At 68.7% G+C, this 172343-nt stretch carries 159 protein-coding genes, 7 tRNA genes and 4 pseudogenes (1 of these 170 cut by a window edge); 85 read left to right on the top strand and 85 right to left on the bottom strand.

Annotated elements, in window-relative coordinates; all coding sequences use genetic code 11:
• From ACFOM9_RS13700 to ACFOM9_RS13670, 7 genes are all read right to left on the bottom strand, one after another.
• On the bottom strand, positions 1 to 459 hold a 459-nt coding region (locus ACFOM9_RS13700), incomplete at its 3' end, for a hypothetical protein (protein ID WP_386711915.1).
• Positions 460 to 469: 10 nt separating this feature from the next.
• Complete coding sequence (locus ACFOM9_RS13695; RefSeq protein WP_386711913.1) at positions 470 to 1735, bottom strand: hypothetical protein; 1266 nt, start codon at positions 1733 to 1735, stop codon at positions 470 to 472.
• Positions 1736 to 1791: 56 nt separating this feature from the next.
• The gene (locus ACFOM9_RS13690) at positions 1792 to 2559 is read right to left on the bottom strand and encodes a CpsD/CapB family tyrosine-protein kinase (protein ID WP_386711910.1); all 768 of its coding nucleotides are present in this window, start codon (positions 2557 to 2559) and stop codon (positions 1792 to 1794) included.
• Positions 2560 to 2569: 10 nt separating this feature from the next.
• Entirely contained in the window at positions 2570 to 4153 is a 1584-nt protein-coding gene (locus ACFOM9_RS13685) for an XrtA system polysaccharide chain length determinant (protein WP_386711906.1), read from the bottom strand.
• Positions 4153 to 4755, bottom strand: coding sequence for an XrtA/PEP-CTERM system exopolysaccharide export protein (locus tag ACFOM9_RS13680; RefSeq protein ID WP_386711903.1), 603 nt, complete (start codon positions 4753 to 4755; stop codon positions 4153 to 4155). The genes ACFOM9_RS13685 and ACFOM9_RS13680 overlap by 1 nt, the downstream gene beginning before the upstream one ends.
• A 119-nt stretch (positions 4756 to 4874) precedes the next feature.
• Complete coding sequence (locus ACFOM9_RS13675; protein WP_386711900.1) at positions 4875 to 5882, bottom strand: NAD-dependent epimerase; 1008 nt, start codon at positions 5880 to 5882, stop codon at positions 4875 to 4877.
• A 246-nt stretch (positions 5883 to 6128) separates the two neighbouring features.
• The gene (locus tag ACFOM9_RS13670) at positions 6129 to 7418 is read right to left on the bottom strand and encodes a nucleotide sugar dehydrogenase (protein WP_386711897.1); all 1290 of its coding nucleotides are present in this window, start codon (positions 7416 to 7418) and stop codon (positions 6129 to 6131) included.
• 193 nt (positions 7419 to 7611) lie between these two features.
• Between ACFOM9_RS13670 and galE the strand changes: the two genes are divergently transcribed.
• Positions 7612 to 8691, top strand: a complete 1080-nt coding sequence (gene galE / locus ACFOM9_RS13665) for a UDP-glucose 4-epimerase GalE (RefSeq protein WP_386711894.1) — start codon at positions 7612 to 7614, stop codon at positions 8689 to 8691.
• A gap of 49 nt (positions 8692 to 8740) precedes the next feature.
• Here the strand turns inward: galE and ACFOM9_RS13660 are convergent, their stop codons facing one another.
• The 6 genes from ACFOM9_RS13660 to ACFOM9_RS13635 form a co-directional block, all read right to left on the bottom strand.
• Positions 8741 to 9553 carry an alpha/beta hydrolase family protein gene (locus tag ACFOM9_RS13660; protein ID WP_386711891.1) on the bottom strand — a complete coding sequence of 271 codons (813 nt, stop codon included), beginning with the start codon at positions 9551 to 9553 and terminating at the stop codon, positions 8741 to 8743.
• 59 nt (positions 9554 to 9612) lie between these two features.
• Positions 9613 to 10428 carry a bifunctional hydroxymethylpyrimidine kinase/phosphomethylpyrimidine kinase gene (thiD, locus tag ACFOM9_RS13655; protein ID WP_386711888.1) on the bottom strand — a complete coding sequence of 272 codons (816 nt, stop codon included), beginning with the start codon at positions 10426 to 10428 and terminating at the stop codon, positions 9613 to 9615.
• A 48-nt stretch (positions 10429 to 10476) separates the two neighbouring features.
• On the bottom strand, positions 10477 to 11148 hold the full coding sequence (locus tag ACFOM9_RS13650) for a YoaK family protein (protein ID WP_386711885.1): 672 nt from the start codon (positions 11146 to 11148) through the stop codon (positions 10477 to 10479).
• Positions 11149 to 12543 carry a PhoH family protein gene (locus ACFOM9_RS13645; RefSeq protein WP_386711882.1) on the bottom strand — a complete coding sequence of 465 codons (1395 nt, stop codon included), beginning with the start codon at positions 12541 to 12543 and terminating at the stop codon, positions 11149 to 11151.
• A 97-nt stretch (positions 12544 to 12640) separates the two neighbouring features.
• Complete coding sequence (locus ACFOM9_RS13640; protein ID WP_386711879.1) at positions 12641 to 13144, bottom strand: peroxiredoxin; 504 nt, start codon at positions 13142 to 13144, stop codon at positions 12641 to 12643.
• Positions 13144 to 13776: a glycine cleavage system protein R gene (locus ACFOM9_RS13635; RefSeq protein WP_386711876.1), complete on the bottom strand. Its 633-nt coding sequence runs from the start codon at positions 13774 to 13776 to the stop codon at positions 13144 to 13146. The genes ACFOM9_RS13640 and ACFOM9_RS13635 overlap by 1 nt, the downstream gene beginning before the upstream one ends.
• A gap of 123 nt (positions 13777 to 13899) precedes the next feature.
• Here ACFOM9_RS13635 and dapA point away from each other — a divergent pair, with 123 nt between their 5' ends.
• From dapA to ACFOM9_RS13620, 3 genes are all read left to right on the top strand, one after another.
• Positions 13900 to 14808, top strand: coding sequence for a 4-hydroxy-tetrahydrodipicolinate synthase (dapA, locus tag ACFOM9_RS13630; protein WP_386711873.1), 909 nt, complete (start codon positions 13900 to 13902; stop codon positions 14806 to 14808).
• Between the two features lie 93 nt (positions 14809 to 14901).
• The gene (locus ACFOM9_RS13625) at positions 14902 to 15426 is read left to right on the top strand and encodes a hypothetical protein (RefSeq protein ID WP_386711870.1); all 525 of its coding nucleotides are present in this window, start codon (positions 14902 to 14904) and stop codon (positions 15424 to 15426) included.
• A gap of 13 nt (positions 15427 to 15439) precedes the next feature.
• Entirely contained in the window at positions 15440 to 15952 is a 513-nt protein-coding gene (locus ACFOM9_RS13620; protein ID WP_386711867.1) for a hypothetical protein, read from the top strand.
• 218 nt (positions 15953 to 16170) lie between these two features.
• Here the strand turns inward: ACFOM9_RS13620 and fdxA are convergent, their stop codons facing one another.
• Positions 16171 to 16494 carry a ferredoxin FdxA gene (fdxA, locus tag ACFOM9_RS13615; protein ID WP_386711864.1) on the bottom strand — a complete coding sequence of 108 codons (324 nt, stop codon included), beginning with the start codon at positions 16492 to 16494 and terminating at the stop codon, positions 16171 to 16173.
• 369 nt (positions 16495 to 16863) lie between these two features.
• Positions 16864 to 16939 (bottom strand) — tRNA-Glu (locus ACFOM9_RS13610).
• 135 nt (positions 16940 to 17074) lie between these two features.
• Here ACFOM9_RS13610 and pcnB point away from each other — a divergent pair.
• The 5 genes from pcnB (at position 17075) to panD (ending at position 21400) form a co-directional block, all read left to right on the top strand.
• Entirely contained in the window at positions 17075 to 18418 is a 1344-nt protein-coding gene (gene pcnB, locus ACFOM9_RS13605; RefSeq protein WP_386711861.1) for a polynucleotide adenylyltransferase PcnB, read from the top strand.
• A complete protein-coding gene (gene folK / locus ACFOM9_RS13600; protein ID WP_386711858.1) occupies positions 18415 to 18912 on the top strand; it encodes a 2-amino-4-hydroxy-6-hydroxymethyldihydropteridine diphosphokinase in 498 nt (165 codons plus the stop codon). The genes pcnB and folK overlap by 4 nt, the downstream gene beginning before the upstream one ends.
• Positions 18913 to 18951: 39 nt before the next feature.
• Positions 18952 to 19767 carry a 3-methyl-2-oxobutanoate hydroxymethyltransferase gene (gene panB, locus ACFOM9_RS13595; RefSeq protein WP_386711855.1) on the top strand — a complete coding sequence of 272 codons (816 nt, stop codon included), beginning with the start codon at positions 18952 to 18954 and terminating at the stop codon, positions 19765 to 19767.
• Positions 19768 to 19995: 228 nt separating this feature from the next.
• A complete protein-coding gene (gene panC, locus ACFOM9_RS13590) occupies positions 19996 to 20841 on the top strand; it encodes a pantoate--beta-alanine ligase (RefSeq protein ID WP_386711852.1) in 846 nt (281 codons plus the stop codon).
• Positions 20842 to 21019: 178 nt separating this feature from the next.
• Positions 21020 to 21400, top strand: coding sequence for an aspartate 1-decarboxylase (panD, locus tag ACFOM9_RS13585; protein WP_386711849.1), 381 nt, complete (start codon positions 21020 to 21022; stop codon positions 21398 to 21400).
• 277 nt (positions 21401 to 21677) lie between these two features.
• Here panD and queG read toward each other — a convergent pair whose 3' ends face one another.
• Positions 21678 to 22847 (bottom strand): tRNA epoxyqueuosine(34) reductase QueG, encoded by a 1170-nt coding sequence (gene queG, locus ACFOM9_RS13580; RefSeq protein WP_449284270.1) that lies wholly within the window; start codon positions 22845 to 22847, stop codon positions 21678 to 21680.
• On the opposite strand from queG, the gene ACFOM9_RS13575 reads away from it, so the two are divergent.
• The 7 genes from ACFOM9_RS13575 to ACFOM9_RS13545 all read left to right on the top strand — a co-directional run bounded on the left by ACFOM9_RS13575 (position 22784) and on the right by ACFOM9_RS13545 (position 31950).
• Positions 22784 to 24259, top strand: a complete 1476-nt coding sequence (locus tag ACFOM9_RS13575) for an NAD(P)H-hydrate dehydratase (protein WP_386711843.1) — start codon at positions 22784 to 22786, stop codon at positions 24257 to 24259. The genes queG and ACFOM9_RS13575 overlap by 64 nt on opposite strands.
• A complete protein-coding gene (tsaE, locus tag ACFOM9_RS13570) occupies positions 24256 to 24744 on the top strand; it encodes a tRNA (adenosine(37)-N6)-threonylcarbamoyltransferase complex ATPase subunit type 1 TsaE (protein WP_386711840.1) in 489 nt (162 codons plus the stop codon). The genes ACFOM9_RS13575 and tsaE overlap by 4 nt, the downstream gene beginning before the upstream one ends.
• Positions 24745 to 24828: 84 nt before the next feature.
• Positions 24829 to 26379, top strand: a complete 1551-nt coding sequence (locus ACFOM9_RS13565; RefSeq protein ID WP_386711836.1) for an N-acetylmuramoyl-L-alanine amidase — start codon at positions 24829 to 24831, stop codon at positions 26377 to 26379.
• A 109-nt stretch (positions 26380 to 26488) separates the two neighbouring features.
• Positions 26489 to 28327 (top strand): DNA mismatch repair endonuclease MutL, encoded by a 1839-nt coding sequence (mutL, locus tag ACFOM9_RS13560; RefSeq protein ID WP_386711954.1) that lies wholly within the window; start codon positions 26489 to 26491, stop codon positions 28325 to 28327.
• Positions 28324 to 29271, top strand: coding sequence for a DUF1684 domain-containing protein (locus tag ACFOM9_RS13555; RefSeq protein WP_386711833.1), 948 nt, complete (start codon positions 28324 to 28326; stop codon positions 29269 to 29271). Before mutL ends, ACFOM9_RS13555 begins: the two co-directional genes overlap by 4 nt.
• A 32-nt stretch (positions 29272 to 29303) precedes the next feature.
• Positions 29304 to 30338: a TraB/GumN family protein gene (locus ACFOM9_RS13550; RefSeq protein WP_386711831.1), complete on the top strand. Its 1035-nt coding sequence runs from the start codon at positions 29304 to 29306 to the stop codon at positions 30336 to 30338.
• Complete coding sequence (locus ACFOM9_RS13545) at positions 30331 to 31950, top strand: tetratricopeptide repeat-containing sulfotransferase family protein (protein WP_386711828.1); 1620 nt, start codon at positions 30331 to 30333, stop codon at positions 31948 to 31950. Before ACFOM9_RS13550 ends, ACFOM9_RS13545 begins: the two co-directional genes overlap by 8 nt.
• A gap of 244 nt (positions 31951 to 32194) precedes the next feature.
• Here ACFOM9_RS13545 and rnfB read toward each other — a convergent pair.
• The 4 genes and pseudogenes from rnfB to ACFOM9_RS13525 all read right to left on the bottom strand — a co-directional run.
• A pseudogene (rnfB, locus tag ACFOM9_RS13540) lies at positions 32195 to 32614 on the bottom strand (Rnf electron transport complex subunit RnfB); the annotation flags it as partial.
• A 55-nt stretch (positions 32615 to 32669) separates the two neighbouring features.
• A complete protein-coding gene (metG, locus tag ACFOM9_RS13535; RefSeq protein ID WP_386711825.1) occupies positions 32670 to 34766 on the bottom strand; it encodes a methionine--tRNA ligase in 2097 nt (698 codons plus the stop codon).
• A 287-nt stretch (positions 34767 to 35053) separates the two neighbouring features.
• Positions 35054 to 35494: a DUF2147 domain-containing protein gene (locus ACFOM9_RS13530; protein WP_386711822.1), complete on the bottom strand. Its 441-nt coding sequence runs from the start codon at positions 35492 to 35494 to the stop codon at positions 35054 to 35056.
• Positions 35495 to 35698: 204 nt separating this feature from the next.
• The gene (locus ACFOM9_RS13525; protein ID WP_386711819.1) at positions 35699 to 38608 is read right to left on the bottom strand and encodes a TonB-dependent receptor plug domain-containing protein; all 2910 of its coding nucleotides are present in this window, start codon (positions 38606 to 38608) and stop codon (positions 35699 to 35701) included.
• Positions 38609 to 38830: 222 nt separating this feature from the next.
• On the opposite strand from ACFOM9_RS13525, the gene apbC reads away from it, so the two are divergent.
• From apbC to ACFOM9_RS13510, 3 genes are all read left to right on the top strand, one after another.
• Positions 38831 to 39694: an iron-sulfur cluster carrier protein ApbC gene (gene apbC / locus ACFOM9_RS13520; protein ID WP_386711816.1), complete on the top strand. Its 864-nt coding sequence runs from the start codon at positions 38831 to 38833 to the stop codon at positions 39692 to 39694.
• Positions 39695 to 40017: 323 nt separating this feature from the next.
• On the top strand, positions 40018 to 40587 hold the full coding sequence (gene dcd, locus ACFOM9_RS13515; RefSeq protein WP_386711813.1) for a dCTP deaminase: 570 nt from the start codon (positions 40018 to 40020) through the stop codon (positions 40585 to 40587).
• A 35-nt stretch (positions 40588 to 40622) separates the two neighbouring features.
• Positions 40623 to 41135 (top strand): RDD family protein, encoded by a 513-nt coding sequence (locus ACFOM9_RS13510; RefSeq protein WP_386711810.1) that lies wholly within the window; start codon positions 40623 to 40625, stop codon positions 41133 to 41135.
• 237 nt (positions 41136 to 41372) lie between these two features.
• On the opposite strand, the gene ACFOM9_RS13505 is transcribed toward ACFOM9_RS13510, so the two are convergent.
• Genes ACFOM9_RS13505 through ACFOM9_RS13495 form a run of 3 tightly spaced genes read right to left on the bottom strand, consistent with a single transcriptional unit; the run spans position 41373 to position 44401 of the window.
• Complete coding sequence (locus ACFOM9_RS13505) at positions 41373 to 43187, bottom strand: DUF885 domain-containing protein (RefSeq protein WP_386711807.1); 1815 nt, start codon at positions 43185 to 43187, stop codon at positions 41373 to 41375.
• Between the two features lie 58 nt (positions 43188 to 43245).
• The gene (locus tag ACFOM9_RS13500; RefSeq protein WP_386711804.1) at positions 43246 to 43677 is read right to left on the bottom strand and encodes an HIT family protein; all 432 of its coding nucleotides are present in this window, start codon (positions 43675 to 43677) and stop codon (positions 43246 to 43248) included.
• A 19-nt stretch (positions 43678 to 43696) separates the two neighbouring features.
• Positions 43697 to 44401 carry a dienelactone hydrolase family protein gene (locus ACFOM9_RS13495; RefSeq protein WP_386711801.1) on the bottom strand — a complete coding sequence of 235 codons (705 nt, stop codon included), beginning with the start codon at positions 44399 to 44401 and terminating at the stop codon, positions 43697 to 43699.
• 87 nt (positions 44402 to 44488) lie between these two features.
• Here ACFOM9_RS13495 and rimO point away from each other — a divergent pair, with 87 nt between their 5' ends.
• Positions 44489 to 45871: a 30S ribosomal protein S12 methylthiotransferase RimO gene (rimO, locus tag ACFOM9_RS13490; RefSeq protein WP_386711798.1), complete on the top strand. Its 1383-nt coding sequence runs from the start codon at positions 44489 to 44491 to the stop codon at positions 45869 to 45871.
• Positions 45868 to 46269 (top strand): hypothetical protein, encoded by a 402-nt coding sequence (locus ACFOM9_RS13485; RefSeq protein WP_386711795.1) that lies wholly within the window; start codon positions 45868 to 45870, stop codon positions 46267 to 46269. Before rimO ends, ACFOM9_RS13485 begins: the two co-directional genes overlap by 4 nt.
• Before the next feature lie 199 nt (positions 46270 to 46468).
• Here ACFOM9_RS13485 and greB read toward each other — a convergent pair whose 3' ends face one another.
• From greB to ACFOM9_RS13470, 3 genes are read right to left on the bottom strand one after another with little or no spacing between them, the layout of a single operon-like run.
• Positions 46469 to 46975 (bottom strand): transcription elongation factor GreB, encoded by a 507-nt coding sequence (gene greB, locus ACFOM9_RS13480; RefSeq protein ID WP_386711792.1) that lies wholly within the window; start codon positions 46973 to 46975, stop codon positions 46469 to 46471.
• Entirely contained in the window at positions 46975 to 47496 is a 522-nt protein-coding gene (locus ACFOM9_RS13475; protein ID WP_386711789.1) for a copper resistance protein NlpE, read from the bottom strand. Before ACFOM9_RS13475 ends, greB begins: the two co-directional genes overlap by 1 nt.
• Positions 47497 to 47539: 43 nt before the next feature.
• Positions 47540 to 49069 carry a helicase HerA-like domain-containing protein gene (locus ACFOM9_RS13470; RefSeq protein WP_386711786.1) on the bottom strand — a complete coding sequence of 510 codons (1530 nt, stop codon included), beginning with the start codon at positions 49067 to 49069 and terminating at the stop codon, positions 47540 to 47542.
• 110 nt (positions 49070 to 49179) lie between these two features.
• Between ACFOM9_RS13470 and ACFOM9_RS13465 the strand changes: the two genes are divergently transcribed.
• Together ACFOM9_RS13465 and ACFOM9_RS13460 are read left to right on the top strand one after the other, a co-directional pair.
• Positions 49180 to 50745: a transglycosylase SLT domain-containing protein gene (locus ACFOM9_RS13465; RefSeq protein WP_386711783.1), complete on the top strand. Its 1566-nt coding sequence runs from the start codon at positions 49180 to 49182 to the stop codon at positions 50743 to 50745.
• 173 nt (positions 50746 to 50918) lie between these two features.
• Positions 50919 to 51824: a DUF72 domain-containing protein gene (locus tag ACFOM9_RS13460; RefSeq protein ID WP_386711780.1), complete on the top strand. Its 906-nt coding sequence runs from the start codon at positions 50919 to 50921 to the stop codon at positions 51822 to 51824.
• Between the two features lie 137 nt (positions 51825 to 51961).
• Here the strand turns inward: ACFOM9_RS13460 and ACFOM9_RS13455 are convergent, their stop codons facing one another.
• Positions 51962 to 54130, bottom strand: a complete 2169-nt coding sequence (locus ACFOM9_RS13455) for a M3 family metallopeptidase (RefSeq protein ID WP_386711951.1) — start codon at positions 54128 to 54130, stop codon at positions 51962 to 51964.
• A 349-nt stretch (positions 54131 to 54479) separates the two neighbouring features.
• Between ACFOM9_RS13455 and ACFOM9_RS13450 the strand changes: the two genes are divergently transcribed.
• Complete coding sequence (locus tag ACFOM9_RS13450) at positions 54480 to 54962, top strand: glutathione peroxidase (RefSeq protein WP_386711777.1); 483 nt, start codon at positions 54480 to 54482, stop codon at positions 54960 to 54962.
• A gap of 2 nt (positions 54963 to 54964) precedes the next feature.
• A complete protein-coding gene (locus ACFOM9_RS13445; protein WP_386711775.1) occupies positions 54965 to 55342 on the top strand; it encodes a hypothetical protein in 378 nt (125 codons plus the stop codon).
• Positions 55343 to 55348: 6 nt separating this feature from the next.
• Here the strand turns inward: ACFOM9_RS13445 and ACFOM9_RS13440 are convergent, their stop codons facing one another.
• Together ACFOM9_RS13440 and ACFOM9_RS13435 are read right to left on the bottom strand one after the other, a co-directional pair.
• On the bottom strand, positions 55349 to 55966 hold the full coding sequence (locus ACFOM9_RS13440) for a TlpA family protein disulfide reductase (RefSeq protein WP_386711772.1): 618 nt from the start codon (positions 55964 to 55966) through the stop codon (positions 55349 to 55351).
• A gap of 249 nt (positions 55967 to 56215) precedes the next feature.
• Complete coding sequence (locus ACFOM9_RS13435; protein ID WP_386711769.1) at positions 56216 to 57025, bottom strand: ferredoxin--NADP reductase; 810 nt, start codon at positions 57023 to 57025, stop codon at positions 56216 to 56218.
• A gap of 480 nt (positions 57026 to 57505) precedes the next feature.
• Here ACFOM9_RS13435 and ACFOM9_RS13430 point away from each other — a divergent pair, with 480 nt between their 5' ends.
• The 3 genes from ACFOM9_RS13430 to ACFOM9_RS13420 all read left to right on the top strand — a co-directional run bounded on the left by ACFOM9_RS13430 (position 57506) and on the right by ACFOM9_RS13420 (position 63187).
• A complete protein-coding gene (locus ACFOM9_RS13430) occupies positions 57506 to 59593 on the top strand; it encodes a TonB-dependent receptor family protein (RefSeq protein WP_386711766.1) in 2088 nt (695 codons plus the stop codon).
• Between the two features lie 213 nt (positions 59594 to 59806).
• Positions 59807 to 62485, top strand: a complete 2679-nt coding sequence (locus tag ACFOM9_RS13425) for an outer membrane protein assembly factor BamB family protein (RefSeq protein ID WP_386711763.1) — start codon at positions 59807 to 59809, stop codon at positions 62483 to 62485.
• 123 nt (positions 62486 to 62608) lie between these two features.
• Positions 62609 to 63187, top strand: a complete 579-nt coding sequence (locus ACFOM9_RS13420) for a DUF488 domain-containing protein (RefSeq protein ID WP_386711761.1) — start codon at positions 62609 to 62611, stop codon at positions 63185 to 63187.
• 106 nt (positions 63188 to 63293) lie between these two features.
• On the opposite strand, the gene ACFOM9_RS13415 is transcribed toward ACFOM9_RS13420, so the two are convergent.
• From ACFOM9_RS13415 to ACFOM9_RS13390, 6 genes are all read right to left on the bottom strand, one after another.
• Positions 63294 to 63716 carry a universal stress protein gene (locus tag ACFOM9_RS13415; protein WP_386711758.1) on the bottom strand — a complete coding sequence of 141 codons (423 nt, stop codon included), beginning with the start codon at positions 63714 to 63716 and terminating at the stop codon, positions 63294 to 63296.
• Positions 63717 to 63940: 224 nt separating this feature from the next.
• Positions 63941 to 65656 (bottom strand): ABC1 kinase family protein, encoded by a 1716-nt coding sequence (locus ACFOM9_RS13410; protein WP_386711757.1) that lies wholly within the window; start codon positions 65654 to 65656, stop codon positions 63941 to 63943.
• A 182-nt stretch (positions 65657 to 65838) separates the two neighbouring features.
• Positions 65839 to 67713 (bottom strand): ABC transporter ATP-binding protein, encoded by a 1875-nt coding sequence (locus ACFOM9_RS13405; RefSeq protein ID WP_386711754.1) that lies wholly within the window; start codon positions 67711 to 67713, stop codon positions 65839 to 65841.
• Positions 67714 to 67813: 100 nt separating this feature from the next.
• A complete protein-coding gene (locus ACFOM9_RS13400) occupies positions 67814 to 68704 on the bottom strand; it encodes a DUF4097 family beta strand repeat-containing protein (protein ID WP_386711751.1) in 891 nt (296 codons plus the stop codon).
• Positions 68705 to 68730: 26 nt separating this feature from the next.
• A complete protein-coding gene (locus tag ACFOM9_RS13395) occupies positions 68731 to 69354 on the bottom strand; it encodes an anti-sigma factor (RefSeq protein ID WP_386711748.1) in 624 nt (207 codons plus the stop codon).
• Positions 69351 to 69932 carry an RNA polymerase sigma factor gene (locus tag ACFOM9_RS13390; protein WP_386711745.1) on the bottom strand — a complete coding sequence of 194 codons (582 nt, stop codon included), beginning with the start codon at positions 69930 to 69932 and terminating at the stop codon, positions 69351 to 69353. Before ACFOM9_RS13390 ends, ACFOM9_RS13395 begins: the two co-directional genes overlap by 4 nt.
• 153 nt (positions 69933 to 70085) lie before the next feature.
• Here ACFOM9_RS13390 and ACFOM9_RS13385 point away from each other — a divergent pair, with 153 nt between their 5' ends.
• The 3 genes from ACFOM9_RS13385 (at position 70086) to ACFOM9_RS13375 (ending at position 73920) form a co-directional block, all read left to right on the top strand.
• Entirely contained in the window at positions 70086 to 71639 is a 1554-nt protein-coding gene (locus tag ACFOM9_RS13385; RefSeq protein ID WP_386711743.1) for a S8 family serine peptidase, read from the top strand.
• 65 nt (positions 71640 to 71704) lie between these two features.
• Complete coding sequence (locus ACFOM9_RS13380; protein ID WP_386711740.1) at positions 71705 to 73240, top strand: fumarate hydratase; 1536 nt, start codon at positions 71705 to 71707, stop codon at positions 73238 to 73240.
• A 239-nt stretch (positions 73241 to 73479) separates the two neighbouring features.
• A complete protein-coding gene (locus ACFOM9_RS13375; protein WP_386711737.1) occupies positions 73480 to 73920 on the top strand; it encodes a CoA-binding protein in 441 nt (146 codons plus the stop codon).
• Positions 73921 to 74050: 130 nt separating this feature from the next.
• Here ACFOM9_RS13375 and ACFOM9_RS13370 read toward each other — a convergent pair whose 3' ends face one another.
• From ACFOM9_RS13370 to ACFOM9_RS13350, 5 genes are all read right to left on the bottom strand, one after another.
• Positions 74051 to 75202, bottom strand: a complete 1152-nt coding sequence (locus tag ACFOM9_RS13370) for a phospholipase A (RefSeq protein ID WP_386711734.1) — start codon at positions 75200 to 75202, stop codon at positions 74051 to 74053.
• Positions 75199 to 76554, bottom strand: coding sequence for a mechanosensitive ion channel domain-containing protein (locus ACFOM9_RS13365; RefSeq protein ID WP_386711731.1), 1356 nt, complete (start codon positions 76552 to 76554; stop codon positions 75199 to 75201). The genes ACFOM9_RS13370 and ACFOM9_RS13365 overlap by 4 nt, the downstream gene beginning before the upstream one ends.
• A 168-nt stretch (positions 76555 to 76722) precedes the next feature.
• Entirely contained in the window at positions 76723 to 77223 is a 501-nt protein-coding gene (locus ACFOM9_RS13360) for a DUF456 domain-containing protein (protein ID WP_386711728.1), read from the bottom strand.
• A gap of 301 nt (positions 77224 to 77524) precedes the next feature.
• On the bottom strand, positions 77525 to 77998 hold the full coding sequence (locus tag ACFOM9_RS13355; protein WP_386711725.1) for an outer membrane lipoprotein: 474 nt from the start codon (positions 77996 to 77998) through the stop codon (positions 77525 to 77527).
• Positions 77999 to 78192: 194 nt separating this feature from the next.
• Complete coding sequence (locus tag ACFOM9_RS13350; protein WP_386711722.1) at positions 78193 to 78657, bottom strand: hypothetical protein; 465 nt, start codon at positions 78655 to 78657, stop codon at positions 78193 to 78195.
• 61 nt (positions 78658 to 78718) lie between these two features.
• On the opposite strand from ACFOM9_RS13350, the gene ACFOM9_RS13345 reads away from it, so the two are divergent.
• A complete protein-coding gene (locus tag ACFOM9_RS13345) occupies positions 78719 to 79531 on the top strand; it encodes a tRNA threonylcarbamoyladenosine dehydratase (RefSeq protein WP_386711719.1) in 813 nt (270 codons plus the stop codon).
• A 112-nt stretch (positions 79532 to 79643) separates the two neighbouring features.
• Here the strand turns inward: ACFOM9_RS13345 and ACFOM9_RS13340 are convergent, their stop codons facing one another.
• Together ACFOM9_RS13340 and ACFOM9_RS13335 are read right to left on the bottom strand one after the other, a co-directional pair.
• A complete protein-coding gene (locus ACFOM9_RS13340; protein WP_386711716.1) occupies positions 79644 to 80417 on the bottom strand; it encodes a TatD family hydrolase in 774 nt (257 codons plus the stop codon).
• Between the two features lie 4 nt (positions 80418 to 80421).
• Positions 80422 to 80652 carry a DUF6116 family protein gene (locus tag ACFOM9_RS13335; protein WP_386711713.1) on the bottom strand — a complete coding sequence of 77 codons (231 nt, stop codon included), beginning with the start codon at positions 80650 to 80652 and terminating at the stop codon, positions 80422 to 80424.
• A gap of 168 nt (positions 80653 to 80820) precedes the next feature.
• Here ACFOM9_RS13335 and ACFOM9_RS13330 point away from each other — a divergent pair, with 168 nt between their 5' ends.
• From ACFOM9_RS13330 to ACFOM9_RS13305, 6 genes are all read left to right on the top strand, one after another.
• The gene (locus ACFOM9_RS13330; RefSeq protein WP_386711710.1) at positions 80821 to 81639 is read left to right on the top strand and encodes a glycine zipper 2TM domain-containing protein; all 819 of its coding nucleotides are present in this window, start codon (positions 80821 to 80823) and stop codon (positions 81637 to 81639) included.
• A 138-nt stretch (positions 81640 to 81777) separates the two neighbouring features.
• Entirely contained in the window at positions 81778 to 82941 is a 1164-nt protein-coding gene (locus ACFOM9_RS13325) for an acyl-CoA dehydrogenase family protein (protein WP_386711707.1), read from the top strand.
• Positions 82942 to 83131: 190 nt separating this feature from the next.
• The gene (locus ACFOM9_RS13320) at positions 83132 to 83686 is read left to right on the top strand and encodes a GNAT family N-acetyltransferase (RefSeq protein WP_386711704.1); all 555 of its coding nucleotides are present in this window, start codon (positions 83132 to 83134) and stop codon (positions 83684 to 83686) included.
• Positions 83686 to 84339, top strand: coding sequence for a glutathione S-transferase family protein (locus tag ACFOM9_RS13315; RefSeq protein ID WP_386711948.1), 654 nt, complete (start codon positions 83686 to 83688; stop codon positions 84337 to 84339). The genes ACFOM9_RS13320 and ACFOM9_RS13315 overlap by 1 nt, the downstream gene beginning before the upstream one ends.
• 104 nt (positions 84340 to 84443) lie before the next feature.
• The gene (locus ACFOM9_RS13310) at positions 84444 to 86726 is read left to right on the top strand and encodes a thiamine pyrophosphate-dependent enzyme (protein ID WP_386711701.1); all 2283 of its coding nucleotides are present in this window, start codon (positions 84444 to 84446) and stop codon (positions 86724 to 86726) included.
• A gap of 269 nt (positions 86727 to 86995) precedes the next feature.
• Positions 86996 to 87547 (top strand): NADPH-dependent FMN reductase, encoded by a 552-nt coding sequence (locus ACFOM9_RS13305; RefSeq protein WP_386711698.1) that lies wholly within the window; start codon positions 86996 to 86998, stop codon positions 87545 to 87547.
• 506 nt (positions 87548 to 88053) lie between these two features.
• Here ACFOM9_RS13305 and ACFOM9_RS13300 read toward each other — a convergent pair.
• The 5 genes from ACFOM9_RS13300 to ygfZ all read right to left on the bottom strand — a co-directional run bounded on the left by ACFOM9_RS13300 (position 88054) and on the right by ygfZ (position 93118).
• Positions 88054 to 88320, bottom strand: coding sequence for a hypothetical protein (locus ACFOM9_RS13300; RefSeq protein WP_386711695.1), 267 nt, complete (start codon positions 88318 to 88320; stop codon positions 88054 to 88056).
• On the bottom strand, positions 88292 to 90646 hold the full coding sequence (locus ACFOM9_RS13295) for an FdhF/YdeP family oxidoreductase (RefSeq protein ID WP_386711692.1): 2355 nt from the start codon (positions 90644 to 90646) through the stop codon (positions 88292 to 88294). Before ACFOM9_RS13295 ends, ACFOM9_RS13300 begins: the two co-directional genes overlap by 29 nt.
• Complete coding sequence (gene fdhD / locus ACFOM9_RS13290) at positions 90643 to 91488, bottom strand: formate dehydrogenase accessory sulfurtransferase FdhD (protein WP_386711689.1); 846 nt, start codon at positions 91486 to 91488, stop codon at positions 90643 to 90645. The genes ACFOM9_RS13295 and fdhD overlap by 4 nt, the downstream gene beginning before the upstream one ends.
• A gap of 153 nt (positions 91489 to 91641) precedes the next feature.
• Complete coding sequence (locus ACFOM9_RS13285; RefSeq protein ID WP_386711686.1) at positions 91642 to 92130, bottom strand: OmpA family protein; 489 nt, start codon at positions 92128 to 92130, stop codon at positions 91642 to 91644.
• A gap of 151 nt (positions 92131 to 92281) precedes the next feature.
• Entirely contained in the window at positions 92282 to 93118 is an 837-nt protein-coding gene (gene ygfZ / locus ACFOM9_RS13280; protein WP_386711683.1) for a CAF17-like 4Fe-4S cluster assembly/insertion protein YgfZ, read from the bottom strand.
• An 86-nt stretch (positions 93119 to 93204) separates the two neighbouring features.
• Here ygfZ and ACFOM9_RS13275 point away from each other — a divergent pair, with 86 nt between their 5' ends.
• The 24 genes and pseudogenes from ACFOM9_RS13275 (at position 93205) to ACFOM9_RS13160 (ending at position 114724) form a co-directional block, all read left to right on the top strand.
• The gene (locus ACFOM9_RS13275) at positions 93205 to 93357 is read left to right on the top strand and encodes a DUF1674 domain-containing protein (protein WP_386711680.1); all 153 of its coding nucleotides are present in this window, start codon (positions 93205 to 93207) and stop codon (positions 93355 to 93357) included.
• Positions 93358 to 93501: 144 nt separating this feature from the next.
• Positions 93502 to 93891: a succinate dehydrogenase, cytochrome b556 subunit gene (sdhC, locus tag ACFOM9_RS13270; protein ID WP_386711677.1), complete on the top strand. Its 390-nt coding sequence runs from the start codon at positions 93502 to 93504 to the stop codon at positions 93889 to 93891.
• The gene (gene sdhD / locus ACFOM9_RS13265; protein WP_386711674.1) at positions 93888 to 94304 is read left to right on the top strand and encodes a succinate dehydrogenase, hydrophobic membrane anchor protein; all 417 of its coding nucleotides are present in this window, start codon (positions 93888 to 93890) and stop codon (positions 94302 to 94304) included. The genes sdhC and sdhD overlap by 4 nt, the downstream gene beginning before the upstream one ends.
• A 166-nt stretch (positions 94305 to 94470) precedes the next feature.
• Positions 94471 to 96261 carry a succinate dehydrogenase flavoprotein subunit gene (gene sdhA / locus ACFOM9_RS13260; RefSeq protein WP_386711671.1) on the top strand — a complete coding sequence of 597 codons (1791 nt, stop codon included), beginning with the start codon at positions 94471 to 94473 and terminating at the stop codon, positions 96259 to 96261.
• Between the two features lie 105 nt (positions 96262 to 96366).
• Entirely contained in the window at positions 96367 to 97158 is a 792-nt protein-coding gene (locus tag ACFOM9_RS13255) for a succinate dehydrogenase iron-sulfur subunit (RefSeq protein ID WP_386711668.1), read from the top strand.
• A gap of 72 nt (positions 97159 to 97230) precedes the next feature.
• Positions 97231 to 97650: an MAPEG family protein gene (locus ACFOM9_RS13250; protein WP_386711665.1), complete on the top strand. Its 420-nt coding sequence runs from the start codon at positions 97231 to 97233 to the stop codon at positions 97648 to 97650.
• The gene (locus ACFOM9_RS13245; RefSeq protein ID WP_386711662.1) at positions 97647 to 97910 is read left to right on the top strand and encodes an FAD assembly factor SdhE; all 264 of its coding nucleotides are present in this window, start codon (positions 97647 to 97649) and stop codon (positions 97908 to 97910) included. Before ACFOM9_RS13250 ends, ACFOM9_RS13245 begins: the two co-directional genes overlap by 4 nt.
• A 34-nt stretch (positions 97911 to 97944) precedes the next feature.
• Positions 97945 to 98313: a hypothetical protein gene (locus ACFOM9_RS13240; protein WP_386711659.1), complete on the top strand. Its 369-nt coding sequence runs from the start codon at positions 97945 to 97947 to the stop codon at positions 98311 to 98313.
• Positions 98314 to 98463: 150 nt separating this feature from the next.
• Positions 98464 to 99705 (top strand): lipoprotein-releasing ABC transporter permease subunit, encoded by a 1242-nt coding sequence (locus ACFOM9_RS13235; protein ID WP_386711656.1) that lies wholly within the window; start codon positions 98464 to 98466, stop codon positions 99703 to 99705.
• Between the two features lie 10 nt (positions 99706 to 99715).
• Positions 99716 to 100459, top strand: a complete 744-nt coding sequence (gene lolD, locus ACFOM9_RS13230) for a lipoprotein-releasing ABC transporter ATP-binding protein LolD (protein ID WP_386711653.1) — start codon at positions 99716 to 99718, stop codon at positions 100457 to 100459.
• A 9-nt stretch (positions 100460 to 100468) separates the two neighbouring features.
• Positions 100469 to 102953, top strand: a pseudogene (locus ACFOM9_RS13225) (DNA internalization-related competence protein ComEC/Rec2); the annotation flags it as partial.
• Entirely contained in the window at positions 102880 to 103536 is a 657-nt protein-coding gene (locus ACFOM9_RS13220) for a MotA/TolQ/ExbB proton channel family protein (protein WP_386711650.1), read from the top strand. The pseudogene ACFOM9_RS13225 and the gene ACFOM9_RS13220, both read left to right, overlap by 74 nt.
• A gap of 6 nt (positions 103537 to 103542) precedes the next feature.
• On the top strand, positions 103543 to 103992 hold the full coding sequence (locus tag ACFOM9_RS13215; protein ID WP_386711647.1) for an ExbD/TolR family protein: 450 nt from the start codon (positions 103543 to 103545) through the stop codon (positions 103990 to 103992).
• A complete protein-coding gene (gene msbA, locus ACFOM9_RS13210; RefSeq protein ID WP_386711644.1) occupies positions 103989 to 105749 on the top strand; it encodes a lipid A export permease/ATP-binding protein MsbA in 1761 nt (586 codons plus the stop codon). Before ACFOM9_RS13215 ends, msbA begins: the two co-directional genes overlap by 4 nt.
• Before the next feature lie 49 nt (positions 105750 to 105798).
• Entirely contained in the window at positions 105799 to 106800 is a 1002-nt protein-coding gene (gene lpxK / locus ACFOM9_RS13205) for a tetraacyldisaccharide 4'-kinase (protein ID WP_386711641.1), read from the top strand.
• Between the two features lie 222 nt (positions 106801 to 107022).
• Positions 107023 to 107799, top strand: a complete 777-nt coding sequence (gene kdsB, locus ACFOM9_RS13200; protein WP_386711638.1) for a 3-deoxy-manno-octulosonate cytidylyltransferase — start codon at positions 107023 to 107025, stop codon at positions 107797 to 107799.
• Complete coding sequence (locus tag ACFOM9_RS13195; protein WP_386711635.1) at positions 107792 to 108295, top strand: low molecular weight protein-tyrosine-phosphatase; 504 nt, start codon at positions 107792 to 107794, stop codon at positions 108293 to 108295. The genes kdsB and ACFOM9_RS13195 overlap by 8 nt, the downstream gene beginning before the upstream one ends.
• A gap of 1 nt (position 108296) precedes the next feature.
• Complete coding sequence (locus ACFOM9_RS13190; RefSeq protein ID WP_386711628.1) at positions 108297 to 109727, top strand: thioredoxin-like domain-containing protein; 1431 nt, start codon at positions 108297 to 108299, stop codon at positions 109725 to 109727.
• A gap of 237 nt (positions 109728 to 109964) precedes the next feature.
• A complete protein-coding gene (uvrC, locus tag ACFOM9_RS13185; RefSeq protein ID WP_386711626.1) occupies positions 109965 to 111830 on the top strand; it encodes an excinuclease ABC subunit UvrC in 1866 nt (621 codons plus the stop codon).
• 9 nt (positions 111831 to 111839) lie between these two features.
• Positions 111840 to 112484 (top strand): CDP-diacylglycerol--glycerol-3-phosphate 3-phosphatidyltransferase, encoded by a 645-nt coding sequence (pgsA, locus tag ACFOM9_RS13180; RefSeq protein ID WP_386711623.1) that lies wholly within the window; start codon positions 111840 to 111842, stop codon positions 112482 to 112484.
• Positions 112475 to 112550: transfer RNA gene (locus tag ACFOM9_RS13175), tRNA-Gly, on the top strand. The genes pgsA and ACFOM9_RS13175 overlap by 10 nt, the downstream gene beginning before the upstream one ends.
• Positions 112551 to 112657: 107 nt before the next feature.
• Positions 112658 to 112731 (top strand) — tRNA-Cys (locus ACFOM9_RS13170).
• Positions 112732 to 112883: 152 nt separating this feature from the next.
• Positions 112884 to 112970: transfer RNA gene (locus ACFOM9_RS13165), tRNA-Leu, on the top strand.
• 131 nt (positions 112971 to 113101) lie between these two features.
• A complete protein-coding gene (locus ACFOM9_RS13160; RefSeq protein WP_386711621.1) occupies positions 113102 to 114724 on the top strand; it encodes an FMN-binding glutamate synthase family protein in 1623 nt (540 codons plus the stop codon).
• A 239-nt stretch (positions 114725 to 114963) separates the two neighbouring features.
• Here the strand turns inward: ACFOM9_RS13160 and ACFOM9_RS13155 are convergent, their stop codons facing one another.
• The 3 genes from ACFOM9_RS13155 to ACFOM9_RS13145 all read right to left on the bottom strand — a co-directional run bounded on the left by ACFOM9_RS13155 (position 114964) and on the right by ACFOM9_RS13145 (position 117123).
• Positions 114964 to 115179, bottom strand: coding sequence for a hypothetical protein (locus tag ACFOM9_RS13155; RefSeq protein WP_386711618.1), 216 nt, complete (start codon positions 115177 to 115179; stop codon positions 114964 to 114966).
• A gap of 206 nt (positions 115180 to 115385) precedes the next feature.
• A tRNA-Val gene (locus ACFOM9_RS13150) sits at positions 115386 to 115460 on the bottom strand.
• Between the two features lie 124 nt (positions 115461 to 115584).
• Entirely contained in the window at positions 115585 to 117123 is a 1539-nt protein-coding gene (locus ACFOM9_RS13145; protein WP_386711615.1) for a histidine kinase, read from the bottom strand.
• Between the two features lie 71 nt (positions 117124 to 117194).
• Here ACFOM9_RS13145 and ACFOM9_RS13140 point away from each other — a divergent pair, with 71 nt between their 5' ends.
• Complete coding sequence (locus tag ACFOM9_RS13140; protein WP_386711612.1) at positions 117195 to 117833, top strand: response regulator; 639 nt, start codon at positions 117195 to 117197, stop codon at positions 117831 to 117833.
• 206 nt (positions 117834 to 118039) lie between these two features.
• Here the strand turns inward: ACFOM9_RS13140 and ACFOM9_RS13135 are convergent, their stop codons facing one another.
• Positions 118040 to 118891: a hypothetical protein gene (locus ACFOM9_RS13135; RefSeq protein ID WP_386711609.1), complete on the bottom strand. Its 852-nt coding sequence runs from the start codon at positions 118889 to 118891 to the stop codon at positions 118040 to 118042.
• Between the two features lie 217 nt (positions 118892 to 119108).
• On the opposite strand from ACFOM9_RS13135, the gene ACFOM9_RS13130 reads away from it, so the two are divergent.
• Complete coding sequence (locus ACFOM9_RS13130) at positions 119109 to 119414, top strand: hypothetical protein (RefSeq protein WP_386711607.1); 306 nt, start codon at positions 119109 to 119111, stop codon at positions 119412 to 119414.
• Positions 119415 to 119469: 55 nt separating this feature from the next.
• Here the strand turns inward: ACFOM9_RS13130 and ACFOM9_RS13125 are convergent, their stop codons facing one another.
• Both ACFOM9_RS13125 and ACFOM9_RS13120 read right to left on the bottom strand, forming a co-directional pair.
• Positions 119470 to 120120 carry a TetR/AcrR family transcriptional regulator gene (locus ACFOM9_RS13125; RefSeq protein WP_386711604.1) on the bottom strand — a complete coding sequence of 217 codons (651 nt, stop codon included), beginning with the start codon at positions 120118 to 120120 and terminating at the stop codon, positions 119470 to 119472.
• A 91-nt stretch (positions 120121 to 120211) separates the two neighbouring features.
• Positions 120212 to 120469, bottom strand: coding sequence for an acyl-CoA-binding protein (locus tag ACFOM9_RS13120; protein ID WP_386711602.1), 258 nt, complete (start codon positions 120467 to 120469; stop codon positions 120212 to 120214).
• Positions 120470 to 120796: 327 nt separating this feature from the next.
• Here ACFOM9_RS13120 and ACFOM9_RS13115 point away from each other — a divergent pair, with 327 nt between their 5' ends.
• Positions 120797 to 122803, top strand: coding sequence for an SDR family oxidoreductase (locus ACFOM9_RS13115; RefSeq protein WP_386711599.1), 2007 nt, complete (start codon positions 120797 to 120799; stop codon positions 122801 to 122803).
• A gap of 43 nt (positions 122804 to 122846) precedes the next feature.
• Here ACFOM9_RS13115 and ACFOM9_RS13110 read toward each other — a convergent pair whose 3' ends face one another.
• The 3 genes from ACFOM9_RS13110 to ACFOM9_RS13100 all read right to left on the bottom strand — a co-directional run bounded on the left by ACFOM9_RS13110 (position 122847) and on the right by ACFOM9_RS13100 (position 126002).
• Positions 122847 to 123842: a restriction endonuclease gene (locus tag ACFOM9_RS13110; RefSeq protein WP_386711596.1), complete on the bottom strand. Its 996-nt coding sequence runs from the start codon at positions 123840 to 123842 to the stop codon at positions 122847 to 122849.
• A gap of 187 nt (positions 123843 to 124029) precedes the next feature.
• Positions 124030 to 124644 carry a phasin family protein gene (locus ACFOM9_RS13105; RefSeq protein ID WP_386711593.1) on the bottom strand — a complete coding sequence of 205 codons (615 nt, stop codon included), beginning with the start codon at positions 124642 to 124644 and terminating at the stop codon, positions 124030 to 124032.
• 77 nt (positions 124645 to 124721) lie between these two features.
• The gene (locus tag ACFOM9_RS13100) at positions 124722 to 126002 is read right to left on the bottom strand and encodes a patatin-like phospholipase family protein (RefSeq protein WP_386711590.1); all 1281 of its coding nucleotides are present in this window, start codon (positions 126000 to 126002) and stop codon (positions 124722 to 124724) included.
• Between the two features lie 93 nt (positions 126003 to 126095).
• Between ACFOM9_RS13100 and ACFOM9_RS13095 the strand changes: the two genes are divergently transcribed.
• A complete protein-coding gene (locus ACFOM9_RS13095; protein ID WP_386711587.1) occupies positions 126096 to 126806 on the top strand; it encodes an FFLEELY motif protein in 711 nt (236 codons plus the stop codon).
• Between the two features lie 191 nt (positions 126807 to 126997).
• On the opposite strand, the gene ACFOM9_RS13090 is transcribed toward ACFOM9_RS13095, so the two are convergent.
• Positions 126998 to 127273, bottom strand: a complete 276-nt coding sequence (locus ACFOM9_RS13090) for a polyhydroxyalkanoic acid system family protein (protein WP_386711584.1) — start codon at positions 127271 to 127273, stop codon at positions 126998 to 127000.
• A gap of 85 nt (positions 127274 to 127358) precedes the next feature.
• Here ACFOM9_RS13090 and ACFOM9_RS13085 point away from each other — a divergent pair, with 85 nt between their 5' ends.
• Positions 127359 to 128174, top strand: coding sequence for an FHA domain-containing protein (locus ACFOM9_RS13085; RefSeq protein ID WP_386711581.1), 816 nt, complete (start codon positions 127359 to 127361; stop codon positions 128172 to 128174).
• 18 nt (positions 128175 to 128192) lie between these two features.
• Here the strand turns inward: ACFOM9_RS13085 and msrQ are convergent, their stop codons facing one another.
• Both msrQ and msrP read right to left on the bottom strand, forming a co-directional pair.
• On the bottom strand, positions 128193 to 128834 hold the full coding sequence (gene msrQ, locus ACFOM9_RS13080) for a protein-methionine-sulfoxide reductase heme-binding subunit MsrQ (RefSeq protein ID WP_386711578.1): 642 nt from the start codon (positions 128832 to 128834) through the stop codon (positions 128193 to 128195).
• Between the two features lie 218 nt (positions 128835 to 129052).
• Positions 129053 to 130021 (bottom strand): protein-methionine-sulfoxide reductase catalytic subunit MsrP, encoded by a 969-nt coding sequence (gene msrP / locus ACFOM9_RS13075; RefSeq protein ID WP_386711575.1) that lies wholly within the window; start codon positions 130019 to 130021, stop codon positions 129053 to 129055.
• A 185-nt stretch (positions 130022 to 130206) separates the two neighbouring features.
• On the opposite strand from msrP, the gene serC reads away from it, so the two are divergent.
• The 4 genes from serC (at position 130207) to aroA (ending at position 135332) form a co-directional block, all read left to right on the top strand.
• Complete coding sequence (gene serC / locus ACFOM9_RS13070; protein WP_386711573.1) at positions 130207 to 131304, top strand: 3-phosphoserine/phosphohydroxythreonine transaminase; 1098 nt, start codon at positions 130207 to 130209, stop codon at positions 131302 to 131304.
• A gap of 83 nt (positions 131305 to 131387) precedes the next feature.
• Positions 131388 to 132632: a prephenate dehydratase gene (pheA, locus tag ACFOM9_RS13065; RefSeq protein WP_386711570.1), complete on the top strand. Its 1245-nt coding sequence runs from the start codon at positions 131388 to 131390 to the stop codon at positions 132630 to 132632.
• A gap of 89 nt (positions 132633 to 132721) precedes the next feature.
• The gene (gene hisC / locus ACFOM9_RS13060; protein ID WP_386711567.1) at positions 132722 to 133852 is read left to right on the top strand and encodes a histidinol-phosphate transaminase; all 1131 of its coding nucleotides are present in this window, start codon (positions 132722 to 132724) and stop codon (positions 133850 to 133852) included.
• Between the two features lie 163 nt (positions 133853 to 134015).
• Positions 134016 to 135332: a 3-phosphoshikimate 1-carboxyvinyltransferase gene (gene aroA, locus ACFOM9_RS13055; RefSeq protein WP_386711564.1), complete on the top strand. Its 1317-nt coding sequence runs from the start codon at positions 134016 to 134018 to the stop codon at positions 135330 to 135332.
• Positions 135333 to 135359: 27 nt separating this feature from the next.
• Here aroA and ACFOM9_RS13050 read toward each other — a convergent pair whose 3' ends face one another.
• Together ACFOM9_RS13050 and ACFOM9_RS13045 are read right to left on the bottom strand one after the other, a co-directional pair.
• The gene (locus ACFOM9_RS13050) at positions 135360 to 135908 is read right to left on the bottom strand and encodes an energy transducer TonB (RefSeq protein ID WP_386711561.1); all 549 of its coding nucleotides are present in this window, start codon (positions 135906 to 135908) and stop codon (positions 135360 to 135362) included.
• 100 nt (positions 135909 to 136008) lie between these two features.
• Positions 136009 to 136674, bottom strand: coding sequence for an energy transducer TonB (locus ACFOM9_RS13045; protein WP_386711558.1), 666 nt, complete (start codon positions 136672 to 136674; stop codon positions 136009 to 136011).
• Between the two features lie 109 nt (positions 136675 to 136783).
• Between ACFOM9_RS13045 and serS the strand changes: the two genes are divergently transcribed.
• On the top strand, positions 136784 to 138076 hold the full coding sequence (serS, locus tag ACFOM9_RS13040) for a serine--tRNA ligase (protein ID WP_386711556.1): 1293 nt from the start codon (positions 136784 to 136786) through the stop codon (positions 138074 to 138076).
• 139 nt (positions 138077 to 138215) lie between these two features.
• Here serS and ACFOM9_RS13035 read toward each other — a convergent pair whose 3' ends face one another.
• Positions 138216 to 138794: an FMN-dependent NADH-azoreductase gene (locus tag ACFOM9_RS13035; protein ID WP_386711553.1), complete on the bottom strand. Its 579-nt coding sequence runs from the start codon at positions 138792 to 138794 to the stop codon at positions 138216 to 138218.
• A 112-nt stretch (positions 138795 to 138906) separates the two neighbouring features.
• Here ACFOM9_RS13035 and ACFOM9_RS13030 point away from each other — a divergent pair, with 112 nt between their 5' ends.
• Both ACFOM9_RS13030 and ACFOM9_RS13025 read left to right on the top strand, forming a co-directional pair.
• On the top strand, positions 138907 to 139926 hold the full coding sequence (locus ACFOM9_RS13030; RefSeq protein WP_386711549.1) for a LysR family transcriptional regulator: 1020 nt from the start codon (positions 138907 to 138909) through the stop codon (positions 139924 to 139926).
• A gap of 35 nt (positions 139927 to 139961) precedes the next feature.
• Positions 139962 to 140051 (top strand) — tRNA-Ser (locus ACFOM9_RS13025).
• A gap of 174 nt (positions 140052 to 140225) precedes the next feature.
• On the opposite strand, the pseudogene ACFOM9_RS13020 reads toward ACFOM9_RS13025, so the two are convergent.
• Positions 140226 to 140558: pseudogene (locus tag ACFOM9_RS13020) on the bottom strand (response regulator); the annotation flags it as partial.
• A 57-nt stretch (positions 140559 to 140615) separates the two neighbouring features.
• A pseudogene (locus tag ACFOM9_RS13015) lies at positions 140616 to 141716 on the bottom strand (ATP-binding protein); the annotation flags it as partial.
• Between the two features lie 235 nt (positions 141717 to 141951).
• On the opposite strand from ACFOM9_RS13015, the gene ACFOM9_RS13010 reads away from it, so the two are divergent.
• On the top strand, positions 141952 to 142608 hold the full coding sequence (locus ACFOM9_RS13010) for a response regulator (protein ID WP_386711546.1): 657 nt from the start codon (positions 141952 to 141954) through the stop codon (positions 142606 to 142608).
• A gap of 350 nt (positions 142609 to 142958) precedes the next feature.
• Here the strand turns inward: ACFOM9_RS13010 and ACFOM9_RS13005 are convergent, their stop codons facing one another.
• The gene (locus ACFOM9_RS13005) at positions 142959 to 146048 is read right to left on the bottom strand and encodes an Rne/Rng family ribonuclease (protein WP_386711543.1); all 3090 of its coding nucleotides are present in this window, start codon (positions 146046 to 146048) and stop codon (positions 142959 to 142961) included.
• A gap of 450 nt (positions 146049 to 146498) precedes the next feature.
• On the opposite strand from ACFOM9_RS13005, the gene ACFOM9_RS13000 reads away from it, so the two are divergent.
• The gene (locus ACFOM9_RS13000; RefSeq protein WP_386711540.1) at positions 146499 to 147488 is read left to right on the top strand and encodes an RluA family pseudouridine synthase; all 990 of its coding nucleotides are present in this window, start codon (positions 146499 to 146501) and stop codon (positions 147486 to 147488) included.
• A 226-nt stretch (positions 147489 to 147714) separates the two neighbouring features.
• Here the strand turns inward: ACFOM9_RS13000 and ACFOM9_RS12995 are convergent, their stop codons facing one another.
• Complete coding sequence (locus ACFOM9_RS12995) at positions 147715 to 148224, bottom strand: UdgX family uracil-DNA binding protein (protein WP_386711537.1); 510 nt, start codon at positions 148222 to 148224, stop codon at positions 147715 to 147717.
• A 127-nt stretch (positions 148225 to 148351) separates the two neighbouring features.
• Between ACFOM9_RS12995 and ACFOM9_RS12990 the strand changes: the two genes are divergently transcribed.
• Positions 148352 to 148621, top strand: a complete 270-nt coding sequence (locus ACFOM9_RS12990; RefSeq protein WP_386711535.1) for a hypothetical protein — start codon at positions 148352 to 148354, stop codon at positions 148619 to 148621.
• Between the two features lie 311 nt (positions 148622 to 148932).
• Positions 148933 to 149133: a hypothetical protein gene (locus ACFOM9_RS12985; RefSeq protein WP_386711532.1), complete on the top strand. Its 201-nt coding sequence runs from the start codon at positions 148933 to 148935 to the stop codon at positions 149131 to 149133.
• 43 nt (positions 149134 to 149176) lie between these two features.
• Here ACFOM9_RS12985 and ACFOM9_RS12980 read toward each other — a convergent pair.
• From ACFOM9_RS12980 to ACFOM9_RS12915, 14 genes are all read right to left on the bottom strand, one after another.
• A tRNA-Leu gene (locus tag ACFOM9_RS12980) sits at positions 149177 to 149263 on the bottom strand.
• A 31-nt stretch (positions 149264 to 149294) separates the two neighbouring features.
• The gene (locus ACFOM9_RS12975; protein WP_386711529.1) at positions 149295 to 149747 is read right to left on the bottom strand and encodes a DUF2214 family protein; all 453 of its coding nucleotides are present in this window, start codon (positions 149745 to 149747) and stop codon (positions 149295 to 149297) included.
• Positions 149748 to 149930: 183 nt separating this feature from the next.
• Positions 149931 to 150527 carry a cysteine dioxygenase family protein gene (locus tag ACFOM9_RS12970; protein ID WP_386711526.1) on the bottom strand — a complete coding sequence of 199 codons (597 nt, stop codon included), beginning with the start codon at positions 150525 to 150527 and terminating at the stop codon, positions 149931 to 149933.
• An 88-nt stretch (positions 150528 to 150615) separates the two neighbouring features.
• Entirely contained in the window at positions 150616 to 151731 is a 1116-nt protein-coding gene (gene metX / locus ACFOM9_RS12965) for a homoserine O-acetyltransferase MetX (protein ID WP_386711523.1), read from the bottom strand.
• Positions 151732 to 151866: 135 nt separating this feature from the next.
• On the bottom strand, positions 151867 to 152883 hold the full coding sequence (locus ACFOM9_RS12960) for a tetratricopeptide repeat protein (RefSeq protein WP_386711521.1): 1017 nt from the start codon (positions 152881 to 152883) through the stop codon (positions 151867 to 151869).
• Positions 152883 to 153314 carry a cytochrome c-type biogenesis protein gene (locus tag ACFOM9_RS12955; RefSeq protein ID WP_386711945.1) on the bottom strand — a complete coding sequence of 144 codons (432 nt, stop codon included), beginning with the start codon at positions 153312 to 153314 and terminating at the stop codon, positions 152883 to 152885. Before ACFOM9_RS12955 ends, ACFOM9_RS12960 begins: the two co-directional genes overlap by 1 nt.
• A 32-nt stretch (positions 153315 to 153346) precedes the next feature.
• The gene (locus ACFOM9_RS12950; protein ID WP_386711518.1) at positions 153347 to 153919 is read right to left on the bottom strand and encodes a DsbE family thiol:disulfide interchange protein; all 573 of its coding nucleotides are present in this window, start codon (positions 153917 to 153919) and stop codon (positions 153347 to 153349) included.
• Positions 153916 to 155877: a heme lyase CcmF/NrfE family subunit gene (locus ACFOM9_RS12945; RefSeq protein ID WP_386711942.1), complete on the bottom strand. Its 1962-nt coding sequence runs from the start codon at positions 155875 to 155877 to the stop codon at positions 153916 to 153918. Before ACFOM9_RS12945 ends, ACFOM9_RS12950 begins: the two co-directional genes overlap by 4 nt.
• 14 nt (positions 155878 to 155891) lie before the next feature.
• Entirely contained in the window at positions 155892 to 156377 is a 486-nt protein-coding gene (gene ccmE, locus ACFOM9_RS12940) for a cytochrome c maturation protein CcmE (protein ID WP_386711515.1), read from the bottom strand.
• Positions 156374 to 156553: a heme exporter protein CcmD gene (gene ccmD / locus ACFOM9_RS12935; RefSeq protein ID WP_386711512.1), complete on the bottom strand. Its 180-nt coding sequence runs from the start codon at positions 156551 to 156553 to the stop codon at positions 156374 to 156376. Before ccmD ends, ccmE begins: the two co-directional genes overlap by 4 nt.
• Complete coding sequence (gene ccmC, locus ACFOM9_RS12930; RefSeq protein ID WP_386711509.1) at positions 156550 to 157314, bottom strand: heme ABC transporter permease CcmC; 765 nt, start codon at positions 157312 to 157314, stop codon at positions 156550 to 156552. The genes ccmD and ccmC overlap by 4 nt, the downstream gene beginning before the upstream one ends.
• Positions 157315 to 157526: 212 nt before the next feature.
• Positions 157527 to 158198: a heme exporter protein CcmB gene (gene ccmB, locus ACFOM9_RS12925; RefSeq protein WP_386711506.1), complete on the bottom strand. Its 672-nt coding sequence runs from the start codon at positions 158196 to 158198 to the stop codon at positions 157527 to 157529.
• Positions 158199 to 158475: 277 nt separating this feature from the next.
• Positions 158476 to 159108: a heme ABC exporter ATP-binding protein CcmA gene (ccmA, locus tag ACFOM9_RS12920; RefSeq protein WP_386711503.1), complete on the bottom strand. Its 633-nt coding sequence runs from the start codon at positions 159106 to 159108 to the stop codon at positions 158476 to 158478.
• Between the two features lie 147 nt (positions 159109 to 159255).
• Entirely contained in the window at positions 159256 to 159747 is a 492-nt protein-coding gene (locus ACFOM9_RS12915; RefSeq protein ID WP_386711501.1) for a DUF3293 domain-containing protein, read from the bottom strand.
• A gap of 79 nt (positions 159748 to 159826) precedes the next feature.
• On the opposite strand from ACFOM9_RS12915, the gene ACFOM9_RS12910 reads away from it, so the two are divergent.
• Together ACFOM9_RS12910 and ACFOM9_RS12905 are read left to right on the top strand one after the other, a co-directional pair.
• Complete coding sequence (locus ACFOM9_RS12910) at positions 159827 to 160975, top strand: pyridoxal phosphate-dependent aminotransferase (RefSeq protein ID WP_386711939.1); 1149 nt, start codon at positions 159827 to 159829, stop codon at positions 160973 to 160975.
• 115 nt (positions 160976 to 161090) lie between these two features.
• Positions 161091 to 161900 (top strand): amidohydrolase, encoded by an 810-nt coding sequence (locus ACFOM9_RS12905; protein ID WP_386711498.1) that lies wholly within the window; start codon positions 161091 to 161093, stop codon positions 161898 to 161900.
• A gap of 205 nt (positions 161901 to 162105) precedes the next feature.
• Here ACFOM9_RS12905 and ACFOM9_RS12900 read toward each other — a convergent pair whose 3' ends face one another.
• Positions 162106 to 163206: an NAD(P)/FAD-dependent oxidoreductase gene (locus ACFOM9_RS12900; RefSeq protein ID WP_386711495.1), complete on the bottom strand. Its 1101-nt coding sequence runs from the start codon at positions 163204 to 163206 to the stop codon at positions 162106 to 162108.
• A 188-nt stretch (positions 163207 to 163394) separates the two neighbouring features.
• Between ACFOM9_RS12900 and ACFOM9_RS12895 the strand changes: the two genes are divergently transcribed.
• A complete protein-coding gene (locus tag ACFOM9_RS12895; RefSeq protein WP_386711492.1) occupies positions 163395 to 163682 on the top strand; it encodes a DUF3247 family protein in 288 nt (95 codons plus the stop codon).
• Between the two features lie 15 nt (positions 163683 to 163697).
• Here ACFOM9_RS12895 and ACFOM9_RS12890 read toward each other — a convergent pair whose 3' ends face one another.
• From ACFOM9_RS12890 to ACFOM9_RS12875, 4 genes are all read right to left on the bottom strand, one after another.
• Positions 163698 to 164018, bottom strand: a complete 321-nt coding sequence (locus ACFOM9_RS12890; protein ID WP_386711489.1) for a hypothetical protein — start codon at positions 164016 to 164018, stop codon at positions 163698 to 163700.
• A 116-nt stretch (positions 164019 to 164134) separates the two neighbouring features.
• Entirely contained in the window at positions 164135 to 165706 is a 1572-nt protein-coding gene (locus tag ACFOM9_RS12885; protein WP_386711487.1) for a pseudouridine synthase, read from the bottom strand.
• Positions 165703 to 166680, bottom strand: coding sequence for an SMC-Scp complex subunit ScpB (gene scpB / locus ACFOM9_RS12880; protein ID WP_449284269.1), 978 nt, complete (start codon positions 166678 to 166680; stop codon positions 165703 to 165705). Before scpB ends, ACFOM9_RS12885 begins: the two co-directional genes overlap by 4 nt.
• A 151-nt stretch (positions 166681 to 166831) precedes the next feature.
• Positions 166832 to 167746 carry a segregation and condensation protein A gene (locus ACFOM9_RS12875; protein ID WP_386711484.1) on the bottom strand — a complete coding sequence of 305 codons (915 nt, stop codon included), beginning with the start codon at positions 167744 to 167746 and terminating at the stop codon, positions 166832 to 166834.
• A gap of 338 nt (positions 167747 to 168084) precedes the next feature.
• Here ACFOM9_RS12875 and ACFOM9_RS12870 point away from each other — a divergent pair, with 338 nt between their 5' ends.
• The 4 genes from ACFOM9_RS12870 to ACFOM9_RS12855 all read left to right on the top strand — a co-directional run.
• Positions 168085 to 168384, top strand: coding sequence for a YciI family protein (locus ACFOM9_RS12870; RefSeq protein ID WP_386711936.1), 300 nt, complete (start codon positions 168085 to 168087; stop codon positions 168382 to 168384).
• 41 nt (positions 168385 to 168425) lie between these two features.
• Entirely contained in the window at positions 168426 to 168674 is a 249-nt protein-coding gene (locus tag ACFOM9_RS12865) for a BolA family protein (RefSeq protein ID WP_386711933.1), read from the top strand.
• Positions 168675 to 168831: 157 nt separating this feature from the next.
• Positions 168832 to 169878 carry a LacI family DNA-binding transcriptional regulator gene (locus ACFOM9_RS12860; RefSeq protein WP_386711481.1) on the top strand — a complete coding sequence of 349 codons (1047 nt, stop codon included), beginning with the start codon at positions 168832 to 168834 and terminating at the stop codon, positions 169876 to 169878.
• Positions 169879 to 169976: 98 nt separating this feature from the next.
• Positions 169977 to 172343: the 5' portion of a TonB-dependent receptor gene (locus tag ACFOM9_RS12855; RefSeq protein ID WP_386711478.1), read on the top strand. The gene runs 675 nt beyond the window's last position; 2367 of the gene's 3042 nt are visible here — the first part of the coding sequence; the start codon lies at positions 169977 to 169979; its stop codon lies beyond the right edge, outside the window.

Genomic DNA, 172343 nt, shown 5'->3' with positions numbered 1-172343 from the left:
TACGGCGGGCCGGCCACCGCCGGCAATGGCCGCTTCCGCGTCCACGACCTGCTCTTCCACCATGGCGATCGCGAGGTCGCAATATTTGTCGGCCGGCTTGAGGCGGTACATCAGGGCGGCGTCCATGGCGGAGAACGCGTAGCCCGGTTCGCCGGAAACAGCCCGATCGACCCAATCGCGGAACCGTGCGTACGCGGCCGACCTGCGATCCACGAACGCGAGATCCGGTTCGAGGCTGCCAGGTGCAAGAGAAGGGGCGGTCGGCGTCGCAACCGGCTCCACGGCTGCCCGCGAGGTGGGAGCGGGTGCTACGAGCGTTTGCGCCCTGGTTCCATCAGTCGGTGCTGCATCTCCGGTCCAATGACCGATCGCGGCGGCCACGAACGCGAAGCCGAGCAGCGCGATTCCCGGCCACGCCCGTCGCCTGACCGGAGGTCGGGGTTGGCGGGCGGGCTGCATGGTCCGGGCCTCAGCGGTTGCTGTAGATGATGCTGAGGTAGACGGTGTTCTGGGCGACGTTCTGTAGCGCCAGCGACGAAGTCCGCTCGTAGCGGACCCATTCCAGGCGCGCACTCCAGTGTCGCGAGAACTCCCGCTGCGCATAGGCGCTGGCGCGCATCACCTTGTCCTCGCGGTCGAGGACGCGGTAATCGTGGACGTCGTAGTTGCCCAGCAGGCCGATGGTCGTGCGCGGCTGCAGCAGCCAGCTGAGGTCGAACCGGCCGCCGTCGACGTCCTCGTCGTACATGTCCGCGTCGATGTACCGCCGTGTTTCGACATACGGGCCGAGCTGGAACTGCAGCCGGGGCCCGGTGTAGATGTAGTCCAGGGCGAGACGCCGCGTGCGGAACGCCGAGGCGTTGATCACCGTGTCGCCGACGGGCACGAATTCCGGGACCGTGGCGTTGGGCGGGATGCCGGTCAGGGCATCGGTCGCGGTGTCGGAGAACTGGTTGATCGCGACCAGTTCGAACTCGCTGCGCTGGGTCGGGCGCCAGCCGAGGTTGAGGCGGAGCAGCGGATCCTGGCGGGTGCTGGTGCGGTAGTGGATCCACGAGTAGCCGGCGTCGACGCCGAGGTCGAACCTCGTCAAGGTCCTGGCGTAACGCGCATAGAGGTTGATCCGACGGTAATCGGGTGAAGCTTCCTCATCGAAATCGACGTCCTGGAACTGGGAGTTGAGCGACACCCTCGAGGTCGGGTCGAGCTGCTTGACGCCGCGCAGCGAAAGCTCGTAGCGGCGCGAATTGAACTCCTCGGTCACCTCGGCCCGGCTGTCGATATAGCGCAGATCGGCCTGGCCGCTGACCGTCTGCGACCACTGGAACAGCATCGTCGGACCCACGGACAGCACGTTGACCTGCTGACGGTTGCCCGGGGCATTGGGGACCAGCGCGTCCACTGGCTGGACGGTCAGGCTGTCCTCGGCGGTGAAGTGGAGGCGGCTGGGAATTGCGACCCAGTTCAGGCGTCCGGTCATGGTGCCGTCGAGCGTGTCCGAGAACACGTCGTCGCGATAGTTGCGATACTCCGCGCGGCCGTCGAGGCTGAGCTGGAACATCGACGAGTCCTGGCGCACACCGAAGCCGAAGCCCGCGCGCAGGAAGCGCTGTTCGATCGGGTCGACAGGACTCAGGGTGACGTTGTCGTCCTGTTGGATGCCGGCGTCGACGGTGTAGTCGATCTGCACCGCGCCCGCGGTGGAAGACACCGCTGCGAGCAGGCCCGCCGCCACTCCAGTAAACCTTTGCCTTGCCTGATCCGCGCGCCTGGTCGCCATGCTTCGCCTTCCTATGGGGTGTTGTTGAACACCACGCCGACCAGCTTTTCCGGCTCGAAGTTCGCCGCCGCCTGGTTGATCTGCTCGGTGGTCACGCGGCCGTATCCAGCGACCAGCACGACATGGTCGGCCAATGCCGACAGGATCCGTGCGTCCGGCGAACCCTGCACCGGCGGGCCGTCGATGATGAGCTGCGCGTCGTCGAAGCGGCTGCGCAGCGAATCGATCATCGTGCGCATCCGGAACGAGGTGAAGCGCTCGCCCGTGGTCTCGCGGACCCGGCCACTGGGCACGAGCCTCAGCCGCGGGATGCCGGTGGCGTAGACGATCCGCGAAATGTCCATCGCCGGATCGTCGATGTAGTCCATCAGGCCGCCGCCGGTGGCCTCGACATCCAGAGCGGCGTGCTGGGCGGGGTGGCGCGAGTCGCAGTCGACCAGCAGCGCCGAGCGCGTTTCATCGAACGCGAAGGCGACCGAGAGGTTGCGGGCCACGAAACTGCCGCCGCATCCATGCGCGACCGGCGCCACGAGGATCACGGAGTTGCGGTTGTCGCCGGCTGCCAGGAGCTTGGTGCGCAGTTCGCGGAACGCGTCCGCATGCTGCCGCACGGAATCATTGCGGTGGATCAACCTGCGTTCTTCGAGTCCGCGCGCGCTCAGCGCCGTCGAATCGACGGCACGGGCGATGGACCGGCGGGAATGATCGGTGGCGGCAGTCGCTTCGGATCCGTCGAGCGTCGTCGAAACCGCTGCGCCGAGGTGGTCGTCTCGATTCATGTCATGCATCTCAGGCGTGCAGCTGTTTGTAGCCGTAAATGGCGGCATACGCGGCCACGACGATCGTCACGATGGCGGCGCTGGTCATGACGCGCATGAGCCGGACGCGGCGATCATGCCGGGTGTTGTAGACCGGCACCACGGTCAGCAGCGGGATGTCGATCTGCCTTTCCAGGGTGCGCGGCGAGCGGATGCGCGGATCGAACCTGGCGAGCAGGAACAGCAGGCCGAGCGGCACCGCGATTGCGAGCAGCAGGCCGGCCAGGGCGATGTGCATGAAGCGCAGGCCGGTCGGGCGCAGCGGCATGACCGCGGGATCCTGCACGCGGAGGGTCAGGCCGCGCTTTTCACGGTCCAGCTCCATCGAGACGCGCGCGTTCTCGCGCCGGCGCAGCAGGTCCTGGTACAGGTCGCGGTTGACTTCATAGTCACGCGTCAGCTCGGCGAGCACGCTCTCCGATGCGGCCACGCGGCGGCTGCGATCGAGTTCGCCGTCGAGCATGGACTGCGAAATGCCCATGCGCGACTGGGTCGCCGCCACGTCGCGCTGCGCCTGCGCAAGCTGGCTGCGCAATTCCTGGTAGTGGGGGTTGAGCTGGGTGTCCTCGAACGCGCCGGCCGCCTGCGGAATATTGGTCCTGAGCTGCTTCTCGTTCTCCATCGATCGACGGATATCGGCCATCTGGTGGCGGATGCGCACCACGTCGGGATACTGGTCGGTGTAGGTCAGCAGCAGGGTGTCGAGCTGTGTCTGCAGCTCCATCAGCTGCGAACGGTACAGTGTGTCGCGGGTCTGCACCGCGGTGACCGCGGACTCGCCGGCGAGCTGCGAGGACAGCGATTGCTGCCGCGACTGCTGTTCGAGCAGCGTCATGCGGGTCTGCTCGACCTGCGTGCGCAGCGAACTGATGCGGGTGTTGACGTCGGTCGCGGTGCCGGGCTGCGCATCGGCGTTCTGGCCGCGGTAGGCCTGCAGGTTGCTCTCCGCGTCGGTCAGCTTCTTGTGGTAATCCTCGACCTGCTTGTTGATGAACTCGTAGGCGTCCCGGCTTTCACGTTCCTTCGTCGCCAGCGACTCCTTGATGAACAGCTCGGCCAGGCGGTCGGTCACCTCGAAGGTGCGGCGCGCATCGGAGTCGCGATAGGAAATCTCGACCAGGTTGACCCGGGGGGCGGTGATGCGGATCCGGCTCTGGATTTCCTCCATGAGGCGGTCGCGTTGCAGCGGGGTCGGGTTCTCGTCGAGCCAGCCCCCGGTCTTGAGGATGTCTTCCATGACGCGCCGGCTGTAGATCACCTGGCGGGCGATGCCGGCGCGGTCGATCACCCCGGTCGCCACCGCGCGGCCTTCGAGCAGCGGCTGGATGATGTCGCTTTCCTGGGCGAGGATCGTCGTCGACGCGCTGTAGCTCTGCGGCACGAGCAGCCCGATCAGCAGCGTGAGCAGGGCGATGCCGGCGAAGATCGCCACCATCGGCACGATGCGGCGGCGGCCCTCGCTCACCAGGACCGGAATCAGCTCGTTGGGCGGCAAGGTGTTGGCGGCCGCGGCGGCCAGCGCGGGTCGCCGCTGCGGAAGTGCGATCTGTCCCATCAAAGCACGCGTTCCGGGATGGTGATGACGTCGCCCGGCGACACCGGGTAGTTGGTGGACAGGTCACCCTTGCCGAGGATGCGGTCGAGCCGCACGGAGTAGGCCGACGCCGAGTCCTCGAGCTTGCGGTGCAGTTCCGAGCGGTCCGGGGCTGCGAACTCGGTGACCCCGCCTGCTGCGAGCACGGCGTCGAGCACCGTCATGCCCGGCCGGTAGGGGATCGAGACCGGCTGGCGCACCGCGCCGGTGACCCGCACACGGGAGAGGTATTCATGGCTGCGCAGGTCGGTGAGGATCACCGCCACCTGCGGATCGCGGACGTAGGCGGCCAGCTTTTCCTGGATGTCCTGCGCCACCTCGGCGGGTGGCTTGCCGGCGGCGGCGACGTCGCCCACCAGGGGCACCGAGATCATGCCGTCCGGTCGGACCGGCACGGTGATGCCCAGGTCGGGGTTGCGCCAGACCGTCACCTGGACGATGTCGTCGACGCCGATCATGTAGGAATCGACCGCCTTGATGGCGGCGGCGGGTGGCGGGCCCGATGTCGTCTTCCCCGCGCCGGCGCATGCGCCCAGCAGCAGCGACAGACAAGAGACAAGCATCGTTCCGTGTAGATGGCGCATCGGTCTTACTCCCTGGAGCCTGTCTGTAGGAACGCGAATCGCGATCCGGTGCGGCCACCATCGGGCAGAGCGCGATGCGCGGGACTCCAGGGTTGCCCTCAGGCCGGGTAGAACTCCCGATACCAATCCACGAACCGCGCTACCCCGGTTTCGATCGGAGTCGACGGCGAATAGCCGGTGTCGCGCTGCAGGGCGACCACGTCGGCATAGGTGTCGGGCACGTCGCCAGGCTGCAGCGGGAGCAGCCGCTTCTCGGCCTTGCGCCCGAGGCAATGCTCCAGCACTTCGATGTAGCGCAGCAGTTCCACCGGCTGGTTGTTGCCGATGTTGTACACGCGGTACGGGGCGCTCGACGTGGCTGGCGATGGCGCCAGCGGGTCGTAGTCGGCATCGGGCCCGGGCACGTGGTCCAGCGTGCGGATCACGCCCTCGACGATGTCGTCTACATAGGTGAAGTCGCGCGTGTGGCGGCCATGGTTGAACACGTCGATCGGTTCGCCGGCAAGGATCTTGCGGGTGAACAGGAACAGCGCCATGTCGGGCCGTCCCCAGGGGCCGTACACGGTGAAGAAGCGCAGCCCGGTGGTCGGCAACCCGAACAGGTGGCTGTAGGTATGCGCCATCAGTTCATTGGCCTTCTTGGTGGCCGCATACATGCTGACGGGGTGGTCGACGCTGTCCTCCACCGCGAACGGCAGCTTGCGGTTGTTGCCGTAGACCGAACTCGACGAGGCATAGACGAGGTGGCCGACGTCGTTGTGGCGGCAGGCCTCGAGGATGTTCATGAAGCCGACGATGTTGCTCTCGACGTAGGCGTGCGGGTTCTCTAGCGAATAGCGCACGCCGGCCTGCGCGGCGAGGTTGACCACGCGCTGCGGTTTGAAGTCGGCGAAGGCGGCGTCGAGCGTCGCGCGGTCCTCCAGCGATGCGCGCAGGAACGAAAAGCCGGGCAGGGGCGTCAGCCGCGCCAGCCGGGCTTCCTTGAGCCGCGGGTCGTAATAATCGTTGAGGTTGTCGTAGCCGAGCACCTCATCGCCGCGCGCGAGCAGGCGCTCGCTGAGCCTGGAACCGATGAATCCGGCCGCGCCGGTGACGAGGATGCGCATGGTGGTGTCTGGTATCCGAGAGTGCAGAAGAATAGACGGTAACAGGCGGTGGCATGGAGGCGGGGCGGCGCTGCGCGCCGCTTGCGTTCGCGGGTTTCAGACTTCGCGACATTGCCTGGCCAGCGTTTTTGCGGGCCAGCGTCGGCACCAGCGCGCACGTCAACCGCGCGCTCGAAACGTGCGCCCCAGGCTGATCCCACAGAATGCCTGAGGCGCCGGCCGCCGTACCCTGATCGCGGAACGGGTTCAGAGGCAGCCGTCGACGCTCGCCCGCGGCAGCGCGCGCTTGACGTCGAACAGCACCGCGCCTGGTTTGGCGAACGCGCGCACGCCCTCGGCGCCGAGCGCGACGAACCGGTCGTGCGCCACCGCCAGGACCACGGCGTCGTAGCTGCCCGGCGCGGGTTCTTCGATCAGCGACAGTCCGTATTCGGCTTCGGCATGCGCGGACGCGACCCACGGATCGTGCACGTCGACCTCGGCGTTGTAGCTCTTGAGTTCGCGGATGATGTCCACCACGCGCGTGTTGCGCAGGTCCGGGCAGTTCTCCTTGAACGCCAGTCCCAGCACCAGCACCCTGGCGCCCGCGGTCTGGAAGCCGCGCTGCTGCATCAGCTTCACCACGCGTTCGGAGACGTGGCTGCCCATCGAGTCGTTGATCCGGCGCCCGGCGAGGATCACGTCGGGGTGGTAGCCGATCTGCTGCGCCTTGTGGGTCAGGTAGTAGGGATCGACGCCGATGCAATGGCCGCCGACCAGCCCGGGACGGAACGGCAGGAAGTTCCACTTGGTACCGGCTGCCTCGAGCACTTCGTGGGTGTCGATGCCGAGCCGGTGGAAGATCAGCGACAGTTCGTTGATCAGGGCGATGTTCACGTCGCGCTGGGTGTTCTCGATGACCTTCGCGGCTTCGGCGACGCGGATGCTCGACGTCCTGTGGGTGCCGGCGGTGATGATGCTGGCGTACAGCGCGTCCACGAATTCGGCCGCTTCCGGCGTCGAGCCGGAGGTGACCTTGAGGATGGTTTCGAGCCGGTGCTCGCGATCGCCCGGGTTGATGCGCTCGGGGCTGTAGCCGGCGAAGAAGTCCTCGTTGAACTTCAACCCCGACTCGGCCTCGATGATCGGCACGCACACTTCCTCGGTGGCGCCGGGATAGACGGTCGATTCGTAGATCGCCACGCCACCGCGACCGATCGCGCGGCCCACGGTGCGGCTGGCCGATTCGAGCGGGCGCAGGTCGGGACGCTTGTAGTCGTCGATCGGCGTCGGCACGGTGATGATGAAGACGTTGCAGCCGGCCAGCGCCTGCGGGTCGCTGCTGAACTCGAGCTTGTCGGCGGCCCGCAATTCGTCGCCGGACATTTCCAGCGTGTGGTCGTGGTGCTGGCGCAACTCGGCGATGCGGGCGGCATCGATGTCGAAGCCCAGGGTGCGATAGCGGCGGCCGAAGGTGGCTGCCAGCGGCAGGCCCACGTAGCCCAACCCGATCACGGCGATACGGATGTCATCTGGAGAAGGAAGCGCCGCGGTCATGTGAGTGAAATCATCGAAGGGCCCTGTGGGTCGATCGGCGCAGTCTATCGGACCGGCTGCTCGACGAAAGAGTGGATGGATGGTGACTGGCTAAACGCATTCACCGCCGCTGCGAGGCCATCCGGGGGGATTGTTGCCGGAATCGCCTGCTTCCCGCGTTTGTCGGAACAGTGCACTCGTGGGGAAGTGGAAGATGCGGATCCTGGTCTGCGGCGGCGCCGGCTACATCGGCAGCCACGCCTGCGTGGTACTCGCCGGGCGCGGGCACGACCTGCTGGTGGCCGACAACTTCGCCAACAGTTCGCCGCGCGTGCTGGATCGGCTGCGGCGCATCATCGGTGCCCCGGTCGCATTCCGCCAGGCCGACCTGCGGGTCCGGGCCGAGGTGGACGCGCTGTTCGAAGGCGCGGGCTTCGACGCCGTCGTGCACTTCGCCGCGCTCAAGGCCGTGGGCGACTCCTGCCGACGGCCGCTGGCGTACTTCGACAACAACATCAGCGGCACCATCCAGCTGCTGCAGGCGATGGAGGCGGCGGGCGTGAAGCGGCTGGTGTTCAGCTCGTCGGCAACCGTATACGGCGATCCGGAGCGCGTGCCCGTGCGCGAGGACGCCGCGCTTCGGACCACCAACCCGTACGGCCGCACCAAGCTGGTGATGGAGCAGCTGATCGGCGACCTGTGCCAATCCGATCCGGCGTTCCGGGCGGCCAACCTGCGCTACTTCAACCCGGTCGGCGCGCATCCGTCGGGACTGATCGGCGAGGATCCGGGCGGCGTGCCCGACAACCTGATGCCCTACATCAGCCAGGTGGCGGTGGGGCGTCGCGCGCGGCTGCAGGTGTTCGGCGGCGACTGGCCGACCATCGACGGCACCGGCGTGCGCGACTACCTCCACGTCATGGACCTGGCGCGCGCGCATGCCGATGCCCTCGACTACCTCGTGGGCGAGGACCGCAGCCTGACCGTCAATCTCGGCACCGGCCGCGGGGTGAGCGTGCTCGAACTGGCCCGCGCATTCGCCGGTGCGTCGGGATGCGATGTCCCCTACGAGATCGTGGCCCGCCGCGACGGCGACGTGGCCGAGGTGTACGCCGATCCCTCGCTGGCGCAGCGCCTGCTGGGATGGCGCGCCGAGCTCGGCGTCGATGCGATGTGTCGCGATGCCTGGCGCTGGCAGTCGATGAATCCCGACGGCTACCGCGGCGACGCGGCCGAGGTCGGCGAGGCCGCTGCGTCGCAACGCGATGCACGGGAGGCGCTCGCCGTCGGTTGAGCGCGGCGTTGCGCGATCCGTCCCCGCGGCAGCGGTAGGCGCGACGCGGCTACGATCCGGCCAGGAATGCGGCCACTGCTTCGGGCTCGCGCATCCACGCGAAATGGTCGGCGCGGGCCCGGAGCAAGTCGGCGTCGAGGCCGGCCACCTGCACCGGAGAGCGCGGCAGCTTGGACAACAGGAAGCGCAGCGAGGATTCCGGCGCCAGCCAATCCTCGCGAAGCACCGTCGCGCGCACGGGTACCTCGATCCCGGCCAGGCGCGCTTCGAGATCCTGGTCAAGTCCTTCGGCCGCGTAGCGGCCGCTGAGCGCGCTGCGCGCCCAGTCGCGGATCAGGCCGCGCGCCTCGTTGCCGCCGAAGCCGATGCGACGCCCGGGCAGGGCGCCGCGCATATCGGCCAACCATGGCAGGAAGCGGTATGCCAGCGGCAAGGCCCACCGCAGCGGCGGCGGAAACGCCCGCCAGTACGGTGCGCCGCTGGCGACGAGCCACAGCGACCGTGCCGACCGGGGATCGAGCGCCAGGCGGCAGCACGCCAGCTGGCCGCCGAGACTGTGACCACCGAGCACGCGCGCGGCCGCGGGTAAGGCCGCGGAAATCGCCGCATCGCTTGCGGGCAGGTCGCACTGCAGAAGTTCGCGATATCCCCAATCGCAGCCGCGCCCCGCGCGCAGCGAACTGCTGCCGTTGCCGCGCCACTCGTGCACGAACACCGCGACGCCGCGTCGCGCCAGCGCATCGGCCAGCGGCAGGTAGTGCCTGGCCGCCACCCCCAGCGCGGGCAGCCACAGCAGCGCTCGTTCGGCGCGGTCGGGAATCCGTGCGAGCAGCGCGAAGCGATGTCCGTCAGCGGCGACCAAGGGGATGTCGCGCGAAATGCCATGCGCGGATTCGCCGCTGTCTGCCGCAGGTGTTCGAGTCACGGCCGACGCGCGCCGAAATGGTCGAGCACGCGCACGCTGCCACGCCCCGGCGCATATCCGCGCCGGATGGCGTCGTGCACGTAGTCGGTAGCGGCGCGGCAGGCCTCGGGCAGGCCGATCCCCAAGCACAGGTTGGCGGCGATGGCCGAGGCCAGGGTGCAGCCGGTGCCGTGGCCGTCGACGTCCATGCGCCGATGGCGGTAGCGGGACCGGGTGGCAGCATCGGCGTAGCGATCGATCACCTCGTCGCCCTCGTCAAGGTGCCCGCCCTTGAGCAGCACCGCCTCCGCGCCGAGTGCACGCAGCGCCGGCACCGCGGCGTCGGCCGCGGCGCTGTCGGCGATTCGCGCGTCGAGCAGCAGTTCGGCCTCGGGGATGTTCGGTGTCAGCACGGTGGCCAGCGGCAGCAGGCGACCGCGCAGTGCGTCGAGGGCGTCGGCCTCCAGCAGTCGCGCGCCGGACGTCGCCACCATCACCGGGTCAAGCACCACGTGCGGCGGCCGATACGCTTCCAGCGCGTCGGCCACCGCATGGATCACCTCGGCCGAGGCCAGCATCCCCAGCTTCACCGCGCCGATCTCGAAGTCGTCGAAGCAGGCATCGATCTGTGCGCGCAGGAATGGGACCGGCGGCACGTGCACCGCGGTCACCCCGCGGGTGTGCTGCGCGGTCAGCGCGGTGATCGCCGACAGCCCGTGCACGCCATGGGCGGCAAAGGTCTTGAGATCGGCCTGGATCCCGGCGCCACCGCCGGAGTCGGAGCCGGCGATGGTCAGGGCGCAGGGCGGACGCGAACCGGGAAGGGTGATCATGCCCGCATTGTCGCGTAATCCGCGCCGGACATCCTTGGGCGGTTCCGGCTAGGCCGAAGCGTTCCGGTGCAGTTGCCGGTACAGGACGTAGCCCACCCCGGCGGCTCCGGTGAGCACCGCGGGGAAGTACAGCGCGCCATAGCCCGTGCGCGCGAACAGCCACGCGCCCAACACGCCGCCGGCGAAGAAGAAGCTGATGATCAGCACGCACAGCGCGAGTCGCCGACGTGCCAGCGGCATCCCGCGCAAGGCGTGGCCGAGCATGATCCCCAGGTCGGTGAACATGCCGCTCAGGTGGGTGGTGCGCACCACCGCGCCGCTGTAGCTCGTGGCCATGGCGTTCTGCAGTCCGCAGGCCATCGCGGCGAGCAGCGGGCCGGCCAGGTGCTGCTGGCGGAACAGCGGGATCGCCGCGAACAGCATTAGCGATTCGATCGACAGCGCGACGCCGTAGCGTCGCCCGAGCCGCAGCGCGCTGTCCTGGACGATCAGCCCGCCAAGGGCCGCGCCCGCGACGAAGGCGCCCAGCATCACCGCCAGGTGGAGCGTCGCGGGCCCGTCGCCGCCGACCAGCGCCGCGCCCAGCAACGACGTGTTGCCCGTCAGGTGGGTGATGGCCTGGTGCTGGTAGCCGAGAAAGCCCACCACGTTGACGATGCCGCCGACACAGGCGAGCGCGGCGCCGCCGACCCACACCCAGCCCGCAAGCCGTTCGGCCATCTACAGCACTTCAGACGCGTAGTCGGCCAGTCGCGAACGCTCGCCGCGGCGCAGCGTGATGTGCGCGCTGTGCGCCCAGTCCTTGAAGCGGTCCACGGCGTAGGTCAGGCCCGACGTGGTCTCGGTGAGGTAGGGCGTGTCGATCTGCTCGACGTTGCCCAGGCACACGATCTTGGTGCCGGGCCCCGCTCGCGTGATCAGGGTCTTCATCTGCTTGGGCGTCAGGTTCTGCGCCTCGTCCAGGATCAGCCAGCGGCTCAGGAACGTGCGCCCGCGCATGAAGTTCAGCGAGCGGATCTTGATCCGCGAGGCGAGCAGGTCGTTGGTCGCAGCCCGCCCCCAGCTGCCGCCTTCCTGGTTGTGGGTGAGCACTTCGAGGTTGTCGGTCAGCGCGCCCATCCACGGCGTCATCTTTTCCTCTTCGGTGCCGGGCAGGAAGCCGATGTCCTCGCCGACGCTCACCGTGGCGCGGGTCATGATGATCTCGCGGTAGCGCTGCTGGTCCATCGTCTGCGCCAGGCCCGCGGCGAGCGCCAGCAGGGTCTTGCCGGTTCCGGCGGTGCCCAGCAGGGTGACGAAGTCGACCTCCGGGTCCATCAGCGCATTGAGCGCGAAGTTCTGCTCGCGGTTGCGCGCGCTGATGCCCCACACCGAATGCGAACTGTTGCGGTAGTCGTCGACCACCTGGAGGGTCGCGCGCCCATCCACGACCCTGGTCACGCGCAGCTCGGTCTGCTCGTCGCCCGGCAGATAGAGGAACTGGTTCGGATACCAGTCCTCGTCCTCGGCCAGCGCCATCTCGTAGAAGGTGCGGCCTTTCTCGGTCCAGGACTTTAGGTCCTTGCCGTGGCGCTGCCAGAAGTCCTCGGGCAGCGGGTTGGCGCCGGTGTAGAGCAGGCTGAAATCGTCCAGCGCGCGGTCGTTCTCGTAGTCCTCGCTGGCGATGCCGGCGATCGCGGCCTTGATCCGCAGGTTGATGTCCTTGGACACGAACACCACCGGCGTGCCGGGCTCGGACTGCCGCAGCGCGAGAATCGAATCGATGATGTCGTTGTCGGCCTTGTCGCCGCCGCGCTTGCGCGATTCCAGCGCGCCGAGCTGGAACTGCAGCCGGCCGATGCTGTCGGCCCCGCGCAGCTGCAGGCCGTTCGGGCGCCGGAGCGGCAGGCCGGTCGCGATCTTGTCCGCGCCCTCGGCTTCGATCAACTCGTTGATGAAGCGGCTGACCTGGCGCGCGTTGCGGCTGGCTTCCGACGTGCCCTTCTTGCCGTTGTCGAGTTCCTCGATGACCTGCATCGGCAGGAACACATCGTGCTCCTCGAACTTGAACAGCGCGGTCGGATCGTGCATCAGCACGTTGGTGTCGAGCACGTAGATGCGCTTGCCTTTGGTCATCGGGGCATCCTGGCGGAAGGAGCGTGGGTGGACGGACAGCGGCGGGCCACCGCGACCCGCGGGGCGGGGCAGTGGGATCGTGCGGGCAACAGGGGCGTCACTGCGCCCGGGCTTCCTTGAGCGCGTCGAGCACGGCCTGGGCGTGGCCTGGCACCCGGACCTTTCGCCAGGCGGCATGGATGCGTCCCTGCGGATCGATCAGGAACGTGCTGCGCTCGATGCCCACGACCTTGCGGCCGTACATGTTCTTCTCGTGGATCACGTCGAAGGCGCGGCACAGCGTCTCGTCTGGGTCGCTGACCAGCGCGAAGTCGAAGCCCTGTTTCGCGCAGAAATTCTGGTGGCTTTTCAGCGAGTCGCGCGAGACGCCCAGCACGGTCGCGCCGAGCTTGCGGAACGCGGGCAGCAGCGCGTTGAAGTCGAGTCCTTCCGTGGTGCAGCCGGGCGCCGAATCCTTGGGATAGAAGTACAGCACCAGCCATTGGCCGCTGCCGTCGCCGGACGCGTAGTCGCCGAGCTTCGCGGTTTCGCCGTTCGACAATGCCAGCGGCAGTTTCGCCGGAACCTTGTCGCCGGGATTGAGCGCGTAGGCGTCGGGCATCAGAACTTCATCGGATCCATGATGGCGTCGAGGTTCAGGTGGTCGCAGAACTCGAGGAAATCGTCGCGCAGCGCGGCGATGTGCATGTCGGCCGGCACGCCGATGGTGACCTGCGCAGAGAACATGTCGGCGCCGGTCTGCATCGCCCGGTAGCGCGAGCAATGCAGGCTCTCGATGGTGATGGTCTGCCGGTCGAAGAAATCGGCCAGCTGGAACAGGATGCCCGGCTTGTCCGATGCCACCACTTCGACGATGTACGGCAGCAGGTTGGACTGGACCGGCTTGGGCCCGGTGCGGTACCAGACCAGCTTCAGGCCTTCCTCGCGTTCGAGCCGGGTCAGCATCGCCTCGAGCTTGGCCACCGCATCCCACGAGCCGGTCGCCAGCGCGGTGACCGACACGTCGCGGCCGACCGTGGACAGGCGCGTGTCGACCAGGTTGCAACCGCTGTCGGAGATGCGCCGGGTGACCGCGAGCAACGGCGACTGCGGATGCGTCGTGTAGGCGTTGATCAGCAGGTAGTTCTCGTTCGGCGCGGGGCGTGCAGCGGTGTCTGGATCGGTCAAGGCGGCGTCCGGGGCGAGAAAGTCGTCAACGGCGGCCCGGCGTGGCCGGGATGCTGCCGCCAGCATACTTGCCCGCGCTTTCGCGCCGCAAGTAAGATCAGCGGCAAGATCACCGGCATCCGCCAGCCGATCGAGCGTCCGCGCGCAAGCGTGCGAACCCCCATGAATTCAAGCCCGGCGGAACACAGCGTGCGACTTTCCGGAAGCATCACCGCGCTCGCGACCCCGTTCACGGCCGCCGGCGAACTCGATCTCGACGCCTGGCGCCGCCTGCTGCAGGCGCAGCGCCAGGCCCGCACGCAGGCGGTCGTGGTCGCCGGTTCGACCGGCGAGGCCGCGGCCCTGTTCGACGCCGAGTACGACGCCCTGCTCCGCGCAGCGGTGGAGGAGCTTGGCGGCCACCTGCCGGTGCTCGCCGGTACCGGCCTGTCCAACACGGCCAGGACCATCGAACAGACCCGCCGCGCCGCCGCGCTCGGCGCCGACGCCGCTCTGGTGGTCACGCCGCCCTACGTGCGCCCGACGCAGGCGGGACTGATCGCCCATTTCCGCGCCGTGGCCGACGACGCCGCAGTGCCCGTGGTGCTCTACAACGTGCCCGGGCGCACCGGTTGCGACATGCTGCCCGACACGGTCGCCGAACTGGCAGCCCACGAGCAGGTCGTCGGCATCAAGGAGGCGCGCAACGAGCCCGAGCGGATGCAGGCGCTGCTGGCGCTGCGCGGGGAAGGTTTCGCGGTCCTTGGCGGCGACGATTCGACCGCGATGCGGGCCATGCTCGCCGGCGCCGATGGTGTCGTGTCGGTGGCATCGAACGTGGTGCCATGCGCGTTCCGCAGACTGTGCGACCTGGCGCGCGCGGGCGACGAGGCCGAGGCCGCCGCGCTCGATGCCCGCCTGCACGCGCTTTACGACTTCCTGGGCGTCGAATCCAACCCGATTCCGCTCAAGGCGCTGCTCGCCCGCCAAGGTTTCGGCCGGGCGCTGCGGCTGCCGCTGACCGAGCTGTCGCCGGCGCACGCCGGCCTGGCCGAACGAATGGCGGACGTCGTCGCCCGGATCGAGGGCGAGTTCGCCGGTAACGGCAACGCCAGCTGACGCAGCCTCGCCGGGCCGCGTCCCTGGCCCGAATCAAGTGAACAGCCCACTCCGGCCGCGATACACTCGCGACCTGACCCGCAGGAGATCCAGATGCGTCATTCCGCCCCCTCGCTCCGCTTCCTTGCCGTTGCCGCGCTGGCCGTGGCCGTCCTCGCCGCTTCCGGCTGCAGCTGGTTCCGCAAGGGCAACGACCTGTACGCGCAAAGCCCGGAAAGCCGTCCGCTGGAAGTGCCGCCGGACCTGAACCTGCCGGACACCGCCGGTGCGATGAAGCTGCCCGGCGACGCGACCCAGTCGGTCAGCCGCTCCTCGATGACGCCCGCCGCGTCCCCGGCGCCCGACAACACCGGCTTCACCGTGCAGGGCGATCGCGATGCGGTGTTCGACAAGATCGGCGAAGTGCTGGCCTCGACCGAGGGCGTCACCATCGCCAGCAAGGCCCAGATCCTGGGCACCTACGATGTCGACTACGAAGGCAGCAAGTTCCTGCTGCGGGTGACCAAGGTGCAGGCGGGTGCCTACGTCTCGGCGGTGGATCCGCGCGGCCTGCCCGCGACGGGCGCGGCCCCGACCAAGCTGGTTTCCGCGCTGAAGGCGGCGCTGGGCGCGGGCTGATTCCCGGACGGCGATGACCGCCCGCTCCCTTGTGTTGCAACGCGGCCCGGTGACGGGCCGCATTGCGTTCATGGCCACGGCGCTGGCGCTGGTCGTGGGCGGGTGCCATGGCGACACCGACTTGCGGCCCGAGCCCGTGGTCTTTCCGGCGCCCGCGGACGGCGGGGCGTTCACCGTCACCGAGAGCATGCTCGACACCTGGAACACGATTGGCAAGATCCTGGTCGCGCTCGATGGCGTCCAGTACGAAGGGCGCGCCCAGATGCTGGGCCTGTACGACGTCCGCTACCGCGGCGAGCATTTCCTGGTCCGCACGCGCGCGCTGGTGATCGAGACGCCCGGCCAGGGCTTGCGCACCCGGGTCGACGCGCTGGGGCCGCAGGGGCAGGCGATCCAGAGCGCAGCGGCCGCCGACCTGCTGCAGGTGCTGGCACGGCGCGTGCCGGCGGAAGTCGCGCTTTACCGGCAGCCGGTAAAGCTGCCCACGACGGGCAAGCGCGGATCCAAAGCCAGGCCGCGCAAGTGATGTCGCCGGTACCGCGCAGGAGGCGCTTCAGCCGCGAGCTTCAGCTTCCTGTCCTGCTAACCTGGCGAAGCTTGGGCAAGGGTGTGCTTTCAGCATTGGGCGCAACGGTGGGCCCTTCGGCCTTGTCCCCATTCGTTGTAAGCGGCAGACCACACACTCGCGGCTGAAGCCGCTCCCACGAAGCCTGGGGTGCGTCAAAGCTACGGACCCGCCCGCGCCTAGCGCTCAAGCAGCGACAGCTTGTCGGGCTTGCCTTCCCATTCCTTGGCATCCGGCAGGCCGTCCTTGCGGGCGGTGATGACCGGCCAGGCCTTGGCCAGCTCCGCGTTGAGCGCCACGAACTGCTCCTGACCGGCTGGCACGTCGTCTTCGGGATAGATCGCATTGATCGGGCACTCGGGTTCGCACAGGGTGCAGTCGATGCACTCGTCGGGATCGATCACCAGGAAGTTCGGCCCTTCGTGGAAGCAGTCGACCGGGCACACCTCGACGCAGTCGGTGTACTTGCATTTGATGCAGTTCTCGGTGACGACGAAGGGCATGGATTGGAACTCTGGTTCGGTGGCGGGGCCATTTTAACGGCTTGTGCGGATGCGGCGCGCACAGCCCGGGCAGGAACGGCTCAGTCGCGAGTCCTTGGACCTTTACGTCACGACATGAGGGCGCGGCGGAAGCCGCGCCCGCAAGGCCGAAGTGGCCGGCGTGGAATGTGGGCACGCGCGCTGCTCCGCGTCGCTGTTCCGCTGCCCGGCGCCGTGCAGCGCGGCGGTCGCTCGGCCATTAGCCCTGCAGTGCCGTACAAGGTCGAGCGTCCATCCCCGTGGGCGGGGATGGACGATCATGCCGGGCAGGTCGTCTCCGATTACACGGTCGCGGCGCTGCGCGGGCCGGTATCGGAACCGACGGATATATGGCGCTCCCTACGGGATTCGAACCCGTGTTTTAGCCTTGAGAGGGCCACGTCCTGGGCCTCTAGACGAAGGGAGCGGGGTGTCGCCTGGGCGACTCCGGCTGGACGGCCGGCCTGCATGGCATCCGTCTGGTGCCGTGCAGCTTGCTAGTATAGCAACGATACGGATGCCGCCAAGCGGCAGCCCAACCCGGAGATCCACTGGCTGCCCGATGCCGAACCAGACCCCATCTGCTTCCGTGACCCTGCGTGTCGTTCCGCGGGACCAACACCCGATTTCCCGCAAGGACATCAGCCCCAACGCGCTGCGCGTGCTGTACCGGCTGCGCGAGGGCGGCCACCAGGCGTTCCTGGTCGGCGGCGCCGTGCGCGACCTGATGGTCGGCGGGCATCCCAAGGACTACGACGTCGCCACCAGCGCCACGCCGGACGAGGTCAAGCACCTGTTCCGCAACTGCCGCCTGATCGGCCGCCGTTTCCGCCTGGCGCACGTGGTGTTCGGGCGCGAGATCATCGAGGTCGCCACCTTCCGAGCCAACGTCGACGACGGCAGCGGCGACCGCCAGGTGCATGACGACGGCCGCCTGTTGCGCGACAACGTCTACGGCACGATCGAGGACGACGCGGTGCGGCGGGACTTCACCGCCAACGCGCTGTACTACACGGTCGACGACTTCTCGGTGCACGACTACGTCGGTGGCTTCGAGGACGTGCAGAACCGGATACTCAAGCTGATCGGCGACCCGGAGACCCGCTACCACGAGGATCCGGTGCGGATGCTGCGCGTGGTGCGCTTCGCGGCCAAGCTCGGATTCAGCATCGACGACGCGACCGCCGCGCCGATCCCGGCGCTGGCGCCGCTGCTGGGCGATGCCGCGCCGGCCAGATTGTTCGAAGAGTGCCTGAAGCTGTTTCTGTCCGGCTACGCGGAAGAAAGCTTCCTGGGCCTGGAACGTTTCGGCCTGCTTGCCGCGCTGTTCCCGGAATCGGCCTCGGCGCTCAAGGCCAATCGCAGCGGCGCCCTGCGGCGCGTGGTCATCGAGGGCCTGCGCGGCACCGATGCGCGGGTGCGCGCGGACGAGCCGGTATCGCCGGCCTTCCTGTTCGCGCTGCTGCTGTGGCCGGCTTACTGCCGCGCGCTGATCGCGCTGCAGGCGCAGGGCGTGCAGGCGGTCGAGGCCCAGCGCCGCGCCGCCGACCGGGTCACGGTCCACCAGCTGACCACCATCGCGCTGCCGCGTCGCTTTTCGCTGCCGATGCAGGAAATCTGGCTGCTGCAATCGCGGCTGTCGTCGACCCAGTCCGGGCAGCGCCAGCGCAAGCGCGTGATGCGCACGCTCGCGCATCCGCGATTCCGCGCTGCGTTCGACTTCCTGGCGTTGCGCCAGGTGGCATCCGACGAGCACACCGACGACATCGCCTTCTGGCGCGACGCACAGAACGATCCGGACAACGCGATCGCGCTGCATCCGGAACCGGAAAGCGAGGGCGACGACACGGCCGCCGCGCCGCGCCGGCGTCGGCGCCGCCGCAGGCCCGCCGCGTCCGCCGAATGAAGGCGGCAACGATCGCGCTGGTCGGGCTTGGCGGCAACGTCGGGGACGCCGCCACGACCCTGCGCGAGGCGCTGTCCGCGCTCGACCGCCTGCCGGAGACGCGCCTGCTGCGTGCCTCGCCGCTGTACCGGACCCCGGCGTGGGGCCCGGTCGCGCAGTCTGATTTCATCAACGCCGCGGCCCGGCTGGAAACCCGGCTCGACGCTCGCGCGCTGCTCGACGCGCTGCTCGAGGTCGAACGCCAGTTCGGCCGCGAACGCCACGACGGCGAGGCGCGCTGGGGCCCGCGCACGCTCGACCTGGACCTGCTGCTGTTCGGCGCCGACATGATCGACGAGCCCGGCCTGCGCGTACCGCACCCGCACCTGCACGAACGCGCATTCGCGCTGGTGCCGCTGGCGGCGATCGCGCCGGAAGCGAGCATCCCCGGGCATGGAACGGTGCGTTCGGCGCTCGCAGGCATGGCCGTGGACGGGATCGAGGCGTTACCCTGACGGCCCAATGCGCCGCGCCTCGCATCCCGGACCTTCTTCATGTACACGCCCGATGACCGCAAGCCCCTGACCGTGCCGGCGCTGTCCGAGGCCAGGCGCGGCGGACACAAGCTGGCGATGCTGACCGTCTACGACGCCGGTTTCGCCCGCGTGTTCGACGACAACGGCATCGACCTGCTGCTGGTCGGCGATTCGCTGGGGATGGTGGTGCAGGGGCACGATTCCACCCTGCCGGTCACCGTCGACGACATCGCTTACCACACCACCTGCGCGGCGCGTGGGGTGACGCGCGCGCTGCTGGTGGCGGACTTGCCGTTCCAGGCCGATGCGACGCCCGAGCGCGCGCTCGACGCCGCGACGCGCCTGCTCCAGGCCGGCGCGGGCATGGTCAAGCTCGAAGGGGCGGGCCACAAGCTCGACGTCATTCGTTTCCTGGCCGAGCGCGAGATCCCGGTCTGCGCGCACCTGGGCCTGACGCCGCAATCGGTGCTGCGCCTGGGCGGCTATCAGGTGCAGGGGCGCGAAGACGAGGCTGCGCGCGGGCTGCGCGCGGACGCTGCGGCCGTCGCCGACGCAGGCGCGACCCTGCTGGTGCTCGAATGCGTCCCGTCGTCGCTGGCGCAGGCGATCACCGCGGAGAGCTCGATCCCGACCATCGGCATCGGCGCCGGCCCGCACTGCGACGGCCAGGTGCTGGTGCTGCACGATGTCCTCGGCCTGCATGGCAGTCATCGGCGGCCGAAGTTCGTCAAGGATTTCCTCGCCGAAGGCGGGTCGGTGGCTGGCGCGGTGCAGGCCTTCGTCGCCGCGGTGCGCGACGGCAGTTTTCCCGATGAAGCGCATTCCTACGCCTGAGGTGCTTTCAGCGCCGGGGCACGGATCACGTGGATCGAGGGCGAAGCGATGGATGTTGCGACGAGTCGTCGATCCCCTCGGGAGCGCTGCAGCGGCGCCGGCAGGAAGTGCCAAGGGCGCGTTGCGGCCCAACGCTTCACGGTGATGACCCGGTTCCATTCCCGCACTGACCACGCTGTTTTTAGCTTCCGCTTTCATCCACCTATCCGTGGCCACGAATAATTTCGCATGATCGAAACCGTTACCGAACTGACAGCACTGCGCGCGCGCGTCACCGCCTGGAAGCGCGCCGGCCTGCGCGTTGGTTTCGTGCCGACGATGGGTAACCTGCACGCCGGACACTTCTCGCTGGTGGAGCTGGCGCGCCGGCATGCGGACCGCGTCGTGGCGAGCGTGTTCGTCAACCCCACCCAGTTCGGTCCGGACGAGGACTTCGAACGCTACCCGCGGACGGCGCAAGCCGACGTCGCCGGGCTCCAGGCCGCCGGCTGCGACCTGGCCTGGCTGCCTTCGGTCGGACAGATGTATCCATTCGGCGCCGCCAACGCCGTGCGCATGCGCGTGCCCGGGATCACCGACGTGCTCGACGGCGCGCACCGCCCCGGGCATTTCGACGGCGTGGTGACCGTGGTGTCGCGGCTGTTCAACCAGGTGCAGCCGGACGTGGCGGCGTTTGGACGCAAGGATTACCAGCAGCTGGCGGTGATCCGCTACCTCGTCCGTGACCTGGCATTCCCGGTGGAACTGCTGCCGGCGGACATCGTGCGGGAACCGGACGGGCTGGCAATGAGCTCGCGCAACCAGTACCTGTCGCCCGAGGAGCGTGCGGTGGCGCCGACGATCCGCCGCGCCCTGCTCGGCATGCGTGCGTCGGCCGAGGCCGGCACGCCGCGCGCGGCCGTGGAAGCCCAGGCCAGGGTGATGCTCGAGGCCGCGGGATTCGCGGTCGACTACGCCGTGGTGCGCGATCGCCTGCTGGCGGAACCGGACGACGCTTCGGGCGAGCGCGTCGCACTCGTCGCCGCCCGGCTGGGGCCCACGCGCCTGATCGACAACCTCGAGTTCACCGCGTAGCACGACTCCGGATTCCGTAGGAGCGGCTTCAGCCGCGAGCTCCTTGCGTCTTTCCCGGAGGGCGCCCGAAGCTCCCGCCGCCGTCGAGGGTTGCACGGACACCGGCCCTTGTCCGCGGCCGCTCCAGTCCCATCCTGTAAAATCCCCGTCTTGCCCGCCTCCCCACGGCCCGACCCCCATGCAACTGACCCTGCTCAAAGCCAAGATCCACCGCGCCACGATCACCCATGCCGAGCTGCACTACGAGGGCTCGTGCGCGATCGACGGGCGCCTGCTGGACATCTCCGGCATCCGCGAGTACGAGCGCATCGAGATCTACAACGTCAACAACGGCCAGCGCTTCGCGACCTATGCGATCCGGGCCGAGGAAGGCAGCGGCATCATTTCGGTCAACGGCGCCGCCGCGCATCGTGCGCAGCCCGGGGACCTGGTGATCATCTGCGCGTATGGCGCCTGCGACGAGGCCGAGGCGGCAAAGTTCAAGCCGACCCTGGTTTATGTCGATCGCCAGAACGCGCTGACGCACACCAACGAATCGATTCCCGCGCAGGCGGCGTAGCTCAGCCTCGGCCGGGCAGGCTGGCTCCCTCGGGCGGCGCGCTGATATTACGGAATGTCGCTGCAAGTGTTCGTGGGTGCGCCGGTTGCGGGGCCGGCAGAAGCACGCCGGATGACGGCTCCGGAATTCCGCACAGGAGCGGCTTCCGCGGGCTTTGCCCACGGATAACAGAAACATCAAGGCCGTCGTGTGGTCGCAAGCGCGATCCGGCGACCCGGACGACAGCCTTGCGAAAGCTCCCGCGCCGCGCCTTGCATGGCCTAAGGATGCGCGGCGTCTACGCCACCCCGTGCCGCGCCAGCGCCCACGCGACATGTTCGCGCACCACCGGATCGGCCTCGTCGCGGCGCGACTGCAACGCTGCCACGACGTCCGGCGTGGTTGGTGCATTGCCCAGTGCGACGGCGATGTTGCGCAACCAGCGCGCGTGGCCGCTGCGGCGGATCGCCGAGCCTTCGGTGCGCTGCAGGAATTCCGCTTCGGTCCACGCAAAAAGTTCCGCCAGGGTGGCGCGGTCGAGGTCGTTGCGTGCGCGAAAGTCCGGTTCGTCGGTGGTCTTCGCAAATTTGTTCCAAGGGCAGACGAGCTGGCAGTCGTCGCAGCCGAAGATGCGGTTGCCGATCAGCGGCCGCAGCGCCTCGTCGATGCTGCCCTCGTGCTCGATGGTGAGATAGGAAATGCAGCGGCGCGCGTCCAGCCGGTGCGGCGCGACGATGGCGCCGGTCGGGCAGACGTCGATGCAGCGCGTGCAGCTGCCGCAGTGGAACGTGGCCGGCGGATCGACCGGCAGCGGCAGGTCGACGTAGATCTCGCCAAGGAAGAACCAGGAGCCGCCATGCTTGTCGATCAGGCAGGTGTGCTTGCCGATGAAGCCCAATCCGGCGTTGCGCGCAAGCGCACGCTCAAGTACCGGCGCCGAATCGACGAACACGCGATGGCCAAACGCGCCGACCTCTTCGCCGATGCGCTCGGACAGCTTCTGCAGGCGGCCGCGCATGAGCTTGTGGTAGTCGCGACCCAGCGCGTAGCGGGCGACGTAGGCGCGTTCGCCATCGGCGATGGTGTCCCAGGCGCTGTCGTCGTCGTTGCGGCCATAGTCCAGTCCCACCGAAATCACCCGCAGCGTGCCGGGGATCAGTTCCGCCGGACGCGAGCGCTTCTCGCCGTGCCGCGCCATCCACTCCATCGATCCGTACAGGCCGTTGGCCAGCCAGTCGCGCAGGTGCTGTTCGTCTTCGCCCAGTTCGATGCCGGCGATGCCGCAGCGCTGGAAGCCGGCCTCGCGCGCGAGCAGGCGGATCCGCGCGGCGAGTGCGGGATAGTCGGGGGCAGGAGCGTTGGCGATGGGCAGGGACACGGCGTGGCAAGTATAGAATCGCGGCGATGAGCGGCTCCTTTCCCCTGTACGACAACGCCGCCCTGCGCGAGGCCGAGAAACGTGCCGCATCGCGATCGGGGGACGATTTCGTCCTGATGCAGCGTGCCGGACAGGCTGCCTGGCACTGCGTGCTGGCGCACTGGTCGCAGGCCCGGCGCACGGTGGTGGTCTGCGGCCCGGGCAACAACGGCGGCGACGGCTACGCGATGGCCCGGCATGCGCGCGAGGCCGGATGCGAGGTGCGCGTCGTGCGCCTGCCGACACACCTGCCGCGCAGCGCGGTGGCCAGGCGCGCGGAGCACGAATACCGCGAAGCGGGCGGGCAGGTGGTCGATTTCACCGGCCGGATCGAGGACGCCGAACTCGTCGTCGACGCGCTGTTCGGGATCGGTCTGGCGCGTGAGCCCGACATTGCGACCGCGACGCTGATCGAGGCAATGAACGCGGCCGGCGTGCCAGTGCTCGCTCTGGATGTGCCCAGCGGCGTGGACGCCGGGACCGGCGGTGTCCCTGGCGTGGCCGTTCGCGCCACGCGCACCTTGCAATTCCTCGGTGCGCACGTCGGGCTCGCGACCGGCGCCGCGCTCGACCATGTGGGCGTGCGCGAACTCGCCGCGCTCGGCGTGGACGGCGACATCCTGCCCACGCAAGCGGCCGTCGCCGAGGCCATCCACCCGCGCAGCCTGTCGCGCTTCCTGCCACCTCGCCGTCGCAACTCGCACAAGGGCGAGTCCGGCCGCGTGCTGTGCGTCGGCGGCGACCACGGCAAGGGCGGGGCGGTGATGCTGTGCGTCGAAGCAGCGCTGCGCAGCGGTGCCGGACTGGTCGACGTCGCCACGCGCGCCGTGCACGTGCAGCCCCTGCTGTCGCAGCGGCCGGAGGCGATGGCGCATGCGGTCGAAGTGGCGGATGAAGTCGATGGCCTGGCCTGCGCCGCGGACGTGATCGCGGTCGGTCCGGGCCTGGGCCAGGACGCGTGGGGGCGGGCGCTGCTTTCGCGCCTGATCGACTGCGGCAAGGCGCTTGTCATCGATGCCGATGCATTGAACCTGCTCGCGGCCAGCCCGCGTCCGTTGCGGGCCGATAGCGTATTGACCCCGCATCCCGGGGAAGCAGCGCGCCTGCTCGGCAACGCCACCCACGAGGTGCAGGCCGACCGTCGCGCGAGTGCGCAAGCGCTGTGCGAACGCTATCGCTGCAAGATCGTGCTCAAGGGTGCCGGCACGGTGGTGGCCTCGCCAGGACGCATGCCGGTGATCATCGACGCAGGCAATCCCGGCATGGCGGTCGGCGGCATGGGCGACGTGCTGACCGGCGTGATCGCGGCGTTGCGCGCGCAGGGACTCGAGGCGTTCGATGCCGCATGCTGCGGCGCGCTGCTGCACGGCGCCGCGGGCGATGTCGCCGCACGCGACGGCGGCGAACGCGGTCTCCTGCCCTCCGACCTGCTGTTGCCGCTGCGACGGCTGGCCAATCCATGAGCAGGCCGAGTCTCGAACGCTTCCTGCCGGACACCGAGGCGACCGACGCGCTCGGCCGGGCACTGGCCGCGACCCAGCCGCCGCAGGCGGTGGTGTACCTGCATGGCGACCTCGGCGCGGGCAAATCCACGCTGGCGCGCGCGTGGCTGCGTGCCCTGGGCGTCGGGGGACCGATCCGCAGTCCGACCTACACGCTGGTCGAGCGCTACCCGATTCCGGGCGGCGAAGCCGTCCACCTGGACCTGTACCGCATCGGCGGCGCCGGGGAGCTGGAATTCCTGGGGCTCGACGAGGCCGGCGCGGCGTTGTGGCTGGTGGAATGGCCCGAGCGCGGGGCCGGGGCGCTCCCTGCGGTCGACCTGCAGGTCGAGCTGGCCGTGCGTGGCGCCGGCAGGACGTTGCGCCTGCTCGGAATGAGCGCCGCAGGGCAGGAATGGGTTAAGCGGATGGAAAATCAGGACGACTTGCGGCCGCTTGCTGAATAGAACCCGTAGCAAAGGTCGCCAGGCTACGGATTCATAAGGGAAAACTTGTTGCAAATTTTTCAGCTTGGTGCTTGACTAGCCCGCATGCGAGCGAAGGGGATCCCCGTCCAACAAGTCATTCTCGGCCTGGCGCTGATCGCGGCGCTGTGCTGGAACCTTGCGCATGCCTCTGAAATCAACAACTTGCAGGTGTCAGTCGGCGCGACCGGCACCCGGGCCGAGATTGCCCTGGATGCACAGGTCGAATACCGGATCCTGACCCTGTCCAATCCGGATCGGCTGGTGGTCGACCTGCCGGGCGCCGATCCGGTGCGTGGCCTCAAGCTGCCGCCGGCCGCCGGCCTGGTGAAGGACGTGCGTACCGGGCACCCGATCCCGGGCACCACGCGCATCGTGTTCGATCTGCACGCGCCGGTGGTGGCATTGAAGCCGCATTTCGAAGCTGCCGGCGGCGGGACGCGCCTGGTGCTGGAATGGCCGGGCGACAGTGCCGGTGACCCGATCGCGCGCATCGCCGCGGCAACCGCTTCGGTTCCCGTCGCCACCCCGCGCGTTGCGTCGCCGACAAATGCGCCAGCGGGAAACTCGGCCCAGCCGGCTTCGCCACCGCAGCCCGATCCGGCCGTCGCCTCAGCCGCCGCGACCTCGCGGCTGGTGGCCGCTACCACCGCGCCTGCAGGGCCTCCGACACAGCCGTCCGCTCCCATCGCCGCGACGCCGTCCAGCGCAGTGCCCGTCGCCACACCGGCGGTGCAGCAGGCGCCCGGCACCGTTGCCACCGGCGTGCCGACCCGGATCGCGACCGGCGTGCCGACGCGAGTCGCTGGCGCGCAGGTGCCGGCCGACGCGCCCGGCGTCGCCCCGCCGCCGCCGCTCGCCCGTCGCAGCGGCATGCGACCGCTGGTGGTGGCGATCGATCCCGGCCACGGCGGCCAGGATCCTGGAGCGATCGGCAAGAACGGCCGCCGCGAGAAGGACGTCACCCTCGCCGTCGGCCGCGAACTGGCGCGACAGATCAACGCCACGCCCGGTCTGACGGCCTACATGACGCGGGACAAGGACGTGTTCATTCCGCTCAACCGGCGCGCCCAGCTGGCACGCGCGGCCAAGGCCGACATCTTCGTCTCGATTCACGCCGACGCTGCCGAGAACCGGAGCGCGTCGGGGGCATCGGTTTACGTGCTGTCGCTCAAGGGCGCGTCCTCGCAGCGCGCGCGCTGGCTGGCGGACAAGGAAAACGCCGCCGACCTGATTGGCGGGCGCATGCCGCAGTCCGGCAACACGCTGGCTTCGGTGCTGCTCGACCTGACCCAGAGCGGGCACATGAAGGCGTCCGAAGACGCCGCCCGCCACGTGCTCGACAGCCTCGGCGACGTTGGCAACACGCGCCGCGTCGAGCGGGCGAACTTCGCGGTGCTGCGCACCTCGGACATGCCGTCGATGCTGGTCGAGACGGCCTACATCTCCAATCCGACCGAAGAGCGCCTGCTCACCGATCCGGCCCACCAGCGCAAGCTGGCGACCGCGATCCTGCGCGGCGTGGATACCTACTTCCTGCGCCAGCCGCCACCGGGCACGCTGTACGCGGCACGCGCGTCCGCCCAGGCCGATTCCGGCGCCGGCGGCAGTCCGTAGCCGGTCCTTTGATCGAGAGCGGCGCAGGTTAAGAGCGTCGTAGTGCTCCAGGTGTCGCGGTTACCGTCGCACCTGCATGCGCATGCCAGCGGCCGCTATCATGGCGCCGGTGACCATCCAGCAGCTTCCCGACACCCTCATCAACCAGATCGCCGCCGGCGAGGTCGTCGAGCGACCCGCGTCCGTGGTCAAGGAACTGGTCGAGAACGCGCTCGACGCCGGCGCGCGCCGGGTCGACATCGATCTCGAGGAAGGCGGCATTCGCCTGATCCGCATCCGCGACGACGGCGACGGCATCGCGCCCGACGAACTGCCGCTCGCGGTGTCGCGGCATGCGACCAGCAAGATCGCGTCCCTAGACGACCTCGAAGCGGTCTCCACGCTGGGTTTCCGCGGCGAGGCATTGCCATCGATCGCCTCGGTCAGCCGCTTCGTGCTGTCGTCGCGCCGCGAGGTCGACGCGCACGGCGCCAGCTTGCAGGTGGACGGAGGCAACGTCGGTGCCGTGGCCCCGAAGTCGCATCCGCGCGGCACCACGGTCGAGGTGCGCGACCTGTTCTACAACGTTCCGGCACGGCGCAAGTTCCTGCGCGCCGAGCGCACCGAACTGGGCCACGTCGAGGAATGGCTGCGCTCGCTGGCGCTGGCGCGCCCCGACGTCGAATTGCGCGTCTCCCACAACGGCAGGCCATCGCGTCGCTACAAGGGCGACCGGCAGCTGGAGTTTTCGGATACGTCGGCGGGCGAGCGCCTCGGCGAGACGCTGGGCGAGGAGTTCGCAAAGCACGCGCTGCGCATCGACCACACGGGCGCGGGCCTGCGCCTGCATGGCTGGATCGCGCAGCCGGTGTATTCGCGCGCCAGTGCCGACCAGCAGTACCTGTACGTCAACGGCCGCAGCATCCGCGATCGCAGCGTTGCGCACGCGGTGAAGCAGGCCTACGCCGACGTGCTGTTCCACGGGCGCCAGCCGGCCTATGTGCTGTTCCTTGAAGTCGACCCCACCCGGGTCGACGTCAACGTGCATCCGGCCAAGCACGAGGTACGGTTCCGCGATGCGCGCCTGGTGCACGATTTCGTCTATCGGACGCTGCAGGGCGCGCTGGCGCAGACGCGCGCGGGCGCGGGTGTGGCGGTATCGACCGGCGCTTCCCATCCGGCGGGCGCCGACACCGGGTTGGACGGTTCGCTGCCGCCGTGGGCCATGCGCGCACCACAGCCCGACCTCTCGCTGCGCGTCGACGAGGCGCGTTCGGCGTACGCTCAGCTGTATTCGACGCCGGCCACCGCGCTTTCCCAGGCGCAAGGCGGCCCGGAGCCGATGCTGCCGCCGGTCGAGGACGAGCGCATCCCGCCGCTGGGTTACGCCGTTGCCCAGCTGCACGGGATCTACGTGCTGGCGGAGACCGGCGACGGGCTGATCGTGGTCGACATGCACGCCGCGCATGAGCGCATCGGCTACGAAAAGCTCAAGTCAGCGCACGATGGCGCCGGCCTGCGCACCCAGCCCCTGCTGGTGCCGCAGGCGGTGGCGGTCAGCGAGCGCGAAGCCGATGTCGCCGAGCGCGAATCCGCCACGCTTGCCGATCTGGGCTTCGAAATCTCGCGTACCGGTCCGCAGTCGCTGCTGCTGCGCAGCGTGCCGGCGCTGCTCGCCCACGGCGACACCGAGGCGTTGCTGCGGGACGTGCTGGCCGACCTGCGCGAACACGGCGAGAACACCTCCGCCGGAGCCGACCGCATCCTCGCCGCGCGCGACGAACTGCTGTCGACCATGGCCTGCCACGGCGCCGTGCGCGCCAACCGGCGCCTGACGATCCCGGAAATGAACGCGCTGCTGCGCGAGATGGAAGCCACCGAGCGTTCGGGCCAGTGCAACCACGGCCGGCCGACCTGGGCGCGCTTCAGCCTGCCCGAGATCGACCGCTGGTTCCTGCGAGGACGTTGACGATGCGCGAGCAACTGAACTGGAGGCTGGCGCTTGCCGGCTGCGTACTGACCATTGCCGGTTGCAGCGGATCGCCGCAGTCGCCGGCCGGAGACGACACGATGCGACCCGATGCGAGCTTCATCGCCGAAGAGAACGCCTGGCGCGCCCGCCGCGACGAAAGCCTGCGCAAGCCCGATGGCTGGACCAGCCTGATCGGCCTGCACTGGATCGAACTCAAGGCCCACTTCATCGGCAGCGACGCCAGCAGCGGCATCCGCCTGGCCAAGGGGCCGCCCAAGCTCGGCATGCTGCAACGCGAAGGCGAGCGGGTCTTCTTCACCCCCGAGCAGGGCGTGGCGCTGACACTCGACGGCGAACCGGTGACCGGCCGCGTCGAGCTGCACGACGACATGTCACAAACGCCCAGCGTCATCGGCTTCGACGACGGCAAGGGCCTGATCACCCTGATCAAGCGCGATGGCCGCCATGCCTTGCGGGTCAAGCATGCCGAGGCCGAAACGCGCACCGGGTTCGCCGGACTCGATTACTGGCCGGCCGATCCGTCCTGGAAGGTCGCCGCGAAGTTCGTTGCCAATCCCCCGGGCAAGACCATTGCGGTGGCCGACATCATCGGCTCGATCAACGAGGAGCCGAGCCCGGGCGCGGTGGAGTTCCAGCGCGAAGGCAAGACCTGGCGGATCGATGCGCTGGACGAAGGCGACGGGCGGCTGTTCCTGGTGTTCGCCGATCGCACCAACGGCCACGGGAGCTATGGCGCCGGGCGCTTCGTGTACGCCGACAAGCCCGATGCCGACGGCAACGTGGTGGTCGACTTCAACCAGGCCTACAACCCGCCGTGCGCGTTCACCGCGTTCGCCACCTGCCCGCTGCCTCCACCGGAAAACCGTCTAGACCTGGCGGTCACCGCCGGCGAGAAGCAGTACGCCGGGGCAGGGCATTGAGCCTGTCTGCGGAGCATCGAAAGCAAGCCGGGATGCCGTCGTCGCGCGTGTTTCCCGCATGGGCCAAGCTTGCCGCCGTGCTTGTCGTCGCGTCGGGCCTCGCGTCCGCGCAGGCGCCGCCCGGCGATGCGCCGGCGCCGGCGGTCGAGCCGGAGGTCGTGTTCGTTCCGCCGGGGGATCCGCCGCTCCCGCTGCTGTGGCAGGTGTCCGATGCCGACAACACCGTCTACCTGCTGGGTTCCTTCCACCTGCTCAAGGCCGGCGACTACCCGCTGTCCGGTGAGGTCAACAACGCGTTCGCGGATGCCGAAGCGGTGTTCTTCGAGCTGCCGCCGGAAGAGATGAACTCCCCGCAGCTGCCGGTACAGATGATGCAGGCTGCGGTGCGCACCGATGGCACCCAGCTCGATCGCGACCTTCCGCCGGCAACCGCTTCGCGCCTGCAGGCTTGGCAGGCCGCCAACGCCGCCGTGCTGCAGGCATCGGGACTGACGCCGGCGCGCATGCAGATGTTCGAGCCCTGGTTCGTCGGCCTCATGATCAGCCTGACCGAGATGGGCAAGCAGGGACTGGATCCGAAGCTTGGCCTCGACCAGCACTTCATCGCAGCCGCCGGCTTCGCCGGAAAACGCACCGGAGGCTTCGAAACCGCCGCGCAGCAGATCGCGCTGCTCGACGGCATGGACGCGGATGAGCAGCTGCAGTTCATCGACGAGGCCCTGTCGCAGGCCGCCAACGACGATCTGCAGACGCTGCACGGCTACTGGCGTGCCGGCGATGCCGAGGCGATCTGGAGCGAGATGGGCGCGGACATGCGCAGCCGCTATCCGAAGCTCTATCGCCACATCAACGTCGAACGCAACGACGCCTGGATCCCGAAAATCGAGCAGCTGCTGGCTGCGCCCGGGACCGACGACGTGCTGGTGGTGGTCGGTGCGCTGCACCTGCTCGGCGAGGACGGCGTGGTGAAAAAGCTGCGCGCGAGGGGCCACGCCGTCGAAAGGATCTGCCAGGCCTGCGCGCCTGGCGGCGAGGAGTCCACCGGGGGCGGCGAGCGCGATGACTGAGGATCCGAGGCAGCGTTACCAGCGCGCCATCGAAGCGCTCAATCGCAGCGACTGGAAAACGGCGCAATCCCTGGCGATGGACCTGGTTCGCGACGTGCCGCCGCACGCCGGGGTGTACTTCGTGGCCGGCGTTGCCGCGCGGGAGCTGCTGCAGATCCCGCTCGCGATCCAATGTCTCGAGAAATCGGTGCAGCTCAATCCTGCGCGCCCCGATTACATGGCGCATCTCGCGCGCGCCTGGGCGCAGGCCAGCGAGCCTCGCCGCGCGGTGGAACTGGCGGATCGCGCGGCGGCGATGCCCAGCGACGATCCGGTGACGCTGGACGCGCTTGCGCTCGTCTACACGCAGGCCCACGCCTACGACAAGGCGGCGGCGATGTTCGGCCGGGTAGCCGAGCTGGTGCCGCATTCGGCGCGCAGCCAGTTCAACTACGCCACGGCGATGATCCACAGCGGCGAGATCGGCGTGGCCGAGCAGGCGCTGGAGGCTTGCCTCCGCGCCGATCCTCGCTACTGGAAGGCGTACCTGTCGCGCGCGCAGCTGCGCAAGTACCCGAAGCAGGACAATCACGTCGAAGCAATGGAATCGCTGCGCGAGGGCGCGGGCGATGATGCGACGGCCCAGATGTGCCTCAACCTGGCGCTGTCCAAGGAATACGAGGACATCGGCGAGCATCCCAAAGCTTTCGAGCGCCTCGTCGCCGGCAAATCGTGGGGAGGTCGAGGTCGCAACTACACCACGCAGCGCGATGAAGCGCTGTTCGATGCGATCATCGAAGGCTGCCCGGATGTCGGCAAACAGTCCGGGTTCGACAGCGAGCAACCGATCTTCATCATCGGCCTTCCGCGAACCGGGACCACGCTGGTCGAACGGATCATTTCGAGCCATTCGGAGGTGCATTCGGCGGGTGAACTGCAGAATTTCGGCGTTGCCCTGAAGCGAGCGACCGGGAGCACCACGCCGTCGATGCTGGACATGGATGCCGTGATGCGTTCCCGGGGACTCGACTGGAAGGCCCTGGGCAGGCAGTACATCGAAAGCACCCGACCCGCGACCGCTTCACTTCCACGTTTCATCGACAAGCTGCCACACAACTTCCTGTATGCGGGTTACATCGCGGCGGCGCTCCCGAATGCGCGCATCATCTGCCTCCGGCGCAATCCGATGGACAGCTGCCTGAGCAACTTCCGCCAGCTGTTCGCGCTCAGTTCCTCCTACTACGACTATTCGTTCGACCTCATGGACACGGCGCGTTACTGCATCCTGTTCGATCGCATGATGCGCGCCTGGCACGCACGCATGCCGGGGCGCATCCTCGAGGTCGGCTATGAATCCGTGGTGGACGACCTCGACTCGTGGGCCCGGCGCCTGATCGCGTTCTGCGGGCTCGAATGGGAGGACGCTTGCCTGCGCTTCGAGGAGAACGCGGCGCCGGTGGCGACAGCGAGCGCGGTCCAGGTGCGTTCCCGCGTCTATCGCTCGGCGATCGACCGCTGGAAGCGCTATGCATCGCAGATGCAGCCGGTGCGCGAACTGTTCGAAGCGGAAGGCATTGCCGTGGACGACGGTTGTGATGAGCAGGATTTGCCTGGCCCGGAACGCGGCACCTGATCGCAGGCCCTTCCGAACAGCGTGTCGGACAATCCAGCCGGCGTGCGGCTGCGACGCCTGCCTGGGGCGCCACTGAACAAGCGTCTTCCTTTTCGCCAGAGCGGGACCTGCACGTTACCCGTGTCGGGTGAGAAGGTTGCTGGATGACCAAGGCTCGAGTCGAATGCCTCGCGCAGGAATGACGAGCCAGCGTAACTAGATCGGCGTGGTCTCCGGCAGCATCGAACCACGAAGTGCTTTACGCCTACCGCTCAGTCTCCAGCATCTCGATGCAGTCCACCGGGCACGCCGGCACGCAGAGCTCGCAACCGGTGCAAAGGTCTTCGATCACCACGTGCATCTGCCTGGACGCGCCGATGATGGCGTCGACCGGGCAGGCCTGGATGCACTTGGTACAGCCGATGCAGTCCGGTTCGATGACCAGCGCGACCATCATGGGCTTGTGCGTGCCGCGGTTGCGATCGTAGGGCTTGGGCTGTACGCCGAGCGCGCGCGCAAGCGTCCGCGCACCGGCATCGCCGCCAGGGGGGCACCGATCGATGTCCGCCCCGCCAGAGGCGATCGCCTCGGCATACGGTCGGCAGCCGGGGTAGCCGCACTGGCCGCACTGGGTTTGCGGCAGCAGGCGGTCGATGCGTTCGGTCAGGTCGGTGGTCATGCTCGTACGGCGGGCGGTCGCCGATCTGGTGAGCCTGGTCGCCGGTCAATCCGGGAGACGACTACCGGACCGGCATCCCGGGCTGGGCGCCGTCATCGACGGCCAGCAGCGCCAGCTGCCCGGCGTCGAAGCCCGCCGACAGGATCATGCCTTCGCTCATGCCGAATCGCATCTTGCGTGGCGCGAGGTTGGCGATGAACACGACGTTGCGGCCGACCAGCGCCTCCGGTTCGCCGTAGCTGGCGCGGATGCCGGAGAAGATCTGTCGCTTGCCCAGTTCGCCGGCGTCGAGATCGAAGCGCAGCAGCTTGTCGGAGCCTTCGACGAATTCGCAGGCCAGGACCTTGCCGACGCGCAGGTCGAGCTTGGCGAAGTCGTCGATGCCGATGGCGGCGGGCGTCGATCCGGGTTTCGCAGGAGCGGCGGGAGCCGCGACGGCAGCGGCGGCGGCAATGCCGGTCGCGGCTTCCGTTGCCCCTGCACCAGCGGTCGTGGCTGCAGTCGGCTTCAGGTCTTCCTTGCTGTCTTCGGTCATGGCGGCAATCTGCTTCGGGTCGATGCGGGTGAACAGGGGGGAGTAGGGGCGGATGGGGCGATCGAGCAATGGCGCGTCGAGATCGCGCCAGGTGGCGAGCGGCGCGTCCAGGAACTCCTCGATGCTGCGCGTCATGGCCGGGAGCACGGGCCGCAGCGCGCCGGCGAGCACGCGGAACAGGTTCAGCCCCTGCGTGCACACCGCCTGGAGCTCGGCATCGGCGCCGTCCTGCTTTGCCAGCACCCACGGCTTGCGCTCGTCGATGTAGCGGTTGGCCTCGTCGGCCAACGCCATCGCCATGCGCAGGACGGTCGCGGGTTCGTTGCGCTCGTAGGCGTCTCGGATCGGGTCGAGCCCGGCCACGAAGCGCGCGTACATGTCCGCATCCGGCAGCGTCGGAGCGAGCCGGCCGTCGAAGCGCTTTTCGATGAAGCCGGCGCAGCGGCTGGCGAGGTTGACGAACTTGCCGACGACGTCTGAGTTCACCCGCGCCACGAAATCCGACAGGTTGAGGTCGAGGTCGTCGACACCACCCGAGGACTTAGCCGCGTAGTAGTAGCGCAGCGCCTCCCCCGGCAGGCCGCTGTCGAGCCAGGTGCGGGCCATCACGAACGTGCCGCGCGACTTCGACATCTTGGCGCCGTCGACGGTCAGGTAGCCGTTGACATGCAGGCGCGTCGGCGCGCGCATGCCCGCGCCGCGCAGCACCGCCGGCCAGAACAGGCCGTGGAAATTCACTATGTCCTTGCCCAGGAAATGGTGGAGCTCCGCTTCGCTGCCGGGCGCCATGTATTCGAAGAAGTCCGCGCCGTTGCGCGCGCACAGTGCCCGGAAACTGCTGAGGTAGCCGATCGGCGCGTCCAGCCAGACATACAGGAACTTGCCCGGATGGCCGGGGATCTCGAAACCGAAGTACGGCGCGTCGCGGGAAATGTCCCAGGCGCGCAGCCCGCCTTCGCCGTCCAGCCACTCCTGCAGCTTGGCCTTGACGCCGGGCACGGCCACGTCGCCGGCCAGCCATTCGCGCAGGAAGCCCTCGAACTGGCCGACCTCGAAGAAGAAGTGTTCCGATTCGCGCAGCTCGGGCGTCGCGCCGCTGACGACGGAGTAGGGCGACTTGAGCTCTGTCGGCGAATAGGTCGCGCCGCAATGCTCGCAGTTGTCGCCGTACTGGTCCGGCGTGCCGCAGCTGGGACAGATGCCCTTGACGTAACGGTCGGGCAGGAACATGCCGCGGACCGGATCGTAAAGCTGCGCCACCGAGCGCCGCGAAATGTGGCCGTTGTTGTGGAGCTTGCCGTAGATCGCCTCGGTCAGCGCGCGATTGCCGGCCGAATGGGTGGAATCGTAGTGGTCGAACGCGACGCCAAAGGCGGCGAAATCGCGTTCGTGCGATGCCTGCACGGCGGCGATGAACTGTTCCGGCGTGGTGCCGGCCTTCTCCGCCGCCAGCATGATCGGCGTGCCGTGGGTGTCGTCGGCGCAGACGAAATGCGCGGTTCCCCCGGCCATCCTCCGCGCGCGCACCCAGATGTCGGCCTGGATGTAGCCCACCAGGTGGCCAAGGTGCAGCGGGCCGTTGGCGTAGGGCAGGGCGCTGGTGACGAGGGCGTTGCGGGGCATGGCAGGCGTGGTCGCTGGCGGCCCACGATTATCGCATGGGGTGCGCGATCGCCGCCGCGGCTGGTCATTGTAGGAGCGGCTTCAGCCGCGAGCTCTTGGTACCCTCCTCTGCGAAGGCTGGGGAGGGTTGGGATGGGTGCCTCGGGATCAGTTTGATCCGTGGGGACCCCTCAACCTCCCCTGACTTCGCAGGGGCAAAGCAGACGCTCGCGGCTGAGGCCGCACCTGCAAAAGCAAACGCCTCGGCCAAGGCCGGGGCGCGCGGATGTAGCAGCAAACAATCGGCGCTATTCGCGCACCCAGACCTGCTGCCGGCAGATGAAGGCGACGCAGCCAGACATGCCGAGCTTTTTCCCGCCGTCGAGCATTTCGATCTTCGACTTGTAGGTCTTGCCCTTCGCGGGGTCGAGCACGGTGCCGCCATTCCACTCGTCGCCGTCCTTCTTCAGGCCCCACAGGATCGTCATGCCCTTCACCGGCTTGTCCTTGTTGGCGCCCTTGCACTTGTCGCAGGTCGGGTTCGGGCCGCGATCGGACTGCAGGATCTCGACGACCTTGCCCTGCAGCGCGCCGTTGGCGGCCTGGGTGATCTCGACGATCGACTTCACCTTGCCGGTCTCGTCGTCGATGGTCTTCCAGCGGCCGGTGGGCGAGTTCTGGGCGGATGCCGCCATGGCCAGCACCATCAGGGGCAGGGCGAACGCGGTCGCCAGCAGTTGTTTGCGCATGTATCCCCTCCCAGGGAGTTGTGAGTCGGCCGTCGGAAAGCGCGGCCCATGTCGTTATACCGCCATTCGCGAGCGCATGGAATCGTGTCGGCGGTACCAGCGGGGCGCGGTACAGCCTGGTCGCTTTGAGCCGCGCAGCCGCATGCGCCGAGGCAAAAAAAAGCCCCGTCCGAAGACGGGGCTTGTGCAGCTGCAGGTGGAAGATTACTCGGCGCCGAACGAGTACCTTGCTTCCAGATACATCGCGCGACCATACACGTCGAAGTTGCCGCCGTTGTACGGCGCGCCGCTGGTGCCCGGATAGCTCCAGTCCATGGGCGGCATCTTGTTGAACAGGTTGTTCACCAGGAACGACAGCTTCAGGTTCTCCAGCGGGCTGTAGCCCAGGCTGAGGTTCCAGGAGATGTGCGAGGGCAGCTTGCCGGCGCGGTTGCCCGCATAGCCCCTGTCGGTGATCTGGGCCGCGTAGTTCGGCGTGGCGTCGAACCAGTTGGCGTACAGGGTCGTGTTGAAATCCGACTTGTTCCAGCCGATCGAGAAATCCGCCTTGCGCTTCGGATCCGAACTCCAGTACGGATCTTCGAGCAGGTTGATCATCGGATCCTCGGCGTACTGCTGGTACTCGTGCTTCAGGTTCTCGGTGAACGAGCCGCGAAGCATGAAGGCACCGAAATTGCCTGCATCCCAAGTGTAGTTCGCCGCCACCGTCACCGCATTGAGCGTCTCGCGGGACACGTTGATCTTGGGCGTGTAGATTTCCGTGATCGCACCAGCGGCATTGCGGGTGACCTGCGCCAAGGCGGCCTGGCAGACCGCCGAATTGATGTCGTCGATCCCGGTGCGGCAGCGATAGTCCTGCAGCGACAGGGCATTGGCGCTCTGCTGGGTGACCTCGTCCTCGATGTCCCAATGCAGGTAGTCGACGTTGATCGACAGCCGCTCGACCGGCGACCACACCGCGCCGACGCTCCAGACCTTGGCGTTGATCGGATCGAGTTCCGTGTTGCCCGACTGGGTGCCGAAGAACTGGCGGTTCGAGTACTGGTTGGGGCAGTCCTCGATTGCATCCGGGCCGTAGCCGGCCAGCGAGCAGTTGTAGTAGTCGATGACCGACGAGTAGTAGCCACTGGGGCCCATGAACATGTCGGAAAGCGTCGGTGCCTTGAACGCGGTGCCGTACTTGCCACGGAACAACAGGGTCTCCATCGGGCGGAATTCCAGGCCGATGCTATACGTCGGCTTGTCGACGGTGCTGTGGCTGGTCTTGAACGAGTCATAGCGACCCGAGGCAGTGACCGTCAGCATGTCCCAAACCGGCAGGCGCAGTTCGGCGGTTGCCGCGTAGCGGGTGCGGGCGCCGCCGCCGGCGACCGCCGTCGTGCCCCACACATCGCCGTTGAGGTAGCCGGGATCGGGGGTGTAATCCCACGACTGGCGACCGCCCTCGACCGCCACGGCCAGACCGGCGTCGCCGCCAGGCAGGGTGAACAGCGCGCTGTTGGTGACCTGGCCGCGCAACATGTTGTCGGAAGTTTCGCTCTTCGAGGTCGCATAGCCGGTCATGGCGGCGAAGTCTTCGGGCGAGATCGGGGTGTAGAACGCGGCGTAGTCGGGCTGGAAGACCGGGTAGGCGCCGAACAGCGGGTCGAGGCCAAGCTGCGGGCCAAGGACGTGCTCTTGGAAATAGTCGTTCATCGGGCCTGCCCAGCGCACGAAGCCGATCTCGTCGAGCTTGTAATGGGTACGGGTGAATCCGAGGTCGTAATCCCAGTTCGAGCCGCCGAAGGTGCCGTTGGCGCCGAAGGTGACCGAATAGGCCTCGCTCTCGTTCTTTTCCATCGTATTGGCGAAGCCGCCCGGGCCCATCTCTTCCGGCGAGAAAGCTCGCTGCAGGCTGAGCAGGGAGCCCGGGGGCAGGCCGGCAAGGCAGGCCGGATCGGGGTCGGCGCCGCAGAAGTATTCGCCGTAGGCGGCAGCGATGTCATTGCCGACGCGGGGATCCCAGAAATACCCCCACCCGGGTCCGGTGCCCCACCAGGTGTAATTGGAACCGACGTGGTACTTCACCTTCTCCTTGCTGAAGAGCACGTCCGCATAGAGTTCGGTGTTTTCGTTGAGATCGAAGGTCCCGTGCGTATAGACCTGGGTGCTCTTCTTCTCGTTCATGAGCGTGCGGTAGCCCGGCGTGTAAAACGAGCCGCAGTAGTTCTCGTCGCCGAAACCCGGACGCGTCTGCAGCCCCACGGTGCCGCCGAACTGATCGGTCAGGTTGCCGCAATTGGCCGGATCCAGGAACTTGTAGCTGGTGAAATAGCTGGTGACCAGGTAATCACGGCTCGCGGTCGCCGGGCTGTAACCGTTGACGTTGAACTGCTTGGTCCGGTCGCGCTGATAGCCCCAGATCGGGTCGCGCTCTTCGTGCTGGAGGCCGACGAGGACATTGAGGCGATCGTCCGCACTGTTGAAACCATGCGAAAGGCTGACGCGTGCGCTGTCACCGCCGCCTTCGGAATACCAGCCGCCGCGCACGTTCAGCACCGTGCCGTCCATGCGCTTCTTGAGGATGATGTTGACCACGCCGGCGATCGCGTCCGAACCGTACAGCGAGGACTGGCCGCCGGGCAGGATCTCGATGCGGTCGACCATGTCGACCGGAATGCCGCTGATGTTGTTGAACGTCGAGCTGCCGTTGTACAGCGCCGGATAGTTCGCCATCGGCCGGCCGTCGATCAGGTACTTCACATAGCCGGGGTCGAGGCCGAACAGGCTCATCGTCTCCGCGCCCTGGGTGAACGAGGCCGAAGTCTGTGCGCCCTGGATGCCGCCGGTCGCGAACGAGCTCTTCTGGAGGACCTCGGTCACGCTGTTGAAGCCACGGGCCTGGATGTCCTCGGCCGTGATCGTCATGACGGGGGTTGCCGTCTCGAGCTGCGAGGTCGGGATCAGCGAGCCCGTGACGACGACCTTGTCGAGTGTCTTGGCTTCGGTTTCGGTTGTGGCTGCTTGCGCATCCGCGTCCTGCGCGAACGCGACGCCGGCGGCGGGAAGCACCATGGCGGCGAAAAGCGCAGCACTCAAGCGACTGCGGACCAACGAAGGCTTGCGTATCGACATCTGTAATCCCCCAATCATGAAGAATAGAAACCTGCCCGCGGACGGACGTGGTGTTGCGTTATTTACCTAGACTGAACCTGGCGGTTGTCTAGCCCGAAAGTAACACGTTCTTAACGGCCGTGGTATAGGCCCGCTGCGGGCGATCCCCAGAAACAAAAGGGTGGAAATGGCCAATCGTGTGTCCCGGTTAAACTGGGGCACTTCCCAGCCTGCCTGTACCCCTTGAACACGACTCCCCGCATCAGCGCCCACGCCGTCCAGCCCAACCTCAGCCCCCTGCCGCGGGTCCGCAACATCATCGCCATCGGATCTGGCAAAGGCGGGGTCGGCAAATCGACCACGGCCGTGAATCTGGCCCTGGCGCTGGCCGCCGAGGGGGCACGGGTCGGGGTCCTGGATGCGGATGTGTATGGTCCGAGCATTCCGACGATGCTCGGCCTCTCCGGTCGCCCGGACAGCCCCGACGGCAAGACGATCGAGCCCATGCGGGCGCATGGCATCGAGGCGATGTCGATCGGCCTGCTGGTCGAGCAGGACACGCCGATGATCTGGCGCGGGCCGATGGCGACGTCGGCGCTGACCCAGTTGCTGGGCGAAACCCGATGGGGCGGCCAGGATGGCGGGCTGGATTACCTGGTCATCGACCTGCCGCCGGGCACCGGCGACATCCAGTTGACCCTGGCGCAGAAAATCCCGGTGGCCGGTGCGGTGATCGTGACCACGCCGCAGGACGTGGCCACGCTGGATGCGAAAAAGGCGCTGAAAATGTTCGAGAAAGTGCAGGTGCCGGTACTGGGCCTGGTGGAGAACATGGCCGTGCACGTGTGCACGAGCTGCGGCCACGCCGAGCACATCTTCGGCCAGGGCGGCGGCGAACGAATGGCGGCGACGTACGGCGTGCCGCTGCTGGGCTCGTTGCCGCTGGAGATCGGCATCCGCGAGCAGGGCGATGCGGGAACCCCGATCGTCGCGGCCGCGCCGGCTTCGACCGCGGCCGTGGCCTACCGCGAGCTCGCCCGCAATGTCATCGCCGAGCTGGACAAGCGACCGCGGGCGGCGATGCCGATTTCGGCCTCGTTGCTGTAAGAGCGCCCGACGCTATCAGCCGACGGCAGCGGGTATGGGTGGGGCAGCCGGCGTGGGCGGCCAAGGCAGGGATGGCTACCGGGCGGCTCGCCGAGACGGCTGCTGCCACCGAGGCGGTCCGTGGGTCTCCCCGGAAAGTCGCCGGCATCGGGCCGGCTGCGCGCGGTTCCCTGCGGCGGTCTTGGCCGAACGCCGCGAAATCGGCCGGAAACTCCGCCATGACTGCGCCCGGGGGCCAGACTCGGTGCGGGGCAGCCTCTACAATGCGCGGCTTCGGCCGCTGGCCGCCATTTCGATGGAAACCAACGCATGGGCAACGACGCATGAGCATCAAGAGCGACCGCTGGATCCGGCGCATGGCCGAACAGCACGGCATGGTCGAGCCCTTCGAACCGGGCCAGGTCAAGCACGCCGCCGACGGCCACCGCATCGTCAGCTACGGCACCTCCAGCTACGGCTACGACGTGCGCTGCTCTCGCGAATTCAAGATCTTCACCAACATCAATTCCACCATCGTCGATCCGAAAGCGTTCGACCCGGGCAGCTTCGTCGACATCGAGTCCGACGTGTGCATCATCCCGCCCAATTCCTTCGCGCTGGCGCGCACGGTGGAGTTCTTCCGCATCCCGCGCGACGTGCTGGTGGTGTGCCTGGGCAAGAGCACCTACGCCCGCTGCGGGATCATCGTCAACGTGACCCCGCTCGAGCCCGAATGGGAGGGCCACGTGACCCTGGAGTTCTCGAACACCACGCCGCTGCCGGCGAAGATCTATGCGGGAGAGGGCGTGGCGCAGATGCTGTTCTTCCAGTCCGACGAGGTGTGCGAAACTTCCTACAAGGACCGCGGCGGCAAGTACCAGGGGCAGACAGGGGTGACGCTGCCGCGCACCTGAGCACGCAATCCAACAACCAGGCAGAGGGGAAACAGATGAACGAGCAGAATCCGTATCGCGGGCCGGACGCGGCAGTAGCCGAATTTTCTTCCGGGGATGAACTGGCGGGGCGCGGCGCGCGGCTGGGCGCGGCGATCATCGACGGCATCATCATGCTGGTGGTCGTGCTGCCGGTGATGTACATGGGCGGCTACATGCAGGCCGCGACCGCCGCGGCGCAGGCGGGGCAGCAGATGCCGATCGGCACCACGCTGATGTGGGCGGCGATCGGTTTCGTGATCTTCGCGGTGATCCAGGGTTTTCCGCTCAATGCGACCGGCCAGACCTGGGGCAAGAAGGCGCTGAAGATCAAGATCGTGGATCTCGCCGGCGACAAGCCACCGCTGGGTCGCCTGCTGGGCCTGCGCTATCTGCCCATCCAGGTGGTGAGCAACGTGCCGCTGATCGGGCCGGTGCTGGCGATCGTCGACGTGCTGTTGATCTTCCGCAACGATCGTCGCTGCGGCCACGATCTGATTGCCGGTACCCGCGTGGTGCACGTCGACTGAGCCGACGCTCGGTTAGCTCGCATTGCACGCAATGAAGCCCCGGGAGTGGATCCCGGGGCTTCATTGTTTTTGGTGCGGGGCTCGTTGGTTGGGGGCTCAGCCCGCGAGGCCACGTTCCACATTGCTTTGGCGCGATGAGCTTCACCCACTCGACTTTCCAGAAACGCAAGAGAGCATCGCGCATCCGACGAAAGGGCTCGCGGCTGAACCCGCTCCGATAGGACTCGATGGAAGCGGCTACTTCGCCGCCGCTGCCGGAACCGCCTGCCACAGCTTGGCCTCCGGCTCGCCGCCCATCATCCGCGCCCGCACCAGCGGCACCGGCGGGCCGCCGTGGTCGAGGAATTCATCGTGGAAGGCCTTCCACGCACTGCGGCCCCCGCGCGACGCCGTCCAGTCCTCGCGCAGCTGCATGATCATCAGCTTGCCAAGGGTGTAGTTGAGATAGGCCGGGTCATAGGTGCCGCGCGCGGCCTGCTGGCGCGCGTTGCCCGGATCCTGGAACGCCTTCTCGCGGAACATCTGCTCCGACTGCGCCACCGTCATGCCACCGGTGTGCAGCCCGATCGCGGACAGGAAGCGCACGTCGCGCAGCAGCGCGTTGCTGAGCTGGCCGATATGGACTTGCGGGGTGGCGCCTTCGAGGCCGGCATCGAACATCATCTCCTCGACGTAATGCGCCCAGCCCTCGGCGAAGGCGTAGCCGACGAACAGCTGGCCGAACTTCCAGTCCGCCCGGTTCGAATGCAGGAACTGCAGGAAATGCCCCGGCCACACTTCGTGCGCGGACGTGAACAGCAGGTCGCTCTTGCCCGGCACGTAGGCGTCCTGTTCGGCCTTCGGCCAGCTCGGATCGGGCGGGGCGATGTAGTACACCGACGGCAGGTTCTTCTCGTACGGGCCGGGGATCTCGATGTAGGCGAAGTTCCAGCGGTTGAACGGGGGCGCCTCTGCGACCTGTGCCTGCTCGGTGCCCGGAATGCTGACCAGGTCCTTGTCGAGGATGAACTGGCGCAGGCCGGCCAGCTGCTTGCGCGCGCCTTCCACCGCGCCGCCCTCGGGCTTGTCGGCGTTGGCCTTGTCCACGCAGGCCTGCAGCGATTGCCCCGCGGCAAAACTGTCGCAGGCGGACTTGAGCGACGCCAGATTGCGCGCCAGGTCCGCTTCACCGATCGACTTCAGTCGCTCCAGCGGGATGTCGACCCGCTCGGTGGCCGACAGCATCCGAGCAAACTTCTCGGCGCCCAGCGCGAAGTCCTGCGTCGCGGCCGGCTTCTGCGCGGCGAACCAGTCCGCCATCTCGCCTGCCGCCTTGGCGGCGGCGGCGTTGCTTGCCTTGAATCGCGCCTGCAGCGCGGCGTCGTCCACGCCGGCGAAGATCGCCGGCACCGAATCGCGGAAGAAATCCGCGTAGCCGCGGAAGGTGTTGGTCCCGAGTTCGACGTAGGACGCCGCCAGCGGCGGCTTCAGGTTGCCGCGGATCTGTTCGAACGCCGTCGGCAGCGCCTCCTGGTACTGCACGAACGCCGCCATCCGCTGCGGCAGCGGCGCGTAGTCGCGGGTGAGGTACATGCTGGGCGACAGGTCGCCGGTGTACAGCACCGGGTTGGAGTGCGCGAAGCCGGATTCCTCGAGCCAGAACAGCTGCCCATCGATCACCGAGAGGACGTAGTCGCGCTGGAACTGCTGCGTTTCATCAAGCCCCGCCTTGCCCGGCGCGGCATCGGCGAAGGCGGCGAGCGTGTCGCGCTGCGCATGGAGCCAGCCGATCGTGGCCTGCATCGACGCGGGGCTGTAGTCGGGCAGCCGGCCGTCGTATTCGTGCTTGCCGGCGTTGGCGGCGAACACCGGGAAGAATTCGAAGTACTGCTCCACGAAGCCGTCGACCGCCGGCTGCCAGGCCGCGTCGCCAGCGGTGGGGGCTGGGGCTGCGGCCTCCTGCGCGGGTGGCGGCGACGATGCCACCGGCTGCGGCGACGGCTGGCGATCGCAACCCCCAAACAGTGCAGCCGCAAGGGCCGCGGACAGGGCGAGGATCGGGAATTGGCGCATGGCGACTCCGAAGGCGGATGGATGAGGATGGGACGTTGCCGCTGCGCCCGACGGGCGCTCAGGCGCGCAGGTATTCGTTGAGCGTGTTGATGCGTTCGACCAGCGCCTCGGGAGAATACGGGCGCGCCGCGACCCGGCCCCAGACCGGCGCCGGCCAGGCCGGATCGCCTTCGAAGCGCGCGATCACGTGCACGTGCAGCTGCGGCACCAGGTTGCCGAGCGCCGCGACGTTGAGCTTGAAGGGGGCGAACGCGTCGCGCAGCAGGCGAGAAGCCCGGTCGATCTCGTCGCCGAGCTGGTGGCGCTGGCCGGCATCGAGGTCGACGAGTTCGCGCGCGTCGATCGCGCGCGGCACGAGCACCAGCCACGGGTAGTTGCTGTCGTCCATCAGCCGCAACTCGCTGAGCGCAAACGACGCGACCGGGTGGGTGTCGGCCGCGAGCTGCGGATGCAACTCGTAGCGATCGTGGTGGACGGGCTTGCGTGGCATGGCGACCTCCGTTGCGCGTCTAGTGCAGCGCGTCCTGGAACAGCTGCAGGGTACGCTGGTGCGCGAGCTGCGCGCTGGCTGGTTCGTATGCGCTGGGATCGACGTCGCGGTTGAACGCGTGGCCGGCATCGGGATAGACGAAAACCGCCGCGTCGGGATGCCGCTCGCGATGACGGGCGACGACCTCCGGACCGATGCTGCCGTCCTTGCCGCCGAAGTGGAACATCATCGGCGCGCGCAGGGCCTCGTCGAGGTACTGCGCGTTGCGCGCGCCGTAATAGCTCACCGCCGGCAGTCCGAAACGGGTATTGGCCAGGTAGGCAAGGGTGCCGCCCCAGCAGAAGCCGACGGCCCCCACGCGCGACGAATCGCCGGCGCCCCGGCTTCCGTCGCGATCGAGTGCGCCGCGCAGCCAGCCTGCAGCTGCATCGACGATCGCCAGCGCCCGATCCACCCCCAGTTCGCCCACCAGCTCGCGGCCGCGGCGGAAGCCCTCCTCGTCGTAGGCGAGCTCCACGTCGCGCTCGACCGGATCGAAGAACGCCGGCGCCAGCGCGAGGTAACCATCGGCGGCGTAGCCCTCGGCCACGCTGCGCATGTGCGCGTTCACCCCGAAGATCTCCTGGATCACCACCAGGGCCCCGCGGGGCGCGCCCTGCGGGCGCGCGGCCCAGCCGCCGACGCGGCCGGTGCCGGGGACCTCGATCTCGATTCGTTCGCCCACGCTGCGGCCTCCATCGGGGTTGCCGGTTCAGGGGCCGATTCTAGCCCCACCGCTATAATCGCCGGCCTTCACGCCCCGCAGTGCCGCATGTCCACGCCAGCTCTCCCCGCCAGCAATCCGCGCGTCGGCTTCGTCAGCCTTGGCTGCCCCAAGGCCCTGGTCGATTCCGAACGCATCCTCACCCAGCTCAGGGTCGAGGGCTACGACATCGTGCAGACCTACGACGATGCCGACGTGGTGGTGGTCAACACCTGCGGTTTCATCGACTCGGCGGTGGCCGAATCGCTCGACGCGATCGGCGAAGCGATGGCCGAGAACGGCAAGGTCATCGTCACCGGCTGCCTCGGCAAGCGCGAGGAGGTGATCCGCCAGGCGCATCCGGGCGTGCTGTCCATCAGCGGCCCGCAGGACTACGCCAGCGTGATGGGCGCGGTGCACGGCGCTGTGCCGCCGAAACACGACCCGTTCATCGATCTTGTCCCGCGGCGCGTGCTGGACGACGACATCGGCATCAAGCTCACGCCGCACCACTATGCGTACCTGAAGATTTCCGAGGGCTGCAACCATCGCTGCAGCTTCTGCATCATCCCGTCGATGCGCGGCGACCTCGTTTCGCGCCCAGTCGACGAGGTGCTGCGCGAAGCCGAGAAACTGGTGCGCGGCGGCGTGCGCGAGCTGCTGGTGATTTCGCAGGACACGTCGGCCTACGGCGTCGACGTGCGCTACGCCGAGCGTGAGTGGCGCGGCAAGACCTACCAGGCCCGGATGAAGGCCTTGTGCGAGGGACTGTCCGAGCTGGGCGTGTGGACGCGCCTGCATTACGTCTACCCGTATCCGCACGTCGACGACATCATCCCGCTGATGGCGCAGCGCAACGCCGAAGGCGTGCCGGCCCTGTTGCCGTATCTCGACATCCCGTTCCAGCACGCCAGCCCGCGCGTGCTCAAGCTGATGAAGCGGCCCGGGGCGGTCGACAAGACCCTCGAGCGCATCCAGCGCTGGCGCGCGATCTGCCCGGACATCACCATCCGCTCCACCTTCATCGTCGGCTTCCCCGGCGAGACCGAGGCCGAGTTCGAAAGCCTGCTCGACTTCCTCGACGAGGCGCAGCTCGATCGCGTCGGCGCGTTCGCGTACTCGCCGGTGGAGGGCGCGAAGGCCAACGACCTGCCGGACCCGGTCGACGAGGACGTGAAACAGGAGCGCCTCGCGCGCTTCATGCAGCGCCAGGCGGATATTTCCACCGCGAAGCTCGAAGCGAAGGTCGGCAGCGTGCAGCGCTGCATCGTCGATGCGATCGACGGCGAACTGGCCATCGCGCGCTCGATGGCGGACGCGCCGGAGATCGATGGCCTGGTGCAGGTCCAGGACGGCCGCGACGCAGGCCTGCGGCCGGGCGAGTTCGTCGACGTGCGCATCATGGGCAGCGACGAGCACGACCTGTACGGCGAAGTGGACTACAACGCATGATCCGTCGCGCGGCGCTCGCCTGCACGGTGCTGCTGTCGATGGCCGCCGCGGGCCCGGCGCTTGCCGCGGACCTTCTCAGCGGCAGCTACCGACCCGCCCGCGAGCAGGCTGCGCCCGACGCTCCCGCGCCGCTGCGCGTGCAGGCGGCCGGCGATGGCTGGATCGCGTGGTTCGAAGGCCAGCCGCAGGTGATGCAGCCGATGGGCGAAGCCGGTCTCGCGAAGCTGTTTCCCGGCATTGCCGCTGGTGCCGACATCCAGTGCGCCGCCACGCCGGCCCTGGTGCTCTGTCACGTCACGCCCGGCACGCCGCTGCCGGAATCGGACGCGGTGTCGGCTACCGGTTACTTCACCGCCGATGCGAACGGCGGCGTGTACGAGCTGGAGCGCCTGCCCTGACACGCGGCGGCGCGGTGTCGCCGCGCTGGATGGCGATGGATTCCGCGGCGCCCGATCCATCCGCATGAACTTGCGGGCGCGGTTTCGGACGCGCGCTGTTGGTTGGCGATCGCCCCGAGGATCACTGAAGACCTGTCCGTGGAGACTCCAAGTCGCTCGTCTTGGGCAGAGGCCTTGCCGCGGGCATGGCGTGCGGCACCTACGCCTCGCCGTACTCCACCCCGACAACGATGAACCGCCGCATGCCTCCCGGCAGCTGAGCCTCGAACTCGTCGTCGATGCGCTTCTTGAGCATCGCGCGGGCCAGCGGCGAATCGATGCTGATCCACCCGAGCTTCGCGTCGGTCTCGTCGGGGCCGACGATGCGGTGGCGCGAGAGCTCGCCGCTCGCGGCGTCCTCCACGTCCACCGTCGCGCCGAAAAACACCGCTTCGCGATCCGCGGGCACGGTGTCCACCACGCGCAGCGTCTCCAGCCGCTTGGAGAGGTAGCGAACGCGGCGGTCGATCTCCCCGAGCTGCTTCTTGCGGTAGGTGTATTCGGCGTTCTCGGAGCGATCGCCTTCGGCCGCCGCGGCGGCGAGCGCGCGGACCACTTCGGGGCGCCGCACGCGCCACAGGTCGTCGAGCTCGGCTTTCAGCCGCGCATGCCCGCCCGGCGTGACCAGCGCGGTGCTCTTTTCCGCGGGTGGTCGCCAGCGCCCCACTACCTGGCCGGCATCACGCGCCGGAGGCCGTAGTCCAGGCCGCTCTCGATCGCCTTGCCGTCGCCGTCGAGCATCCGCAGCTCGTCGTTGGACACCACCTCGTACAGGCGATCCTGCTCGTCCTTGCTGTTGGGATCCAGGCGGATGCGCTTGCCGGCTTGCTCCACCGTCCAGGTGCCCGTGGTGTCGGAGCGGGCGCCACGTTCGCGGTAGACGTCGTGCACCGCGTAGCTGCCGTCGCCCTTGAGTTCGACCGTGCTGTCGATGCCGGGGCAGTCGGCGCAGGGCAGGGTGCCGCTGAAGCTGCCGGCGAACGCGCGCACGTCCAGGCCTTCCGGCGCGGGACTGTTGTCCACTTCCCTCAGCACATCGGTGGGAGCGGCGTCGCCCTGAGCCGGCGCGACCGCGGTCTCGGCCGGTGCCGTGTCCGCGGGAGCAGCGTCGCTGCCGGATGGCTTGCAGCCGGCCAGCGCAAGCGCGAGGGCGCAGAGGGTGGCGGTGATCAGGGTGCGGTGGGTCATCGGATACTCCATCGGGGGAAATGTGTCCTGGAAGAAGGCGGGCTCAGCGCTTGCCGCCGAAAATGCCGCCCAGCAGTCCACGCAGGATCTTGCGGCCGACCTGGCTGCCCACGGTGCGCGCGGTCTGCTTGGCCATCGTCTCGATCATGCCCTGGCGGCGCGTGGTGCCGAACAGCGCGTCCTTGACCACGTCGCCCATGCCACGCTCGGCATCGCCGGCCTGCGCGGTGCGGGCGGGCCTGGCCTTGCCGCTGACCTCGGCCGCGGGTTCGGCTCGCCGCGCGGCGAGCATTTCCGTCGCCGACACGCGGTTGACCGGGGCGTCGTACTTGGTGCCCACCGGGCTGCCGGCGCGCACTGCGGCGCGTTCGGTGTCGGTGATCGCACCCATGCGGCAGCGCGGCGGCGCGACCAGCGTCTTCTCGACCGGCATCGGAATGCCTTTGTCCTGCAGCGTCGACACCAGCGCTTCGCCGGTACCGAGCTGGCCGATGGCCTTGGCCACGTCGAGGTCCGGGTTTGAAACGAACGTTTCGGCCGCGGTCTTCACTGCCTTCTGGTCGCGTGGGGTGAACGCGCGCAGCGCGTGCTGCACGCGGTTGCCGAGCTGGCCGAGGATCTCGTCGGGCACGTCGTCGGGAAACTGCGAGCAGAAGTACACGCCCACTCCCTTGGAGCGGATCAGCCGCACCACCTGTTCGATGCGCTGTTGTAGTGCGGGCGGCGCATCGTCGAACAGCAGGTGCGCCTCGTCGAACACGAACACCAGCTTGGGCTTGTCCAGGTCGCCGACTTCCGGCAGCTGCTCGAACAGCTCAGACAGCAGCCACAGCAGGAAGCTCGAGTACAGCCGCGGCTTCATGATCAGCTGGTCGGCGGCAAGGATCCCGATCACGCCGCGGCCGTCGGGCGTGGTGCGCATGAGGTCGGTCAGTTCCAGCGCCGGCTCGCCGAAGAACAGGGCGCCGCCTTGCTGTTCGATCTGCAGGATCGCGCGCTGGATCGCGCCGACCGACTGCGTGCTGATCAGGCCGTACTGGGCGGAGATTTCCTTGCGCGTCTCGCTGGCGTGGGCAAGCAGGGCGCGCAGGTCGTCGAGGTCGAGCAGCAGCCAGCCGTTGTCGTCGGCGAGCTTGAACACGATCTCGAGCACGCCCGACTGGGTGTCGTTGAGCTCCAGCATCCGCGCCAGCAGGGTCGGGCCGATCTCGCTGACCGTGGTGCGTACCGGATGGCCGAGCTTGCCGTACAGGTCCCAGAAGACCACCGGGCTGGCTTCGGACGTGTAGCCGTCGATGCCGATCTCGTCGATCCGCGCCTGCAGCCGTTCGTTGAGCGTGCCCGCCACCGCGAGACCGGCCACGTCGCCCTTCACGTCGGCCATGAACACCGGCACGCCGATCCGCGAAAACCCCTCGGCGATGGTGGTCAGCGTCACGGTCTTGCCGGTGCCGGTCGCGCCCGCCACCAGGCCATGGCGATTGCCGAATTTCGGCTGCAGCCAGACCTTGCCCTGGCTTGCGGGCAGCGAGGTGGGCGTTGTGACGGCCTTGCCGACGAGAATGGGGTCCATCGCGTTGCCTCGGCCGAAGATGCCGCGATTCTAGCGAAATGCGCGGTTGCCGCGCTTCATGCCGCAACGCTACCCTGCGCGTTGCCCTTCGCCGGAACACCTTGCAACTCATGCCCGTCCTTGCCGTCCCTTTCGCCCGCTGGGCGCCGCTTGTCGCCATCCTCCTGTCCATCCCGTCCTTCGATGCCGCCGCGTTGTCCAAGCGCGACACGGCCGCGGTCGAGGCCCTCGACCAGCGCATGGCCGCCGCCGAACAGCGCTACCGCGAGGCGCTCGTCAAGGCCGGCAACGCCGAGCCGGGGGCGATCGAGCAGAGCAACGCCGCGATCGAGGACATGGAGGACGTGGTCGCGGCCTGCATGAAGCAGAAGGGCTGCCAGGTGAACGACCAGATGGCGGCATTCAAGCGCCTGCTCAAGCTCAATACCGACGCCGAGGCGGCGGGGGAGGAAGCGTGGGACGAAGGCGATCCGATGGACGCCGACCCCGATCACGCCGGCGACGTCGCCCTGTCGGCTGACGTGCCCGAAGCCGCGCGCGCTGCGGCCCTGCTCGACGACCGCAGCCACCGTTTCGACAAGATGGTGCAGTACAACCCCGCGGTGCAGGCCGGGATCCGCCGCTGGCTGACCGACATGCGCCCGTCGCTGATGGACAGCTACGAGAACTACGAGTACCTGCGCCAGGTCATGTGGCCCTCGTTCGAACGCGCGGGACTGCCCGAGGCGCTGCTGTTCGGAATCATGGCCAAGGAATCCAACGGCAAGGTCCACGCCACCTCGCGAGCCGGCGCTGCCGGCCCGATGCAGTTCATGTACGCGACCGGCAAGCGCTTCGGGCTCGGCGACGACGGCACCGGCTTCGACACCCGCTACGACCCGCGCGCCGCGGCCGAGGCCAGCGCCTCCTACCTCAACCAGCGCCTGGAGCAGCTCAACCACAGCATCGAGCTGTCGCTGGCGGCCTACAACGGCGGCGAGGGCAGGGCGCTGCGCGTCTACCGCGACAGCAGCGGCCGCGGGTTCTGGGACGCCGATGTCTACAACCAGTTTCCCGCCGAGACCCGCGACTACGTGCCGATGGTGATCGCCGCGGCGTGGCTGTTCCTGCACCCGAAGCAGTACGGCCTGCACTTCCCCCGCGCGCGCACCCGCCCGGCGCAGTTGAAGCTGGAAAAGCCCGCGTCGATCTACGAGCTGACCATCTGCCTGGGCAATGGCGGGACCCGTGACGGCTTCATGCGTGCGCTACGCAACCTCAATCCGCGCTACCAGGCCGACAGCTGGCTGCCGGCCGGTACCACCCTGCGCGCCACCGCTCAGATCGCCGGTCTCTACGACCGCCATTGCGTCCGCGGCGCCCGCGCCGAACTCGCGCAGCAGCTGGTGATGAGCGATCCGGCCGCGGCCGTGGTCCACGTCGGCAGCGCCACGCCGGTCACCGGCACGCCGACCGTCACCCCGATGGTTCCGGGGCCGACCACCATCGCCACCGGCGTCGCGACCCCGGCCGCTGGGCCACGCGAACACCGCGTCGCCCGCGGCGACACCCTGGTTTCGATCTCGCGGCGCTACTCGTGCGACACCAAGATCCTGGCCAAGGCGAACGACCTGAAAGGCCCGCGCTACGCCATCCACCAGGGGCAGCGGTTGAAGCTGGACGAGTGCACGAAGTAGGAGCAGGACTGCTGCCCGGGGAGGCGGCAGTGGCCGCGAGCTGCTCGCGGTCATGGCGATTCGGTCGCGGCTGACGCCGCTCCCGCCAGGTTTCCCTCGGCTTGCGGTGAGCTTCAAACTGCCTTGATCGCCACTGGCGCACGATGAAGGCCGGCACAAGCGCTGGGCATCCGGTGGCCAATTCCGCACAGCATTGCGAGGGCAGGGCGCTAATCGGCATCTCCGGCTGGCGCTACGCTCCCTGGCGGGGCGTGTTCTACCCGGAGGACCTGCCGCAGCGGCGCGAACTCGAGTACGCCGCGGACATGTTCGCCAGCATCGAGATCAACGGCACGTTCTATTCGCTGCAGCGTCCCGAAAGCTTCCGCGCCTGGCACGACGCCACGCCGGACGGCTTCGTGTTCGCGATCAAGGGCAGCCGCTACATCACCCACATGCGCAAGCTGCGCGAGGTCGAGACGCCGCTGGCCACGTTCTTCGCCCAGGGGCTGTTCGCGCTCGGCCCCAAGCTCGGCCCGATCCTGTGGCAGCTGCCGCCGTTCATCCCGTTCGACGCGCAGCGGCTGCGCGCGTTCTTCCGGCTGCTGCCACGCGACACCGGCCAGGCGCTGCGGCTGGCGCGGCGGCGCGAGGTGGACCTGATGAAAGGCCGATGCGTGCTGAAGATCGACGCCGAGCGCCCGCTGCGCCATGCGCTCGAAGTCCGATACGAGAGCTTTCGCACGCCGGAACTGCTCGACCTGCTGCGCGAGGAAGGCATCGCGCTGGTGGTCGCCGACACCGCCGGTCGCTGGCCGCTGCTGGAGGAGGTGACCACGGATTTCATGTACCTGCGCCTGCACGGCGACCAGGAACTGTATGCCAGTGGGTACGGCGACGCTGCGCTCGACGACTGGGCGCGGCGCATCCGCGCGTGGCTGCGCGGGACGCAGCCCACCGGGGCCCGCCGCATCGGCAGCGGCCGCCCGTCGCGCCAGCCGCGCGATGTGTACTGCTATTTCGACAACGACAGCAAGGTCCACGCGCCCTTCGATGCGCAGGCGCTGGCGCGGCGCCTTGGGCAAAAAGCTCACCGCTGAAGCCGCTGCTGCAGGCAAAGCGCGGCGGGGAGCTCGCCGCTGAAGCCGCTCCCGCAAGAGCGGGAATGGCGGCATCAAGGAAAAAAGCCGCCCGGCTTGCACCGGGCGGCCTCGTGTCCAGGAACGCGGCGGCGCTGTCAGCCGTCGCTGCCCACGTCCGCCGGGGTCGTGGCCGGCGCGTCGGCCGGCGGACCGCCGTCCTGCGGGGCTTCCATCAGCCCACGCTTGATCAGCAGCGGCTTGATGTCCGGCCCATGGCCGGTGAAGTCGACGAACAGCTGCGAGGCGTCCTTGCTGCCGCCGCGCGAGAGCAGGGTGTTGCGGAAGCGGTCGCCGTTCTCGCGCTTCAGGCCGCCGTTCTGCTCGATCCACTGGGTGGTGTTCGCATCCAGGACCTCGGACCAGATGTAGGCGTAGTAGCCCGCCGCATAGCCGCCCATGATGTGGCTGAAGTAGGGCGTGCGATAGCGCGGCGGCACCGGCGCGTAGTCGATGCCGTCCTTGGCCAGCGCCTTGGCCTCGAACGCCATGATCCCTGCGGCATCCGGGATCTTGTCCGCCGGCAGCTGGTGGTAGCTCTGGTCCAGCATCGCCGCGCCCAGGTATTCGGTGGTGGCGAAGCCCTGGTTGAACTTCTGGCTCGCCATCACCTTGTCCAGCAGCGCCTGCGGCATCGGCTCGCCGGTCTGGTAGTGCTTGGCGTAGTTGGCCAGCACGCTGGGCCAGTCGGCCCACATCTCGTTGACCTGCGACGGGAATTCGACGAAGTCGCGCGGCACGCTGGTGCCGCTGAAATACGGATATTCCACGTCCGAGAACATGCCGTGCAGCGCATGGCCGAACTCGTGGAACATCGTGGTCACCTCATCCCAGGTCAGCAGCGTGGGCTTGCCGTCGGCGGGCTTGGGGATATTGAGGTGGTTGGCCACCACCGGCTTGGTGTCCATCAGCCCGGACTGGCTGACGTAGCTGTTCATCCAAGCGCCGCCGCGCTTGGAGGCGCGCGCATAGGGGTCGAAGATGAAGATCGCCAGCTGCGAGCCGTCCTTGTCCATCACGTCGTAGGTCCACGTGTCGGGGTGGTACTTCGGCAGGTCGGTGCGCTCCTTGAAGCTGATCCCGTACAGCTGATTGGCGGCGAAGAACACGCCGTTCTCCAGCACGTTCTTCATCTCCAGGTACGGTTTGAGCTGCGACTCGTCGAAGTCGTACTTCGCCTTGCGCACCTTCTCGGTGTAGAACGCCCAGTCCCACGGTTCAAGCTTGAACGTCGGCTCGCCCTTGGCCTTCTGCTCGGTGTCGATCATCGCCTGCAGGTCGGCCGCTTCCTTCTTCGCGTTGGCCACCGCGGCCGGCGCCAGCTGGCCGAGCATCTTGTTGACCGCCTCGGGCGTCTTCGCGGTTTCGTCGTCGAGCACGTACGCGGCATAGGTGTCGAAGCCGAGCATCTTCGCCTTCTCGGCGCGCAGCTTGAGCACCTGCGAGACGATGGCGGTGTTGTCGTACTGGTTGCCGCGGCTGTTGCGCGCCACGGATGCCTTGTGGATGCGCTCGCGCAGGGCGCGGTTGGTGAGCTGCGACAGCGGCGGCTGGCCGGTGGTGTTGAGCAGGGTGATGACGTACTTGCCGTCGAGCTTGCGCTTCTTGGCTTCCTCCGCGGCGGTGGCGATCTGTTCGTCGGTCAGGCCGTCGAGCTGCGCCTTGTCGTCGACCACCACTGCCGAATCATTGACCTCGGCCAGCACGTTCTGACTGAACTGCGTGCCCAGCTTCGCCAGCTGACCGTTGATGTCCTTCAGCCGCGTCTTGTCGGCATCGCCCAGGTTGGCGCCGCCGCGGACGAAGTCGGTGTAGTAGCGCTCAACCAGCCGCTGGCCCTGCGCATCCAGGCCCAGCGAGGCGCGCTGGTCGTACAGCGACTTGATGCGCGCGAACAGCTTCGGGTCGAGCCGGATCGCATCCCCGTGCGCGGAGAATTTCGGCGCGTAGTCGGCACGCAGCTTCTCGCGCGCGGGATTGGTATCGGTGCCGACGAGGTTGAAGAACACCGACGTGGCGCGGTCGAGCTCGCGGCCGGATTTCTCCAGCGCCAGGATCGTGTTCTCGAACGTCGCCGGTTCGGCGTTGTTCGCGATCGCCCGGACTTCTTCCAGCTGCTCGGCCATGCCGCGGTCGAACGCCGGTGCGAAATCGCTGTCGTCGATCTTGTCGAACTGGGGATAGTGCAGCGGCAGCGGGCTGTCGGCGGCGAACGGGTCGGCCTGGCCGGCAACGGCGGCCTTGTCGGGCGTGGCGGCGCTGTTCATGGGGCTGTCCTGTGCGAAAGCGGGCGCGGCAACGGCCATGGCGACGGCCAGCGCGGCGGCGAGTGGATGCTTCATCGGGAGGAGTCCTCGTCGGATCGGACTCTGAAGACTACACGGCCCGGCGCTGGGCCCGGTCCATGACCAACGGCACTGGGGGACCGTCGGAAAGACAAGTCGCACGCCCCCGCGGGTCTCCGTCGAAGGGTGATGGACTGGCGTACGGTCCAACCGCCCGGGTGGGGCGGCGGCATCGCCCGATGGCGTGAGGCGCGCCGCGGCGCCGCGAGCGGGCTTGCCAGTGCGCCCGTGGAGTTGTCTGATAGCGGGGCAGCAGGAGGACCGTATCGCCATGACCACCGCTTACGATTTTTCCGCCGTCGACATCGAGGGTCGCGACAAATCCCTGTCCGACTACGCCGGCAAGGTGCTGCTCGTGGTCAACGTGGCATCGAAGTGCGGCTTCACGCCGCAGTACGCGGGTCTCGAGCAGCTGTGGCGCGACTATCGCGAGCGCGGATTGGTGGTGCTGGGATTCCCCTGCGACCAGTTCGGGCACCAAGAGCCGGGCAACGAAGCGGAGATCAGGGACTTCTGCTCGCTGACCTACGAGGTGGACTTCCCGATGTTCTCCAAGGTCGACGTCAATGGCGACGGCGCCCATCCGCTGTGGAAGTGGCTGAAGCAGGAAAAGGGCGGCTTCCTCGGGTTGGACGGGATCAAGTGGAACTTCACCAAGTTCCTCATCGGCCGCGACGGACGGGTGATCGCGCGCTATGCGCCGACCGAGAAGCCCGAAGCGCTGGTCGACGACATCGTGGCAGCGTTGGGCTGACCGTGGCCACGGGCGGTTACCGCATCGAGATCACGCCGCACGGCGGCGGCCTGCGGGCGTATGTGGTTGGCGAGTCGGACCTCGAAGGGACGCGGAGGTATTGGCGCGAGATCGCGAAGGCCGCGCGCGAACGGGGCGCGGATTCGCTGCTGCTGGTGGACGAGCTGACCGGCCGGCCACTGGACGAATCGGACTGGCTGGACGTGGTGACCAGCCTGCAGGGGGAGGGCCTGCACAAGCTGCGCATTGCCCACGTCAAGCCGCAGGGGCTGCAGCAGGTGGAGTTCTGCGAGATCTTCGCCCGCGACGCCGGCATCGAGGCGCGCGTCTTCGAGAACGAGACGCTGGCCGATATCTGGCTGCGGTTCGGCGAGCGGTAGTTGCCGTCAGGCGCCGTGGGTGGCCGGCGCGCGCGGAGTCACGAATTGCGCGGGTTTCTTGCGGTCGTCCCGGGTATACGCAGGCTTGGCCAGCGCCTCCGGCGGCAGCAGTTCCAGCATTTCCTGGATGAAGCCGTCGATCATCTCTTCCGAATAGCCGCGATGGACGTGGGCGACCCTGCCGTCGACGCCGATGATGAACATGTTCGGCAGCGTGCGGACGCCATAGGTGTCGCTGGTGTGGCCGTAGCTGTCGCGGATGAAGTTCAGCGGGATGTCGCGATTGGCGCGGACGACGCTGTTGAAGTCGCGCCGGTCTTCCTTGAAGTTGACCGCGATGACCTCCAGGTGCTCGCGCCCCACCACCGACTGCACCTTGCCCAGCATCGGCAGCTCGCGCCGGCACGGCCCGCACCACGAGGCCCAGAAGGTGACGATGACGACCTTGCCACGGTGCTGGCTGACAGTGACCGGGTTGCCGTCGCGGTCGTTGCCCAGCGCATCGGGTGGAACGTCGCCTTTGCGTGGTTGCGCCGGGAGTTCGCGCTGGCCGGCGCCGGCCTGCGAAGCCGGCCACAGGCACAACAGGGCCGCCATGCAGGCCGCGATCAGGATCGTGTTCATTTCCATCCCCCCTTGGATGGCGGGAGCATAGCCGGACGGGGAATGGCGTGCCAGATAGCCCGGGGACGCGCGTTAGCGATGGGCGGGGAACGTGGCGCCTGGTGCGAAAGTTGCCCGCGGTCGGCCCGGCGCTGGCGGTTTTCTTTCGCCCGCTGTCCTCGCGGTTTGCGTCGGTGCTGCAAGACGCATGTGGTGCGGCGTCGCGCCCGCCGGCCGATTTCTCGACCAGGGCGCGCCCGAAGCGCGGGCCTACTTCTCGACGAAGGCGCGCTCGAACACGTAGTGGCCCGGAACGCCGATGCGCGGAGCGGCGGTGAAGCCGCGGGCGTCGAGCAGGGTGCGGAAGTCGGCCAGCATCTGCGGGCTGCCGCAGATCATGGCGCGGTCATGCTCGGCATCGAGCGGGGGCAGGCCCAGGTCGCCAGCCACGCGGCCGCTGTCGAGCAGGGTGGTCAGGCGGCCGCGCTGGTCGCGCCCGTCGAAGGCGAAGTCCTGGCGCGAGACTGCCGGGTAGTACAGCAGCTTGCGCGCGATCTGTTCGCCCAGGAATTCGTGCCGCGGCAGCTCGTTGACGATGTAGTCGCGGTAGGCGAGGTCCCCGGCGCTGCGCACGCCGTGGCATAGCACGACGTGCTCGAAGCGCTCGTACGTCTCCGGGTCCTTGATGATCGCCAGCCACGGCGCGAGGCCGGTGCCGGTACCGAGCAGGTAAAGGTTGCGGCCGGGGCGCAGGTCATGGATCAGCAGGGTACCCGTTGGTTTGCGGCCGACCAGCACGCTGTCGCCGGGGCGGATGTCCTTCAGTCGCGAGGTCAGCGGACCGTCGGGCACCTTGATGCTGAAGAATTCCAGCTGTTCTTCCCAGTTGGCGCTGGCGATCGAGTACGCGCGCAGCAGCGGCCGCGACGGGCCGTCCGGCTGCGGGACTTCCAGCCCGATCATCACGAACTGGCCGTTGTCGAAGCGGAACCCGTCGTCGCGGGTGGTGGTGAAGCTGAAGTAGTCGTCCGTCCAGTGACGGACATCCAGCACCATCTCGGTGCCAAATGCGGAGGACATGCGGGGAGGGGAGTGGACTGCGAGGGGAGCATTTTAGCCGATTGGCCAAGGCGCCGATGAAGTCGCGATTCCGCGACGCGGACCGCCTGCGGCCGTGGCTCTCCAGCGGCGGAGCGAGGAATGCCCGATCAGCTCCCGCAGGAGCGGCGGAAGCTGCGAACTCCGGTTGCGTTCGGACGGAACGATCTCAGCCGACGCTTGCGCCGCTCCTGCCAGGAAGTGCTACCTGCGGTGCCACGAGCCAGACATTTCCGCCAGAACAATGGACGCCCTGGAGAGCTCGCGGCCCAAGCCGCTCCTGCAGGGGCGTCGTTGCGCCTCCCGAACTCGGCTGGCGACGCGCGCAACTTCCACGAGACCGCCACAGCGCGACGCCATACTGTGGGCCGTTGGCTTCGCGGAGATCACATGAGCGACTGGTGCCGGCCCGGATGGGCGCGAACGGTAGGGATAGTGTCGGTGGCGTTGATGGGTGCGCCCATGTCCGCGTTGGCGGCGCCGGCGGCAAGCGACGGGGTCACCGCGACCGAACTCGACCGCGTGGTCGTCACCGCCACGCGACAGCCGGACGACGCGTTGCTGGTGCCGGCGGCGGTGGACGTGGTCGACGCCGCTGACCTGCATCGCGCGCTGCCCGGATTGAGCCTGTCCGAGTCGCTGCAGCGGGTGCCGGGGGTGGTCGCGCGCGACCGCCAGAACCAGGCGCAGGGGCTGCAGGTGTCGATCCGCGGCTTCGGCGCGCGCTCCACGTTCGGCATTCGCGGCGTCCGGCTTTACACCGATGGCATTCCGGCGACGATGCCGGACGGCCAGGGCCAGGTTTCGCATTTCATGCTCGCCTCGGCCGGCCGCATCGAGGTGTTGCGCGGGCCGTTCTCCGCCCTGTACGGCAATTCGTCCGGCGGGGTGATCTCGATGTTCAGCGCCGATCCGCCGGCGGCCGCGGAGTTTTCGCTGGGTGCCGATGCGGGCGCCAACGGGCTGCGGCGTGGCACGCTGTCCTGGCACGCGCCGTGGAGCGATCGCGACGGTGGCGTGCTGCTGGACGGCGAGTACGTGGACGACGACGGTTTCCGCGACCACAGCGCGTCGCGGCAGGTGACGGGCCAGGCGGTGTTGACGGGAGGATTCGGCGAGGGTGGCCGCTATTCCGTGCTGCTCAATTCGCACGACCTGCGTGCGGAAGATCCGCAGGGCCTCAGCGCGGCGCAGTTGCGCGGCGACCGCCGCGCAGCCAGCCTGGGCGCGCTGAACTTCGACACCCGCAAGACCGTGCACCAGGACCAGGCCGGCGTGCGCCTCGAGCATCCGCTGTCGGCGCACCACGCCTTGTCGCTGACCGCGTTCGGCGGCACCCGCGACACCGCCCAGATGCTGTCGATTCCAGCGTTCGTGCAGGCCGACCCGCTGCAGGGCGGCGGCGCGATCGACCTCGACCGTCAGTACGGCGGTGTCGACCTGCGCTGGCGCTGGAGCGCGCAGCTGCTGGACCGCCCGTTCTCGCTGGTGGCCGGCCTCGAGTACAGCACGTCGGACGAGCGCCGTCGCGGCTACGAGAACTTCGTCGACGACCGGCTGGGCGTGGTCGGCGCGCTGCGACGCGACGAGGACAACCGTGTCAGCGGCCGCGACGCCTACGCGCAGGCCGACTGGCAGCCGGGTGATCGCTGGCGCATCAACCTCGGCGTGCGCCATAGCGAGGTGCGGTTCGCCTCCGACGACAGCTACGTCACCGCTGCCAACCCCGATGACAGCGGCCGCCTGCGGTACTCGCGCAGCTCGCCCGTGGCCGGCGTGCTGTTCCGGGTCACGCCAACGACGAGCGTGTATGCGAATGCCGGGCGCGGATTCGAAACACCGACCTTCTCCGAGCTGGCGTATCGCGCCGACGGCGCCAGCGGCCTCAACGACCTGGACGCTGCGCGCAGCCGCAATGCCGAGGTCGGGGTGCGCGGGCGTGGCCGGGGGATCGAATACTCCGCGGCGCTGTTCGACAGCCGCACGCGCGGCGAGCTGGTGGTGGTGGCCAACGCGGGCGGGCGCAGCACCTACGCCAATGCCGGCGTCACCCGCCGTCGCGGCGCCGAGCTGTCGCTGGCCGGCTCGCTGTCGCCGCGCTGGCGCTATGCGGCGGCATACACCTATCTCGACGCGCGCTACGACGGCGATTTCGCCGCGTGCAGCGCGCCGCCGTGTGACGAGGACGACCTGCTGATCGCGGATGGCCGCCGCATTCCCGGCCTGTCGCGCCACGCGGCCTGGGCCGAGCTGCGCTGGAGCTTCGACGCGGACACCGATCTCATCCTCGATGGCCGCTTCACCGACCGCGTGTATGTCGATGACGGCAGCGACGAGAGCGCGCCGGCGTACGCAGTGTTCGATCTTGCCGCCGAGCGCCGCTTCGATGCGTTCGGACTGCAGTGGCGGGGCTATGCACGCATCGAGAACCTGTTCGATCGCGACTACGTGGGCTCGGTGATCGTCAACGATGGCAATGGTCGCTACTACGAGCCGGCACCGGGACGGGGCTGGGTGATCGGGCTGAAAGCGCGCAAGACCTTCGATTGACCCGCAACGCTTCCGCGCCCGCGAAGCGATCGCCAATCGACTCCACCGCCGCTCCTGTCTGTCGACTGCGCCCTTGTGCGGTCGCGCATGGCGCACGTAGAAGTACCTGCTCGTGAAGGCTGCGTCACCTGCCGCGCGCGCAGCACGGAGTAGCATCCGGCGACATGTCATCCACCCGATCGGCGCAATGCCGGCACGCATGGGAGCCCGTACATGTCGACCCATTTCAATGACGGCCATCGGCGCGGTCGCGGTTGGCCATTGCTGGTCCTCGGGACGATCACGCTGCTGCTGGGACTGGTGCTCGCCGCCGGTGGCGCATGGCTTGCGAGCCTTGGCGGCTCCTGGTACTACCTGCTGGCCGGCGTCGGGCTGGTGCTGGCCGGCGTGCAACTGGCACGTCGGCGAGTTTCCGGCGCCTGGTGGTTCGCGACGGTGTTCGTGGGCACGCTGGCGTGGACGGCGTGGGAATCGGGGCTGTCGTATTGGCGCTGGATCCCGCGCTTCGGGCTGATGGTGGTGCTCGGCTTCTTCGTTGCGCTGCTGGCGCCGCGCCTGATCGGCTGGCGTTCGCGCGGATGGTCGCGTGGACTGGCGACGCTGATGGCGGTGGTGTTCGTGGCCGCGTTCGCGCTGGCGTTCGTGCCGCACGGGGTGGTGATCGCGGATGACGCCCCCGCCACCGTGGCGAGCGGATCCTCGGACGTCCGGGCAACGCCCGTGGCGGCTTCGCAGCCGGCGGAGACCCCGGCTGCCACCGACTGGCCGGCATATGGGCGCAGCAACGCCGCGCAGCGCTACACGCCGCTCGATGCCATCAACCGCGACAACGTCAACCAGCTCGAGCGCGCCTGGACCTACCGTACGGGCGACCTGCCGGAAAAGCGCTGGGGCGCGGAAACCACGCCGCTGAAGATCGGCGACACCCTGTATCTGTGCTCCGCGCGCAACGTGCTGATCGCGCTGGACGCGGTGACCGGCAAGCAGCGCTGGCGCTTCGATCCCAAGGTGCCGAACGAGGCGATTCCGTACACGGCGGCCTGTCGAGGGGTGAGCTATTTCGATGCGCGCATCGCCTCGACGCCGGCGTCGGCGGCGTCCCCCGCCGCGACACCCGGCGCGCTGGAAGGCGCGGAGCCAGCGCCGACCGCCGGCGATCCGGCCAGCGCCGGCCCCGCGGGTCCGGCCACGGCCGGTGTGGAAGCTGCCGAGGCCCGTGTGGACATCGGCCGCGGCGACGTCGCGGCGACGCGCGCCGAAACGACCGACGCTGCGGCCACGGCTGACGCCCCCGATGCGATGGTGACTGCCGCGCCGACGGTGCCCCTTGCCGCCGACGCGCCGTGCGCGACCCGCATCATCGAGGGCACCCTCGACGCGCGGCTGATCGCGGTGGATGCGCGCACCGGCAATCCCTGCGCGGATTTCGGCGACAGCGGCCAGGTCGACATCACTGTCGGCATGGGCGAGGTGTCGCCGGGCATGGTCTCGATCACCTCGGCGCCGGTCATCGTGCGCGGCGTGGTCGTGACCGGCCACCAGGTGCTCGACGGGCAGCGCCGCTGGGCACCGTCGGGCGTGATCCAGGGCTTCGATGCGATCACCGGCGAGCTGCGCTGGGCCTGGGACATGATGCGGCCGGACCGCACCGGGCTTCCGCCGGCGGGCGAGACGTTCACCCGCGGCACGCCCAACATGTGGACCACGGCCTCGGGCGACGAGCAGCTTGGCCTGGTCTACCTGCCGATGGGCAATTCCGCCGCCGACTACTGGAGCGGGCTACGGCGGCCAGTGGAGAACGAGTACGCGACCTCGCTGGTGGCGCTGGATGTCACCACCGGCAAGCCGGCCTGGCATTTCCAGACCGTGCGCAAGGACGTGTGGGACTACGACCTGGGCTCGACGGCGACGCTGGTCGATTTCCCGACCGCGGGCGGCAAGGTTCCGGCGCTGGTGCTGCCGAGCAAGCAGGGCGACATCTACGTGCTGGATCGCCGCACCGGCAAGCCGCTGACCGAAGTCGGCGAACTCAAGGTGCCGGGCGGCGGCGTGGAACCGCAGGAACGTTCGCCAACCCAGCCGTATTCGCTGTACCACACGCTGCGGCGCAAGGACGACCTGACCGAACGTGACATGTGGGGCGTCACGCCGATCGACCAGATGGCCTGCCGCATCCAGTTCCGCAAGGCGAGTTACCAGGGCTTCTACACGCCGCCCACCGCGGACCGGCATTCGATCGAATACCCCGGCTACAACGGCGGCTCGGACTGGGGCGGGGTCGCGGTGGATCCGCAGCGCGGGATCATCATCGCCAACTACAACGACATGCCCAACTACAACATCCTGGTGCCGCGCGCGGAAGCCGACCGCCTCGGCTGGGCGCCGCGCGACGAGTTGCGTGGCGACCAGGGCGGCGCGGAAGGCGCCGGCGATCCGCAGCAGGGCACGCCGTACGCGATCAACGTCAATGCCGGCTGGCGCATGCCGACCGGCCTGCTGTGCAAGCAGCCGCCCTACGGCGGCATCCGCGCGATCGACCTGGCGAGCGGAAAGATGCTGTGGGATCGCCCGTTAGGCACGGCGCGCGCGAACGGGCCTTTTGGCATTCCTTCGCACCTGCCGATCGTGATCGGCACGCCCAACAACGGCGGTTCGGTGATCACCGCTGGCGGCCTGGTGTTCATCGCTGCGGCAACCGACGACCTGATCCGCGCGATCGACATCGATACCGGCGAAACCGTGTGGCAGGACGTGCTGCCCGCGGGCGGGCAGGCCAATCCGATGGTCTACGAGGCCGGCGGCCGCGAGTACCTGGTGATCATGGCCGGCGGCCACCACTTCATGGAGACCCCGGAAGGCGACTACGTGATCGCGTACGCGCTGCCACGCTAGCAATCGGCACCCGCGCGGCGATGCATCGTCGCGCCTCGTGATCAGCGTTCGCGGGAGCGGCGATGCCCGCTCCCACGGACTGACGCAGACATTGCGTGCACCGACGCTGGCCACAATAGCGGCATGAACGACGCGACCGGCACGCTCTGGACCATCGGCCACTCCACCCGCGAGTGGGCGCTGTTCACCGGGATGTTGGGCGAGGCGCGTATCGAGGTGCTGGCCGACGTGCGCCGTTTTGCCGGATCGCGACGTAATCCGCAGTTCTCGCCGCTGGCCATGGCACCGGCGCTGGCCGAAGCCGGAATCGACTACGTGCCCATGCCGGAGTTCGGCGGCCGTCGCAAGCCATCGACGGATTCACCCAATGGCGCGTGGCGGGTTGCGGCGTTCCGCGCATACGCCGACTACATGGCCGAGCCGGAATTCGCACTCGCGCGCGAACGCCTGATGCGGATGGCCGGTGAGCGGCGGGTCTCGGTGATGTGCGCCGAGGCGGTGTGGTGGCGCTGCCATCGCCGGCTGATCTCCGACGACTTCACCGCGCGCGGCTGGCAGGTATGCCACCTGATGGCGCCCGGCAAGCAGACGCTGCATGAACTCAATCCCGACGCGCGCATGGTCGACGGCGTGCTGCGCTATCCCGCCCCGGGCGACGGGCAGGGAAGCCTGTTCGGAGCGGCTTCGGGCGCCGCCACCTGACGCCAAGGACTGGCACGCGCAGCAGCATGTTCGGCCGTACGTACCCGAAAGCGGGCGTACGCTGGTCGCTGCGGCGCCGGCAGGCAGCTTCGAGCCGCAGGAGCCTTCAGCGAACGATGGTCACCGGCACCTTGGACAGCGCCAGCACCCGGCTGGCCACCGAGCCCAGCAGCAGGTTCTTGAGGCCGGTCTGCCCGCGCGATCCCATCACGATGAGCGTCGCGCCCTGCTTGTCGGCCAGGCGCACGATTTCCTCGGCGGCGTCGCCAACCGGGAAGGCCTCGTCGAACGCGAGGTGGGCGCGGCCCAGGACGCGGCGCGCCTTGCGCACGGCGTATTCGGCCCCGCTGGTGTAGTACTCCGCGGTGGCCTTGCGGCCGAGCTTGCGCGCAGCGGCCGGCAGCAGCGGGGCGCATACGTTGACCACGGTCATCGCCGGCGGCTCGGCGAGCTTCTTCGCGAGTTGCACGCAATGCTTCGCGGCGCGATCGCTGGCGTCGCTGCCGTCGATGGCAAGCAGGATGTTCATGGCGTTCTCCGATGCGGTGGGTCGACCTGGAAACCGGTGGCCTGCCTGTACGCTGGCCCACAACCGCGGACGAGCGTGGTCCGGCTTTCGCACAGTGTGGACCGGCGGAGGCGGGCTGCCTTGATCCGGGTCAAAACAGCCGACGGGCGAAAGGCGAAGGGTCTCGACCTCGCAATGCCGGGCTGCCGCGAGCCGCGCGGACTGGAGACGCGCGAGGCTCTGCCTCAGCGAGGCCCGCGTTCCTCGCGCGGGCGCGCCTTGCGATCACCGAACAGCGCGCTGGCCACGATGGAAATCCCCAGCCCGGCGCCGATGATGAACAGCACCAGCGCGATGGCGGGATAGCCGAACAGGCGGGAGTCCGTGTCGACCTGCATCATCATCGCCGAGGCCACGATCAGCGCGGCGGTGACCAGCGCCGCGCTGACCCGGTTGGCGATCTTCTGCAGGTTTTCCATCAGGTGCGATTCTTCCAGACCGGTCATGCGCACCTGCATCCGGTTCTCGGCCAGCAGCGAGAGTACGTCGGAGACCTTGCGCGGGGCTTCGCGCAGCAGCGCCTGCACGTCGATCAGTTCGCTGGCCAGGTTCGAAGGCGACAGCGCCTTCTTCAGCCGCTCGCGCATGACGTGCTCGAGGTGGCGCTCGATCACGGCCTTGACGTCGAGGTCCGGGTCGAGCGCGTGGGACACCTGTTCCAGGTTGAGCAGGGTCTTGCCCAGCAGGCTCATTTCCGGGGGCGTGCGCAAGCCGCACATGGTGGAGCGACCGACCAGGTCGATCATCAGCCGGCCTTCCGACAGCGATCCCGCACCGGAGCGGGCGGCATACGTGGCGACCATCTGGCCGACCTCGCGCAGGAAGCGCGCCTCGTCGAAATCCTCCAGCCGGGTGCCCATCGCGATCGCCTCGGCGGCGACTTCCTCTCCGCGGCCGTCGACGGCCGCGAACAGCAGCTTCAGCAGGCGCTCCCGACGCTTCGGCGGCACGTGCGCGACCATGCCGAGGTCGAACAGCGCCAGCCGGCCGTCGTTGGTCACCAGCAGGTTGCCCGGATGCGGGTCGGCGTGGATCTCGCCGTGCACGAACACCTGGTCCAGGTAGCCGCGCATCAGCGCCGAGGCCAGCCCGGACATGTCGTGCTCGGTGCGGCGCAGGCCGGAGATCTCGGTGACCTTGGTGCCCTGCACGAGCTCCATCGTCAGCACGCGCCTGGCGGTCAGGTCCCACACCGGTGCCGGCACCAGCAGTTCCGGATAGCCCTGCAGGTGCTGGCCGAAGCGCTCGAGGTTCTCCGCTTCGGCCTGGTAGTCGAGTTCGGCCAGCAGGGTGCGACGGAACTCCTGCACCCAGTCGGCGAAGCGCAAGCGCCGACCGATGTCGGTCATGCGGTCCGCGCCGCCGGCGAGGTGGGCGAGGGCGTCGAGGTCGGCGCGCATGATGTCGACGATGCCGGGCCGCTGCACCTTCACCGCCACCAGCCGGCCGTCGCGCAGCGTCGCGCGGTGCACCTGCGCCAGCGACGCGCAGCCCAGCGGCTGTTCGTCGAACTGCGCGAATGCCTTGCTGATGCGCACGCCCAGCTCGGACTCGACGACCTCGCGGACCTGTTCGAAGGGAATCGGCGCGACGTCGTCCTGCATTCGCTCCAGCGCGACCAAGAACGGCGGCGGCACCATGTCGGGACGCGTGGAGAGCGCCTGGCCGATCTTGATGAAGGTCGGGCCAAGCGCCTCGAGGTCATCGACGAACTCCTCGGGCTTGCCTTCGGTCGCGGGCGTTTCGCCGTCGGCCGCGCCGTCGGCATCCAGGTCCAGGCCGGAGAACACGCCGGCGCTGCGGTACTTGACCAGGAAACGCAGGATCTGCGTGGTGCGGGCGATGCCCCGCGGCTGGTGGGCCACGGTGTCGTTGTCGTGCGCGGATTCGCTCGTGTTCATGGGCGCAGCCTAGCCCGTGCTGCGTCAAGGGCCCTTTCATCCGTCGGGCCAGCCCGGCCGCCCCCGGAATGCCGGCAAAACCCGTGGGGGCGGCCTGAGCCGCGAGCTCTTGGAGGCGTCCGATTTCCCGGCCAGGGACTCGCGACTCGAGCCACTCGAACGAGGTCGGTGCGTGGCACCACTCAGCGGTACCCGGCCGCCTGCAGCTCGAACAGCTCGGCGTAGCGCTCGCCCTGCGCCATCAGCTGCTCGTGGGTGCCGCTGGCCTCGATCCGGCCCTGTTCGAGCACCAGGATGCGGTCGGCCATGCGCACGCTGGAGAAGCGGTGCGAGATCAGCACGGCGGTCTTGCCCTCGGACAGCTCCTTGAAGCGCTGGAACACCTCGAACTCGCTGCGCGCGTCGAGCGCGGCGGTGGGTTCGTCCAGGATCAGCAGCTGCGCGTCGCGCATGTAGGCGCGGGCGATGGCGATCTTCTGCCACTCGCCGCCCGACAGGTCCACGCCTTCCTTGAACAGCTTACCGAGCATCTGGTCGTAGCCGCCGGGCAGGCGCGCGATCACTTCATCGGCCATCGAGCGATGCGCGGCTTCGGCGATGCGGGCATGGTCGTCGCGGGCTTCGATCCGGCCCACCGCGATGTTGTCCGAAGCGCTCATGAAGTAGCGCACGAAGTCCTGGAAGATCACGCCGGTGTTGGCGCGCAGCTCGTCGAGGTCGTATTCGGCCAGCGGATGGCCGTCCAGAAGGATGCGACCCTCGTCCGGGTCGTACAGGCGCGAGAGCAGCTTCACCAGCGTGGTCTTGCCGGCGCCGTTCTCTCCGACCAGCGCGAGCACTTCGCCGGCGTGCAGGGTGAAATCGAGATGGCGGACCGCCCAGCGCTCGGCGCCGGGATAGCGGAAGCCCACGTCCTCGAACACGAAACCCTCCCGAATCGGCTTCGGGAACGGCCGCGGGTTGGCGGGCGAGAGGATTTCCGGCTGGATCTGGAAGAACGAGAACAGGTCGTCGAGGTAGAGTGCCTGCCCGGCGACCTGCGAGAAACTCGACAGCAGGCCTTCGAGCAGGTTGCGCAGGCGCCGGAACGAGGCCGACAGGAAGGTCAGGTCGCCGATGCTGAATTCGCCATGCACCGTGCGCCACGCGATGTAGGCGTAGGCCGCGTAGTAGCCCAGCGTGCCGATGGTGGTGAACAATCCGCCCCAGCCGGCGCGGCCGATGGCGATGCGGCGGTTGGCCAGGTAGATCGACCAGGCAAGCGTGCGGTAGCGCTCGATCAGGAAGGCGTTGAGCCCGAAGCTTTTGATCTCCTTGGCCGAGCTGGCGCTGGCGCCGGTCTGGCGCACGTAGTCGAGTTCGCGCCGCTCCGGCGTGGCGCGGAAGTTGACCGCGTAGCTCTTGGCGTTGAAGTGCATCTCGCCGACGAACGCGGGCACCAGCGCGACCAGCAGCAGCACGATCAGCCACGGCGCATAGACCAGCAGGCCGATGGCGAAGCTGATGATGGTGACGATGTCCTGCGCCTGGCCGAGCAGCTGCGACATCAGCGAGCTGCGCCCGGACACCTGGCGCCGGGCGCGATCGAGGCGGTCCTGCAGGTCGGCGTCCTCGAAGTCCTCCAGGTCGAGCGAGGCCGCATGTTCCATCAGCCGCACGCTCGTGGCGTTGGAATACAGCTCCGACAGCAGCGAGTCCACCAGGCCGACGATGCGCCCGAGGATGTCCGAGGCCACGGCCAGCACGAACTCGATCGCCAGCAGGCCAAGCAGGTGGTGCAGCACGCCCGACTGCCACACCGCGGCGAAGCCCGGCGCGCCGGTGCCCAGCCCGACCAGCCGCACCGCTTCGTCGACGATCAGCTTGCCGACGTACAGCGTGGCGATCGGCAGCAGTGCGCGCGCCAGCCGCAGCAGCAGGCTGGACAGGGCGAGCAGGGGACTGGTGCGCCAGATGTCGCGGAGGAACGGAGGCAGGTTGCGCAGCGCGGCGAAGCGCTCGCGCAGGTTCATCGCCGGGGCCTCGTGGCGGCGTCCGGACCAGACAGGTGTCGACATTCGCGTGCGTGTCTCGGGCAGACCGGCAGCAAGAATGCCACGCCCGCATCGGCGCGGGCGTGGAGATGCGGGTCATCCGCCGCGCGTGGTGGCGCCTGCGTTACTGCAGCAGCAGCTCGACCGATCCCGAGAAGGTTTCGAGCTGGATGTCGCCGCTGCCGGCGCCGTAGCGGTGCTCGAAGCTCGAGCCCGGACCGAACTGCGGCTTGTCGATCTTCGCGCCAGGCGCGCGCAGGTGGCCGCTGAAGCTTTCGCCCTTCACCTCGGCCGACAGCGACTTCGGCGCGACGACCTTGATGTTGCCGCTCACCGACTCGGAGTCGATGCTGCCGCCATCGGCAAGCGCGGCCTGCAGGGTGGCGTTGCCCGAGACGCTGTTGCTGGACAGCTTGCGCAGGCGTTCGCCGCGGGTGTCGACGGTGATGTTGCCCGAGACGGTCTCGACCGAGACCTCGCCGTCGAGGCGGCCGCGCAGGGTGACGCTTCCGCTGACGCTCTGCGCCGAGACATCGGCCGAATTCAGGGTCAGCCGCAGGTCGCCGCTGACGCTCTCGATGTCGGCCTGCCGCGGCGCGCCCGCGACGCTGACGTTGCCGCTGACGCTGTTGATTTCCAGGCTGCGGCCCGCGGTTCCGGTGACGCTGATCTCGACCGCGACGCCGTCGATGTCGAGGCTGGCGAGCGTGGGCACATCAACCACGAGGTCCGTGGGCTCGCTGTTGTTGTCGCTGGTGCGGCGCGGGTAGCGCACCTTGATCTCGAGCTCGCTCCCGCCGGGGCCGATTTCGAGCTTTTCCACGCCGCGCCCGAGGCTGCCGCGGATGCGCACCTGCGGCTGGTCCCAGGCGCGCACCTGGATGCGTCCCTTGAGGTTGGAGATCTCGACCTTGCCGTCGGCGTCGAGCGGTCGCGTTTCGTTGATCGGGGTGGACGCCAGCGCGGCCACCGGCAGGGACGCGAGGAGCAGCGACAGCAGGAATCGGATGGACATGGGATTGCTCCGGTCAGATGGGTCGGTCAGGTGGAGACGGCGTCGGGAATCGTGGCCAGGCGCCGCGACAGGTCGAGCCGCAGCGCGTACAGGCTCTGCAGGCGCTCGAACAGGTAGCGCGCCTCCGGGTCCTGGTGCAACGCGGCGCGCACCTGCGCCGCGTTGCGGTCGATTTCGTGCAGGGCGCTGGTGTCGATGCCGGCAGGGCGCCGCGCGTCGAACGCGCGCCAGGCGGTGCGATATTCGCGGGTCATGCGCGCGGCTTCGCGCAGGATCGGTGCGGACGCGACGGCGGTCGTGCTGGGCGCCGGCGCGTGCATCGAGGGCGCGAACGCGGCCCAGCCGATGGCCAGCACGGCGGCCAGCGAGGCGGCCGTCGCGAGCCCCGCGAACCGGCGCGAGCGCTGGCTGCGCCAGGGTCGCGATGCCGGCGTGCGCAACGCAGCCACGGGCGAGATCGGCAACGGCTGGAAGGACGGCGGCACGTCCGTTGGCGGGGTCGGCGCGTCCTGTCGGCTGGCGGCGATGCGTGCGCTGATGGCCGGCCACAGGTCGGCGGCCGGCATGTCGTCGCGGCGCAAGGCGCGCAGCGAGCGGCGCAGTCCGTCCGGCAGGGGCGTGTCGTGGTCGTTGTCGTGTTCGATGTTCATGCGTGTTCTTCCAGCCGCGCGCGCAGCAGGCCGCGCGCGCGATGCAGTTGCGCCTTGGAAGTGCCGACGGCCATCTCCAGTTCGCCGGCGATTTCCTCGTGGGTCCATCCTTCCACGTCGTACAGCACCAGCACCGCGCGGGCGCGCGGCGGCAGGGTGGCGACGGCGCGGTCCAGGTCCATCGCCAGCGCGGTGGTGTGGCCGGCCGAATCGGGATGGCCGACGCGTTCGAGGTGGTCCTCGTCGTCCAGGGCGGGGTCGCCGCGGCGCGAGCGCAGCTCCATCAGCGCGGTGTTGGCGGCCAGCCGGTACAACCAGGTGCCGAAGGCGCTTTCGAAGCGGTAGGACCCGAGCGCCTGCCAAGCGCGGACGAAGGCCTCCTGGGTCAGGTCCTCGGCGCGCTGGCGATGGCGCCCCAGCAAGCGGGAGATCACCCCGTGCACGCGGCCGACATGGCGCCGGTACAGGGCCTCGAACGCGGCGGTGTCGCCAGCCAGCGATGCGCGGACGAGCGCGTGGTCGTCGTCCACGGCCGGTGCGGTGGCGGGCATCAGTGCGGTCACGATGGTGGTCAGCATAGTCCTTGGGATGCGGCGTGGCCGGCAGGGGTTTAAGGAGGGCGGGCGTCGGTGCCAACCCATCGCAATCGATTCGTACGTGGAGGCCGCGGGGGGCGGTCCGGCGCTGCGCCGGATGTGTTAGCGTCGGCGCGCACCACAGGGGGATCGCAGATGAAGGGAAGGATCGTGCTGGCGCTGGTCGCCGGCTGGATGGCGTTGGCCGCGGCGCCCGTGTGGGCGCAGGTCCCCGCGGTATCGAAGCAGGCGCGTACTGCGGCCGCCGATGCCGGCCACGTACGCGTGATGGTCGCGCTGCGGCCGCGGGCCGCCTTCTTCCGGGCGGGCCCATCACCGGTGAAGGCGCTGCGCATGGCCCAGGTCGAGGCCGTGGCCGATTCGGTACTAAATGCCCTGCCGTCGGGAAGCCGTGCGCTGCGGCGTCGCTTCGCCCTGGTGCCGGCGCTGGCGTTGGAGGTGGATGCGCGTGACCTGGCGGTGCTGGAAAGACATCCGGACGTGATGGCGGTCGATGTCGACCGCGGCGGATCGGCAGGCGGTGCAGTCGCGCCCGACCAGGCCAGTCGGGTCAATCGGGTCGCAGGCCTGGATGCGCTCGGCCTGGGCGGCAAGGGCCGCAAGGTGGCGGTGATCGACAGCGGCGTGGACGTCGACCATGCCGACTTGGTCGGGCGCCTCGTCGACGAAGCGTGCTTCTGCAGTCCAATGGACGGCGGCGGTGGATGCTGCCCCAACATGACAGCGACGCAGACCGGCCCGGGGGCGGCAGTCGACGACCAGGGCCATGGCAGCAACGTGGCCGGGATCATCGTCGGAGAGGGCGGCATCGCCCCGCGCGGCGCGGTGCCTGACGCGCAGTTGGTGGCGGTGAAGGTGATCAGCGCCGACGGCCGCTACTGCTGCGCCTCCGACGTGGTCGCGGCAATGGACTGGGTCGCGACCCATCATCCCGACGTGGCGGCCGTGAACCTGAGCCTCGGCAGCGATGACACTTTCCCGGGCCACTGCGACGCGAGTACGGCGTGGACGCAGAGCCTGGCGGTAGCCGTCGATGCGCTGGTGGCCAACGGCGCGGTGGTCACTGTGTCGACCGGCAACCAGGGCAACGCGCAGCAGATCCAGGCGCCTGCCTGTGTCCACAATGCACTATCGGTGGCGGCAACCTGGGATTCGGACGTGGGCGCTGTGGACGATTTCCTGGGTTGCAGCGAGGCGACCACGGCAGCGCGCAAGCCTGCCTGCTTCTCCAACCGCAGCCCCACGACCGATCTTTTCGCCGCCGGTGCGTTCGTCACTTCCACCGGCGGCACCGGGGGCACGTCGGAGTACGGCGGCACCTCGCAGGCCGCGCCGATGGCGGCCGCCTGCGCGGTGGCACTGGCGCAGGCTGCACCGACGGCGACCGTGGCCCAGCGCATGGACGCGATGACGCTTTCGACCACCCGCATCAACGACCCCGCGTCCGGGCGGGCCTATCCTTTCCTCGACTGCCGCGACGCGGTGGCGCTGCTCAATCCCGACGCCATCCGTGCGCTGCCGGTCAACGGCGGGCAGCCGCTGCTGCCTCCCCGTTCCGGGCCGGCGGCGACGTCGCAGCCGGGGCTGCCCTCGGTCGCGCGGCGGGCCCATGCGGGTCCCGACACAGGGGCGGCGGAAGGCAGTGTTGCACGCACGCAGCCGCGACGAACGGTTTCCAGACAACGCTGACCGGGACCAAGGTCGAGCGGTGGGCTAAAATCGGCGGCTGTTTCGCCAGCCTCCGCGAGCCCGCAGTGACCACCAGTCGTCCGGTTTCGATCCAGCAGGAACACCTGATCCAGAGCGTCGCCGACGCCCTGCAGTACATCAGCTACTACCATCCGGTCGATTACATCCGCAGCCTGTCCGCGGCGTACGACCGGGAGGAAAGCCCGGCTGCGAAGGACGCGATCGCGCAGATCCTGATCAACTCGCGGATGTGCGCCGAGGGCCACAGGCCGATCTGCCAGGACACCGGCATCGTCACCGTCTTCCTGCAGATCGGCATGGACGTGCGCTGGGACGACGCCACCATGGGCGTGGAGGACATGGCCAACGAGGGCGTGCGCCGCGCGTACCTGCATCCCGACAACAAGCTGCGCGCCAGCGTCTTGGCCGATCCGGCCGGGCGTCGCCGCAACACCGGCGACAACACGCCGGCGGTGGTCAACGTCAAGGTGGTCCCGGGCAACACGGTCGACGTGATCGTCGCGGCGAAGGGCGGCGGGTCGGAGGCGAAATCCAAGTTCGCGATGCTCAACCCGTCCGATTCGATCGTCGACTGGGTGCTCAAGACCGTGCCGACCATGGGCGCAGGCTGGTGCCCGCCGGGCATGCTCGGCATCGGCATCGGCGGCACCGCGGAGAAGGCGATGCTGCTGGCCAAGGAGTCGCTGATGGAGCCGATCGACATCGTCGACCTCAAGGCGCGCGGGCCGGCCAACCGGCTCGAGGAACTGCGACTGGAGATCTTCGACAAGGTCAATGCGCTGGGCATCGGTGCGCAGGGCCTCGGGGGCCTGACCACCGTGCTCGACATCAAGATCAAGGACTACCCGACCCACGCGGCGAACCTCCCGGTGGCGATGATCCCCAACTGCGCCGCCACGCGGCACGCGCACTTCACCCTGGATGGCAGCGGCCCGGTGGCGCTGGATCCGCCGTCGCTGGAAGACTGGCCCAAGCTGACCTACAACCCCGCCAACGCGCGCCGGGTGGACCTGGATACGATCAGCCGCGAGGAAGTCGCCAGCTTCCGGCCGGGCGAGGTGCTGCTGCTCAACGGCAGGCTGCTGACCGGGCGCGATGCGGCGCACAAGCGCATGGTGGACATGTTGAACCGGGGCGAGCCGCTGCCGGTGGATTTCAACGGCCGCTTCATCTACTACGTCGGCCCGGTCGACCCGGTGCGCGACGAGGCGGTGGGCCCCGCGGGCCCGACCACGGCCACGCGCATGGACAAGTTCACCGACCAGGTGCTGTCGCAGACCGGCCTGCTCGGCATGGTCGGCAAGGCCGAGCGCGGCGACGTCGCCATCGAGGCGATCAGGAAGCACCGATCCGTGTACCTGATGGCGGTCGGTGGCGCCGCTTACCTGGTGTCGAAGGCGATCAAGTCCGCGTGCGTGGTGGCGTTCGAGGACCTCGGCATGGAGGCGATCTACGAGTTCACGGTGCAGGACATGCCGGTGACCGTGGCGGTGGATTCGACCGGCGAATCGGTGCACCGCACGGGACCGCGCGAGTGGCAGTCGCGGATCGGACGCATTCCGGTCGTGATGGAATCCTGAGCTTCGGCGGAGTTTTCCAGCCGAGAGGTCTCCACTCCTGCCCGGGAAGGCAGGAGAGGGATACTTCACCAGCACCTCGCGCCTTGCGTTCGCGAAGCTTTTTCCTTCCGATCGCGGCGGGAGTGGCTAAGGGGGACGTTCGTCCCGGACCGCTCGACAGGTTCCAGACCGATGCGTGCCGACGCTTGCAACCCGCCGGGCTCGCTACCAAGTCGATGCGACACTCTCGGAAACATCGCATGGCCGGCAGCCTGATCCAGGACCACATCGCCTTCGACCGTCTGCTGCCGCGGCTGCGCCGCATCGCCGTGCTTGGGATCAAGCCCGAATCGCGCGCCGACCGCCCGGCTCACATCGTCTCGGCCTATCTGCACCGCGCCGGGTACGAACTGGAGCCGGTGCCGGTCTACTACCCCGACGTGTCCGAGATCCTCGGCCGACAGGTCTACCGCAAGGTGGCGGACATTCCCGGGCGGGTGGACGTGGTCAATGTGTTCCGCAAGCCCGCCGACCTGATGCCCCACCTGGACGATCTCGTCGCCGCGCGCCCCAGGCTGGTGTGGCTGCAGACCGGCATTCGCGACGACGACTTCGCCGCGCAGCTGCTGGCCGCCGGCATCGACGTGGTGCAGGACCAATGCCTGATGGTGGAACACCGGCGCTGGCGCAGTTCGCGCTGACGCGATGACGCCTGCGCTGCAGCGCGAAAGCTGCGAGGCCCTGGCGTTCGCGCTGTCGATCTAGGCCAAGCGACCCGGCGGAGAGGCGCGCCGATTGCGGGCGCGGCCTTGGCCGCTCACGCAAGCGACGTCAGAACCATTCGAGCAGCGAAATCCCCAGTCCCACGTACGTCGACCGATGGTTATAGTCGATCAGGCTTTCGCCATAGCCGTCGAACACCTGGACGTGGCCGCGCAGGGAGTTGTGGATCGGGAAGCCCCAGTCGAATCCGACCGCACCATGCGAGCGATCGCCGCCGCGCAGCGAGTGCCGCGCCATCAGCGACAGCTCGTGGCCGCCGATGGTGTGCACGATGGTGACGTCGCCGCGACCCATGTAGTCCTCGATGTCCGGATTGTCATCGTCGTGCCCGTCGGCAATGCGGACCCACGGGCGGAAGGTCACCGCCCAGTTCTCGCGATCCAGTCCGACGTTGAACATCACCCGGTTCCAGCTGCGCGAGAGCGGATCGGGACGGCCGTTGGACTGGTGGTTGATGCCCACCGCCGCCATGCGGCCCTTCCAGCCCAGCAGGCTGTAGTTGTTGCGGAACACCAGCAGCACTTCGGGTTCGTAGTTGGTCTCGCGGAAGGGTCGCGACGCCTCGCCGTTGTAGACCTGCCAGCGCGAGCTCTGGGTGTACCCCATCCAGATGTCGCCGTTGTCGCCGAACAGGTTTTCCCACGCCTTGGTCTTGAAGCTGATCTGGAACTTGGTTTCGATCGCATCCAGCGACTGCGCTTCGGAGACGGTGTTCCGCGGGTTGGGCGACGACGGCAGCTCGTTCTGGTCGCTGCTCCAGAACACGGGCAGCAGGTAGACCGGCTTGTAGGCGCGGAAGTTGAACGTGCCGAGCTTCGAGTCCTTGGCCAGCTCCCAGCGACTGTCGAGCAGCGAGCCCTTGCCGGCGTTGGCGATGGCGTCGTCGGGCTCGGAAGCGAACAGGTCGTTGGCCGCGCCGCGCGCACGCCCGACCGGGGTAGCCGCGGCGGCCTCGGCTTCGCTTGCCGCTTCGCGGTTCTGGCGCGCGAGCGCCGCGGCGGCGTCGGCCTGCGCCGGGTCCAGGGTCCGGCGTCCGGCGACGCGGTCGTAGCAGGCCAGGCGGTCGGCATCGATCTCGACCAGGGCGCAGGCATTCACGCTGGCATGTTCCGGCGCGTCCTCCGGCGATTGCGCAAGCGCCGGCGCGGTTGCGGCCAGGCCGAGGGAGAGCAGCGCGATCGTGTGGGGTGAGGGTGTCATGGCTTGCCCTTGTCGTGGTCGAGCATGTTGCCAGTGGCGGCCGCGTCAGCGCGTTGCGCTTCGGCGAGCTGGTCGTCGATGTCGCGGTTGACCGAGGTGTCGACGCTGGCGCCCTGCGTGGGTTCAGGTCGTGCCTCCGGCGTGGCCTGCGCAGGGGTCTCGCGCGACAGCACGACATGCTGGACGGAGCGCGGCGCCTGGATGCCAGCGCGTGCGAAGGCGGCCTTGACCAGGCGGATCGCTTCGCTGCGCACCTTGCCCAGGTCGCTGCTGCGCTGGTCGACCCAGCCGAAGAACTGCAGTTCGATTCCGCCCGGTGCGTTCTGCACCACCGTCCAGGACGGCGCCGGGTCGTCGAGCACGCCGTCGATGCCCGAATAGGCTTCCAGCGCCAGGGTCTGCGCCTGGCGGATCGAGTGCGACGGGTCCATGGTGGTCCTGAAGTCGAAGCGCCGCTTGGGGTTCTGCGAATAGTTGAGCAGCACCGACTTGAACACCAGCGCGTTGGGAAGCTGCAGCTGGTTGCCGTCCATCGTCATCAGGATGGTCGCGCGCGAGGTCAGCGCCACGACCTTGCCCTCATACGCGTCGACGCGGATCTGTTCGCCCGGCGAGAACGGCTTGCGCACGCTCAACAGCACGCCGGCGATGTAGTTCTCGGCGATGTCCTTGAATGCGAAACCCAGCGCCAGCCCAACCACGCCGGCCGATCCGAGCACCGCCCCTACCATGGTCGACAGGTCGAGCAGGTTGAGCGCCAGCAGCACGCCGAGCAGCGTCACGATGACGCGGACCGAACGCCTGATCAGGCCGTCCATGTACGGGTTGTCGATGCGCAGCCGGAGCATGCGCAGGTTGCGCGAAAGCAGGCGCCCCGCCCATGCGAAGACCAGCACGATCGCGATCGCGACCAGCAGCAGTGGGGCGCGCGCCACCAGGGTGGCCAGCTTGCGGGTCGTCCCGCGATACGCGGCGTGGACGTGCGAGCGCAGGCTGGTGTCGACCTCGACGTTGTTGACCACCGTGGCCACGCCCGGCGTTTCCGTGGCGATCTTGGTCGCTTCCAGCTTGTGCATCGGCTGCAGCACGCTGCCATCGAGTTCCGCGACGCCATCGTCGACGCTGGCGGTCACTTCCTTGAGGTCGTCGTCGGTGGTCAGCTTGGCCCGCAGTTGCCTGGCCACGGCCTCCTCGCCGGCGGCCGGCGCTTCCCCCGTGGGTGCGGCATCCGCGCTGACGGGCGCTGACGCGTCGGTATCGGCTCCGGTGGCGGACTGCGGTGCGGCGAAAGCGGGCGACAGGGCCAGCAGCAGCGCGGAAACGGCGGCGAGGTGGAGCAGGGTACGGGTCACGGGCGGGCGTGTTCGCGGCAAGTGGCGGAGGATGGAGCGCGCGTTCGAGGGACGCGCGCCTTGTTCATTCGCAAAGACAACGATCTTGGCGTGCCGCAGTGTACGTTGCCGCCGCTGATGCGCGTGTTGCCACAATGCCGCGCGGCTCCGCTTCACGGCGTGAAACCTTCAGGCGTACCACGCCCATGCGAACAGGACGAACATCGTGCACGCCAGGCCGAGCTTGAGCACGATGCCGAACAGGATGCCCATCCATGTCCCGAAGCCGACCTTGGTCGCCTGGCCGACGCGGGCGCCGTCGATTCCGCGACCGTGCCAGAGTTCGCCAAGCAGTGCGCCGACGAATGGACCGGCGAACAGGCCGATGGGACCGAAGAACAGGCCGACGACGGTGCCCACCACCGCGCCGACGATGGCCTTGCGGCTTGCCCCCACGCGCTTGGCGCCGGCCGCGGTTGCCCAGAAATCGATTGCCATCGACAGCGCCGTCAGCGCGCCGAGGATCAGCAGCCACCACCATTCCACGCGTTCGAAACCGTCGGTCCAGGCCGCCAGCAGCATGCCGGCGAAGACCAGGGGGAGGCCGGGGATCGCCGGCAGGAGGATGCCGGCCAGGCCGACGACGACCATCAGCGCGGCGAGGACGTACCACAGGGCATGCAGGTCCATCGGGATTCCTTGGGCGGTGCGGAGGAGGGCAGGGCTTCCGGCGCACGGAGGTTCGCGTGCGACGCATTCTCACAAATGCCGCGGCGGTTTGCAGTCGTGCGCTGAACTGGCGTTGATGTCGCGCGCCCGTGACGCACAGACCAGTGGAGGGTGCCAGTCGGCGTGGCCCACCGGCTTCATGGCTGCGTGGGATGGTCTCGCCGCATTGGCTGGCGGGACGCAGGAAGGAACGCTTACGAGGACTGCGGATCAAAAAAAGACCCGCCGAATGGCGGGCCTTTTCATGGCGCTTGCCGGATGCTCAACGCAGCACGGCGCGCCCACCATTGATGCGGACGTACGAACCTTCGCGGATCCCCGCCAGGTCGGTCTGCTGGACGGTACGCAGGTTGCCATCCTCCATGCGCACGGTGACGCGATACGTCGTGCCCTGCTGGACCTTGTTCTGAATGGCATTGCCCGCCACGGCGCCGCCGACGGCGCCAGCGACGGTGGCGATGTTCTGGTTGCCCTTGCTGCCGCCGGTCTTGTCGGAGATCTCGTGGCCGGCAACCGCGCCGACGATGCCGCCGAGCACCGCACCGGTCGCATTGGGGACGTTCTGGCCACGGGCGACGGCTTCGATGCGCGTCACGGTGCCACAGTCGGTGCACACGCTGCTGCCATAGGAGGGTGCGGTGCTGTAGCCGCTTCCGCCGTAGCCGGGGGAGGTGGCGCAGCCTGCGGTGGCGAGCGCGGCGATGAGGGTAGTGGCGCCGAGCAAACGGATGTTCATGCCGATCTCCTGTGTGGGGGACGAAGCCAGGCTCCGTGGCCACGAACAGTAGGCAGCGCGCCGTGAACGCATGATCAACCATCGCGCGTCGAAGCCTTCGCGCGGGGCTGGCGTCATAGGGGGTTCATGTCCGCGGCGAAGCGCGCGTCGCGGGTGAAGTCACGCCGCAGGCATGCGAGCAAGCGGCGGCGCTATCAGCCGCGGAAGTCCTGGTGGCAGGCCTTGCAGGCTTCGCCGACCTTGCCGATGGCGGCGCTCACGCCCGCGCAGTTCAACGGCGGCGCCGCGAGGGTCGAGTCGAGGGTGGCGCGTAGGCCGCTGGCGTGCTTGCGGAAGCGCGCGTCCTCGCGCAGGTCGCCGAACGCCGGTTCGAGGTCGTTGGCCAGCGTGCGCAGTGCCTGCAGGTGCGGCAGGGTGTCGGTGGCGCTGCAGCGGTTGGCTTCGGTGCTGGCCTTGATCTGGGCGACGTGGGCCTGGAACAGGTCCATGGCGGCGACTGGATAGCGATCTTCCCAGGTCTTCCGGGCCTCGAGCGTCCGCAGGATCATCACCACGGCGATGGCGCCGATCACCAGGCCCACGAGGAACACAAACAGGTAGCGGCTGGCGGCGGAAGGCGGGCCCGGCTTCGCAGGACTGGCTTCGGGTGTGGTCGACATGACGGGCTCCTCGTTGGCTGCCGGGACGATAGCATGCAGCCGGCGCCGGTAAACTGCGCCGATGGATGCATCGTGGCAGGACCGTTTCTCGGGCATTGACCGTCTTTACGGCCGGGGTGCACTCGCGCAGCTGTCCGTGTCGCGGGTGGCGGTCATCGGTCTAGGCGGCGTCGGGTCGTGGGCCGTCGAGGCGCTGGCGCGCAGCGGCGTCGGCGCGCTCACCCTGGTCGATGCGGACGATCTGTGCGTGTCCAACACCAATCGCCAGCTGCCCGCGCTGGAAGGACACTACGGTCGCGGCAAGGCCGATGCCATGGCCGAACGCTGCCGCGCCATCAATCCGCAGGCCGACGTGCGCGCGGTCCCCAGCTTCCTCACTCCGTCGAACATGGAATCGCTGCTGGGCGAGGGCTTCGACGTGGTCCTGGATGCGTGCGACAGCTTCCGTAGCAAGGTCGAGATGATCGCCTGGTGCCGGCGCCGGAAGCAGCCGATCGTGACGGTGGGTTCCGCGGGCGGCCGGATCGATCCCACCCTGGTGCGCGTGCGCGACCTGTCGAAGACCGAACACGACGCGATGCTGGCGCTGATCCGGCGCAAGCTGCGCACCGAGTTCCGGTTCCCGAGCGGACCGAAGCGCTACTTCAGCGTGCCGGCCGTGTACTCGCTGGAGAACGTGCGCTACCCGCAGGCCGATGGCAGCGTCTGCGGCTTGCGTCCGCAGCTCGGCGCTGAAGCCGCACTCAAGCTCGACTGCGGGGCTGGACTGGGCGCCGCGACCCACATCACCGGCGCGTTCGCGTTCGCCGCCGTGGGCAAGGTGCTCGAACTGTTGCTGCGGCCGAAGGCGGTCGGGCAGGCCTCCCCCACGTAGGAGCGGCGGAAGCCGCGAAGCTGTTGCTCTTCCTTAATGTGGGAGCGCTTCAGCCCCTGGCTGGCGCATCAGTCAGTGCGTGCCCGAAGCCGCTATTACGAGGTCTCCCGACTCAAGCGGAAGCCGGCGGCAGGCCGAACAGCCTTTCGGCATTCGCGGTGGTCGCCCTGGCGATTTCCTCCGGCGCCACGCCGCGCAGCTGCGCGATCGTTTCGCACACGATCCGTAGGCGCGCGGGCTCGTTGCGCTGGCCGCGGATGTCGCTGTCCGGCTGGTCGGGGGCATCGGTTTCCAGCAGCAGGCATTCAAGCGGCATGTCGGCCACCAGCGCGCGCAGGCGCTGCGCGCGCTCGTAGGTGACCGGTCCGCCAACGCCCAGCACGAAACCCAGGTCCCACAATTGCCCGGCCTGCTGGTGGCTGCCCGACCAGCTGTGCACCACGCCGCGCAGTCCCTCGAAGCGGCGGATCGACGCGATCACCGCATCCACCGCGCGACGCGCGTGCACGATCACCGGCAGGTCGTGTTCGCGGGCCAGCGCCAGCTGGCCGTCGAAGTAGTACTGCTGCGCGTCGCGGTCGAGGCCTTCGATGAAGTAGTCCAGCCCGCATTCACCCACCGCGAGCGGACGCTCGCGCTCGATCCATTCGCCCAGTTGGATCAGATGCCCGGGCTTGTGGTCGTCCAGGAATATCGGGTGCAAACCGTAGGCCGGGAACAGTCCGTCCGTCGCGGCGCACACCTCTTGCAGCCTGCGCCAGCCGGCGGCGTCGATCGCCGGCACGATCTGGCGGGTCACGCCAGCGGCCCGCGCACGCGCGATCACGTCGCCGCGGTCGCGATCGAACTCCGCGACGTCAAGGTGGCAGTGGCTGTCCACCAGCATGGGGTCAGCGCCGCTTGCCGCGCCCGCCATCGACTGCCTCGCCGTGCCCGGGCCTGGCGCGCTTCCAGTTCGCAAGCAGCAGCGTGCCCAGTCCGAGCAGCAGTTCATCGACCAGGGGGATTACGTCCGGCACCAGCATGTCACCGACGAACAGGATCGCCGTCAGCAGGAACAGCTTCGGATAGCTCAGGCGGCCGAACCAGCGCAGCAGCGGGGCAAGCAGGAGATTGGGCATGGGATTCCCGGGTCGGAAAGGAGGCTGCCGGTCACGCTATCACCGGCGCCAGCCGCCGGGTTCATCGCGCTGTCAGCTTCGGCGCGCGGGGAAGAAGTCCTGTTCAGGTTGTGGATGCTGAAATCGTCGCGCACACAAGAGCGGGACATCCGCCATCAGGAGAGCCTCATGAACAAGAACACGATCGCCATTGCCATCGCCGCACTTCTGGTCGGAGGCGTTTCCGTGGCGGCATTCCAGAATGCGCGCACGCCGGCGGACGCCGATGGGATCGTCGCGCCCGCCGCACTGGCTGCCCATGACTCGGCGCTCGATGACGCGGCAGCGTTCGACAACAGCATCCCCGACGGCGGTCGCGTCGCCTACGCCGACGTGGTGGACGTGGAGCCGATCACCGAGAAGGAGAAGCTCTACGCCTCCGTCATCGGCACCGATCCGGTGCGCGAAACCTCGACCAACTCGACTCCGCGCGAAGTCTGCAACGATGTCGTGGTCCAGGAGCGCCTGCCCGAACGCGACGGCAACGTCGGCGGCACCGTGGCCGGCGCCGTCATCGGCGGCCTGCTCGGCAACCAGGTGGGCGGGGGCAACGGCAAGAAGGCCGCGACTGCGGCTGGCGCCGTGGCGGGCGGCTTCGTGGGCAACCGCGTGGACCGGCGGCACGTCGGCGGCAGGGTGGTCAATCGCACCGAGCGCCAGTGCCACACCGTCACCGATACCTCCGAATCCAGCCATGTCGTCGGCTACGACGTGACCTATCGCAACCCGGACGGCACGACCGACACCATGCGCATGGGCAGCAAGCCCGGCAGCCGGATCTCGCTCGGGACCCAGGACAAGACCGTCGGCTACGACGTGACCTACCGCTACGAGGGCGAGGAACGCACCATCCGCATGGACCAGAAGCCCGGCGAGCGCCTGCCGGTGATCAACGGCCAGGTGGTGACGCAGACCGCCGCCGCTGGGGACAACCCCGATCGCGGGTGAACCCGCGGGGCGATCCGCGACAGCAACCCGAAGGGCCGGAGCGATCCGGCCCTTTTTTGTGCCCAGCGCATCGGCGCGGGCCCATTCCTGGCCGGACAACGGGCTAAAATGACGGTTTTACCGGACGAAGAACCCGCCATGGCCCTGCACCCCTACGACCTTTACGACGTTCGCTCCCTGCTCAGCGAGGAGGAGCGCGCGGTCCAGGACACCGTGGCCCGGTTCACAGACGAACGCGTGCTGCCGATCATCGGCGAGTGCTTCGACCAGGGGCGCTTCCCGACCGAACTGATCCCGGAAATCGCGGGCCTCGGCCTGCTCGGCGCCACGCTGCCGGAAGAATACGGCGGCGCTGGGCTCAACGCGGTCAGCTACGGCCTGATCTGCCAGGAACTCGAGCGTGGCGACAGCGGCCTGCGCAGCTTCGCCAGCGTGCAGTCATCGCTGTGCATGTATCCGATCTACGCCTATGGCACCGAGGAGCAGAAACAGCGCTGGCTGCCCGACATGGCCGCCGGCAAGGTGATCGGCTGCTTCGGCCTGACCGAGCCGCACGGTGGTTCCGACCCGGCCAACATGAAGACCAATGCCAGGCGCGACGGCGGCGACTGGGTGATCAACGGCGGCAAGATGTGGATCACCAACGGCAACCTGGCCGACATCGCCATCGTCTGGGCGCAGACCGAGGACGGCATCCAGGGCTTCGTCGTCGAAAAGGGCTTCGCCGGCTTCAGCGCGCAGGAGGTCAAGCACAAGATGAGTCTGCGCGCGTCGGTGACGTCCGCGCTGTTCTTCGACAACGTGCGCGTGCCCGAGGCCAACCGCCTGCCCAACGTCAAGGGCCTCAAGGGTCCGCTCGGCTGCCTGACCCAGGCCCGCTACGGCATCACCTGGGGGCCGATCGGCGCGGCCATCGCCTGCCTTGACGAAGCGCTGAACTACTCGAAGGAACGCATCCTGTTCGACCGCCCGGTGGCCGCGACCCAGAGCGCGCAGCTGAAGATGGCTGACTGGGCGCGCCGCATCACCTCGGCGCAGCTGTTGTCGCTGCAGCTCGGCCGCCTGAAGGACGCCGGCAGGATGGCGCCCACGCAGGTTTCGCTGGCGAAGTGGAACAACTGCCGCATGGCGATCGACATCGCGCGCGAGGCGCGCGACCTGCTCGGCGCCGCCGGCATCACCACCGAGCACTGCCCGATCCGCCACGGCCTGAACATGGAGTCGGTGATCACCTACGAGGGCACCGAGACCGTGCACCAGCTGGTCGTGGGGCGCGAACTGACCGGCATCAACGCGTTCTGATCCCCCGCTTTGGCGGAGCGGCTTCAGCCGCGAGCCCTTGCTTCCTCTCCTGGGAGGCAGGGACGCTTGGGGAAAAGCTTGAGCAGCAGCGCGAACCGTGGGCACACCTCCCGCCTGCCCCTGACTGGCAGGCAGGAGCAAGGAAAGGGCCGGCGGTTCTCACCGTGCTACACCGCTTCGGGAGTCGCAAATGAGCTTGACCGACATCCGCATCGAGACCGAACGACTGGTGCTGCGCGCGCCGCGCATCGAGGATTTCGATGGCTACGCCGAACTTCACGGCGACGAGGAAGCCGCGCGCTACATCGGCGGACACATGCCGCGAGCGGCTGCCTGGCGCAAGTTCCTGCAGCAACCCGGCGCCTGGCTGGTGCAGGGCTTCGGCATGTTCTCGGTGCTCGACAGGTCCAGCGGCGAGTGGCTCGGCCAGCTTGGCCCGTGGCGGCCGGAAGGCTGGCCGGGCAACGAAGTGGGCTGGTCGTTCCGGCGCGCCGCGTGGGGCAGGGGATTCGCCACCGAAGCGGCGGTCGTCGCGATCGACTGGGCGTTCGACAACCTCGGCTGGGATGACGTGATCCACTGCATCGATCCGGCGAACGCGCCTTCCCAGGCGCTGGCCCGGCGACTGGGTTCGACCAACAAGGGGCCGGGAAAGTTGCCCCCGCCGCTCGAAAACCATCCGATCGAGGTCTGGGGACAGACGCGGGAACAGTGGCGCGCGCGCCGTGCCGGGGCGTCGGCGTGATCGACGTCTACGGCTTCTCCTCCTCCGGGAACTGCCACAAGGTGCGGCTGCTGCTGGAACAGCTCGGACGCCGGTTCGATCGCGATTACCGCTGGATCGAAACGGACAGCAGCCGCGGACAGACGCGCACGCCGCAGTACCTGGCGAAGTTTCCCAATGGCCGCGTGCCCGTGATCGAGCTGGACGACGGCCGCACGCTCGCCGAATCCAACGCGATCCTGTGCTGGCTTGCCGAGGGCAGTCCCTTCCTGCCGGGTGACGCTTGGGACCGCGCGCAGGCCCTGGGCTGGATGTTCTTCGAGCAGTACAGCCACGAGCCCTACGTTGCGGTCGCACGCTTCATCCGTGGCTGGACGCCCATGGATTCGCCGCGACGCGGCGCCGAGCTGGCGCGCTGCCTCGAACGCGGGCACGCCGCCCTTGCGTTGATGGAGCGCCACCTGTCCGTCCATCCATGGTTCACCGGGGCCGGTTACGGCGTCGCCGACATCGCCCTGTTCGCCTACACCGACGTTGCCGCCGACGGCGGCTTCGACCTTGCTGCCTATCCGGCGGTCCACGCCTGGCTGGCGCGCGTGCGCGCGACACCGAGCTTCGTTTCGATGCCGGAACCTGCCGCGGAAGCGGCAGCGTTGCTGGCAAGTTCCAATTGACCAAGACCTTCCACCCCCACATGCCTGTCACTCCGAGTGCAATCGCGTCCGTGCCCGCCACGGGCCGCGCGCGGTACTCGGCGTGACCTCCGGACAAGAGTGAAATGACCAGCATCCAGTCTCCGATTCCCGCCCGCATGCGCGGCCTCAACCGCGCCGAGATCTGCGACGTCAACTTCAGCGAATTCGTGCGCGGCTGGAACGGGCGCAGCGACGCGAAGCCCGCCCCGGACGACGCCATCCTCGACGGCAGCACGCTCGACGCGCGCGGCTTCCGCGAGCTGTTCGAATCGCAGCTCGTCAGCCGCCACCTCGACCTGATGGCGCGCGTCCTGCGGGTGCAGAACAAGGTCTTCTACACCATCGGTTCCAGCGGCCACGAGGGCAACGCGATGGTGGCGCGGGCAACCCGGCACACCGATCCGGCGTTCCTGCACTACCGCTCCGGCGGCTTCATGGCCGAGCGCTTCCGCAAGCTTCCCGGCATGGACCCGGTGATGGATTCGGCGCTGTCGTTCGCCGCGTCGAAGGACGACCCCGCGTCCGGCGGCCGCCACAAGGTCTGGGGCAGCAAGCCGCTGTGGGTGCTGCCGCAGACGTCCACGATCGCCTCGCACCTGCCCAAGGCCTTCGGCACCGCGGTGGCGATCGAGCAGGGCAAGCGCATCGGGCACCAGCTTCCGATCCCCGGCGACAGCATCGCGATCTGCTCGTTCGGCGACGCGTCGAGCAACCACGCCACCGCGCAGACCGCGTTCAACGCAGCGGCCTGGACCGCCTACCAGAAGCTGCCGGCACCGGTGCTGTTCGTGTGCGAGGACAACGGCATCGGCATTTCGGTCAAGACCCCGGACGGCTGGGTGGCGCGCAATTTCGCCAGCCGACCGGACCTGGACTACTTCGCCGCCGATGGCCTTGACCTGGCCAACGGCTACGGTGACGTGCAGAAGGCGGTGGAACACTGCCGCCGCAGCCGCCGCCCCACCTTCCTGCACCTGCGCACCACCCGGATCATGGGCCACGCGGGCACCGACTTCGAGATCGAATGGCGTTCGCTGGAGGAGCTGTGCGCGGTGGAAGCGACCGACCCGCTGCTGCGTTCGGCCGCGATCGCGCTCGAGTCCGGCCTGATGTCGAAGGACGAGGTGCTCGCGCTGTACGAGCAAACGCGCGCCAAGTGCTTTGCCGCGGCAGAGGACGCCGATCGTCGGCCGCGCCTGTCGTCGCTGCAGGAAGTGATGGCGCCGCTGGCACCGTACTCGCCCGCGGCGGTCGCGAAGGAAGCCGCCCGCGCCGACTACGACAAGCGCCGCGAGGAGGTCTTCGGCGGCACGGGCAAACTGCCCGAGAAGCAGGCGCCGCGCCACATGGCGATCCAGATCAACAACGCGCTGCACGACCTGTTCGCCAAGTACCCCGAGACGCTGCTGTTCGGCGAGGACGTGGCGCAGAAGGGCGGCGTCTACACCGTCACCAAAGGCCTGCAGAAGACCTTTGGCGCGCGCCGCGTGTTCAACACCCTGCTCGACGAGACCGTGATCCTCGGCCTGGCGCAGGGCTACGCCAACATGGGGATGCTGCCGCTGCCGGAGATCCAGTACCTGGCGTACTTCCACAATGCCGCCGACCAGATCCGCGGCGAAGCGGCCAGCCTGCAGTTCTTCAGCAACGACCAGTACCGCAACCCGATGGTGGTGCGGATCGCATCGCTGGGCTACCAGCGCGGCTTCGGCGGCCACTTCCACAACGACAACTCGATCACCGCACTGCGAGACATCCCGGGCCTCGTGGTCGGCTGCCCGAGCCGCGGCGACGACGCGGCAACCATGCTCCGCACGCTGGCGGCGCTGGCCAAGGTCGACGGCCGCGTGTGCGCGCTGCTCGAGCCGATCGCGCTGTACATGGCCAAGGACCTGCACGAAGCCGGCGACGGCGGCTGGCTGACGGAGTATCCGGCGCCGGACCAGGCGATGACGCTGGGCGAGGGCCGCGTCTATGGAGAAGAGCACGAAGACCTGGTCGTGTTCACCTTCGGCAACGGCGTGCCGATGAGCCTGCGCGCGGCGCGCATGATCGAGGCGAAGCATGGCTGGAAGGTGCGGGTGGTCGACCTGCGCTGGCTGGTGCCGCTCAACGACGCGTTCATCCGCGAACAGGGCGCGGGCGCGAAGCGCATCCTGGTCGTCGATGAGGGGCGGCGCAGCGCGGGCGTGGGCGAGGGCATCATCACGGCCCTGGCGGAGGGCGGACTGCTGAACGATGCGGCCGGCGCGCGCCCGTTCCGGCGCGTGGTCGGCGCGGACACCTTCACGCCGCTGGCCGGCGCAGCCTTCCTGGTGATTCCCTCCGAGGAGGAAATCATCGCGGCCGCCGACTCGCTGGCCTGACCGCGGGGCGGGCCCCGGGACCGTCTTTCCAGCAGGGGCGGAACTCCAGTGGGCCTGCGCCTTCGCAGACTTCGAAGCGCGAAGCCGCAGGATTCCGGCATGCCCCTGCGTTCGGCAGTCGAAAGCCGCGGGAATGACGATGTTCCGATGAGGGACGATGCCCCCTGGAGCACCATCACCAGCGGAACGATCCCTTCCGCCCTTGACGCCTCGGTTACGGACCCGCGCGGATAGTCTGGGAATCCCTTCCTCCGGATGGAGCAGTTCCCATGATCAAGACCAGGGTCGCGCTGTTTGTCGGCAGCCTGCGCAAGGATTCGTTCAATCGCAAGCTGGCCAAGGCGGTCGAGAAACTCGCGCCCGAAGATTTCGAGTTCGCGCACGTGCGCATCGACGACCTGCCGCTCTACAACCAGGATTTCGACGCCGACTATCCCGCGGAAGCGACGCGACTGAAGAAGGACATCGAGTCGGCCGACGCGGTGCTGTTTGTCACGCCCGAATACAACCGCGCGATCCCGGGCGTGCTGAAGAACGCGATCGACATCGCCTCGCGTCCGTGGGGGACCAACTCGTTCGCCGGCAAACCGGCAGCGGTGCTCGGGATCTCGGTTGGGGCCATCGGCACTGCGCTTGCGCAGCAACACCTGCGCAACGTGCTGGCCTACCTCGACGCGCCCACGCTGGGACAGCCGGAAGTCTTCATGCAGATGAAGGACGGGCTGATCGACGACGACGGCAACATCGGCAACGACGACACCCGCAAGTTCCTGCAGGACTTTGTCGACCGCTACGTGGCGTGGGTGAAGAAGCACGCCTGAGCCGCGCCGCTTCGCTTGTGCAGGAGCGGCGGAAGCCGCGAGCTTCGAGGCCGATCCCGGCCAAAGTCACTGGATCCCCGCCTTCGCGAGGATGACGATGTGAGGGAGACGTTTTGGACTCGAGAAACCGTTCTCGTGGGAGCGTCTTCAGCCGCGAGCTTTTCCACCCCGACGCCCGACGTCAACCTACACGGGGACGATAGTGAGACTCTAGGGCGGCGCACCGAGGAACGGTTTTGGTAGGAGCGGCTTCAGCCGCGAGCTTTCCGCCCGGCCGCGCCGAAGTCACTGGGTCCCCGCTTTCGCGGGGATGACGCGTGGGGGTTCGCTCGCTACCTGCGAATGCTGGTAAGGGCTGGGAGGGTGCCTTTTGAGATCGATCAGGCCCGCAGGGTGGGTAGAGCGCAGCGGCTTTCAACAGCTGGTCAACCCACCATGGCGCGATCCATGGCTATGCGGCGCCGCGATGGGTTTCGCCTTTGGCTCTACCCATCCTACGAATTAGCTCACGGCGTCCGCCGCTCCTGCAAGGAGCCAGACCGGTCGCGGACGACCAGCACCGCGACGTCGCGTTCGCCCCGGCGTTCCACGCGCACCAGGCCGGGTCCGGGCTCGCCGCCGATCGGCGTGTCGTCCAGCCACGCCAGTTCGCGCATCAGCACGCTCATGCGCAGGCCCAGGCGCTTGCACAGGCGCGGCAGCGAGATGCCGTCGGGCTCGCTCGCCAGCGCCGCGAGCAGCGCCTCAGTCGTGGATGGCGAGGGGGATGTCACGCGGCGTCTCGCCGGGCGCGGCGGCGCTTTCGTCGTGCGCGGACACCAGCACCGGAATCGATTTCGAAGTCGGCGTGCGTGCGTGGTCGGCGAAGCTCGACAGCGGCACCAGCGCGTTGGTTTCGGGATAGTAGGCCGCCAGGCAGCCGGCTGGGATGTCGTAGGGCACCAGCAGGAAGCGCCGCGCGCGACGCCGGACGCCGTCGTCGCACACGCTCTCCAGGTCGACCCGGGTACCGGCCTGCATCCCGAGCTTGCCGATGTCGTCGGCATTGGCGAACACGACGCGCCGCTCGCCGAACACGCCGCGGTATCGGTCGTCGAGGCCGTAGATCGTGGTGTTGTACTGGTCGTGCGAACGCACCGTGGTCAGGTTGAATACCGGCCGGGCGTGCGCGGCGCGGGCGCGATGCACCGGCAGGTTGGTGGGGACGGCATGGGCGATGAATGCCGCCTTGCCGCTGGCCGTGTTCCAGCGCCGTTCGCCGGCGGTGTTGGTGAGGCGGAAGCCGCCGGGCACGTGCACGCGGGCGTTGAAGTCGTGGAAGTCGTCGAACACCTCGGCGATGCGGTCGCGGATGCGATCGTAGTCGGCAACCAGCCAGCGCCACGGCACCTGGCTGCGCTGGCCCAGCGTGGCCTGCGCGAGGCGCGCGACGATCGCCGGCTCCGACAGCAGGTCGTTCGAGGCCGGCGCGTTGATGCCGGCCGACAGGTGCACCATGCTCATCGAATCCTCCACGCTGACCGACTGCGGCCCGGCGTCCTGGATATCGATCTCGGTGCGTCCGAGGCAGGGCAGGATCAACGCCTCGCGCCCGTGCACCAGATGGCTGCGGTTGAGCTTGGTGGCGACGTGCACGGTCAGGTCGCAGTTGCGCAGCGCGCGATGCGTGGCCTCGGTGTCTGGCGTGGCGGTGGCGAAATTGCCGCCCATCGCGAAGAACACCTTGCCGCGACCGTCGAGCATCGCCTCGATCGCGCCGACGGTGTCGAAGCCGTGTTCGCGCGGCGGCTCGAAGCCGAATACCTGGGCCAATCGATCCAGGAAGGCCGGCGCGGGCTTTTCATGAATGCCCATCGTGCGGTCGCCCTGGACGTTGCTGTGGCCGCGCACCGGGCAGGCACCCGCGCCGGGCCTTCCAAGATTGCCGCGCAGCAACAGCAGGTTGACCAGCATCTGCACGGTTGCCACCGAGTGCTTGTGCTGGGTGATGCCCATGCCCCAGCAGCAGATCACGCTGCCGGCGGCCATGTAGATGTCGCCCGCGCGCCGCAGCTGTTCCTGCGACAGGCCGGATTCGGCGGCGATCGTATCCCAGGACTCGCCTGCCACGTCGGCCGCGAACTCCGCGAAACCGGTGGTATGGCGGGTGATGAAGTCGACGTCGACCACGCGCGCGGCGCCGTCGCGCCGCGCCTGCTCATCGGCCTCCAGCACGTGCTTGGCGATGCCCTTGACCGCGGCCAGGTCGCCGCCGATGCGCAATTGGAAGTAATCCGACGAGATGCGGGTCGAACCGCCGTGCAGCATCTCGAGCGTGTCCTGCGGGTCGGCGAAGCGCTCCAGCCCGCGTTCGCGTAGCGGGTTGAACGAGAGGATCGCGGCGCCGCGCTTCGATGCCCGGCGCAATTCGCCGAGCATGCGCGGATGGTTGGTGCCCGGGTTCTGGCCGAAGATGAAGATCGCCTCGGCCAACTCGAAATCGTGCAGCGACACGGTGCCTTTGCCGACGCCAATCTGCGGCGTCATGCCCGTGCCGGATGGCTCGTGGCACATGTTGGAACAGTCGGGAAAGTTGTTGGTGCCGAACTCGCGCACGAACAGCTGGTACAGGAACGCCGCCTCGTTGCTGGTGCGGCCGGAGGTATAGAAGATCGCTTCGTTCGGCGATGCCAGCGCGTTGAGGTGCGCTGCGACCAGCGCGAACGCATCGTCCCAGGACACGGGCCGATAGTGGCCACTCGCGGCGTCGTACCGCATCGGCTGTGTCAGCCGGCCCTGGTCCTCGAGCCAGTGGTCGCTGTAGCGGGCGAGCTCGGCGACCGAATGCTGCGCGAACAGGGCCGGCGTGGCGCGATGCTTCGTGGCTTCCGCGGCGACGGCCTTGGCGCCGTTCTCGCAGAACTCGAAGGTGGACGCGTGGTCGCGGTCCGGCCACGCGCATCCCGGACAGTCGAAACCGTCGGGCTGGTTCGTCGACAGCAGCGTCCTGGCACCGTGCACCGGCACGTCCTGCTCGAGCAGGTGCTTGGCGACGTTGCGCAGCGCGTCCCAGCCGCCCGCGGGGCGGTCGTAGCGGCGGATGGTTTTCTGCTTGCTCACGCCGCGACGCCCCGTGCGTTCCCGCGCAGCCGTCCAGGGTGCGCATACACCACGTGCCCGTGCTCGCGGGCGAAACCGACCAGGGTCAGGCCGGCCGTGTCCGCCAGTGCGATCGCCAGCGCCGTCGGCGCGGAAATGGCGGCGAGCATCGGAATTGCCGCCTGCGCAGCTTTCATCACCATTTCGAAGCTGGCGCGGCTGGTGACGACCGCGAAGCCGTCTTGCGGATCGACGCCGGCGCGCGCCATCGCGCCGATCAACTTGTCGAGCGCGTTGTGGCGGCCGACGTCCTCGCGCACCAGCGCAACGCCGCCCTCGGCATCCGCCCAGCCGGCGGCGTGGGTGGCCCCGGTGAGCGCATTGAGCGGCTGCCCATCCCGCAGCTCGCGCAGGGCGCGATCGAGGGCTTCGACGGAAATGATCCTGCCTGCACCGACCACGGGCGGCGGGCGCAGCACGGCGTCGAGCTGGGCCGTGCCGCAGATGCCGCAGCCGCTGCGACCTTCAAGACTGCGTTGGCGGCCTGCCAGCGCAGCGGCGCGGGAGGGTGGAATCGACAGCGCGATCGACACGCCTTCCAGCGACGTTGCGATCGATTCGACGGCGACTTCGCCCGCGTGGGCGACCAGGCCTTCGCCGAGCGCGAAGCCGATCGCGAAGTCTTCCAAGTCGCCGGGGGTGGCCATCATCACCGCGAACGGCTCGCCGTTGCAGGCGAAGGCGACCGGGATCTCCTCGGCCACCAGGTCCCGGGCCTGGGCCAAGCGGCCGCGATGGCGGCGCAGCACGGGTTTTTCGACCGCGCCGGGCATGGATTCGCGTTGGGGATCCAGCTTCGTCATCGCATGGCGAGAGTACCGCGAACGCTCAGCGGTTGCGCCGCCGTTGCGGCTGCAGGAGGGGTTTCCGCTGGGCCTTCTGTCTTCGGTGCGGAAGACCGGAAGCTCGTGGCCGAAGCCGCTCCCGCGAGGCTGCGAAGGCCGAGCGGACTGCGCCTAGCGCGCGGGAACCACGCGGATCTCCACACGCCGGTTCGGCGCCAGGCAGGCGATCAGCGCATTGCGGTCCCGGTCCTCGCATTCGACGATCGGTTCCACGCTGCCGCGGCCGACCGCGGTGATGCGCGCCGCCGGGACGCCTTTCTGGACCAGGTAGTCGCGCACACTCTCGGCGCGGCGGTTGGACAGTTGCAGGTTCGCCTTGTCGTTGCCGATGCGATCGCTGTGGCCGATGACGTGGACGATCTCGTACGGCGCCCCACCCAGCAGGGTTGCGGCAAAGGCATCGAGCTGGGTGCGGCCCGCATCGCTGAGATCATCGAGGCTGGCCTTGCCGAACGCGAACAGGCCGTCGGCGGAGAGCTTCTGGCTCTGCGCGACCGGGGGCGGCGGTGCCGGCTCCGGGGCAGGTGCCTGGGTCTTGCATGCGGCCAGCAGCACGCCAGCGGCCAGCGTCGCAGCAACCGCGAAGTTCTTCGTGTTCATTTGTCGTTTCCCCCGAGCCTTCATTCGATGACTCCCATCGCGCTGGCGCAGCTGGCGCCGCACCTTCCCTCTGCCGAGATTAGCAGCGCGCCGTGACGGGAATGCGACGCCGGTCGCGCTTGCAACATCGGCCTCCGGACGGACGCCCGGGTCAGCGCGCCAGGCCGTCCAGCAGGGGAATCGGGCGCAATCCCAGGCCGTCGACGGAAGCCGCGTCGGTGCGCGCTTCCAGCGGCAGGACGGCAAGGGCAAGGTGGCGCGTGCCGTCTCCCGCGGTGCTGGCGATCGTGCCGAGCGGGCGTTCTGCATCCATTACCTGCTGGCCTGCCGCAACCAGCCCCTCGCATTCGAACAGCGCCAGCCCGCGCTTGGCCTGGCCCAGGAAGTGCGTGCGCGCCACGATTTCCTGGCCGGGATAGCAGCCCTTCTTGACGCTGTACGCCTGCAAGCGTTCGAGCGACAGCTGCTGCGGCGTCCACTGTCCCGACTGCGGCTCCGACAGGCGCGGCAGCCCGTGGGCGAGGTCGAACATGGCCCAGCGGGCGACTGCCGCGGCGTCTTCGCCGGCGTCTTCGTTCTGTGTGACGAACAGGGTGCGCGCGCCGCCGGCCCCGCCGAGGTCGAAGGCGATCCCGTCGCCGTCCGATGCCACCAGCGCGTCGATGGCCGCGGGATGGGCGTCGAAGCGCCCGCCCACGTGCAGCCCTGCGCCGGTTTCGATCTCCAGCTTGCTGCGGAACACGAAACGCCGAAGCTGTGCGGCGAATTCGGCCGGATCGCGGTCCTGCAGCACGAGATGCACGGTTTCGGCGGCGTTCTTCAGCAATGCGAACAGCGCCACCACGCGACCTTTCGGCGTCAGCCAGCCGCTCCAATGCCAGTGTCCGGCGGCGAGCGCGGCGACGTCGCTCATGAACTGCGCCTGCGCGAAAGCCACCGCGTCGCGGCCGCGCAGGGTGACAACGTGGTGGTCGGGCAGGGCGAACATGGGCGGATCCAGGAGCGTTGGCCGGTGTGGCAACCTTGTCCAAACGAAGGCCGGGACTTAGACTGCACGGGTTGCGAGGCCACAGAATGATAGGCGAAACCACCCAGCCACCCGTTCCCGAACAGACCGAACAGTCTGTCCCGGAAACGATTCCCGCCCCGGAATACGGCGGCCGCGAAGGCCCCGATCCGACGCGCTACGGTGACTGGGAGAAAAACGGACGCTGCATCGATTTCTGAGGCCCTGCATCGTAGACCGGGTGGAGCGCAGCGAAGCCCGCAGGTCTGCCACGTCGAATGCGTGCCCGGTTCCGGACGACGCGAACGCCGATGGCGGGACGTCAGCCACGCGGCCAATGCCGCCCAGCGAGAGAACGAGGCACGATGGCCAATCGCGAACGTCCCCTGTCACCGCACCTGCAGGTCTACCGGTGGCAGATCACGATGACGATGTCGATCCTGCACCGTGGCAGCGGCATCGTCCTGGTCGCGGGCGCCTTCGCGCTGGCGTGGTGGCTGCTTGCGGTCGCCGCCGGCGGTGAGGCGTATGCCAGCGCCGCGGCGTGCGTGGCGTCGCCGTTCGGGCAGCTCGCGCTGTTCGGCTTCTCGCTGGCGCTGGTCTACCACCTGCTCAACGGCATCCGCCACTTGTTATGGGACATCGGCTGGGGCTTCGACATCCCCGAGGTGTATCGCTCGGGCTACACGGTGGCCGGCCTGACGGTGGTGCTGACCGCGCTGATCTGGTTCTTCGCATTGCGGGGTGGGGCATGAGCGATCCGTCGAAAGCGGCCAGGGGCGCGAACCCCGACTTCCGCACGCCGATCGGCCGCGCCCGCGGGCTGGGTTCGGCCAAATCGGGCACCGCGCATTTCTGGTGGCAGCGCGTCACCTCCGTCGTGCTCGCACTGCTCGTGCCGTGGCTCGTGGGCACGCTGGTGTCGTTCATCGGTGCCGACCTGGTATCCGTGCAGGCCACGCTGGCCGTCCCGCTCAACGCGATCCTGCTGGCGGCTTTCGTGCTGGCCCTGTTCTGGCACGCCAAGCTGGGCATGCAGGTGGTGATCGAGGACTACGTGCATACCCGCGCGGTCGAGGTCACCCTGCAGATCCTGTTGACGTTCGCATGCGCTGCCGGCGCGCTGGCGTGCATTTATTCGATCGCGAAGATTGCCTTGCTGCCATGAGTCGCAGGCGAGTGCATCGAAGCGATTTCCGAGCGGTATCGACGACGCTTCTCCCCTCGGCTGCAGAACGGCACGCCCGCGTGTCCGCCGCCGGAGCCGGCTCCACCGGCAATGCCCTTACACCGACCGCTCTCCCGCGTAATGGAGAGGGGCTGCAGGACGCCAAATGACCAACTCCTACAAGATCACCGAACACAAGTACGACATGCTCGTCGTCGGCGCCGGCGGCGCCGGCCTGCGCGCCACGTTCGGCCTGGCCCAGAAGGGTCTGCGCACGGCCTGCATCACCAAGGTGTTCCCGACCCGCTCGCATACCGTCGCCGCGCAGGGCGGCATCTCGGCCGCGCTGGGCAACATGGGCCCGGACGACTGGCGCTACCACTACTACGACACCATCAAGGGCTCGGACTGGCTGGGCGACCAGGACGCGATCGAGTACATGTGCCGCGAGGCGATCCCGGCGATCATCGAGCTCGAGCACCAGGGCGTGCCGTTCTCGCGCACCGAGGAAGGCAAGATCTACCAGCGCCCGTTCGGCGGCATGACCACCGAATACGGCAAGGGCACCGCGCAGCGCACCTGCGCCGCCGCCGACCGCACCGGCCACGCGATCCTGCACACGCTGTACCAGCAGTCGCTGGCGCACAAGGCCGAGTTCTTCATCGAGTACTTCGCGCTCGACCTGATCATGGACGCCGACGGCGCCTGTCGCGGCGTGCTGGCGCTGGACATGGCCGAGGGCACGCTGCACCTGTTCCGCGGCCACGGCACGGTGCTGGCCACCGGCGGCTACGGTCGCGCCTACTTCTCCGCGACCTCGGCCCACACCTGCACCGGCGACGGCGGCGGCATGGCGCTGCGGGCGGGGCTGGGCCTGCAGGACATGGAGTTCGTGCAGTTCCATCCCACCGGCATCTACGGCGCCGGCTGCCTGATCACCGAGGGCGTGCGCGGCGAAGGCGGCATCCTGCGCAATGCCAGCGGCGAGCGCTTCATGGAGCGCTACGCGCCCAACGCCAAGGACCTGGCCTCGCGCGACGTGGTCAGCCGTGCGATGACGCTGGAGATCCGCGAGGGTCGCGGCGTCGGCGAGCACAAGGACCACATCCATCTCGACCTGACCCACCTCAACCCGGCCGACATCCACGAGAAGCTGCCGGGTATCGCCGAGAGCGCGCGGATCTTCGCCGGCGTCGACGTCGAGAAGCAGCCGATCCCGGTGATCCCGACCGTGCACTACAACATGGGCGGCATCCCGACCAACTACCACGGCGAAGTCGTGCAGCTGAAGGATGGCAACCCGGACCACGTGGTGCCGGGCCTGTATGCGATCGGCGAGGCCGCCTGCGTCTCGGTGCATGGCGCCAACCGCCTGGGTTCCAACTCGCTGCTCGACCTGGTCGTGTTCGGCCGCGCCGTGGCCAACCGCTGCGGCGAGACCATCAAGCCGGGGCAGGCGCACCGCAACCTGCCGGCCGACGCCTGCGACAGGTCGCTGGCCAACCTCGACCGCCTGCGCCACGCCAACGGCGACACCCCGACGGCGGTGATCCGCGACCGCATGCAGCGCACCATGCAGGCCGACGCGGCGGTGTTCCGCACCGGCGAGACGCTAGCCGAAGGCGTGGAGAAGATCCGCCAGATCCGCGCCTCGTTCTCCGACGTCAGGGTCAGCGATCGCTCGCTGGTCTGGAACTCGGACCTGGTCGAGACATTCGAGTTGCAGAACCTGCTCGGCCAGGCGCTGGCGACCATCGTTGCCGCCGAGAACCGCCAGGAGTCGCGCGGCGCACACGCGCGCGAGGACTTCCCCGAGCGCGACGACGCGCAGTGGCAGAAGCACTCGCTGTGCTGGGTCGGCGACGAAGGCGAAACCCGGATCGACTACCGCCCCGTGCACATGTACACGCTCGACGACGAGGTCGAGGTCGTGCCGCCGAAGAAGCGGGTCTATTGATCTTGCAGGAGCGGCTCGAGCCGCGAGCCTTTTGTAACCGTCGCACCATCGTTGAAAGCTCGCGGCTGAGGCCGCTCCTACGCAAAACGTTGCAGGAATAGCGAAATGGCCGAATTCACCCTCCCCAGGAACTCGAAGATCCACAAGGGCAAGCGCTTCGCCGCGCCCGCGGGAGCGACGCGCGTGCGCGAGTTCAAGGTCTATCGCTGGAGCCCGGACGATAACGAGAACCCGCGCACCGACACCTACGAGATCGACCTCGACAAGTGCGGTCCGATGGTCCTGGACGCGCTGATCAAGATCAAGAACGAGATCGACCCGACGCTGACGTTCCGTCGTTCCTGCCGCGAGGGCATCTGCGGGTCGTGCGCGATGAACATCGACGGCACCAACACGCTCGCCTGCACCCGGGCGATCGACGATTGCGCCGGCGGCAAGGGCGAGGTCCCGATCTACCCGCTGCCGCACATGGAAGTGGTCAAGGACCTGGTCCCCGACCTTACCCATTTCTACGCGCAGTACGCGTCGATCCAGCCCTGGATCCGCACCCAGAGTTCGCCGCCGCCGGATCGCGAGCGCCTGCAGTCGAAGGAAGACCGGGCCAAGCTCGACGGTCTCTACGAATGCATCCTGTGCGCGTGCTGCAGCACCGCCTGCCCGAGCTACTGGTGGAACGGCGACCGTTACCTCGGCCCCGCGATCCTGCTGCAGGCCTACCGCTGGATCGTCGACAGCCGCGACGAGGACACCGGCGCGCGCCTGGACGACCTCGAGGATCCGTTCAAGCTCTATCGCTGCCACACGATCATGAACTGCACGCGCACCTGCCCGAAGGGCCTGAACCCGGCCAAGGCGATCGGTGAGATCAAGCAGCTGATGCTGGCGCGCCAGCAGTAGCGTCCCGCGCCGTTCGAGCGCGGTGGACACGCGGAGCGGCCATCCCCGCTCCCACCAAGTACGGGGTTCCCGATGCCGCGCGCCATCTTCCTTCCCGCCTTCGCCATGGTGTTGCTGACGTTCGTCGTCTGGCTGCGCATGTACATCATGCGGATCGCGCAGATGAAGCGCGAACGCATCCACCCGCAGTCGGTCGCCACTTCCGCGCAGTCGGCGGCCCGCCTTACCGACAGCCGGGCCGCGGACAACTTCCGCAACCTGTTCGAACTACCGGTGCTGTTCTATCTGGCGCTGGTGATCGCCGCGATCTCCGGGCTGGCCAGCGACGTCACGCTGGCGCTGGCCTGGCTGTTCGTCGCGTTGCGCGTGGTGCACAGCGCGATCCACTGCACGTACAACAAGGTCATGCACCGGTTCAAGGCGTATTTCGCCGGCGGGGTGGTGCTGTGGGTGCTGTGGGCATGGCTGGGCTACCAGCTGTTCGCGCGATGAGTGCGGCGTCGCCCGGGGACGAGGCCGAACTGCGGCGCCTGCGCTGGAGGTGCCGGCGCGGGATGCGCGAGCTCGACCAGTTGCTCAACCGCTGGCTCGATCGGCAATGGCCGGCCTCGTCCGAGGCCGAACGCGGGGTTTTCCTACGGCTGCTGGCCTGCGAGGACGATAAGCTCTGGCGCTGGTTCCTTGGCCACGAGAACGCCCCCGATGCCGCACTCGATTCGCTCGTCCAGCGCATCCGCACCCTGTCGCCTTGAACGACGCGCATCGCCGTTGCTGGTCGCGGCGCTGATGTCGCTCGCCGTCGGCGCGGCGTTCGCGGTGTTCGTTTCGGAAATGCCGCGCGTCGCCTCGTGGCCGCTGGCGGTAGCTGCGCTTGTGCATGGGGTATGGCTGGCATGGCGTGAAGCCCACGCCAGGCCGGTCGAGCTGGTGATCCCGCACGCGCCCGCCCGGGCAACGGTCGATGGCCAGGCCGTGGATGAGCTGGCCGTGCGCTGGCGCGGACCGATCGCGTTCGTGCAATGGCGCGTTGGCGGCGGTCGCTGGCGCCGGCACGCCTTCTTCCCAGATACGTTGCCGGCCGCAAGGCGCCGTGAACTGCGGCTGGCCGCACCGCCACCCGCGCCTGCGCGCCGGGCGGTATCAGTGGCACCATAGCGCCTAGTGTCCAGACTCCTTCCAACCAGGTCGATGCCATCCATGGCGCAACTTTCCAGATTCCGGATCGCCCAGCCCGGCCATCCATGGCCGTGCGTTCGGGAACGCAGCAGACGCCTTGTCGGCGTCCGCTAGCACGCGCCCTCTCCCATGTTCAAACCCATTCCTGTCGCCATCGGCCTGCGGTACCTGCGCGCCAAGCGCCGCAACGGCTTCATTTCCTTCATCTCGCTGGCCTCGATCCTTGGCATCGCCATCGGCGTGGCCGCGCTGATCACCACCCTGGCGGTGATGAGCGGATTCCAGCGCGAGATTCGCGACCGCATGCTGCAGATGGCGGCGCACGCCACGGTCACCGCCAGCGGCGAGGCGATGGAGAACTGGCAGCAGGCCATCTCCGAGGCCCGGCAGGACCCGCGCGTGGCAGGAGCGGCGCCCTATATCGAAACCCAGGCGCTGCTGTCCGCCTCGCGGAAGCAGGGCGCGCTGATCCGCGGCGTCGACCCGGTCGAGGAGGGCAAGGTGTCGGTGCTGGCCGGGAAGATGGTGCAGGGCAAGCTGGAAGACCTCGCCCCGGGCAGCTTCAACATCGTGCTTGGGCGCGAGCTCGCGCTGTGGATCGGGGCCGGCGTGGGCGACAAGGTTTTGGTGCTCACCGATGTGCGCGCCACGCCGATGGGCGCGGTCAAGCAGATGAAGCGGTTCACGGTCAGCGGCATCTTCGAGGCCGGCTACCAGGAATACGACAAGGGCCTGGCGGTGGTGAACCTGCAGGACGCGCAGCGCCTGATGCGCATGGGCGACGGAGTCACCGGCGTCCGCCTGCGGATGCACGACATGGACCTGGCATGGGAAGTCGCGCGCGACCTCGCACTGCGGCTCAAGGGTCCGTACCTGGTCAGCGACTGGACCCGCGACAACGCCAACATGTTCCGCGCGCTGAAACTCGAGAAGACGATGATGGCGATCCTGCTGTCGCTGATCATCGCCATGGGCGCGTTCAACCTGGTGTCCTCGCAGGTGATGCTGGTGACCGACAAGCAGGCGGACATCGCGATCCTGCGCACGCTCGGCCTGACGCCGCGCGGGGTGATGCAGGTGTTCATGGTGCAGGGTTCGCTGATCGGCCTGATCGGCACGCTGTCGGGCGTGATCGGCGGCGTCGTGCTCACCCTCAACCTCGAACACATCCTGCGCGCGATCGAACGCGTGTTCGACGTGCAGCTGATGCCCGAGGACGTCTACTACATCACCGGCTTGCCGACCCAGCTGGAGGCCAGCGACATCACCATCATCGCGATCATCGCCCTGGCGATGGCGTTCCTGGCAACGCTGTATCCGGCATGGCGCGCAGCGCGCACCGCGCCGGCGGAGGCGCTGCGTTATGAGTGAGAACGGGAACATGGGATCGCGGAGCAGCGGATCTGCCGGGCAACAACAACCAGCCGTGCACGACGGCGAAGTGATCCGCGCCGACGGGCTGGCGAAGACGTATGCGGAAGGCTCGCTGCGCACTCCGGTATTCGACGGGCTGGACCTGGCCGTGCATGCGGGCGAAACGGTGGCCATCGTCGGTGCGTCCGGCGCCGGCAAGAGCACCCTGCTGCACCTGCTGGGCGGCCTGGACACGCCGACCGCGGGCGAGGTGTTCGTCGCCGGGCAGCGGATGAGCGCGCTGTCGGACGCGGAACGCGGCCGCCTGCGCAACCATGCGCTGGGTTTCGTGTACCAGTTCCACCACCTGCTGCCGGAATTCACCGCGCTCGAGAACGTGATGCTGCCGGTACTGCTGGGCGGCACCGCTGTCGCCGAGGCCGCGAACACCGCGCGCGCGCTGCTGGAATCGGTCGGCCTCGGCCATCGTCTGGAGCACAAGCCGGGCGAACTGTCGGGCGGCGAGCGCCAGCGCGCGGCCGTTGCGCGCGCGCTGGTGAACCGGCCCGGCTGCGTGCTCGGCGACGAGCCCACCGGCAACCTCGACGAGAAGACCGCAGCCACCGTGTTCGACCTGATGCTGGAACTCAATCGCGCCCACCGCACCAGCCTGGTGCTGGTGACCCACGACCGCCGCCTCGCGCGCCGGCTCGACCGGGTGCTGGAACTGTACGAAGGCAGGCTCAGGGAGTTGCCCGCCACCGAGGTGTAAGGAGACACCATGGACACGACGGCAAGGACGCCGCCATTCGGAATCGCCACTGCGGTGGCGCTGCTGCTCGGAATCACCGCCTGCCTGTCATTGCCGGCGCTGCCGCCCTGGTGGGCGTTCGCATTGCCGCTGGTACCGGCGGCGTGGTGGTGGTCGCGCGCGGGCTGGAAGCGCCTCGTCGGCGCGAGCCTATTCGGTTTCGCGCTGTGCGGCCTGCACGTCGTCCATGCGCTGTCGCAGCAGCTGCCAGTGTCGCTGGAACGGCAGGATGTCGTGGTCAGCGGACAACTGGTGGACCTGCCGGTCGACGAGGCCCGGCGGACGCGCTTCAAGCTGCGGGTGGACGACGTACAAGGCATGCCTGCGGCCTTGCGCGGCCAGCTGCTGCAGCTGTCGTGGTACGACGGCTACAAGCAAACCGGTCCCTCGCGGCGCTTCGGGCTCCGCGCCGGCAGCCGCTGGCAATTCGAGCTGCGCCTGCGTGCGCCGCGTGGGCTGCGCAATCCGGGCGCGTTCGACAGCGAGAAATCAGCGCTGGTCGGGCGCGTGGCGGCGACCGGCTACGTGCGCCATCCTGACACCGCGAAGGAACTGGCCGATGCCGCCGGCATCGACGCTTGGCGCGGCGCGATGTCGGCGCGCATCGCGGCGGCCGTGCCGTCGACCTCGTCGCGCTACGTACGGGCGCTTGCCCTGGGCGACACGCGCGGCCTGGACGACATCGACTGGGAAACCCTGCGCGCCACGGGACTGACCCACCTGATCGCGATCTCCGGCTTCCATGTCGGCATGGTCGCGGCGCTGTTCGCATTGCTGGCATCGGCGCTGTGGCGCGTGTGGCCGGGGCTGGCCCGGCGAGTGCCACGCCCCCAGGCCGCGGCGCTGGCAGCCTTGGCCGGAGCCGCGGGCTATGCGGTGGTGGCGGGCTTCGCGCTGCCGACAGTGCGCACGGTGCTGATGATCGCGATGGTGGTCGCGGCGCGCGGCCTGCGCCGACCGGTGCGGGTGGGCGATGCGCTGGCAATGGCGGCGCTGGCGATGCTGCTGTTCGATCCGCTGGCGGCACTGACCCCTGGCTTCTGGCTCAGCTTCGCGGGCGTCGCGTGGCTGGCCTGGTGCCTGCCCGAAGCCGGCCATCGCATCGTCGGCGACTTCCTGTCGGCGCAAGGCGTGGCCACCCTTGGATTGCTACCACTGACAGCGGTGCTGTTCGGGCAGGCGTCGTTGGCCGGGCCGCTCGCCAACCTGGTCGCGATCCCGTGGTGGAGCCTGGTGGTGGTGCCGTTGTCGCTGCTGGGCACCGCGCTGGATGCCTTGGCCCCCGGCGCCGGCCACTGGGCTTGGCACGCGGCAGCGTGGTGCTTCGACCTGTCGTGGCCGCTGGTGCAGTGGCTGGCGGGAAGTGATTTCGCGCTGTGGTGGCTGCCCGAGGCGCACTGGTTCGCCCTGCCGCTGGCCCTGTTCGGCGCGTTCTGGTGCCTGCTGCCGCGCGGCGTGCCGGGCAGGGCGCTGGCGCTGCTGCTATGGCTCCCGCTGCTGTGGCCGTCGCGCGGACTGCCGCCGCAGGGCGACGCGGAACTCGTGGTGCTGGACGTCGGCCAGGGCCTGTCGGTGCTGGTGCGCACGGCCCGGCACAGCCTGCTTTACGACATGGGGCCGGCGCAGCCGGAAGGCTTCGACGCCGGCGAGCGCGTCGGCGTGCCCTCGCTGCGCGCGCTGGGGGTGCGGCGGCTGGACGCTGCCGTGGTGAGCCACGGCGACAATGACCACGCCGGCGGCTTCCCGGCCGTACGGCGGGCGTACCCGGTGCCGGCCGCGTGGTCGTCCGAAGGATCCGGGGTGCCAGCGACGCGCGCCTGCCGCGCCGGTGTGCAATGGCAGTGGGATGGCGTGCGCTTCCGCTTCCTGCATCCGCCCGAGTACTTCCCGTACCTGGCCAACGAATCGAGCTGCGTGCTGCGGATCGAAACCGCGCATGGCGCGGCCCTGCTCACCGGCGACATCGGCGAAGTGGTCGAACGCGACCTGCTGCGCCGCGACGCCGCCGCGCTGCGGTCCGAGGTGGTGCTGGTGGCGCACCACGGAAGCGGCGAATCGTCCGATCCGGGCTTCGTCGCAGCCACCGGTGCGCGCCATGCGCTGGTCTCGAGCGGCTACGGCAACCGCTTCGATCATCCGCGGCCCGAGGTGGTGGAGCGCTGGCGCGCGGCCGGCGCCCGGGTCCACGACACCCAGGACGGCGGGGCGCTGCGCGTGCGGCTGCGAGCCGGCGGCGCCACCGTGGAACCGCGACGGCAGTCGCATCCGCAGCCCTGGGATGCGGTCCTGCGCCGGCAACGATTGGCCGGCGGGGGCACGGGGGAAGCGGCCCTTGTATCCTATCGGCCGGAATGAAACGGCCGTTGGCCGGGGGATCGAGCGTGCTGGAACTGGTGAAAGCGGGTGGCTGGCCGATGCTGCCGTTGCTGCTGTTGTCGGCGATCGCGCTGGCGATCATCGTCGAACGATTCTGGGCGCTGCGGCGCAAGACCGTGCTGCCCCCGGGCCTGGGCGGCGAAGTCCGCGCCTGGGCCGCGCGTGGCAGCCTCGACCCGATCCACATCGACTCGCTGCGCCGCAACTCGCCGCTGGGCGCGTTGCTGGCCGCGGCGCTGGACGTGCGCAGCCGCCCGCGCGAGGAGATCCGCGAACGCGTCGAAGACGTCGGCAGGCATCTCGCCCACCGCATGGAGCGCTACCTCAACGCCCTGGGCACGATCGCCGCGGCCGGCCCGCTGCTGGGCCTGTTCGGGACGGTGGTCGGCATGATCCAGATGTTCCTCGGGATCATGGACTACGGCGTCGGTGACGTGAACCAGCTCGCCGGCGGCATCGGCAAGGCGCTGGTGTGCACCGCCGCCGGCATGATCGTCGCGGTACCGGCGCTGATGTTCCATCGCTACTTCCGCGCCCGGGTCGACAGCTACCTGGTGGACATGGAACACGAGGCGATCCAGCTCATGGATGCCATCGACCCGCGCGCCCGGCGCGTGGCCGTCGCGCCGGCGTCCGCCGCCGCGGCAACTGCGCAGGACTGATCGCGCATGCGCATCCGCGACCGCCGCGCCGAGGACAACCCGGACATCAACCTGGTGCCGATGATCGACGTGATCCTGTGCCTGATCATCTTCTTCGTGATCACCACCACGTTCGACGCGCGCTCGGTGCTCAAGCTCGAGTTGCCGCGCGCCGACGGGGAACGCAGCGAGAGCAAGACCACGCAGCTGAGCCTGCTGATCAATGCCGAGGGCCGCTATTTCGTCGATGACCGTGAGGCGCTGCGCACCGACGTCGAATCGCTCAAGCGCACGATCGTGGAAGTGGCCGGCGACGACCGCGAGCGCACCGTGCTGATCCGGGCCGACGCGCGCACGCCGTGGCAGGCGGTGATCACCGCCTACGATGCGCTGGGCCAGCTGGGTTTCCGCCGCATCGCCAACGCCACCGCGCCCGAACCGCGGCCCGCGGCGGCGACCGCGGAGCCGGGCAGGTGAGCCAGCCCAAGCCCGCTGCGGCGTGGCCGATCTACAGAAGGCTGACCACGTTCGCGACCGGTTACCGCGGACTGCTGCTGCTGGCGCTGGTGGGCATGGTGGTCGAGGCCGCCGCCGGTGGCGCGTTCACCAAGCTGATGGAACCGGTCGTCAACGAGACGTTCGTGGTCAAGGACGCCAGGAACAGCGCCTGGCTGCCGCTGGCGATCGTGGGCCTGTTCGTGCTGCGCGGCGTGGCCGGCTACCTGACCGACTACAACATGGCACGTTCGGGCCGCGGCATCGCCCGCGACATGCGGGTGCAGGTGCTGGGCAAGTACCTGCGCTTGCCGGGCCCGCGCTTCGATACCGAGTCCGTGCCATCGATGCTGGTGCGGCTGGGCTCGGACAGCGACCAAGTCGCGCAGGCCACCATCGACGCGGCCAAGGTGATGCTGCAGCAGTCGTTCCAGATCATCGCCGCGCTGGTGGTGATGTTCTGGACCAGCTGGCAGGTGACGCTGGCGGTGCTGGTGCTGGCACCGCCGCTGGCGTGGGTGATGGACAAGGTCGGCAAGCGCTACCGGCGGGTCAGCCATCGCATCCAGGAAAGTTCCGCGGACCTGATGCAGTCGGCCGACCAGTCGCTGAGCAACCACCAGGAAGTGAAGATCTACGGCGCGCGCCAGGCGGAGTTTGACCGCTACTCCGCGCTTGCCGACAGGCACATGAAGCTGTCGCTCAAGGTCGAGGCCACGCGCAGCATCTCCTCGGCGATGGTGCAGCTGATGGGCTCGGTCGGGCTGGCGCTGTTGCTGTTCGTGGCCGGTCGCGAGGCCATGGCCGGGCGCCTGAGCGCCGGCGGTTTCGTGGCGCTGATGCTGGCGATGATGGCGATCATCCCCGCGCTCAAGCAGCTGACCAACGTGCAGAACATGCTGCAGCGGGGCGTGGCCTCGGCCGAACGCCTGTTCGGCGTACTCGATGCGCCGGACGAGGTCGACGCCGGCACCTTGCCGCTGCCGCGCGCCAAGGGGCTGATCGAGTTCCGCGACGTCGGAGCGCGCTATGCCGGCCAGGCCGAACCCGCGCTGCAGGGCGTCAGCTTCGATGCGCGCCCGGGCACCGTCACCGCCATCGTGGGTCGCTCGGGCAGCGGCAAGTCGACGCTGGTGAAGCTGATCCCGCGCTTCTACGACATCGAGTCCGGGCAGATCCTGCTCGATGGTCACCCGCTTGACCAATACCGGCTGGCCGACCTGCGCCGCCAGATCGCGCTGGTGGGGCAGCAGGTGATGCTGTTCGACGGCAGCATCGCCGACAACGTCGCCTACGGCGAGATGGCCGCGGCGGATCCGCAGTCGCTGGAGCGCGCGGTGCGCGGCGCGAACGCGATGGAGTTCGTCGAGCGCCTGCCCGAAGGATTGCAGAGCGCGATCGGCGCCAACGGCGGCCGCCTGTCGGGCGGGCAGCGCCAGCGCGTCGCGATCGCGCGGGCGATGCTCAAGGACGCGCCGATCCTGATCCTCGACGAGGCCACCGCCGCGCTCGACACCGAATCCGAGCGCCTGGTGCAGGATGCGCTCGAGAAGCTCATGCCCGACCGCACCACGCTGGTCATCGCCCACCGGCTGTCGACCATCGAACACGCCGACCAGGTGCTGGTGCTCGACCACGGCCGGTTGGTGGAGCAGGGTACCCACGCGGAACTCCTGGCGCGCGGCGGCCTGTACGCCCACCTGCACCAGATGCAGTTCCGCGAACCGGCGGGCGCATGACCTGCCTGCAGGTGCTCGCCTGCGGGCGCATGCCGCGGGATGCAGGCCGATGAGCGCGCCCGCCCGGCCACCGCGTTACTGGTACGAAGGCCAGGTGCCCTGGCATGCGCGGCTGCTGTCGGAGCTCTACGGCGGTGCGATCGCGCTGCGGATGCGGCTGTTCCGCCTGCGCCTGTTGCGGCGGATCCGTATCGACCGGCCGGTGATCGTGGTCGGCAACCTGATCGCCGGCGGCAGCGGCAAGACGCCGTTGGCGATCGTGCTGGTCGAGCGCCTGCGCGCCGCCGGCTGGAATCCCGGCATCGCCACGCGCGGCTACGGGCGCGACGAGGCGGGCACGCCGCGCTGGGTGGATGAAGCGACCGATCCGGCCCTCGGGGGCGACGAACCGGTGCTGATCGCGCGCCGCACCGGCGTGCGCGTGCGCGCCGATGCCGACCGCGTCGCCGCCGCGCGCGCGCTGGTCGCGGCCGGCTGCGACATCGTGGTCTGCGACGACGGCCTGCAGCACTACCGGCTGCGACGCGACATCGAGATCGAAGTGGTCGATGGCCGCCGGCGCTACGGCAACGGCCGGCTGCTGCCGGCCGGCCCCCTGCGCGAGCCGGCCGCGCGCGGCGATTCGTGCGACTTCCGCGTGCTCAACGTCGGCGACGACGAGATCGAAGCCGGCTTCGGCGAATGGCCGATGCGGCTGGTCGCCGACCGCGCGCAGCCGCTGGCCGGCGTGCGCCCGATGGCGCTGTCGGCATTCGCCGGCAAGCGCGTGCACGCGGTCGCCGGGATCGGCAATCCGGAGCGGTTCTTCGACACCCTGCGCAGCCACGACATCGCCGTGGTGCCCCACGCCTTCGCCGACCACCATCGCTACGTCGCCGAGGACCTGCGCTTCGGCAGCGACCTGCCGGTGCTGATGACCGAGAAGGACGCGGTGAAATGCCTTGCGTTCGCCTCGGGCCGACATTTCAGCGTCCCGGTGCGCGCGGAGCTGCCCGAGGCGTTCTGGGTCGCGCTGCTGGACCGCGTCGCGGCATTGAAGCCGAAGGCCTGACCTCGGGCCTTCGCGCATCGCGGGTCCTTGCGGAAGCGGCTTGAGCCACGAGCTCTCGGGGCGTCGCGAGGTCTAAGCTCGCGGCCGAAGCCGCTCTTGCAGGTTCACGCCCGAATCGCTTCCGCGCAGGGGCTGTCGTGGAGCCGGAGTCGCGTTCGCGGCTGACGCCGCCGTCACGACCACCGCGGCCACCGCCACTGCGCTGCCCGCTAGAATCGGCGCATGACCACCCCCGATTTCGTCGTTGCCATTCCCGCCCGCTTCGATGCCTCGCGCTTGCCGGGCAAGCCGCTGCGCCTGCTTGCCGGCGAACCGCTGGTGCTGCACGTCGCGCGGCGCGCATTGGCCGCGGGCGCCAGCGAAGTGTGGGTGGCGGCCGACGACGAGCGCATCGCGCGGGCGCTGGCGGGCAGCGGCGTGCGGGTGGCGCTCACCGGCAAGGGGCACGCGTCGGGTACCGACCGGCTTGCCGAGTGCGCCGACATCGCCGGCTGGGACGACGACCGCATCGTGGTCAACCTGCAGGGCGACGAGCCTTTCGCGCCTGCGGCGGGAATCGACGCGGTGGCGGCGACGCTGGCCGCTTCGGACGCGCCGATGAGCACGCTGGCGGCCGTCGTCACCGACGTCGACGAGCTGCTCGACCCCAACGTGGTGAAGCTGGTGCGCGGCGATGACGGGCACGCGCTTTACTTTTCGCGCGCGCCCATCCCGTGGCCGCGCGATGCGTTCGCGCGCGATCGCAGCCGCATGCCGGAAGCTGGCCAGTGGCTGCGCCACATCGGCATCTACGGCTATCGCGCCGGCTTCCTGCGGCGCTTCGCGGCGATGCCGCCGGGCCGGCTGGAACAGGTGGAGTCGCTGGAACAGCTGCGAGCGCTTGAAACCGGTCATCGCATCGCGGTCGCACTGACGCCGGCGCCGTTCCCGCCCGGCGTCGATACCCCGGAAGACCTGGCGCGCGCCGAGCGTCATTTCCTGGAGACACGCGGTGGTTGAGCCGCAGCGGCTGCTGGTGGTCTGCCTCGGCAACATCTGTCGCTCGCCGATGGCCGAAGGCGCACTGCGCGCACGCCTGGAGCAGGCGGGATTGCGGCAGGTCGAAGTCGATTCGGCCGGCACCGGCGACTGGCACGTCGGCCTGCCGCCGGACAGCCGCGCGATCGCCACCGCGCGCCGGCACGGCGTCGACATCGCCGGCCTGCGCGCGCGCCAGCTGTCGAAGCGCGATTTCGACGAGTTCGACTGGCTGCTGTGCGCCGACCACGCCAACCTGCGCGATGTGCAGTCGCTGGCGCCGCGCGCCAGTCGTGGACGCAGCGTGCTGTTCATGGAATGGGCGGGGCTGGCGGGTCCGGTGCCTGACCCCTATACCGGCAACGAATCACACTTCGAGCAGGTCTGGGCGCAGGTGGACGCCGCGGCGCAGGCTGCGGTGGCGCGGCTGCTGGGCCGGTTGACGCATAATCCCGGACAGGCAACAGGGGATACGTGAGATGACCACGGACGTCGGCATTGCGCCTGAATTTCCGCCATCGCTGGAATGGTTGAACCTGTCCGAGCCGCTGCGCATGGCGCAGCTGCGCGGGAAGGTGTGCGCGGTCGCGTTCATCAACGCCGGCTCGGCGTGGTCGCAGCAGCGGCTGGGCGACCTTGCCCACCTGCGCGCCCGCCACGGCGGGCGGCTGAACGTCGTGGCGGTGCACGTGCCGCGGTTCGAACACGAGCGCGACGCGCGGCGCGTGGCCAAGCGGCTGTCCCGGCATAAGCTCGATTTCCCGATCGCCCACGACCCGGACTGGACGCTGTGGCAGCAGTACGGCATCGAAGCCTGGCCCACGGTGGTGCTGCTCGACGGCGAAGGGCGGATCCACGAACGCTGGGTCGGCGATGGCCAGGTGCGCGAACTGGATGCCGCGGTCACCGCGCTCAACGATGCGATCGTGCCGCAGTCGCGCAACGACGCGCCGATCGAACTGCGGCAACTGCGCGAGCCGATGCTGCCGCTGCGGTTCCCGGTCGGCATCGCGGTCAATGCCAACTATCTCTACGTTGCCGACAGCGGCCACCACCGGGTGCTCGAGTGCGACCACGGCGGCCGCGTGCTGCGCCAGTTCGGCAGCGGCGGCCCGGGCTTCATCGACGGGCCGATGGAACTGTCGGCGTTCAACCGCCCACACGGCATCTGCCTGCAGCGCGACATGCTGTACGTCGCCGACAGCGGCAACCACGCCGTGCGCCGGATCCAGCTGCGCACCGGCGACATCGACACGATTGTCGGCGCCGGCCGTGCCGGCGAACCGGTCGAGGGGCTGGTCACCGATGCGCGCGCGATCGCGCTGGACCAGCCACGTGCGCTGGCGCTCAGTGCCGAAGCGATGCACATCGCCACCGCGGGCGACAACCGGGTCTGGACCTACGACCTGGGCAAGCGGGAACTGCGCCTGCTGGCCGGTTCCGGCGCGCTGGGCGTCGCCGACGGCAGCGGCAAGCACGCCAGTTTCGCCGAGCCCGCGGGGCTGGCGACGGTGCAGCAGATGATCTACGTGTGCGATGCCGCGGGCTCCGCGATCCGCAGCATCAACTCGCGCAGCGGCCAGGTGACCACGCTGCTCGGCGAGGACCCCTGGCACTTCGGCGAGGCCGACGGCGCGCGCGTGGAAGCGCGGCTGCAGCAGCCGCAGGCGATTGCGCTGGACCCGGACGCGCCGGTGCTGTGGATCGCCGACAGCGGCAACGACGCGCTGCGGATGCTGCGCCTGGGCGGCGGCGAGCTGGCCACGTTCCAGCTCCCGCAGCGGCTGCACGCGCCGTCGGGCCTGGCGATCGCCGACCGCGTGGCGTGGATCGCCGATACCGACGCGCACGCGGTGCTGCGCCTGGACATCCAGAGCGGGGCGCTGCGCCACGTTCCCATCGGCGAATGACCCAGGCGACCCGCGAGCCAGCCACGTGAGCGCGCGCCGACGCGCGACCGGTATCGGCGGATGCACCGATGCAATCCCGGGCCCGACGAAGAATTGTCCACGGTTGATCCAGGGCAGGGACCGTGGCGGCGGCCCGGATGACGAACGCGATGCCACGCCGTCATCGAAGGTCGCAGCAAGCGGCGCTGACCGGCCGGTCTTGAGCCGGGACGCCGCAGCCCTCAACTCTGGGCCAGCATGAGCACTCCACCCCTCCCATTCGACGGCAAGGCCTTCGTGCGCGGCCTGAGCACCGCGCCGGGCGTGTACCGCATGTTCGCCGCCGACGACAGCGTGCTGTACGTCGGCAAGGCCGGTGCGCTGAAAAAGCGCGTCGCCAGCTATTTCAGCAACACCCCCAAGGCGTCGCGGACGCTGGCGATGCTGGCGCAGGTCGCGCGCATGGACGTCACCGTGACCCGCAGCGAAGCCGAAGCGCTGCTGCTGGAAAACCAGCTGATCAAGTCGCTCAAGCCGCGCTACAACGTGCTGCTGCGCGACGACAAGAGTTATCCCTACGTGCTGCTGACCCAGGAGCCCTGGCCGCGGATCAGCCTGCACCGCGGGCCGCGCAATGTGCCTGGCCGCTATTTCGGCCCGTACCCGAGCGTGGTGGCTGTGCGCGAGACGCTCAACCTGATGCACAAGCTGTTCAAGCTGCGCAGCTGCGAGGACAGCGTGTTCCGCAACCGCTCGCGGCCGTGCCTGCAGTACCAGATCGGGCGGTGTACCGCGCCCTGCGTAGGCCTTGTGCAGGCTCGCGACTATGCGCAGGACGTGCGCCGCGCCACGCTGTTCCTCGAGGGCCGCAGCGACGAGCTCAGCGACGAGCTGAACAAGGCGATGGAAGCGGCCAGCGAGCGCCTCGACTTCGAGGAAGCCGCGCGCCTGCGCGACCAGGTGACGATGATCCGCAAGCTGCAGGCGCGGCAGTACGTGGAAGGGCAGGTGGCCGACATGGACCTGCTGGCGTGCGCGATGCAGGGCAGCCAGGCCTGCGTGCTGCTGCTGGCCTTCCGCGATGGCCGCAATCTCGGCACCCGCAGTTTCTTCCCCAGGACCAACGGCAGCGACAACCCGGCCGAGGTGCTGGCCGCGTTCGTCTCCCAGTACTACGCCGAGCTGCCGCCGCCGCGCGAGATCATCCTCGACCGCGAGATCGAGGACGTCGAGCTGTTGCAGGAAGCCTTCAGCACCGCTGCCGGCCGCCGCGTGCAGCTCAAGACCAGCGTGCGCGGCGACCGCGCCGGCTACCTCGACCTGGCGCGGCGCAACGCGCAGATGACCCTGGCGACCGAACTGGGCAGCCAGGCCGCGCAGCGCGCGCGGGTGGAATCGCTGCGCGAAATGCTGGGGCTCGCCGACCTGCCGCAGCGCCTGGAATGCTTCGACATCAGCCACACCATGGGCGAGGCCACCGTGGCCTCGTGCGTGGTGTTCGACGCCGAGGGCCCTGTGCGCAGCCAGTACCGGCGCTACAACATCGCCGGGATCGAGCCCGGAGACGACTACGCAGCCATGCACCAGGCGCTGGAACGCCGGTTCCGACGCGCGGTGGAGGAGGACGGCGTCCTGCCCGACGTGCTGCTGATCGACGGCGGCGCGGGGCAGGTGGCGCAGGCCAGGGCCGTGCTGGCCGAGCTCGGCATCACCGGCCCGGTGCTGGTGGGCGTCGCCAAGGGCGAGGCGCGCCGTCCGGGCGACGAAACCCTGCTGCTGCCCGGCGCCGACGGCCAGCCAGGCCGCGAACTGCGACCGGGCGGCGCCTCGCCGGGACTGCAGCTCGTGCAGCAGGTGCGCGATGAAGCGCACCGCTTCGCGATCACCGGCCATCGCGGCCGCCGGCAGAAGGCGCGCAACAGCAGCCGGCTCGAGGACATCGCCGGCATCGGGCCGCGGCGGCGCGCCAGCCTGCTCAAGCATTTCGGCGGCCTGGGGGGGCTGAAGAACGCCAGTGCGGACGAGATCGCGCACGTGGAGGGTGTCAGCTCCGCGCTCGCCGAACGGATTTACGCCACACTGCATGGGTTGCAAGGGCCTGGCGCCGAGCGCCTGCCGGACTGAAGGCGAGGAATGAAGCTGACCATCCCCACATGGCTGACCCTGCTGCGGATCCTGATGATCCCGGTGCTGGTGCTGGTGTTCTACCTGCCCTACAAATGGACCAATTTCGCCGCCACGGCGGTGTTCGCGCTGGCCGCGATCACCGACTGGCTCGACGGCTGGATCGCCCGTCGCTACCACCAGTATTCGGCGTTCGGCGCCTTCCTTGACCCGGTCGCGGACAAGCTGATGGTTGCCGTGGCGCTGTTCCTGATCGTGCAGGGCCACCCCACGGCCTGGATGGCGCTGTGGGCCGCGGTGATCGTGGGCCGCGAGATCGCGGTGTCGGCGCTGCGCGAATGGATGGCCGAACTGGGCCAGCGTGCGCGGGTCAAGGTCGCGGCGATCGGCAAGATCAAGACCGTGGCGCAGATGCTGGCGCTGCTGTGCCTGCTGTATTCGGTCTCGCCGGACCGGGTGCAGCGCCACGAGCTGTTCCTGCGCGACCTGGTTTTCCACGTCGGCGACTGGCTGCTGGCGGTAGCGGCGCTGCTCACGCTGTGGTCAGGTCTGGCCTACCTGCGCGCGGCCTGGCCGGTTTTGCGTGCGGGAGAGGGAATTCCTGTTGACAGTTCCGAGCGTGACGGTAAAATTCCGCTTCCTCCGCGGGAATAGCTCAGTTGGTAGAGCGCAACCTTGCCAAGGTTGAGGTCGCGAGTTCGAGTCTCGTTTCCCGCTCCAGATCCAGCGGACCCCGGCACTGCCGGGGTTTCGTTTTTTAGGACGGAAGTTGCAACAGCGCAATTCCGTGCCTGATCCGGGTATCGTCTCCCGGGCAACAAGTCACCGGCCTGGTGGCAGAGTGGTTATGCAGCGGCCTGCAAAGCCGCGTACGCCGGTTCAATTCCGACCCAGGCCTCCATCCAACGTTCGGCTCCGTCGCGAACCGCAGTCCGTTCCCCCATTACGTGCATGCCCGCATCCGCATGCGTCGGTGACGGCCGGACCCGACGGCTCCCGTCGTTGCCACGGATTGCGATCATCGATCGCCCGCACGCGCATCGTCGCGACACCGCCCGGGTGGCGAAACTGGTAGACGCAAGGGACTTAAAATCCCTCATCCGAAAGGATATGTCGGTTCGATCCCGACCCCGGGCACCACGCATCGCGCACCCACCTTCGCCAACGTCACGCGGCCGGCTCGGCCGCGGCACCATGGAGCCGGCAGCCCGGGCAGTGCCGCGACAGCCGGTCTGCAACAATGCAGGCGCCCGCAAGCGGAGGACCGCCGGATGTCGCGTTACCTGCCCTACGTCGCCAGCGTCGCATTGACGTTGCTCTCGGCCTGGATGTCGCTGCGGCACCCACAGTGGTGCTGGCCGCTGGGCATCTTCGGCGCGCTCGCGCTGCTGGGCACCTGGGACCTGCTGCAGCGGCGCACCACGCTGCGCCGCAACTACCCGATCATCGCCCACCTTCGCTATTTCCTGGAGTCGATCGGCCCGGAGATCCGCCAGTACTTCATCCAGGCCGACACCGACGAGGTGCCGTTCTCCCGCCAGCAGCGCGCGCTGGTGTACCAGCGCGCCAAGAACGTGGTCGACGTGGTGCCGTTCGGCACCGAGCGCGACGTCTACGGCCCGCACTACGAGTGGATCAACCATTCGCTGCTGCCGACCTCCATTCCCTCGCACGACTTCCGCCTGCGGATCGGGCCCGGCACCACGCAGCCGTATGACGCCAGCATCTTCAACATCTCTGCGATGAGCTTCGGTTCGCTGTCCGCCAGCGCGATCCGCGCTCTCAACGCGGGCGCCAAACGCGGCAACTTCTACCACGACACCGGCGAGGGCTCGATCTCGCCTTACCACCGCGAAAACGGTGGCGACCTGGTCTGGGAAATCGGCTCGGGCTACTTCGGGTGTCGCGAACAGGACGGTCGCTTCAGCGAGGAACGCTTCGTCGCCAACGCGCGCGATCCACAGGTCAGGATGATCGAGGTCAAGCTGTCGCAGGGGGCCAAGCCGGGTCACGGCGGCGTGCTCCCCGGGCCCAAGGTGAGCGCCGAGATCGCGGCCACCCGCGGCGTGCCGGAAGGCCTGGACTGTATCTCGCCATCGCGGCACTCGGCGTTTTCCACGCCGGTGGGGCTGCTGGAGTTCGTCGCCCGCCTGCGCGGCCTGTCGGGCGGCAAGCCGACCGGCTTCAAGCTCGCGATCGGCCATCCCTGGGAATGGTTCGCGGTGGCCAAGGCGATGCAGGAAACCGGGATCCTGCCCGATTTCATCGTCGTCGACGGCGCCGAAGGCGGCACAGGCGCCTCGCCGGCGGAGTTCATCGACCATGTCGGCGTGCCGATGCACGAGGCGTTGATGCTGGTGCACAACACGCTGGTGGGCATCGGGCTGCGCGACCGGATCCGGCTCGGCGCGGCCGGCAAGATCACCAGCGCCTTCGACATCGCCCGCACGATGGCGATGGGGGCGGACTGGTGCAACGCGGGACGCGGTTTCATGTTCGCGCTCGGCTGCATCCAGTCGCTGAGTTGCCACACCGATCGCTGCCCCACCGGCATCGCGACCCAGGATCCGAAGCGCTGGCGCAAGCTCGATACCGCGGACAAGGCGACGCGCGTGTTCCAGTTCCACGACAACACCGTCAAGGCGCTGCGCGACCTGCTGTGCGCGGCGGGGCTGGAGCATCCGCGCCAGCTGGGGCCGGAGCACATCCTGCGCCGGGTCTCGCAGACCGAGGTGCGCTCGCTGGCGGCGCTGTATCGCTTTCTGGATCCGGGCGAACTGCTGGAACGCATGCCGGAACACGCGGTGTTCCGCAGCTTCTGGTCGGCCGCGCGCAGCGACTCGTTCGTGGCCCCGGACCGCGTGCTGGCGATGCGCGAAGCCAAGAGCCGCTAGGCGGAATTGAGGGGGCGTCGGGCGGCGCGGAAGGACCGCGCTTTTCGGCGGAATCGCAAACCGTGGCCAGCTACGCGTGTCCCGGGCTCGCTACGCAGGCCGGGCGTGGTGGCCGCAGGCAAATCTCTCGGCCGAGATCGCTGCTACGCGACGATCGCGCGCCGTTCGGATGCCGTTATCCCGGCTTTCAACACAACATGCTGGTCACGCAGGCAGCGACCGATCGTGGCGCTGCCACCTCAGCCGTGGCAGGCCACCAGAACCGTATCCCCACAGCGCAGCTTCACCTTGACCCCGGTTGGGCGACCCGTGCGGCGATGCCGGGCGCAGGCCAGCTGGTCGGCGTGTTCGAGCGCCAGCAGCGGCGTCGGGTCCGGCGGCTCGTTGCCGCCGGTGGCGGTATAGACGACCCAGCCGCGGGCCGATTGCTCGATCGAAAACAGTTCGCGTTCCACGTGCGCCTCTCCCCGGAATGCCTGTCGTGGATGAACCGCACGCAAATCGCGTGCCGTGCTTGGATCCGCGCCTGGCGCAGGATCGCCGAGGTTCATGACACCCAGCGACACATGCGGTGCCGGAATGCGTCGGCCATCGTCGCGCCGGGGCGGGCGGCGGGTCGCAGAAAAGCAAAAGGCCACCCTGAGGTGGCCAATGCGTCCGGTGGTGGGCGGTGCAGGGTTCGAACCTGCGACCCTTGCCGTGTGAAGGCAATGCTCTACCGCTGAGCTAACCGCCCCGATCGGGGCGCGAAGTTTACTTGGACGAGGCGGGGATTGCCAACCCGGGCGGGTCACGGCGTGCCCGGCCGTCGGGGCGGAGCAGGGCAGCGAAGCCGGGGGCAGCGCCGCCGGACTTCCAAATCAGGGGAGCGGGGGCGCAGGAACGCTGTCGTCGGCAATGGGCAGCCAGAGATGCACGCGGTGCCGCGGCATGCCCGACTCGGCGTCGAAGCGGTAATCGGCGCCGATCGCGTTGGCGCGGTCGCGGATGTTCAGCAGCCCGCGCCCCGGGCGATCCGGATCGACCGCGATCGGGCCGAACTGGTCCTCGATTTCCAGGGTCAGTTCGGAGGCGACCGCGGAGGGCAGGAGCGTCAGACGGATGTGCATGCGTCCGCCGCAGCCGTGGCGCGCGCCGTTGGTCGCCGCTTCCTGGCAGATGCGGTACAGCGCCGAGGCGATGTTGTCGGGCAATTGTTCGACGCGGCCCTGGATGCGGCTGGTGTAGAGCACGCCGCGATCGCGCAGCAGTTCCGCGAACGGACCCTCGGCGATCGCGCGGGCCAGGCCGAAGCGGTCGAGCACGGCCGGATGCAGTTCGTTGATCACTTCGCGCAGGTGGCCATGGGCGCTCGTCACCAGGCTGCTGATGGAAGCCAGGCCTTCGAGCACCGCCGGATTGCTGGCTGTGAGCTCGACGATCCGCAGGCGGGTGGCGATCGCGGTCATGTCCTGGCCGATCTGGTCGTGCAGTTCGACGCCGATCCGGCGGCGCTCCTGTTCCTGCAGTGCGGCCATGCGGTTGGCGGCGCGGCTGAGTTCGGCGCTGCGCCCGCGCAGGGTCAGCACGATTTCGCCCATTTCGCTGCGCGTGGACCGCAGGGTTTCCGTGGCGGCGCCCAGCAACAGCACGGCGCAGCCGACCATGGCCATCAGCAGCGGCAGCTGGCCGGGCTCCAGCGACGCCGCTTCCGGCAGCTTCGCGGAGACCAGGGCCAGGCAGAGCAGTCCGTAGGCGATGCAGGCCGGCCGCCAGCCATAGCGGTACGCGATCAGGAACAGCGGCAGCAGCGCCAAGGCCAGGGGATAGATCGGCGCTTCGATGATCGGTAGCAGCGATAGCCCCAGCACCACCGATGAGGGCGCCAGCGCTACGCCGTAGGCGATCAGTTCGGGCCAGGGGCGGCGCGCGGTTCCACGCTGGTCGGCCAGCACCAGCATGATCGGCACCACCAGCACCACGCCGGCGAAGTCGCCGAGCGCGAACGACACCAGCATCGCCGGCAGCCCAGCACCGAGGCTCCCGTCGTCGTTGAGGTCGATCCCGGTGAGCAGGATGCTGTTGAACACCGCGGCGACGAATCCCACCGCGAGCAGACGCGGCAACGCCCGGCGCGCCGCCGTGCCGCGGCCGTGGCGGCCGATGCCGCGCAGCACCGTGGCGTAGATGCACCAAGGCATGATGGCGCCGGCGAGCAGCGCGAACTTCGACGCGTACAGCTCCTGGACGATGCCCATCGTCAGCAGCGCGCCGATTTCGAGCACGGCCATCGCCGGCCACAGTCGCCGCGGCAGCAGCCACAGCGTGCCCAGGCGCAGGCCCGCGGGCAGGAACCAGAAGATGCCCGAGAGAGCGAACAGCCCGAGCCACGCGAACGGATACAGCGCCAGCCAGATCACCGTGGGTCGACGCCACGGCGACGATTGCGTTTCAATGGCCGGGCTTCCAGAGGCGTCCCGGGGCAATTTCGATGTCGACACTGCGTATTGTCCTGGTCGATGACCATCCGATCGTGCGGTCGGGTTTCCGCCAGCTGCTCGAACTCGAGCCGGGCTGGACGGTGATTGCCGAAGTCGGCAGCGCGCAGGAACTGGCGGCCTGGATGCTGCAATCCACCTGTGACGTGCTGGTGCTCGACCTGTCGCTGCCCGATGGCGACGGGCTGGTCATGCTACGGCACCTGCTGGCCCAGCGGCCGGACCTGGCGATCGTGGTGCTGACGATGCACGACGGCGCACTGTACGTGCAAGACGCGATCACCGCCGGCGCGCGCGGCTATGTCACCAAGAGTTCGGCGCCGGACGAACTGGTCGATGCGATCCGCGCCGTGGGTCGCGGCGAGACCTACCTGGGCACGGACGTGCGCGACTATGACGGCGCCGTGGCGGCGGACAGCGAAGGGGCGTTGCCGGAGCTCACCTCGCGCGAAGCCCAGGTGTTCCTGCTGCTGGCGCGTGGCCACTCGGTGGCGCGGGTCGCGGCCACCATCGGCATCAATGCCAAGACCGCGTATGCGCACCGCACCAACATCTACGCCAAGCTGCGGCTCGGCTCGGACCACGAGTTGCGGCTGCTGGCCATGCGGCGGGGGCTGATCGGGCGGGCCTGATTGTCATCGCCGCTGCGGGGACCGGTGGTCGGTCGACGCAGCGGGAAGTACGTGGCCGAGTTGTTTGCCGGGAAGTTTTGAAACGCTGTCGGAAGCTTGTCCGCACTCATGGTTCAAGAGGAACTCGCGGCTGTAGCCCTTCTTGGCGGTAATTTCATCGGGCGGTATGATTCTCAGGGGCGAGGCGAAGAAGCCGCCAGCGCCCGTCATTCCAGTTGCGACTTCGCGTATGCCGCGTCCAGCGCTTCCATCGCGTCGCGCGGCTTGAGGGTCGCCGCCTTTTCGTAAGCCTCGGCCGCGGCGTCCTCCTGTTTGTCGCCGTGCAGGAGCATCAGCACGTTGCCGCGTTCGATGTGGGCGATGGGCGAGTCGGGCGTGAGCTTGAGTGCGGTCTTGATGTGCGATTCGGCCTCGGCGGCCTTGGCCCCGTAGGTGAGGCCGCCGATCATTGCGCCGATCTTGCCGATGATCTCGGCGTGGTACAGGGCCAGCGCGGTGTGTGCTTCGGCGTGCCTGGGTTCCAGTGCCAAAGCGCGATCGAGCGATTCGCGCACCTTGCCGGCGATGCCCTGTTTGAGCGCCTTTGCGATCGACAGGCCCTGGCTGTAGCGCCCCAGCGCGAATGCGTGGCGATAGTGGCTGTTGGCCTCCCCGGGCAGCGCCCCGATCGCGATTTCTGCTAGCCGGGCGGCCTGCTCGTAGCGCTTGAGCTTCTCGGCTTCGTCGTTGACGAGATAGGTGGCGTGGATGCCGATCGCCTTGGCCGCGACCGAAGCGCCCACCGCGCCCAGGGCGCTGCCGCCGTCGAACGCGGATTTGAAGTCGCCACGATGGAAGTCGCGCCAGGCCTGCTGCAATGCAATGGCAAGTGCGGGCGCGTCGAGTCCGGGCGCGGCCTTGCCAGCGGCCTTGAGCAGCGCGGCGGCGCGCTTGTCGTCGGGGAAGGGTTCGCAGTCGCCGGCATGCAGTTTCGGCCAGGCTTTCTTCAACGCATCGCCTGGATACGTATAGGCCTTGGCGTCGTGGGGAAAGGCGGCCCATGCGGCTTTCGAAGCCATGATCGCGTCCTGTCTGATCGGTAGGGCGAGCATTGCCCGGCGCGGGCCGGCTGGCAAGCGTTGGCGGGACAGCGGCGGGACACGACTCATCGCCGCGGCCTGCGGAAGCATTGCGCGGGTCGGGGCGAATCGCCCGCTTCGATAGTGTGTTTGCTCGACAACGACCGAGCAGGCTGGCGACCGAACGCGGCCGCGAGTCGCTCGCAGGAGTCATGAAATGGCAGTCCGCAACTCTTCGCCCGGCACCAGGCAGACGCGCCTGCGCCACCTGTGGCTGGCGTCATTGGGCACCGCGGCCGTGGCGCGTCGTGAAGTGCGCGGAGCAGTGGCGTCCATCCGCGACGGCGTGGAAGCCGTGGGCAAGCGATTCAAGGGACGCATCGCCAGGACGGCGAAGCCGGCACCGCGCAAGTCGCCGGTGCGCGGCGCGACGCGAAAGGCGGCCGCACAGAAGAAGCCGACCCCGCGCCCCGGCTCGGCCCGCACGCGCGCCGAACGTCGCGTGGCGAGCAAGGGACGCTAGCGGCTGCCTGCGGCGCTCGCTGCTGCGGAGTCACCGGAATCCGCGCTTTCGGGCGCTAGTCGATGTACGCCTGCGTCAGCTTGTTGAGGTGCACCCGCTCCGCATCGCGCAGGAAGGGTGCCAGCAGCATCATCACCTGGACGATCCCGTCCCGGATCGCGGCGTTCTCGTCCTTGTCGCCGCGCACGGCTGCATAGTTGAGCCAGAACGTCGCCAGCACGAGGATATTGGTGGCCGCCGCGTCGAGCTCTGCCGCCGACGCGCGCATCACCCCGGCTCGCGAGAGGCCTCGCATCACCAGATGGGCGCTGTCGTCCGCGCGCCGGAGGATCCTGGCGAAGCGCACGCGCAGGCGGCGGTTGCGGCTGAGTATCTCGACCAGGTCGCGATACAGAAACCGGTAGTCCCAGATGCATTCGAATACCAGGTGCAACTGCAGCCAGATGTCTTCCAGGCCGGGCAGCCTGCCATCCGGAGCGGCCAGCGCTTCGTCCATCCGCGCATCGAACCGCGCGAACAGCTGCTCGATGATGTCGTCCTTGTTGCGGAAGTGGTAGTACAGGTTGCCCGGGCTGATCTCCAGCTCGTCGGCGATGTGGTTGGTGGTGACCGTCGGCTCGCCCTGCGCATTGAACATCGCAAGCGAGCAGTCGAGGATCCGCTGGCGGGTCTGCCGCGGAACCGCCGGGGGCTTCTTCGCCTTCAAGGGAAAATCCTGCCCGTCCCTTGTCGGTCCGGGCGAGGGGGCACCATTCCCCCCCGCATCCCGCCACTGAAGGGCCGGGCTCCCATGGCGCTCAACTGCCGAGCTTCTTCACCAGGTCGATGTACTGCTGCCTGGCGTCGTCCTGTGCGGTGCCCTTGAGCTTGGCCCAGGCTTCGTACTTGGCGGTGGCGACGAAGTCGAAGAACCCGGGCTTGGGGCCGCTGACGTCACCTTCCGAACCCTGCTTGTAGAGCGCGTAGAGGCGCAACAGGGTGTCGTTGTCGGGGCGCTCGGGCAATGCCTGGACGTCCTGCTTTGCCTGTTCGAAGCGGGTCTGCAGATCGGACATGGTGGCCTCCGTGGGAGGCCGCATGACAGCACGCAGGGGCGGGAGGGTCAACCGCCAATGGGCCGGTATGGGCAACCTCGAACAGCGGAACTTTCCTCGCGCATGCGACGGCCGGCAAGGGATCGACGTCGTGCGGATAGCCCGCCGCGCGGTCGCCTTCCATCGTTGCCCATCGCTGCGCGGGGCAGGTGGAGCACCGAAGTCCGGTTCCACATCGCCCCGGCGGGAGCGGGCGGGTTGCGATCCGGCAATTGTCGGGGCCGCGCGGCTCTGGCAAGTTAGCCGGCACGGCCGCCGACGCGGCGCGATTCCAACGAGGGCAAGGACATGAGCTACTTCGTCACCGGCGCCACCGGGTTCATCGGACGTTTCCTGGTCGCCAACCTGCTCAAGCGCAAGGGCACGATCCATGTGCTGGTGCGCAAGGACTCGCAGAAGAAGTTCGACGCCATCGCCAGGACGATGGGGTGGGACCTGAAGCGCATCAGCGTGCTGCATGGCGACATGGCCGCGCCCAGGTGCGGCCTGGCGCCCGCGCAGGTTCGCGCGCTCAAGGGCAAGGTGAAGCATTTCTTCCACCTGGCGGCAATCTACGACCTTGACGCCGGCGCGGAAGCGCAGCGGGTGGCCAATGTCGACGGCACGCAGAATGCGCTGGATCTGGCGGCGGCGATCGACGCTGGCACGCCTTCGTCCATCGTGTTCCATCACGCCAGTTCGATCGCCGCCGCGGGACTGTATCCGGGCATCTTCCGCGAGGACATGTTCGAGGAAGCCGAGGGGCTCGACGATCCCTATCTGCGGACCAAGCACGACTCCGAAGGGCTGGTCCGTGACGAGAAGAGGATCAAGTGGCGCATCTATCGCCCCGGCATGGTGGTCGGCCATTCGAAGACCGGCGAGATGGACAAGATCGACGGGCCTTACTACTTCTTCACCCTGATCAAGAAACTGCGCGAGATGCTGCCGCCGTGGATGCCGACGCTGGGCATCGAGGGCGGGCGCATCAACCTCGTGCCGGTGGATTTCGTTGCCGACGCGATGGACCACATCGCGCACAAGCCAAAACTCGATGGCCACACCTTCCACCTGACCGATCCCGAGCCGCTGCGCGTGGGCGAGGTGCTCAATACCTTCTGCCGCGCCGGGCATGCCCCGGAGATGACCATGCGGCTGGACGCGCGCATGTTCGCCTTCGTGCCACCGAGCATCCGCGGCGCGGTGGGCAACCTGCCGCCGGTGCGCCGCTTCATCGGCATGCTGCTGCGCGACTTCCGGATCCCGAAGAGTGTCCTCAAGTTCATCACCTATCCCACGCGCTTCGACAGCCGCGAGACCGAGCGGGCGCTCAAGGGCAGCGGCATCGCCGTGCCGCGGCTCGAGGACTACGCCTGGAGGCTGTGGGACTACTGGGAGCGACACCTCGATCCGGACCTGTTCATCGATCGCACGCTCAAGGGCAAGGTGCGCGGCAAGGTCGTGGTCATCACCGGCGGTTCGTCCGGCATCGGCCTGTCGACCGCGCAGCGCGTGGCCGAGGCCGGCGCAATCACGGTGATCGTGGCGCGCGGCAAGGAAGATCTGTTCAAGGCGCGCGACGAAATGAAAGCCAAGGGCGGCAAGGTGTTCGCCTACACCGCCGACCTCGCCGACATGGCCGACTGCGACCGGCTGGTGGCGACGGTACTCAAGGAGCATGGCCACGTCGACGTGCTGGTCAACAACGCCGGACGCTCGATCCGGCGCTCGATCGAGGCCAGCTACGACCGGTTCCACGACTTCGAACGCACGATGCAGCTCAACTACTTCGGCAGCATCCGCCTGATCATGGGCTTCATGCCGACGATGACGCATCGCCGCAAGGGCCACGTCATCAACATCAGTTCGATCGGCGTGCTGGCCAATTCCCCGCGGTTTTCAGCCTACGTGGCCTCCAAGGCGGCGCTGGACGCCTTCAGCCGCTGCGCGCAGGGCGAGCTGTCGGGAAAGGGGATCGCCTTCACCACCATCAACATGCCACTGGTGAAGACGCCGATGATCGCGCCGACGCGCATGTACGACAGCGTGCCGACCCTGACCCCGGAAGAGGCTGCCGACCTGCTGGTCAAGGCGATCATCGAGCGGCCCAGCCGGATCGCCACGCGCCTGGGCATCTTCGCTGCACTGCTCAACGCCGTGGCGCCGAAGGCCTACGAGGTGGTGATGAATACGGCCTTCGAACTATTCCCCGACTCGCCCGCCGCCAGGGGCGACAAGAAGGCGCTCAGGGGCGAGGCCGAGCCCAGCGGCGAGCAGATCGCTTTCGCCTCGCTGATGCGCGGGGTGCACTGGTAAGGCAAGCATTCGGTTGCAGGTCCATCGCCGTTGCAGCCCGGCCTCAGTAGCTCCGGCACTGGCGGAACCGTGTTTGCGCGCTGCTGCCCGGCGGCGGCGTGAGCTGCACGCGCGACGAGGCGAGCGCGTCGTGGCGCAGCAGCAGCGGACAGATCTCGGTGAACGCGTCACTCCGCGTGTCGAGCAGGTAGACCTGCAGCGTGGACTGCGTGGACCATATCGCGCGGTCGACCATCGGCAGCGTGGACACGGCGTCCGCCACGGCCTGACGCTGCAGTTCGAGCGATGGGGGGTCGGGCGGGGCGGCGGGGTCAAACGTGGGCTCGGCTGCGACCGGCGCACCGGTATCGAATGCGGGTTCTGCTGCGACCGGCGCGCCGCCGTCGGCTGCGCCGGCGGGTTGGACCGCACGATCGGCAATCGGCGCACTCGCAGCCGGGGGTTCGGGCGCGGCAGGCAGCAGCAGGAACACCGCGATGCCCGCGACCAGCGCCAGCAGCCACGAGAGCAGGGTGCGCTGCCGGGCTTTCGTCGCCGCGTCGGCCACGATCACCGCGCGCAGCTCCGGATCGATCGAATCGCGCAGTTCCGGCCACAAGGTCGGGCCGTCGAGCAACTCGATCTTCTGGACCTTGGCAGCCGGCCGCGCGCTGGCGCTGATCCGGCCCTGGGTGGCGAGGATGCCGCCGGCGGCATTGGCCAGGCGGATCTCGTTGGCCAGTTCGGTCACGTGCGCGCCGCCGAGCACGAAGGCGCTGCCGTGCTTGCACGAGAGCAGGTAATGCTTGCCGTCGCGTTCGAGCGTGTAGTCGTTGTCGCCCGACGGATCCTCGCGGTTGAACACGCGCGCATGGCCGCGACGGGCCAGCGCTTCGAGCACGAGGTGGATGAATTCACGCCAGGACATCGCCGCCAGCGCGGCCAGCCCGGCCGCGGTTTCATCGCGACGCATCACCACGATGCGGAAATACAGGGTGCCGGCCACGCCGATCGATATGGCGACGGCCAGGGCGATGACCCAGTGGGCGCTTTCGATCACTGCATTCGTTCCTGCGGCGGGGACGAAAGGATAATCGCTGCGCGCGAGTGCTGCGTGCACGTGCCGCACAATCGGCAATAAAACGCCCGCCAACCGGAAGCCGCAAGGGGAGGGGAGCGAACGGTCTTCGAGTGGTTGGCGGGCGAAACCATCGTCGCTGCGCCGGCGCGCAGCGATTGCGAGCGGATCAGGCCCTGGGGTCGGCCTTGCGGGACACCCGGGTCCGCGGAGTGGCGCGCTTGGCGGCTGGCGCGGCCTTGCCGATCTTCTTCGCGGGGGCGGCCTTGCCGGCGACCGCGTCCCGGTGCGCGGCGGCCTTGCGGACCGTGGCCTTGCGCGCGCCGGTCCTGCGGGCCGGCGAACCGCCCTGGCGGCGCAACTCGGCGGTCAACTCCTCGACACGCCCGCTGAGATCGGCCAGCTCTTCGCGGCCGGGGACGCCAAGCTTGGTGAGGGCGCGCTGCACGCGATCCTCGAACACTTTCTCGAGGCGATCCCAGGTGTCGGTGGCGCGTTCGCGGGCCTGGTCGACGCGGCTCTCGACCACGTCGCGCACGACGTGGGTGCGGGTGCCGGCGAACTTGCGCGCGGTCTGTTCCAGGTTCAGGCCTTCCTTGACCAGGCCCTCGAACAGCTTGGTGCCCTCGGCCTGGGCGCGGCCGAACGCGCCGACGCCGGCAAGCCAGATCTGCTGCGCCGATTCGCTAAGGGTCTTCGACAGTTTCTCGGCCTGCGCCTGCACGTCCTCGGCGGAACGGGTGCCGGCGGTCGTTTTCTTCGCGGTCTTCTTGAACTTGGCCATGTGCCCTCCGGGCGGACGTGTGATTGGGGCAGCATCGCCCGCCCGTCTAGAGCATTCACACGAGACGCGGTGTGAATTCAGTGGCTGCGCGCGCGTGATCGGCCTGTCTGTCGGCGCGCGATCACGCGCTCGGTCGCGTCGAGCGCGCGGCGCAGCCTGGCGGTGGTCTCGGTACTTGGCGGCGGCGGCGAGGCGAGACCGTCGAGCAGCGTACGACGTTCGTCGTCGAGCACTTCATCGCGCAGGTGGATGCCGCTGGCCGCCAGTACCGGGCGCAGGTCGTCGGCGCGGCGGCGCAGGTCGTCCAGAGTGTTGCGCCAGGCGAGCTGGCAGACGCGGCGGCGCGCGGCGAAGCTGAAGGCGTTGGTGTGGAACAGTTCGCCGTCGCAGGCGTTGGGCTCGAACACCAGCTGGTCGATGTCGGGATACTGCTGCGCATAGCGGGCCAGGCCCACCTGCATGCGCGACTGCAGCAGGGTGCGGAACGTCTGCGAGAGCACTGCGGGCAGGCCGCCATGCACAAGCCGCTGGCCATCGTCGTCGCCGACCGGCGCGCCGCCGCGGGCGTCGCCCAGGCCGGCGTTGAACGGCACGAGTGGATTGATACCGATCAGCAGGTCGATGTCGCGCTCGAGCAGCACCGAGGCGTGCATCGTGCGGCGCAGCGCGCCGTCGACCAGGTGGCGGCCGCGGACCTCGACCGGCGGATAGAGACCGGGGAGTGCGGCGCTGGCCTGCACCGCGCGCGAGATCGGCACGTCCTCCCAGCCTTCGCCGCCGAACAACACCGGTTCGCCGCTGTCGAGTTCGACCGCGACCACGAACAGCTTCGCGTCCAGTTCTCGGAAGTCATTGCTGCGGCCGCGGCGGGTGAAGATGTCGCGCAGGAAGCGTTCGACCTCGGTGTTGTCGAACAGGCCGGTCGGCACCAGTCCGCCGAAGCGATTGATCAGGTCAGACCAGGGCACCTCGCGCGGATCGAGTAGCAGGCTGCGGCCCCAGTCGAGCGTCAGTCGCGGCAGGCTGGCGGCGCGCTGCAGGTATTCCGACAGCGCCGGGCGCAGGAACGTGTCGGGACGGAAGCGCGCGTCGTCGCTGTCGCCGGTGATGAAGATGCGGCACATCTCGGCGGTCGACATGCGGTTGGCCAGCCCGGCGGCAAGGAACGCGCCGCTGCTGACGCCGACGTAGCTGTCGAGGTCGGTGAGGTCCAGGCCATCGAGAGCTTCGTCGAGCGCGCGCAGCGCGCCCAGTTCGTACATCCCGCCGATCGGGCCGCCGCCGGCGATGGCCAGTCCGATCCGTGCCGGGTTGCGCGAAGGCTTGCCGCGTTTCCGGGCCGGGTGGAGAGAGAGCATGCACGTACCGATCGAAAGGTCGGCCGGAGTGTAGCCGATCGATGTCGTCGGCCCGGGTGGTGTTCTTCACCCCGGGCCTGCGAACATGCGGGCATGCCACGCCCGCCAATCTCCAGCCGGATCGAGCGCCGGCTCGCAGCGCACCAGGCCCTGCACGACCCCGTGCGCGAGCCGCGCAACGGCCTGCGCTGGTTGCCGGAGTTGCGCCGCTGGCAGGCCGCGCGCCTGCGCCTGAGCTTCGCGTATTTCCTCGCCGATCCGAGCCGCCGGCCGGCGGCGGAGTTCTTCCTCGACGATGTCTATGGCGACCGGGACTTCACCCGCCGCGATGCCGACATCGCGCGCGTGATGCCGATGATGCAGCGGCTGCTGCCGGAAAAGCTGCTGGCCACGGTGGCCGACGCCATCGAACTCGGCGCGCTGACCCAGGCGCTGGACCTGCGCATGGCGGAATCGTTGCAGGCACTGGCGCCGCGGCGCAGGAAGCTCGACGAGTCGCTGTACGCCGAAGCGTATCGCGATGTCGGATTGCCCCGGCTGCGCGCGCACCAGATCGACCTGATCCGCCGCGTCGGCGGCGGCTTCGGCCGTGCGCTGAAGCTGCCGGGCGTCGCGGCGCTGCTGGCGTTCTCGCGCGGACCGGCTAGATTCGCCGGGCTCAGCGAACTGCAGGGATTCCTGGAGCGCGGCGTCGCGGCGTTCGAGGAGCTGGGGGATGCGGAGGCCTTCGTGGCCGAAATCGAACGCGCCGAACGCAAGGCGTCCAAACGGCTGTTCGCAGGCGAACCCGATCCGTTCGGCTGACCCGCTCCCGCAGCGCCCTCGTGGGAGCGGCTCAGCCGCGAGCTCTTCACTCGCTACCGAACGCGGGGAGGATGTGCGGAGCGGGCTCCCCCGTCAGGCGACCAAGCCTCCCACTGCCTTTGCAGGGCGAGGGGCCACGCAAACGCTCGCCGAAGCCACTCCCGCAGAGCCTGCGGTGCTTGCTGCGCGACCTAGGAAAATTTCTCGTCCAGCACCTTGCGGATTTCCTTTTCCACCGTGCCCTGCAGCGCCGACAGCAGCATGCCCAGCCGCGCGGTGACGCGCAGGTCATCCTCGCCCACCGCGATCCGGCCGTCGACGCCGGGTCGCTTGAAATGCATTTCGTCGCCGTCCCAGCCGTACTGGAAGTCGAAACGTTCGGCCAGTTTCTTCGCCACGTCCTCGACCGCCTTGCGCGCCTTGTCGAGCGGGAGGGAATGCTTGTGCTGGATGTCGATGCCGGCCATGCCTGGCTCCTAGGATGGAATGCACGCATTCTGTGGCCGCTGGCGGCGCCATCCAAGTGCCGGGTGCATGCTAGATTGCCGCGGCATGGAAACCCTGAAGCTGCGCCTCGCCGACGACGACCGATCCGAGCTCACGCTCGGCGTTGGCGTGCACGCCGTGGGGCCGATTGACGGGCGCGATGGCCGGCTCGGCCTGATCGAAGATGCGCAGGCCGCGCGGGTCCGGTTCTGCGTCGACCGTCGTGGCGTCTGGCTGACGGTCGCCGATGGCGCGCGCGGCGTGCACGTGAACGGGCGCGAGGTCCAGCGCATGGCGATGCTGCGCGTCGGTGACGCGGTCTACGTCGATGGCGTGGAGATGCGGGTGGTCGGCGGCGAACCGCCGGAACTGCCCGGCGCGGCGCTGAACGAGGCCGCGTCCGACGCCACCGGCGATCCGCGCGTGGTGCTGCGCGGCGTCGGCGGGCAGTACCACGGCCGCAGCTTCACGCTCGAGCATCCGCGCCTGGTGGGGCGCAGCAGCGAAGCGGACATCCGCATCGACGATCCGACATTCGCCGACCGCCACGCGCGCCTGGACCTGGTGGGCGACCGCATCATCCTGCGCGACTTGGGATCGGCCGAAGGCACGATGGTCAACGGCGAACCGATGCGCGACGCACTGCTCAGGCCGGGCGACCAGGTGGTATTCGATGCGCACCACCGCTTCGTGGTCGAGGCGCCGATGCGCGGCAGAAGCGCGCGCGAGGACATGCAGGAAAGTCAGGTCGACATCGACGCCGGGCACGGGCAGGCGCTTCCCGCGCAGCCGGCCTCGCCCTGGCGGCTGCCGTGGCTGCTGCTGGCGGCGCTGGTGATCGCTGGGCTGCTGGCGCTGCTGCTGCTGTTCGGCAGCGGCTGAAAACGGCTGCGGGCGCCCTCACGCGACGTGCGTGGCGCTGGTCCGCCGTTTCGCCAGCCATTTCCACGCTCGCCAACCGAGCAGCGTCGCCAGGATCGCGGCATACAGCGCGGGCTCTCGGATGTCGGACTTCACCAGCCACCAGAAATGCAGTACCGCCAGCACGCCGGCGGCGTAGACGAGTTTGTGCAACCGGCCCCAGTTGCGACCCAGCCGGCGGATCCAGCCCTGGGTCGAGGTGATCGCCAGCGGAAGCAGCAGCAGCCAGGCCGCGAAACCCACGGTGATGTAGGGGCGCTTGGCGATCTCCTCGAAGATCTGGGTCCAGTAACCGCGCAGGTCCAGGACCAGGTAGGCCGACAGATGCAGGCAGGCGTACGCGAATGCATAGAGTCCCAGCATGCGCCGAAAGCGCAGCAGCACCGGCTTTGCGGTGAGTTGGCGCAGCGGGGTGATCGCCAGCGTCAGCATCAGCAGGCGCAGCGCCCACAGGCCGAGCCGATGCTCGATTTCCGCTACCGGATCGGCGCCGAGCGCGTCGTTGTTGGTGCTGTAGACGTCCCAGAACTGCCACGCGAGGATCGCCAGCGGCGTGAGCGCCAGCAGGTGGACGATGGTCTTGGCCGCGATGATGCGGGGCGGCGTCTTGCGTGGTGGCATGAATCAGGCTCGCGCGGGTGCTTGCAGGAGTGGGTTCAGCTGCGAGCTTTTGCCCTGGCCCCTCCCCCCGCAACGGCAGGGGGAGGTTGGGAGGGGGTGGCCCCGGTTCCGGTTGATCCTGACGGAACCCCTCCCCAACCCTCCCCTGCCTTCGCAGGGGAGGGGGAAAAGCCTTCGGCTTCCGCCTCGCCTGCACGCGCAGGGCGGCCCCTTGGTGTTCAGAACCACTTCTTCAGATCCAACCCCGCGTACATCGAAGCCACCTGCGCGCCATAGCCGTTGTAGATGCGCGTGGGGATGCGTTCGGCGAACAGCTTGCTGGCCTTGCCGGCGATCCGCCGCTCGGTCTTCTGGCTCCAGCGCGGATGGTCGACGTTCGGATTGACGTTGCTGAAGAAGCCGTATTCCGAAGGCTGCAGGTCGTGCCACGCGGTCTCGGGCATCTTCTCGACGAAACTGATCTCCACGATCGACTTGAGTCCCTTGAAGCCGTACTTCCACGGCACCACCAGCCGCAGCGGCGCGCCGTTTTGCTGCGGCAGGGGCTTGCCGTACAGGCCGGTGGCCAGCAGGGTCAGCGGGTGCATGGCCTCGTCCATGCGCAGGCCTTCGCGATAGGGCCAGTTGATCGAGCGGTAGCGCACGCCGGGCATCTGCCTGGGGTCGGCAAGCGAAGTGAAGGCCACGTACTTCGCCTTCGATGTGGGCTCGAACCTCTTCAGCACCTCGCCCAGCGGCACGCCAAGCCACGGGATCACCATCGACCAGCCCTCGACGCAGCGCATGCGGTACACGCGCTCTTCCGGCTTGAGCCCCTTGAGCAGGTCGTCCAGCGACACCGTGCCGGGCTTCGCGCACTCGCCGCCGACCGCCACGGACCACGGACGGGTGCGCAGCGTCTTCGCCGCGTTCGACGGGTCGTCCTTGCGGGTACCGAATTCGTAGAAGTTGTTGTAGGTGGTGACGTCGCCGAAGCCGGTCAGTTCCTCGTCGGTGCGGAAGCCCGAGCGGGCCTGCGCCGCGGTGATGGCGGTCTTCGGCGGCGGGGGCGGTTCAGCCTCGGCGCAACCGTTGAGAGCGAGCGCGGGCGCGGCGGCGAAGGCGGCCAGCAGGCGCCGGCGCTCGCGGTGGACCGATTCATCAGTGATCGCGGACGACGGGATCCGCAGGGCGTCTCGCAGGGACATCGGTGGCTCCGGTGGCGCGGGAATTCAGTGCAGACGCCGGAACCCGCAGGAAATTCCGGCGCCGATTCGTGTTGCGCTGCGGCATACTTGGGCCGAGCGGGGCGGGCGGTTCGAGCCTAGCACCGCGGGCGTACGCCCGATGCGCAGCCCGGGCGGGTGTTCACCAGGACAACAGGAAACTGTCGATGTCGCGTGCCTACAACTTCGCCGCCGGTCCCGCCGCGCTTCCCGAACCGGTCCTGCGCCAGGCGCAGGCCGAACTGCTCGAATGGAACGGCGCGCGCGCTTCGATTGCCGAGATCAGCCACCGCAGCCCCGAGTTCATGCAGGTGGCGGCCGAGGCCGAAGCCGACCTGCGCACGCTGCTGTCGGTTCCGGACGACTATGCGGTGCTGTTCCTGCCCGGCGGCGCGACCACGCAGCAGGCGCTGATCGCACTCAACTTCGCCGCGTGCGGGCAGACGGCCGACTACGTGGTGAGCGGCCACTGGGGCAAGGTCGCGGTGAAGCAGGCGCAGGCATACGTGGCCGCGAACGTCGCCGCCAGCGGCGAGGCGAACGGGTTCCGCGACATTCCCGCGGCCGCGCAGTGGCGGTTGTCGCCCGACGCGGCCTACGTGCACCTCACCGCCAACGAGACCATCCATGGTGTCGAGTTCCGTCCCGAATGGGGCGAGATTCCCGACACCGGCACTGTTCCGGTGTTCGCCGACTTCAGTTCCAGCATTGCCTCCGAACCGCTGGACGTGTCGCGCTACGGGCTGGTGTATGCCGGCGCGCAGAAGAACCTCGGGCCGGTCGGCGTCACCGTGGTGATCGTGCGCCGCGACCTGCTCGAACGGGCCGGCCAGCCGCGCGCGGAGATCTTCAACTACGCCGCGCACGCGAAGGCGGGCTCGATGCTCAACACGCCGCCCAGCTACAACTGGTACCTGGCCGGCCTGGTGTTCAAGTGGATGCTGGCCGAAGGCGGCGTCGAGGAATTCGCGCGCCGCAGCGCGGAGAAGGCGCGGTTGCTGTACGCGGCGATCGACGGTTCCGATGGCTTCTATCGCAACGAAGTCGCGGCAAGCGTGCGTTCGCGGATGAACGTGCCGTTCTTCCTGCACGACGAGGCGCTCACCTCGGCGTTCCTCGCGCAGGCCGATGAAGCCGGGCTGCTGGCCCTCAAGGGGCACCGGGTACTGGGCGGCATCCGTGCGTCGATCTACAACGCCATGCCGGTGGACGGGGTGCGGGCGCTGGTCGACTTCATGCAGGATTTCCGGACCAGGCAGGGCTGAACGCGGGAGGGGCGTGTCGGTGCGCCACGCTTTCCATCCGGCATCCATCGCGGCCATGGCCGCTCACACGGGGCAGCGAATCGATGAGTCCGCCACGCAAGATCACCAAGACCGGCGTTGGGAAGGACGCGACGAGCAGGCGCGCCAGCGCGGCGAAGGCTCCGGCGCCCCGCGCCGATGGCAGCGCGGCCAGGGCCGCGAAGGCTGCGAAGCCCGCCAAGGCTGCGAAGCTCGCCAAGACTGTGAAGCCGGCGCCTGACCTGCTCGCCGTGCGCGCGCAGATCGACGGCATCGATCGCGAGATCCAGGCATTGATCGCCGAACGCGCGCTGTTCGCGCACCAGGTGGGCAAGGCCAAGGGCAAGCTCGCCGCGGCCGTGGACTACTACCGGCCCGAGCGCGAGGCGCAGGTGCTGCGGCGGGTCGTGGACCGCAACGACGGCCCGCTGTCGGACGAGGTGCTGGTGCGGCTGTTCCGCGAAATCATGTCCGCGTGCCTGGCGCAGCAAGAGCCGCTGAAGATCGGCTATCTCGGCCCCGAGGGCACGTTCTCGCAGCAGGCGGTGCACAAGCAGTTCGGGCACTCGGCCAAAGGGCTGCCGCTGGAGAGCGTGGAGGAGGTGTTCGACGAGGTGGCCTCGGGCGCGGCGGACTTCGGCGTGGTGCCGGTGGAGAACTCGGGGCAGGGCACGATCCAGTCCACGCTCGACCTGTTCCTGACCTCGCCGCTGATGATCTGCGGCGAAGTCGAGCTGCGCGTGCAGCAGTACCTGATGTCGCGCACCGGCCACATCGAGGACATCGAGCGCGTCTATTCGCACGGGCTGTCACTGGCGCAGTGCCGCAACTGGCTGCGCAAGAACCTGCCCGGCGTGGACAAGCAGGCCGTCGCCAGCAACGCCGAGGCGGTGCGACGGGCGAAGAAGTCCGATGATGCCGCGGCCATCGCCGGCGAGAATGCCGCCCACGTCTACGGGATGAAGGTCGTGGCCGGTCCGATCGAGGACCGCAGCGACAACACCACCCGGTTCCTCGTCATCGGGCGCGCCTCGTTCCCGCCGTCGGGCAACGACCGGACTTCGCTGATGGTGTCGATCCGTGACCAGCCCGGTGCGCTGTACAAGATTCTCGAACCGCTCGCGCGGCGCGGGATCAGCATGAACCGGATCGAATCGCGGCCCGACCACGGCGCGCTGTGGCAGTACGCGTTCTTCATCGACGTGGGCGGCCATGCCGAGGAGTCGCCGCTGCTCGATGCGCTGGCCGAAATCGACCGCTACGCCGGCGACGTGCGCGTGCTGGGGTCGTATCCGTTGGCGGTGCCCTGATGCAGCCGCGGATCGGGAGGGCCAGCCATCCGGCTGCCGAGAGCGCGGCTGCGGAATCGGCAAAGGCGGGCGCGAGCTGGCCTGCGGGATTGGCCGCGCCCGCAGTGCGCTATCTGCAGCCCTACGACCCCGGCCATGACCTGGTCGCGTTGCGGCGGCGGTTTGCGGCGGGCGGACTGGTGGAGTTGGGTTCGAACGAAAATCCGTATGGTCCCGCCCCGCGCGCGCTTGCAGCCGCGGCGACGGCGCTGGCCGAACTGCATCGTTATCCCGACCCGCTCGGCGGTGACCTGAAGCGGGCGCTGGCGACGAAACACGGCGTCGACGCGTCACAGATCATCCTCGGCAACGGCTCGCACGAACTGCTGATGCAGCTGGCGCAGACGTTTGCCGGATCCGGCGTGGACGTGGTGATGTCGCAGTTCGGGTTCGCGGTGTACGCGATCGCCGCGCGCGCGGTGGGCGCGAACCTGCGCGTTGCGCCAGCCCTGCCGCCCGAAGCCCGCATGCCGCGTGGGCATGACCTCGACGCCATCGCCGCGGCGATCACTCCCGCCACGCGGCTGGTGTACCTGGCCAACCCCAACAATCCAACCGGCACCTGGTTCGCCGCCGACGCCTTCGCCGCGTTCCTCGCCCGCATGCCCGGCGACACGCTGGTCGTGGTCGACGAAGCCTACGCCGAGACCGCCGATGCGCCGGACTTCGCTTCGGCCCTGTCACTGCTGCCCGCGCATCGCAACCTCGTGGTCACCCGGACCTTCAGCAAGGCTTACGCGCTGGCGGGCCTGCGCGTCGGCTATGCGATCGCCCATGCCGACGTCATCGGCGTGCTTGAGCGCCTGCGCGAAAGCTTCAACGTCAACGGCGTCGCGCTTGCGGCCGCCGAGGCCGCGCTGGGCGACGACGACTGGCTGCGCGAAACGCTGGCAGCCAACGCAGCACAGCGCGACACCCTGGCCGCAGCGCTGCGCGAACGCGGCTGGCCGGTATCGCCGTCGCAGACCAATTTCCTGCTGGTCGAATTCGGCGAGCACGTGGCGCGGGTCGATCAAGCGTTGCTCGAACGCGGCGTCGTGCTGCGGCCGATGGGGGGCTATGGCCTGCCGCGGTGCTCGCGGATCAGCGTCGGCAACGCGGCGCAGAACCGGGCGCTGCTGGCGGCGCTGGACGAGCTTGCTTCGGATAGCGTCCTTTTCTCCACGGATGGGCAGGTATGAGCGCGGATCAGCCCGATGTTTCCCGGGCGCCTTTCCACAGGCGTCCCGCCGCGTCGTTTCCGCGAATGCGTGATGCCGGATGCCGCACAGCGCTTCATCGAACTGCCCACTCGAAGCCTGTCCGTCTGAGTCCACGGCCGACCGGATCTCCCGGAGGCGCGCGATGACTTCTCCGCGACGCCTCGACTGGATCGCCTCGCCAGGCACGCCGCTGCAGGGTGAGATCGACGTCCCCGGCGACAAGTCCATTTCCCATCGCGCGGTGATGCTGGCGGCGCTGGCCGACGGCACCTCGCACGTCGACGGCTTCCTCGAAGGCGCGGATACGCGCGCCACCGCCGCGATCTTCGCGCAGCTGGGCGTGCGCATCGAGGCGCCTTCACCGTCGCGGCGGATCGTCCATGGCGTCGGCGTCGATGGCCTGCGCGCGCCGGCAGGCGTGCTCGACTGCGGAAACGCGGGCACTGGCATGCGCCTGCTCTCGGGATTGCTCGCCGGGCAGGCATTCGACAGCGTGCTGGCCGGGGACGCGTCGCTCTCGCGTCGGCCGATGGGCCGCGTGATCGAGCCGCTCTCGCGCATGGGCGCGCAGATCGAAGCCCACGACGGCGGCCTGCCGCCGCTGCGGATCCATGGCGGACGCAGGCTGCGCGGCATCGAGTTCGATTCGCCCGTGGCGAGCGCGCAGGTGAAGTCCGCGGTGCTGCTCGCCGGCCTGTACGCCGCGGGCGAAACGTCCGTGCGCGAGCCGCGCCCGACCCGCGACTACACCGAGCGGATGCTGTCGGCGTTCGGCGTCGACATCGATTTCTCTCCGGGCTTCGCGCGGCTGCGCGGTGGCCAGCGTCTGCGGTCGACTGCGATCGAAGTGCCCGCGGATTTCTCCTCGGCCGCGTTCCTCATTGTCGCCGCAACGCTGGTCCCGGGCTCGGAGCTGCGGCTGCGGGCGGTGGGGCTCAATCCGCGTCGCACCGGCCTGCTGGCCGCGCTGCGTGCGATGGGCGCGGACATCAGCGAGGAGCGCCACGCAAGCCACGGCGGGGAACCGGTCGCGGACCTGGTAGTGCGCCACGCGCCGCTGCGTGGTATTGCGGTGCCCGAACCCCTGGTGGCGGACATGATCGACGAGTTCCCGATCCTTGCCGTCGCCGCGGCCTGCGCCGAAGGCTCGACGGTGGTCAGTGGCGCCGCCGAGTTGCGGGTCAAGGAGTCGGACAGGATCGAGGCGATGGCAAGCGGGCTGCGCGCGCTGGGCATCGGTGTCCGGACGCGACCCGACGGCGTGCTGATCGAGGGCGGCAGGCTTGCCGGCGGCGCTGTCGACAGCCTGGGCGACCACCGCATCGCGATGGCGTTCGCGGTGGCCGGGCAGCTGGCGCGCGGCGAGGTGGCAATCACGGACGTCGCCAACGTCGCCACATCGTTTCCCGGCTTCGATGCGCTTGCCCGGCAGGCCGGCTTGGGCTTGCGCTCGGCATGACGATGGGGCCAGGTCGGCCCCGCAGGGCTATTGCTCGTCGTCGAGCTTGTAGTCGACCGGCACCTGCACGCTGGACGCCACGGTCCGGCCGTTCCTGATCGCGGGGTTGAACTTCCATCGGCGCACTTCGTTCATTGCTGCGCGATCGAGGATGCGCGACCCGCTGCGGCTGACGATTTCCACGTCACTGGCGTTGCCCAGTTCGTCGACCTGCGCCCTGACCACCACCGTGCCTTCTTCGCGGGCACGGAACGCTTCGGGCGGGTAGCTCGGCCTGGGCTGGTTGAGCAGGGCGGCGTCGCGGTCGCGCGGCTGGGTGCGCGCGGTCTTCTTCGGTGCCTGGGCCTTCGCTTTCGCGTCCCTGGGCGTGTCCTCGGCCGGGGAGCTTGGGGCGGGCGTCATGGCGTCGCTGGTAGCGGCCGGCGGGGTGAGGTCGGTGATCGGCTCCTGGCCCGCGTTGCGGTTGTAGAAGTACCAGGCAAACGCGATCAATGCGATCAGCAGGAGGATCCAGATCAGCGGGCTGCTGCGCTTGCGCGCCGGCTCCGGCGACGGGTCGACGGGGCGGGTGTTCATGGGATCCGACATCGGGGTGTACTCGCGTATTCAGACGCGGCGAGCGTTCCACAGTCGAGGTTGACGCCGCGTCACGGCTTCCATCGCATTCAGGAGCGCGTCATCTGCCCGGTTCGAAGGAGATCGGCACCTGGACCTGGCCGCTGACCGGCTGGCCTGCGCGCATGGCCGGGCGGAACCGCCACTTGCGCACCGCGTCCGAAGCGGCACGGTCCAGATAGCGGGAACCGCTGCCGCGTACCAGGTCGACTGCATACGGCACGCCATCGGCGCCGACGTGGACGCGCAACAGGACCTCGCCCGATTCCCGGCGGCGCATGGCTGCGCGCGGGTAGGCCGGCGGCGGACTGGAGACGGCCACCGGCGGCGTATCGCCGACGCCGGCGCCCGGGGGCGACACCGAGGCGGACGGGGGTGCAGGTGCAGCGGGCGCAGGCCTGGGGGCAGGGGCGGTTTCGACGATGCGAGCCGACGGTGTCGCGTCCGCGTCCGCGTCCGCGTCCGCGTCGGGCGCCGGTTGCGGTTGGGCAATGCCGGTGTCGCCGCCGTCGGGCTGCGGCAGCGGTTCGAACTCGCTTCCCACGACGCTCTGGTGGCTGGTGTCGGCGCGATAGTAATCATCGGAGCCGCGCTGGTCCGCCCAGATCAGCAGGAACAACCCCACGCCGAGCGCGAACGCGATGGCGACGTACAGCCATGCGCGCCGGGACAGTCCGAGCACGGTGGCACGACGGGCGGGCGGTGGCGGGCTTGCGGGTGAGGGCATTCGACGCACCGAATCTGGAGGCTGGCCGCATTCTGGCATAGCGCCGCAGCGGCATTCCGCGGCGTGACACGCGATAATTGCGCTTTCCGCCGTCCGGACCACGCCTGCCATGCTCGACCCCAGCCTGTTGCGCCACGACCCCGCCGCCCTCGCCGAACAGCTGCGCGCCGCGCGCAGTTTCGAGCTCGACGCCGGCGCGGTGGAGCGGCTGGAAGCGGCACGCAAGCGAATCCAGGTGCGCACCCAGGAGTTGCAGAACCTGCGCAACACGCGCAGCAAGGCGATCGGCCAGGCCAAGGCCAGGGGCGAGGACGTTGGCCCGCTGCTGGCCGAGGTGGCCGGGTTCGGCGAGGAGCTCAAGGCTTCGGAAGCCGAACTCGAGGCGATCCGCGGCGACCTCGAAGCCATCGTCCTGGGCATCCCGAACCTGCCCGACGACTCGGTACCGGTCGGCAGGGACGAGTCCGGGAACCTGGAGCAGTCCCGCTGGGGCACGCCGCGCAGCTTCGATTTCGCGGTCAGGGACCACGTCGAGCTCGGCGCCCGCAACGGCTGGCTCGATGGCGATGTGGCGGCCAAGCTGTCCGGGGCGCGCTTCACCGTGCTGCGTGGCCAGCTTGCACGCCTGCATCGCGCGCTGGCGCAGTTCATGCTCGACCTGCACACCGGCGTGCACGGCTACGAGGAAGCCAATGTGCCGCTGCTGGTCAACGCCGAATCGATGCGCGGAACCGGACAGCTGCCGAAGTTCGAGGATGACCTGTTCGCGACGGTGGTCGGCGAAGGCGATACCGCGTCCAGGCGCTATCTCATCCCGACCTCGGAAGTGCCGCTGACCAACGTGGTGCGCGACGAGATCGTCGACGCGTCGAAGCTGCCGCTGCGCATGGCCGCGCACTCGCTGTGCTTCCGCGCCGAAGCCGGCGCGTACGGCCGCGACACCCGCGGGATGATCCGCCAGCACCAGTTCGAGAAGGTCGAGCTGGTGTCGGTGACGCGACCGCAGGACAGCGACGCGGAGCACGAGCGCATGACCCGCTGCGCGGAAACGGTGCTGGAACAGCTCGGGCTGCCGTACCGCAGGATGCTGCTTTGCAGCGGCGACATGGGCTTCTCGGCGCGCAAGACCTGGGACCTGGAAGTCTGGCTGCCGTCGCAGGACACCTACCGCGAGATCTCGTCCTGCTCCAACTGCGGCGATTTCCAGGCGCGGCGCATGCAGGCCCGCTGGCGCAACCCGGACAGCGGCAAGCCCGAACTCGTGCACACGCTCAACGGATCGGGCGTGGCGGTCGGCCGCGCGCTGATCGCGGTGATGGAGAACTACCAGCAGGCTGACGGCTCGATCGAAGTGCCCGACGTGCTGCGCCCGTACATGGGCGGGGCGAAACAGATCGCCTGAGCACCGGCGCGGATCCGCGCAAGCGGATGGATTGCGGAGCCTTCTCGGTTGCGGAAGAGTCCGGCATCGCCGACCTCTGGCCATGGCGCCGTAGCGGGTTCTTCCGTTTGCGGAAGACGTCGCTTTGCGGCTGCCTGCCTCAGGCCGCCTTGGCCAGCGGTTCGCCGATCGCCGCATGGGCGGCGGCCATCGCATCGCTGCGGTGTTGGGGCGACATCGCGATGCCTTCGGCGCGGATGAATTCGACGCTGGTGATGCCCAGGAAGCCAAGCAGGAAGCGCAGGTAGGGCTCCTGGAAGTCGCTCGGGGCGCCTTCGTGCAGCCCGCCGCGGGCGCTGGCGACGATCACGCGCTTGCCTTTCGCCAGCCCCTCCGGGCCTTGGGCGGTGTAGCGGAAGGTCCGGCCCGCGACCGCAATCCGGTCGATCCACGCCTTGAGCGTCGAAGGAATCGAGAAGTTGTACATCGGCGCACCCAGCACCACGACGTCGGCGTCGAGGAACTGCTGCAACACGCGCTCGGATTCGACCGCGGCGGCGGCATCGTTGCCGGCCAGCGCCTGTCCGGTCAGGTGCGGCACGGGATCGGAATCCAGGTCGCGATACTCGGTCGAAAGGCCCGGGACCTGTGCCTGCCAGCGTGCGACGATGGCGGCACTGAGCTCGCGGGTGGCAGAGTTGGCGCCCAGGGCGCTCGAGTCGATGTGCAGCAGTTTCATGGCGGGGAATCCCGGATGCGGCGGCGCCGCGAAGTGGGAAGCCTAGTTTGTTGCACAATTGGGATAAACATGTTGGAATATCACTCAACGTTCTGAATATGGAACTACCGGCATGCAGGACCTCAACGACCTCTATTACTTTTCAGCCGTCGTCGACCACGGCGGGTTTGCCGCCGCCGAACGTGCGCTGGGCATCCCCAAGTCGCGGTTGAGCCGCCGTATCAGCCAACTCGAAACCGAGCTGGGCGTGCGCCTGCTACAGCGTTCCACGCGCCGGTTCGCCGTGACCGATGTCGGCCAGAGCGTGCACCGGCACGCACAGTCGATGCTCGCCGAGGCCCAGGCCGCTCGTGAGGTGGTTGACCGCCTGAGCGCCGAGCCGCGCGGCGTGGTGCGGGTCAGCATCCCTGTCGGGCTGGCGCAGCAGCAGATGCCAATGCTGCTGCCGGACTTCCTCGCCAAGTACCCGCAGGTGCGGGTGCAGATGCATGTCAGCAACCGCCGGGTTGACGTCATCAACGAAGGCTTCGACGTCGCCGTCCGCGTGCGCTCGAAATTCGACGATGACGGCAGCCTGGTGATGCGCACGTTCGGCCAGATCCAGGAGCTCCTGGTAGCCAGTCCGGCCTACCTCGACCGCGCCGGCCGGCCGACCGACCCGGAGCAGCTGCGCAACCACGTCACCCTGACCATGAGCGAGGACGAGGTGCGCCAGCGCTGGGAACTCCAGGCCGCGGACGGCGAGGTGCGGCGCATCGATCTCAAGCCGCGCGTGTCGGGGTTCGACTTCCCGATGTTGATGGCGCTGGCGCGTCAGGGCTTGGGCATCACCATGTTGCCGGAGACCCTGTGCGCGGAGGCGGTGCGCAAGGGCGAGCTGGAAGTGGTGCTGCCCGAATGGAGCCTGCCGCAGGGCATCGCGCACGCGGTGTTCGCGTCGCGGCGCGGGCTGCTGCCGGCGGTGCGGGTGTTCATCGATTTCCTTGCCGAGCGGCTGCCGGCGCTGATCGAGGAATCGCGCCTGGACTGCCAGAACTGCGAACGCAAGCAGGCCGGGCAGGGCGCCGCGGCCGACGGCGGTCCTCGAGCCAAGGCCAACGCGCGCGCAGTGGCGCATGCGACAATCCGCTGACCCGGACGCGCGATTGCGCGTCCACTCCGCGCTTCGGAGAGATGGCCGAGCGGTTTAAGGCACCGGTCTTGAAAACCGGCGAAGGGTCAAACCTTCCGTGGGTTCGAATCCCACTCTCTCCGCCAACGCGCAACCGGAATGGGTCCCGGTAGAGCGACATTCCATCGCGCTGCCTCGTTGCGGATCGATCGGGACGCTTTCAGGAACCTTCGCGTGTTCTTCCGGCGGATGCCGTTCGCGCCGGTCGCTCGTCGGTGGCTGATTGCCCGATGCGCAGGATCGCCCCGCGCCGACCGCCTTTAGCCGTCGACGCGCCTGGAAAGGGTCTGCAGGATCTCGCCCAGGCGATAGGGTTTGGCGATGAAGTGCACGTCCTGCGGCAATCCCTCGATCCAGCCTTCCGCATGCCCGGAGGCCAGCACGATCTTGAGCTCGGGCCGCAGGCTGGCCGCCCGCTTCGCCAGGTCCACGCCGGACAGCCCGGGCATGACGACATCGGAAAACAGGATGTCGATGCTGGCGTCGTTGTGGATCCTTTCCAGCGCTTCCTCGCCGTTGGTCGCAGTGACCACCGCGTAGCCTTCGTCTGCCAGCGCCTCGGAAACGACTTCGAGGATGGGTTTGTCGTCGTCGACCATGAGGATCTTGACCGGCGTCTCGCCGCCTGCCGGCCCGGCCGAGGGATTGACTGGAAACGACAGGATCACGTTGGTTCCCTTGCCTTCCTCGCTTTCGATGGTCACGGTGCCGCCCAGGTGCGAAACAGTGCCATACACCTGGCTCAACCCCAGGCCGCTCCCCTTGCCGACTTCCTTGGTGGTGAAGAATGGATCCATCGCCTTGCTCAGGACATCGGGCGACATGCCGGTGCCGTTGTCACGCACGCTGATGACGACGCTCTGGGCCCCGCCCGGCGCGGTCCGGAGCCTCGAATTGACGTCGATGCGCCCGCCTTCGGGCAGGGCGTCGCGCGCGTTGATCACCAGGTTGAGCAGGGCCGCATCGAACTGCGAAGCCTCGAGCGACACCTGCGGCAGGTTGGGCTCAAGGTCGAACCCGAATTCGATGGTGGCGTCGCAGGCGCGATGCAGCATGGGTTTGCTGGCGATGATGACGGCATTCACGTCCTGCACCTTGGTGCGCGTCAGGTCGCCGCGCGAGAACGCCAGCAGCTGCCTGGTCAGCAGCGCGCCGCGATCGGCCGCGCGCTGGGCGATGCTGGCCGAACGCGCGATCTTCGCGACGTCGCCGTCGCAGGCGACGATGCGGTCCATCGAGTTGGTGATGACCGTCAGGATGTTGTTGAAATCGTGCGCCAGGCCGAGCGTGAGCCGGCCGATCGCTTCGGCCTTCTGCGACTGCATGAAGGCATCCTGCGCCTTCTGGATGGCCAGGGTCGCTTCGCGCCGCTCGGAGATGTCACGAGTGACCTTGGCGAAGCCGATCAGCTCGTCGCCCTCCCGGATCGGATCGATCACCACGCTGGCCCAGAACCGGGTGCCGTCCTTGCGCATCCGCCAGCCTTCGTGCTCGTACCTACCCTCGGTCGCGGCCGTATGCAACGCCCGTGCAGGCTCCCGTCTGTCGTTGTCCTCGGGGGTGTAGAACATCGAGAAGTGGCGCCCCAGCACCTCTTGCGCGGCATACCCCTTGATGCGTTCGCCACCGGTGTTCCAGCTCGCGATCGTGCCGTCCGGTTCCAGCAGGTAGATCGCGTAATCCACGACGCCATGGATCAGGATCTGCAACTGTTGCGCCTCGCCCAGCGTCGATACCGAATCGCGCGCCATTCACTGCCCCCTTGCTCGCATGCCAAGCCGCGGGACGCTAGCAACGCGCGGACTAGGAAAGTGTGAAGGCCGGCCGGTGCAACCGGCCCTGGGGAAAGCGGCTGCCCCGCTGGGCGCCCGGGCGTGGCGCCTGTCAGGGATTCCCGACGGGATGTCGCGACGAACCGCGCTTGTCCGGGCCGCCCGCGACGCTTAGTCTGGATCGCATCCGCTGGGGAGCGGCAAGGAGAGGGCAATGACGATACGGACATTCCTGGTCGACGACCACGCGCTGGTGCGCACGGGCATCCGCATGATCCTGTCGGGCACCGTGGACATCGACGTGGTCGGTGAAGCCGAATCCGGCGAAGCGGCCCTGCCGCAGATCCGCAGCCTGCGGCCGGACGTGGTGGTGTGCGACATGCACCTGCCCGGCATCAGCGGGCTGGAGGTGACTGAGCGTTTGATGAAGGGCGACTACGGCACGCGTGTGGTGATCGTGTCGGTGCTCGAGGACGGCCCCATCCCCAAGCGGGTGATCGCGGCCGGCGCATCGGCCTACGTCGGCAAGGGCGGTAATCCGATCGAGCTGGTGAACGCGGTGCGCGAAGCGGCGCAGGGCAAGCGCTATCTCGCCAGCGGCATCGCGCAGAACCTTGCGCTTTCCAGCCTCGACGGCGCCGGCGGCACGCCGTTCGACGGCTTGTCGCGGCGCGAACTCGAGGTGGCGATGCTGCTCCTGCAGGGCCTGCGCCAGGAAGACATCGCCAGACGCCTGAGCCTGAGCGCGAAGACGGTCAATACGCACAAGTCACGGCTGTTCGTGAAGCTGGGGATCGACGACGGCATGTCGCTGGCGCGGATGGCGCAGCAGTACGGCCTCAGCGATCCGGCGCACGCCATCGCGGTGTAGGAATGTCGCGGGCTGGTGCGCGGGCGCGAGAGGGGCCCCATGGAAAGCACGGCGCGGCAGGCACGCCCATGAGGGCTGGCGACGGGTGCCATGGTCGGCGGATCGTCGGCTTCACCCGGTCGCCGAGGTTCGATAAAGGCAATCGCGCACGCGCCCTTCAACGCCAGATCTTTGCCCAAGGGCGGACATGTGCCTGTGTCGGGAGCGAAGGGTCGGGTGGGGTGGACTCCCCTGGAACTCGAAGACGCCAGCCTTGCGGGTATCGTCACGGCTGGATTGAAATCACGCGCCAGCCGGCGCGCAAGGCAATCGTCAGCCCGGGGCGGCGATCCGCCCCGGGCCGATCTTGTTCAGGTGCTGTGCGAACGCGCCTTGTCTTCCGGGTCCTCGGCGCTGTCCTGCCCGGTCGGCTTCGCCGCGGTGGTCGTGTCGTCCTGGAGCGGCGCACGCTGTTCGGGCTCCGCGGCGAGCGGAGCGTCGAACAGGCCGGGCGCGCGGTCGTCCTGACCGGTCGCCATCGGGGCGATCGGCGTCGACGTGGCGACGGGCTCGGGTTCGGACACCACCGCCGGCGGCGGCACGAGCGCTGTTTGCACGATCGCGGCAGCCGGCTGCGAGACGGAAGGCGCATCGATGGCGACGTCGGCTTCGGTTGCGGCGGCCTGCGGCGACAGCGTGGCGGCCTCGGCGAGATCGGCGTTGCCGTGCAGGATCTCCGCTACCGGCTCGAGCGGTTCCCCGCTTTCGCCCGGGACCGCGATTTCGGCGGCATCGGCCATTTCGGACTCCGATGAGGTCGCCTCCGGCATCGCCTCGGCCGGAATCGCAGCGGACTGGGCCGCGGGTTCCCGCGGCTCCGGCTGCGAAGCTTCGCGGGCCGACTGGACCACCGCGTCGGTCGACTCGCGCGTTTCGATCGCGGGCGCCGCTTCTGCATCTTGCGTCGTGTCGGTGGCGACCGTGGCGGTGGCCTGCGATGCCTCGGCGGTCGGTTGGCCCGGTGTCTTCACGTCATCGTCGAAGTCGAACTCGGGCTGCGAGCGATCCGCAGCGCGGGTGTTGTCCTCGCCCGCCATCTGGTCCTCGTCGCCCGGCAGCGCGGCAGCCGCATCGCCATTGCCGCGACGACGACGGCGACCGCCGCGGCGTCCACGGCGGCGGCGACCCGTGCCGTCGCCTTCCTCGGTCTTGGCGTCGTTCGACTCAGAGTGTTCGGTGGCCTGCACGCCGGCCTCCATCGCGGTGTCCTGCTCCGGAGCCGCTAGCGCTTCCGCCGCGATCGGCGCAACGATTGCGGCACTGGCGGTGGCTGCACCCGCAGCGGCACCAGCACCCGCCTGCGCGGTCTGGGCAGCGGGATTCGCCTTCTCGATCTTTTCGACCGCTGCCGCGTCCTGTGCCGTGTCGCTGCGCTGCTCGTCGGGGCGGTTGCGGCCTTGGCCCTGCTGCCTCGGCTGGTTCTGCTTCGGCTGCTTCTGCCGGGTGGCCGCGGGCTTGTTCCGGGCTGCCTTGGGCTGGCCTTCCTGTTGGGCCGGCTGGCGCTGGCCGTCGCCGCGGGCGTCGTCGCGGCGCGGGCGGTCGCGATCACGTCCCTGTCCCTGTCCCTGTCCCTGCTTGCCGCCACGACCGTCGCGGCGCTGGCCGCCGCGGTCGTTGCGTTCGCCCTGCGGACGATCGCGCCCGGCCGGGGCGGGTCCCGTGGACGCGTCACCGGCGAACAGGCTCTTCAGCCAGCCGATCACGCCACCGCTGCTCGCAGCTGGCGCCACCGGCGCGGGCGCCTGTCGCGCCACGACCGGTTCGGGCACCGGGTCGGGGCGCGGCTCGCGCAGCGGCGCGGGCTGGGCCGGGCGCACGTTGGTCACTGCGGCCGGTGGCGGAACGTTGAGGTTGGCCTTGGTGAGGGCGATGGTGGCCGCCTTGCGCGGCGTGCCGCGACGGTAGCTGGGCTTGCTGCTTTCCTCGCCAAGCTCGTTCTCGCGCAGGCGCGTGACTTCATAGTGCGGCGTGTGTAGCTGCTCGTCGGCGACGATGACGATCGGCGCCTCGTGGCGCTGCTCGATTTCGCGCAAGGCGCTGCGCTTCTCGTTGAGCAGGTAATTGGCAATGTCGACCGGAGCCTGCACCAGGACCTGCCCGGTATTCTCCTTCATCGCGTGCTCTTCGGCGACGCGGACGATCGACAGCGACAGCGATTCGATGCTGCGCATGCGGCCGTGGCCTTCGCAGCGCGGGCAGACGATCTGGCTGGACTCTCCCAGGCTGGCGCGCAGGCGCTGGCGCGACAGCTCCAGCAGCCCGAAGCGCGAGATGCGGCCGAGCTGGACGCGTGCGCGGTCGAACTTCAGCGCGTTCTGCAGCTTGTTCTCGACGTCGCGCTGGTGCTTGTTGCTCGACATGTCGATGAAGTCGATCACCACCAGGCCACCAAGGTCGCGGATGCGCATCTGGCGGGCCACTTCCTCGGCCGCTTCCAGATTGGTGTTGAACGCGGTCTCCTCGATGTCGCCGCCCTTGGTGGCGCGCGCCGAGTTGACGTCGATCGCGGTCAGCGCTTCGGTCTGGTCGATCACCAGCGCGCCGCCCGACGGCAGGCGCACGGTGCGCTCATAGGCGCTCTCGATCTGCGATTCGATCTGGTAGCGGTTGAACAGCGGCGTGTCGTCGGTGTAGTGCTTCAGTTTGCGCAGGTTGTGCGGCATCGTCTGGGCGACGAATTCCTGGGCTTCGGCGTACATCTCCGGGGTGTCGACCAGGATCTCGCCAATGTCGGCGCGCATGTAGTCGCGCAGCGCACGGATGATCAGGCGCGATTCCTGGTAGATCAGGAACGGCGACGGCTTGGTCAGCGCCGCTTCGGCGACCGCTTTCCAGACGCTCAGCAGGTAGTCGAGGTCCCACTGCAGTTCCTCTGCGTCGCGGCCGACGCCGGCGGTGCGGATGATCACCCCCATGTCGTCGGGGATCTCCAGCGCATCCATCGCCTTCTTCAGCTCGGCGCGGTCATCGCCCTCGATCCGGCGCGAGACGCCGCCGGCGGTGGGCGAGTTGGGCATCAGCACCATGTAGCGGCCGGCCAGCGAGATGAACGTGGTCAGGGCGGCGCCCTTGTTGCCGCGTTCGTCCTTGTCGACCTGGACCACCACTTCCTGGCCTTCGCGCAGCAGTTCCTTCAGCCCGGCCTTGTTGTGGTCGACGCCGGCCTGGAAGTAGTCGCGGGAGATTTCCTTCAGCGGCAGGAAGCCGTGGCGCTCGCCGCCGTATTCGACGAATGCGGCCTCGAGCGAGGGTTCGAGCCGGGTGATGCGGCCCTTGTAGATGTTGGACTTCTTCTGTTCCTTCGACGGCTGCTCGATATCGATGTCGTAGAGCGCTTGTCCGTCGACGATGGCCACGCGCAGTTCTTCAGCCTGCGTCGCGTTGATCAGCATGCGTTTCATGGTCGTTCCTTGCGCGCTTTCCCTGCCGCAAGCGGCAGGCGCGCGGAACGCCGGGGCGTTTCGCCTGGAGACTTCGTGCCGGCGGCCGCGCATGCGCAGCCTTCGGCCTGGTTTTCCAGCGCTACGACACCACGGCGGACCGCGGGAGCGCTTGTTCTGTTCGAATGTGTTGCGGGACCGGCGGCGGCTTCGGGCCTGCATGGGCAGGACCTGGGCGCCGCACGGGACATGTTCAGCCACCGGCCTCTGACAAGCCGGGCGGGACGCGGAGCCGATGGCCGTCGCTGGTAACATCAATGCCCCGGGGGCAGTGGTGTCGCGCGGACCTATCCGCCGGGAGGTGGGCTTTCGGCCCGAATCGCCATCTGCCGGAACCCGGCATGTGGCAGCAACTCCCCGCGAAATCAGAACCTTACCTCGCGTCGCGAGTGTATCAGACCAAGAGAGCCGATGGCCCATTCAGATTCCCCGGCGACGCCCGGCGCGGCGCGGGCCGGCGCGGCCGGAGGCGTTCGCCTGGTACGAGTCCCCGAAGACCGCGCCGGCCAGCGCCTGGACAACTTCCTGCTGGGCCAGCTCAAGGGCGCGCCCAAGTCGCTGGTCTACAAGATCGTGCGCAGTGGCCAGGTTCGCGTGAACGGGGGCAGGGCCAAGGCCGACACCCGACTCGAAGGCGGCGACGAAGTCCGTATCCCGCCGGTGCGTCTCGCCGAACCGGGCGAAAAGGGCGTGCCGGCCAGGGGGCTGCTCGAGGCGATGGAGGCGAGCATCGTGTTCGAGGACGCGCGGCTGCTGGCGATCAGCAAACCCTCCGGGGTCGCCAGCCACGGCGGCAGCGGGATCAGCTTCGGCGTGATCGAAACCCTGCGCGCGCTGCGGCCGCAGCAGTCGCTGGAGCTGGTGCACCGGCTGGACCGCGACACCTCGGGCTTGATGGTGGTGGCCAAGAAGCGATCGGCGCTGAGCGAACTGCAGGCGCTGATGCGCGAGGATGGCGCGGGCCTGCGCAAGCGCTACCTCGCGCTGCTGGCCGGGCGCATGCCCGACGGCGTGATGAGCGTCGACGCCCCGCTGCACGTCGGCCTGCGCCAGGGCGGCGAGCGCCACGTCCAGGTCAACGACGCCGGCAAGGCATCGATGAGCCATTTCCGCGTGCTCGAGCGCCGCGGCGGGCATTCGTATTGCGAGGTGCGCATCGAAACCGGCCGCACCCACCAGATCCGCGTGCATGCGCAGCACATCGGCCATCCGGTCGCCGGCGACGACAAGTACGGCGATCCGGGCGTCAACCGGCGCCTGCGCGAACAGATCGGACTCAAGCGGCTGTTCCTGCACGCGGCTTCGATGGAATTCACCCTCGACGCCGGGCGTGCGCCGTACGTGCTCAACGCGCCGCTGGCGTCCGAACTGATCGCGGCGCTGGATCGCCTCGGGGGTTAGGGAAACACCGCGGCAGACGCCCAACTGGCCCCGGCACCAGGCAACGACGGGCTGCGCCGATGGACTCGTCCGCGCACGGCGGCCGTCAGGGTGCGAGTCGCTTTGCCGCTTTCTTCAGATCCGCGAGCAGTTGCGCACGCGCCGCATCCCGATCCGGCGAACGCATCCGCAGGATCGCCGACGGGTGCCAGGTCGCCAGGGCGCGGGTCCGCCCGCCAATCGGCCGCTACCGGCCGCGTTCGACAGTGACGCGGAACCCGCTGCCGAACAGCGTCTGGGCTGCCATTGCGCCCAGGGCCACGACCACCTCGGGGCGCAAGCGGTCCAGTTCGGCAGCCAGCCATGGGCGGCACGCCGCCTGCTCCGACGCCGGAGCCCGCTTGTGCAGGCGCACCTTGCCGCGCCGTTCGAACTTGAAGTGCTTCACGGTGTTGGTGAGATACACCGTGGCGACGTCGATCCGGGCCTCGTCCAGCAGCTCGCGCAGCAGGATGCCGGCCGGGCGGACGAAGGGCAGGCCTTCGAGGTCTTCCTGGTTGCCGGGCTGTTCACCGACCAGCAGCATGCGCGCCGCTGCCGGCCCGACGCCGGACACCGTCTGCGTAGCCGGGCGCCACAAGGGGCAGCGGCGACAGTGTCGGGCCTCGCGACGCAGGGTCGCCAACCGGCGTGTCGGAGTTTCGTCCACTGGCTTGGCCAGCCTTGGTTCGTCGTCGCGGGAGCGGTTGGCAGCCATTGCACAAAACTCAGCGCTGCGGCGTTACCCACCGGTGAAGCGCCAAGGCGGGCTGCTGGTCAACCTTGCCCCCGTCGCTGCGTTACCACTGCGCAGGGCCCGCTGACGGGCCCGACCAGGAGAAGGGATGAAACTGCTGATCGCGATGCTGCTCGCGCTGGCCACGATGCCGGCGATGGCTGATTTTTCGTTCCGCTTCGGCGACGCCGTGGTGGCCACCGGTGACAGTCCCGGCACCGTGATCCGCAAGGCCGGTCGCCAACCGGACCGGATCGTCCAGATCGAGAATCGCCGGGGCGCAACCGTGGGCGAGCGCTGGGAGTACTACCTGGAGAGCAAGCAGGTCAATTTCGAATTCCGCGACGGTCGCGTGGTCGACATTCGCGAGTTGCGCTAGCAGGCGAGCGTCATCGGCGGCGCGCCGGTGCCATGACAACCGGGCGCGGCCGTCCTGTCGGGCTGTCCTTCCCAAGGGGCTGCCGGTCGGGCCGCCGCCGCGCGGGGTAGGATTTTTCCTACGCCACGCCGGGGGATCGCCCGACTGCGCGGGCGAGCGGAAGCGTTGATGCTCTGTTTGCCCCGGCGGCCCACCCATGCAACGGCATCGGATGCCGCTCAGCAACGGACAAATGGGTGCGACCCTGAGCAAGTCGTGACGCCGGGCCGGGGCACATCGTCCGCACGTGGAGTGCGAAAATGCAGCGTCACATGCTCAGCATCAGGCCCGATCGCAATGGTTGGGTGCTCATCGATGATGAACTGCCGATCGAATGGTTCCGGACCAGGCAGGGCGCCGTAGCCGTCGGCCAGCTGAAGGCCTATGCGTTGTTCCTGTTCGCCGGGATCCCGAGCGCGCTGTCGGTGTTCGTCGACGCCACGACCAGCATCACCGAGGTGCAGTACGGCTAGCGCCGCAGCAAAAAGGCCACGCTCGCCGGCGTGGCCTCTTGCATGGTGCCGAAGGTGGGACTCGAACCCACACGCTTTTAAGGGCGGCGGATTTTGAGTCCGCTGCGTCTACCGATTCCGCCACTTCGGCGCGGACGCGGATTATAGCGGAAGGACGGGACTCAGAATCCGCCGTAGCGGGCCATGGCGGCGGCACAGGCGAAGATCACCGCGACCAGGCCCAGCTCGAAGGCGACGATGCGCCGCAGGCGCGCCACCTCGTCCTCGCCGGGAAGGAAGGCGGCATCGGCCGCCAGCGCCTTGCGCCAGCGCAGGAAGCGCAGCGTCGGCCAGACCGACATCAGGCCAACCAGCACGAACGCGCCGATCTTGGCGTGGAACCAGGGGTTGTGCAGGTAGAAATCCTCGCCTTTGACGCCCTGGAAAACGCGCAGGGTCCCGACCACCAGCAGCAGCATCGCGGTGATCCCGTAGCCGCGATCGATGCCACCCAGCCTGGCCAGCACGCCGCCACTCATCCGCCCGCGCAGCAGCACGAACTGGGCGACCAGCATTGCGACCAGCCCGAAGACCAGCAGGTGGTGGAACGTGGCAAGGACCAGGTCGGTCAGCATGGCGTGGCTCGCAATCGGACGAGCCGAAAATGTAGCAGCGTCGAAGCGCCAGGTGAGTGCTGCAAGTCACTCATGGACCGAACAGCAGCTGGAGCGACTGAAGCTCCACCCTGCGGCCGTGCAGGGAGCCGTGGATTCCCGAACGGCGAAATCGATCCGCGGATCGGCGCGACGCGGCCGCCGTCAGGCAGGCGCGTTGTCGGTCTTCAGCGTGCTGTCGATGCGCAGGAACCATTCGTCCGACTGCGGCTGGAACTTCGAACAGTTCTCCATCGGTGCCTTGTAGATGTGCAGCGAGATCGCGATGGTGTCGCCGCTGGCGTTGGTGATGGTGTGGTACTCGTGCGGCGGGATCAGGCTGCCGGCGCTGCCGGGGCCGGCATGCATGCCGCCGGCGGCGCGGAAGCGGAAGCGCTCGCCATCGCGCTCGAGCAACTCGTACTGGGTGATTTCCAGTTCGCCGTCCCACACGCCCTCCACGCACCACAGGCCGCAGTGGTCGTGGATCGGCGTGCCCTGGCCGGGCGCCCAGGTCATCGCCACTACGCTGTATCCGTGCTCGGCGCTGCGATAGAGCTCGCGTCGCGCGTAATGGTCGTCGATCGGGTCGAAGACGCAGTCGGGCAGCTGCACGTCGCGGTCGCGGATCAGCGCGCACATGCTGTTGCGCAGCGCGGCGGTGACCGCGTGATGGTCGCTGGCCGCGATGGCCGTGTCGACGGCGGCGATCAGCTTGTCGCGACCGGGGAAGGCAAGGTCGGGGAGGGCGGAAGTGTTCATCGCCGGTGATTCTAGCGCGTGCTCGCGCGGGCGGGTCCAGCCGGGTCGCGGCGTCCAGCCGTTGGCCGCCGGATCGGGACCTTGCGGCTCAGAGGGAATCGAGGAACCCGGAAACCGCGGGGCCGAAGCGCTCGAAATCGACCAGGAAGGCGTCGTGGCCCTGCGGCGATTCCAGCGGGAGGAAATGCGCTTCGGCGCCGCCGGCGCGCAGGCCGTCGGCGATCTGCTGCTGTTGCTGCAGCGGGAACAGGATGTCGGTGTGCACGCCGATGGCCAAGGCCTTTTCCACCCGGATCCGCGCGAGGCCCCGGTCGGTGGTGCCGCCGCAGGATTCGCCAATGTCGTACCAGTCCATCGAGCGGCTCAGGTACAGGTAGCAATTGGGATCGAAGTTGCGCACGAAGCGCCGCGCATGGGCCTCGAGATAGCTTTCGACCTCGAACTCCAGCCCGAACGGATCCTCGTCGTCACGGCGGTCCGAATCCAGCCGCACGCGGCCGAAGCGGCCGTCCCATTCCAGGGCCGAGCGGTAGGTGATCACGCCGAGCTTGCGCGCCATGCGCATGCCGCTCTCCGGATAGCGGTCCTCGTCGTAGTGGCCTTCGTTCCACTTCGGGTCGAGGCGGATCGCCTCGCGCTGCAGCGAGCGGATCGCGATCGAGAACGGCAGCGCGCGCGCCGCGCCCGAAATATTGATGTGGGTGCGCGCGACGCCCGGATGGCGGGCGAGGAAGGCCAGTGCATTCATGCCGCCCATCGAATTGCCGATCACGCAGGCCAGCCGCTCGATCCCGAGCGCGCGGAGCACCTCGCGCGCGGCATCCGCGCCGTCCTCGATCGACAGTTCCGGGAACTCGAGTCGGTAAGGCTCGCCGCTGCGCGGATCGTTCGAGGCCGGGCCGGTGGAGCCCTTGCAGCTGCCGAGCGCGTTGACGCAGACCACATGCCAGCGATCGGTGTCGATGGGCTTGCCCGCGCCCAGCATCGCGTCCCACCAGCCCGGCGCGGCGTTGCCTGCATTGGCGGCGGCGTGGGCGTCGGGCGACAGCCCTGTGAGGATCAGCAGCGTGTTGTCGCGCGCTGCATTGGGCGTGCCCCAGGTCTCGTAGGCGATGCGCGCGCCGTGCAGTTCGCCGCCGCGCTTCATCGGGAAGGGCGAGGGCAGGTCGATCCAGCGCGTGCCGGGCGGGATGAATTCGGTCATGCGCGCAAGTGTAATCGCCGGGGCTTCGGGAGGATGCGGATGCCCGCGTGCGATGGCTAGAGCCGCTTCGGCTGCAAGTCCCGGCCTTCAACGATCACCAGGGCTCGCGGCCGAAGGCCGCTCCCGCGGGCGCGGCTACTTCGCGCCGATGACCAGTTCGACCGGCTGCGTCGCCGGCAGCGCCACCCGCACCGGCTTCGAATCGAGGTCGCCATCCTGGCGGGTTGCTTCGCCGCTGCTGGACAGGCGTGCGAACACTTCGACTTCCCTGAGCGCGGACAGCTTCTGCGTGGGCATCGGACTGTCGGCGTCGTCGAGCGTGACCGTCATCGGCAGGTCCTGAAGCGGATGCTTTTCCGCCGCCACTGGCATCGGCGGACCGCCGGGAATGCGCGCGATGACGAAGACGCTGGCGTCGCCACGCAGGCGCACGCGCGCCGCAAAATCCGGATCGAGCGAGACCTGCACCGTCAAGGTGTTCGCGCTGCTCGTAGCGGCGGCCGGCCCCTGCGCCGCCGGCAGTGGCGGCAACCCGGCGGCCGTGCGCGCGGCATCGATCTGTACCCGCAGCGTGGCGGCGGTCGCCGCGTCCACTTGTGCCAGCAGCGGCGCCCAGGTTTCCGCGGCTTCCGCGTGACGGCCTTCCTGGCGCTGCCAGACGCCGAGGAACCAGCGCGCCCGCTGCTGCTGCGGCTGCAGTTCGAGCGCGCGCCGCAGCATCGCCACCGCCTGGTCGTCGATCTTCCTGGCGGGATCCGCGAACAGCCTCGCCTGCGCGGCCTGCACCAGCAGGTCGGGATCGTCCGGGGTCAGTTTGAGCGCGCGTGCGTAGGCGTCGCGCGCCTCGGGGCGACGGTCGAGCATTTCGTAGGAACGGGCCAGCAGCTGCCAGCCGTCGGCGCGCTCGGGATGGCGCTCCAGTTCGGCCTTGAGCTGCACCACGGCCTCGTCCATCGAGCGCGGCGTGGCGGCAACCGCGGGCGCGTCGATCGCCGCCGGCGTGCCGACCAGGTCATACACCGCCAGCGCCGCGAGGCCGAGCGCCAGCACCGCGCCGAGCGCAATGCCGCGCGACTCGCGCCACAGCGGCCAGAGCACGGCCGCGAATACCAGCACCGCCAACAGCGCGGAGATTGCGACGAACACGGCCATTACCACTCCTGGTCTTCAGTGGGCGCGGGTACGTCGCGCCGCGCGCGCGTGCGCACGATGCGCGCCACCGCGACGCCGCCGCCAAGCAGCAGCAGGGCAGGTCCAAACCACAGCAGCCAGGTCGCCGGTTCCATCGCCGGCTTGTAGCGCACGAATTCACCGTAGCGCGCCACCAGGAACGCCACCACCTCGTCGTCGCTCTTGCCCTGACGCATCAGGTCGAGGACTTCGCGCCGCAGGTCGTGCGCGATCTGGGCATTGGAATCGGCCAGCGACTGGTTCTGGCACATCACGCAGCGCAGTTCGCTGGTCAGCGCGTGGAACCGCGCTTCCTCGGCGGCGTCGTGGAACTGCAGCGGCGCGACGTCGGTCGACGCCTGGGCCGATGCGGTGCGCACGGGCACCAGCGCCAGCGCCAGCCCCCATGCCAGCGCGCATGCCAGGATCCATGGCGTGGCGCGGCTCACTTCCCGGCCTCCACTTGTCCGAGCAAGGGCAGCAGCTCGTCGTCGATCACGTCGTCATCGAGCGCGCCGACGTGCTTCCAGCGCACGATGCCCTTTGCGTCGACGAGGAAGGTTTCCGGGGCGCCGTAGATGCCCCAGTCGATCGCCGCGCGCCCGTCGCGGTCGGCCATCACCAGCATGTAGGGATTGCCGAACTGCTCCAGCCAGCGCAGCGCGTCTTCCGGCTCGTCCTTGAGGTTGTAGCCGAGCACGCGCACACGCTTGCCCAGGGCGAAGCGCGTCAACACCGGATGTTCGACCCGGCATTCGGGGCACCAGCTGCCCCAGACGTTGAGCACGTAAGGCGTGCCGAGCAGATCCTTCGACGTCACCAGGCGGCCGGGCTCGTGCAGCAGCGGCAACGAGAATTCCGGCGCCGGCTTGCCGATCAACGGCGAGGGCAGGGCCTCGCGATCGCCGCGCCCGGACTGGCGCACGCCGTAGAACAGCAGCGCGAGGAAGCCGAGGAAGCACAGCAGGCCGATGATGACCGCCAGCCCGGGGCCGCGGCGGTTCGCAGGAGCGTTCACGCGCCTCTCCGCGTGGTGTCGGTCGATTCGGGTTTCGCCCGGAAGCGCCGGTCGATGGCGGTGGCGAACGCGCCGAGCGCCATCAGCGTCGCGCCCAGCCAGATCCAGCGTACGAACGGCTTGATGTGCAGGCGCACCGCCCATGGGCCGGCGACGCGATCGGGATCGTTGGTAGCGCCCAGCGGTTCGCCCAGCGCGACATAGACGTCGCCGAACAGCCCGCCGTGGATACCAGCCTCGGTCATCACCTGGCCGCCGCTGGCGTAGGTGCGCTTCTCGGGATGCAGCAGCGCCAGCGGCTTGCCGTCGCGCAGCACCTGCACGTGACCCAGGTCGGAAATGTAGTTCGGTCCCCGGGTCTCTTCGACGCCCTCGAAGCGGAATGCGTAACCGGACAGTTCCACGGTCTGGCCCGGCTTCATCGCCAGCTCGCTCTGTACGTTCTGCGCCTCGACCAGCAGCGCGCCTACCAGGAATACGGCGATGCCCGTGTGCGCCAGCGTCATGCCCAGCATTTCAGGCGTGAAGCGGCCACTCCCACGCAGCCGCGTCCAGGCAAAGCGCGCGGTCCCCAGCACGATCCACGCCGAACCGGCGACGCCGGCCGCGGTCTTCCAAGGGCCCTGCGGGGCGAGGAAAAACGCCACTACCCCGAGGACCAGGGCGAGGATCGCCCACGGCAGCAGCATGGCCAGCGGTTTGGACGGCTGCTCGCGCTGCCAGCGGGTCAGCGGGCCGAACGGCAGCAGCAACACCAGCGGCGCCATCAGCAGCAGGAAAAGAAAGCCGAAGTAGGGCGGGCCGACCGAAATCTTGCCCAGATCCAGTGCGTCGGCGAGCAGCGGATACAGCGTACCCAGCAGCACCATGCCGCAGGCGGACACCAGCAGCAGGTTGTTGGCCAGCAGCAGGGTCTCGCGCGAACTGGCGGCAAACGGCGAGCCCTGTTCGAAGCGCGGTGCGCGCAGCGCGTACAGCAGCAGCGAGCCGCCGATCACGATGGCCAGGAAAATCAGGATGAATAGCCCGCGCGCCGGATCGGCGGCGAAGGCGTGCACGCTGGTCAGCACGCCCGAGCGCACCAGAAACGTGCCCAGCAGCGACAGCGAGAACGCGGCGATGGCGAGCAGCACCGTCCAGCCGCGGAAGCTGCCGCGCTTTTCGGTAACCGCCTGCGAATGCAGCAGCGCAGCGCCCACCAGCCAGGGCATGAAGCTCGCATTCTCGACCGGGTCCCAGAACCACCAGCCGCCCCAGCCCAGTTCGTAGTAAGCCCACCAGGACCCGAGCGCGATCCCGAGGGTCAGGAAGCCCCAGGCGATGTTGGTCCACGGCCGCGTCCAGCGCAGCCAGCGCGCATCCATCCGTCCATGGATCAACGCCGCCACCGCGAACGCGAACGGCACCACGAAGCCGACGTAGCCCAGGTACAGCATCGGCGGATGGATGATCATCCCCGGGTCCTGCAGCAGCGGGTTGAGGTCGCGGCCTTCCATCACCGCCGGCAACAGCCGCACGAAAGGATTGGAGGTGAAAATCAGGAACGACAGGAAGCCGACGCTGACCAGGCCCATGATCCCGATCACGCGCGCGACCACTTCGTCCGGCAGCTTGCGCGAGAATCCCGCGACCACCGCGGTCCAGGCGGCCAGGATCAGCGCCCACAGCAGCTGCGACCCCTCATGCGCGCCCCACACCGCGGTGTAGCGGTAAATCAGCGGCAGCAGCGAGTTGGAATTCTCGGCCACGTAGCGCACCGAGAAATCCTGGGTCACGAACGCGACGGTCAGCACCACGAACGCGCACAGCACCAGCAGCAGCTGCGCGAAGGCCGCGGGACGCGCGACCGCCATCCAGGACGCCTTGCCGCGCTGCGCGCCGGCCAGCGGCAGTGCTGCCTGCAGCAAGGCAACCAGCAGCGACAGGATCAGCGCGACCTGCCCCAGTTCCGGAAGCATCTGCCCGGACGGCATCAGCGTTCGTCCGCCCGCGCGTCGGCCGGGGTCTGCACGCCGTGCTTCTGGTGCGCCAGGCCCATCTTGTCGGCGACTTCCTTCGGCACGTAGGTTTCGTCGTGCTTGGCCAGCACCTGCTCGGCGACGAATGTATCGCCCTGCATGCGGCCGGTGGCGATTACCGCCTGGTTCTCGCGGAACAGGTCCGGCAGGATGCCCGTGTAGACGACCGGCATCCGCGCGTCGCCATCGGTGACGCTGAAATGCACCTGCATCGAGCCATCCGCGCGCTTGACCGAGTGCTCGGCGACCATGCCGCCGAGGCGGAACTTGGCGTCGCCCGCGGCCACGCTTTCACCGGCGGAGCCATCCAGCACTTCGGCCGGCGTGTAGAGGTAGGCGACATTGCGCTGCAGGGCGAGCGCCACCAGCGTCGCCGCGATCGCGGCCGCGACGACCAGCGCGAGGATCATCCAGAGGCGGCGCTTGCGGGTCGGGTTCATCGTGGCAATTCGCCTGGGGAAGGGTGGGAAGAAGAAACCGCGGCGGCTCGGCGCGCAGCCAGCAGACGCATGGCGCGCAGCAACTGGCGGATGCGGATGCGCGGGGCAACGAAGTCCCACAGCAGCACCGCGGCGAAGACCAGGTAGGCGGCGATGACGTAGCCCTGGTAGCTCATCGCTTCGCCTCCGCCGGCGTGGTCTCGCCGAGCTTGCGGACCCAGTCCTTGCCGGCCTCGCGCCAGAGGTTGTCGGCCCGGGCGCGCGCCAGCAGCGAACCGACGAACCAGACGTGGGTGCCGATCACCATGGCCCACAGCGGCGGCAGCATGCTCGGGTCCATCTTCGACTCGCCCAGCAGGCTGATCGTCTGGCCCTGGTGCAGCGAGTTCCACCAGTCCACCGAATAGCGGATCACCGGCAGCATCACCACCCCGACGATGGCCAGCAGCCCGGCGGCGCGCGCTGCGGCGCGGCGGTCGTCGATCGCGTGGTACAGGCCGATGATTCCGAGGTACAGGAACAGCAGCACCAGTTCGGTGGTCAGGCGCGGGTCCCAGTCCCACCATGTGCCCCACATCGGCTTGCCCCAGATCGAGCCGGTCGCGAGCGTGATCAGGGTGAACCCGGCGCCGATCGGCGCGCAGGCCATGGCCAGGATCTCGCACAGCTTGATCCGCCAGACCAGCGCGATCGCGGCGTAGACCGCCATCAGCGCGAACACCGCCAGGCTCATCCAGGCGCTGGGCACGTGGATGTAGAGGATGCGGAAGCTGTCGCCCTGCTGGTAGTCGGCCGGCACCCCGAACAGACCCTGCCAGACGCCCCACGCCATCACCAGCAGCCCCGCGCCGTAGGCCCAAGGCGCCCAGCGCGCGGCAAAACGGTCGAAATAGGGCGGCGAACCGAGTTGGTGGAACCAGCGGAACAACCGATTCATGCGAGGGGGTTCATGGAGGGACGGTCGAGCTCTATGGATTGCGGGCCGCCGCCGCTACCGATCGACGCCCGGGTCTGCCTGGCGGCGCGATGCGCGCGCCCAGACATCCGTGCGCCCTGGTCGCAACAGCAACGCACAAGGATACCAGCCGCCCGGTGCCGGGGCATTGCGCGCCAGCATAGGTTCCGGGCCCCGAAAGCCATTGACCTGGCTCAAGCGTGCGCGATGCGCAATGCCGCCGCGGTGGCGAGCGGCGCCAGTACCAGCGCCAGCACCAGGCCCGCCGCCAGGAACAGCAGGCCCCCGGTCGGATCCAGGCCCTGCGCGCTGGCCGTGACGCTGCCGGCCGAGAACACCAGGACCGGCACGTACAAGGGCAATGCCAGCAGCGCGACGAGTATGCCGGAGCGGCGCATGCCCACCGTGAGCGCCGCAACCACCGCGCCCAGCAGGCTCAACAGCGGCGTGCCCAGCAGCAGCGACGCCAGCAGTACTGGCAGTTGCGCGTGCGGCATGTGCAGCAGTTCGGCCAGCAGCGGCGCGGACACGATCAGCGGCAGCGCGGTCGTGGCCCAGTGGGTGAGCGTGCGCACCAGCGCGAGCCAGGCCAGCGGCACCGGCGCAAGCATCCACTGCTCCAGCGATCCGTCCTCGGCGTCGCCGCGGAACAGGGTGTCCAGCGACAGCAGGCCCGACAGCAGCACTGCCACCCACAGCACGCCGGGCGCCACTTTTGCCAGCGTGCTCGCTTCGCTGCCCAGCGCCAGCGCGAACAGCACGATTACCAGCAGCGTGAACAGGGCCGGTTGCGCGGCATCGCCGCGACGACGCCACAGCAGGCGCAGGTCGCGGGCGACGAGCGCCTTGGCCGACTGCCACATCATGGCAGCGTCCGCCGCTGCGTCGGATTTGCCGGCATCAAGCTCTGCTGGAGCTTTTGCGCAATGACAGCGTCAGCACGCTTGCTTTGCTCGGACAAAGCGAACTGGCGCAGAGACGGCGCGCCTTGCGAGTCCTGTCCGCCTGCTCCGCCGATTCCACCGCCAAGCAGGTGCCCCGAGCGGCCAACAGCAGGCGCCGGGGCAAAAACAGACGCCGCGGCGGGATCAAGGGCCAGGCAGTCTTGGCCACCTGCGTGGATGGGATGGCTGCGGGGCCGGGTCATACCTGCTTCTCCAGCACCAGCAAGCGTGTGCGCACCGGTGGCGCGGCGTAGGCGCCGTGCGTGGTGACCAGCGCCGCACCGCCCTCGCGCAGGTGCGCTTGCACCATGCGATTGACCAGTTCGATGCCGGCCAGGTCGAGGTTCGCATAGGGTTCGTCGAGCAACCACAGCGGCGCGGGCGACAGCCACAGCCGGGCGAGCGACAAGCGCTTTTTCTGTCCGGCCGACAGCTGTCGTGCCGGTGCGTCCTCGAATCCGGCCAGGCCGACCACCGCCATCGCGCTTTCGAAGGTCTGGCTCGGCCGCCGGCCGTGCAGGCCGCTGAGGAAGGCCAGGTTTTCCAGCGCGCTCAAGTCGGCCTTGAAGGCCGGCAGATGCCCGAGATAGGCGAGGGTGGACGCGCGCGACGTTGGCGAGGTCAGGCGGCCCTGGATGGAGATCGTGCCGGCGTCGGCGGCCAGGAGGCCGGCCAGCACGCGCAGCAGGGTGGTCTTGCCCGCGCCGTTGTCGCCCTGCACGAGCAGCGCTTCACCGGCATCGACCTCCAAATCGAGCGGCCCAAACACCGGCAACTCGTTGCGGGTGAACCGCAGTTCGCTGGCGTGGAGCAGGGAAGCAGGAGGCGGCATGGCGTCGGGCGTGCATCGCTTGCCCGTTCCGGGAGCCGGGTCAGGCGCGCATGCTACCGGGTCGATGACGCTTGCTCCAATCCGCGCGGACGCCTTGAGCCCACCACGCACGCGACAGGGGACGGGGCCGGCGCCAGCCGGCCAACGTCATGGCAACGCTGCGGCGGCCAACCAGTCCACGTGTTCATGCTCGCAATCCGCCGGGCGCACGGCCTGGATGCGCAGGCGTCCTGGCCGGTGGCGCGTCCACCACAACGTGCCGAGCTGCCCGTACTTGCAGGACAGCGCGTCGAAACGGTCGAGCGGCAGATCGATCACCAGCCAGCCCGGCTCGCGCCAGCTGCGGTTGGATGCCGACGAGAAGGCAGCGAGGAACGGCACGCCGGCTTCCACCAGGTCCCGCTGCAACGCGCGGTCGGCTTCGCGATTGACCGATTCGGTACATTCGACCGAGTGCGGATTCCACGCCGACAGCAGGCCGAAGGTGCCGGCGTCCGGGTACATCAGTTCCAGCGCGGGCACGGGCAGGCCGATGCGCAGGTCGTGCCAGTCGCCGTTGCGCTGCCATTGGTATTCGGCGGCGAGGTAGGCGCGCACGAGTTCGGCAATCGGCGCAGTGCCGGCAGTGGGGAATGACATCGCCATTGTTTAACCCAAAGCCCCCCGCCCGTAAACTCGCCTGCGCAAGACCCGCATTTTCCGGAACGCCCCAATGATCCTGCACATCGAAACCAAGCTGCCGAAAGTGGGCACCACGATCTTCACCACCATGTCGCAGCTGGCGGCCGAACACGGCGCGGTCAACCTGGGCCAGGGCTTCCCGGACTTCTCCGTACCCGAGCGTCTGGTGGAAGCGCTCGACCGCGCCATGCGCGACGGCCACAACCAGTACGCGCCGATGACCGGCGTGCCTGCCCTGCGCAGGGCGATCGCAGCCAAGACAGAACGCGTCTACGCGCACCGACCGGACATGGACGCCGAGATCACGGTGACCAGCGGCGCCACCGAGGCGATCTTCAATGCGATCCACGCCGTGGTCCGGGCCGGCGACGAGGTCATCGTGCTCGACCCGGCTTACGACTGCTACGAACCGGCGATCGACCTGGCCGGCGCGCGCGCCGTGCACGTGCCGCTGGATCCGGCCACGTTCGCACCCGACTGGCAGCGGGTGAAGGACGCCATCTCGCCCCGGACGCGCATGCTGATGATCAACAGCCCGCACAACCCGTCGGGTGCGATGTTGTCGGCCGCCGACATGGACACCGTCGCCGACCTGCTGCGCGACACCGGCATCTTCCTGCTCTTCGACGAAGTGTACGAACACATCGTCTTCGACGGTGCGCGCCACGAATCCGCGCTGCGCTATCCGGAGCTGCGCGAGCGCGCCTTTGTCATCTCGAGTTTCGGCAAGACCTACCACTGCACCGGCTGGAAGGTCGGCTATTGCATTGCGCCGCCGGCGCTGTCGGCCGAATTTCGCAAGGTCCACCAGTACAACGTGTTCTGCACGTTCGCCCCGGCGCAACACGCCTTCGCCGAAATGCTCGACGCCGATCCCGCGCATTACGACCAGCTGGGCGCGTTCTACGAAGCCAAGCGCGACCGCTTCCGGAACCAGCTGCTGGGTACGAAGCTTGAGCCCTTGCCGGTACCGGGCGGCTATTTCCAGCTGGTGGATTATTCGGCGGTCAGCGAACTGGATGATTTCGCATTCTGCCGCTGGCTGACGATCAAGAAGGGCGTGACCGCGATCCCGCTGTCGCCGTTCTACGAAAGCCCGCCACCCGGACAGCGCCTGGTGCGGCTGTGCTTCGCCAAGAACGATGCGACGCTGGACGCGGCGATCGAACGCCTGCAGAAGCTTTGAACCACGTTAGCTCTTGCAGGAGCGGCCTGGCGCGGGCTTTTCCCCATGGATCGCGGATAATCCGGCGAAGAGCTCGCGGCTGAAGCCGCTCCTACAGGATCCCGGGGCATCGACCATGCAGGACCTCAGAATCTCCCTCGTCCAGGGCGCCACCCGCTGGCACGATCCGGCCGGTAACCGCGATTACTACGGCCAGCTGATCGCCCCGCTGCACGGCCTCACCGACGTCGTGTTGCTGCCGGAAACCTTCACCAGCGGCTTCAGCAACGACGCGATCGGCCAGGCCGAAACGATGGATGGCCCCACCGTCGAATGGATGCGCATGCAGTCCGCCGCGCTGGCCGCGGTGGTCACCGGCAGCGTGCAGTTGCGCGCCGAATCCGCCTCGGGGGCGGGCGTGTTCAACCGCATGCTCTGGGTCACGCCCGATGGCGAGGTGTCCCACTACGACAAGCGGCACCTGTTTCGCTACGCCCGCGAGCACGAGCGCTATGCGGCGGGTCGCGAACGGCTGGTGGTGGAGTGGAAGGGCTGGCGAATCAATCCGCTGGTCTGCTACGACCTGCGCTTCCCGGTGTTCGCGCGCAATCGCTACGGCGTCGAGCGCGAGGACGGCCTGGATTTCGACCTGCAGCTGTACGTCGCCAACTGGCCATCGGCGCGCGCCTACGCCTGGAAGACGCTGCTGCGCGCGCGTGCGATCGAGAACCTGTGCTTCGTTGCCGGGCTCAATCGCGTCGGAACCGACGGCAATGGCCTGCACTACGCCGGTGACAGCGCGGTCATCGATTTTCTCGGCCATCCGTTGAGCGAATGCAGCGACGAAGAAGTGGTGGTGACCACGACGCTGCTCGCGGCGGAACTCGCCGCGCACCGCGAGCGCTTTCCGGCGATGCTGGACGGGGACCGGTTCACGCTGGAGTAGGGCAGCCAACGCGTCGCCCTTGTGGGAGCGGCTTCAGCCGCGAGCCTTAGCTTTGGCCCTTTCCCCCTGCGGAGGCAGGGGGAGGCTGGGAGGGGGTGCCCCCGGTTCGCGGTGCTACTGAACGCACCTTCCCCAACCCTCCCTGCCTTCGCAGGGGAGGGAGTCAAAGCTCGCGCCTGAAGCCGCTCCCACAAGGGCGGCGACGCTACGCACGCCTGCCGAAATACACCTGCCGCGCCGCCCAGCGCAGCGGCGGCGTGCCCAGCAGCAGGTCGAACGGCCAGTCCAGCTGCGCGTGGTCGAACAGCCAGCGCAGCGCGCGCTTGGCGCGGAAGCGTGGCGCGGCTGCGCTCGCGGCCTGCATCGGGCAGGGACCTGCGTGGAGGACGTGTTCTGCAATGGCATCGCCGACGGCTTCGCCGTGGCGCCATGCCGAATGGATGCCGCCTGCGGTTACGGGGGACACGATGCCGGCCGCATCGCCGGTCAGGATCGCGCCGTCGCCGGCGAGCGGTCCCACCAGGCCGCCGCAGGGAATCAGGCCGGCACGGATCGCGGTGGGGGCCAGCCCGGGCGGCAGGCCGAGCCCGCCGCCGACCCTGCGCAGCAGGCCGCCGATGTCGGGCGTGCCGGTGCGCGTGGCCCGGTGCCGGAACGCCAGCCCGACCTGCACGCCGGTGGGGTTCTGTGCCGCCCAGCCGATATAGCCCGGCGCAAGCCGGCGGCTCAGGAAACAGTGCAGGGCGCCAGGCTCATCGAGGTGCGCGCCGAGGTATTCGTGCTCCACGCCATACAGGAATTCGCGCACGCGCCCGAGCCCGGCGCGCGCGGCCACCCGCGATTTCGCGCCGTCGGCGCCCACCAGCCAGTGCGTGCGCCCCAGGCTGTCCACGTGCCAGCCGGCGTGATCGCGACGGGCGTCGGTGAACGATTGCATCAGGCGCAACTCCACGCCGGCAGCGCGCATTTCGTCGGCCAGCCAGCGCATCGCGTTCGGCGTGTCGGTGGTCAGGAAGTAGTCGCCCCGCGAGTGCAGCGCGAGGCTGCGCAGGTTGGGGGCGTACAGGCGGACGTGTTCGATCCGGCGCCACAGCGCGGGCGGCATCCGTCCCAGGTGCGTGCCTTCGGCGGCTTCGCGCACGATGATCCCGGTGGTATGCAGGCGCATGCCCGGGTCGCGCTTGCGTTCCAGCACGCACACGCGCAGCCCGGCACGCCGCGCCGCCAGCGCGCATGCGGCGCCAGCGAAGCTTGCACCCACCACCACCACGTCCCACTGGCATGCGTCGCTCGATTCGGTCTGCATGCCGGAATGGTGCTCATGCGTCGGGTGCGGAGCGTGGCGCCAACATGAAGCGTGTGCGAAGTGGCCGGCAAGATGCCCGGCGTCGTCATTGCGCGCGGCGGCGTCGGCGTGTGTTTAACGTCCTCCTCACCGCGAGTTACGGTGCAGGCCGCAGCATGGACGTGACCCAATCCATGGAACCCTTCGCCATGACCCAGCTGGCCGAAAACGTCTATACCGAACAGCACGACATCGCACGCATTGAATCGTGGGCCCAACAGCTCGACGATGAGGCGCAGGTCGCGATCCGGCTGGCGGACGGCGCGCGGGTCGAAGGCTTCGTCACCGTCCGGCCGACGATCCAGGTGTTCCGGGACGGCAGCGGCCGCGAAGGCATGAACGCGATGGTGCGGATTGACGACGCGGCCAATCCGGAGCACGCCCACTATCTCTGGCTCGACCACATCGTCGATATCCAGCGCACCGGCACGGCGTGAACCGGGAGCGGTGAATCAGGGCGTGAAGTCCACTTCCAGCGAGGCGTGGAACGGGGCCTTCGGCGGAACGAACATGGTTTTGCCCCGCGCCTGACGCTCGATGCACAGCGCCAGCGGCGAATCGCCGCGGCGCCAGGTACGCGTGACGCGGCCGTCGCTGTCCAACTCGACCACGATCACGAATCCTTCGAGTTGCGCGGTGGTCCGCGCGTCGGCGCATGCGGCGACGCCGGCGTCGAGGAACTCGGCTTGCCGCGCGCGCGCAGCGGCGCGTGCGGCTTCGTCCTGCGATGCTTCATCGGCATCGGCCGCCGCCTTGGCGGCGGCGAATTCCATCTTTGCTTCCACAGGCGCTTCCGCCGGCGGTTCCGCGGCGACTGCCAAGCGCGGGATTGCGACCAGGCAGCCAAGGAACGCCACCCGCAACAAGTCCGAGGCCTGCATGGCGGCGGTCAGCGGTTGCCGCCGCGAGGGCCGCCCGGCCCGCGGTTGCCGCCCGGACGGGGGCCGGATGGGCGAGGGCCGGCCGGACGCGGACCGCGCGGGCCAGCCGCACGGTTGCCCGCCGGGCGCGCGCTGCGCGGCCGCTCGTAGGGGCTGGAGCCCGGATTGGCATGGTCGGAGGGGAACACCGGCGCGTTGCCGGGATGTCCATATGGGCGGGCCGGGCGGTTCTGGTTCTGGCCCGGTCCGCGCTGTTCGCCGGCGCCTGCGCCTGCACCGCGGCCCGGTCCCCGGCGCGGGCCGCCCTCGTTGCCGAACGGGCGGTTGCCACCCGCGCCGGGTCGGGCCTGGCCGCCACCGGGCTTCTTGCCGTAGGGCTTCTTGGGCCCGCGGCCGTCGGCATTGCGGTGGCCGCTGGGACCGGTGCTGACGCCATCGGGCACGTACCAGGTGCGGAACGCCGCGGGGTTGCCCTCCGGCAGCGGGTTGGCGCCCTTCTGCTTGCGCTGCTTGAACGGCTTCTGGGACTGCTTGGCCGCCGCTTCGCCGCTGACCGTCAGGCCGCTGTGCGGCTTCCTGCCGCGGCCGCGATCCTCGCGCAGATGGTCGAAGCGCCGCAGCTCGCGGCCTTCGTCGGCGGTGTTGTGGCCACCCACGTAGCCCGGTGAGCGACGCTGGCTGTCGACCTGCACGGTCGACTTGCTGGCCTTGCGCTGGCCGATCACCGGCTGCAGCGTCAGCGCCGGCGGCGGACCTTCCTCGAGCTTCAGTTCGCGGCGCAGCGCGTCGACCTTGTCGTCCGTCAGTTCCTGCGAATGTCCGCGCAGCAGCGGCTGCGGAAGTTCGACCGAACCATAGCGGATCCGCTTGAGTCGCGAGACCTGGCAGCCCTGGGACTCCCACAGGCGACGCACTTCGCGGTTGCGGCCTTCCTTCACCGTCACCTGGAACCATTCGTTGGAATCGGTGCCGCCGATGCGCTTGATCTCGTCGAACTTCGCCGGGCCGTCTTCAAGCGCCACGCCACGGCGCAGGCGGTCGACGATTTTCTCCGACACCGTTTCCTCGCCCTCGGGAGCGCGCACGCGGCAGACGTACTCGCGCTCGACCTCGAACGAGGGATGCATCATCGCGTTGGCCAGCTCGCCGTCGGTGGTGAGCAGCAGCAGGCCGGTGGTGTTGATGTCGAGGCGGCCGACCGCGATCCAGCGCGCGCCCTTGAGCGCGGGCAGGGCTTCGAAAATGGTCGGGCGGCCCTCGGGGTCCTCGCGCGTGGTGACTTCGCCCTCGGGCTTGTTGTAGATCAGCACGCGCGACGGGTCGGTCAGCGCGCTGGCGACGAACACCTTGCCGTCCAGTTCGACGCGGTCGCCGCCCTTGATGCTCATGCCGGTCTGCGCAACCTCGCCATTGACCTGGACCAGGCCGTCGGCGATGCGCTGTTCCAGCGCGCGGCGCGAGCCCAGGCCGGCCTGCGCTAGCACCTTGTGCAGGCGCTCTTCGAGGCGCGGGCTGTCGTTGTTGTTGTCGGTGCCGCGCTTCAGGGAAAGCTTGCGGCCGCTGGCGTTCGAATCACTCATGTCTTGCTCCGGGTGCTGTCGCCTTCGTCGGCGAGGGCATCTGCGTTCGTGTCGTCTTGCGACGGTTCGGGGTTGGGTGGGGTGTCGGCGTCGCGGTGGATGTCGGCGTCGATATCGGTATCGGTATCAGGATCAGGATCAGGATGGGCGTCCGTGATGGCGTCCGCGTCCGTTCCTGGATGGGTGTCCGCATCGGCCGCGTTGCCGTCGTCGACGCCGGATGCGTCGATCCCGCCGTCGGCTTCGCCTGCCTGCGCGTTCGTCTCGGCGGCCATGGCATCGGTGTCCGCGCCTGCGTCATCGGTCGTTTCGTCGTGCGCGTCCTGCGCGGCGCCGTCCTCGGTTCCGTCGCCCTCGGCGGGGGTTGCCTCGGCGTCCACGCTGACGTCGCCGACCGGCATGGTCGCGCCTGGCTTGCCGTCGAACTGCAGCTGCGGGTCGAGCTCGCCGAAATCCTTGAGTTCGGACAGCGGCGGCAATTCGTCGAGGCGCTTGAGGCCGAAGTAGTCGAGGAAGCCCTTGGTGGTGCCGAGCAGTTCCGGGCGGCCGGGGATGTCGCGATGGCCGACGACGCGGATCCATTCGCGCTCTTCCAGCGCCTTGATGATGTTGCTGTTCACCGCCACGCCGCGCACCTGTTCGATTTCGCCGCGGGTGATCGGCTGGCGATAGGCAATCAGGGCCAGGGTCTCCAGGGTGGCGCGCGTGTACCGCGTCTGGCGCTCGGTCCACAGGCGCGCGACCCAGGGATGCACGTCGGCCTGGACCTGGTAGCGCCAGCCGGAAGCCAGCTCGACCAATTCCACGCCGCGCTCCGCGCAGTCGGCCTGCAGCGACTCGAGCGCCTGCGCAATGCTGCCGTCGGGCGCGGGTTCGTCCAGCGGAAACAGCGCGTGCAGCTGGACCGCGGTCAGCGGCTGGTTGGCGGCGAGCAGCGCCGCCTCGACGATGCGTTTGATCAGTTGTGGGTCCATCGGGACTCGGTCATGGGTCGGTGTTCGGATGTATATGCAAGCCCATCAGCGACGATGGGCGGTAACGGGTTCGTTTGCGTGCCGGAGCCCGGGGATCACGGCGACGGATGCCAGTTCCAGTGCTTTCCATTCAACGGAACGCACCGGGCAATCACGCGTCGTCGTTTGACGCGGCGGAATCGTCGTCGAACTCGCTCGACAGCTCCAGCGCGGCAGTATCGCCATCGCGGGTCGCGAGCGACTTGAGGTAGATCGGCCCGAGCGCGACTTCCTGGACGATCTCCAGCAGCCGCTCCTTGGCCAGTTCCAGGATCGACAGGAAGGTGACCACCACGCCGAGCTTGCCTTCGCGCGCCTCGAACAGGGACTCGAAGCGATGGAAGCTGCCGTCCTCCAGGCGTGTGAGCAGTTCGCCCATGCGCTGGCGCACGCTGAGGGCGTCGCGCTTGATCGCATGGCCGGTGAACAGTTCGGCGCGCTTGAGCACGTCGTGCAGTGCCAGCAGCATCTCGCGCAGGTCGACCGGCGGCGGCAGCTTGACGCTGGCGCGATCCGGAACGAACGCCGCGGCCGGCGCGGTATCGCGGTCCTGGCGGGGCAGGGCGTCCAGGTCTTCGGCAGCCTGCTTGAAGCGCTCGTATTCCTGCAGGCGCCGGACCAGGTCGGCGCGCGGGTCGTCCTCGAGCGCTTCCTCTTCGGTCGAGCGCGGCAGGAGCATGCGCGACTTGATCTCGGCCAGGATCGCGGCCATCACCAGGTACTCGGCGGCCAGCTCGAAACGCATCTCCTGCATCACGCCGATGTAGTCGACGTATTGCCGGGTGATCTCGGCAACGGGGATGTCCAGGATGTCCAGGTTCTGGCGCCGGATCAGGTACAGCAGCAGGTCCAGCGGCCCTTCGAACGCATCGAGGATGACTTCCAGCGCATCGGGCGGGATATACAGGTCCTGCGGGATCTGCAGCACGGCTTGTCCATGCACGACTGCCAGCGGCATTTCCTGCTGCTGCGGGTGCAAGGTCGCCTGTTGTTGCACAGGCGCGGCGGACGCGATCTCTTCGGTCATGCGATTCGTAGCCCCCTTGGGCCACATCGTGGGCGTTGGCGCGCGACGGGGCCGCGGCCGGTTTGCAGCATTGCGGCGATGGGAGTCGCCATTCGAAGCGGAGGGCAGCCGGACGCCATGTGCGACCCGAGCCGCGCGATCTCGCGGCGTGGGTGGTGGAAGGTCGTCGGGCTGGACCGGTTGGAGACAGCGGGTCGGGCGTCTGGGGACGGGCCGCTGCGGGTTTCCGGTCGTGGTACTGGAGTTTAGGGTACGGGCTCGCACAGAGCGTGTCCAGCGCGGGGCTGAACGCAGGTGGCTACAATCCGGCCTTCGACCGGCTCAGGGAAATGCACGACATGTGGTATGCGATCGAAGGGCACGACGGCGCGGATGTGCTGGCGCAGCGCAAGCAGGCCCGTCCCGAACACCTGGCCCGCCTGACCGCCCTGCGCGATGGCGGTCGCCTGCTGGTGGCCGGCCCGTGCCCGGCGATCGATGCGATCGATCCCGGCCCGGCCGGTTTCAGCGGCAGCATCGTGATCGCGCGGTTCGCGTCGCTGGAGGAAGCGCGCGCCTGGGCAGACGCCGATCCGTACGTCGCCGCCGGGGTTTACACCCGGGTCGACGTGCGGCCGTTCAACGCGGTCCTGCCGTGACGGCACCCGGGCCGCTCCCGCGCGAGGAGCGTGTCGCCGCCATCGACCGCATCCTGCGGGCGGCCTTCGCGCCGACCGTGTTGAAAGTCCGCGACGACAGCCAGCGCCACGCCGGCCACGCCGGCGCCCGCGATGGCCGCGGGCACTTCGAGGTGGAGATCGTCAGCGAGGCGTTCTCGGGCCTGGCGCCGCTGGCGCGGCATCGTGCCGTCTATGACGCGCTTGGCGCCCTGATGACCACCGACATCCACGCCCTGTCCATCCGAGCCCGCACGCCTGCCGAGGCCTGACCGGCTGCCGCAGCGTTGTTGCGCTGCAGCACGCGCGAGCCCTGTTTTGAAGCGGAATCGCGACCTGCAAGGCCGCGCATGCTAGCCCTGTTCCGTCGCTTTACTTTGATCGCTGGAAACGTTTACAGTCCGGCGCAGTCAACCGGCGGGAGGGTGGATGAGCGTCACGATCAAAGACGTCGCGAAGCAGGCGAACGTGTCGGTGGCGACTGTCTCGCGCGCGCTCAACGGGCACGAGAACGTCGCCGAGGCCGTGCGTCAGCGCGTGCTCAGCGTCGCCAACGAGCTGCGCTACAGCCCGCACCACGCGGCGCGCAGCCTCAGCAGCCGGCGCACCCATACCATCGGCGTGGTGCTGCCTGACCTGCACGGCGAGTTCTTTTCCGAGCTGATGCGCGGCATCGACCACGGCGCGCGCGAGCGCGGCCTGCACCTGCTGGTGTCCAGCTACCACGGCAACCCGGCGGAACAGGGCGCCGCGCTGCGCGCCATGCGCGGGCGCGTGGACGGCCTGCTGGTCATGTCGCCTTTCGTCGCCGACACCGGCATGGTGCGCGACAACCTCAGTGCCGGCATGCCCGCCGTGCTGATGAACAGCAGCCTCGCCGGGACCGACCTGCAGGCGGTCAGCGTGGACAACTACGGTGGCGCGCGGGAAATGGTGCGGCACCTCGCGGCGTCGGGGCACCGCCGCATCACCTTCATCGCCGGGCCCGACGACAACTTCGACGCGTCCGAACGCCTGCGCGGCTACCGCGACGAACTCGCCGCGAGCCTGCCGGACGCGGAGGAATGGATCCTCCAGGGCGATTTCCACGAGGCATCCGGCCATCGTGCCGGCGGCACGTTGCTGGCAGGCTTCGAGCGGCCCGACGCGGTTTTCGCCGCCAACGACATGATGGCGCTGGGCTGCCTGTTCGCACTCACCCATGCCGGCATCCAGGTGCCGCGCGACATCGCTATCGCGGGCTTCGACGACATCCCGCTGGCGCGTTACGTACATCCGTCGCTGACCACGATGCGCGTGGACATCGCCGAGCTTGGCGACCGGGCCCTGCGCAGGCTGCTGGAGGCCATGGCGCCAGGGGATCCGGGAGACGGCGTTGGCGGGGCGGAACCGCTGGTGCCGAAACTGATGGTGCGGGACTCCAGTGTCGCTGGAGCGGAGGCAAAGCAGGTGTCCAAGGGCGATGTTGTCGCCTGAGCGGCCGGGGGGGCGCGTGGACACGGCAATCACGGCGTTTACAAAAAAATAACCGATGGCAGATGTCCCACATTGACAGCCCCTGGGAGGGAGACGTCATGAAGTCCACGCATCGTTCCACATACAGACATACTCGTTCGCTGCTTGCCTGCGCGCTGGCCAGCTGCATGCTGCTGGCGGCCCCACAAGTCCTCGCGCAGTCCACCTCGGCCACGATCCGCGGCCAAGTGTCCGCCGACTCGACCCCAGCGGGCGGGGCAACCGTCACCGCGACCAACCTGGCCACGGGGCTGACGCGAAGCGTGCAGAGCACGGGCAACGGCAACTACTCGCTCAACGGCCTGCCGCCGGGCAGCTACCGGCTGGATGTCGCCGCTAACGGCCAGACCAGCTCGCAGAACATCACCGTACAGATCGGCCAGACCGCGACGGTCAACCTGGGCGTCGGCGGCGTCGCCGAAACCGCGCCCGCGGGAGAGGCGACCGACCTGGAGACGGTGACCGTCACGGCGCCGGCCATGGTCGAGACGAAGACTTCCGAGGTGGCGACCTATGTCACCCAGAAGCAGATCCAGGCGCTGCCGCAGGCGTCCCGCAACTTCCTGGCATTCGCCGACACCGTGCCGGGGATGATCTTCGAAACCGGATCGGACGGCACCAGCAAGCTGCGCGGCGGGGCGCAGAATTCCAACGGCATCAACGTGTTCATCGACGGCGTCGGCCAGAAGAACTACGTGCTCAAGGGCGGCGTGAGCGGCCAGGATTCTTCCAGCGGCAGCCCGTTCCCGCAGTTGGCCATCGGCGAGTACAAGGTCATCACCTCGAACTACAAGGCCGAGTACGACCAGATTTCCAGCGCTGCGGTGACCGCGGTGACCAAGTCGGGCACCAACGAGTTCGAGGGGCATTTCTTCTGGGATTACACCAATGACGGCTGGCGCCAGCCGACGTTCGCCGAAGAAAAGGGCGACTTCAAGGTGCCCTCCAAAGAGGAGCAGTACGGCGCCTCGTTCGGCGGGCCGCTCGTCCGTGACAACCTGTTCTTCTTCGTGACCTACGAAGCCAAGGAAATCAACCGACCGCGCACCGTCCGCCTCGGAACCAGCAACTTCGATCCGGCCTACATCACTCCCGAGATCGCGTCCTACCTCGGTCCGGCCAACGCGCCTTTCAAGCAGGACAACTATTTCGGGAAGCTGACCTGGCAGGCAGGGGACGACCATCTGGTCGAGCTCTCGGCGAAGAAGCGCGAAGAAACTGAAATCACCGGTGTCGGCGATGGCCCGAATGCGCCCTCCTACGGAACCGCCAAGACCAACGACAGTACGCGCGTCGACCTGCGCTGGCAGTGGAGCGGGATGACCTGGTTGAACGACCTGCACCTGACGTCAGAAGACGACGAATGGAGCCCGCGCCCGATCACGATGGGCCCTGGCAGGTCGATCCGCTCGACTTTGGCGAACCCGACCGACGGCGACACGCTGATCAACATCGGCGGCGGTCGCGACTACCAGGACAAGGGACAGAAGGGCGAGTCGCTGCAGAACGACTTCACCTTCACCGGCTTGGAGCAGCACACGATCAAGGCCGGCATCAAGTACAAGTCGGTCAAGATCAACGCCTTCGAGCAGCAGCCGTACAATCCGCAGTTCCGCTACGACCTGAACCAGAACATCGACGCGGGGCTCATCGAGATCGCGGACTTCGTTCCGTGGGACGTGGAGTTCGGCGCGCCGCTGCCCGGCATCGACGACCGCAATGTCAGTTCGCGCAACAAGCAGTACGGCATCTACCTCCAGGACGACTGGGAGGTCACCGACAAGCTCACGCTGAACCTCGGTGTCCGCTACGACTACGAGGAAACGCCCGGTTTCGAGAACTACGTCACCGATCCGGGCCTGACCGCCGCCTTGCGCGGCTGGAGCAATCTCCAGGGCCCGAACGTCGACTACGACATCGAGGACTACATCAGCAACGGAAGCAATCGCGATCCGGACAAGAACAACTGGGCGCCCAGGCTGGGCTTCTCCTATGACCTCTTCGCGGACCAGCGGCACGTGATCTTCGGCGGGGCGGGACGGTCCTATGACCGCAACCTGTTCGATTACCTGGCGCTCGAGCAGTCCAAGTCGACTTTCCCCGGCTATCGCTACTCCTTCGACACGCCCGGCCATCCGTGCACGGTCGGTACCGGTACCTGCCTGGCCTGGGATCCGTCCTACTACGATCCGGCGAACCTGTACGCCCTGGTCGCGGCCAGCCCGAACCTGGGCGCCGAGGTGTTCATGATCAACAACGACCTGGAGACGCCGTACTCCGACCAGTTCAGCCTGGGCATGCGCAATACGGTCACGATGTGGAACCACGACTGGAACACGTCGGCGACGATCGCCCACGTGCGCAGCTACGAGGGCGTCATCTTCGCACTCGGCAACCGCTGGCCGGATGGGAGCTATCGCGATCCC

The sequence above is a fragment of the Luteimonas notoginsengisoli genome, assembly GCF_042648885.1.
Lineage (GTDB): Bacteria > Pseudomonadota > Gammaproteobacteria > Xanthomonadales > Xanthomonadaceae > Luteimonas > Luteimonas notoginsengisoli.
Note: the sequence above shows the minus strand (reverse complement) of the source record. Positions and strands in the feature narration are given on the sequence as shown.

Bases quoted from the DNA above. Each gene is read 5' to 3' on its own strand.
- ACFOM9_RS13690 (WP_386711910.1), bottom strand. From the start codon at position 2,559: ATGAATCGAGACGACCACCTCGGCGCAGCGGTTTCGACGACGCTCGAC.
- ACFOM9_RS13685 (WP_386711906.1), bottom strand. From the start codon at position 4,153: ATGGGACAGATCGCACTTCCGCAGCGGCGACCCGCGCTGGCCGCCGCG.
- ACFOM9_RS13680 (WP_386711903.1), bottom strand. From the start codon at position 4,755: ATGCTTGTCTCTTGTCTGTCGCTGCTGCTGGGCGCATGCGCCGGCGCG.
- ACFOM9_RS13675 (WP_386711900.1), bottom strand. From the start codon at position 5,882: ATGCGCATCCTCGTCACCGGCGCGGCCGGATTCATCGGTTCCAGGCTC.
- ACFOM9_RS13670 (WP_386711897.1), bottom strand. From the start codon at position 7,418: ATGACCGCGGCGCTTCCTTCTCCAGATGACATCCGTATCGCCGTGATC.
- galE (WP_386711894.1), top strand. From the start codon at position 7,612: ATGCGGATCCTGGTCTGCGGCGGCGCCGGCTACATCGGCAGCCACGCC.
- thiD (WP_386711888.1), bottom strand. From the start codon at position 10,428: ATGATCACCCTTCCCGGTTCGCGTCCGCCCTGCGCCCTGACCATCGCC.
- ACFOM9_RS13650 (WP_386711885.1), bottom strand. From the start codon at position 11,148: ATGGCCGAACGGCTTGCGGGCTGGGTGTGGGTCGGCGGCGCCGCGCTC.
- ACFOM9_RS13645 (WP_386711882.1), bottom strand. From the start codon at position 12,543: ATGACCAAAGGCAAGCGCATCTACGTGCTCGACACCAACGTGCTGATG.
- ACFOM9_RS13640 (WP_386711879.1), bottom strand. From the start codon at position 13,144: ATGCCCGACGCCTACGCGCTCAATCCCGGCGACAAGGTTCCGGCGAAA.
- ACFOM9_RS13635 (WP_386711876.1), bottom strand. From the start codon at position 13,776: ATGCTGGCGGCAGCATCCCGGCCACGCCGGGCCGCCGTTGACGACTTT.
- ACFOM9_RS13625 (WP_386711870.1), top strand. From the start codon at position 14,902: ATGCGTCATTCCGCCCCCTCGCTCCGCTTCCTTGCCGTTGCCGCGCTG.
- ACFOM9_RS13620 (WP_386711867.1), top strand. From the start codon at position 15,440: ATGACCGCCCGCTCCCTTGTGTTGCAACGCGGCCCGGTGACGGGCCGC.
- fdxA (WP_386711864.1), bottom strand. From the start codon at position 16,494: ATGCCCTTCGTCGTCACCGAGAACTGCATCAAATGCAAGTACACCGAC.
- pcnB (WP_386711861.1), top strand. From the start codon at position 17,075: ATGCCGAACCAGACCCCATCTGCTTCCGTGACCCTGCGTGTCGTTCCG.
- folK (WP_386711858.1), top strand. From the start codon at position 18,415: ATGAAGGCGGCAACGATCGCGCTGGTCGGGCTTGGCGGCAACGTCGGG.
- panB (WP_386711855.1), top strand. From the start codon at position 18,952: ATGTACACGCCCGATGACCGCAAGCCCCTGACCGTGCCGGCGCTGTCC.
- panC (WP_386711852.1), top strand. From the start codon at position 19,996: ATGATCGAAACCGTTACCGAACTGACAGCACTGCGCGCGCGCGTCACC.
- panD (WP_386711849.1), top strand. From the start codon at position 21,020: ATGCAACTGACCCTGCTCAAAGCCAAGATCCACCGCGCCACGATCACC.
- ACFOM9_RS13575 (WP_386711843.1), top strand. From the start codon at position 22,784: ATGAGCGGCTCCTTTCCCCTGTACGACAACGCCGCCCTGCGCGAGGCC.
- queG (WP_449284270.1), bottom strand. From the start codon at position 22,847: ATGCGGCACGTTTCTCGGCCTCGCGCAGGGCGGCGTTGTCGTACAGGG.
- tsaE (WP_386711840.1), top strand. From the start codon at position 24,256: ATGAGCAGGCCGAGTCTCGAACGCTTCCTGCCGGACACCGAGGCGACC.
- ACFOM9_RS13565 (WP_386711836.1), top strand. From the start codon at position 24,829: ATGCGAGCGAAGGGGATCCCCGTCCAACAAGTCATTCTCGGCCTGGCG.
- ACFOM9_RS13550 (WP_386711831.1), top strand. From the start codon at position 29,304: ATGCCGTCGTCGCGCGTGTTTCCCGCATGGGCCAAGCTTGCCGCCGTG.
- ACFOM9_RS13545 (WP_386711828.1), top strand. From the start codon at position 30,331: ATGACTGAGGATCCGAGGCAGCGTTACCAGCGCGCCATCGAAGCGCTC.
- metG (WP_386711825.1), bottom strand. From the start codon at position 34,766: ATGCCCCGCAACGCCCTCGTCACCAGCGCCCTGCCCTACGCCAACGGC.
- ACFOM9_RS13530 (WP_386711822.1), bottom strand. From the start codon at position 35,494: ATGCGCAAACAACTGCTGGCGACCGCGTTCGCCCTGCCCCTGATGGTG.
- ACFOM9_RS13525 (WP_386711819.1), bottom strand. From the start codon at position 38,608: ATGTCGATACGCAAGCCTTCGTTGGTCCGCAGTCGCTTGAGTGCTGCG.
- dcd (WP_386711813.1), top strand. From the start codon at position 40,018: ATGAGCATCAAGAGCGACCGCTGGATCCGGCGCATGGCCGAACAGCAC.
- ACFOM9_RS13510 (WP_386711810.1), top strand. From the start codon at position 40,623: ATGAACGAGCAGAATCCGTATCGCGGGCCGGACGCGGCAGTAGCCGAA.
- ACFOM9_RS13505 (WP_386711807.1), bottom strand. From the start codon at position 43,187: ATGCGCCAATTCCCGATCCTCGCCCTGTCCGCGGCCCTTGCGGCTGCA.
- ACFOM9_RS13500 (WP_386711804.1), bottom strand. From the start codon at position 43,677: ATGCCACGCAAGCCCGTCCACCACGATCGCTACGAGTTGCATCCGCAG.
- rimO (WP_386711798.1), top strand. From the start codon at position 44,489: ATGTCCACGCCAGCTCTCCCCGCCAGCAATCCGCGCGTCGGCTTCGTC.
- ACFOM9_RS13485 (WP_386711795.1), top strand. From the start codon at position 45,868: ATGATCCGTCGCGCGGCGCTCGCCTGCACGGTGCTGCTGTCGATGGCC.
- ACFOM9_RS13475 (WP_386711789.1), bottom strand. From the start codon at position 47,496: ATGACCCACCGCACCCTGATCACCGCCACCCTCTGCGCCCTCGCGCTT.
- ACFOM9_RS13470 (WP_386711786.1), bottom strand. From the start codon at position 49,069: ATGGACCCCATTCTCGTCGGCAAGGCCGTCACAACGCCCACCTCGCTG.
- ACFOM9_RS13465 (WP_386711783.1), top strand. From the start codon at position 49,180: ATGCCCGTCCTTGCCGTCCCTTTCGCCCGCTGGGCGCCGCTTGTCGCC.
- ACFOM9_RS13455 (WP_386711951.1), bottom strand. From the start codon at position 54,130: ATGAACAGCGCCGCCACGCCCGACAAGGCCGCCGTTGCCGGCCAGGCC.
- ACFOM9_RS13450 (WP_386711777.1), top strand. From the start codon at position 54,480: ATGACCACCGCTTACGATTTTTCCGCCGTCGACATCGAGGGTCGCGAC.
- ACFOM9_RS13440 (WP_386711772.1), bottom strand. From the start codon at position 55,966: ATGAACACGATCCTGATCGCGGCCTGCATGGCGGCCCTGTTGTGCCTG.
- ACFOM9_RS13435 (WP_386711769.1), bottom strand. From the start codon at position 57,025: ATGTCCTCCGCATTTGGCACCGAGATGGTGCTGGATGTCCGTCACTGG.
- ACFOM9_RS13430 (WP_386711766.1), top strand. From the start codon at position 57,506: ATGTCCGCGTTGGCGGCGCCGGCGGCAAGCGACGGGGTCACCGCGACC.
- ACFOM9_RS13425 (WP_386711763.1), top strand. From the start codon at position 59,807: ATGTCGACCCATTTCAATGACGGCCATCGGCGCGGTCGCGGTTGGCCA.
- ACFOM9_RS13420 (WP_386711761.1), top strand. From the start codon at position 62,609: ATGAACGACGCGACCGGCACGCTCTGGACCATCGGCCACTCCACCCGC.
- ACFOM9_RS13415 (WP_386711758.1), bottom strand. From the start codon at position 63,716: ATGAACATCCTGCTTGCCATCGACGGCAGCGACGCCAGCGATCGCGCC.
- ACFOM9_RS13410 (WP_386711757.1), bottom strand. From the start codon at position 65,656: ATGAACACGAGCGAATCCGCGCACGACAACGACACCGTGGCCCACCAG.
- ACFOM9_RS13405 (WP_386711754.1), bottom strand. From the start codon at position 67,713: ATGTCGACACCTGTCTGGTCCGGACGCCGCCACGAGGCCCCGGCGATG.
- ACFOM9_RS13400 (WP_386711751.1), bottom strand. From the start codon at position 68,704: ATGTCCATCCGATTCCTGCTGTCGCTGCTCCTCGCGTCCCTGCCGGTG.
- ACFOM9_RS13395 (WP_386711748.1), bottom strand. From the start codon at position 69,354: ATGAACATCGAACACGACAACGACCACGACACGCCCCTGCCGGACGGA.
- ACFOM9_RS13390 (WP_386711745.1), bottom strand. From the start codon at position 69,932: ATGCTGACCACCATCGTGACCGCACTGATGCCCGCCACCGCACCGGCC.
- ACFOM9_RS13385 (WP_386711743.1), top strand. From the start codon at position 70,086: ATGAAGGGAAGGATCGTGCTGGCGCTGGTCGCCGGCTGGATGGCGTTG.
- ACFOM9_RS13375 (WP_386711737.1), top strand. From the start codon at position 73,480: ATGGCCGGCAGCCTGATCCAGGACCACATCGCCTTCGACCGTCTGCTG.
- ACFOM9_RS13370 (WP_386711734.1), bottom strand. From the start codon at position 75,202: ATGACACCCTCACCCCACACGATCGCGCTGCTCTCCCTCGGCCTGGCC.
- ACFOM9_RS13360 (WP_386711728.1), bottom strand. From the start codon at position 77,223: ATGGACCTGCATGCCCTGTGGTACGTCCTCGCCGCGCTGATGGTCGTC.
- ACFOM9_RS13355 (WP_386711725.1), bottom strand. From the start codon at position 77,998: ATGAACATCCGTTTGCTCGGCGCCACTACCCTCATCGCCGCGCTCGCC.
- ACFOM9_RS13350 (WP_386711722.1), bottom strand. From the start codon at position 78,657: ATGTCGACCACACCCGAAGCCAGTCCTGCGAAGCCGGGCCCGCCTTCC.
- ACFOM9_RS13345 (WP_386711719.1), top strand. From the start codon at position 78,719: ATGGATGCATCGTGGCAGGACCGTTTCTCGGGCATTGACCGTCTTTAC.
- ACFOM9_RS13340 (WP_386711716.1), bottom strand. From the start codon at position 80,417: ATGCTGGTGGACAGCCACTGCCACCTTGACGTCGCGGAGTTCGATCGC.
- ACFOM9_RS13335 (WP_386711713.1), bottom strand. From the start codon at position 80,652: ATGCCCAATCTCCTGCTTGCCCCGCTGCTGCGCTGGTTCGGCCGCCTG.
- ACFOM9_RS13330 (WP_386711710.1), top strand. From the start codon at position 80,821: ATGAACAAGAACACGATCGCCATTGCCATCGCCGCACTTCTGGTCGGA.
- ACFOM9_RS13325 (WP_386711707.1), top strand. From the start codon at position 81,778: ATGGCCCTGCACCCCTACGACCTTTACGACGTTCGCTCCCTGCTCAGC.
- ACFOM9_RS13320 (WP_386711704.1), top strand. From the start codon at position 83,132: ATGAGCTTGACCGACATCCGCATCGAGACCGAACGACTGGTGCTGCGC.
- ACFOM9_RS13310 (WP_386711701.1), top strand. From the start codon at position 84,444: ATGACCAGCATCCAGTCTCCGATTCCCGCCCGCATGCGCGGCCTCAAC.
- ACFOM9_RS13305 (WP_386711698.1), top strand. From the start codon at position 86,996: ATGATCAAGACCAGGGTCGCGCTGTTTGTCGGCAGCCTGCGCAAGGAT.
- fdhD (WP_386711689.1), bottom strand. From the start codon at position 91,488: ATGACGAAGCTGGATCCCCAACGCGAATCCATGCCCGGCGCGGTCGAA.
- ACFOM9_RS13285 (WP_386711686.1), bottom strand. From the start codon at position 92,130: ATGAACACGAAGAACTTCGCGGTTGCTGCGACGCTGGCCGCTGGCGTG.
- ygfZ (WP_386711683.1), bottom strand. From the start codon at position 93,118: ATGTTCGCCCTGCCCGACCACCACGTTGTCACCCTGCGCGGCCGCGAC.
- ACFOM9_RS13275 (WP_386711680.1), top strand. From the start codon at position 93,205: ATGATAGGCGAAACCACCCAGCCACCCGTTCCCGAACAGACCGAACAG.
- sdhC (WP_386711677.1), top strand. From the start codon at position 93,502: ATGGCCAATCGCGAACGTCCCCTGTCACCGCACCTGCAGGTCTACCGG.
- sdhD (WP_386711674.1), top strand. From the start codon at position 93,888: ATGAGCGATCCGTCGAAAGCGGCCAGGGGCGCGAACCCCGACTTCCGC.
- sdhA (WP_386711671.1), top strand. From the start codon at position 94,471: ATGACCAACTCCTACAAGATCACCGAACACAAGTACGACATGCTCGTC.
- ACFOM9_RS13255 (WP_386711668.1), top strand. From the start codon at position 96,367: ATGGCCGAATTCACCCTCCCCAGGAACTCGAAGATCCACAAGGGCAAG.
- ACFOM9_RS13250 (WP_386711665.1), top strand. From the start codon at position 97,231: ATGCCGCGCGCCATCTTCCTTCCCGCCTTCGCCATGGTGTTGCTGACG.
- ACFOM9_RS13245 (WP_386711662.1), top strand. From the start codon at position 97,647: ATGAGTGCGGCGTCGCCCGGGGACGAGGCCGAACTGCGGCGCCTGCGC.
- ACFOM9_RS13240 (WP_386711659.1), top strand. From the start codon at position 97,945: ATGTCGCTCGCCGTCGGCGCGGCGTTCGCGGTGTTCGTTTCGGAAATG.
- ACFOM9_RS13235 (WP_386711656.1), top strand. From the start codon at position 98,464: ATGTTCAAACCCATTCCTGTCGCCATCGGCCTGCGGTACCTGCGCGCC.
- lolD (WP_386711653.1), top strand. From the start codon at position 99,716: ATGGGATCGCGGAGCAGCGGATCTGCCGGGCAACAACAACCAGCCGTG.
- ACFOM9_RS13215 (WP_386711647.1), top strand. From the start codon at position 103,543: ATGCGCATCCGCGACCGCCGCGCCGAGGACAACCCGGACATCAACCTG.
- lpxK (WP_386711641.1), top strand. From the start codon at position 105,799: ATGAGCGCGCCCGCCCGGCCACCGCGTTACTGGTACGAAGGCCAGGTG.
- kdsB (WP_386711638.1), top strand. From the start codon at position 107,023: ATGACCACCCCCGATTTCGTCGTTGCCATTCCCGCCCGCTTCGATGCC.
- ACFOM9_RS13190 (WP_386711628.1), top strand. From the start codon at position 108,297: ATGACCACGGACGTCGGCATTGCGCCTGAATTTCCGCCATCGCTGGAA.
- uvrC (WP_386711626.1), top strand. From the start codon at position 109,965: ATGAGCACTCCACCCCTCCCATTCGACGGCAAGGCCTTCGTGCGCGGC.
- pgsA (WP_386711623.1), top strand. From the start codon at position 111,840: ATGAAGCTGACCATCCCCACATGGCTGACCCTGCTGCGGATCCTGATG.
- ACFOM9_RS13160 (WP_386711621.1), top strand. From the start codon at position 113,102: ATGTCGCGTTACCTGCCCTACGTCGCCAGCGTCGCATTGACGTTGCTC.
- ACFOM9_RS13140 (WP_386711612.1), top strand. From the start codon at position 117,195: ATGTCGACACTGCGTATTGTCCTGGTCGATGACCATCCGATCGTGCGG.
- ACFOM9_RS13135 (WP_386711609.1), bottom strand. From the start codon at position 118,891: ATGGCTTCGAAAGCCGCATGGGCCGCCTTTCCCCACGACGCCAAGGCC.
- ACFOM9_RS13130 (WP_386711607.1), top strand. From the start codon at position 119,109: ATGGCAGTCCGCAACTCTTCGCCCGGCACCAGGCAGACGCGCCTGCGC.
- ACFOM9_RS13120 (WP_386711602.1), bottom strand. From the start codon at position 120,469: ATGTCCGATCTGCAGACCCGCTTCGAACAGGCAAAGCAGGACGTCCAG.
- ACFOM9_RS13115 (WP_386711599.1), top strand. From the start codon at position 120,797: ATGAGCTACTTCGTCACCGGCGCCACCGGGTTCATCGGACGTTTCCTG.
- ACFOM9_RS13105 (WP_386711593.1), bottom strand. From the start codon at position 124,644: ATGGCCAAGTTCAAGAAGACCGCGAAGAAAACGACCGCCGGCACCCGT.
- ACFOM9_RS13100 (WP_386711590.1), bottom strand. From the start codon at position 126,002: ATGCTCTCTCTCCACCCGGCCCGGAAACGCGGCAAGCCTTCGCGCAAC.
- ACFOM9_RS13095 (WP_386711587.1), top strand. From the start codon at position 126,096: ATGCCACGCCCGCCAATCTCCAGCCGGATCGAGCGCCGGCTCGCAGCG.
- ACFOM9_RS13090 (WP_386711584.1), bottom strand. From the start codon at position 127,273: ATGGCCGGCATCGACATCCAGCACAAGCATTCCCTCCCGCTCGACAAG.
- ACFOM9_RS13085 (WP_386711581.1), top strand. From the start codon at position 127,359: ATGGAAACCCTGAAGCTGCGCCTCGCCGACGACGACCGATCCGAGCTC.
- msrQ (WP_386711578.1), bottom strand. From the start codon at position 128,834: ATGCCACCACGCAAGACGCCGCCCCGCATCATCGCGGCCAAGACCATC.
- msrP (WP_386711575.1), bottom strand. From the start codon at position 130,021: ATGTCCCTGCGAGACGCCCTGCGGATCCCGTCGTCCGCGATCACTGAT.
- serC (WP_386711573.1), top strand. From the start codon at position 130,207: ATGTCGCGTGCCTACAACTTCGCCGCCGGTCCCGCCGCGCTTCCCGAA.
- pheA (WP_386711570.1), top strand. From the start codon at position 131,388: ATGAGTCCGCCACGCAAGATCACCAAGACCGGCGTTGGGAAGGACGCG.
- aroA (WP_386711564.1), top strand. From the start codon at position 134,016: ATGACTTCTCCGCGACGCCTCGACTGGATCGCCTCGCCAGGCACGCCG.
- ACFOM9_RS13050 (WP_386711561.1), bottom strand. From the start codon at position 135,908: ATGAACACCCGCCCCGTCGACCCGTCGCCGGAGCCGGCGCGCAAGCGC.
- ACFOM9_RS13045 (WP_386711558.1), bottom strand. From the start codon at position 136,674: ATGCCCTCACCCGCAAGCCCGCCACCGCCCGCCCGTCGTGCCACCGTG.
- serS (WP_386711556.1), top strand. From the start codon at position 136,784: ATGCTCGACCCCAGCCTGTTGCGCCACGACCCCGCCGCCCTCGCCGAA.
- ACFOM9_RS13035 (WP_386711553.1), bottom strand. From the start codon at position 138,794: ATGAAACTGCTGCACATCGACTCGAGCGCCCTGGGCGCCAACTCTGCC.
- ACFOM9_RS13030 (WP_386711549.1), top strand. From the start codon at position 138,907: ATGCAGGACCTCAACGACCTCTATTACTTTTCAGCCGTCGTCGACCAC.
- ACFOM9_RS13010 (WP_386711546.1), top strand. From the start codon at position 141,952: ATGACGATACGGACATTCCTGGTCGACGACCACGCGCTGGTGCGCACG.
- ACFOM9_RS13005 (WP_386711543.1), bottom strand. From the start codon at position 146,048: ATGAAACGCATGCTGATCAACGCGACGCAGGCTGAAGAACTGCGCGTG.
- ACFOM9_RS13000 (WP_386711540.1), top strand. From the start codon at position 146,499: ATGGCCCATTCAGATTCCCCGGCGACGCCCGGCGCGGCGCGGGCCGGC.
- ACFOM9_RS12995 (WP_386711537.1), bottom strand. From the start codon at position 148,224: ATGGCTGCCAACCGCTCCCGCGACGACGAACCAAGGCTGGCCAAGCCA.
- ACFOM9_RS12990 (WP_386711535.1), top strand. From the start codon at position 148,352: ATGAAACTGCTGATCGCGATGCTGCTCGCGCTGGCCACGATGCCGGCG.
- ACFOM9_RS12985 (WP_386711532.1), top strand. From the start codon at position 148,933: ATGCTCAGCATCAGGCCCGATCGCAATGGTTGGGTGCTCATCGATGAT.
- ACFOM9_RS12975 (WP_386711529.1), bottom strand. From the start codon at position 149,747: ATGCTGACCGACCTGGTCCTTGCCACGTTCCACCACCTGCTGGTCTTC.
- ACFOM9_RS12970 (WP_386711526.1), bottom strand. From the start codon at position 150,527: ATGAACACTTCCGCCCTCCCCGACCTTGCCTTCCCCGGTCGCGACAAG.
- metX (WP_386711523.1), bottom strand. From the start codon at position 151,731: ATGACCGAATTCATCCCGCCCGGCACGCGCTGGATCGACCTGCCCTCG.
- ACFOM9_RS12960 (WP_386711521.1), bottom strand. From the start codon at position 152,883: ATGGCCGTGTTCGTCGCAATCTCCGCGCTGTTGGCGGTGCTGGTATTC.
- ACFOM9_RS12945 (WP_386711942.1), bottom strand. From the start codon at position 155,877: ATGCTTCCGGAACTGGGGCAGGTCGCGCTGATCCTGTCGCTGCTGGTT.
- ccmE (WP_386711515.1), bottom strand. From the start codon at position 156,377: ATGAACCCGACCCGCAAGCGCCGCCTCTGGATGATCCTCGCGCTGGTC.
- ccmD (WP_386711512.1), bottom strand. From the start codon at position 156,553: ATGAGCTACCAGGGCTACGTCATCGCCGCCTACCTGGTCTTCGCCGCG.
- ccmC (WP_386711509.1), bottom strand. From the start codon at position 157,314: ATGAATCGGTTGTTCCGCTGGTTCCACCAACTCGGTTCGCCGCCCTAT.
- ccmB (WP_386711506.1), bottom strand. From the start codon at position 158,198: ATGATGTGGCAGTCGGCCAAGGCGCTCGTCGCCCGCGACCTGCGCCTG.
- ccmA (WP_386711503.1), bottom strand. From the start codon at position 159,108: ATGCCGCCTCCTGCTTCCCTGCTCCACGCCAGCGAACTGCGGTTCACC.
- ACFOM9_RS12915 (WP_386711501.1), bottom strand. From the start codon at position 159,747: ATGTCATTCCCCACTGCCGGCACTGCGCCGATTGCCGAACTCGTGCGC.
- ACFOM9_RS12905 (WP_386711498.1), top strand. From the start codon at position 161,091: ATGCAGGACCTCAGAATCTCCCTCGTCCAGGGCGCCACCCGCTGGCAC.
- ACFOM9_RS12900 (WP_386711495.1), bottom strand. From the start codon at position 163,206: ATGCAGACCGAATCGAGCGACGCATGCCAGTGGGACGTGGTGGTGGTG.
- ACFOM9_RS12895 (WP_386711492.1), top strand. From the start codon at position 163,395: ATGACCCAGCTGGCCGAAAACGTCTATACCGAACAGCACGACATCGCA.
- ACFOM9_RS12890 (WP_386711489.1), bottom strand. From the start codon at position 164,018: ATGGAATTCGCCGCCGCCAAGGCGGCGGCCGATGCCGATGAAGCATCG.
- ACFOM9_RS12885 (WP_386711487.1), bottom strand. From the start codon at position 165,706: ATGAGTGATTCGAACGCCAGCGGCCGCAAGCTTTCCCTGAAGCGCGGC.
- scpB (WP_449284269.1), bottom strand. From the start codon at position 166,680: ATGGACCCACAACTGATCAAACGCATCGTCGAGGCGGCGCTGCTCGCC.
- ACFOM9_RS12875 (WP_386711484.1), bottom strand. From the start codon at position 167,746: ATGACCGAAGAGATCGCGTCCGCCGCGCCTGTGCAACAACAGGCGACC.
- ACFOM9_RS12870 (WP_386711936.1), top strand. From the start codon at position 168,085: ATGTGGTATGCGATCGAAGGGCACGACGGCGCGGATGTGCTGGCGCAG.
- ACFOM9_RS12860 (WP_386711481.1), top strand. From the start codon at position 168,832: ATGAGCGTCACGATCAAAGACGTCGCGAAGCAGGCGAACGTGTCGGTG.